The organism is Variovorax sp. GW821-FHT10D07, assembly GCF_059415325.1.
In genome coordinates this window covers 54,201-274,602 of the sequence record NZ_JBWKMZ010000009.1, presented here as the reverse complement: position 1 = coordinate 274,602, position 220,402 = coordinate 54,201, and the positions used below count along the sequence as shown (strand labels likewise).

At 69.6% G+C, this 220,402-nt stretch carries 210 protein-coding genes and 1 riboswitch (2 of these 211 only partly in view); of the genes, 83 read left to right on the top strand and 127 right to left on the bottom strand.

Annotated elements, in window-relative coordinates:
* From AC07PU_RS25465 to dbpA, 3 genes are all read left to right on the top strand, one after another.
* Nucleotides 1-1,178: the 3' portion of an MFS transporter gene (locus AC07PU_RS25465; RefSeq protein WP_495321391.1), read on the top strand. It extends 61 nt beyond the left edge of the window; only the last 1,178 of its 1,239 coding nucleotides appear in the window; its start codon lies beyond the left edge, outside the window; its stop codon occupies nt 1,176-1,178.
* A 415-nt stretch (nt 1,179-1,593) separates the two neighbouring features.
* Nucleotides 1,594-1,869, top strand: coding sequence for a translation initiation factor IF-1 (infA, locus tag AC07PU_RS25460; protein WP_093351558.1), 276 nt, complete (start codon nt 1,594-1,596; stop codon nt 1,867-1,869).
* 146 nt (nt 1,870-2,015) lie between these two features.
* Nucleotides 2,016-3,422, top strand: coding sequence for an ATP-dependent RNA helicase DbpA (gene dbpA, locus AC07PU_RS25455; RefSeq protein WP_495321390.1), 1,407 nt, complete (start codon nt 2,016-2,018; stop codon nt 3,420-3,422).
* On the opposite strand, the gene AC07PU_RS25450 is transcribed toward dbpA, so the two are convergent.
* Complete coding sequence (locus tag AC07PU_RS25450; protein ID WP_495321389.1) at nt 3,397-4,845, bottom strand: MATE family efflux transporter; 1,449 nt, start codon at nt 4,843-4,845, stop codon at nt 3,397-3,399. The two genes, dbpA and AC07PU_RS25450, sit on opposite strands and share 26 nt — an antisense overlap.
* An 86-nt stretch (nt 4,846-4,931) precedes the next feature.
* Here AC07PU_RS25450 and AC07PU_RS25445 point away from each other — a divergent pair, with 86 nt between their 5' ends.
* The 4 genes from AC07PU_RS25445 (at nt 4,932) to AC07PU_RS25430 (ending at nt 7,834) form a co-directional block, all read left to right on the top strand.
* The gene (locus AC07PU_RS25445; RefSeq protein WP_172705803.1) at nt 4,932-5,102 is read left to right on the top strand and encodes a hypothetical protein; all 171 of its coding nucleotides are present in this window, start codon (nt 4,932-4,934) and stop codon (nt 5,100-5,102) included.
* 112 nt (nt 5,103-5,214) lie between these two features.
* Nucleotides 5,215-5,535 carry a hypothetical protein gene (locus AC07PU_RS25440; protein WP_093351565.1) on the top strand — a complete coding sequence of 107 codons (321 nt, stop codon included), beginning with the start codon at nt 5,215-5,217 and terminating at the stop codon, nt 5,533-5,535.
* Nucleotides 5,536-5,552: 17 nt separating this feature from the next.
* Nucleotides 5,553-6,560: a MerR family transcriptional regulator gene (locus AC07PU_RS25435; protein ID WP_495321388.1), complete on the top strand. Its 1,008-nt coding sequence runs from the start codon at nt 5,553-5,555 to the stop codon at nt 6,558-6,560.
* Nucleotides 6,561-6,616: 56 nt separating this feature from the next.
* Nucleotides 6,617-7,834, top strand: a complete 1,218-nt coding sequence (locus tag AC07PU_RS25430) for an acyltransferase family protein (RefSeq protein WP_495321387.1) — start codon at nt 6,617-6,619, stop codon at nt 7,832-7,834.
* Here the strand turns inward: AC07PU_RS25430 and AC07PU_RS25425 are convergent.
* On the bottom strand, nt 7,771-8,658 hold the full coding sequence (locus AC07PU_RS25425) for a LysR family transcriptional regulator (RefSeq protein ID WP_495321386.1): 888 nt from the start codon (nt 8,656-8,658) through the stop codon (nt 7,771-7,773). The two genes, AC07PU_RS25430 and AC07PU_RS25425, sit on opposite strands and share 64 nt — an antisense overlap.
* Nucleotides 8,659-8,738: 80 nt before the next feature.
* Between AC07PU_RS25425 and AC07PU_RS25420 the strand changes: the two genes are divergently transcribed.
* A complete protein-coding gene (locus AC07PU_RS25420) occupies nt 8,739-9,653 on the top strand; it encodes an EamA family transporter (RefSeq protein WP_495321385.1) in 915 nt (304 codons plus the stop codon).
* A gap of 4 nt (nt 9,654-9,657) precedes the next feature.
* Here AC07PU_RS25420 and AC07PU_RS25415 read toward each other — a convergent pair whose 3' ends face one another.
* From AC07PU_RS25415 to AC07PU_RS25340, 16 genes are all read right to left on the bottom strand, one after another.
* Nucleotides 9,658-10,581 carry a fatty acid desaturase family protein gene (locus tag AC07PU_RS25415; RefSeq protein ID WP_495321384.1) on the bottom strand — a complete coding sequence of 308 codons (924 nt, stop codon included), beginning with the start codon at nt 10,579-10,581 and terminating at the stop codon, nt 9,658-9,660.
* 65 nt (nt 10,582-10,646) lie between these two features.
* Nucleotides 10,647-11,321 carry a GntR family transcriptional regulator gene (locus tag AC07PU_RS25410; protein WP_495321383.1) on the bottom strand — a complete coding sequence of 225 codons (675 nt, stop codon included), beginning with the start codon at nt 11,319-11,321 and terminating at the stop codon, nt 10,647-10,649.
* Between the two features lie 34 nt (nt 11,322-11,355).
* Entirely contained in the window at nt 11,356-12,648 is a 1,293-nt protein-coding gene (locus AC07PU_RS25405; RefSeq protein WP_495321382.1) for an FAD-dependent oxidoreductase, read from the bottom strand.
* On the bottom strand, nt 12,645-12,908 hold the full coding sequence (locus AC07PU_RS25400) for a 2Fe-2S iron-sulfur cluster-binding protein (protein ID WP_208511928.1): 264 nt from the start codon (nt 12,906-12,908) through the stop codon (nt 12,645-12,647). Before AC07PU_RS25400 ends, AC07PU_RS25405 begins: the two co-directional genes overlap by 4 nt.
* On the bottom strand, nt 12,905-14,014 hold the full coding sequence (locus AC07PU_RS25395) for an NAD(P)/FAD-dependent oxidoreductase (protein WP_495321381.1): 1,110 nt from the start codon (nt 14,012-14,014) through the stop codon (nt 12,905-12,907). Before AC07PU_RS25395 ends, AC07PU_RS25400 begins: the two co-directional genes overlap by 4 nt.
* Nucleotides 14,015-14,022: 8 nt before the next feature.
* A complete protein-coding gene (locus tag AC07PU_RS25390; protein WP_495321380.1) occupies nt 14,023-14,967 on the bottom strand; it encodes a 4-hydroxyproline epimerase in 945 nt (314 codons plus the stop codon).
* 91 nt (nt 14,968-15,058) lie between these two features.
* The gene (locus AC07PU_RS25385; protein ID WP_203203420.1) at nt 15,059-16,192 is read right to left on the bottom strand and encodes a branched-chain amino acid ABC transporter substrate-binding protein; all 1,134 of its coding nucleotides are present in this window, start codon (nt 16,190-16,192) and stop codon (nt 15,059-15,061) included.
* Nucleotides 16,193-16,274: 82 nt separating this feature from the next.
* Complete coding sequence (locus AC07PU_RS25380) at nt 16,275-17,189, bottom strand: dihydrodipicolinate synthase family protein (RefSeq protein WP_208513061.1); 915 nt, start codon at nt 17,187-17,189, stop codon at nt 16,275-16,277.
* A gap of 146 nt (nt 17,190-17,335) precedes the next feature.
* The gene (locus tag AC07PU_RS25375) at nt 17,336-18,025 is read right to left on the bottom strand and encodes an outer membrane lipoprotein (RefSeq protein ID WP_495321379.1); all 690 of its coding nucleotides are present in this window, start codon (nt 18,023-18,025) and stop codon (nt 17,336-17,338) included.
* A gap of 137 nt (nt 18,026-18,162) precedes the next feature.
* On the bottom strand, nt 18,163-19,476 hold the full coding sequence (locus tag AC07PU_RS25370; protein ID WP_495321450.1) for a HipA domain-containing protein: 1,314 nt from the start codon (nt 19,474-19,476) through the stop codon (nt 18,163-18,165).
* A gap of 20 nt (nt 19,477-19,496) precedes the next feature.
* On the bottom strand, nt 19,497-19,967 hold the full coding sequence (locus AC07PU_RS25365; RefSeq protein ID WP_495321378.1) for a helix-turn-helix domain-containing protein: 471 nt from the start codon (nt 19,965-19,967) through the stop codon (nt 19,497-19,499).
* Nucleotides 19,968-20,059: 92 nt separating this feature from the next.
* Nucleotides 20,060-21,022, bottom strand: coding sequence for a tripartite tricarboxylate transporter substrate-binding protein (locus tag AC07PU_RS25360; RefSeq protein WP_395349603.1), 963 nt, complete (start codon nt 21,020-21,022; stop codon nt 20,060-20,062).
* A 52-nt stretch (nt 21,023-21,074) separates the two neighbouring features.
* Nucleotides 21,075-22,277: a M20 aminoacylase family protein gene (locus AC07PU_RS25355; RefSeq protein WP_495321377.1), complete on the bottom strand. Its 1,203-nt coding sequence runs from the start codon at nt 22,275-22,277 to the stop codon at nt 21,075-21,077.
* Nucleotides 22,278-22,380: 103 nt separating this feature from the next.
* The gene (locus AC07PU_RS25350) at nt 22,381-23,244 is read right to left on the bottom strand and encodes a pirin family protein (RefSeq protein WP_495321376.1); all 864 of its coding nucleotides are present in this window, start codon (nt 23,242-23,244) and stop codon (nt 22,381-22,383) included.
* Nucleotides 23,241-23,828 carry an NADPH-dependent FMN reductase gene (locus AC07PU_RS25345; protein ID WP_495321375.1) on the bottom strand — a complete coding sequence of 196 codons (588 nt, stop codon included), beginning with the start codon at nt 23,826-23,828 and terminating at the stop codon, nt 23,241-23,243. Before AC07PU_RS25345 ends, AC07PU_RS25350 begins: the two co-directional genes overlap by 4 nt.
* Before the next feature lie 39 nt (nt 23,829-23,867).
* The gene (locus tag AC07PU_RS25340; protein ID WP_495321374.1) at nt 23,868-24,254 is read right to left on the bottom strand and encodes a DoxX family protein; all 387 of its coding nucleotides are present in this window, start codon (nt 24,252-24,254) and stop codon (nt 23,868-23,870) included.
* An 86-nt stretch (nt 24,255-24,340) separates the two neighbouring features.
* Here AC07PU_RS25340 and AC07PU_RS25335 point away from each other — a divergent pair, with 86 nt between their 5' ends.
* Genes AC07PU_RS25335 through AC07PU_RS25325 form a run of 3 tightly spaced genes read left to right on the top strand, consistent with a single transcriptional unit; the run spans nt 24,341 to nt 26,649 of the window.
* A complete protein-coding gene (locus tag AC07PU_RS25335) occupies nt 24,341-25,267 on the top strand; it encodes a LysR family transcriptional regulator (protein WP_495321373.1) in 927 nt (308 codons plus the stop codon).
* Between the two features lie 37 nt (nt 25,268-25,304).
* A complete protein-coding gene (locus tag AC07PU_RS25330) occupies nt 25,305-25,781 on the top strand; it encodes an FKBP-type peptidyl-prolyl cis-trans isomerase (RefSeq protein ID WP_057593250.1) in 477 nt (158 codons plus the stop codon).
* A 22-nt stretch (nt 25,782-25,803) separates the two neighbouring features.
* Complete coding sequence (locus AC07PU_RS25325; protein WP_495321372.1) at nt 25,804-26,649, top strand: DUF6216 family protein; 846 nt, start codon at nt 25,804-25,806, stop codon at nt 26,647-26,649.
* Between the two features lie 36 nt (nt 26,650-26,685).
* Here AC07PU_RS25325 and AC07PU_RS25320 read toward each other — a convergent pair whose 3' ends face one another.
* Nucleotides 26,686-28,281, bottom strand: coding sequence for a CYTH and CHAD domain-containing protein (locus AC07PU_RS25320; protein ID WP_495321371.1), 1,596 nt, complete (start codon nt 28,279-28,281; stop codon nt 26,686-26,688).
* 222 nt (nt 28,282-28,503) lie between these two features.
* Here AC07PU_RS25320 and AC07PU_RS25315 point away from each other — a divergent pair, with 222 nt between their 5' ends.
* On the top strand, nt 28,504-28,920 hold the full coding sequence (locus tag AC07PU_RS25315) for a VOC family protein (protein WP_093351622.1): 417 nt from the start codon (nt 28,504-28,506) through the stop codon (nt 28,918-28,920).
* Between the two features lie 149 nt (nt 28,921-29,069).
* A complete protein-coding gene (locus tag AC07PU_RS25310) occupies nt 29,070-30,140 on the top strand; it encodes a pirin family protein (RefSeq protein ID WP_495321370.1) in 1,071 nt (356 codons plus the stop codon).
* 4 nt (nt 30,141-30,144) lie between these two features.
* Here AC07PU_RS25310 and AC07PU_RS25305 read toward each other — a convergent pair whose 3' ends face one another.
* Nucleotides 30,145-30,435: a YciI family protein gene (locus tag AC07PU_RS25305; protein WP_057593253.1), complete on the bottom strand. Its 291-nt coding sequence runs from the start codon at nt 30,433-30,435 to the stop codon at nt 30,145-30,147.
* A 108-nt stretch (nt 30,436-30,543) separates the two neighbouring features.
* Nucleotides 30,544-31,872 (bottom strand): Nramp family divalent metal transporter, encoded by a 1,329-nt coding sequence (locus tag AC07PU_RS25300; protein ID WP_495321369.1) that lies wholly within the window; start codon nt 31,870-31,872, stop codon nt 30,544-30,546.
* Between the two features lie 138 nt (nt 31,873-32,010).
* On the opposite strand from AC07PU_RS25300, the gene AC07PU_RS25295 reads away from it, so the two are divergent.
* From AC07PU_RS25295 to AC07PU_RS25285, 3 genes are all read left to right on the top strand, one after another.
* A complete protein-coding gene (locus AC07PU_RS25295; RefSeq protein ID WP_495321368.1) occupies nt 32,011-32,319 on the top strand; it encodes a putative quinol monooxygenase in 309 nt (102 codons plus the stop codon).
* 125 nt (nt 32,320-32,444) lie between these two features.
* On the top strand, nt 32,445-33,044 hold the full coding sequence (locus AC07PU_RS25290; RefSeq protein ID WP_495321367.1) for a hypothetical protein: 600 nt from the start codon (nt 32,445-32,447) through the stop codon (nt 33,042-33,044).
* A gap of 23 nt (nt 33,045-33,067) precedes the next feature.
* Nucleotides 33,068-33,670, top strand: coding sequence for a hypothetical protein (locus AC07PU_RS25285; RefSeq protein WP_495321366.1), 603 nt, complete (start codon nt 33,068-33,070; stop codon nt 33,668-33,670).
* A 64-nt stretch (nt 33,671-33,734) separates the two neighbouring features.
* On the opposite strand, the gene gap is transcribed toward AC07PU_RS25285, so the two are convergent.
* Both gap and AC07PU_RS25275 read right to left on the bottom strand, forming a co-directional pair.
* Nucleotides 33,735-34,736 (bottom strand): type I glyceraldehyde-3-phosphate dehydrogenase, encoded by a 1,002-nt coding sequence (gene gap / locus AC07PU_RS25280; protein WP_495321365.1) that lies wholly within the window; start codon nt 34,734-34,736, stop codon nt 33,735-33,737.
* Between the two features lie 59 nt (nt 34,737-34,795).
* Complete coding sequence (locus AC07PU_RS25275) at nt 34,796-36,898, bottom strand: transketolase family protein (protein WP_495321364.1); 2,103 nt, start codon at nt 36,896-36,898, stop codon at nt 34,796-34,798.
* Nucleotides 36,899-37,070: 172 nt separating this feature from the next.
* On the opposite strand from AC07PU_RS25275, the gene speD reads away from it, so the two are divergent.
* Genes speD through AC07PU_RS25260 form a run of 3 tightly spaced genes read left to right on the top strand, consistent with a single transcriptional unit; the run spans nt 37,071 to nt 39,628 of the window.
* Nucleotides 37,071-37,457 (top strand): adenosylmethionine decarboxylase, encoded by a 387-nt coding sequence (gene speD, locus AC07PU_RS25270; protein WP_057593259.1) that lies wholly within the window; start codon nt 37,071-37,073, stop codon nt 37,455-37,457.
* A gap of 29 nt (nt 37,458-37,486) precedes the next feature.
* On the top strand, nt 37,487-38,200 hold the full coding sequence (locus tag AC07PU_RS25265) for a nucleotidyltransferase family protein (RefSeq protein ID WP_495321449.1): 714 nt from the start codon (nt 37,487-37,489) through the stop codon (nt 38,198-38,200).
* A gap of 30 nt (nt 38,201-38,230) precedes the next feature.
* Nucleotides 38,231-39,628, top strand: a complete 1,398-nt coding sequence (locus tag AC07PU_RS25260; RefSeq protein ID WP_057593260.1) for an aminopeptidase P N-terminal domain-containing protein — start codon at nt 38,231-38,233, stop codon at nt 39,626-39,628.
* A gap of 15 nt (nt 39,629-39,643) precedes the next feature.
* On the opposite strand, the gene AC07PU_RS25255 is transcribed toward AC07PU_RS25260, so the two are convergent.
* From AC07PU_RS25255 to AC07PU_RS25165, 19 genes are all read right to left on the bottom strand, one after another.
* Entirely contained in the window at nt 39,644-40,009 is a 366-nt protein-coding gene (locus AC07PU_RS25255; RefSeq protein WP_495321363.1) for a DUF3325 domain-containing protein, read from the bottom strand.
* Complete coding sequence (locus AC07PU_RS25250; RefSeq protein ID WP_495321362.1) at nt 40,009-41,682, bottom strand: PepSY-associated TM helix domain-containing protein; 1,674 nt, start codon at nt 41,680-41,682, stop codon at nt 40,009-40,011. The genes AC07PU_RS25255 and AC07PU_RS25250 overlap by 1 nt, the downstream gene beginning before the upstream one ends.
* Nucleotides 41,679-41,984, bottom strand: coding sequence for a DUF3649 domain-containing protein (locus AC07PU_RS25245; protein WP_261208821.1), 306 nt, complete (start codon nt 41,982-41,984; stop codon nt 41,679-41,681). Before AC07PU_RS25245 ends, AC07PU_RS25250 begins: the two co-directional genes overlap by 4 nt.
* Before the next feature lie 117 nt (nt 41,985-42,101).
* Nucleotides 42,102-44,672, bottom strand: a complete 2,571-nt coding sequence (locus tag AC07PU_RS25240; protein WP_495321361.1) for a phage head spike fiber domain-containing protein — start codon at nt 44,670-44,672, stop codon at nt 42,102-42,104.
* Between the two features lie 4 nt (nt 44,673-44,676).
* The gene (locus AC07PU_RS25235) at nt 44,677-45,873 is read right to left on the bottom strand and encodes a hypothetical protein (RefSeq protein ID WP_495321360.1); all 1,197 of its coding nucleotides are present in this window, start codon (nt 45,871-45,873) and stop codon (nt 44,677-44,679) included.
* A 17-nt stretch (nt 45,874-45,890) separates the two neighbouring features.
* A complete protein-coding gene (locus tag AC07PU_RS25230; protein WP_495321359.1) occupies nt 45,891-46,532 on the bottom strand; it encodes a DUF4376 domain-containing protein in 642 nt (213 codons plus the stop codon).
* Between the two features lie 3 nt (nt 46,533-46,535).
* Nucleotides 46,536-53,189, bottom strand: a complete 6,654-nt coding sequence (locus AC07PU_RS25225; RefSeq protein ID WP_495321358.1) for a hypothetical protein — start codon at nt 53,187-53,189, stop codon at nt 46,536-46,538.
* Entirely contained in the window at nt 53,177-53,605 is a 429-nt protein-coding gene (locus tag AC07PU_RS25220; protein ID WP_495321357.1) for a DUF6950 family protein, read from the bottom strand. Before AC07PU_RS25220 ends, AC07PU_RS25225 begins: the two co-directional genes overlap by 13 nt.
* Entirely contained in the window at nt 53,602-54,225 is a 624-nt protein-coding gene (locus AC07PU_RS25215; protein ID WP_495321356.1) for a hypothetical protein, read from the bottom strand. Before AC07PU_RS25215 ends, AC07PU_RS25220 begins: the two co-directional genes overlap by 4 nt.
* On the bottom strand, nt 54,222-54,845 hold the full coding sequence (locus tag AC07PU_RS25210) for a hypothetical protein (protein ID WP_093343518.1): 624 nt from the start codon (nt 54,843-54,845) through the stop codon (nt 54,222-54,224). The genes AC07PU_RS25215 and AC07PU_RS25210 overlap by 4 nt, the downstream gene beginning before the upstream one ends.
* Nucleotides 54,842-57,046: a phage tail length tape measure family protein gene (locus AC07PU_RS25205; protein WP_495321355.1), complete on the bottom strand. Its 2,205-nt coding sequence runs from the start codon at nt 57,044-57,046 to the stop codon at nt 54,842-54,844. Before AC07PU_RS25205 ends, AC07PU_RS25210 begins: the two co-directional genes overlap by 4 nt.
* A 90-nt stretch (nt 57,047-57,136) precedes the next feature.
* Nucleotides 57,137-57,487, bottom strand: coding sequence for a DUF1799 domain-containing protein (locus AC07PU_RS25200; RefSeq protein WP_479671166.1), 351 nt, complete (start codon nt 57,485-57,487; stop codon nt 57,137-57,139).
* A gap of 17 nt (nt 57,488-57,504) precedes the next feature.
* Entirely contained in the window at nt 57,505-57,855 is a 351-nt protein-coding gene (locus AC07PU_RS25195; protein WP_495321354.1) for a hypothetical protein, read from the bottom strand.
* A 37-nt stretch (nt 57,856-57,892) separates the two neighbouring features.
* Nucleotides 57,893-58,822 (bottom strand): phage tail tube protein, encoded by a 930-nt coding sequence (locus tag AC07PU_RS25190; RefSeq protein ID WP_093343524.1) that lies wholly within the window; start codon nt 58,820-58,822, stop codon nt 57,893-57,895.
* Nucleotides 58,823-59,051: 229 nt separating this feature from the next.
* Complete coding sequence (locus AC07PU_RS25185) at nt 59,052-59,543, bottom strand: hypothetical protein (protein ID WP_495321353.1); 492 nt, start codon at nt 59,541-59,543, stop codon at nt 59,052-59,054.
* 189 nt (nt 59,544-59,732) lie between these two features.
* Nucleotides 59,733-60,002, bottom strand: coding sequence for a hypothetical protein (locus AC07PU_RS25180; RefSeq protein WP_281078879.1), 270 nt, complete (start codon nt 60,000-60,002; stop codon nt 59,733-59,735).
* A complete protein-coding gene (locus AC07PU_RS25175; protein ID WP_495321352.1) occupies nt 59,999-60,643 on the bottom strand; it encodes a hypothetical protein in 645 nt (214 codons plus the stop codon). Before AC07PU_RS25175 ends, AC07PU_RS25180 begins: the two co-directional genes overlap by 4 nt.
* The gene (locus tag AC07PU_RS25170; protein ID WP_208513531.1) at nt 60,640-61,209 is read right to left on the bottom strand and encodes a lysozyme; all 570 of its coding nucleotides are present in this window, start codon (nt 61,207-61,209) and stop codon (nt 60,640-60,642) included. Before AC07PU_RS25170 ends, AC07PU_RS25175 begins: the two co-directional genes overlap by 4 nt.
* A 126-nt stretch (nt 61,210-61,335) precedes the next feature.
* The gene (locus tag AC07PU_RS25165; protein WP_177239340.1) at nt 61,336-62,016 is read right to left on the bottom strand and encodes an XRE family transcriptional regulator; all 681 of its coding nucleotides are present in this window, start codon (nt 62,014-62,016) and stop codon (nt 61,336-61,338) included.
* Nucleotides 62,017-62,366: 350 nt separating this feature from the next.
* Between AC07PU_RS25165 and AC07PU_RS25160 the strand changes: the two genes are divergently transcribed.
* The 4 genes from AC07PU_RS25160 (at nt 62,367) to AC07PU_RS25145 (ending at nt 64,785) form a co-directional block, all read left to right on the top strand.
* The gene (locus tag AC07PU_RS25160) at nt 62,367-62,885 is read left to right on the top strand and encodes a hypothetical protein (RefSeq protein ID WP_495321351.1); all 519 of its coding nucleotides are present in this window, start codon (nt 62,367-62,369) and stop codon (nt 62,883-62,885) included.
* A complete protein-coding gene (locus AC07PU_RS25155; protein WP_495321350.1) occupies nt 62,882-63,334 on the top strand; it encodes a hypothetical protein in 453 nt (150 codons plus the stop codon). Before AC07PU_RS25160 ends, AC07PU_RS25155 begins: the two co-directional genes overlap by 4 nt.
* A 49-nt stretch (nt 63,335-63,383) precedes the next feature.
* Entirely contained in the window at nt 63,384-63,995 is a 612-nt protein-coding gene (locus tag AC07PU_RS25150) for a DUF3164 family protein (RefSeq protein WP_495321349.1), read from the top strand.
* A gap of 262 nt (nt 63,996-64,257) precedes the next feature.
* Nucleotides 64,258-64,785, top strand: a complete 528-nt coding sequence (locus AC07PU_RS25145) for a hypothetical protein (RefSeq protein ID WP_495321348.1) — start codon at nt 64,258-64,260, stop codon at nt 64,783-64,785.
* Between the two features lie 9 nt (nt 64,786-64,794).
* On the opposite strand, the gene AC07PU_RS25140 is transcribed toward AC07PU_RS25145, so the two are convergent.
* The 11 genes from AC07PU_RS25140 to AC07PU_RS25090 form a co-directional block, all read right to left on the bottom strand.
* Nucleotides 64,795-66,150, bottom strand: a complete 1,356-nt coding sequence (locus AC07PU_RS25140) for an esterase-like activity of phytase family protein (RefSeq protein ID WP_495321347.1) — start codon at nt 66,148-66,150, stop codon at nt 64,795-64,797.
* 73 nt (nt 66,151-66,223) lie between these two features.
* Nucleotides 66,224-68,581 (bottom strand): penicillin-binding protein 1C, encoded by a 2,358-nt coding sequence (gene pbpC / locus AC07PU_RS25135; RefSeq protein ID WP_495321346.1) that lies wholly within the window; start codon nt 68,579-68,581, stop codon nt 66,224-66,226.
* 20 nt (nt 68,582-68,601) lie between these two features.
* Nucleotides 68,602-74,625, bottom strand: coding sequence for an alpha-2-macroglobulin family protein (locus AC07PU_RS25130; RefSeq protein ID WP_495321345.1), 6,024 nt, complete (start codon nt 74,623-74,625; stop codon nt 68,602-68,604).
* Between the two features lie 115 nt (nt 74,626-74,740).
* The gene (locus tag AC07PU_RS25125; RefSeq protein WP_495321344.1) at nt 74,741-75,217 is read right to left on the bottom strand and encodes a DUF2269 family protein; all 477 of its coding nucleotides are present in this window, start codon (nt 75,215-75,217) and stop codon (nt 74,741-74,743) included.
* Complete coding sequence (locus tag AC07PU_RS25120) at nt 75,214-75,591, bottom strand: DoxX-like family protein (RefSeq protein ID WP_495321343.1); 378 nt, start codon at nt 75,589-75,591, stop codon at nt 75,214-75,216. Before AC07PU_RS25120 ends, AC07PU_RS25125 begins: the two co-directional genes overlap by 4 nt.
* Complete coding sequence (locus tag AC07PU_RS25115) at nt 75,588-76,706, bottom strand: saccharopine dehydrogenase family protein (RefSeq protein ID WP_495321342.1); 1,119 nt, start codon at nt 76,704-76,706, stop codon at nt 75,588-75,590. The genes AC07PU_RS25120 and AC07PU_RS25115 overlap by 4 nt, the downstream gene beginning before the upstream one ends.
* Complete coding sequence (locus tag AC07PU_RS25110; protein ID WP_495321448.1) at nt 76,703-78,334, bottom strand: FAD-dependent oxidoreductase; 1,632 nt, start codon at nt 78,332-78,334, stop codon at nt 76,703-76,705. Before AC07PU_RS25110 ends, AC07PU_RS25115 begins: the two co-directional genes overlap by 4 nt.
* A gap of 185 nt (nt 78,335-78,519) precedes the next feature.
* Nucleotides 78,520-80,085 (bottom strand): polyamine aminopropyltransferase, encoded by a 1,566-nt coding sequence (locus AC07PU_RS25105; protein WP_495321341.1) that lies wholly within the window; start codon nt 80,083-80,085, stop codon nt 78,520-78,522.
* A complete protein-coding gene (locus tag AC07PU_RS25100) occupies nt 80,082-80,300 on the bottom strand; it encodes a DUF350 domain-containing protein (RefSeq protein WP_019653703.1) in 219 nt (72 codons plus the stop codon). The genes AC07PU_RS25105 and AC07PU_RS25100 overlap by 4 nt, the downstream gene beginning before the upstream one ends.
* 63 nt (nt 80,301-80,363) lie before the next feature.
* Nucleotides 80,364-81,857, bottom strand: a complete 1,494-nt coding sequence (locus AC07PU_RS25095; RefSeq protein WP_495321340.1) for a DUF4178 domain-containing protein — start codon at nt 81,855-81,857, stop codon at nt 80,364-80,366.
* Between the two features lie 103 nt (nt 81,858-81,960).
* Entirely contained in the window at nt 81,961-83,010 is a 1,050-nt protein-coding gene (locus AC07PU_RS25090) for an SPFH domain-containing protein (protein ID WP_495321339.1), read from the bottom strand.
* Between the two features lie 180 nt (nt 83,011-83,190).
* Here AC07PU_RS25090 and AC07PU_RS25085 point away from each other — a divergent pair, with 180 nt between their 5' ends.
* The 4 genes from AC07PU_RS25085 to AC07PU_RS25070 all read left to right on the top strand — a co-directional run bounded on the left by AC07PU_RS25085 (nt 83,191) and on the right by AC07PU_RS25070 (nt 86,869).
* Nucleotides 83,191-85,539, top strand: coding sequence for an NADP-dependent malic enzyme (locus AC07PU_RS25085; RefSeq protein ID WP_093343554.1), 2,349 nt, complete (start codon nt 83,191-83,193; stop codon nt 85,537-85,539).
* A 201-nt stretch (nt 85,540-85,740) separates the two neighbouring features.
* A complete protein-coding gene (locus tag AC07PU_RS25080) occupies nt 85,741-86,157 on the top strand; it encodes a guanyl-specific ribonuclease (protein ID WP_093344141.1) in 417 nt (138 codons plus the stop codon).
* A 50-nt stretch (nt 86,158-86,207) separates the two neighbouring features.
* Entirely contained in the window at nt 86,208-86,633 is a 426-nt protein-coding gene (locus tag AC07PU_RS25075; RefSeq protein ID WP_093344142.1) for a barstar family protein, read from the top strand.
* The gene (locus AC07PU_RS25070) at nt 86,612-86,869 is read left to right on the top strand and encodes a hypothetical protein (protein ID WP_143129161.1); all 258 of its coding nucleotides are present in this window, start codon (nt 86,612-86,614) and stop codon (nt 86,867-86,869) included. The genes AC07PU_RS25075 and AC07PU_RS25070 overlap by 22 nt, the downstream gene beginning before the upstream one ends.
* Nucleotides 86,870-86,971: 102 nt before the next feature.
* Here AC07PU_RS25070 and rsmA read toward each other — a convergent pair whose 3' ends face one another.
* Genes rsmA through AC07PU_RS25055 form a run of 3 tightly spaced genes read right to left on the bottom strand, consistent with a single transcriptional unit; the run spans nt 86,972 to nt 91,799 of the window.
* Complete coding sequence (rsmA, locus tag AC07PU_RS25065) at nt 86,972-87,739, bottom strand: 16S rRNA (adenine(1518)-N(6)/adenine(1519)-N(6))-dimethyltransferase RsmA (RefSeq protein WP_431510853.1); 768 nt, start codon at nt 87,737-87,739, stop codon at nt 86,972-86,974.
* A gap of 10 nt (nt 87,740-87,749) precedes the next feature.
* Complete coding sequence (locus tag AC07PU_RS25060) at nt 87,750-89,162, bottom strand: peptidylprolyl isomerase (RefSeq protein ID WP_093343557.1); 1,413 nt, start codon at nt 89,160-89,162, stop codon at nt 87,750-87,752.
* A gap of 21 nt (nt 89,163-89,183) precedes the next feature.
* Nucleotides 89,184-91,799, bottom strand: coding sequence for an LPS-assembly protein LptD (locus AC07PU_RS25055; RefSeq protein WP_208513835.1), 2,616 nt, complete (start codon nt 91,797-91,799; stop codon nt 89,184-89,186).
* Nucleotides 91,800-92,034: 235 nt separating this feature from the next.
* Here AC07PU_RS25055 and AC07PU_RS25050 point away from each other — a divergent pair, with 235 nt between their 5' ends.
* The 6 genes from AC07PU_RS25050 (at nt 92,035) to AC07PU_RS25025 (ending at nt 100,318) form a co-directional block, all read left to right on the top strand.
* Nucleotides 92,035-93,153, top strand: coding sequence for an aminoglycoside phosphotransferase family protein (locus AC07PU_RS25050; RefSeq protein WP_495321338.1), 1,119 nt, complete (start codon nt 92,035-92,037; stop codon nt 93,151-93,153).
* A gap of 87 nt (nt 93,154-93,240) precedes the next feature.
* A complete protein-coding gene (locus tag AC07PU_RS25045; protein ID WP_495321337.1) occupies nt 93,241-93,975 on the top strand; it encodes a 16S rRNA (uracil(1498)-N(3))-methyltransferase in 735 nt (244 codons plus the stop codon).
* A gap of 107 nt (nt 93,976-94,082) precedes the next feature.
* Nucleotides 94,083-95,450: a M20/M25/M40 family metallo-hydrolase gene (locus AC07PU_RS25040; RefSeq protein WP_495321336.1), complete on the top strand. Its 1,368-nt coding sequence runs from the start codon at nt 94,083-94,085 to the stop codon at nt 95,448-95,450.
* 99 nt (nt 95,451-95,549) lie between these two features.
* Complete coding sequence (locus AC07PU_RS25035; RefSeq protein ID WP_093343565.1) at nt 95,550-96,011, top strand: YidB family protein; 462 nt, start codon at nt 95,550-95,552, stop codon at nt 96,009-96,011.
* Nucleotides 96,012-96,143: 132 nt separating this feature from the next.
* Complete coding sequence (locus AC07PU_RS25030; protein ID WP_495321335.1) at nt 96,144-97,313, top strand: MFS transporter; 1,170 nt, start codon at nt 96,144-96,146, stop codon at nt 97,311-97,313.
* Between the two features lie 53 nt (nt 97,314-97,366).
* Nucleotides 97,367-100,318, top strand: a complete 2,952-nt coding sequence (locus AC07PU_RS25025) for a DUF4132 domain-containing protein (RefSeq protein WP_495321334.1) — start codon at nt 97,367-97,369, stop codon at nt 100,316-100,318.
* Between the two features lie 10 nt (nt 100,319-100,328).
* Here the strand turns inward: AC07PU_RS25025 and AC07PU_RS25020 are convergent, their stop codons facing one another.
* Both AC07PU_RS25020 and AC07PU_RS25015 read right to left on the bottom strand, forming a co-directional pair.
* Nucleotides 100,329-101,192, bottom strand: coding sequence for an alpha/beta hydrolase (locus tag AC07PU_RS25020; RefSeq protein ID WP_495321333.1), 864 nt, complete (start codon nt 101,190-101,192; stop codon nt 100,329-100,331).
* Nucleotides 101,189-102,700 carry a M20 family metallopeptidase gene (locus tag AC07PU_RS25015; RefSeq protein WP_093343569.1) on the bottom strand — a complete coding sequence of 504 codons (1,512 nt, stop codon included), beginning with the start codon at nt 102,698-102,700 and terminating at the stop codon, nt 101,189-101,191. The genes AC07PU_RS25020 and AC07PU_RS25015 overlap by 4 nt, the downstream gene beginning before the upstream one ends.
* Before the next feature lie 95 nt (nt 102,701-102,795).
* On the opposite strand from AC07PU_RS25015, the gene AC07PU_RS25010 reads away from it, so the two are divergent.
* Nucleotides 102,796-103,698: a DUF72 domain-containing protein gene (locus AC07PU_RS25010; RefSeq protein ID WP_495321332.1), complete on the top strand. Its 903-nt coding sequence runs from the start codon at nt 102,796-102,798 to the stop codon at nt 103,696-103,698.
* A gap of 31 nt (nt 103,699-103,729) precedes the next feature.
* On the opposite strand, the gene AC07PU_RS25005 is transcribed toward AC07PU_RS25010, so the two are convergent.
* Nucleotides 103,730-104,251: a bactofilin family protein gene (locus AC07PU_RS25005; protein ID WP_256222563.1), complete on the bottom strand. Its 522-nt coding sequence runs from the start codon at nt 104,249-104,251 to the stop codon at nt 103,730-103,732.
* Between the two features lie 266 nt (nt 104,252-104,517).
* Here AC07PU_RS25005 and AC07PU_RS25000 point away from each other — a divergent pair, with 266 nt between their 5' ends.
* A complete protein-coding gene (locus AC07PU_RS25000) occupies nt 104,518-105,471 on the top strand; it encodes an ion transporter (protein WP_208508940.1) in 954 nt (317 codons plus the stop codon).
* Here the strand turns inward: AC07PU_RS25000 and AC07PU_RS24995 are convergent.
* The 4 genes from AC07PU_RS24995 to AC07PU_RS24980 all read right to left on the bottom strand — a co-directional run bounded on the left by AC07PU_RS24995 (nt 105,416) and on the right by AC07PU_RS24980 (nt 108,484).
* The gene (locus AC07PU_RS24995) at nt 105,416-106,003 is read right to left on the bottom strand and encodes an IMPACT family protein (protein WP_296775609.1); all 588 of its coding nucleotides are present in this window, start codon (nt 106,001-106,003) and stop codon (nt 105,416-105,418) included. The two genes, AC07PU_RS25000 and AC07PU_RS24995, sit on opposite strands and share 56 nt — an antisense overlap.
* A gap of 16 nt (nt 106,004-106,019) precedes the next feature.
* Nucleotides 106,020-106,607, bottom strand: coding sequence for a methionine biosynthesis protein MetW (gene metW / locus AC07PU_RS24990; RefSeq protein ID WP_057597361.1), 588 nt, complete (start codon nt 106,605-106,607; stop codon nt 106,020-106,022).
* The gene (gene metX / locus AC07PU_RS24985) at nt 106,604-107,764 is read right to left on the bottom strand and encodes a homoserine O-succinyltransferase MetX (protein ID WP_208508942.1); all 1,161 of its coding nucleotides are present in this window, start codon (nt 107,762-107,764) and stop codon (nt 106,604-106,606) included. The genes metW and metX overlap by 4 nt, the downstream gene beginning before the upstream one ends.
* Before the next feature lie 156 nt (nt 107,765-107,920).
* Nucleotides 107,921-108,484, bottom strand: coding sequence for a TMEM165/GDT1 family protein (locus tag AC07PU_RS24980; protein ID WP_057597363.1), 564 nt, complete (start codon nt 108,482-108,484; stop codon nt 107,921-107,923).
* Nucleotides 108,485-108,535: 51 nt separating this feature from the next.
* Nucleotides 108,536-108,682, bottom strand: a riboswitch (yybP-ykoY riboswitch).
* Nucleotides 108,683-108,948: 266 nt separating this feature from the next.
* Here AC07PU_RS24980 and rbp point away from each other — a divergent pair.
* Nucleotides 108,949-109,485 (top strand): RNA-binding regulator, encoded by a 537-nt coding sequence (gene rbp / locus AC07PU_RS24975; RefSeq protein ID WP_495321330.1) that lies wholly within the window; start codon nt 108,949-108,951, stop codon nt 109,483-109,485.
* A 71-nt stretch (nt 109,486-109,556) separates the two neighbouring features.
* Here the strand turns inward: rbp and AC07PU_RS24970 are convergent, their stop codons facing one another.
* The 4 genes from AC07PU_RS24970 to AC07PU_RS24955 are packed head-to-tail and all read right to left on the bottom strand — an operon-like array spanning nt 109,557 to nt 112,549.
* Nucleotides 109,557-110,345 (bottom strand): SDR family oxidoreductase, encoded by a 789-nt coding sequence (locus AC07PU_RS24970; protein ID WP_093343579.1) that lies wholly within the window; start codon nt 110,343-110,345, stop codon nt 109,557-109,559.
* Nucleotides 110,346-110,355: 10 nt separating this feature from the next.
* A complete protein-coding gene (gene lptC / locus AC07PU_RS24965; protein WP_093343580.1) occupies nt 110,356-111,003 on the bottom strand; it encodes an LPS export ABC transporter periplasmic protein LptC in 648 nt (215 codons plus the stop codon).
* Complete coding sequence (locus AC07PU_RS24960; RefSeq protein ID WP_495321327.1) at nt 111,000-111,548, bottom strand: KdsC family phosphatase; 549 nt, start codon at nt 111,546-111,548, stop codon at nt 111,000-111,002. The genes lptC and AC07PU_RS24960 overlap by 4 nt, the downstream gene beginning before the upstream one ends.
* A complete protein-coding gene (locus tag AC07PU_RS24955; protein WP_261212095.1) occupies nt 111,548-112,549 on the bottom strand; it encodes a KpsF/GutQ family sugar-phosphate isomerase in 1,002 nt (333 codons plus the stop codon). Before AC07PU_RS24955 ends, AC07PU_RS24960 begins: the two co-directional genes overlap by 1 nt.
* 166 nt (nt 112,550-112,715) lie before the next feature.
* Here AC07PU_RS24955 and AC07PU_RS24950 point away from each other — a divergent pair, with 166 nt between their 5' ends.
* On the top strand, nt 112,716-114,701 hold the full coding sequence (locus AC07PU_RS24950; protein ID WP_495321324.1) for a monovalent cation:proton antiporter-2 (CPA2) family protein: 1,986 nt from the start codon (nt 112,716-112,718) through the stop codon (nt 114,699-114,701).
* A gap of 12 nt (nt 114,702-114,713) precedes the next feature.
* Here the strand turns inward: AC07PU_RS24950 and AC07PU_RS24945 are convergent, their stop codons facing one another.
* The 7 genes from AC07PU_RS24945 to rpmH form a co-directional block, all read right to left on the bottom strand.
* Complete coding sequence (locus AC07PU_RS24945; protein ID WP_495321323.1) at nt 114,714-115,667, bottom strand: zinc-ribbon domain-containing protein; 954 nt, start codon at nt 115,665-115,667, stop codon at nt 114,714-114,716.
* A gap of 77 nt (nt 115,668-115,744) precedes the next feature.
* Nucleotides 115,745-116,206, bottom strand: coding sequence for a Crp/Fnr family transcriptional regulator (locus AC07PU_RS24940; protein WP_093343587.1), 462 nt, complete (start codon nt 116,204-116,206; stop codon nt 115,745-115,747).
* A 106-nt stretch (nt 116,207-116,312) separates the two neighbouring features.
* Complete coding sequence (gene mnmE / locus AC07PU_RS24935) at nt 116,313-117,722, bottom strand: tRNA uridine-5-carboxymethylaminomethyl(34) synthesis GTPase MnmE (RefSeq protein ID WP_495321320.1); 1,410 nt, start codon at nt 117,720-117,722, stop codon at nt 116,313-116,315.
* A 76-nt stretch (nt 117,723-117,798) separates the two neighbouring features.
* The gene (yidC, locus tag AC07PU_RS24930; protein ID WP_296775589.1) at nt 117,799-119,487 is read right to left on the bottom strand and encodes a membrane protein insertase YidC; all 1,689 of its coding nucleotides are present in this window, start codon (nt 119,485-119,487) and stop codon (nt 117,799-117,801) included.
* A complete protein-coding gene (gene yidD, locus AC07PU_RS24925) occupies nt 119,484-119,771 on the bottom strand; it encodes a membrane protein insertion efficiency factor YidD (protein WP_093343592.1) in 288 nt (95 codons plus the stop codon). The genes yidC and yidD overlap by 4 nt, the downstream gene beginning before the upstream one ends.
* Nucleotides 119,768-120,190, bottom strand: a complete 423-nt coding sequence (locus AC07PU_RS24920; RefSeq protein ID WP_093343593.1) for a ribonuclease P protein component — start codon at nt 120,188-120,190, stop codon at nt 119,768-119,770. Before AC07PU_RS24920 ends, yidD begins: the two co-directional genes overlap by 4 nt.
* Before the next feature lie 86 nt (nt 120,191-120,276).
* Nucleotides 120,277-120,411 (bottom strand): 50S ribosomal protein L34, encoded by a 135-nt coding sequence (rpmH, locus tag AC07PU_RS24915; RefSeq protein ID WP_007834827.1) that lies wholly within the window; start codon nt 120,409-120,411, stop codon nt 120,277-120,279.
* Nucleotides 120,412-120,785: 374 nt separating this feature from the next.
* Between rpmH and dnaA the strand changes: the two genes are divergently transcribed.
* The 6 genes from dnaA (at nt 120,786) to AC07PU_RS24885 (ending at nt 129,008) form a co-directional block, all read left to right on the top strand.
* On the top strand, nt 120,786-122,165 hold the full coding sequence (gene dnaA / locus AC07PU_RS24910) for a chromosomal replication initiator protein DnaA (RefSeq protein WP_093343595.1): 1,380 nt from the start codon (nt 120,786-120,788) through the stop codon (nt 122,163-122,165).
* A gap of 121 nt (nt 122,166-122,286) precedes the next feature.
* Nucleotides 122,287-123,393: a DNA polymerase III subunit beta gene (gene dnaN, locus AC07PU_RS24905; RefSeq protein WP_093343596.1), complete on the top strand. Its 1,107-nt coding sequence runs from the start codon at nt 122,287-122,289 to the stop codon at nt 123,391-123,393.
* 141 nt (nt 123,394-123,534) lie between these two features.
* Nucleotides 123,535-126,156 carry a DNA topoisomerase (ATP-hydrolyzing) subunit B gene (gene gyrB, locus AC07PU_RS24900; RefSeq protein ID WP_093343598.1) on the top strand — a complete coding sequence of 874 codons (2,622 nt, stop codon included), beginning with the start codon at nt 123,535-123,537 and terminating at the stop codon, nt 126,154-126,156.
* A 347-nt stretch (nt 126,157-126,503) separates the two neighbouring features.
* The gene (locus tag AC07PU_RS24895; RefSeq protein WP_208511718.1) at nt 126,504-127,025 is read left to right on the top strand and encodes a hypothetical protein; all 522 of its coding nucleotides are present in this window, start codon (nt 126,504-126,506) and stop codon (nt 127,023-127,025) included.
* A 127-nt stretch (nt 127,026-127,152) separates the two neighbouring features.
* The gene (locus AC07PU_RS24890) at nt 127,153-127,641 is read left to right on the top strand and encodes a hypothetical protein (RefSeq protein WP_093343599.1); all 489 of its coding nucleotides are present in this window, start codon (nt 127,153-127,155) and stop codon (nt 127,639-127,641) included.
* Between the two features lie 119 nt (nt 127,642-127,760).
* Entirely contained in the window at nt 127,761-129,008 is a 1,248-nt protein-coding gene (locus AC07PU_RS24885) for a metallophosphoesterase (protein WP_495321316.1), read from the top strand.
* 7 nt (nt 129,009-129,015) lie between these two features.
* Here the strand turns inward: AC07PU_RS24885 and AC07PU_RS24880 are convergent, their stop codons facing one another.
* Complete coding sequence (locus AC07PU_RS24880) at nt 129,016-129,537, bottom strand: polyhydroxyalkanoate granule-associated phasin (RefSeq protein ID WP_093343602.1); 522 nt, start codon at nt 129,535-129,537, stop codon at nt 129,016-129,018.
* Between the two features lie 226 nt (nt 129,538-129,763).
* On the opposite strand from AC07PU_RS24880, the gene AC07PU_RS24875 reads away from it, so the two are divergent.
* Nucleotides 129,764-130,339, top strand: coding sequence for an acyloxyacyl hydrolase (locus AC07PU_RS24875; protein ID WP_495321314.1), 576 nt, complete (start codon nt 129,764-129,766; stop codon nt 130,337-130,339).
* Here the strand turns inward: AC07PU_RS24875 and AC07PU_RS24870 are convergent.
* Genes AC07PU_RS24870 through AC07PU_RS24860 form a run of 3 tightly spaced genes read right to left on the bottom strand, consistent with a single transcriptional unit; the run spans nt 130,330 to nt 133,336 of the window.
* Nucleotides 130,330-131,325: a lysylphosphatidylglycerol synthase domain-containing protein gene (locus AC07PU_RS24870; RefSeq protein ID WP_495321312.1), complete on the bottom strand. Its 996-nt coding sequence runs from the start codon at nt 131,323-131,325 to the stop codon at nt 130,330-130,332. The genes AC07PU_RS24875 and AC07PU_RS24870 overlap by 10 nt on opposite strands.
* A complete protein-coding gene (clsB, locus tag AC07PU_RS24865; protein WP_093343605.1) occupies nt 131,322-132,593 on the bottom strand; it encodes a cardiolipin synthase ClsB in 1,272 nt (423 codons plus the stop codon). The genes AC07PU_RS24870 and clsB overlap by 4 nt, the downstream gene beginning before the upstream one ends.
* 14 nt (nt 132,594-132,607) lie before the next feature.
* Nucleotides 132,608-133,336 carry an endonuclease/exonuclease/phosphatase family protein gene (locus AC07PU_RS24860; protein ID WP_172705372.1) on the bottom strand — a complete coding sequence of 243 codons (729 nt, stop codon included), beginning with the start codon at nt 133,334-133,336 and terminating at the stop codon, nt 132,608-132,610.
* A 377-nt stretch (nt 133,337-133,713) separates the two neighbouring features.
* On the opposite strand from AC07PU_RS24860, the gene AC07PU_RS24855 reads away from it, so the two are divergent.
* Entirely contained in the window at nt 133,714-134,151 is a 438-nt protein-coding gene (locus AC07PU_RS24855) for a serine/threonine protein kinase (protein WP_495321310.1), read from the top strand.
* A gap of 100 nt (nt 134,152-134,251) precedes the next feature.
* On the opposite strand, the gene AC07PU_RS24850 is transcribed toward AC07PU_RS24855, so the two are convergent.
* From AC07PU_RS24850 to AC07PU_RS24830, 5 genes are all read right to left on the bottom strand, one after another.
* The gene (locus AC07PU_RS24850) at nt 134,252-134,824 is read right to left on the bottom strand and encodes a Spy/CpxP family protein refolding chaperone (protein ID WP_093343608.1); all 573 of its coding nucleotides are present in this window, start codon (nt 134,822-134,824) and stop codon (nt 134,252-134,254) included.
* Nucleotides 134,825-134,974: 150 nt separating this feature from the next.
* On the bottom strand, nt 134,975-136,048 hold the full coding sequence (locus AC07PU_RS24845; RefSeq protein ID WP_495321308.1) for a flavodoxin family protein: 1,074 nt from the start codon (nt 136,046-136,048) through the stop codon (nt 134,975-134,977).
* A gap of 92 nt (nt 136,049-136,140) precedes the next feature.
* A complete protein-coding gene (locus tag AC07PU_RS24840; protein WP_057591842.1) occupies nt 136,141-137,040 on the bottom strand; it encodes a pirin family protein in 900 nt (299 codons plus the stop codon).
* Nucleotides 137,041-137,092: 52 nt separating this feature from the next.
* Nucleotides 137,093-137,656, bottom strand: coding sequence for a hypothetical protein (locus AC07PU_RS24835; RefSeq protein WP_296788355.1), 564 nt, complete (start codon nt 137,654-137,656; stop codon nt 137,093-137,095).
* On the bottom strand, nt 137,653-139,122 hold the full coding sequence (locus AC07PU_RS24830) for a carotenoid oxygenase family protein (RefSeq protein WP_495321305.1): 1,470 nt from the start codon (nt 139,120-139,122) through the stop codon (nt 137,653-137,655). Before AC07PU_RS24830 ends, AC07PU_RS24835 begins: the two co-directional genes overlap by 4 nt.
* 131 nt (nt 139,123-139,253) lie before the next feature.
* On the opposite strand from AC07PU_RS24830, the gene AC07PU_RS24825 reads away from it, so the two are divergent.
* Nucleotides 139,254-139,976 (top strand): TetR/AcrR family transcriptional regulator, encoded by a 723-nt coding sequence (locus AC07PU_RS24825; protein ID WP_495321303.1) that lies wholly within the window; start codon nt 139,254-139,256, stop codon nt 139,974-139,976.
* A gap of 11 nt (nt 139,977-139,987) precedes the next feature.
* Here the strand turns inward: AC07PU_RS24825 and AC07PU_RS24820 are convergent, their stop codons facing one another.
* From AC07PU_RS24820 to AC07PU_RS24800, 5 genes are read right to left on the bottom strand one after another with little or no spacing between them, the layout of a single operon-like run.
* Nucleotides 139,988-140,734, bottom strand: a complete 747-nt coding sequence (locus AC07PU_RS24820; protein ID WP_495321301.1) for a GNAT family N-acetyltransferase — start codon at nt 140,732-140,734, stop codon at nt 139,988-139,990.
* The gene (locus AC07PU_RS24815; RefSeq protein ID WP_495321299.1) at nt 140,731-142,020 is read right to left on the bottom strand and encodes a biosynthetic peptidoglycan transglycosylase; all 1,290 of its coding nucleotides are present in this window, start codon (nt 142,018-142,020) and stop codon (nt 140,731-140,733) included. Before AC07PU_RS24815 ends, AC07PU_RS24820 begins: the two co-directional genes overlap by 4 nt.
* Nucleotides 142,017-142,544: a hypothetical protein gene (locus tag AC07PU_RS24810; RefSeq protein ID WP_495321447.1), complete on the bottom strand. Its 528-nt coding sequence runs from the start codon at nt 142,542-142,544 to the stop codon at nt 142,017-142,019. The genes AC07PU_RS24815 and AC07PU_RS24810 overlap by 4 nt, the downstream gene beginning before the upstream one ends.
* Before the next feature lie 43 nt (nt 142,545-142,587).
* Nucleotides 142,588-143,523 carry an exosortase Q gene (gene xrtQ / locus AC07PU_RS24805; protein WP_208511707.1) on the bottom strand — a complete coding sequence of 312 codons (936 nt, stop codon included), beginning with the start codon at nt 143,521-143,523 and terminating at the stop codon, nt 142,588-142,590.
* A gap of 17 nt (nt 143,524-143,540) precedes the next feature.
* The gene (locus AC07PU_RS24800) at nt 143,541-145,613 is read right to left on the bottom strand and encodes a VIT and vWA domain-containing protein (protein ID WP_495321297.1); all 2,073 of its coding nucleotides are present in this window, start codon (nt 145,611-145,613) and stop codon (nt 143,541-143,543) included.
* A 187-nt stretch (nt 145,614-145,800) separates the two neighbouring features.
* On the opposite strand from AC07PU_RS24800, the gene creD reads away from it, so the two are divergent.
* From creD to AC07PU_RS24780, 4 genes are all read left to right on the top strand, one after another.
* Nucleotides 145,801-147,249, top strand: coding sequence for a cell envelope integrity protein CreD (gene creD, locus AC07PU_RS24795; protein ID WP_495321295.1), 1,449 nt, complete (start codon nt 145,801-145,803; stop codon nt 147,247-147,249).
* Nucleotides 147,246-148,562, top strand: a complete 1,317-nt coding sequence (locus tag AC07PU_RS24790; RefSeq protein WP_495321293.1) for a glycoside hydrolase family 3 N-terminal domain-containing protein — start codon at nt 147,246-147,248, stop codon at nt 148,560-148,562. The genes creD and AC07PU_RS24790 overlap by 4 nt, the downstream gene beginning before the upstream one ends.
* 13 nt (nt 148,563-148,575) lie before the next feature.
* Nucleotides 148,576-150,960, top strand: a complete 2,385-nt coding sequence (locus AC07PU_RS24785) for a penicillin-binding protein 1A (protein ID WP_495321291.1) — start codon at nt 148,576-148,578, stop codon at nt 150,958-150,960.
* Between the two features lie 80 nt (nt 150,961-151,040).
* On the top strand, nt 151,041-151,652 hold the full coding sequence (locus AC07PU_RS24780) for a hypothetical protein (protein WP_093343625.1): 612 nt from the start codon (nt 151,041-151,043) through the stop codon (nt 151,650-151,652).
* 1 nt (nt 151,653) lies between these two features.
* Here AC07PU_RS24780 and creC read toward each other — a convergent pair whose 3' ends face one another.
* Nucleotides 151,654-153,090: a two-component system sensor histidine kinase CreC gene (creC, locus tag AC07PU_RS24775; RefSeq protein WP_093343627.1), complete on the bottom strand. Its 1,437-nt coding sequence runs from the start codon at nt 153,088-153,090 to the stop codon at nt 151,654-151,656.
* The gene (locus AC07PU_RS24770) at nt 153,087-153,899 is read right to left on the bottom strand and encodes a response regulator (protein WP_495321288.1); all 813 of its coding nucleotides are present in this window, start codon (nt 153,897-153,899) and stop codon (nt 153,087-153,089) included. Before AC07PU_RS24770 ends, creC begins: the two co-directional genes overlap by 4 nt.
* Before the next feature lie 560 nt (nt 153,900-154,459).
* On the opposite strand from AC07PU_RS24770, the gene AC07PU_RS24765 reads away from it, so the two are divergent.
* Nucleotides 154,460-155,434, top strand: a complete 975-nt coding sequence (locus AC07PU_RS24765) for a YcjF family protein (RefSeq protein WP_490877042.1) — start codon at nt 154,460-154,462, stop codon at nt 155,432-155,434.
* Nucleotides 155,435-155,438: 4 nt separating this feature from the next.
* Here the strand turns inward: AC07PU_RS24765 and cueR are convergent, their stop codons facing one another.
* Nucleotides 155,439-155,858, bottom strand: coding sequence for a Cu(I)-responsive transcriptional regulator (gene cueR / locus AC07PU_RS24760; RefSeq protein ID WP_093343632.1), 420 nt, complete (start codon nt 155,856-155,858; stop codon nt 155,439-155,441).
* Entirely contained in the window at nt 155,855-156,049 is a 195-nt protein-coding gene (locus tag AC07PU_RS24755) for a heavy-metal-associated domain-containing protein (RefSeq protein ID WP_495321285.1), read from the bottom strand. Before AC07PU_RS24755 ends, cueR begins: the two co-directional genes overlap by 4 nt.
* A 147-nt stretch (nt 156,050-156,196) precedes the next feature.
* Here AC07PU_RS24755 and AC07PU_RS24750 point away from each other — a divergent pair, with 147 nt between their 5' ends.
* Nucleotides 156,197-158,455 (top strand): heavy metal translocating P-type ATPase, encoded by a 2,259-nt coding sequence (locus AC07PU_RS24750; protein ID WP_495321283.1) that lies wholly within the window; start codon nt 156,197-156,199, stop codon nt 158,453-158,455.
* A 7-nt stretch (nt 158,456-158,462) separates the two neighbouring features.
* Here AC07PU_RS24750 and AC07PU_RS24745 read toward each other — a convergent pair whose 3' ends face one another.
* From AC07PU_RS24745 to AC07PU_RS24725, 5 genes are all read right to left on the bottom strand, one after another.
* Nucleotides 158,463-158,945, bottom strand: a complete 483-nt coding sequence (locus AC07PU_RS24745) for a GNAT family N-acetyltransferase (protein ID WP_495321281.1) — start codon at nt 158,943-158,945, stop codon at nt 158,463-158,465.
* 59 nt (nt 158,946-159,004) lie between these two features.
* Nucleotides 159,005-160,141, bottom strand: a complete 1,137-nt coding sequence (locus AC07PU_RS24740; protein ID WP_495321279.1) for a sterol desaturase family protein — start codon at nt 160,139-160,141, stop codon at nt 159,005-159,007.
* A gap of 47 nt (nt 160,142-160,188) precedes the next feature.
* Nucleotides 160,189-161,499: a beta-ketoacyl-[acyl-carrier-protein] synthase family protein gene (locus AC07PU_RS24735; protein WP_495321277.1), complete on the bottom strand. Its 1,311-nt coding sequence runs from the start codon at nt 161,497-161,499 to the stop codon at nt 160,189-160,191.
* Nucleotides 161,496-161,786 carry a phosphopantetheine-binding protein gene (locus AC07PU_RS24730; protein ID WP_093343637.1) on the bottom strand — a complete coding sequence of 97 codons (291 nt, stop codon included), beginning with the start codon at nt 161,784-161,786 and terminating at the stop codon, nt 161,496-161,498. The genes AC07PU_RS24735 and AC07PU_RS24730 overlap by 4 nt, the downstream gene beginning before the upstream one ends.
* Nucleotides 161,787-161,946: 160 nt before the next feature.
* Nucleotides 161,947-162,819 (bottom strand): alpha/beta hydrolase, encoded by an 873-nt coding sequence (locus AC07PU_RS24725; RefSeq protein ID WP_093343639.1) that lies wholly within the window; start codon nt 162,817-162,819, stop codon nt 161,947-161,949.
* A 137-nt stretch (nt 162,820-162,956) separates the two neighbouring features.
* On the opposite strand from AC07PU_RS24725, the gene AC07PU_RS24720 reads away from it, so the two are divergent.
* A complete protein-coding gene (locus AC07PU_RS24720) occupies nt 162,957-163,646 on the top strand; it encodes a response regulator transcription factor (RefSeq protein WP_093343640.1) in 690 nt (229 codons plus the stop codon).
* Between the two features lie 49 nt (nt 163,647-163,695).
* On the top strand, nt 163,696-165,072 hold the full coding sequence (locus AC07PU_RS24715; RefSeq protein WP_495321446.1) for a sensor histidine kinase: 1,377 nt from the start codon (nt 163,696-163,698) through the stop codon (nt 165,070-165,072).
* On the opposite strand, the gene gloA2 is transcribed toward AC07PU_RS24715, so the two are convergent.
* From gloA2 to gstA, 5 genes are all read right to left on the bottom strand, one after another.
* Nucleotides 165,069-165,473: an SMU1112c/YaeR family gloxylase I-like metalloprotein gene (gene gloA2, locus AC07PU_RS24710; RefSeq protein ID WP_296788413.1), complete on the bottom strand. Its 405-nt coding sequence runs from the start codon at nt 165,471-165,473 to the stop codon at nt 165,069-165,071. The genes AC07PU_RS24715 and gloA2 overlap by 4 nt on opposite strands.
* Nucleotides 165,470-165,943, bottom strand: a complete 474-nt coding sequence (locus AC07PU_RS24705; RefSeq protein WP_296788416.1) for a GNAT family N-acetyltransferase — start codon at nt 165,941-165,943, stop codon at nt 165,470-165,472. The genes gloA2 and AC07PU_RS24705 overlap by 4 nt, the downstream gene beginning before the upstream one ends.
* On the bottom strand, nt 165,940-166,425 hold the full coding sequence (locus tag AC07PU_RS24700; RefSeq protein WP_296788419.1) for a RidA family protein: 486 nt from the start codon (nt 166,423-166,425) through the stop codon (nt 165,940-165,942). The genes AC07PU_RS24705 and AC07PU_RS24700 overlap by 4 nt, the downstream gene beginning before the upstream one ends.
* 45 nt (nt 166,426-166,470) lie before the next feature.
* Nucleotides 166,471-167,574: an alkene reductase gene (locus AC07PU_RS24695; RefSeq protein WP_495321272.1), complete on the bottom strand. Its 1,104-nt coding sequence runs from the start codon at nt 167,572-167,574 to the stop codon at nt 166,471-166,473.
* Nucleotides 167,575-167,811: 237 nt separating this feature from the next.
* Nucleotides 167,812-168,420, bottom strand: coding sequence for a glutathione transferase GstA (gene gstA, locus AC07PU_RS24690; protein ID WP_093343648.1), 609 nt, complete (start codon nt 168,418-168,420; stop codon nt 167,812-167,814).
* Nucleotides 168,421-168,597: 177 nt separating this feature from the next.
* Between gstA and AC07PU_RS24685 the strand changes: the two genes are divergently transcribed.
* The 10 genes from AC07PU_RS24685 to AC07PU_RS24640 all read left to right on the top strand — a co-directional run bounded on the left by AC07PU_RS24685 (nt 168,598) and on the right by AC07PU_RS24640 (nt 176,857).
* Entirely contained in the window at nt 168,598-168,783 is a 186-nt protein-coding gene (locus AC07PU_RS24685; protein ID WP_057591813.1) for a DUF1328 domain-containing protein, read from the top strand.
* Nucleotides 168,783-168,932 (top strand): hypothetical protein, encoded by a 150-nt coding sequence (locus AC07PU_RS24680; RefSeq protein ID WP_177239341.1) that lies wholly within the window; start codon nt 168,783-168,785, stop codon nt 168,930-168,932. The genes AC07PU_RS24685 and AC07PU_RS24680 overlap by 1 nt, the downstream gene beginning before the upstream one ends.
* Nucleotides 168,933-168,960: 28 nt before the next feature.
* Entirely contained in the window at nt 168,961-169,845 is an 885-nt protein-coding gene (locus AC07PU_RS24675; protein WP_203203522.1) for a transglutaminase-like domain-containing protein, read from the top strand.
* Between the two features lie 170 nt (nt 169,846-170,015).
* Nucleotides 170,016-171,968: a tRNA uridine-5-carboxymethylaminomethyl(34) synthesis enzyme MnmG gene (gene mnmG / locus AC07PU_RS24670; RefSeq protein ID WP_495321268.1), complete on the top strand. Its 1,953-nt coding sequence runs from the start codon at nt 170,016-170,018 to the stop codon at nt 171,966-171,968.
* Nucleotides 171,965-172,603, top strand: a complete 639-nt coding sequence (gene rsmG, locus AC07PU_RS24665; protein ID WP_495321266.1) for a 16S rRNA (guanine(527)-N(7))-methyltransferase RsmG — start codon at nt 171,965-171,967, stop codon at nt 172,601-172,603. The genes mnmG and rsmG overlap by 4 nt, the downstream gene beginning before the upstream one ends.
* Before the next feature lie 147 nt (nt 172,604-172,750).
* Nucleotides 172,751-173,365: a LysE family transporter gene (locus tag AC07PU_RS24660; RefSeq protein WP_490876246.1), complete on the top strand. Its 615-nt coding sequence runs from the start codon at nt 172,751-172,753 to the stop codon at nt 173,363-173,365.
* A gap of 9 nt (nt 173,366-173,374) precedes the next feature.
* Nucleotides 173,375-174,292: a ParA family protein gene (locus tag AC07PU_RS24655; RefSeq protein WP_093343656.1), complete on the top strand. Its 918-nt coding sequence runs from the start codon at nt 173,375-173,377 to the stop codon at nt 174,290-174,292.
* A gap of 42 nt (nt 174,293-174,334) precedes the next feature.
* Entirely contained in the window at nt 174,335-174,883 is a 549-nt protein-coding gene (locus AC07PU_RS24650) for an RBBP9/YdeN family alpha/beta hydrolase (protein WP_296788435.1), read from the top strand.
* The gene (locus AC07PU_RS24645; RefSeq protein WP_093343659.1) at nt 174,883-175,845 is read left to right on the top strand and encodes a ParB/RepB/Spo0J family partition protein; all 963 of its coding nucleotides are present in this window, start codon (nt 174,883-174,885) and stop codon (nt 175,843-175,845) included. Before AC07PU_RS24650 ends, AC07PU_RS24645 begins: the two co-directional genes overlap by 1 nt.
* A 106-nt stretch (nt 175,846-175,951) precedes the next feature.
* The gene (locus AC07PU_RS24640) at nt 175,952-176,857 is read left to right on the top strand and encodes a CsgG/HfaB family protein (RefSeq protein ID WP_495321262.1); all 906 of its coding nucleotides are present in this window, start codon (nt 175,952-175,954) and stop codon (nt 176,855-176,857) included.
* 99 nt (nt 176,858-176,956) lie between these two features.
* On the opposite strand, the gene AC07PU_RS24635 is transcribed toward AC07PU_RS24640, so the two are convergent.
* Entirely contained in the window at nt 176,957-178,381 is a 1,425-nt protein-coding gene (locus tag AC07PU_RS24635) for an FAD-binding oxidoreductase (RefSeq protein ID WP_093343662.1), read from the bottom strand.
* A gap of 212 nt (nt 178,382-178,593) precedes the next feature.
* Between AC07PU_RS24635 and AC07PU_RS24630 the strand changes: the two genes are divergently transcribed.
* Genes AC07PU_RS24630 through AC07PU_RS24620 form a run of 3 tightly spaced genes read left to right on the top strand, consistent with a single transcriptional unit; the run spans nt 178,594 to nt 180,092 of the window.
* A complete protein-coding gene (locus AC07PU_RS24630; RefSeq protein WP_296788655.1) occupies nt 178,594-179,103 on the top strand; it encodes a DinB family protein in 510 nt (169 codons plus the stop codon).
* A gap of 13 nt (nt 179,104-179,116) precedes the next feature.
* A complete protein-coding gene (locus AC07PU_RS24625; RefSeq protein ID WP_208513809.1) occupies nt 179,117-179,698 on the top strand; it encodes a cob(I)yrinic acid a,c-diamide adenosyltransferase in 582 nt (193 codons plus the stop codon).
* A gap of 31 nt (nt 179,699-179,729) precedes the next feature.
* The gene (locus tag AC07PU_RS24620) at nt 179,730-180,092 is read left to right on the top strand and encodes a hypothetical protein (RefSeq protein ID WP_495321259.1); all 363 of its coding nucleotides are present in this window, start codon (nt 179,730-179,732) and stop codon (nt 180,090-180,092) included.
* Nucleotides 180,093-180,108: 16 nt separating this feature from the next.
* On the opposite strand, the gene AC07PU_RS24615 is transcribed toward AC07PU_RS24620, so the two are convergent.
* From AC07PU_RS24615 to AC07PU_RS24605, 3 genes are all read right to left on the bottom strand, one after another.
* The gene (locus AC07PU_RS24615; RefSeq protein ID WP_490878955.1) at nt 180,109-180,747 is read right to left on the bottom strand and encodes a GDSL-type esterase/lipase family protein; all 639 of its coding nucleotides are present in this window, start codon (nt 180,745-180,747) and stop codon (nt 180,109-180,111) included.
* Between the two features lie 133 nt (nt 180,748-180,880).
* A complete protein-coding gene (locus AC07PU_RS24610) occupies nt 180,881-181,297 on the bottom strand; it encodes a VOC family protein (RefSeq protein ID WP_495321257.1) in 417 nt (138 codons plus the stop codon).
* Between the two features lie 106 nt (nt 181,298-181,403).
* Entirely contained in the window at nt 181,404-181,832 is a 429-nt protein-coding gene (locus AC07PU_RS24605; protein WP_296788452.1) for a winged helix-turn-helix transcriptional regulator, read from the bottom strand.
* Nucleotides 181,833-181,979: 147 nt separating this feature from the next.
* On the opposite strand from AC07PU_RS24605, the gene AC07PU_RS24600 reads away from it, so the two are divergent.
* Entirely contained in the window at nt 181,980-182,576 is a 597-nt protein-coding gene (locus AC07PU_RS24600; protein ID WP_093343670.1) for a dihydrofolate reductase family protein, read from the top strand.
* A gap of 154 nt (nt 182,577-182,730) precedes the next feature.
* Nucleotides 182,731-183,141 carry an RcnB family protein gene (locus AC07PU_RS24595; RefSeq protein ID WP_093343671.1) on the top strand — a complete coding sequence of 137 codons (411 nt, stop codon included), beginning with the start codon at nt 182,731-182,733 and terminating at the stop codon, nt 183,139-183,141.
* Between the two features lie 92 nt (nt 183,142-183,233).
* Here AC07PU_RS24595 and AC07PU_RS24590 read toward each other — a convergent pair whose 3' ends face one another.
* The gene (locus tag AC07PU_RS24590) at nt 183,234-183,497 is read right to left on the bottom strand and encodes a hypothetical protein (protein ID WP_093343673.1); all 264 of its coding nucleotides are present in this window, start codon (nt 183,495-183,497) and stop codon (nt 183,234-183,236) included.
* Between the two features lie 176 nt (nt 183,498-183,673).
* Nucleotides 183,674-184,618: a CysB family HTH-type transcriptional regulator gene (locus AC07PU_RS24585; RefSeq protein WP_057591795.1), complete on the bottom strand. Its 945-nt coding sequence runs from the start codon at nt 184,616-184,618 to the stop codon at nt 183,674-183,676.
* Nucleotides 184,619-184,794: 176 nt separating this feature from the next.
* Between AC07PU_RS24585 and AC07PU_RS24580 the strand changes: the two genes are divergently transcribed.
* Together AC07PU_RS24580 and AC07PU_RS24575 are read left to right on the top strand one after the other, a co-directional pair.
* A complete protein-coding gene (locus AC07PU_RS24580) occupies nt 184,795-185,397 on the top strand; it encodes a TetR/AcrR family transcriptional regulator (RefSeq protein WP_093343675.1) in 603 nt (200 codons plus the stop codon).
* A 205-nt stretch (nt 185,398-185,602) separates the two neighbouring features.
* Nucleotides 185,603-186,520 (top strand): alpha/beta hydrolase, encoded by a 918-nt coding sequence (locus AC07PU_RS24575; RefSeq protein WP_495321252.1) that lies wholly within the window; start codon nt 185,603-185,605, stop codon nt 186,518-186,520.
* A 16-nt stretch (nt 186,521-186,536) separates the two neighbouring features.
* On the opposite strand, the gene AC07PU_RS24570 is transcribed toward AC07PU_RS24575, so the two are convergent.
* Complete coding sequence (locus AC07PU_RS24570; RefSeq protein ID WP_495321250.1) at nt 186,537-187,514, bottom strand: fatty acid desaturase; 978 nt, start codon at nt 187,512-187,514, stop codon at nt 186,537-186,539.
* 136 nt (nt 187,515-187,650) lie between these two features.
* Between AC07PU_RS24570 and AC07PU_RS24565 the strand changes: the two genes are divergently transcribed.
* The gene (locus AC07PU_RS24565; RefSeq protein ID WP_495321248.1) at nt 187,651-188,631 is read left to right on the top strand and encodes a Bug family tripartite tricarboxylate transporter substrate binding protein; all 981 of its coding nucleotides are present in this window, start codon (nt 187,651-187,653) and stop codon (nt 188,629-188,631) included.
* A gap of 1 nt (nt 188,632) precedes the next feature.
* Nucleotides 188,633-190,240, top strand: coding sequence for a rhodanese-like domain-containing protein (locus AC07PU_RS24560; protein WP_495321246.1), 1,608 nt, complete (start codon nt 188,633-188,635; stop codon nt 190,238-190,240).
* A 1-nt stretch (nt 190,241) separates the two neighbouring features.
* On the opposite strand, the gene minE is transcribed toward AC07PU_RS24560, so the two are convergent.
* The 5 genes from minE to AC07PU_RS24535 form a co-directional block, all read right to left on the bottom strand.
* Entirely contained in the window at nt 190,242-190,520 is a 279-nt protein-coding gene (gene minE / locus AC07PU_RS24555; protein ID WP_093343682.1) for a cell division topological specificity factor MinE, read from the bottom strand.
* 3 nt (nt 190,521-190,523) lie between these two features.
* Nucleotides 190,524-191,339, bottom strand: coding sequence for a septum site-determining protein MinD (gene minD, locus AC07PU_RS24550; protein ID WP_209540278.1), 816 nt, complete (start codon nt 191,337-191,339; stop codon nt 190,524-190,526).
* Between the two features lie 64 nt (nt 191,340-191,403).
* Nucleotides 191,404-192,171 (bottom strand): septum site-determining protein MinC, encoded by a 768-nt coding sequence (minC, locus tag AC07PU_RS24545; RefSeq protein WP_093343684.1) that lies wholly within the window; start codon nt 192,169-192,171, stop codon nt 191,404-191,406.
* 154 nt (nt 192,172-192,325) lie between these two features.
* On the bottom strand, nt 192,326-193,609 hold the full coding sequence (locus AC07PU_RS24540) for a solute carrier family 23 protein (protein WP_093343685.1): 1,284 nt from the start codon (nt 193,607-193,609) through the stop codon (nt 192,326-192,328).
* 49 nt (nt 193,610-193,658) lie between these two features.
* The gene (locus tag AC07PU_RS24535) at nt 193,659-194,084 is read right to left on the bottom strand and encodes a hotdog fold thioesterase (protein WP_093343687.1); all 426 of its coding nucleotides are present in this window, start codon (nt 194,082-194,084) and stop codon (nt 193,659-193,661) included.
* Between the two features lie 102 nt (nt 194,085-194,186).
* Here AC07PU_RS24535 and AC07PU_RS24530 point away from each other — a divergent pair, with 102 nt between their 5' ends.
* Nucleotides 194,187-195,506, top strand: coding sequence for an AsmA family protein (locus AC07PU_RS24530; protein ID WP_495321242.1), 1,320 nt, complete (start codon nt 194,187-194,189; stop codon nt 195,504-195,506).
* On the opposite strand, the gene AC07PU_RS24525 is transcribed toward AC07PU_RS24530, so the two are convergent.
* The 3 genes from AC07PU_RS24525 to AC07PU_RS24515 all read right to left on the bottom strand — a co-directional run bounded on the left by AC07PU_RS24525 (nt 195,503) and on the right by AC07PU_RS24515 (nt 198,734).
* Nucleotides 195,503-196,891: a tripartite tricarboxylate transporter permease gene (locus AC07PU_RS24525; RefSeq protein ID WP_495321240.1), complete on the bottom strand. Its 1,389-nt coding sequence runs from the start codon at nt 196,889-196,891 to the stop codon at nt 195,503-195,505. The two genes, AC07PU_RS24530 and AC07PU_RS24525, sit on opposite strands and share 4 nt — an antisense overlap.
* Nucleotides 196,888-197,343, bottom strand: a complete 456-nt coding sequence (locus tag AC07PU_RS24520; protein ID WP_296788478.1) for a hypothetical protein — start codon at nt 197,341-197,343, stop codon at nt 196,888-196,890. Before AC07PU_RS24520 ends, AC07PU_RS24525 begins: the two co-directional genes overlap by 4 nt.
* A 101-nt stretch (nt 197,344-197,444) precedes the next feature.
* Entirely contained in the window at nt 197,445-198,734 is a 1,290-nt protein-coding gene (locus tag AC07PU_RS24515) for a hydroxymethylglutaryl-CoA reductase, degradative (protein ID WP_495321237.1), read from the bottom strand.
* 143 nt (nt 198,735-198,877) lie between these two features.
* Here AC07PU_RS24515 and AC07PU_RS24510 point away from each other — a divergent pair, with 143 nt between their 5' ends.
* Nucleotides 198,878-200,302 carry an aminotransferase-like domain-containing protein gene (locus AC07PU_RS24510; protein ID WP_495321235.1) on the top strand — a complete coding sequence of 475 codons (1,425 nt, stop codon included), beginning with the start codon at nt 198,878-198,880 and terminating at the stop codon, nt 200,300-200,302.
* Here AC07PU_RS24510 and AC07PU_RS24505 read toward each other — a convergent pair whose 3' ends face one another.
* Both AC07PU_RS24505 and AC07PU_RS24500 read right to left on the bottom strand, forming a co-directional pair.
* Complete coding sequence (locus AC07PU_RS24505; RefSeq protein WP_495321233.1) at nt 200,303-201,829, bottom strand: class I adenylate-forming enzyme family protein; 1,527 nt, start codon at nt 201,827-201,829, stop codon at nt 200,303-200,305. It lies immediately after the preceding gene.
* A 36-nt stretch (nt 201,830-201,865) separates the two neighbouring features.
* Nucleotides 201,866-202,657: a crotonase/enoyl-CoA hydratase family protein gene (locus tag AC07PU_RS24500; protein ID WP_431510904.1), complete on the bottom strand. Its 792-nt coding sequence runs from the start codon at nt 202,655-202,657 to the stop codon at nt 201,866-201,868.
* A gap of 79 nt (nt 202,658-202,736) precedes the next feature.
* Here AC07PU_RS24500 and AC07PU_RS24495 point away from each other — a divergent pair, with 79 nt between their 5' ends.
* Nucleotides 202,737-203,549, top strand: a complete 813-nt coding sequence (locus tag AC07PU_RS24495) for a PaaX family transcriptional regulator (RefSeq protein WP_296788489.1) — start codon at nt 202,737-202,739, stop codon at nt 203,547-203,549.
* Nucleotides 203,550-203,552: 3 nt separating this feature from the next.
* On the opposite strand, the gene AC07PU_RS24490 is transcribed toward AC07PU_RS24495, so the two are convergent.
* The 4 genes from AC07PU_RS24490 to AC07PU_RS24475 are packed head-to-tail and all read right to left on the bottom strand — an operon-like array spanning nt 203,553 to nt 208,471.
* On the bottom strand, nt 203,553-205,361 hold the full coding sequence (locus AC07PU_RS24490; RefSeq protein WP_495321230.1) for a feruloyl-CoA synthase: 1,809 nt from the start codon (nt 205,359-205,361) through the stop codon (nt 203,553-203,555).
* A gap of 1 nt (nt 205,362) precedes the next feature.
* Complete coding sequence (locus AC07PU_RS24485) at nt 205,363-206,310, bottom strand: 3-hydroxyacyl-CoA dehydrogenase NAD-binding domain-containing protein (protein WP_395349516.1); 948 nt, start codon at nt 206,308-206,310, stop codon at nt 205,363-205,365.
* Nucleotides 206,307-207,512 carry an ABC transporter substrate-binding protein gene (locus tag AC07PU_RS24480; RefSeq protein ID WP_495321228.1) on the bottom strand — a complete coding sequence of 402 codons (1,206 nt, stop codon included), beginning with the start codon at nt 207,510-207,512 and terminating at the stop codon, nt 206,307-206,309. Before AC07PU_RS24480 ends, AC07PU_RS24485 begins: the two co-directional genes overlap by 4 nt.
* Nucleotides 207,513-207,550: 38 nt before the next feature.
* Nucleotides 207,551-208,471, bottom strand: coding sequence for a beta-keto acid cleavage family enzyme (locus AC07PU_RS24475; protein ID WP_395349513.1), 921 nt, complete (start codon nt 208,469-208,471; stop codon nt 207,551-207,553).
* 156 nt (nt 208,472-208,627) lie between these two features.
* On the opposite strand from AC07PU_RS24475, the gene AC07PU_RS24470 reads away from it, so the two are divergent.
* On the top strand, nt 208,628-209,008 hold the full coding sequence (locus AC07PU_RS24470; RefSeq protein WP_495321225.1) for a DUF1090 domain-containing protein: 381 nt from the start codon (nt 208,628-208,630) through the stop codon (nt 209,006-209,008).
* 13 nt (nt 209,009-209,021) lie between these two features.
* Nucleotides 209,022-209,732: a Crp/Fnr family transcriptional regulator gene (locus tag AC07PU_RS24465; RefSeq protein WP_057595323.1), complete on the top strand. Its 711-nt coding sequence runs from the start codon at nt 209,022-209,024 to the stop codon at nt 209,730-209,732.
* Nucleotides 209,733-209,744: 12 nt separating this feature from the next.
* Here the strand turns inward: AC07PU_RS24465 and AC07PU_RS24460 are convergent, their stop codons facing one another.
* Nucleotides 209,745-211,547 (bottom strand): NAD(P)/FAD-dependent oxidoreductase, encoded by a 1,803-nt coding sequence (locus tag AC07PU_RS24460; protein WP_208507516.1) that lies wholly within the window; start codon nt 211,545-211,547, stop codon nt 209,745-209,747.
* Between the two features lie 349 nt (nt 211,548-211,896).
* Here AC07PU_RS24460 and AC07PU_RS24455 point away from each other — a divergent pair, with 349 nt between their 5' ends.
* The gene (locus tag AC07PU_RS24455; protein WP_495321222.1) at nt 211,897-213,264 is read left to right on the top strand and encodes a hypothetical protein; all 1,368 of its coding nucleotides are present in this window, start codon (nt 211,897-211,899) and stop codon (nt 213,262-213,264) included.
* Nucleotides 213,265-213,313: 49 nt separating this feature from the next.
* On the opposite strand, the gene AC07PU_RS24450 is transcribed toward AC07PU_RS24455, so the two are convergent.
* Nucleotides 213,314-214,387 (bottom strand): GlxA family transcriptional regulator, encoded by a 1,074-nt coding sequence (locus AC07PU_RS24450; protein WP_296798051.1) that lies wholly within the window; start codon nt 214,385-214,387, stop codon nt 213,314-213,316.
* Nucleotides 214,388-214,490: 103 nt separating this feature from the next.
* On the opposite strand from AC07PU_RS24450, the gene AC07PU_RS24445 reads away from it, so the two are divergent.
* Genes AC07PU_RS24445 through AC07PU_RS24435 form a run of 3 tightly spaced genes read left to right on the top strand, consistent with a single transcriptional unit; the run spans nt 214,491 to nt 217,240 of the window.
* Nucleotides 214,491-215,471 carry a tripartite tricarboxylate transporter substrate binding protein gene (locus AC07PU_RS24445; protein ID WP_495321219.1) on the top strand — a complete coding sequence of 327 codons (981 nt, stop codon included), beginning with the start codon at nt 214,491-214,493 and terminating at the stop codon, nt 215,469-215,471.
* Between the two features lie 22 nt (nt 215,472-215,493).
* The gene (locus AC07PU_RS24440; RefSeq protein ID WP_495321217.1) at nt 215,494-216,339 is read left to right on the top strand and encodes an alpha/beta fold hydrolase; all 846 of its coding nucleotides are present in this window, start codon (nt 215,494-215,496) and stop codon (nt 216,337-216,339) included.
* 1 nt (nt 216,340) lies between these two features.
* Nucleotides 216,341-217,240: an aminotransferase class IV gene (locus AC07PU_RS24435; RefSeq protein WP_495321215.1), complete on the top strand. Its 900-nt coding sequence runs from the start codon at nt 216,341-216,343 to the stop codon at nt 217,238-217,240.
* Between the two features lie 10 nt (nt 217,241-217,250).
* Here AC07PU_RS24435 and AC07PU_RS24430 read toward each other — a convergent pair whose 3' ends face one another.
* Nucleotides 217,251-219,182 carry a sigma-54-dependent Fis family transcriptional regulator gene (locus AC07PU_RS24430; RefSeq protein WP_495321213.1) on the bottom strand — a complete coding sequence of 644 codons (1,932 nt, stop codon included), beginning with the start codon at nt 219,180-219,182 and terminating at the stop codon, nt 217,251-217,253.
* A gap of 162 nt (nt 219,183-219,344) precedes the next feature.
* Between AC07PU_RS24430 and AC07PU_RS24425 the strand changes: the two genes are divergently transcribed.
* Nucleotides 219,345-219,803 carry a hypothetical protein gene (locus AC07PU_RS24425; protein ID WP_495321211.1) on the top strand — a complete coding sequence of 153 codons (459 nt, stop codon included), beginning with the start codon at nt 219,345-219,347 and terminating at the stop codon, nt 219,801-219,803.
* Between the two features lie 18 nt (nt 219,804-219,821).
* Here AC07PU_RS24425 and AC07PU_RS24420 read toward each other — a convergent pair whose 3' ends face one another.
* Nucleotides 219,822-220,402 carry the final stretch of a tannase/feruloyl esterase family alpha/beta hydrolase gene (locus AC07PU_RS24420; RefSeq protein ID WP_495321209.1) on the bottom strand. The gene runs 1,294 nt beyond the window's last position, so the window shows 581 of its 1,875 coding nt (coding positions 1,295-1,875); its start codon lies off the right edge, out of view — the gene reads right to left on this strand; the stop codon is at nt 219,822-219,824.

Below are 220,402 nucleotides of genomic sequence, written 5' to 3'. Positions count from 1 at the left end.
TCGCGCTCGGCGCCTTCGCGATCGGCACCGAGAGCTTCATCGTCGCCGGACTGCTGCCCGTGCTCGCGGCCGACCTGCGGATCAGCCCCACGCACGCGGGCCAGCTCGTGCTGCTGTTCGCGCTCAGCTATGCGATCGGCTCGCCGCTGATGGCCGCGGCCTGCGCGCGCTTCGGCCGCCGGCCGCTGCTGGTCGCGAGCCTCGCGGCCTTCAGCGGCCTCACGCTGCTGGCATCGATGGCGCAGGGCTTCGGCCAGCTTGCGCTGGCCCGGCTGGCGCTGGGCCTGGTGGCGGGCGTGTTCGTGCCGACCGCGAGCGCGGTGGCGGCTTCGCTGGTGTCGCCCGCGCTGCGCGGCCGAGCACTGGCGATCGTCACCGGCGGCGGCACGCTGGCGGTGGCGCTCGGCGTGCCGCTGGGCGCCTGGATCGCGGGCTGGGGCGGCTGGCGCACGGCCTACCTGCTGATCGCCGCGCTGGGCCTGGTCGCGACCGTGGGACTGGCGGCCGGGCTACCACGCCGGCTCGCGGCGGCGGCGCCCGCCGCATCGGGCGGCGCGGCCTTCGCCGTGCTGCGCGCGCCGGGCGTGCTGGCCGGGCTCGGCGTCAGCGTGCTCTGGACCACGGGTGGCTTCAGCTTCTACACCTACATCGCACTGTTCCTCTCGCGCACGGTGGGCATCGGCCCCGAAGGCATCGGCGCGGTGTTCGTCGCCATCGGCGTGGCGGCGGCGCTCGGCACCGCGGCCGGCGGCTGGGCCACCGACCGGTTCGGCGCCGACCAAGTGGCGCGCGGCTTCGCACTGCTGCTGGTGGCGGTCCTCGGCGGGCTGTCGCTGGCGGCCCAGGCGCTGCCCGGCGGCCTGGCGCTGCCGGCCGTGGTGGGCCTGGCGGCACTGTGGGGTTTCGCGGGCTGGGGCTTCGGGCCGGCGCAGGCGGTGCGGCTGATCCGGCTGGCGCCCGAACGCGCGCCGATGACGCTGTCGCTCAACGCCTCGGCGATCTACCTCGGGATCGCGGCCGGCTCGCTGTTCGGCGGCGTGGCGATCGCGTGGTTCGGCGTGAGCGCCGTCGGCTGGGTGGGCGCGGCCTGCCAGCTCGTCGGCCTGCTGCTGCTGGCCCATGGCCGCCGACGCGGCGGCGGCGCGGTCGCGCGGGTCGGGGAGCCCGCGGCGGCCTGAGGGCTTTCAGCTACTTTTTTGATAGCATTATCGATCGATTTGTCGCGCGTTCGCGCCAGTCCCGGCCGAAACCTGAGCAACAGTCATGCCAGTCCGGTTACAATGCCGGGTTCGTTTCGATACTACGACGAAGTCATTTCTCGTCACCCCACCGGTTGGCCGATTGGCACCGAGGCCCCCTGAACCCGATTTGAAATCCCCGGGTTCCGCACCTCCCCCGCCAGGCACGCCGGTTTTTGCCGTGTGTTGGAGCGCCAGTTCCGGCGCCCATGATTGCCACCACGGTCTTCGTTCATGTTGAAGCGAGCAGAGCGCGTCCCCGCTGCGCCGTGTGTGTCGGCCGGCCGTCGCGCCTGAAACCAAACACGACGGATTTCATTCATATCCAACAGACAACGAAGATTCGAGGTAAAGCATGCCGAAGGAAGAACTGATCGAAATGAACGGCGCAGTGACCGAAGTCCTGCCCGATTCGCGCTACCGCGTCACGCTCGACAACGGTCACCAGCTGATCGCCTACAGCGGCGGCAAGATGCGCAAGCACCACATCCGCATCCTGGCGGGCGACAAGGTGTCGCTGGAACTCTCGCCCTACGACCTGACCAAGGGCCGCATCACGTTCCGTCACCTGGAACGCCGCGGTCCTCCGCCGTCGGGTCCCGGCGGCAACAACGGCGCCCAGCGCCGCTGACCGAGCGGCACGCGCCGACCGTCGCAGCCCCCGAGGGCCTTGCAGCACTGTCGCCCCGGCGGCGGGCTGCAAGGCCCTGATTTTTTTCCTCCCCACGTCTTTCCACCGTCTCTCACGCCTCCGCCGGGCTTGCTGGCGGCCACGCCATGACCACCACCTCCCCCGACGATTTCGCCACCCTGTCGCTCGCGCCGCAGATGCTGGCCAACCTGGCGCAGCTCGGCTACGCGCGCATGACGCCGATCCAGGCCGCGAGCCTGCCGAGCGCGCTGCTCGGCAAGGACCTGATCGCCCAGGCCAAGACCGGCAGCGGCAAGACCGCCGCCTTCGCGCTGGCGCTGCTGGCCAACCTCAATCCGCGCCGCTTCGCGGTGCAGGCGATGGTGCTGTGCCCGACGCGCGAACTGGCCGACCAGGTCACGACCGAGATTCGCCGGCTGGCGCGCGCGGAAGAGAACATCAAGGTGGTCACGCTGTGCGGCGGCGTCGCGCTGCGCGGGCAGACCGCGAGCCTGGAGCACGGCGCCCACGTGGTGGTGGGCACGCCGGGGCGGATCATGGACCACCTCGAGCGCGAGAACCTCACGCTCGACGCGCTCAACACGCTGGTGCTCGACGAGGCCGACCGCATGCTCGACATGGGCTTCTTCGACGACATCGTGACCGTGGCGCGCCAGTGCCCGAAGGAGCGCCAGACGCTGCTGTTCTCGGCCACCTACCCCGAAGGCATCGCCAAGCTCGCGCAGCAGTTCATGAAGGACCCGCAGCAGATCGCGGTGCAGGCCCAGCACACGGGCAGCGCGATCCGCCAGCGCTGGTACCAGATCAAGGACGGCGAACGGCTGCACACCGTGAGCCGGCTGCTCGACCACTTCCGCCCGGCCAGCACGCTGGCTTTCTGCAACACCAAGCAGCAGTGCCGCGACCTGGTCGACGTACTGCAGGCGCAGGGCTTCAGCGCGCTCGCGCTGTTCGGCGAACTCGAGCAGCGCGAACGCGACCAGGTGCTGGTGCAGTTCGCCAACCGCAGCTGCTCGGTGCTGGTGGCCACCGACGTGGCGGCGCGCGGCCTGGACATCGCGCAGCTCGAGGCGGTGATCAACGTCGACGTGACGCCCGATGCCGAGGTGCACGTGCACCGCATCGGCCGCACCGGCCGCGTCGGCCAGCAGGGCGGCGCCGAGGGCCTGGCGCTGAACCTCGCGAGCATGGACGAGATGGGCTTCGTCGGAAAGATCGAGCAGCTGCAGGGCCGCGAATCCGAGTGGCACGAACTCGCCGAGCTCACGCCCGGCAAGGGCGCGCCGCTCGCACCGCCGATGACCACGCTGCAGATCGTGGGCGGACGCAAGGAGAAGATCCGCGCCGGCGACGTGCTGGGCGCGCTGACCGGCGACTGCGGCTATGCGAAGGAGCAGGTCGGCAAGATCAACGTCAACGAGTACTCGACCTACGTCGCGGTCGAGCGCGGCATCGCCGCCGAGGCGACGCGCAAGCTCAACGACGGCCGCATCAAGGGCAAGAGCGTCAAGGTCCGGCTGCTGGATCTCTGAGGTCGCCCGCGAGCGCCGCCGCGCCACCGGCCGCCGAGGTCGGCGCGACCGGTGCGTCGAGCACCGGCACCGCGTCTTCGGGCGGCGCCGGCGCGATGTCCTCGCGCAACGCCAGCCGGTTCGCGAGCCGGAACGCCACCGTCACCGCGAGCACGCCGAAGATCGAGGCGCCCACCGCCTGCCCGATCAGCACGCCGGCCGCGCCGTACTGCGCGCCCCACCAGACGAAGGGCACCGTGCCCACCGTCGCGCGGCCCCAGTTGAAGACCGTCGACAGCAGCGGATGGCCGAGGTTGTTGAACGAGGCATTGGCCACGAACAGCCCGCCCGCGAAGAAGAAGCTGGCCGCCAGCCAGCTGCAGAACAGCGCGATCAGTTCGGCCGAGACGCCGTCGGCCGAGAAGGCCCGGATCAGGACGTCCTGCCCCAGCGCCAGCACCGCCCAGGCCACCGCCACCGACACGCCCATGACCAGCAGGCTGTCGCGCAGCCCCTGGCGCACGCGCCGGTACTGCCCCGCGCCGAGGTTCTGCGCCAGGATCGGCCCGACCGCGCCGCTCAGCGCATAGACCAGCCCGAAGGCCACCGGGCTTACGCGGTCGATGGTGGCGGCGCCGGCCACGGCCGCGGGCCCGAACTGCGCGATGGTGTGGGTGACGAAGGCGGCGCTCACCGGCGTCGCGAGATTGGTCAGCACCGCCGGCCCGGCCACCGCGGCCATCGCGCGGGCGTCGGCGCCCAGTTGCTTCGGCTCGAAGCGGCCCAGCATGCGGTGCCGCACCGCCACGCCATGCAGCCCGACCGCGGCCAGCGCCAGCCGCGAGAACACGGCGCTCACGGCGGCGCCGTCGAGCCCCATGCCGAAGCCGAAGATCAGGATCGGGTCGAGCACCGCGGTGACGAAGGCGCCGATCAGGGTGACCATCATGGCGCGCCGCGCGTCGCCGACCGCGCGCAGCAGCGCCGAGCAGGCCATGCCGATCCCGAGCAGCGGCATCGTGTGCACCGTGATCGCGAGGTAGCGCTGCGCGAAGCGCGCGGTCTCGCCCTCGGCGCCCAGCGCATGCACGGCCGGGCCGAGGAAGAAGGCGGTGCCGCTGCCGGCCACCAGCGAGATCGCCGCCATCAGCACCAGGCTCGCGGTGGCGATGCGGCGCGCATCGTGCGCGCGGCCGGCGCCCACGGTGCGCGAGACCACGGCGGCGATGCCGATCATCAGCCCGATGCACAGCGAGGTGTGGAAGAAGCCGACCACGCCCGCGAAACCCACGGCCGCGGCGATGGCTTTCTCGCCGAGCAGCGAGATGTAGAACAGGTTGATCAGGTCGACCGCGAACACCGCGATCAGGCCGATGGCGCCGGTGCCCGCCATCACGCAGACATGCCGCAGCAGCGAGCCCGTGACGAACCTCGGCCGGGCCATGTCTCCCCCCATTGCGCTTTCTGGCATGCAAAATCCTCGCTGTGGCCTAATTACGCCTTCGAACTTCACTTTTACCCGAGCTTTCCATGCCCAAGAAAATCCGTACCGAAGCCGACCGTCTCGCCAGCCCGAAGCCCGTGCCCCTGCCCGGCTTCACCCTGCCGCGCAACGGTGGCGGCCAGAAGGTCAGCCTCGAGCGCGGCACCGCGACGCGCAGCAAGAAGAACCCCGGCAAGCGCGCCAAGAAGGGCGGCTGATCCGGCCTTCGCCGCCACGGCCCGCCGGGCCGGTGGTGCGAAACCCCGACGAAACGCGCCCGCGGGCGCGTTTCGTCGTTGAGGGGCCCCTGCCAGGGGCTATAACCCTTCGATGTCCGACGACAACCAGATCCTGATCCCGCCCTCGTTCTTCGCCGTCTACACCGACGCGCGGCAGCGGCTGCGCGAACCTATCGGCGTGGTGCGCGAGCGCTACGAGATCTGCGAGGACCTGGCCAGCCACCTGGTGGGCCATGCGCAGATCCAGCACCACACCGAGGTGCCGGTCGAAAGCGAGATCCTGGCGCGCATCCGCGCCGGCCTGGCCGTGCCCGAGGCGGGCCTGCAGCCGGCCGAGGCCGACTGGGTGGTGCAGCGGCTGGCCGAGCTGCTGGGCTGGCCCGGGCCCGAACCGGTGCCGTCCGGGGACTGAGCCCCGGCGGCGCCGCCATGCTGCTCCAGGTCGGCGAACTCGCGCGGCGCACCGGGCTCACGGTGCGCACGCTCCATCACTACGACGCCATCGGCCTGCTCGCGCCCTCGGCGCGCTCGGAGGCCGGCTACCGGCTCTACGGCCCCGACGACATCGCGCGGCTGCACGCGATCCAGGCGCTGCGGCTGCTCGGGCTGCCGCTGGCCGAGATCGGCGGGCTGCTGGGCGCGGGCGGCGAATCGCTGCCCGCGATCGTCGCGCGCCAGATCGCCGCGCTCGACCGGCAGATCGCGCAGGCCACCACGCTGCGCGAGCGGCTCGCGCTGCTCGAACAGCGGCTGGCCGAGGGCAGCCGGCCCGACACCGGCGACTGGCTCGCGACGCTCGAGCAGATGAGCACCTACGGCCGCTACTTCAGCCCGGAGGAGATCCGTGCGCTGATGGCGAACTGGAAGGCCGTGGCCGACCAGTGGCCGCCGCTGATCGCCGAGGTGAGCGAGCGCATGGCGCGCGGCGTGCCGGCCGATGCGCTCGAGCTGCAGCCGCTGGCCGCGCGCTGGATGACGCTGATGGGCCAGTGGATGGACGGCAACTACGACCTGATCGAACGCTGGGGCGAGATGTACCGCAGCGAGCCGGTGGCGCGGCGCGACGACGGCCCCTCGGCCGCGCTGATCGGCTACATCGAAGAGGCCATCGGCCTGCGCATGGCCGCGCTGCTGCGCCACCTCGACGCCGAGGACTTCGCGCGCCTGGGCACACCGCCCGACGCGGCCTGGCGCCGGCTCTCGGGCAAGCTCGAGGCCCTGCAGGCCCAGGGCGCGGCGCCCGGCGACCCGGCCGTGCAGGCGATCGCGCGCGAATGGGCCGCGCTGTTCGATGCCTTCTGCGACCACGACCCGGGCATCGCGGGCCGGCTGATGCAGGCCATGGCCACCGAGCCCGTGCTGCAGGCCGCGGCGGTGACCGCGCCGCCGGTGCGCGAGCTGCTGCTGCGCGCCATGGCGACGCTGCGCGCGGCCTGAAAAACCTCTTCGCGCCCGCTTGACCCTGACGTTGCGTGAGGCCCAACAGTGGCCGCATGAACAACGCCAACACCCCTCCTTCCGCCCCGCAACGTCTGCACGCGCTCGACAACCTGCGCGCCCTCATGATGTGGCTGGGCATCGTGCTGCACGTGGCCCTCAACCACCTCACCGTCGCCTCGCCGCTGCCCTGGCGCGACCCGCAGACCTCGCGCGTCGCCGACCTGCTGCTGCTGTTCATCCACGGCTTCCGCATGCCGGTGTTCTTCGTGCTCGCGGGCTTCTTCGTCGCGCTGCTGATCGAGCGGCGCGGCGCCGGCGGCATGCTGCGCAACCGCGCGCTGCGGCTCGCCCTGCCCTTCGCGCTGTTCTGGCCGCCGCTGTTCGTGCTGACCACGCTGCTCGCGATGGTCTACATCCACCTCACGGTGCGCGGCGTGCCGGGACTCGACGCGGCGCTGGCGCCGCCGCGCCCGCCGGGCGGCTCGCCGTTCAACACGCTGCACCTGTGGTTTATCTACCAGCTGTTCTGGTTCTGCGTGCTGGCCTGGGCCGGTGCGAAGCTGAGCCGCTTCGTGCCGGCGCGGCTGCGCGCGGGCTTTTCGCGCGGCTTCGCGCTGCTGGCACGCCAACCCTGGGGCGTCCTGGTGCTGGCGCTGCCGCTGGCCGTGGCCGGGTCCTTCCATCCCACGGGCCTGGCGCCGCAGAGCGGCTCCTTCCTGCCGCCCTGGGGCGAATGGGTGCACAGCGGCCTGTTCTTCGTGTTCGGCCTGTGCCTGCACGGGCGGCAGGAGCTGTTCGCCCGCTTCGCGGCGCGCTGCCAGCTCCTGGCGCTCGCGGGCCTGGCCTTCTTCGGCGCGACGCTCGTGCTGCTGGGCGCCGCGCGCGGCACGACGCCCTTGCCGCATGCCGCCTTCTGGATCGCCTTCGCCTACGGCGCCGCCGGCTGGCTCTGGAGCCTGGCGCTGATCGGCGCCTTCGTGCGTTGGCTGCCGCGGCGCAACGGCGTGCTCGACTACCTCTCGCGCAGCTCCTACTGGGTCTACCTGGTCCACATGCTCGGCACCGTCGGCTTCGGCGTCCTGCTGTTCCATGCGCCGCTGGGCGCGCTCGCGAAGATGGGCCTCAACATCGCCGCCACCTCGCTCGTGGCGCTCGCGAGCTACGAGCTGCTGGCGCGCCGCACGCCCATCGGCCGGCTGCTCAACGGTCAGCGCGAGGCGAAGCGCTCGAGCAGGAAGTCGACGAAGGCGCGCGTCTTCGCGGCCAGGTGACGCGAGGGATAGACGGCATAGACCGGCGTGCGGTCGGCCTCCCAGTCTTCCAGCACCGCCTCGAGCCGGCCCGCGGCCAGTTCCTGCGCGACGTAGATGCGCGGGATCAGGCTCAGGCCGAAGCCCGCGAGCAGCGCGTCGCGCACCGCGAGGCTGGAGCTGACCTTGTAGCGCCCGTCGACCGGCACCGCCACGCTGCGGCCGGCGCGGCGGAAGGTCCACTTGTGGGCATGGCCCGAGAGCGTGAACTGCACGCAGTCGAAGGCCTTCAGGTCCTCGGGCCGCGCGGGCCGGCCACGGGCGGCGAAATAGGCCGGCGCGCCGCACAGCACGTGGGTCATGGTCGTGAGCTCGCGCGCCACCAGGCTCGAGTCCTCGAGCCGGTCGCTGCCGCGGATCGCGAGGTCGTATCCGCCGCCGATCAGGTCGGTGCGCGCGTCCTGCAGGTCGAGCTCGAGCCGCAGGTTCGGATGGCGCTCCATGAAGGCCGGGATGCCGGGCGAGATGCAGGTCAGCGCGAAGGTCAGCGGCGCGCTGACCCGCAGCACGCCCGACGGGCTGCTGCCCATCGGCGCGAGCGCGGCGTCGGCCTCGCTCAGGTCGTCGAGGATGCGCGAGAGCCGCTGGTGGTAGGCGGCGCCGGCCTCGGTGAGGCTCATGCTGCGCGTGGTGCGGTTGATGAGCCGCACCTTCAGGTGCGCCTCGAGCTCGGCGATGTTCTTGCTGACCGCGGCGGCCGACAGCCCGAGCTGGCGCGCCGCGCCCGCGAAGCTGCCGCTGGTGGCGGCGGTGCGGAAGACCTGGAGGGCGGTGAGATGGTCCATGATCCACAACCATTGGTAATGAATCAATTCATTATTCAGACATTCACAACCAGCGGTCAATTGAATAGATTCAAGCTTCCATGACCGATACCACTGACCGCAGCGCCCGCCCTCCCGCCCGGGGCACCGACATCCTGCTGACCGCCGCCGCGCCCGCGATCTGGGGCAGCACCTACATCGTCACCACCGAGCTGCTGCCCGCGAACTACCCGCTCACGGTCGCGATGCTGCGCGCGCTGCCCGCGGGCCTGCTGCTGCTGGCCATCGTGCGGCAGCTGCCCGAGCGCGCCTGGTGGGGCCGCATCCTGGTGCTGGGCGCGCTCAATTTCTCGCTGCTGTGGGCGATGCTGTTCATCGCGGCCTACCGGCTGCCGGGCGGGGTGGCGGCCACGATCACCTCGCTGCAGCCGCTGATGGTGGTGTTCCTCGCGAGCGCGCTGCTCGGCACGCGGGTGCGCGCGCTGTCGGTGGTGGCGGCCGCCGTGGGCTTCGGCGGCGTGGCGCTGCTGGTGCTCACGCCGCAGGCCAGGCTCGACGCGGTGGGCATCGCGGCGGCGCTCGCGGGCGCGGTGTCGATGGCCTTCGGCACCGTGCTGGCGCGGCGCTGGCAGCCGCCGGTCTCGGCACTGACCTTCACCGCCTGGCAGCTCACCGCGGGCGGCCTGCTGCTGCTGCCGGTGGCGCTGTGGCTCGAACCGGCGCTGCCGCCGCTCACGGCCACCAACTGGCTGGGCTTCGGCTGGCTAGGGCTGGTGGGCGCCGCGCTGACCTACATCCTGTGGTTCCGCGGCGTGGCGCGGCTGGAGCCGGCCGCCATCGCCTCGCTGGCCTTCCTGAGCCCGGTGACGGCGGTGATCCTCGGCTGGGTGCTGCTGGGCCAGCGGCTGTCGCCGCTGCAGGTGGCGGGCATCGCGATCGTGATCGCGAGCATCTGGCTGAGCCAGCATGCGCAGCGCGGGGCGCTGCCCACGGCGGCGCGACCCGCGACGCGCTGAAGTGTCAGGCCGCCGTGGCCTGCTTCAACAGGCTCAGGTAGCCGGGCTGCACCTCCATGCGCGCGGTGGTCCCGCCGCGCTGCAACAGCCGGTGCGCCTGCGGCAGGCTCCAGCACGGCAGGCTGGTGAACATGTGGTGCTCGCAGTGGTAGTTGACCCAGTAGGGCGCGATGAAGATGCGCTCGGCCAGGTTGGCATGCGTGGTGCGCGCCTGGCGCAGCGGATCGGCCTCGTTCTGCGCCACCAGCGCATGCTCGGCGATGTTGCGCACCCGGCTCACGAGCGGCAGCCAGGTCGCCATGGGCAGCAGCCACATCAGGACCCAGGCCCACCCGTAGCCGGCCAGCGCGAAGGCCAGCAGCCCGAGGCCGTTGGCGAGCAAGAAGCGGCGGTCCTTCGCGAGTTCGCGGCCGAACGCCTTCAGCGCCGATTCGCCCGGTGCGCGCTGGCGAATGCCTTCGGCGATAGGGCCAAAGCGCTGCTTGTAGAAGGTCTGGCCGCTGAGGTCGCGCACGACCTTGCGCCACATCGAGGCGCGCGAGATCGGGAACGGCGCCGACAGCACGAGGTCGGGGTCCTCGGTCTGCTGCACGAAGCGGTGGTGCTGCAGGTGGTAGGGCCGGTAGTCGCGCAGGGTCGACGAGCACAGCCAGTGGCCGACCCAGTCGTTGACGCGGCGGTTGCGATGCAGCCCCGCATGGGCCGCGTCGTGCATCAGGATGAACAGGCCGAGCTGGCGCGCGCCGACGATCGGCACCATCAACGGGATGGTCCACGGCCACACGATGCCCACCAGCATCGCGAGGCCGATGACGCCCCAGCAGTGCGCGACCAGCCACAACCCCCTCCACGACGAGCGCGCGGTCAGCGCCTGCCATTCGTCGGTGCTGAAGAAATCCTCGGGACGGGCTCGGGGTGCGGCGGCCATCGGGTCAGTATGCGCCGCGGGTGCGCGCGATGCACGCGGAATTCCCCGCAAGCCCGCGCAGACGCCTAGCGGTCGATGATCTTGCGCGCGAAGCGCTCGAGGTAGTCCATCAACCGGTCGGCGCCCGCGGTGGCGGCGGCCTCGTCGCCGGTGGCGATGCCCTGCGCGAGTTCGAGGTGGGCGTTGGCGCCCTCGACGATCTCGCCCTGGTGCTGGTAGGCGTACCAGAAGCGGCGGCACTGCACGATCAGCGGCGTGACGGCCTTGACGGCCGAGTCGTTGTGGCTGGCCTGGTGGTTCACGAGGTCGAGCGCATGGTCGGCGCGCATGTAGCCGTCGAGGTCGCCGCGCGCGGCCGCCTCCACCATCTGCTCGGCGCAGCGCACGATCTCCTTGCGCTGCGGCGCGGTGGCGCGGCGCGCGGAGCAGGTGGCGATCAGCTGCTCGAGCACGCGGCGCGTCTGCACCACGTCGAGGTGGTCGGCGAGGTCGATGGTCGACACCAGCAGCCCGCGGCGCGCCTGCTGCACGACGAGGCCGATCGACACCATGCGCATCAGCGCCTCGCGCACCGGCGTGCGGCCCAGGCCGGTGCGCTCGGCCAGCTCGGCCTCGACGATCTGGCTGCCGGGCTCGAGCTGCAGCGTGGACAGCAGGGTCTCGATGGCGTCGTAGGCCATGTCGGCGGCGCGGCGCTTCGGGGCGGACGCGGGGTCAGGGGCGGGGATCGGAGCAGCCATGGATGTTCGGGGACGCGGATCTGCGTAGTGTGGATCAGTCCGGGTCGCGCGCGCCCAGGCCGGCCAGCGTCGCGATGCGCACGGGCGACAGCGGCGGCCGCGGCGCGGGCGGCGTCCAGCCGAACAGGAACTGCGCGGCATCGCCGCACACGCGCCCCTGGCACGGCCCCATGCCGCAGCGCTGGTGCAGCTTGGCGTCGGTCCAGCCGCCGCAGCTGGCGAGCGCCGCGAGGGACACGTCCTCGCAGCGGCACACCAGCGTGTCGGGCCGGGCCAGCGCGCGGATCGCGGGACCGGGCGCGAAGCTGCGGTGCAGGCGCGTGGCGAAAGCGTTCCAGCGCGCGCGCTCGGCGTATTGCAACCGTGCGGCCTTTTCGTCGCCGACGGCCGCATGGCCCGCGATGGCGCCCTGGGCGAGCGCGCGTTCGCTGCCGCCGAAGCCCGTGCATTCGCCGGCCGCGTAGACGCCGTCCAGGCTGGTGGCCTGTCGCGCGTCGACGGCCAGCGCGAGCGTGCCGCTGTCGCCGAAGGGCGCGAGCGCGCAGCCGAGCATCTGGCCGAGCTGGGTGTTGGGCACGAGGCCGAAACCGCAGGCCAGGCGCTCGCAGGCCATCTCCTGCATGCGGCCACCCTGGTTCAGGCGCACCGATTCGAGCCGTGTCGTGCCCCGTGCTTCGACCACGTGCGAGCCGGTGCGGTAGGCCGCATCGGCCAGCGTCAGCGCCTGCACCGCCTTGCCGGGCCAGCGCGCGAGCCCCAGCGCGAAGCCCGCGACCGCGCCGAAGGCCGCCTGCTCGGCGATGCGCAGCACCTTCGCGCCCGCCTGGCGCGCGGTGGCCGCGGCCGCCAGCAGCAGCGGGCCGGTGCCGGCGACGACGATGCGCTCGCCCGCCACCGGCAGGCCGGCCTTAATCAGCGCCTGCAGGCCGCCCGCGCCGGTCACGCCGGGCAGGGTCCAGCCCGGAAAGGGCAGCAGGCGTTCGCGCGCGCCGGTGCACAGCACGAGCCTGTCCCAGCGCAGGCGCCAGGCGCGCTCTGCTTCCTCGAGCAGCAACTCGCGCGGCGCGCTGGCGGCCACCACGTGCGTGCCGCTGCGCACGCGCACGTTGGCGCGGGCGGCCAGCGCCTCGCGCAGCCGGCGCGCGGCCGGCGGCAGGGCGGCACCGGGACCGTCGCGCCAGATCTGGCCACCGGGCACGGGGTTGTCGTCGATCACGACGATGGACGCGCCGCTGGGCGCGGCCGCCAGCGCGGCGGCCATGCCCGCGGGACCGGCGCCGACGATCAGCAGGTCGCAGTGTTCGAGGCCGACGGCGTCGGTGCTCATCGCAGGGTCTCCACGCGCATGCCTTCGCCGCAGACGGTCTGGCAGGCGAGGCGGCGGCGGCCGTCGATGGCGACGCGGCATTCCTGGCAGATGCCCATGCCGCAGAAGGGCGCGCGCGGTTGGCCCGTGACGGAGACGCGCGCGACGCCCATGGCCGGCGTCGTGTCGGCGATGCGCAGCGCGGCGGCGACCGAGCTGCCGGCCGCGACGCGCACCTCACGGCCGTCGATCTGCAACAGAACCTGCGGCGCGGCGTTCATGCCACCGTCTCCAGCAGCCGTTCGGGCGCAAAGGGCCGCGCATCGAACGGCGGCGCGAGGCCCGTCATCAGCGCCACCAGCAGTTCGGCACTGCCCGGCGCGGTGGTCACACCCAGGCCCTCGTGGCCGAGAGCGAGCCACAGTTTCTCGCGCCACGGATGCGCGCCCAGCAGCGGCAGGCCGTCGGGCGTGGCGGCGCGCAGGCCGGTCCAGCTGCGGATGGCATTGAGTTCGCCGAGGCCCGGCAGGTAGTCGATCGCGCGCCGCAGCATGCGCGCGAGCATCGCGGGCTCGACCGCGGGATCGGTGGTGTCGAACTGCCGTGAAGAACCGACCAGCAGCTGCCCCGTGGGCCGCGGCTGCACGTTGAAGGCGACCGAGTCGCCCTCGGCATGGTGCGCGCTGGTGACGTAGCCGAGCTCGACCAATTGGTGCCGCACAGTGCTCGGATAGCGGTCGGTGATCAGCAGGTGGCCTTTCTTGGGCCGCAGCGGCAGTTCGGGGCACAGCGCGGCCGCCTCGAGGCCGGCAGCCAGCACGAGCTGCGCGGCGCGGCGCCGGCCGCCGTCGGCGAGACGCAGCGTGCCGTCGTCCTCGATGGCCTCGACCTGGGCCTGCTCGAATTCGATCGCGGCGCCCGCGTCCGCGAGCAGCCAGCGCGCCGCGTTCGGCGCATAGAGGATGCCGTCGCCCGGCACCTCGAGCGCGCCCGCGAGGCCGGCGCGCAATGCGGGTTCGGCCGCGGCCAAGGCCTTCGCGTCGAGCAGCCGGCTCGCGATGCCCTGCGCGGCGAGCCGCTCGCGCTTGCGTTCGGCCTCGGCCATCTCCGCGTCGTCGGCGGCGATCCAGAGCGTGCCGCAGGCGCTGTGCGCGCAATCGGCCGGCATGCGCGGCGCGAGCGCGCGCCACAGGTCGATCGAGCGGCTGCTGAGTTCGAGCTCGGCGCGGTTGTCGTCCATCGCCACGAGGTGGCCCATGCCGGCGCCGGTGGCACCGCCCCGGCGCGCATCGATCACGCGCACGCGACGGCCCGCGCGCGCGAGCGCATGCGCGCAGGCGGCGCCGACGATGCCGGCGCCGATGACGATCGCGTCCGCGTCGGCCATCTGCCGTGTCAGAGCCGGATGCCCCAGGCGAAGGGGTCGGCCTCGTCGATCAGCAGGGTGGCTTCGGCGCTGATGTGGGCGCGGCCGCGCAGCGTGGGGATGACGCGGCCGTCGTCGGCGGGCTCGTAGCGGGCCTCGAAGCGGCTGCCGATCACGCTGGCCTGCGTCCACACCTGGCCGGGCGCGAGCTTGCCGTCGGCCGCGAGGCAGGCGATCTTGGCGCTGGTGCCGGTGCCGCAGGGCGAGCGATCATAGGCATTGCCGGGGCACAGCACGAAGTTGCGGCTGTCGGCGCCGTCCGCGTCGTCGGCGAACAGTTCGATGTGGTCGATCTCCGCGCCCTCGGCGCCCGTGATGCCCTGCGCCGCGAGCGCGCGCCGCAGCGCGGCCGTGTAGTCGGTGAGCGCGGCGAGGTTGTCGCTCGCCACGCGCTGGCCGTGCGCGGCCTCGCTCACGAGGAAGAACCAGTTGCCGCCCCAGGCCACGTCGCCGCGCACCGTGCCATGACCCGGCAGTTCGACGGCCACCTGGTGCAGGTGCCGGTACGCGGGCACGTTGCGCACGCTGACCGCGCCGTCTTCGTGCAGCGTGGTGGTGACGGTGCCCACGGGCGTTTCGATGCGGTGCTCGCCGGGGCCGATGCGGCCCATGTGCGCGAGGCTCGCGACCAGGCCGATGGTGCCGTGGCCGCACATGCCGAGGTAGCCCGCGTTGTTGAAGAAGATCACGCCGGCCGCGGCATCGGCCGCGACCGGTTCGCACAGCAGCGCACCGACCACGACGTCGCTGCCGCGCGGTTCGAGCACGGTGGCGGCGCGCCAGGGGTCGTGCCGCTCGGCCAGCAGCGCGCGGCGCTCGGCCATGCTGCCGCGGCCGAGGTCTGGAAAGCCGCCGGTCACGAGGCGGGTGGGCTCGCCGCCGGTGTGCGAGTCGATGATCTGGATGCGGTGCATGGGGGTTGGCGCATCGCCGTGCATGAAGACGGCGATGCGTTGAAGGAAAAGGAGAAGGAAGGGGCCGCGGCCCCTTCCGGGGAGGTACGACTCAGTAGCTCGCGAGCGCCGTCGGCGCGGCGTTCTTGAAGGTGAACACCGTGATCGGTGCCTGCTTCATGTTGCCCTTGTCGTCGTAGGCATAGGTCGCGGCCACGCCCTTGTAGGTGGTCTTGTAGAGCTCGGCGCCGACCTTGTCGGGATCGATCGAATTGGCCTTGGCCATCGACTCGCCGATGAACATCACCTGGTCGTAGTACGAGGCCGCGTAGGCATCGGCATCGGCGCCGAAGCGCTTCTTGAACTTCTCCTTGAAGGCCGGACCGCTGACCGCCTTCTCGAGGATCGAGCCGCCCTGGGCACAGAACACCGCGTCGTTGACCGCGTCGCCGCCGAGCTTGCCCATCGCGGGGCTGCACAGCGTGTCGCCGCCGAGCAGCTTGGCGTTGATGCCGAGCTGCTTCATCTGCCGCGTCATCGGCGCGCCCTGCGGCGCATAGCCGCCGAAGAAGATCGCTTCGGGCTGCTTGGCCTTCATGTTGGTCAGGATGGCGGTGAAGTCGACCGCCTTGTCGGTGGTGAACTCCTGGCCGACCACGGTGAGGCCCTGCTTCTTCGCTTCCTTGGTGAACTCCTCGGCGAGCCCCTGGCCGAAGGCGGTGCGGTCGTCGATCACGCCGACCTTGGTGACCTTGAGCACCTTGGCCGCGTACACGGCCATGCTGCCGCCGATCTGGTTGTCGCTCGCGATGATGCGGTAGAGGTTCTTGTAGCCGCCCTGCGTGACCTTCGGATTGGTGCCCACGGTCGACAGCAGCACGCCACCGTCGCTGTAGACACGCGAGGCCGGGATGGCCACGCCCGAGCAGTACGGGCCCATGACGAACTTGACGTTGTCGTCGACGAACTTCTGCGCCACGGCCACGCCGCTCTTGGCGTCGCAGGCATCGTCCTCCGACTTCAGTTCGAACTTGAGCGTCTTGCCGCCGACCACGAGCTTCTTCGCGTTGAGCTCCTCGATCGCGAGGCGCACGCCGTTCTCGTTGTCCTTGCCCGCGAATGCATTGGGGCCGGAGAGCGGCCCGGTATGGCCGATCTTGACCACCTGCTCCTGCGCCTTCGCCTGGGTTGCGAGGGCGAGCGCCACGAGGCCGAGCAGCGGAATCATCTTCGATGGTGTCTTCATGCTTCTTCCTGGATAAAGGGACACGGAGGGTACGGGGGAAACGAGGGCGCCGCCCTCGGGGGAAACGCAGCAAACGAAGGGCTTAGGCGACCGACTGGTACTTGGCCGGGCGGGTCGCGAGCGCCTTCTTCACGATGGCCTCGATGGCCTCGCGCTCGGCGCCCACCAGCGGCAGGCGCGGACGGCGCACGTGCTCGGTGCCCACGCCCACGAGGTGGTCGATGAGCTTGAGGTTCTGGACCAGCTTGGTCGAGACGTCGAGGTGCAGCATCGGCGTCATCCACTGGTAGAGCTTGAGCGCCTCGGCGAACTGGCCGGCCTTCATGAGGTCGTACAGCGCCACGGTCTCGCGCGGGAACGCGCAGCCCACGCCGGCCAGCAGGCCATCGCAGCCCAGCGCCAGGCCCTCGTAGGCGAGGTCGTCCACGCCGAGGAACAGCTGGTAGCGGTCGCCGACCGTGTTGCGCAGGTCGGTGATGCGGCGGATGTTGTCGGTGCTCTCCTTGATGGCCGCGATCCATTCGCAGTCGGCCAGCTCGACCATGTGCTCGGGCTTGAGGTCGACCCGGTAGGCCACCGGGTTGTTGTAGACCATCACCGGCTTCTGCGCCGCGTTGGCGATGGTGCGCACGTTGAGCATGGCCTCGCGCGCATCGGCCACGTAGATCACCGAGGGCATGACCATGTAGCCGGCCACGCCGAGCTTGTTGCCGCCCTCGACGTAGCGCAGCGCGTCGCGGGTGCTGGTCTCGGACACGTTGGCCAGCACCGGGATGCGGCCGTCGGCGGCCTCGAGCGCGATCTGCGCGACCTGCAGCTTCTCCTCGAGCGACAGCGTGCTGGCCTCGCCGAGCGAGCCGCAGGTGACGAGGCCGTGGATGCCGTTGCGGATCTGGAAGTCGATGTGGCGCGCGGTGCCTTCGGCATCGATGCGCTCGTCGGCATGGAACTTGGTGGTGACGGCGGGAAAGATGCCTTGCCAGCGGGGGTTGCTCACGAATTCGCTCCTTGGATGGGCCCGGATGGGCGGGGCTGGGACGGAGCGGATTTAAATATATTAACGATATACCGTCAATATTCTCGTAAACGAGCATGCGCCCGGCAGGGCCTGCCGGGCGCGATTCCAGGTGGGGTGGGGAACGCTTACTTGTGGCCGTCGGCCGGGCTCAGCGTGTGGCCCTTGAGCCTGACGGCCTTGCCGATCGGCGGCGCGCTGCGCGTCTCGACGCTGCGCAGCGTGCCGTTGTCCATGCGCACGCCGACCTGGTAGACAGTGACCGTGTGGGTGCGCTTCTCGATCTCGTTGCCCGCGTAGCCGCCGCCGACGGCGCCGAGCACGGTCGCGGCCGTGCGGCCGCCGCCATGGCCGATCTGGTTGCCCACCAGCCCGCCGACCACGCCGCCGGCCACCATGCCGACGCCGCTCGGGCGCTGGGTGCGCTGCACGGCGCGCACCGTCTCGACATGGCCGCAGACCGCGCAGGGCGGGGCGGCCGCGGGTTCGGGCGCGGCGGCCAACGGCGCGGAGCCCGTGGCTGGAACGGGCTGCGGCGCGGCATTCATGGCCGGAGCGGGCGCCGCCGTGGTCGCGCTCGCGGTCGGGCCGGACGGCAAGGGCTGAAGCGCCGGCGGCGCCGCATCGGGCTTGAAGTCGTCGGGCGCCGGGCCGGTGGCCAGGGCCACGGGCGGTGACGCCGCCGTGCCGCCCTGGTGCTTCTGCCACAGCGCGCCGCCGAGCGCGGCCACCGCCACCGCGAGCACGCCGATCACCACCCAGAGCTTCTGCGTTCCGCCCTGGCGCGAGGGCATGCCTGTTGTCGTTGTCTGTTCCATGAAAGCCTTCCTTCCTGCGGTCCGGCCTACGAGCCGGAACCCGGTCCCAGCATCGCTCGCGGAAGGCTGAAGTCAATGCACGGGCGTCCTACACGCCGGCACGCGGCGAGCGCATCCGGCTGGAGGACGAGACCGGGTCAGGACGTCGCGGCGGGCGCCACGCCCGAAAGGAAGCGCCGCGCCTCGGCGCGCATGCCGCGGGAAACGGCCTCCCAGGTCCGCGCGGGAAAGTCCGCGGGCAGCGCGGCCTCGACCTCGGCCAGCGCCTCGTCGAGGGTCTCGACCATCGCGAGCATCGCGCGCCAGGTGTCGTCGCCGCCATTGCGCATCGCGAGCCCCCACCAATGGCGGGCCTGGATGGTGTGCAGCGCGTAGTGCGCGTTCTTCGAGCGCACGGCCATCGCCAGCTCGGCCCGGCGCGGCTGGAACTGGCTCGCGCCGTTGCCGAAGTAGGGCCACATCGAGAGCACGTCGTAGAGCGGCGTCATCTCGTAGACGTCGCCGCGCTGCAGATGGATCGAGAAGTTCTTGGCATGCCCGTCGGTGGCCGCCAGCAGGAAGAAGGCGAGCTGCGCGAGCAGGAACAGCGTGCCGTCGTCCCGGCTGTGGCTTCCCTGCAGCAGTTGCAGGCAGCGCATCATGCCGGGGCCGCCGTGCTGCTCGTACTTGCGCTCGGGCGGCAGCGCCATCGCCTGGCAGAAATCTTCCTGCGGCAGGCGCGCGATCCAGCGCTCGCCGTTCGCGCGCGCCATCCACTCGCGGTCGAAGCGCTCGACCGCCAGGACCTTCTGGTCGCCGAAGGTCGCGACGGACGTCGGCGCGACCGGCAGGCCCAGCGCGCCGACGATCCGCGCGCAGAGCCATTCGTTCTGCACCGAGTCCGAGGCATCGACGCGCCGCGACCCCCCGATCAGCCCCAGCGGCAGCTTGAGGATGTGGGTGGTCGGCGTGGCGCCATGCGGGCGGCACCAGCGGCCGTCGACGCGGGTCAGCGCGGTCTTTTCCTGCGCGCCGGCCAGCGAGATCCGGAACAGGTCGCGGTCGCGCAGCCGCTCGGGCGTCGATTCGGTCGGCACGGCACGCAGCAGCTCGGCCACCTGCTCGTCGCTCAGCGGCTCGCAGTTCACGCGGTCCCAGCCTTCGGGCACCGCGCCGTCGGGCAGCAGCTGCACCGCACCCACGCAGTCGCGGCCGATGGCTTCGAGCAGGTCGAAGACCTTGGTGTTCTTGAGCCCGAAGCGCTGGCCCAGGCGGGCGCGGATCCGCTCGTTGTCGGGCAGCAGGTTGTCGAAGTAGTTGCGCACCGCCTCGCCCTGGACTTCGAGCGCCGTGGTGATCGGCAACGAGAGCGACAGTGAGCGCCGCCGCGGCGACGCGAGCCACGCGGGCTCGTAGCGGAAGGTGTGGGATTCGCGATCGACCGACCAGGTGCCGACGAGTTCGCCGTTCATCCAGGCCTTGAGCGCGCGTCTCACCAGGAGCCCTTCCTCGGCATGGCGGCGAAGCGCCCGCGGACGGCGGGCGCGGGGCCATCCGCGACGGGGCGCGGTGCCTGCGGTTCGGGGGGCGACGGGGCGGCCGCCGCCGGTTCGACGCCTTTTTCCTGGGCGACCGGCGAGGCCGGCAACGGCATCCGCCCATAGGCGTGCACCGCGTTGCGATCCTTCGCGCGCCGATCGCCGTCGGAGAGCTCGGCGCTCGCCGGCGCCGCGAAGGCCGGGGCCTCGTCTTCGTCGCGCAGCGAGATCGACGCGCCCAGCGCCGCCAGCAGCTTCATCAGCTGTTCGAAACCGACGGCCCCCGGATTCGCCTCGATCTCGGCGATCCGGGCCTGGCTGACGCCGACGAGGCTGCCGGCCTGCGCCTGCGTCAGGCCGCGCTTCTTCCGCAGCGCCTGGAGGTGCGCCCGGAGCTGGTCGGCAAAACGAAGGGGGTAGTCCATCTTGCTTTCAAGATATAGGCCCTCCCTTGTTTTGTCAATTTATAGGTTTTGGCTTATTTTTACCTTTTATCTGCCAAAGCTTGTATTCGCCTTCAATCGACCTTCGCCCCCGAGGCCTTCACCACCGCCCCCATCGCATCCCAGTCGGCGCGCAGCAGCTTCTGGAATTCCTCGGCGCTCTGGCTGCGCGGCTCCACGCCCAGCCGCGTGAAGCGTTCCTGGATCGCCGGGTCGGCGATCACCTTGTTGACGGCCGCGTTGAGCCGCTCGACCTCGGCCTTGGGCGTGGCCGCCGGCGCGAGCAGGCCGATCCACGAATCGAAGGCATAGCCGGGCAGGCCGCTTTCGGCCACGGTCGGCAGCTTCGGCAGGAAGGGGCTGCGCGATTGGCCGGTCGAGGCCAGCAGCTTCATGCGCGGATCGCTCTGGAAGCCCATCACGCCGATGCTCGACGAGATCACCGCCTGCACCCGGCCCGCGAGCACCTCGTTGACCGCCTCGCCGGTGGACTTGGTCGGGATGTGCGTCATCTGCAGCCCGGCCTTGGCGAGGAACGAGGCCATCGCGAGGTGCGTGGCGCTGCCGTTGCCGGCCGAGGCGTAGTTGTACTTGCCGGGGTTGGCCTTGACCTCCTTGATGAAGTCGGCCGTGGTCGACACGTTCATGCCGCTGGCCACCGCGAGCACGTAGCCTGCGTTGCCGATGTTGGCCACGCCCACGAAGTCCTTGAGCGGGTCGTAGGGCAGCTTGCTGTAGAGGAAGCCCGCGATGTTGTGGCTCGCGGCCGCGAGCACCAGCGTGTTGCCGTCGGCCGGCGCCTTGGCCGCGATCGCCGCGCCCACGGTGCCGCCCGCACCCGCGCGGTTCTCGACGATGGCGCTCGCATTGAGCGCCGCGCCGAGCTCGTTGTTGAAGGCGCGCGCCACGGTGTCCTGCACCGCGCCGGTGCCGAAGGGCACGACGATGTGGATCACGCGCTGCTGCGCCATCGCGGGCAGCGCGACAGCCGCGAAAGCAAGGGCCAGGAGCGAGCGTCGGGCGAACGGGGTGGTCATCGGTGGGGCCGCTTTCGTCGGGTTGGAGAAAAGAAGAAGTCCGCGTGGACGCTCAGCGCCCCGGCGCGAGCCAGCGCTGCGCCAGCCGCACGAAGTAGCTCGCGCCGATCGGGATGATCTCGTCGTTGAAGTCGAACGAGCTGTTGTGGATGATGCAAGGCCCGGGCCCGTGGCCGTCGAGCCGGTGGTCGCCGTCGCCATTGCCGAGGAAGGCGTAGCAGCCGGGCCGCGCCAGCAGCATGTGGGCGAAGTCCTCGGCGCCCATCACCGCCGGGAAGTCGGTGGTGACCATGTCGTCGCCCACCACCTCGCGCATCACGCCGGCCGCGTAGCGTGCCTCGGCCGGATGGTTCACCGTCGGTGGCGAGGAGCGGTTGAAGAACACCTCGGCCGTGCAGCCGTGCGCCGCCGCCACGCCCGCGGCCACCTCGCGCAGCCGCGCCTCGAGCAGGTCGATGGCCTCGATCGAGAAGGTGCGGATGGTGCCGCCGACCGTGGCCTCGTCGGGAATGATGTTGGGCGCGTCCGAGCCGCGCAGTTGCGTGACCGCGAGCAGCGCGCGCTCGGTGCTCGGGATGGTGCGCGCGACGATGGTCTGCAACTGCTGCGCGAGGTTGACCACCGCCGCCACCGGGTCGATGCCGGTGTGCGGCATCGAGGCATGCGTGCCGCGCCCGTGCAGCGTGATGCGGTAGGTGTTGCTCGAGGCCATGAGCGCGCCCTCGTTGAGCGCGAAGCGGCCCACGTCGCCGACCGGGAAGTTGTGCAGGCCGAAGACCGCGTCGCACGGGAAGCGCTCGAACAGGCCCTCGTCGATCATCTTCTTGGCACCGGCCTTGCCCATCTCCTCCGCGGGCTGGAAGATGAAATGCACCGTGCCGTCGAAGTCGTCCGGGCCCTGCTGCGACAGGTGCCAGGCGGCGGCCAGCAGCATGGTGGTGTGTCCGTCGTGGCCGCAGGCATGCATGCGGCCCGCATGGCGCGACTTGTGGGCGAACTCGTTGGCCTCGTGCAGTGGCAGCGCGTCCATGTCGGCACGCAGGCCGATGGTGCGCGCGCCCGTGCCCTTGCGCAGCACGCCGACCAGGCCGGTGCCCGCGATGCCGCGGTGCACCTCGATGCCCCATTCGGCGAGCAGGCCCGCCACTTTCTCGGAGGTGCGGTGTTCCTCGAAGCCGAGTTCGGGGTGGGCGTGGATGTCGCGCCGGATGTCGACGAAGCGGGCGACGTCGGCGAAGGAATCGACGATGTTCATGGGGGGCGGCTGGCTGAATCGTTCTGGAAGCGAACGATTCTGGCGCAGCCGCCCGGCGCGCGCATGCTCGATTACGCGGCTCGTCAGCGCCGCGCTTCCTGCGCTATGCGGCTCGGCCGAGCCGGCCCTCCTGCCGCAGCTTCGCGCCGATGCGACGGATCTCGGCCTCGCCCTGGTCCAGCGTCGCGCGGCTGGTGTGCACCGAGTAGTGGCCCATCACGAGCTCGTGCGGATGCTTGACCGCCGAGCCCAGCACGAAGGAGGTGTCGCCATGCGCCACCAGCTCGATGGCCTCGCCCGACTCCTCGAACACCGCGAGCTCGCCGTCGCCGATGGGGCCGCCGGCTTCGTCACTCGCGTCGAGCCGGCCGCTCTCCACCGCGAGCCAGCCCACCGTATGGCCGGCCGGCGGCGTGTAGCGCCAGTGCTCGCCCGCCTTCAGCTGCACCGCGAGGTAGTTGATCGGCGCGGGCGCCGGGATCGCGCTGCGCGCCGCGCCGTGGCTGCCGAGCAGCACGCGCGCCGGGCCTTCGCGCGGCACCTGCGAGGGCGCGAGGTAGATGCTCTGCGCGGGCGCGTTCTCTTCCGATGCCGGCAGCGCCACCCAGAGCTGAAAGCCGCGCACGCGCTGCACGCCCGGCGCCGGCGCGCCCGTGTGCCACACGCCATTGCCCGCGCGCATCCATTCGACGCCGCCGCCGCGCAGCACGCCCTGTTCGCCGGTCGTGTCCTCGTAGAGCGTGTCGCCCTCGATCAGCCAGGTCAGCGTGGCGATGCCCGAGTGCGGATGCATGCCGAAGCCGCGGTGGCCGCCTTCGGTGTCGAAGCCGAACAGGTCGAGGAAGACGAAGGGCTTGAGGAATTCGCCGAGGTCGCCCGGGCTCACGAGCCGCGCGATCGGGCCGTGCTTCATGCCGCGCGTGCGATAGACGATGGCGCGGGTCCTGGTCGCGACGTCGGTGCTCATGCGGCCTCCCTCGCTGTCTTCAGCGCCTTGGTCCACCAGGCCAGGTCGTCGAGCATGCCGCCCGCAGCCTGCGCGAGGTGCGGGAAGTCCTCGAAGCTCTTGCCCTGCTGCCAGATGCCGAGGAACTCGACCATGCCGATGTGCACCGCGTTGCGCACCGGCGCCATCTGCATCTCGACCGCGATCAGCCGCAGCTGCTCGATCGCGCGCGCCGCGCCCACGCCGCCGTAGCCCACGAAGCCGATCGGCTTGCGCACGAACTCCTTGTAGGCCCAGTCGATCGCGTTCTTCAGCACCGCGCTCGGGCCGTGGTTGTACTCGGGCGTGACCACGACGAGGCCGTCGAAGCTGGCCAGCTTCGCCTGCCAGCGCTGCGCGGCCTCGTTCTTCACCGGGCCCCAGGCCGGCGCGCCGGCTTCGTTGAAAAAGGGCAGCGGGTGATCGCGCAGGTCGACCAGCTCGAAGGCGAGGTCGGTGCGCTGCTTCGCGATCTCGTGGATCCAGTGCGCGGGCTTCTCGCCGAAGCGGCCTTCGCGGGTCGAGCCGATGACGATGCCGATGAGGGGTTTTTGCTGTTGGGTCATGGGGTACTCCTGAATGGGGTGGGGGGGGACAAAGAGGGATCAGCGCGCGATGGCGGCCGGCCGCGGCACAGGCCGCAGCCGCCACGCCACGAAGGCCGAGAGCAGCGTGAGAACGATGGCCGGCGCGGGGTTGCCGCCGATCAGCACGAGGTGCGTGGCCACGGCGCAGACCATGGTCGCGGCCAGCAGCAGGCCGCCGAGGAAGCCGGTCGCGGGCACGAGCAGCAGCAATGCGCCGCCGACCTCGACCACGCCCGTCACGTAGCGGAACCACTGGCCGAAGCCGATGGCGTCGAACACCTGGACCATCTGCGGCACGCCGGCCAGCTTGGCGGCGCCGGCCGCGCCGAAAGCCAGCGCCAGGAGGATGCGAACGCCCCAGACGATGCGGCGCTGGAGGGGAGAAAGAGCGGACAAGGAAGTCATGGGTACAAGGTTAGGGTCGTACCCATTGATCGACTAGACGGTAGAGTCGGATTGCACTCGTCCATCCATCGAAGGAATCCGACCCCATGCTCGACCTCAACGACATCGCCATGTTCGTGCAGGTGGTGCGCCACGGCAGCTTTGCCGAAGCCGCCCGGCGCCTCGGGCTGCCGCCCAACACCGTGAGCCGGCGCATCCAGCAGCTCGAGGCGCAGCTGGGCACGCGGCTGATGCAGCGCTCGACCCGCAAGCTGACGCTGACCAGCGCGGGCCAGGCTTTTCACGAGCGCTGCGCGGGCGCGGTCGATGGGCTGGTCGAGGCCGGGCAGGAACTGATCACCGGCAGCCATGCGCCCAGCGGCCTGGTGCGGGTGGCGGCGACCGCGGATTTCTTCGATTTCTTCCCGATGGAATGGGTGGCCGACTTCCTGGCCGCGAATCCGCTGGTGCGGGTCGACTTCGTGCTGAGCGATGCCAAGGCCGACCTGATCGCGGAGCAGATCGACGTCGCCTTCCGTGGCGGCGCGCAGCCCGATTCGGGCTACGTCGGCCGCAAGCTGCTGGGCCCGCGCACCGACGGCCTGGTGGCGAGCCCCGCCTACATCGCCGCGCGCGGCGTCCCGGCCACGCTGCAGGAGCTGGCGCAGCACGACTGCGTGACCGCGGCGCATCCCAGCGGCCGCGCGACCTGGCGGCTGGCCGGGCCGGACGGCGAGGAGGAGGTGCAGGTCACGGGCCGCTTCAGCGGCAACACCGCGCAGGCGCTGCGTCGGGCGGCCGTGGCCGGCCTGGGCATCGCGCTGCTGCCGCCCTCGATGGGCCGGCTCGACGTGGCGGCCGGGCGGCTCGTGCCGGTGCTGCCGCGGTACCAGCGCACGGGGCAGGGGCTGACCGTGCTGTACCCGAGCCGCAAGCACCTGCCGCTCGCGGTGTCGGCCTTCATCGCGATGGTGACGCAGAAGCTGAGCACCGAAGAAACGCTGCCCGAGGCCTTCCGCTCGTGGAAGACCTAGCCGTCACGGCCCATCGGTTTGCACGGAAAATGGCCCGATGAAAATCGCAAAAGACACCGTCGTCACCCTCAAGTACAAAGTCGCCGACGCCCAGGGCAAGCTGATCGAAGCCAGCCCCGAGCCCATGGCCTACCTGCATGGCGGCTACGAGAACACGCTCCCCAAGATCGAGGAAGCGCTCGACGGCCAGGAGAAGGGCTACCAGACCACGCTGAATCTCGCGCCCGAGGACGCCTTCGGCCAGCGCGACGAGACGCTGGTGCGCAGCATTCCCAAGACCGACTTCCCGCCGGGCGTGAAGGTGGGCGGCCAGCTGCAGGGCCGCCTCGACGACGGCCGCGAGCACGTGTTCACCGTAATGAAGATCAAGGGCCCGGTCGTCATGCTCGACGGCAACCATCCGTGGGCCGGCAAGGCGCTGCGCTTCAGCCTGACCGTGACGGACGTGCGCGAGGCGCTGCCGGTGGAGATCGAGCATCGCCACGTGCACGGGGCGCACGGCCACCACCACTGAGCGCTAGCTGCGGCTACGTCCGATGGATTCCGCGAGCATTTCCGACGTCTCCAAAGTCTTCAGCATCGCAACGCCGCTGCTCATTTGCGGGGTGTTTTTGTGGGCGATATGGCGGACGGAATCTCGCCATGTGCTGATCCGGCGGCTTTGGCAGCTGGTGCACGGGAATCAGGAGATTTCCGATCCCGAGATCCGGGCTTTCGTCGACGAGCAGACCAGCCTGATCTCTTTTCGGATGTTTGCCGGACTGCCTGTCACGAGTCTGGAGAAAGCGAGAGAGCTCATCCGCTGGGCAAAGCTCAACGGTGTCCAGATGCGAACCCTGCGCGCGTGTGGCGAGTTCTTCGATCCAGATACGCGCGAGGTCAACACACGGAAATTGCCATCGCAGAGTTTGCAGGGAGTGAAGCTCGCAGGCTTCGCTATCGCGGTACTGCTATGCGCTGCCTCTGCAGCAAGCTTGGTCTCGTCGCGCTCGCTGTTGAGTCTGAAGGCTACGAATCGTTTCTTCTTGGCGACGACCACGGACGTGAAGCCACTGTGGCCTCTATGGCCGTTCGATGAGACACCGCTGCGCGCGAGCAACTGCTCGGCAAGCAACGAGGCCATTCAAATCAGCACGTCCTTCACGCCGCAAGAGGTCGGCATCCTCTGCGAGATATTGAAGGATGAAGGGTCCGCGAATTTCTTCAAGGACGCATTGAAAGAGCAGCGTTGGAGCGCCGCGCTTCTCTTCCTGTTTTGCGCATGGCTTTCCTGGATCGCGCTCTTCGCATGGGCAGCAGGAGCTGCCGCGAGGCGTCTGGCCGATCGCCGGCTTGATCCTGCGCTGCCAGGATCTCAACTAAGTCTGGACCTTGGTAACTGAGCGGCGTCGCTCGACTGCTGCCCGCATTGCGGCAGCTCAGCTCTTTTTCTTCTTCCAGAAGCGACGCGCGCCCTCGATCTTTTCCAGCGCCTCCCGGCAGGCCGCCGCGCCCGCCGCGTGCCGCGCGCTGAACCAGCCCACCGCGAACCACGCGCGCGCATCGTGCGCGGTGGCTTCGCGGTACAGGGCCATCGCGACGGCCTCGTCGTTGAACTCGCCCAATGCGTCCTGCGCGGGACGCAGGCGCTTCAGGTAGCGCTCGGCGGCGCTCTTGTCGTCGCTCTTCTTCTCGTCCCGGGTCTCGAACAGCGGCGCCGCGAATTCGGCGAGGTAGCGCAGGCGCTTGAGGCGCTTGCGCACGCGGTGCTGGCTGTCGGTGTCCAGCGATTCGAAGCGGCCGCCATCGCGCAGGGCCTGCTCGTGCAGGCGTTGCAGGCGCTTGCGCAGGAAGCGGCGGGCGTCGTCGGGATTCAGCGGCGTGACGGCGGGCGGCGCGCCCTCCGCGGCCGGTTCGGGCACCGGGGCCTCGGTCGCGGTGAAGCCGATCAAGGCCACCAGCACCGCCTGGAACGCGGGCGCACGCACGGCCTCGCCGGACGAGAGCTTCGTAGCGTCCGTGCCGGCCGCCTCGCCGGCCAGCGGATCCACCTCGGGCGCCCCGGCCTCGCGCAGCTTCGGCTGCGCGATCTTCGCCACCTGCTCGCGGTCGCGCAGCGCGCCCAGTGCGCGGAAGCAGTCGACCAGCGCCGGCTCCCAGCCCGCGCGGTCGAAGGCGCCAGTGGGGTCGAGCCCCTCGAGTTCGCGCAGGGCCGTGCGCAGGCGGCGGATGCCGATGCGCAGTTGATGGACCTGTTCCTCGTCGTCGCTGCCCGCGGCCACTTCGGTGGCATTCGGCAGGATCTGCGCGAGGCAGTTCGCGACCACGGCGCGCTGGATCGCGCGGCCATCGGGCGCGCTCGCGAAGCGCGGCGGCTCGGCCTTGACGGCGGGCACCACGTCGAGCCCCGCGAGCAGGCGCGCGCCGCGCTCGGCCTTCGAGATGGTGCTGAACCACAGCCCGTGCTGCTGCGACCAGCGCTGCGCGAGCGCGACCAGCCCCGGCACGCTGCCGCGCTTGAGTTCGAGCTCGAGTTCGCAGACCGGCGATTCGCGCTGTTCGGGCGTGCCGGCATGCGCCACCACCTTGCCGACATCAAGCGCCAGTTCGGCGACGACACCGCCGGGCCCGGTGCTGCGCACGTCGCGCGTGAGCCGCACGATGTCGGTGGATTGGCGTTCGACCAGCACCGCGGGCTGCCCATCCTCGCCCGCGAGCGCCTGCGCCAGCCGCTCGCCGACCGGCGTGCCCTGGTGGCGCTGCGGGTCGATGCCCGGCGAGGCGCCCGCGGTGCCGAGGTCGACGTTGTGCTCGAGCCGGTGCAGCGCGTTGTCGCCGGTGACTTTCACCGTCTGCACCCAGCGCCGGCCCTCCTTGCGCAGCCGCAGCACGATGCCCTGCGCGGCCAGCCGCTCGTCGGCGGTGTCGAAGTAGCGCGCCTGCAGCCGCGTGCGCACCACGGCACCGCGGCGCAGCGCGGCGTCGACGGCCTTCAGGCGGTCGGCGGGGATGTGGAACTTGAATTCGATTTCCATGAGCCGGCCATGATGCACGCTGCGCGCCGTGGCGCCACCGATCGACGCACGGCGCGCGCGGGCATCGGGGCGGGCCGCCGGGGGCCGGAAGCGTCTTCTTGCAAATTGATGTGGACACCGTCCATTTTGTTTTGCATAATTTGTGGACGCTGTACACAACAACCCGTCCAGCGCCCCGAAGCCCCCTTTTTCTTTCTCTTCTTTCGACGCACAGGAAACACCATGGCCACCAAGCAGATCTTCGTGAACCTCCCCGTCAAGGACCTCGACAAGTCCAAGGCTTTCTTCAACGCGCTGGGCTACAACTTCAACCCGCAGTTCACCGACGCCAATGCCGCCTGCATGGTGGTGCAGGAAGGCAGCATCCACGCGATGCTGCTGGTCGAGTCCTTCTTCAAGACCTTCACCGACAAGGCGATCGCCGACACCCGCACCAGCACCGAAGTGCTGCTGTGCCTGTCGTGCGAGAGCCGCGCCGAGGTCGACGAGCTGGTGGCCAAGGCGGTCGCCGCCGGCGGCACCACGCCGCGCGCGCCGCAGGACCTCGGCTTCATGTACGGCCATGGCTTCCAGGACCTCGACGGCCACCTCTGGGAACTCGTGTTCATGGACCCGAACGCGCAGATGCCGCAGCAATAAGAGCGGCAGGCGGTCCGGCGATGCCCATCGTTCCATCCGCGAGCCGCACTGTCGCGCGCTTGCGCCCTTCCGATGGGCGCAAGCGCCCCGACATAGGGGCCAAGGACGCCGCGCCATCGACGGCGTCCGATCCCGAAAGGAAGGCCGACGTGCCCACCGCCACCGCCAGCTACAACCCCATCGTGGGGATCAAGCCCCTGGGCTTCCCGTGGGAGACGGTCGACCCGTTCCTGTTCTGCGTCTACCACGACGACGCCTATCCGCGCGCCAATGCGCAGATGGGCCCCGAGGCCTCGCTCGCGGGCCGCGACATCGGCCAGGACTTCAGCCGCAAGGACGGCTGGAGCATGTACCACGGCGAGACCGTGCCGGGCTTTCCCTCGCATCCGCACCGCGGCTTCGAGACCGTGACCATCGTGCGCAAGGGCCTGATCGACCATTCCGACTCGCTGGGCGCCACCGCGCGCTTCGGCGGCGGCGACGTGCAGTGGCTCACGGCCGGCAAGGGCATCGTGCATTCGGAGATGTTCCCGCTGCTCGACGCCGGCGCGCCGAATCCGCTCGAGCTGTTCCAGATCTGGCTGAACCTGCCGGCCGCCAGCAAGATGGCCGAGCCGCATTTCACGATGTTCTGGTCGGAAGCGATCCCGCGCCTGGTGGTCGAGTCGCCGCGCGGCGGCCGCACCGAGATCGCGGTGATCGCGGGCCAGCTCGGCAACGCGGCCGAGGCCGGCGCGCCCGCGCCCATCGATCCGCTGGCGCCGCCGCCCGATTCCTGGGCCGCGCGCACCGAGGCCGACGTGGCGATCTGGACCCTGCGCATGACGCCCGGCGCCGACTGGACGCTGCCAGCCGCCAGCGGCGCAGGCACGCGGCGCATGCTGTACTTCTTCAAGGGCGCGCAGGCGCGCATCGCGGGCCGCGAGGTGCAGGGGCCGGCGGCCATCGAGCTGCATGCCGGCATCGCGGTCGAGATCGTCAACGGCGACGCCGACACGGCCGAGTTCCTGCTGCTGCAGGGTCGCCCGATCGCCGAGCCGGTGGTGCAGTACGGGCCCTTCGTGATGAACACGCAGGCCGAGATCAGCCAGACCCTGGCCGACTACCGCCGCACGCAGTTCGGCGGCTGGCCCTGGGACGACGGGGCGCCGGTGCATGGCCGGGACCCGGCACGCTTCGCGCGGCACCCGGGTGGGCGCGAGGACAAGCCGGCGAGTTGAAGACTCAAAAGGTCTTGAGCATCTCGGCGCCCAGCGCCGTCATGCTCGGCACGAACTCGATCACCTCGGCGCGCGCCACCTCGCCCTGGACGAAGGGGTCGCGCGCCAGCACGGCCTCGAGCGCGGCGCGGTCGCCCGAGCGCGCGATGATCACGCCGCCGCGGCGCGGCACCTGGCGGCCCGAGGCGATGAACAGCCCGCTCTCGTAGTGCTTCCGCAGCCACACCATGTGCGCGTCGATCAGCGCGTCGACCTCCTCGAGGGGGCGGATGTAGGTGAGGGTCACGATGAACATGCGCGGGGCTTCCTGGGTGATGCGACGGGCCCGATGCTAGGGCCTTCGCATGACCGCCCGAAGCCGCGCCGGGTAACCGGATGCAAATCCGCGACCGACGGTCGGCGCTCAGCCGATGCCCAGCACCACCGACGCCACCAGCCACACATTGGCCGCGCTGATCACGCCGAACAGCAGCCAGGCCAGCGACTTCACCACCGGCCCGTTCGCGAAGCCGCCCATCAGCGTGCGGTCGCTCGTGAAGCGGATCAGCGGCCACATCGCGAACGGCAGCTGGAAGCTCAGCACCACCTGGCTCAGCACCAGCATCTTGCCCACGCCGCCGTCGCCGAACCACCACACGCCGACGAAGGCCGGCACCAGCGCCAGCGCGCGCGTGATCAGGCGCCGCTGCCAGCACGGGATCTTCAGGTCGAGAAAGCCTTCCATGATGATCTGGCCCGCGATGGTGCCGGTGAAGGTCGAGCTCTGGCCCGAGGCCAGCAGCGCCACGCCGAACAGCGTGGCCGCCAGCGCGCTGCCCACCACCGGCTCGATCAGCCGGTAGGCATCGTCGATCTCGGTCACCGCCGTGTGGCCGGTGCCGTGGAAGGCGCTGGCCGCGAGCACCATGATGGCCGCGTTGACCAGCAGCGCGAGCGACAACGAGACCACCGCGTCGAGCGTGCAGAAGCGCACCGCCTCGCGCCGCGCGGGCTCGGTCGGCGCCACCAGCCGGGTCTGCACGATCGACGAATGCAGGTAGAGGTTGTGCGGCATCACGGTCGCGCCCACGATGCCGATCGCGAGATAGAGCGCGCCCGGGTGGTGCAGCCGCTCGAGCATCGGCACGAAGCCGACCGCCACGCCGAACCAGTTGGGCGGCGCCATCGCGAGCTCGACCACGAAGCAGGCCGCGATGGTGCCGACCAGGCCGAGCACGATCGCCTCCACGCGCCGGAAGCCCGCGCCCTGCAGGCCCAGCACCAGCAGGGTGTCGAAGGCGGTGATGAGGATGCCCACCGGGATCGAGACGCCGAACAGCAGGTGCAGCGCGAGCGCGCTGCCGAGCACCTCGGCCAGGTCGCAGGCCACGATGGCCAGCTCGGCGCCGAGCCAGAGGAAGCGGTTGACGCGCGGCGAATAGCGCTCGCGGCAGGCGCGCGCCAGGTCCTTCTGCGCGATCAGCCCGAGCCGCACGCACAGGGTCTGCAGCAGCATCGCCGCGAGGCTCGCGAGCAGCACCACGAACAGCAGGCCGTAGCCGAAGCGCGAGCCGGCCTCGATGTCGGTGGCCCAGTTGCCCGGGTCCATGTAGCCCACCGACACCAGCAGCCCCGGGCCCGCGTAGCGCAGCAGCTTGCGGCCGAAGGACAGCTCCTGCGGCACCGCGACGCTGCCCTTCACCTCGGACGGACAGAAGGGCGCGGTGGCGGTGCGGGGCAGCGGGAAGAACATGCGCGCGATGATAGGGACAAGCCCCGGGCCTTGTCGCCCAGCGGACCTGCGCCCCGGCAGGCCCGCGCGGAATCTCTTAGATTCGAAGGCTCGCGGCCGCACCGGCCCGTTCTTCCCATCCCCAGGAGACCCTCGCCCATGATCCACGTCGTCGCCGTCCTCACCGCCAAGCCCGGCCAGCGCGCCGCACTGCTCGCCGCCTTCGCCGAGAACCGTGCCGCGGTGCTGGCCGAGAAGGGCTGCATCGAATACGGCGCCACCATCGACGCGCAGGGCATCCCGCCCTCGAAGGCCAGCTTCGGCGCCGACACCTTCGTCGTGATCGAGAAGTGGGAGACGCTGGCCGACCTGCAGGCCCATGCGGTCGCGCCGCACATGAAGGCCCATGGCGAGAAGACCAAGGCACTGGTCGAGAGCAAGCTCATCCACGTGCTCGAGCCGGTCTGAGGCCGCGCGCCCGACGGGCGCTTCTTTCTCCTTCGTCGCCTACCCCTTTCCGTTGTATTCGTGCGCACGGGATGCTGCTACCTTTGCCGGCAGCCGTTCAACGACACAGAGAGGGGACCACGGACATGGCGATCTTCCGTTCGCAAGGCCTGCGCCGCTGCGCGCGCGCCGCCGCGGTGCCCGCCGCGCTGGCCGCGCTCGTGCTGCTGGCCAGCGGCTGCGCGCCGCTGATGGCGCCGCCCTACGCGGCCGACTACGAGGCGCTCGACCGCCTCGAGGCCACGCGCCCCGGGATGGTGGCGGTGGCACGGGCCCAGCCCACCGATCCCGAGGACAAGGTCAACAACGTGCGCATGCGCAGCACGCGCCTGGTCTCGCCCAACGGCAGCTTCGCGCTCTACCTCGAGGAGGCGATGCGGCGCGACCTGGCCGAGATCTCGGTGCTCGACCCGAAGGCGCCCACGCGCATCGCGGCGCGCATCCTGCTCAACGAGCTCGACCTCGGCGTGTTCAACGGCGGCGGCCGCATGGAGGTCGAGATCGTGGTCACGCGCGGCGACACGCAGCGGCTGCGCCGCACCTACCGCGGCGAGACCAGGTTCGAATCGGGCTACGGCGCCGCGGTGGCCGTGCCGGCCGGCCAGGCCGAGTACCCGCGCCTGGTGCGCGCGCTGCTGCGCCAGGTCTATGCCGATCCGCAGTTCGTGGCGGCGATCCGGCCATGACGACAACGACACGAGGCGCCGCCATGTCCCTGCGCTCTTCCTGCACGCGCGCCGCCGGCATCGCCGCCCTCGCCTTCGGCGCGCTGCTGCTCGCGGCCTGCACCCATCCGATCACCATGGTCACCGACCCGGCGCCACCGCGTTCGCTGCAGCACCTGGTGCAGAAGAAGGTGGCCTACGTGATGACCGACGCGCAGCGCGACACCCAGGTGGTCACGCCCGGCGGCAGCGGCGACAAGGTCAGCTACTTCCCCTACCGCGACCTCGAGAAGCCGGTGCGCGACGCGCTGCGCTCCGTCTACCGCGACGTGGTGGTGCTGCGCACCGCGAACGACGTGAAGGCCAACCAGGCGGCCGGCATCGCGCTGGTGTTCACGCCGAAGATCACGACCGACTCGAGCTCCACCTCGCTGCTGGCCTGGCCGCCGACCTCGTTCACGGCCGAGGTGCAGTGCGTGGTCACCGATGCCGCGGGCGCCGAGGTCACGCGGGTGCGCGCGGTCGGCAACGGCACGGCCGAGTTCGGCGAGTACAAGGGTGACTTCGGTCTGGCCGCGCGGCGCGCCGCGGCGCGCATGGCAGGGCAGCTCGCGAGCGAGATACGGCGCAACGAGAAGCTGCGCTGAAGGCGGCGCCCCCAAAGAAAAAACGCGCCCCGGGGAGCGCGTTCTTCCTGGCGGGTTCGAAGGCTTACTTCGAGACGACCTTCACCATCTCGAGGCACTTGTTCGAGTAGCCCCATTCGTTGTCGTACCAGCTCACGAGCTTCACGAAGGTGCCGTCGAGCGCGATGCCGGCTTCGGCGTCGAAGATCGAGGTGCGCGGGTCGCCGCGGAAGTCGGTGGCCACCACCTTGTCTTCCGTGTAGCCCAGCACGCCCTTGAGCGCGCCTTCGCTCTGCGCCTTCATCTCGGCGCAGATTTCCTTGTACGTGGCTTCCTTCACCAGCTCGACCGTCAGGTCGACCACCGACACGTCGGAGGTCGGCACGCGGAAGCTCATGCCCGTGAGCTTCTTGTTGAGCTCGGGGATCACCACGCCCACGGCCTTGGCCGCGCCCGTCGACGACGGGATGATGTTTTCCAGGATGCCGCGGCCGCCGCGCCAGTCCTTGTTGCTCGGGCCGTCCACGGTCTTCTGCGTGGCGGTGGCCGCGTGCACGGTGGTCATCAGGCCGCGCTTGATGCCCCACTTGTCGTTGAGCACCTTGGCCAGCGGGGCCAGGCAGTTGGTGGTGCAGCTGGCGTTGCTGACGATGGCTTCGCCGGCGTACTTCTTGTCGTTCACGCCGTAGACAAACATCGGCGTGTCGTCCTTCGACGGAGCCGACAGGATCACCTTCTTGGCGCCCGCGTCGATGTGCTTCTGCGCGGTTTCCTTGGTGAGGAACAGGCCGGTCGACTCGAGCACGATGTCGGCGCCGACCTCGTTCCACTTCAGTTGCGCGGGGTCGCGCTCCTGCGTCAGGCGGATCTTCTTGCCGTTCACGATCAGCGTGTTGCCTTCGACCGTGACCTCGCCCTTGAAGCGGCCGTGCACCGAGTCGTACTGCAGCATGTAGGCCAGGTAGTCGGGCTCGAGCAGGTCGTTGATGGCAACGATTTCGATCTCGTTCTTGAAGTTCTGCACGGCTGCGCGCAGCACGTTGCGGCCGATGCGGCCGAAGCCGTTGATACCGAGTTTGATAGCCATCTGACTTGCTCCTAAGGTTGAAAAACTTGTGATCGGACCGGAAGAAGGGCGCGCGGCGCTCAGTCGCGCAGGGCCGCTTCGACCGTGGCGGCGACGTTCTCGGCCGTGAAGCCGAAGTGCTTGAACAGCACCGGCGCGGGGGCCGATTCGCCGTACGTGTCGATGCCGACGACGGCGGCGCAGCCGTACTTCCACCAGCCATCGGTGCAGCCCATCTCGACCGCGACGCGCGGCAGCTTCTTCGGCAGCACGGCCTTCTTGTAGGCCAGGTCCTGGCGATCGAAGGTGGTGGTCGAGGGCATCGACACCACGCGCACCGCGATCTTCTTCTCGGCCAGCAGCTTCTGCGCGGCCAGCGCGAGCTGCACTTCGGAACCGGTGGCGATCAGGACCGCCGCGGTCTTCTTGTTCTTCAGGCCGACGTTCTCGGGCTCGGACAGCACGTAGGCGCCGCGGCTGATGTCGCCGAGTTCGCTCTTCGCCGCATAGGCGATGTTCTGGCGGCTCAGCAGCAGCGCGGTCGGGCGCGACTGGTTCTGCAGCGCCACGGCCCAGGCCACGGCGGTTTCGGCCGTGTCGCCCGGACGCCAGACGTCGAGGTTGGGGATCAGGCGCAGCGAGGCGGCATGCTCGATCGACTGGTGCGTCGGGCCGTCTTCGCCCAGACCGATGGAGTCGTGCGTGAACACGTGGATCACGCGGTGCTTCATCAGCGCGGCCATGCGGATTGCGTTGCGGCTGTAGTCGCTGAAGGTCAGGAAGGTGCCACCGTAGGGGATGTAGCCGCCATGCAGCGCCACGCCGTTCATGATCGCGGCCATGCCGAACTCGCGCACGCCGTAGTTGATGTGGCGGCCGATGGTGCCGTGCGGGGCTTCGGCCGGCGCTTCGGACTTGGCTTCGTCTTCCGCGCCGGGCTTGGCCTCGACCGCCGGCACGTTCATGACCACGGCGCCGGTCTTCGGATCGAAGCGCAGTGCGGCGGTGCTCTTGGTATTGGTGAGGTTCGAGCCGGTCAGGTCAGCGCTGCCGCCGAGCATTTCGGGCAGCGCGGCCGTGAACGATTCCAGCGCGAGCTGGCTGGCCTTGCGGCTGGCCACGGTCTCGGCCTTGGTGTGCGCGGCCACCACGGTGTCGAACGCGACCTGGTGGAATTCCTTGGGCAGTTCGCCCTTCATGCGGCGCGTGAACTCGCCGGCCAGCTCGGGGTAGGCGACGGCGTAGGCGGCGAAGCGCTCGTTCCAGTCGGTCTCGAGGCGGTGGCCTTCGTCCTTGTGGTTCCAGTCGGCATAGACCTCGGCCGGGATCTCGAAGGCCGGCGCGGTCCAGCCCAGGGCTTCGCGCGTGAGCTTGATTTCCTCGGCGCCGAGCGCCTCGCCGTGCGCCTTGGCGGTGCCGGCGCGGTTCGGGCTGCCCTTGCCGATGGTGGTCTTGCAGACGATCAGCGTGGGGCGCGACTCTTCCTTCTTCGCCTTGGCGATGGCCTTCGACACTTCCTTGGCGTCGTTGCCGTCGATCGGGCCGATGACGTTCCAGCCGTAGGCCTTGAAGCGCTCTTCCGTGTTGTCGATGAACCAGGGCTTGACCTGGCCGTCGATGCTGATGCCGTTGTCGTCGTACAGCGCAATCAGCTTGTTGAGGTGCCAGGCGCCGGCCAGCGCGCAGGCTTCGTGGCTGATGCCTTCCATCATGCAGCCATCGCCCAGGAAGGCGTAGGTGTGGTGGTCGACGATGTCGTGGCTCTTGCGGTTGAACTCGGCGGCCAGCAGCTTCTCGGCCAGCGCGAAGCCCACGGCATTGGTGATGCCCTGGCCCAGCGGGCCGGTGGTGGTTTCCACGCCGGGGGTCACGTCGACCTCGGGGTGGCCCGCCGTCTTGCTGTGCAGCTGGCGGAAGTTCTTGAGCTCGTCGATCGGCAGGTCGTAGCCGGTCAGGTGCAGCACCGCGTACAGCAGCATCGAGGCGTGGCCGTTCGACAGCACGAAGCGGTCGCGGTCGAACCAGTGCGGGTTGGCGGGGTTGTAGCGCAGGTGCTCGCCCCACAGTGCGACGGCCATGTCGGCCATCCCCATCGGTGCGCCCGGATGTCCGGAATTGGCTTGTTGAACGGCATCCATAGCCAACGCGCGGATCGCGTTGGCCATCAGGGCTTGGTTGGCCATGGGCAGGGAACTTTCGGGGGAGTTGGGTGGGAGGGACTCGGGAGAACCCGCGATTTTACCGGGCGAGCCCGAACCGGCACCGACAGCCTGCTGACACCCCTCTGCGCTTATTTTGCGCAGCCGGCCGGACCCGCGTTTTCCCTCATGGGCGATGTACTAAAGTCGCGGACATATGCACGGGCTGCACCTCACCGCCGACCTTCACGATTGCCAATGCGGCGCGCAGTGGCTCACCGACGGCGAGGCGCTCGGCGCCGTCTGCCTCAAGGCCGTGTCGGCCGCGGGGCTGCAGCCGGTGGGCAAGCTGGTCCACGGCTTCCCGGCCACCGCGCACGGCCCGGGCGGCGTCACCGCCACCGTGCTGCTGGCCGAATCGCACCTGTGCCTGCACACCTGGCCCGAGCAGCGCGCCGTCACGCTCGACGTCTACGTCTGCAACTTCGGCGGCGACCACTCGGCCAAGGCGCATGCGCTGATGGACTGCCTGGTCTCGCTGTTCCGCCCGCGCCACAGCGAACGCAACGAGCTGCAACGCGGGCGCGTGGCGGCCGGCGCTTGAGCCGGGACGCGACGGTGGCGGCCAAGGCCATGGTGCTCGCGGCTGGTCGCGGCGAGCGCATGCGACCGCTGACCGACACCACCCCCAAGCCCCTGCTCGAGGTCCGCGGCAAGCCGCTGATGCAATGGCCGATGGAGGCGCTGGCGGCCGGCGGCTTCACCGAGCTGGTGCTCAACACGGCCTGGCTCGGCGACCGGATCTCCGGCCACTTCGGCTCGAAACCGTTGCTGGGCGGCCAGGTGGCGCTATCGATTTCATACTCCGACGAGGCCCGAGACTTCGGCGGCGCGCTCGAGACCGCCGGCGGCATCGTGCGTGCGCTGCCGCTGTTGGGCGATCCGTTCTGGGTCGCGGCAGGCGACGTGTTCGCGCCCGGCTTCGTCTTCACCCAGGCCGCGGTCGAGCGCTTCGTGGCGAGCGGCAAGCTCGCGCACCTTTGGCTGGTGCCCAATCCCGCGCACAACCTGAAGGGCGACTTCGGCCTCTCGGCCGAGGGCCTCGCGCTCAACACGGCGGACGGCCCGCGCCACACCTTCTCGACCATCGGCCTGTACCGCGCCGCGCTGTTCGCGCCGCCCTACTGCGCCATCCCTTGCGGAAACCCCGGCGGCGTCAAAGCCCCGCTGGCGCCGATCCTGCGTGCCGCGATGGACAATGGCCTGGTGAGCGCCGAGCTCTACACCGGCCCCTGGACCGACGTGGGAACGCCCGAGCGCCTCGCCGAACTCAACCGGCCTTCGTAGCCAGCCCGTCTCACAGGAAGTCTCCACGCGATGACCACCACCGACACCAAGAAGATCTACGCCGAGCGCCGCGCGCGCCTCGCCTCGCAACTGGGCAAGGACGGCATCGCGATCATCCCGACCGCGCCCGAACGCCAGCGCAACCGCGACAGCGACTTCCTGTTCCGCCACGACAGCTACTTCTACTACCTGACCGGCTTCACCGAGCCCAATGCCTGGCTGGTGCTCGGCGGCGACGGCCGCGCCACGCTGTTCTGCGCGCCCAAGGACCTGGAGCGCGAGATCTGGGACGGCTACCGCCTCGGCCCCGACGCCGCGCCCGAGGCGCTCGGCCTCGACGAAGCCTTCTCGGTCACCGAGCTCGATGCGAAGCTGCCCAAGCTGCTCGAGAACCGCTCGGTCGTCTGGTATCCGTTCGCCACCCACAAGGGTCTCGAGACCCGCGTCGACGGCTGGCTGCAGTCGGTGCGCGCGCGCGTGCGCTACGGCGCGCTGTGCCCCGAGGAGCAGCGCGACCTCTGCGGCCCGCTCGACGAGATGCGCCTCGTGAAGGACGCGCACGAGCAGGACATCATGCGCCGCGCCGCCCAGATCAGCGCCCGCGCTCACATCCGCGCGATGCAGCTGTCGGCGCGCATGCTGCGCGAGGGCAAGGACGTGCGCGAGTACCACCTCGACGCCGAGCTGCTGCACGAGTTCCGCCTCGGCGGCTCGCAGTACCCGGCCTACGGTTCCATCGTCGCGGCCGGCGCCAACGCCTGCGTGTTGCATTACCGCGCCGATGCCGCGCCCGTGCGCGACGGCGAGCTGGTGCTGATCGACGCCGGCTGCGAGCTCGACGGCTACGCCAGCGACATCACGCGCACCTTTCCCGCCAACGGCAGGTTCACCGGCCCGCAGCGCGCGCTGTACGACCTCGTGCTCGCGAGCCAGGACGCCTCGGCCGCCGCCACCAAGGCCGGCAACCGCTTCAACGACCCGCACGACGCCGCCGTGCGCGTGCTCGCGCAAGGCATGCTCGACCTGGGCCTGCTCGACGCCAACAAGGTCGGTGGCCTCGACGACGTGATCGACAGCCGCGCCTACTTCCAGTTCTACATGCACCGCACCGGCCACTGGCTCGGCATGGACGTGCACGACTGCGGCAGCTACGTCGAGCCGACGCAGGTCGGCGAGGTCAGCGAGCGCAAGGACCCGCTGTCGAACGAGCTCATCAAGAACCGTCCGAGCCGCATCCTGCAGCCCGGCATGGTGCTCACGCTCGAGCCCGGCATCTACGTGCGCCCCGCCGACGGCGTGCCCGAGCAGTTCCACAACATCGGCATCCGCACGGAAGACGACGCCATCGTCACGGCCACCGGCTGCGAACTCATTTCACGCGGCGTGCCTGTGAAGGCGGACGAGATCGAGGCGTTGATGCGGGCCTGAGCGCCGCGCCGCAGGTCAATCGCTCAGCGCCGCCAGCACCAGGCACCCGAGCCCCGCCAGCACCGCGATCGCCGCCGCCGCCGAAGCCACCCAGTGGAAGCGGCGCGGCGCGTAGCTCAACAGCCCCACCACCGTCTGCGCGGCCGCCGTGAGCGCGCCGAGCCAGAGCACCCAGCCGATCGAATGGCCGGCGGCGCGCAGGCTCGCGATGAGCGACAGGCACAGCGCCACGCTGCCGCCAAGCTGCAGCCAGCGGCGCCACGGGCCGGGCGTGCTGCCGCGGCCAAAGACGTCCTCACTGTGGCGGTCCATCGCGAGGCCCAGCGCGCAGAAGCCCGCGAGCGAGGCGGCGAACACCGTCGCGATCAGCAAGGCGTTCATCACGATCCCTGGCCCGAGGTGGCGAGCGAAGACGATTCCACCGCGTCATCGGCCGGGTCGGCCTTCGAGGCTTTCTTCGCCGAAGCGCTCAAGGCTTTGCGCCGCTTGCGCTCCACCATCCAGGCCGCGCCCGCGAGCCCCAGGCCCAGTGCGATCGACACCAGGTCGAAGCCGGCGACGGCACTCGGCCCCGAGCGCAGGCTGACCGTGAGCGGCGCGGGACCGGTGAAGGCGTTGAGCACCGGCAGCAGCGCGAACAGCAGCGCGCCCGCGGCGAGCTGCGCCTGCCACATGCGCAGCGTGGGCCGCGCGAGGCCCAGCAGCGCGGCCGCGCCCCAGACCGCGAAGAACCAGCCGATCTCGGCCGCGCCGCGGTCGGCCGTGTCGAACGGCACCAGCCGGTTGGCCCAGAAGAAGGCGGCCATCGCGAGCGGCAGGCCCGCGATCGCGCCGAGGTTGAGTCCGTCGACCAGCCGCAGGCCGAAGCTCACGCGGCCGCCCTGCATGAGCCGCTTCGCGAACTTCTGGCGCTCCTTCACGGCCCACAGCAGCAACCCGGTGGCGACCATCAGGCAGCCCGCGAGACCGGAGACGAAGAACAGCGCGCGCAGCAGCGGATCGCCGAAGCGGCCGATGTGCAGACCGTAGAGCACGCTGCGCGTCTCGACGGCGGGCCGCATGCTGTCGCCGTAGGCACCGACCAGCGCGCCGGTCACGCCGTTGAAGACCATCGACGGTTGCTCGGACCCCAGTTGCGGCCCTTCGGCGCGGCGCACGATGACCGTCGCATTGGCATCGTTCGGCGAGTTGACGGTGAGGCGGCCGACCGGCGCGCCGCCCCAGTGCGCCGAGGCCTGCGCGAGCATCGGCGCGACCGGTGCCATCGGCGCCTTCTGGCCCGCGGCCTTGAACTGTTCGCGCACGCCGCCCGCGAAGGCCTCGGAGAAGAAGGCCTGCGTGCCGCCGCTGTCCTTGTAGGCCGCCTGCGGGCCCCAGGGCATGTACATGAACATCAGGGTGACGAGGCCCGTGTACGTGATCATCGCGTGATAGGGCAGCGCGAGCACCGCGGTCGCGTTGTGCGCGTCGAGCCACGAGCGCTGGCCCTTCTTCGGACGGAAGGTGAAGAAGTCCTTGAAGATCCGCTTGTGCGTGACGATGCCGCTGAGGATCGCCACCAGCATGAACATCGCGCAGAAGCCGACGATCCAGCGACCCCAGATCGCGGGCATGTAGTGCAGGTCGAAATGCAGGCGGTAGAAGAACTCGCCGCCGCGCGTCTCGCGCACCGCCGCCGAGGGCTGGCCGCTGGCCGCGTCGAGCACCGCGCGGCCGAAGCGGTCGCGCCGGTCGCGCGGCGGCGAACCGGCCGGCGGCGCGGGCCGGGTCCAGAACAGGCTGGTCGAGGGTTCGCGCTCGGTCGGCAGCGTGATGAACCAGCGCGGCGAGTCGCCCGCGTGCTGCTGCAGGTAGGCGTAAGCGCCCTCGGTGGCCTGCACCTGCGGCACCGGCGCGCGCGAGAGCCCGTGCAGCTCGGGCTTCATCCAGAGCGTGATCTCGTCCTTGAAGTACGAGGCCGTGCCGGCCGCGAACACCATGAACAGCACCCAGCCGACCAGCAGGCCCGACCAGGTGTGCAGCCAGGCCATCGACTGGCGGAAGCCTTCCTTCATGCGCCCGCTCCCGGCGTCGGCAGCACGAGCAGCAGCGCGCCCAGCGGCGCCGCGGCGATGACCAGGCCGATCCAGGCGCGCCACGCGCTGCGCGCCGCGAACACCCACATCACCGCGACCGCGAACACGAGGAAGGAGGCCAGCGTGCCGGTCATCGCGGCTTCGCTGCGCGCCATGCCGAAGGCGGCGGGCAGGCACAGCGCGAGCGCGGCGGCGGAGAGCGCGGCCACGCCGTAGCCGCCAGCGATGGCGGCGACGGCGCGCGAGGCCACGCCGAGGCGGTAGCGCAGGCCGGCGCTCACGCCGCGCGCCGGACGGCGTGCGAAGTCGTTCGGGAAGTCATGGGAAAGGGGGATTCGGAAAGATGAGAATAATACTCATCCGCCGAATCCGCACCGGGGCCTGAGGGATTTTTGGGGTCAGGCGGTCAGCGCCGAGACCTCCGCATCGGTCAGGCGCTGCGGAAAGTAGCGGGCCGCCTTGATGTGGAGGCAGGCCTGGTTGCCGCCCCAGGCGACTGCGCCGAGCGCGAAGCGCGTGATGGGCGGCATGGCTGCCATCGCGTTCTTTCGGAGCCCGTCCGTGCGGAAGCTGTAGCGCAACCCTTCGGCCCCATAGGCCAGGGCGACCTTGAAGTAATCGCCTGGAGACAGCACGCCGGCGTTCCCCGCGGAGGTGGTCGCGGTGGTCGTGCCCCCGACCATGCCGGTGCAGTACACGCCCCCAGGGATGCTCATCCCCATCGACAGCCGGTTGCCCGCCGTGCCATCCCCGAGTTCCATGATGTTGCGCACCGTGATGTCCGGCATCTTCGGCAGTTCGACCTCGAGGGCAACCGCTCCTTCGGCGGCATTGAGCCAACCCTTGGCGGCATCGATGTAGACGAAGTCGGCGCTTCGCGCGACGGCGGTCGATCCGACCGTGTCGGAGGCGCGCGTTCCGGCGGTCGAGCTTGTCACGTCTGCGGCACGCAGCACGACCGCCGTGGTCGTAGGGATATAGCTCGACGCGAACGCCGCCTGCTCGAGTTGGAAACCTGTGAATTTGAACGTGCGCTGCGAGTTCGCCGTGTACTTGTAGATGCCGATGTTGCTCGAAGGCGATGCAGACGTAGTGAGGGTTCCAGAAACTCTGTAGACATTACTTCCGACCGGCGTGACCGTGCACGCCGCCGCCGAAATTGCCGTGTTCGCAATTGCCAATGCAAAATCGCCCGCAGCGCCCACGCCAAGAACTGGCGGCAGGCCGTCATCCATCTTCACGAAGACCGAGAAGGTGTAGACAGTCGCGCCTTGTAGCGCTGTATTCTTGATCGCAAAGTTGTAGGGACGCCCGGAGGGAACCGCCGAGCACGCCAACCCCGTAGTAAAGCCAAGATCTGACCATGCTGTGGCCGTTACATCCGAAACACTCGCGGCATCCGTCAAGCCGTTGAGAAATGCCGATTGGGTGAGCAGGTTGGTGCTTGCGGACTCCTGCATCAAGGTCGGTGGCGCAGCGAGGTCTGCAGGGTTGTAGGTCATCCGCGCAGCGTTCACTGCGGCGGTCTGAATCTTCCCCTGGGCATCGAAGTAGGTGCCGATCGAGGAGCGCGAGGCGAAGGTGTCGCTGCTCGGGATGTAGGAGGTTGCGACCGGGCCATCTTCGAGCTGCGCACCGAAAACCTGAAATGCACCTCGATCGGAGACCGCACCGGTCACACCTGTGTATATGCGCAGCGAATCCCCAACCGCGATGCCTGTGCTTCTCGTGTTCGACAGCCGATACCATCCGTTGCCCACCGACTTCAGATCCCAGCCCGTGCCAGAAACGGTCAAGCCGCCATTGCCGTCCGCGGAAACGGTCGCGTAGGGTGTGAAGGTCAGCGCGGTCGTGTCGTTGCGCCAGGTGAACGACAACGGTCCGGTCAATCCCGCGTTCTTGACGAACACCGAGAACGTCATCTCGCTGCTCGTCGCAATCATGTTGCCCTGGGTGAGCGGCCCCGTGGCAGCACCAACGTATTCGATGGCGCGCAGCGTGCCGTCAGGAGCCAATTTGCCTGCCGAGCCCCCCGTGATGCCGACACTCCACGGATTGCGGTTCATCTGCGAACTGTTGAGCACAAGGTTCGTCCGTTGCGGCTCCGTCAGGAGCGCCGGCGCCAGCATCAGATTGGCCGGATCGTAGTTCACTCGCCCCACCCCGGCCGCTGCGTAACGCATGGCACCCTTGGCGTCATAGCAGGAGGCGATCGAGGCACGCGCGGTCACCGTGTCCACGCTGGGAATGCACGAAGTGACGAACGTACCCGCTTCCAGTTGAGCGCCCCAGGCGAAGGCACCGTTGATGTCATCGCCGGCACCCATGGATGCCCCGCTTGGATAGAGGGCGTACGTGATCGCGGTGGACTCATCGCAGGTGAAGACAAGCGCATAGCGACGCCAGCCGTTGCCCGCGTCGGTGACTAAGGTCGAAATGATCGCAAAGGAGCCCGTCTTGGACGACGAATGCGTGCTGCCCAGCAGATCGAAGTTGGCGCTGATCGAGTTCGTCGCGCTCGCGCCGCAAACGTAGATGAACGCCCGTTGCCCACCTGCAGACTTCAGGTACACGGAGGCCACGTAGGTTCCGATGGCGGCGGCCTTGGTCGCGATCTGCGTGACGCGCCCGTTGCCATAGTTGCTCTGGCTGCTCAGGACGAGCTTGGCCGCCTCCATGTGTCCATTCGGCGCAAGCGTAGCGTTCGGCACCACTTTGACCAGTGGGGTACCGCCAGCGATATTGACATTCCAGCCGGCCGTCTGGTCGAAGCGCGATGCATATCGCAGCATGTTGGTCCTACCGCTTTCGATCAGCAGGCCCTTGGCCGCCTTGGTAACGGGGTCGTAGTCAAGGCGTGGTGCCACCGCGGACTCGATGAAGCCCAGCGGGCTCACGCGCGTGCCGTTGGCACCGCCGCTGGAAACGAACATCTCGGCCGCGGATTTGGAAGTGAGGGTCGTGGGCATAGGGTCAGCCAGTGATGGTTTCGGTTTCGGGGGTCAGGGAGACGATCTCGGTGGCATTGGCAGCCTTGGGCCAATAGACGAAATCCTGGATGGCGGCATCGATCGGATCGGCCCCGTTGTTGCGATGGCCTAGCCACAGGGTGGGGTTTGTAAAAACCGGTAGCGAGGCAAGCCCAACGGAAACCGCGGGCCTGTCATCACACTGGATGGCGAATCGCCCTTGTTTCCACGAAAGAGCAACTTTGCGAACCTGCCCGACGGGAGTGGCGCTACCGGGAATCGAAGTAGCCGCGAGCTGCGCGCCCCTGTCGAAGCAGTTCGCCCCGATCTCATTCGTTCCCGCGAAGTAGAGCAACATGCGACTGTTCGCACCGGCGGCATCCGTGATTCCGCAGATCATGGCGCTGGCGGGTGCCAGATTGGAGACCTGGCTCAGGCGCACGCATATCGTGCCTTCGCGCTGGTTGTACCAAGGCTGGCTCTGGAGATTCGGAATATGGATCTGATCGACAGTCCGCATGATGGGCGTCGTTGACGGCACCGCGATGTAGCTCGACGGCGTCGTGCCCACTTCGAGCTGTCCCTTGCAAATCCAGACGGTGAGGCTGCTGGCCATCGGGGTGCCGGTGGCGTGCACGACTGGGTAGACGGAGCCGTTGACGTTCGGGGTGGCACCCGAAACCGAGATGCGTGTGAATCGGTCGACGAACTGCGTCGACTTGGCGGCATCGATGACGAAGCTGCCCATGGCGCTCGTACCGGTGTAGTACACCGTCATCGACTCGCCAACGGCCAGCGGGCGGCTCAGCTTGATGTAGACGCTCCAGGTGTACGTGGTCGACAGGCCGATCGCGCCAACCGCGTAGGGCGAGGAACGCCACCGCGCCCCTGCATAGCCGGGATTCAGACCCGGCACGAAGGTCACGAACGAGCAGTCTTCGCCTTCGACCGTCGCCGAGCCGACGGTAGGCGGGGTCGTTCCCTCTGCAATGCCCAAACTGAGCTGGCTGTTCTGGAGCAGGTTGGTGCGCACGGGACCGCGGAAGCGCAAGCCTCTCGCGGCTTTCGATATGGGGTCGTAGTCGAAGGCAGGCGCAACCGCGGCCTCGATCCTCCCTTGCGCATTCACGCACGTGCCATTCGCACCGCCGGAGGCGGTCAGCAACTGCGCGAAGGTCTTTTCGGTAAGCGTGGTGGTCATGAATGAGTTTCCCTAGGTCAAGAGCTGGCAGACGGTTCATCGGGTGGCGATACGCGCAGGTCGTTTTGAGGCCACCCGGCCCCGCAGTCGTAGGCATCGAACTGCGCATCGGTCTCCAGCGCCGCAATGGCTTCTTGATGCGCACGTTCGGACGAGAAGCAGGCCTGTACATGCAGCGCGAGCAGGCGAGTCACGGCATCGAGCTCGCTCCGATTCATGCGAGCCCAACCGCTGTCAAACTTGAAATCCACCCCCTCGATGCCGGCACGCTCGGCTGTGACCAGAAGCGCGGTGAGCGCATCGCGATCGGAACGCTTGGTGCTCACGCGCAGGCCGTCAGGCAACACCAGGCCACCGGTCTCCAATGCCCAGCGGCGCTCGGCCACCTGGCTGCGCAGTGCCTGGCGTCTGTCCTCCGGCGTTCGCGGATCGACCCAGGCGTGCGATGACCAGTCGAAGACGCAGTGTTCGGTCGGCTGCTCGCCCATCGAGATCGGTGCAAGCGTCTGCGGGTCAAGGTAATGGTCTCGCGGTACATCGCCGATGAGGATGCCCTCGTGGACTCCCGCGGCCTGCATCCGGCAGGCCTCGTCGCTGGGCGCAGTCCCCCGCGCGATGACGCGACCGGTGACCTTGTCGTAGGCTGTGTAGTTGGGCATGGATTACCTCTGGCAGCTGAGTGCAAAGATGGAAGTACTGGAGCCACCGAAAGTGCCGACCGCAGTGATGTTGCGAACGCCCGGTGGTAGCTCCTTGACCATCACCCCGGTGACCGTCGAACCCGGCACGCCGACGCCCCTCCAGATTTCGGTCCCGTCTACGGAGATCGTCATAAAACCCCCGAGACCACCACCCGCGAGCGGCGGAATAAATGTCGACGCCGTGATGTATGTCAGCACCCACCTCCCTTCGAAGTCGGGCACCTTGTGGTTGATGGCAACAGTCGGCCCGGTTTCTGCACGCCCTGTCGGCGAAGTCACGGCGCCTTCAGCAATACTGAGCGTCCCGATCGCAGCTCTGCCAATCGTCAGCCCGTTCTGATCCAGGTTGAAGTTCGGCCCCCACAAGCGGAAGTGCCCGAACTGGTTGGCCTGGTGGTGCATCACTAGGCCGCACCCGGCGATGTTGAAGTCGACGAACATGGAGCCGTTCGGGTGCTGCGCCAGAATCCAGCCCCAGTTCTCGTCGCGCCATTTGCCAGGACTTCGGATGTATCCCCAGTCATTACCGGCCAGGTTGCCGTTGATCGTGATCTGGCCTGAGTTGATGTAGTTCAACCTCGAGATCGTTGCCGTGAGCTGTTCGACATCGAGCGAGCGGGCCTTGATCGACCCGTCGATGAACATGTTGCCGTCCACGCCGATGGAGCTTGTTCCGCCGATGTTGCCGACGACGAAAGGAAACTTCGTTTCGCCGGCCGGCCCGGTCTGTGCAATGGCGAACTTGTCCACCTGCACCACCATGTTCGAGGTCGTGCCATCGTTGTCCAGGATCAAACCCGAGACCTTGCCGTTCGCATCGGCATTCAAACGCCAGCTGCTCTTCACCTTCCCATCGAGCGTCGCCAACGCCGACGCCGTGTTCGTGATCGCCGCCGTGTTCGCGCCCGCCGAGGTCGACAACTGGCCGATCTGCGTGGCCTGGGCCGAGATCGTGCCGTTGATCGAACTTACGGAGGTCGAGAGCACCGAAGTCGCGGCCGCGCCGGCGACGATGCCGGTTTCGGCCGTCGACAGCCGCGTGCTCACGCTGGTGATTGCCGCGGCGTTGGCGTTGTCCGCCGTGATGCGCGCACTGCGTTCGTCGTAGACCAGGCCGCTGGCCAGGCCGCCCAGTGACAGTGGTTGCCATGCGCCGAGTTCCGCGCCGGACGGCTGTGCGAACTTGAGACGCAACGAAGGTCCTTCGACATCCACGAGCCTGCCGGCGATCTCTTCCGCTCCCGTCAACACCGCAGAAAGCGCCTGCCGCTGCGACACCTCCGCCGCGTCGGCCCGTGCGCGCGCATCGGCTTCGCTGGTCAGTGCGGCCATGCCGGCCGTCTGGTTGTTGCTCACGGTCGTCGAAAGTGCGCTGATCGAGCCGGCTTGCGCGGCGTCGGCCGCGACGCGGGCCGTCTGTTCGCTGAGCAGCCCGGCATTGGACGTCGACAGTCCGGTCGACATCGAGGCCGCCAGCGCCTGGCGGGCCACCACCTCGGCGTTGTCCGCGGCCACGCGCGCCTGGCGTTCGCTGTAGATCAACCCGCCGGTGACCGCGTTGAGATCGCCGCCCGCATAGGCGCCGCGGATCTGCGTGGCCAGGGTCTCGCGTGCCGCGACCTCGGCACTGTCGGCATTGCTGCGCGCCGACTGCTCGGCGGTGAGGCCCGCGGTCACGGTCGACAGGCCCGTCGAGACGGACGTGGCCAACACCTGGCGCGCCGTCACCTCCGCCTGGTCATCGGTGATGCGCGCCTGCCGCTCTTCGTAGATCAGGCCGGACGTGAGGATCGCACCCGTCGGGCTCTGCCACAGGCCGTAGCTGTCCTCGAGGAAGTTCGCCTCCATCGACGCACCGATCACCGTTGCCAGCGTGCCCGAGATATCGGGCATGCCGGTCAACGCCGCGGACAGCCCCTGCCGCTGGGTGATCTCGGCCGCATCGGCACGCACGCGCGCATTGACCTCGGTCTGCAGCGCCGCGGTGGTGCTGGTCAGGGTGGTCGACAGTGAAGTCGACAACGCCGAGATCGCGTTGGCATTCGCGCTGTCGCCATCCGAGCGCGCGGACTGCTCCGCCACGATTGCCGCATCGGTCTGCGTCTTGTTGTTGACGACGGTGGTCGACAAGGCCTGGCGCGCCGTCACCTCGGCCGTGTCGGCGCTGATGCGGGCCTGGCGTTCGCTGAAGACCAGGCCCGCGCTCAGCGCATTCACGTCGGTGCCGGCATAGCTGCCGCGCATCTGCGTGGCCAGCGCCTCGCGTGCGCTCACCTCGGCGGTGTCGGCATTCGCCCGCGCGGTCTGCTCGGCCGTGAGGTTGGCGGACACGGTCGACAGGCTGGTGGACAGCGACGCGCCCAGTGCCTGCCGCGCCGAGACCTCGGCCGCATCCGCATTGGCGCGAACCGTCTGCTCGGTCAGCATCGCGGCGTCCGCGGCCGTCTTGTTGCCGGTCACGGTGGCGGCAAGCTGCTGCCGTGCCGTCACCTCGGCGGCATCGGCCGAGACGCGCGCGTCGCGCTCGGCCGCCAGCAGGCCCGAGCTCAGCGCACCGACGTCGTTGCCGGCGTAATTGCCACGCAGTTGCGCCGCCAGGGTCTCGCGCGCCGTGACCTGCGCCGCGTCGGCGCTCGCACGCGCGGTGGCCTCGGCCTGCAGCGCCGCGTTGGAGGCGCCCGGCGACGGCCTGCCGATCGCCACCCAGTCGATCTCGAAGTAGTCGGTGGCCGACTGCGCGACCGAGAGATCGATACGGATCTGGTCCACCGTCACGTCCCAGCCGGGGCTCACGTTGACCATGCCGATGCCGGCGGCATCGTAGGTCGGCTCGTTCAGCGTCGCGGCGCGGCCTCCGGTGAAGCCGGTGTCGGCGGCCGCGCGCCAGAAGATCTGGCCGGCCCAGACGGGCGCGCCGACCTTGCGGATCCGGATGCGCACCTGGCTGAAGGTCGCTCCCGCGCTCGCGAGGCCCGTGGGCGAGATCACCCACGGGTCGCTCGCATTTGCCGGCCGCAGCCAACCTGCCGTAGCGACCGGTGCGCCATTGCCGCCCCAGGCCTCCACGCCGGTATCGAAGTACCAGATCTTCGCGTAGTCGAACTGCTCGCCCACGCCCGCCGAAATCAGCGTGATCTGCTGCGCCAGCGCCTCGTCCTGCCTGGCGCGCGCGGTGCTCTCCTGAAAGATCAGCCCGCTCGTGACCTGCGACAGATCCGTGCCGTCGTAGCCACCGGTGAGCTGCGCCTGCAGGGTCTCGCGCGCTGTCACCTCGGCCGCATCGGCCGTCAGCCGCGCCTGGCGCTCCTCGGCCAGCAAGCCACCGACGCTGGTCATGGTGGCGGGCTGCCAGACGCGGTAGCTCGATGCCGCGAAATCGAGCAGGAGCGACGGGCCCTGCACATAGTCGAGGCTCGCGCCCACGTCCTGCAACCCCGTCAGCGAGACCGACAAGGATTCGCGGCTGCGTGCTTCGGCGCTATCGGCCGTGCTTCGCGCCACCGCCTCGCTGGCGAGCGAAGCGGCCAGCGTCGCATCGGCATTCTGCAACTGGGTGGCAAGCTGCTGGCGCGCACCGGCCTCGGCAGCATCGCCACTGACGCGCGCGCTCTGCTCGGTCTGCAACGCCGCGGCCGTGGTCGACAGCGAGGCCGTCAAGGTCGTGAACTGCGACGAGAGCGCGCTGTCGGCCTGCTGGCGCACGGTGGCTTCGTTCGAGATCGCGGTGCCGCGCGCGGCAGCCTCGGCGATCAGCGCCGCGGCACGTGCGTTCTGCTCGGCCGTGATCGCATTCGCGCGCAGCGTGGCTTCGGCCTGCACGGCCGTGGTTCGATCCGTGACCTCTCGCGCCACGGCGGCGATGCGCGCCTGCACTTCGGCGGTATCGGCCGCCGCGCGCGCCGCGGCTTCGTCCGACATGGCATCGGTCAGGCCGGCGATCTGTTGCGCGCGAGTCTGGGCCTCGGCTTGCAACGCCGTGAAGCGGTTCTGCGCCTCGGCCTGCACGGCCTGGACGCGCGCCTGCCCTTCGGCCACCAGCGCCGCGGCGCGGTTCTGCGCTTCCTGTGCGATCGCCGCGGCATTGGCGCTGTCGGACTGCTTCAGCTGGTCGACGGTTTCCTGCAGCCCCTCCTGCAGTTCTTCCAGGGCCTCGTCGATGCCCGGCAACGTGATCAGCTCCTTGAAACCCGGCGCGCTGCGATTGCCCGCCAGGTCGACGGCGCACACCCAGTACAGGTAGGTGCCCGGCACCGTCTGCGTGTACTTGTAGCCGAGCGCGTCCACCAGGCTCAGCACGCGTGCTTCCGCATAGACGGAGCCGACGCGCACCTCGTAGCCCCGCAGGGGCTGCGTGGTCCCGCTCGCGGGCCACTGCAGTTCGACCTGGTCGCGGAAGGCCTGCCCGGTCAGCACGGGCTGCGCGGGTGACAGGATCTCGATGGCGGTCGACACCGGCGTGGACCACCGGCCCGTGGTGTCGCCGTGCGATGCCCACAGCTTGACCACGCCCGCCTGCAGCCAGCCAAGGTTCGCCTGAACCGCCTTGCCCGACCAGACCTCCGCGGCGGTGGCCCAGTCCGTGCCGATGCGCAGCTCGGTCAGGTTCCAGTCGAGCAGGTCGAGGCCCGCCGGCTCGGCCCAGCGCGCATGAACACCGTCGTTCTCCACGCCGAGCTGCAGCCCGCTGACGCTGCCGGGCGGTTGCGTCTTGCCCGTCACCACGTGCTCGACCATCACCCAGCTGCTGACCGCGTAGGGCGTCGCGAAGCGCGCGCGCACCTGGTAGACGCCGCCCACGGACAGTCCGAGCAGGAAGGTCTCGACGGCGTCGCCCGGCAGGTCGATGCTCTGCCATCCCTCGCCGGTCTGCATCAGCCGCCATTGCACCCGGATCGCACCCGTTCGGGCGGCCGCATCGTCGGCCCAGGGCGCCCAGCTCACGCGCGCCCGCACCACCGTCGAGCTGCCCTGCTGCACCATCAGTTCCGGCCCGCTCTTCACCATGAGGTCCATCGGCGTCTGCGGCGCGATGAAGGGGCTGGGAAGGTTGGTGTTTGGCGCGGCATCCGACAGCACCTCGTCGGCGAGGTCGTAGTAGGCGGGCACGTCCTCGATCACTTGCAAGCTCAGCGGCGCGTTGCGCTGGTAGCTCCAGTCCTGCACGCGGAAGGTCTTGTTGGTGAAGCCGTACAGCGCGCTCGAGAGCACGATCCGGTCGCCGGGCTGCAGGTGCCAGGCCAGCATCTTGGGATGGATCCGCAGCACCAGGCCACCGCGGCTCTGCTCGACGGCCACGCGCGCCAGCTGGTGGCAGCGCACGTGAGAGCCGGTGAAGGCCAACGCCATGTCGCGGAACTTGTCCTTCTCGTCCTGCGCGCGGAACACGGTGTTCTGGTAGGGCTTGAAGTCCTCGTTCACGCCATTGCGTGCCGCGTTCACGTAGGTGCCGCGCACACCGTTGATCCGGTCCGCGCCGACGTTGGCGGTCTGGACCACGGCGGTCGGCGACAGCATGTCGACGTCCGTGAGATTCAGCACCGCCGTCGACCACGCGCCCGCCTGGATGCGCCAGACGCCACCGGTCTCGAGCGAGAAGCCGGCCATCGACTCCTCGAGCTGCTGGCGGGTGCTCTCGCGGTCCTGATCGGAGCGAAAGGCACCGTCGCAGGTGTAGCGGACGTTCGAGTTGCCGTAGTTCTCGGCGTCGACACCCGTATAGACCTGGTCGTCGCAGGCGCTGGCCGCGCCGATCAGCGCGGCTTCGTCGATCTGGTCGGCGGCCGCGAGGTAGCCGGCTTCCGAACGGATGAAGTCCGCCAGGCACAGCGCCGGATTGCGCGAGTAGCGGGTCTGCCCGTTGCGTGGGTCGTAGACCTTCTTGCCGCGGATCCGCGCGGTGATCGCGGGCAGCCCTCCCTGGAAGCGCTCGAACAGCATGTTCAGCGTCACGACCGCGTAGGTGTAGCCACTGAGCCGGTGCGCATCGGTCCAGAGATCGAGGTCGGGGAAGGTAGCCTTGAGGCTGTCCCTCATGAAGACGTCCGCGGTATCGACACCGCCCGGCGAGGTGTGGAACTGGACGTTGACGGCGGGGCCTTCCGACGGCCATCCCTTGAACAGCGGTGGCAACTGGAACTCGGCGCCGTCGGTCCAGCCCGTCGCGTTGGGGCGACCGACCGACGTGCCTTCGATGAAGATCTCGTCGATCGCCTCGCACTCGTGGGCCGCGAAGACGATCACCACATGCTTGAACTGCGCCTGCGCGCCGCTGTCGAGCACGGCCACGATCGAACCGCCTACGGGTGCCGGCGCGCCGTAGATGGTGGTCCATGGCGATTCCGCGCTCACGATGGTCGTGGTGCGGTCGCGCAGGTTGGCGGCGTCCTCGGCGGCCTTGCGCGCAGCGGCTTGGCGCGCCTGCTTGCGGGCCTGGGAGGCCTTCGACAGGCTCGAGACCACGCTGACAGCCAGCATCGCCCAGGACGCCAATGCCCCAGTGCCAGCGAGTGCCGTGCCGATGACGGAGATCAAGCCGCTGACCGGATCGGCAGACGCGCTGCCGCAAACCAGCAGCAACGCCAGGAACGCAAAAAGACGAGTTGTCACGCCGCGCATGCAGACCTCCATGCAGCCACCGCTGCCGTCAAGGGAAGAAAGTTCATTCGATCCACGCCGAGCGCAGCGACGTGGGTGCCGGTGCAGATGCCGAAGCAATGACCGGAGACGCGGCCGATGCGGCCGCCACTGCGGGCGAGCACCACGTCGCCGCGCTGGGCGCACAGGCCGGGCTTCGACGGCCCGAGCAAGGCATTGCCCATGGCCTCGAAACCACCGGCGGCCCGCACGTGGCGCAGCGCGGTCAACAGGCGCCGCGGCACCAGGGCGCCGTCGTCGGCGCGCAACGGGGCCAGCGGATCGGTGCCACGCACCTCGCGCACCCAGTCCGCCGCGAACGTGGCGCAGTCGTTCTCGAAGTAGGCGAAGCGCAGCGCGCGCCGGGCCTCGATGAAGGCGTCGAGATCGGCGTTCATTTGGAGCCCACTCCCAGCAGCTGGCGGTACTGGAGATTGGCCTGCAGCCACTTGCCCACCCACACGGCCGGGTTGCCGATGATGCTGGTGAGGTAGCTGAAGCCCATCTCGCCCGGATGCCGTGCCTGGTGCTGCGCATGGTTCATGCGCAGCGCGGCCGGATTGCTGCGCACGTCGTAGCTCGCCGTGCGGCAGTCCATGCCGATCGACGCTGTCGTGCCGTCGCGCTCGATCTTCATCTGGTCCATCACGCCCACGAAGCGCAATACCGGCTGGCCGGTGATCTGCAGCGTGGCCGCATCGACCAGCGCGATCCAGATGCGCACGCGCCGGTCCTGGTAGTCGGCCGGATCGCCGAGCGCGAGCGCGCGCGTGCCCACGTCGATCGGCGAGAGCGTCAGCGTGAGCTTCTCAGCCGCGCCGTCCTCGCTCTCGTGCAACTCGCCGATCGATCCCAGGTTGCCCAGGCCCAGCCAGGACTGGCCCATCGTCTGCACGTTGACCGGCCAGGTGGTGTAGCGCACCGTGCCCGAGCGAAGCTGCAGCTCCGCCAGCGCCATCACGCCGTAGGCGCCGGCACGGCTGGCCGCGTCGAATCCCGCATTGGTGTTCACCGTCATTCCCAGGACTCCATCAGGTCGAAGCTGAAGCCGCCCTGCGCGCGCGACTCCGAACTCCAGTTGCTCTTCGTGTCGGTCCTGCGCATCAGGCAGGTCGGCCGGTCCCAGACGACCGCGCTGCCCGCGGCCACGGCGACGCGCAGCACCGGCTCGATCTGCACCACGATCAGGCCCGCGGCATCGGCGACCGCGTCGGCCTGCACGTGCAGCAGCTGGCGCTGGACCGACCCCTGGTTGACGCCGATCCAGTCGCCCTGCAGCAGCGTCTTGCCGGCCTGCGCGGCCCCCATCTGGATCGACAGCGACGAGGCGCCGGCCAGTGCCGCCACCGCGGTCCAGGTGCCGCGCGCCGTGCCGCGCGGCACCGGTTGCAGCAGATCGCAGATCGCGAGCACGTTGACCTGGCCGCGCAATGCGTGGGCGAGCGCGCGCCATTGCGCGGCCTCGCTCATCGAGGGAATGCGCTCCTCGCTCACGAGCGCGCAGGTGCGTCGCGGCGGTGCCAGCACGGCTACCTGCGTGGAGCCGGTATCGCCGCTGCTGAAGCTCAGGTCGAATGTCTGCAGGCCGAAATCCTGGCGCTTGACCGGCAGGTTCGGCGGAAGTGTGACGATGCTCATTGGGGCACCACCCGCATGCGCTTGAGTTGTTCCATCTGACCCTCGTTGTTGGCTTGGAGCACGCGATCGAGGTCGGCCATGACGGCGCCCCTGTCGGATCGCGAATCGATGTAGAAGACATTCGAGGGCGCGAAGTGCAGCGCCTGCGCGGCCGCACCGCCTCCCTGCAGGCTCACGCCCAGTCGCCCGTCGGTGCCACGGCGCAAGGGCATGATGGCCTCGGCCCCCGCCTCGCCCATCAGGCCGATGCCCTTGGCAAACGGGAAGAACGTGGGGCGGTCGACGATGCTGCTCGAGTAGGCGTGCAGGCCGGGCGAGGAAAAGACATTGCCCTTCGCGCTGCCCACGCCGAAGAATCCGAGCACGGAGGTGACGAGGCTTCCGAACCAGTTGCCGCCACCACCACCGCTTCCTCCGCCGCTCCCACCCCCGTTGAACAGCCCCGTGATCGAGTTGGACAGCCAGCCGGTGAATTTCTCCACCGCGGGCTTGAGCGTCGCGTCGTAGAGCGCATCGGCCAGCGCGCCGGAGACCTTCTTCTTGAGGGACTCGGCCATCTTGTCGATCGCGCCTTCCTGGCCCTGCATCAGCCCCGTGATGCCTTCCTTGAACGTGCCGTTGAGATCGTCCGAGAGCTTCTTGGAACGGCCTTCCTGCTCCTTCTTCTTGTCCTCGGCCGACTTGATGCCTTCGGATTCGCGCGTGACCTGCAGCAGGTTCTTCTCCGCATCGATGCGCCGGCTCAGCGCGTCGATATAGCCGGGGATGACGTTGTCGGTGGCTTCGAGGTCGCGGTACTGCTGCTCCAGCTGCGCGATGCCCAGCTCCTGCAGAACGACCTGGGACTTGCCTTGCTCCTCGTTCCTGGCTTTCAGGGCTGCCGTCTGGTCAAGAACGCTCGAGGTGGCCCGGCGCATCGACTCCACGGACGGGTCTTGTCGTTCTCCCGCGGAATCCTTGACCGTGGCGGGACCGGTCGCGGCCTCTTCGCCCGTGCGCGAACGCGCAGTCGCATCGTCGGTGCACTTTGCACAGATCACCGTCGCACCGGTATTCACGCCCTCGCGCGAGGCCAGGCGTGCGCTGGCGTTTGCCCTGCTCGTTGGCAGGGATCTGCCTGGGGAATTTTCGCCGCGATCAGCACGAGCTCGCTCAACACCGGTGACGCTGGGTTGCTTCAGCCCCTCGACGATCCGTCCAGCAAGACTCTTCTCGCGTTCCTCTTCAGACCTCCGATCCGCGCCTTCTTGAATGGCATCGATGGCCGAGTTGGCCTGCCGGGTTCTTTCGCTTTGCGCCGCGTTGCTTTGCGCCTCCAATCGCACGATCTCCGCACGCCGCTCGACCTCCTCGCGTGCTCTTTTCCCCGCCGAGGAACGATTCGGGAAACCAACCACGGCATCACCGCCGGTCACAGCGAACCTCCTGCCCTCTTCGGTTTCCCGCTCGTCGAAGCGCTTCTGCAGTCGAGATGCTTCGTCCAGTCTCTGCTGCGGGGTCTTTCGCCGCCCCCAGTCGCGCACCCCGTCATCGACGGATGCCAAGAAATCCGTTCCCGACTGCGTCAGGCGATCGAACAGACCTCGGTTTGCCGCTGCGGTTCTGGCTTCGCGGATCCGCGCTTCGGCGAAGAGCTTCTGAGCCAGATCGCCGGCAGCCTCCTTCTGACCGCTCGCCTCGAGCTTGCCAATCCGCTCGTACTCGGCTGGGCCGAGAAACCGGTGCTCCCTGTTCAGGTCGCGCGAGGACTTCGTGGGCTCGTCTCGAATCTTGGAGAACAGTTCCGTCGCATCCTCGATCGGAACCTTCCCGAGTCGATTCATCTCCACGACGGCCGTCGCCGCAACCGGCATCACGGAGCCGGACACCTTTCCGGACTGCATGAGCTTGACCAGGGCCTCCGATGCAAGGGCCTGCGTGGCGCCCTGCTTCGCGATATCGCTGGCAATCTTCTGAAGCTCGCTGTTCGAAAGGCCTGCGTAGTTGCCCGACGGAATCTTTGCGTTGGTGTAATCGACGTCCTCCCGGCTGCCCTTGAGCCCGGCCTTGTAGCCGTAGGTGACGGTATCGAGAGCCGCCTGCAACTTGTTCCCGGAAACCAGATTGGCGAGGGTTTCGAGGGCTTGGCCGACCTGTTGGAGTTGGCCAGGTGCTGCGGAGGCGCCTGAACCCGCGGTTGTGTTTCTTGATAGGAGAGCCATGTCCGTATGGTCCTTTCGAGAGGAGGAAAAAATGAGGCCGACATTCGTCAGCCCCACGCTTCTTCGATGGGCCGAGGGCCCGTGCCGCCGCTAGGCGTTCAGCACGCCGATCCCCTCGTCCTCCATCACCTGCAGCTGCAGGAAAACCTCGCGCTGCCGCGCACGCGGAATGCCGAGGCGCCGCATCGCCACGTCGACCGCACCGAAGTCGAGCCCCTGGTGCCAGGTGCCCGCGGGCCCCGCGACCACGCGCCACTGCGTGCGGCAGGCATGGAACACCTCGAAGGCCTCCTGGTGTTCCGGCCAGAGCTCGAAGATGCGGATCTCCTCGCTGCCGGCCGCCGGCGAGACCAGCCGGACCGGATCGAGTCCGAGCGACGCACACTGGGTGCGAAGCTCGTCGTCGAGTTCGTCGTGAACACGTGTGTCGGCGCCGAGCACGTAGCGCGCGGCGCCCCTCAGTTTTTTATGGCGGCCGGGTACGCGTGCTCGAAGTAGCTGTAGGTGATGGCCGCCTCGAAGCCCGGCCATTCCTCCACCGCCGCGGCACGGTTCTCGGGCGTGCAGATGAAGGGCAGGCCGTCGTCGCCGGCCAGGCCCTTCCAGTCGGCCAGCACCATGTCGAGCAGTTCCCGGTCGTTGAGGCTGCGGTCGTCCAGGCGACGCTGCAGGGTGTCGTTCTCGGTCTTCGTCAATCGCTTGAAGACCGCGTCGAAGCGCACCTCCTCGACCTGGCCCTCGCCCGGCACGCGCATCAGAACCGGCGCGGCGAAAGTGGGCTTGATCGCGAGCTTGAGTTTCTGGGGCATCTGGTGTGTTCCTTTCGTCTTCCGATGAACCCGTCGCTCAGCGCACGACGATCGACCACTCGTCGTTGCCCGCGCCGCTGGGCACGAACTCGAGCGGCACGGTGATCATCTGGACGCCATCGACGTCGCTGTAGGTGGGCTTGCCGATCTGGGCGCGCGGCGACTTGATCTCCACCACGTTGGTCGCGCCCTGGCCATGCTTGAGCGCGAGCGCGACGCGCGTGCCGCTGCGCGCCATGCCGATCCAGTCCTTCACGGCCACCGCGGTGTTCTCGAAGGTGACGGAGCCGGTCGACACGCGCGCGGTGATGTCGACGGCATCGATGGTCATCAGGTCCCGCTTGACGACGGTGTTGCCCGCGTCGAAGGCGAAGGCACTCGCCGCGACGCCCAGGCCATCGAGGCTCAGCGTGGTGTTGGCCTTGTTCACGCCCAGCGGGTCCATGAACTTGCTGTAGTCGGCGGTCGGCAGCGGTGCATCGGCGGCCGGCACGAACAGGCCCGTGAATTCGAACTGCCACTTCGGGATGCCCTTGGCATCGACGGCGGCCTTTACGTTGCCGTGGGCGTCGGTCATCTTGTAGACGGTGCCGTCGACGTTGCCGTAGATGGTCAGCGACTCCAGCACGTCGGTGGTGGGCGCGAAGGTGGTGCTGACGCCGGCCGCGGTGGTGACGCTGATCGCGCAGCCGCGCATCAGCGGGGCATAGGCCGGCACGTCGCCTGCCGCGGCCACGCCCGCCATCTCGACCGAGAAGGCGATCTTGCTGTACTGGGTCACCAGCACCGAGCCGCGCGAACCGAAGTACGGACGCACGTTGTCACGCTGGATCACGTCGCCTTCGATGGGCGTGAGCGTGACTTCGCTCACCAGGATCGCATTGGCGGCGCCGGTGGGTGCTGCGTCGGTGCCGCGCACGGTTTCGGCCTTGGCCAGGATGGCCATCTTGCGCATGAGTTTGGGCATGTTTGCGTTTCTCCGTTGGTTGAAAAAGCGGGTGAATGGGATGGAATCGAAAGAGCCGAAAAACACGCACCGATTGCGCGATGCGCCTGGCACGACCGCCCGGTTCGCACGGGCGCGTCGATGCCGTCCTTGCCGATGCGTGCATGCGGCGCAGATGGAGAGCGGCGGGACCGAACGGACACATCGCCGTTCGGCACCCGCCATCAGCGGGGGAAAAAAACGCGGACGCTCAGAGGTAGCGCCAGGTCCTCAATCGCAACGTGGCGCCGTGGCACTTGAGGCCGCAGAAATCGACGAGGCCCACCTCCGCGACCTGCACGCCGTCGGTGTCCTCGGTGTCTTCGTCCTCGTCCTTCAGCGGCGAGAGCGCGCAGGCGCCGCCGAGCGTCGGATCGGCGCGCACCGCATCGCGGATGGCTTCGATCAGGGCGTCGAATGCGAGCTCGGAACCCGCGGCGTCGTCGAAGGCGAGGTAGCCGCGCAGGGTCCAGGTGTCGATGGCGACACCACGCACCGCATTCAGCGCGTGTTCGCTGGTCTGCGCACGACGCAACCACCAGCCGCGCAGCTGCAGGGCGTGATCGGGCAGCTCGTGCAGGAAGAGCGCGCGCAACGCCGTCTCGTCCGCGAGATAGCGCTCGCGGTCGTGCACGCGGCCGATGGCGGGCACGGTGCCCAGCGTCTGGACGATGGCGGTGCGGATGGCGGCGAGAGAGGTCATGCGTAGGCTCCGACGGTCATGCCATGCACACGATGCACGGCAGTTGCAATAAGAAAAGTCATCGAACGGCGACGAACGGGGCGGCAGAAAGATGCGGTGGCGTTCTTCTCGGTCGTTGGGTCCACTGTCTCCGACGAAGCCCCGATCGCCGAGGCGGACATCTGTCCGCCGATGGCCGCGCGACGCGCATCAGTTGCCGCTGGCATTGCTGCGAAACCACTGCTTGAGGCTCTCCGCGAGCAGGGCGGTCGCGATGGCCATGGCACCGCCCGATGCGGCGCCGAAGGCCGCGGCGCGCTGCTCCACCGCGCGCAGGCGGCTGTCGAGTGCGTCGAAGCGCGCGTCGACCGCGTCCATGCGTCTGTTCTGCCGGTCCTGGCCCTCCTTGAGCGCCGACACCAGGCCGTGGATCTGCCCGAGCAGGAACAGCTCCTGGGCACGGATTTCCGGATCGTTCATGGCACGGGCCTCTGCGTGAGGAACTCGATCAACGCGGCATGACGGAGCCGGTCGGCGGCGCAGGCGCGCGCGTTGAGCCGCTGGTTGTCCCACGCGTCGTCGACGACAAGACCGGAGTCAGCAGCACAGGCCGCGTCGGAGGTATCAGCAGATCCGCAGGCACCGGCAGGGACATCGGTTCCCGCCAGCGCGCTGTTCCACATCCACACAGCAGCGAGGCTGAGGCGATGGCGATCGTCGCCGACAGGGCCTGGCGGTGCCGCCTCGACGGCATCGTGCGGCAACGGCGCAGGAGCCTGCGCGCCGCGTGGGACCCGATCAGGGCGATCACGCGCAGTGACGGGAGGGAGCACGAGAGCCACGCGCTGGCGCAGTTCATGGGAGATTCCTTCGAGAGCGAGATAGCGGGTCTGCAGCGCGCCCGCATCCAGCTGATAGCGGGTGGAGGCGGCGCGGCCGCGTTCGTATTCCTTGCGCAGGGCCTCGGCGGCGGCGGCGTTGCGCTGCGCCTCCCTGCCCTGCCAGACCAGGCGCTCGCGTGTCGCACCGGCCTCGTGGATGGCGGCGGCGAGCGCCGCGAGAAGGCCGATCGCCAGCATCGCCCCGGCGAGACGGAGCCAGGCCCTGGAGCTGCTGCTCATCCGGCGGCCTTCAGGCATTGCGCATGCAGGCGCAGGCGGTCTTTCCAGAGGCCCGCGCAGACCTTGTTGCCCGGCGCGGAGCAGTCGGTGCCGCCCGCGTACTTCCAGTCCAGGATGGCGTTGCAGGCCCCTTCGTAGTCCTCGGCATTGAGCCGGGTCACGAGCGTGGACACCCGGCCTTCGCGTCCGCCCGTGCAGAAATTGAAGGCACCGATGTTGTAGGCCAGGCTCACGTACGCGTCGTACTCGGCCTGGTGCAGCGGCACCTTCACGCATTGCTTGAGCGCGCCCTCGTAGCTGCGGATGTCGCGCAATGCACGCTCGAGCGCGGGCACCGGCGTGGTGGTGTCGCCCATGCGCACGCCGTCGGTCGAGCCGAAGCCGATCGTGGGGACGGCGCTGCCGTGAACCGGATCCGGATAGGCCCGGTCGCTGTAACCCTCTCGCGCGACGATGCCGACCAGGCCCGCCGCGCTCAACGCCAGCGTGGCGAGTGCCTGCCGGGTGATGCCGCCTCGCGCTCGCGGACGCGACGCGTTCGATGGATGGATGTTGTTGTTGCCCATGACCAGATGGTCTGGCAAAGGGCATCGAACACTGAGGCGGACAGGTGTCCGCCGAGGGGGTGCGAAGGGCGCGGGCAAGGCCGCGGCGCTATGCCGGCGGCGGCCTCCGGCCGATGAAGCGCAGGGTCAGATCTCGCCGCCGTGCCAGACGACGCGGCCGCTGATCCGCAGGTCGGCCGCCTGTTCCGCGCTCAGCATCTGCGGTTTGTAGGCCGGGTTGTAGCTGATGATCTGCAGGCCGCCGGTCGAGAAGTCCCGTTGCAGGACCTTGACGTAGTCGTGGCCGTCGAGCTGGATGACATAGACGCCGTCCTGCTCGAGCGACCGGATGGCGGTGTCGACCAGCAGGATGTCGCCGTCGTTGATCTTGTCGGCCATCGAATCGCCGCGCGCATGCACGATCCTCGCGCTGGCCGGCTTGACGCCCTTGCGCGTCATCCAGGAGCGGCTGAAAGCGAAGCGGCCCATGTTTTCCTGCGATCCGTTGAAGGCGCCGTTTCCCGCGCTGACCTGGACATCGAGCAGGTCGATCAGCACGAACAGCTCGTCGTCGAGCCCCGAGGGCGGCGCACCCGCCTTGCCGGCGGGAAAGGGATTGAACTCGGCGGGATCGACGCCGAGCGCCAGCGCGATCACGTAGAGCTGTTCCAGGCTGGGATCGCTCACGCCGCGCTCGATGCGACCGACGGTATTGAAGTGCAGGCCGCTGCGCTGGGCCAGGTCTTCGATCGTCAGCCCCTTTTGCTTGCGCAGATCCCGTACGCGGCCGCCCTGGGCGTGTGCCAGTTCGCCCACCCGCGATTTCACGTGGCCTTCGTCGACGGGAGGAGACGGTGGCGGTGTCAAGACAAACCTCGATTCGACTTCATAGCATCAACACTAGACATAAATTAGGTTTCAGTCAACACAGAACGCGACTTTTATCTATAAGACACCTTTCATAGGTTTTATTTCGAATGTTTAACTCGATTTGTGTTTATCATTGCGACAACAAACACAAAATGCGATTAAGCAATGATCATGTGTCTCATCAGGGTCGTAAAAACACTGTTTCTAGTGTTTTTTGGTCTTCCTCCCACTCTATCCGGTTTTGAGCACCGGACGGAAGTGCGTGCTTTCGGGTCTGTGGAAGGTCTCCGGAGCGGGGAGATGACCCGATGAACGCGCCTGGCTACATGGACGAACGGTGGTTCGTGCTGCTGCGCGCCGCCTGCCGCGGACGCAGGCAGGCCGCCATCGCCGCCCGGCTCGGCCTGAGCGGCGGAACGGTGAGCCAGGTGCTCAATGGCACCGGGAAATACGGCACGGGCCAGGCCACGACCACCCGGATCGCCCGGCGCGTGCTCGAGGTGCTGGGTCACGGCGGCGACGGCCCGGCCGGCGCGAAGCCGTTCCGCCATGCGGCGGACCACGCGGCAGGCAGCGTCCTGGCCCGGCGCATCTGCGCGACGCTGCGCAAGGAAGGCGGCTGGTGGTCGGCGCCGAATCTGGCGCGCCACTGGTCCTCGGCCGGCGACCTCGAGGCCATCGAGACGCAGCTGCAGGCGCTGCATGCCAGCGGCCTTCTCCAATGCCGCCTGCTGCCTTCGGCGCCCCAGCAGCCGACCTATGCCATCGCCGCGCAACGCGTGGCACCCCGCGCCTGCGCATTCAGTTCCGAAGGAGCTTTCGCATGACACAGCCACGCCCTTGCGGGCATTCCGTTCCCCTGCCTTTCGGGCGGCACGCCGATGCGGCGCGGCGCGCGATCCTCGGCCACCTGCAGGACCGCGGCGCGGCTTCGCAGACGGAGCTCGATCGCGTGCTGCGGACGCGCATCGCCGACCACCGCGACGACCCGGCCTGCTCGGGGCTGCGCCAGTTGCTGTCGCTGCTGGCCAGGGCCGGCCACATCCATCGCATCGGAGCGCGGGGCAAGCGCCGGTGGAAATCGGGAACCGGGCCGCTGACCGAACGGATCGCTGCGGCGCGCCAGATCCCGATGCTCGGCACCAGCGTCTACCGGCCGCCGATTCCGTCCGCGGTACGCCAGGGTGCGATGGACTTCACCCGCATCCCCAGCGTCCTGCTCGGGCGTCGCTGTCCCTATCGCGCGCCGTCGCCGCTTTCCGCGCCGGGTGGCTGACGCCATCCGAGCGCCCCGCCCTTTTTCCAACCATTCCAGAGGAGTTCACATGCAACAGATGCACGCACATCCAGGCCATCGGCAGCTCGAGGCGTCGATGCCGCGCCCGACGATCAAGCCCATCGACCGCGACCGCCACCACGTGGTCCGCCAGCTCTGCGAGGAAGCCAAGCGCCAGAGCGCGGCGCTGGTGGGCTTCAAGGTCGCGGCGATGAGCACGGTGCACGAGTTCCTCGAGCGCAGCCTCATGGACTACGACGTGCACCGGGGCGGCAAGAAGGGCAACGTGACGCTGGTGAGCGCCGACGGGCGGCACAAGGTCGAGCGCCGCGTGCAGGACACCATTTCGTTCGACGGCCGGCTGCAGGCGGCCAAGGCGCTGATCGACAAATGCATCCAGAACTGGAGCAAGGACATCAACGCCAACATCCGCCTGCTGGTCAACGATGCCTTCCGCATCGACCGGCAGGGCCGGATCAACACCGCCCGCGTGCTCGCGCTGCGACGGCTGGAGATCGCCGACGAGAAATGGCAGCAGGCCATGCAGGCCATCGGCGACAGCATGAGGATCGCCGGGACCAAGCCCTACATCCGCTTCTACGAGCGCGATGACGCAACGGGCGAGTACACGCCCATCCACCTCGACGTGGCGGCGGCATGACGGCGCCCGCGCACACCCTCTGCGCCTGGTGCCGCCCGCTCGAGCCGGGCGCACCGCCCGCGGCATGCGAGACATGCGGACCGCCGCATGAAACCAACGACCCGGCTCCGCCTGCACCGCCCAAGGTGCAGATCGGCCCGACCGACATCTGACCCATCGTCCCGCCGCCACGCCGGCGCGCCCCTCCACCGACCGCAACACGAGATCGACAGAAATGAATCCCCCGGAATTTGTGAGCAGAACCCCGTGTCCCGTGCATGCCATGGAGGACGACGCGCCGGACAGCGGCGGCATGTGGAGCGGCCTGATGCAGGGTCGGGACGGCACGCCGCGTTCGCCGGCGAGCTGCGCCCGGTCCGCGCCGCGCTCGAACCGCTGCGGCGCGACGGCGCCGCGCCGCGCGGAGCCGAGCGCCGGCCGCTCGACGACCGATCTGCTGCCGCCGAGGCTGCAGGAGCTCATCCGCCTCATCGGCCTGCCGGCCACCATGCGCTTCGTCGAGCGCTTCGGGGGCTCGAGGATCTACATCCCCGCCCATCCCGCCGAGGACCATCCCTTCGTCGCGGTGATCGGTTTCGAGAACCTGCGCACGCTGAGCGCCGAGTACGGCATCGACGGGATCGGGCTGCGCTTCGAGCTGCCGACCGGGCGCAGGGCCCTCAATGCCGCGCGCAACGAACGGATCCGGGCGGAGTTCGACGCGGGCAAGTCGATCCGCGCCCTGGCCGCCGAGCACCGGCTCGTCGAGCGGCAGATCTCGCGGATCGTCGCGGAGGCTTCGCACGGATGAGCGCCGCCCTCACTTCGCCTGCAGCAGCGCCCCCGCCTCCAGCAGCACCAGCTCGTTGTCGTCGGCCTTGTTCGGCTCGCGGCTGCTCGAGAAGGGCAGGTTGTTGTCGTTGCCGACGACGATGTGGGTGGCATCCACCACGTCGACGTTCTCGATGGTGAAGAACGGGAACTTGAGCACGCCGTCGTTGAGCGGCTTGCGCGCGAGCTTGTCGGGGTCGGCGATGTTCAGCAGGTCGATGTAGCCGATCTTGCGCACCGGGCCGCCGACGTTGGCGTCGCCGAGCTCGACCTTGTAGACGCGCTTGAACTTCGCGATGTCGTGGAAGCAGTCGGTGCGCTTCTGGCCTTCGGGGCAGGCCTTGTCGCTGGTGCCTTCGCCGTTGTCGCGCTCGATGATCAGGCCCGTGGTGCCGTCGATCATGTTGAAGTCGCCGATGGCGTTGCCGTTGGCCTCGAGCACGTACTTCCAGTGGCGGCCGGTCCACTTCTCGCCCGCCACATCGAACTCGAGCACGCGCAGCGCTTCCTTGCCCTCGACCTTCTCGAAGTCCTTGGCCTCGGCGTTCCACACCGGGCCTTCGAGCAGCGCGTAGAGCTTGCTGCCGTCCTTCGAAACGGCCATGCCTTCGAAGCCCTTGGAGCGCTTGATCTGGAAGTCGACCGCGCCGCCGGGCACGCCGGGCGTGGTCACGGCCGGGTTGTCGGGCGAGCGCACGACCTTGCCGTCGACCTGGGTGTCGAACACGGCGAGCACCTTGCCCTTGAGGTCGGCCTTGATCAGGTAGGGACCGAACTCCTCGCCGATCCACAGCGCGCCGCCGGCGAACTGGAAGCTCTCGGGATCGAAGTCGGAGCCGGTCAGGTAGCGCTGCTTGCTGCCCTCGTGGACGATGCGGAACGGCACCTTCTTGTCGGGGTCATGCAGGAACACGGTGGCCAGGCGCTGGAACTTGCCGCTCTTGAAGTCGACCTTGTAGTGGTTGAGGTAGAGCATGAAGTCGGGCGAGTTGGCCTTCGCGCCGGCACCGTTGTCGGTGAGGATCCAGAAGCTGCCGTCGTCCATCTTCTTGATGCCCGAATGGCCCTGCAGCGGCTGGCCCTTGAAGGGCAGCGACACGCCGGTGCCGCGGCCGCCCGAGAGACCTTCGACGCTGCCGATGGCTTCCACGCGCTTCGGCGTGGTGAACTTGCCGCTGACCTGCAGGTCGGCCGGCGCGTCCTTCGGCGCGGCGACGAAGCTCTGCGCGGGCAGCACGGCATGGCCGGCGAGGGTGGCGGGGAAGGCGGTCTGGGCCGAGGCACCGGTGGCGGCGAATGCAGCGGCGGCGGCCAGGGCGAGGAGGGAAAGGCGCGTCTTCTTCATGGAGGTCGGGAGTCCGAGTCGAAAACGCGAGACCTTGCCGACGACGCGTGACGCCGCGGTGACATGACCGCCACTAAGGTGCGATATCGACGATCACTTCACGCGACTCGGCCCGGCCTTGATCGTCGACCACGCGCAGCACGTAGCGCCGGCCCGACTCGGCCAGGTCGGGCATCCAGGCGAGGCCCTCGCCGGGCGCGGCACGGCCGACCAACGCGTCGTCGGCGAACCAGTAGAGAGTTTGCGTGCCCGCGGCGGCCTCGGCGCGCAGCACCAGCGGCTCGGGCCTGGCCACGCGCAGCGTGTGGCGCACGCCGCGCAGCGGCGAGCTGATGAGCGGGGCGGCCTCGGGCGCGCCCGCGTCCTTCTGCTCGCAGCCGTCGGCGGGCACGCTGGCGCGCGGCAGGCCGGCCTGGCGGAACAGGCGGCGCATGTCGCTGCCCCATTGCTCGACCACCTGCTGGCGCGCGTTCGGCTGCGGACCGCAGACCACCTTGCCCGTGGTCTCGTCGACCCACACGGCGCGGTGCAGGTTGCTGACCTGGATCGGCGACTTGCCGGCGATGAACCAGGTGCGCGTGCGCACCGGGCACAGCGCATCGGGCAGGCCGCCGGTGGCGGCGCAGACCTCGACCTGCCGCAGGTTGGCCGGCTGCGTGACGGCGACCTCGCCGGGATCGAGCCGCTCGGCGCGCAGCGCGTCGACCATGCGCAGGAACAGCGGCGCGGCCGCGTCGACGCCCACCAGCGCGGGGTTGCTGCTGCCGTCGAAGTTGCCGACCCACACCACCAGCACGTGGCGGCCGAACACGCCCGCGGTCCAGGCATCGCGAAAGCCCCAGGAGGTGCCGGTCTTCCAGGCGATGGCGGGCCGCGCGGGCAGGGTGGTGTCGGGGCGCGGCGTCTGGCGCAGCATGTCGAGCGTGATGAAAGAAGCCTCCTCGCTCAGCAGCCGCAGCGGCTGCGCGGGCCGCTCGTCGGGCGAGGGCTCGGTGTAGCGCAGCGGCTGCGCGATGCCGCCATTGGCCAGGGTGCCGTAGAGGCCCGCGAGCTCCTCGGGCGTGACCTCGCCGCCGCCGAGCACCAGCGCGAGGCCGTAGTGCGACTCGCTCTGCAGCTTCTGCACGCCGGCCAGCCGCATGAAGTCGTAGAGGCCCGGCTTCGAGAGCTTCGCGGCCACCGCCACCGCGGGCACGTTGCGGCTGCGGATCAGCGCCTCCTGCGCCGACAGCGGCCCCGCGAAGCGATGGTCGAAGTTCTCGGGCGTGTAGGGACCGAAGGCGGTCGGTGCGTCCTTCAGCATGGTCTTCGGATGCAGCAGGCCCTGGTCGAGCGCGAGCGCGTAGATGAAGGGCTTGAGCGTGGAGCCCGGCGAGCGCTTGGCCTGGGTGCCGTTGACCTGGCCCGCGATGGCGTCGTCGTGCCAGTCGGCCGAGCCGATCAGCGCGCGCACCTGCATGGTCGAGGCATCGAGCAGCAGCGCGCTCGCGTTGTTCATGCCGACGTCGGCATGCGTGCGCAGGTACTGGGCCATCACGCGCTCGAGCGTGGACTGCATGCGCAGGTCGAGGGTGGCGCGGATCTCGACCGGCGCCGCGACGCCGGCATCGCTTCGCGGCTGCGCGAGCAGCATGTCGGTGAGGTGAGGCGCCAGGAAGGGCAGGCTGCCGCGCGACTGCGCCGAGAGCACGAGCTGCGCATCGGGCGCATGCTGGCGCGCGGCGGGATCGCGTTCGGCCCACAGCGCCCAGAGGCGCTCGCGCGCGGCCTGCAGCTCGGTGTTGCGGCCGCGCTCGGCGATGCGCTTGACCGGGTTCTGCGGAATCACCGCGAGCGTGAGCGCCTCGGGCAGGCTGAGCCGGGCGGCGTCCTTGCGGAAATAGATCAGGCTCGCGGCCTGCACGCCCTCGATGTTGCCGCCGTAGGGCGCGGTGTTGAGGTAGGCCTCGAGGATCTCGCGCTTGCCGTGGCGCGCCTCGATCCACAGCGCGGCGGCGATCTGCGCGACCTTGCCGCCGGCCGTGCGGCTGTCGATGCCATAGAGGCGGCGCGCGAGCTGCATCGTGAGGGTGGAGCCGCCCTGGCGACGCTCGCCGCTCGCGATGCGCCAGGCGCTGCGCACCAGCGCCGCGGGGTTGACGCCGGGGTGAGCGTAGAAGCGCCGGTCCTCGTAGAGCAGCACCGCGTCGATCAGGGTGGGCGAGATGCGCTCGAGGGGCACCCACAGCCGGTACTGCTCATCGGCCGCGAGCGTGAGCCGCAGCAGCTCGCCGCCGCGCGCATAGACGGCGCGCGAGCTGCCCACCGCCTCGCTGAGCGGGGCATGCGGCCACAGCCGCAGCAGCGCGAGCAGCAGGGCCAGCAGCACGCCCGCGATCAGCAGGCGGCGACCCCGGCCTCGCCATGCGGAACGTGCGCGCGTCGTGGTCATGGGTTCGCCCCCGCCTCGCCTCAGTTCGCGACCACCTGGAAGCGCGCACCGGCCGAGCGCGCGTAGATGCGCCGGTCGTACATCGCCTCGCCGTAGGCCGCGGGCACCACGAAGTCGCCGACGTTGGTCGCGCGCGCCTTGTAGGTCACTTCGAGCAGGTTCTTGTCGACGCTGCCGTAGAACACCACGCGGTCCTCGCGGATGTCGGCGTACTGCACCTTCCACGAGCCGTTGCCGCCCAGGCGCTTCTTCCAGACCGGCGCGTCGGCGTTCTCGCCCTCGGCGTCGTCGCCCACGGCCTGCAGCACGGGCTCGAGGCCACCGGGCAGCAGGTCGACCAGCGCGACGTCGGCGATCTGCGGCCGCTCGAGGCTGCGCACGCGCACCCGCACCGTGACTTCCTCGCCGAGCTTCACCTTGGTGACCGGGTTGCCCTTGGCGTCGAGCACCTCGTGGAACACCTCGAGTCCCTGGTTCACCGCGGTGTCGGGCAGCTTGCGCTCGAAGCCCTGCTCGGTCCAGCTGTAGTAGAGGTTGAAGTCGCTGTCGTTCGAGAGGCCCAGCTTCGCGGTGCCGACGGGCACGGCAGCGCGCGCCACCGGGTTAACGGCGCCGAGCGCGAGCGCCGCGGCCTTGCCCTGCGCATCGATGGCCGAGGCCGTGAGCTTGCCCTCGGCGTTCTGCGCCACGGCATCGAAGTAGGCATCGACCGCCATCAGCATCGCGGCCGACGACAGGCTGTTGTACCAGCCGTCGCGCACCATGCCGGCCATGCCTTCCCAGACGGCGGGCTTCAGCGTCTTGAGCCGCGCGGGGAAGTGCCGGCCCACCAGGTGCAGCATCATGCTGTCGTGCACCAGCGGGTCGTAGTAGCGGCCCCAGACGTTGCGGCGCTGGTTCTTCTCGGTGCGCGCAAGCAGGTCGGCCCACACGGGGTTGAGCAGCTCGTTGGCCACCTGCTCCTGCTTCACGAGCTGGTAGCTCGCCGCGAGGTAGACGGCGCCGAGGTCGTCGCTCCAGCCCGCGGTCTGCTTGGCCTGCTGGTTGCGCCAGGTCTCGCGCAGGTTGGCCAGCGCGGCCGGCACCACGATGCCCTGGCGCGTCAGCAGGTAGGCCGCCTGCGTGCGCTGGCGCCAGCCGTCGAGCGACGAGTCGCCGCTGCCGAGCCAGCCTTGCAGGTAGGTGTTGGCGCGCTGCAGCAGGTCCTGCGGCACCGGCAGCTTGTGGTCGCGCGCCTCCACCAGCAGGTGCACCGCATAGAGCGTCGCGAAGGGATCGGCACCCGCGCCGGGCCACAGCGAGAAGCCGCCATCGGCCGTCTGGCGCGCGCGCAGTTGCACGAGGTAGCGCTCGAGCGTCTTGCGCGCCTCGGGCAGCGGGCCCTGGTCGGCCGTGCGGCCGCGCGCCATTTCCTTCAGCAGCTCGGGCCGGCCCGCCAGCAGCACGGCCGGGAAGGTCTGGCTCGTGATCTGCTCGGTGCAACCATGCGGATAGGCCTCGAGGTACTGCATCAAGCCGGTGGCGAAGGCCCAGGGCGCGGCCGACACCGCGAGGTCGCTGCGGCGGAAGTTCGGATAGAAGTCGCCCTTGCTCGCGATCTCGCCCGAGCGCTGGAAGCTGCCGGCCTGCACCAGCGAGACGAAGGGCGAGGCGGGCCGCACGCTCACCTCGGTGGCGAGCCGCGCGCTGAAGTTCTTGTGCGTGGAAGTGAACACCAGCGCCGACGAACCCAGCACCGCCTGCTCTCCAGGCTTGGCGCGCACGTTGAACTTGGTGCTGGCCTCGCCGCGCTCGTTGACCTTGAGCGTCTGCGTCGCATCGCCGACCACCTCGAGCCCGCCCGAGGCGGTGAGCGTGAGCGCGATGGGCGCTTCCTTGCCCGAGCCCGCGATGTTGTTGGCCAGGCCCACGCCGACCTCGACCGTGTCGCCGGGCGCCATGGCGAGCGGCGCGTTCGGCAGAATCACCATGTCGCCGCGCACCGTGGTGCGGGTGCTCTTCGCGGCCGTGGTCTCGTCGTTCACGGCCACCGCCATCACGCGCAAGCTGCCGTTGAAGCTCTCGGGCACGGTGTAGCTGAACTCGCGGCTGCCGTTCACGTCGACCAGGCCCGACCAGTAGGCCACCGGCTTGTCGCGCTTGCGCTTGAACGGGTTCAGGTGCTTGCCGAGCTCGCCTTCGCCGTCGCCGCCGGGCGCGGCGCCCTGCATCAGCTTCTTGAACTCGGGCAGGATCAGGTCGAGCGTCTGCAGGGTGCCGACCTCGAGCGCGCGCTTCTGGAAGAAGTGCTTGAGCGGGTCGGGCGTCTTGTAGCGCGCCACCTGCAGGATGCCCTCGTCGACCGCGAACACCACGGCGCGCGTGGGCTGGTCGCTGGTGAGCTTCATCTTCACGGTCTGGCCGGGCTTCACGAGCTCGGTGCTCGTGAGCTGCAGGTTGGCCGTGCGCTTCGACAGGCTGGTGGCGAAGGGCGCGATGCCGTAGGACAGCGGGCTCATGTAGACCTCGTCCGAGGCCGGGTCGCGCACGAAGTGCACGTTGATGTAGCCGGTGCCCTCGAAGTCCTTGGGCAGCACGATCTTCTGCACCGAGGCGGTCTTGTCGGTCTTGAACCAGGCATGCGCATAGACCTTGTCGCGCTCGATGGTGATCAGGCCGGCGCCGACGTAGGGCGCGCGGATGCTGACCTCGATCTCCTGTCCGGGCTCGTAGTCCTTGCGGTCGAGCGTGAGCTGCAGCTCGGCATTGCGGTCGAGCGAGCGGCTGACGTTGGCGTTGCCCGCCACGCTGTACTCGACGCGGTTGAGCTCGAGCCCGCCGGCATTGCGCACCACGTAGGCGAAGTTGCCGGGCGTGCCGGTGTCGAGCGCCACGTTGTTGCCGGCCGCGGCGATGGCCAGCGGCTTCTCGTCGAGCACGATCTCCTTGCGCCGCGATTCGTAGCGGTACAGGCCGTTGTCCTGCTTGATCAGCACCGACAGCACCTTGCGCTCCACGCGCTGCAGCACCAGATCGGCCACCGCGGTCTTCCTGGCCTGCGGGTCGATCGCGATCACGTGCGCGTTGCGCGCGGCGCCCTTGCTCACGTAGCCGGTGTCGCCGTCGACCTTGACGCCCACCAGGTAGGGCAGGTCGCTCACCAGCGTGCGCGCCTCGGCCGACACGCTGCGCCCGCCCTCGGGCTCGAAGGCCTTGGCCAGCACGTGCACCTGGTAGGTGGCGGCCTCGAAGCGCGACAGCCGCAGGTCGAACTCGGCCTTGCCCTCGGCACTGGTCTGCACGCTGCCGAGGTCGTCCACCTGCTTCTCGGCCGCGCGCTGCGGATCGAAGAAGGCGTAGTCGGCGAAGGCGCGGAACACCGGGAAGGCCGGGCTCAGCGTGAGCGTGCCCTCGACCTTGCGGTCGGGCGCGGGCGTGCCGAACAGGTTCTGCACGTCGATCAGCGCCTTCATGTCCTTGGGTTTCACCCAGCCTTCGGCGATCTCGCTGCTGAGCTTGGCCGTGACCTTGGTGCGGTCGGGCAGGAACTCCTGCACCTTCACCGTGGTGCTGCCCAGCAGCAGCCCCTGCACCTCGGGCGCGCCGGGCGAGGACTCGCGCGGCAGGTAGAGGTTGACGGTGTAGTTGCCGGTGGGCGAGGTGTCCTGCGTGGCGTGCGCGATCTCGGCCGCGCCGCCGGGGCCGAGGCGCAGCTTCTCGCGCCGCACGCTCAGGCCGCGCGCATCGATGATCTCGGCTTCGAGCGGCAGGTCGCGCAGCGAGGTGCCCCAGTTGCCGGCCTTCACCATCATCGCGATGTGCATGGTGTCGCCCGGGCGGTAGATGCCGCGGTCGCTGAAGACGTAGGCCGTCATCTGGTTCGGCACGCCGGCCGCGCGCAGGCCGCCGACGTCGAAGCGCGAGATGTCGAGCGTGCGGTCGGTCTTGTTGAAGGGCAGGAAGCTCAGGTCGCCGTCCTTGCGCACCACCAGCACCACCGGCTGCTTCTCGCGCTGGAAGCCCGCGAGGTTCGGCAGCTTCGCGCGGCCCGTGGCGTCGGTGGCCTGCGACGCCACGATCATGCCGTTGCGGCCCCACACCTCGACCAGCGCGCCGCCCACGGGCTGGCCGTTGGCGATGCTCTGCACGAACACGTCGCGCGTGCCGTCGAGCGACTTCTTGGCGACGATGCCCAGGTCGGTGACCAGCACCAGCCGCTCGTCCTTCTGGTCCTCGGGGTTGCCGCTCTCGGGGTTGCCCTCGTCCTCGCCCGACGACTGCTGCTCCTCGTCCTCGGACGATGCCTCGGTGGCGTCCGCTTCGCCCTCGGGCTTCTTCTTCGCCTTGGGGTCGAAGCCCTGCACCTTGAGCAGGAACACGCCGCGCCGGTCGCTGATGTCGCTGCGCAGGTACTCGGCGAAATCGACCGTCTCGTAGTGCGCCTTGCCGGGCGGAATGGCCAGCGGGATCTGCTTCTCGAAGCGGTCGACCAGGTTGTCGGTGCCGAGGCCGCCGTAGAACTTGGGATGCGAGAAATCGCCGTTGCTCTGCGTCACCAGGTGCTGCAGCTGCTGCGGCAGCAGGCGCCCGATCTCGACGCGCACGCCCGGCAGGTCGCGTACCAGGATCGGCAGCTTGCGCTCGCCCGACAGCGCGAGCAGCGAGCCCTGGCTCATGATCGTGAGTTCGGGCGCGAAGGTCTTGAGCAGCTGCACGCTCTGGAAGGCCGTGCCGAGCTGGTAGCCGCCGGGCGTCTTCAGGCCCTTGGCCACGCGCACCAGCAGGTAGCGCCCGCCCTCGGCCTGCGGCAGGCGGAAGCTGACCGTCTCGGTCACCTCGCGCTCGCTGGCGATGGGCTGCAGGCCGATCTTCTTCGCGCGGCGCAGCACCGCGTCGGTGATCTTCGCGGGATCGGCGGACCAGTCGAACTTGTCTTCCGGGTCGCCCTTGGGATCTTCGGTGGCCGGCAGCAGCCAGGCCTGCACCAGGCGCGCCATCTCGCGCTCGTGCACCGGCATCGAGGCGCTGACATGCATCACGTGCTCGGGCTCGCCGTTCTCGCCGGTGACGATGGTGGGTTCGACGCTCGCGATGTCGAGGCTGAAGAGGCCGGGAATGTCGACCGCGCGCGAGACGTCGTTGCGCTGGCCCGGGCCGCCCTTCTGCGCCACCGCACCGGCAGTGAGGCTCAGCAGCACGGGGCGGGTCTTCTCGGGAATGGGCAGGGGCTCGGACTGGACCGTGGCCGTGAGGCGCAGCTTGTCGTAGCTGACCGTGAACTTCTCGCTCGCGCATTTGCCGACGCTGAAGAACGAGCTGCTGCAGGCCTGGTCGTAGGTGAGCACCAGCCGCTTCTCGAACTCGGCGGTGTTCACGGGATGCGAGAAGCGCACCTGGAACAGCGCGCGCCGCACGTTGGCCTGCACCGGGTCCTGGTAGAACTCGGCGCTCGCGATGCGGGCGCTGAACTCGGCCGAGCTGAAGTCGTACTTGCGCTGCTCGATCTCGATGTGCGGCGCGAGCGCGTCCTTCGAGAGCTGCACCTTGTAGGCCTGGCCCACCGGCCAGTCCTGCGCGGGCAGGAACTCCAGCTTCTTGGCATCGGTCCAGGTCCAGCGGCCGGCGATGGCGGGCTCGATGGCAACGCCGGTCGCCTCCTGGCCGCCACGCGCGATCGGCGCGACCGAGGCCGAGAAGTTGATGACGACCGGATTGGGCCCCTTGTCGAGCTCGATCTGCGTGCGCGGCGGCGGCACGATCTGCGCGGTCGCCACGATGGGCTCGACGCGATCGGGCGTGAGGCCATGCCACCACTTCAGGAGCTGCGGGCTGGTCATCCACCCCGCGAACGCCAGCAGCACCAGCAGCAGCACCCAGGCGAGCCGCTGCTGCAGCCATTGCAGTCCCAGCAGCAGCAGCGCGCCCGCGATGCGCAGCCAGCCCGGGGGTCGCCAGGAACCGATGAGCCCGCGCGCGAGCGGGCGCAGGAAGCCGAGCGCGCGGCCCAGCCCGGTGAAGAGCACGTCGCTGAGCGACGCGAGTTTTCGATTGGCAACTTGAAGCATGGAGGCTCCCCCGGTGTTTTTGTCGGCGTCTGGCAGTCTGTCCGCGGTCTGTGAACCCATGGCGGCGTGTGTGAAGTCTGTGTGAAAACCGCACAGGCCCGCGCCCCGGCCCGGCTCAGGGCGAGAGCGCGGGCTTGTTCACCATGAGCCAGAAGACCACGACCATGGCCACGAAGGCAGGGTAGCCGAGCCACTCCCACCAGCGCTGGTAGCGTGCATACAGCGGCGGCAACGGCAGGCCGTCGCGCTGCGCCTGCCCGGCGATCACGGCCATGCGGATCTGCAGCCACACCACGGGCAGCCAGCACGCGCCCGCGAACACGAACAGCCCCAGCGACAGCGCGAGCCACGGCGTGGACAACGGCCAGCCCGCCATGTGGGCGAGCGCGAAGCCGGTGGCCGGCTGCAGGATCACGGTGGGCGTGGTGAACCACCAGTCGGCGCGCACCACCAGCCGGCTCACCACCGCCTGCGCCGCGACGCTGCCGCTGCGGTTGGCGAAGAACATGTAGAAGGCCGAGCCCAGCCCGGTGCCGACCATCAGCACGCTGGAGACGATGTGCAGCCACTTGAGGACCAGATAGGTGTTCATGGCGTGGCGCGTCGGTACAGGTGCCACAGCAGCGCGGCGATCGGCAGGTTCTTGAGCAGCGGGCCCAGCGGATGCAGCCACAGCGCCGGCTGCAGGCCGGTGGCGACAACCGTCATGAGCAGCAGCAGCCCGAGCGCCGCGAGGTAGCTGGCGCGACCCGGGCGCCACCACAGCGCGAGGCCGACGAGCAGGTCGGCCGCCGCGCCGCCGACGATCAGCAGCTGCACCAGCCAGGGCGGCGAGGCGATGCCGGCCTCGGCCAGCACCCGACGGCTCTGCCCGTCGAGTTCGACGATGCTGACGACGGCCGTCACCAGCCAGACCGCGACGAGGCTCAGGCGCAGCAGGCGGTCGTCGTCGGCCGGGCGGGTCATGGCATTCGCGGCGTCTCGTCGACCACGTCCGTCACCATGCCCCAGCGCGCGAACTCGGGTTCGAACTCCCGCAGCGCGAGCAGCCCCATGCAGGCCTGCGCACCCACAGGCAGCGCATCGCCGCGCGCGAGCCGGCGTGCCAGCAGGATGGCGGCCATGCAGGGAATCTCGGGCCCATGGTTGTCGTCGGCCGCGATGTGCCAGGCGCGTTGCGCCGCGGCGCCTCGCGCGTCGATGCCTTCGACGCGCACCACCATGCCGCCGAGCGCGCTGCCGAACGCATCGAACAGGCCGCCCGTGGCATGCAGCAGCGGCGCCAGCTTCTGCGGCGCGGGCAGCAGGCCGATGCGGCGCAGGGCCGCCAGGAAGGCGAAGGCCTGCTGCGTGAAGCCCACCTCGAGCGCGGCGCGGAACATCACCGACTGCACGCCGGCATGCCGCGCCGGGAAGAGCTCGAGATCGGGGATGTCGCACAGCGCGCCGCGGCGCGGGCGCATGCGCGCGAAGCGCACGGTCGAGGGATTGGCCCAGCCGGGCTGCTCGGTCCAGCGGCCTTGCTGCCAGATGCGGATCGGCGCGCCGCAGTAGGCGAGCACGCCCGCGAGCGTGGCCTCCCCGCGCGGTGCGCCCTGGGCCGGGGCGATGCAGATGTCGATGCTGCGGATGCCTTGCCAGCCGGCCGCGAGGTGGTCGACCACGGCGGAGGAGAGGGCCGGCACGGTGCTCGCGCCCGTGACGGCCGTGCGGCCCGCGGTGCGGAAGACACCGTCGAGCGCCGCGGGAAAGTCACAGACGAAGCGACGACCGTCGGCCAGGTCGATGTAGTGCGCGCCGGCGGCGGCCACCGCCTGCGGCACGCGGTAGTCCTGGTTCTGGAACGGGCCTGCGGTGTGGATGACGAGCTCGACGCCCAGCTCGCGCAAGCCCTGCGCGAAATCCGGCGACTGCGCATCGACACGGACGGCACGCGCCCCGCCCGCCAGCGTTTGCGCGAAGGCCGTCGCCCGTTCGAGATCGCGCCCGCCCACCAGCAGCTCGATGGCCGCATCGGCGGCCAGCGCGCGGCTGATGCGCGCGCCGAAGTTGCCGTAGCCGCCGAGCACCAGCGTCTTCATGCCAGGCTCGCTCCCGCCACATGCCCGCGCGTGAAGGCTTCCTCGAAGATCGAATAGCCCGACCAGTCGGCATGCGCGAACGACAGCCGTCCCGCGATCACGCTGCCGCGGTGGGCATCGTCGGGCGCGGTGCGCTGCGAACCGATCTGCGCCAGCAGGCCGGGCCGCGGAATGGCCATGGCATGACCGTAGCGCGTGATCTCGATGCGCGTGGCCAGGGCGGGCAGGTCGGGGTGCGGCACCGAGAGCTCGGCCAGCAGGTCATCGCGCCAGCCGGTCCAGGGCCGCTCGAGCAGCAGGCGGCGGCCGTCGCCCGCGTCGTAGCGGCTAGGGCCCAGCGGGCGGTACCAGCTCAGCACGGTGCCGCGCGGCGTGGGGTCGAGCGTCTGGTGGCGCGCATCGACATAGCCGAGGCCGCGCGTGCCGTAGACCACGTTGTCCCAGCTCGGCGCGGCACCGGGGCGATCGACCAGCGGGCCGCGCAGGTGCACGTTGGCCACCAGCCACGGCGCATGGCGTACGTGCGCGGCGGCATGCGCGAGCACCGCGGGCGCGTTCTCGACCACGCGCGCGGCGACGAACACCGGCAGCGCGACGATGCAATGCGCGGCCTGCCAGCGCACCAGCGATTGCGAGGCGGCATCCCAGGCATCGACCTCGACACCGCCGCGCAGCTCGGCGATGCGCACGACCACCTGGCCGGTGCGCAGCCGTTCGCCCAGCGGCACGGCCAGCTGCTTCGTGAGCCAGCCGTTGCCCTCGGGCCAGGTCAGCACGCCGTCGCGCTCGGGATTGGTGTCGTTGGCGCTGCCCGACGGATCGCCGGGTGCGTGGAAGCCGTGCCGGCTCGCGAAGTAGTGGATGCCGGCCCAGGCCGAGACCTGCTCGATGCCCGCGCCGTAGTCGTCGCGGCAGCAGTAGTCGAGGTACCAGCGCAGGTGCTCGTCGCTGAAGCCCTCGCGGTCGAGCCAGGCCGAAAAGGCCTGCGCATCGAGCGCCAGCAGCTCCGGCGTGACCGCGACCTTGAGCGTGGGAATGGCGAAGTGGGCCGCATGCTGGAGCTGGTCGATGCGCTGCGCGAAGCGGCGGTACTGCGCCTGCGTGTCGGCGCCCACGCCATGCACCGGCAGCAGGCCGTCCTGCCACTCGCCGTGGAAGAACAGCCGCTCCTGCGGGCTGTGGCACAGCGTGCGCTCGTCGTATTCCCAGCGGCCGGCCACCCGCCGGCGCAGGCCCAGTTCCTCGAGCAGGTCCTGCACCTCGCGCGCATCGTCGCCGGGCACCGGCAGGTAGTGCGCGCCGAGCGGGCAGGCGATGCCGTTGACCGTGCCACCGCGCGCATTGCCGCCCGCGCTGTCCTCGAGCTCGAGCAGCGCGAAGTCGTCGATGCCCGCGAGGCGCAGCGCGCGCGCCGCCGCGAGCCCGGCGACGCCGCCGCCGGCGATCAGCACGCGGGTCTTGCGGGTGCTCGCGGGCGCGCGCGACTTCAGCGTGCCGTCGCGCATCGCGTGGCCGCGCGCCATGTCGATGCCGGTGAAGCCGCCTTCGATGGGCGGCGGCGCATCGCAGCCGGCGAGCGCGAGCGCACCGGCGGCGCCGACCGTGCCGAGGAAGCCGCGCCGCCTCATGCCCATGTCGCCATCACCTCGCCGAGCCGACGAACTGCACCCGACCTGCGGTCTGCCAAGGGCCCGCGTAGCGCGGCCTGTTCGGGAGACACCGTGGAACCGGCTTTGCCGGGCCACTGGTGTCGCCCCCGGTGAGGGGGTGGGCGAAGCGGCACGCAGTGCCGCGCAGCCTGGGGGAGGACCATTTAATGTGCCATGACCTTGCCCCACTCTTGCTCATAGGTGGTGACTAGGACCTGGTTGGAGAGCCGGTTGACCTCGGTCGGCACGCGCGCCATGTCGAGCGGGAAGTCGAACATCAGCGGCAGCGTGGGCGCGGACAGGAAGCGCAGGCCCGCGGGCAGCGCGTCTGGCTTCCGGTAGGGGCGGTGGCTCGCGATGATGAAGCCCCATTCGCCGAAGCTCGGCACGTGCACGTGATAGGGCGTCGCGGTCAGGCCCACCGACTCCACCGTCTGCGCCACGGTCCAGAAGCTCTTGCGCGCCACCAGCGGCGAAGTGGTCTGGATCACGGCGTAGCCGCTGGCCGCGAGGCGCTTGTCGAGCAGCGCGTAGAAGCTGTTGGTGTAGAGCTTGCCGATCGCGAAGTTGGTGGGATCGGGAAAGTCGACCACGATCACGTCGAACAGGTCGTCGTCACTGCGCTGCTGCAGCCACTGGAAGGCATCGGTGTTGACGATCTTGAGCTTCGGCGACGACAGCGAATGGCCGTTGAGCGCGGCCAGCGTCTCGTGCTCGGTGAACAGCTTCGTCATGTTCGGATCGAGCTCGACCAGCGTGACCGACTCCACCGAGGGGTACTTGAGCACTTCGCGCACCGCCATGCCGTCGCCGCCGCCGAGCACCGCGACCTTCTTGGGCGCGCCATGCGCGGCCATCACGGGGTGCACCAGCGCCTCGTGATAACGGTACTCGTCGCGCTCGGCGAACTGCAGGTTGCCGTTGAGGAACAGCCGGTGCCCGAGCAGCCCGCGCGTGACCACGATGCGCTGGTAGGGCGAGGTGGCGCTGAAGACGATGCGGTCCTGGTAGAACTTGTCCTCGGCCAGCGTGGTGATGTGGTCGGCGCCGATGAAGCCGCCCAGCAGCGCCGCGAGCGACAGGAAGCAGGCCAGCGCATGCGCGCCGACGCGCCGCAGCTCGTGGCGGAACAGCCAGAGCGCCCACACCGCCACTGCCGCGTTCATGAAGCCGAACAGCAGGCCGGTGCGGATCATGCCGAGCTGCGGCACCAGGATCAGCGGGAAGGCCACCGACACCGCGAGCGCGCCGAGGTAGTCGAAGGTCAGCACCTGCGACACCAGGTTCTTGAGCGCGACGTTGCGCCGCAGGATGCGCATCACCAGCGGGATCTCGAGCCCGACCAGCGTGCCCACCACGATCACCAGCCCGTACAGCAGCAGCCGGAACGCGCCCGGTGCGTAGGCATTGGCCAGGAACAGCACGGCCGGCAGCGCGCCGCCGATCAGCGCCACCATCAGCTCGATGCGCAGGAAATGGGCCGGCAGCTGGCGATCGAAATAGCGCGACAGCCACGAGCCCACGCCCATCGCGAACAGGTAGGTGCCGATGATGGTGCTGAACTGCAGCACCGAGTCGCCCAGCAGGTAGGAGCTGAGCGCCGCCGCGCTGAGTTCGTAGACGAGGCCGCAGGCGGCCACCACGAAGACGCTGGCGAGCAGCGCGATCTCGACGGGCTGCGGCCCGCGCGCATCGGCCGGGCGCGCGGACAGGGCCTGCTCCTCGCTCAATGGATGGCGGCGGCGACGATGATGCTGATGCCCAGGCTCATCGCGGCGACGACCAGGCCCAGTGCCACGTTCTGCTTCTCGACGATCTCGCCCCAGAGGTCATAGGGCGTGATCTTGTCGATGATCAGGAAGCAGAGCCAGAAGATCACCACGCCGATCAGCGCGTACACGAGCGATCCGAGGACCACGCCAGGTTTCAGCCATTCAAATCCCATGGGGACCTCCAGTCGTATCTGTATCTATCAGTCGATGAATCGGCAGCGGCAGCGCGATCTTCGTCATTTGTGGCCGCCGCCGCTCGAGGAGCCGCCGTAGGAGCCGCCCGAACTGCGGTAGCCGCCGCCCGAACCGCCGCCGCTGCTGCTGCAGGTGCTCAGGATGATGAGCAGCACGATGATCACGATCGCGATCACCACGATCGTGCCGCAACCCAGCCCCGAGGCCGCGCTGACCGGCGACGCGTCGGAGCGCTCGAACAGGTCCTTCTTGGCATCGAGTTTGAAGGCCGTGGCGACCGCGCCGCTGTCGATCTTGCTGCCCGAGGACCAGGTGAGCTCGTTGGCCGAGCGCTCCATCGACAGCAGGGCGCCGCCGACCGCGAAGTCGCGGTTGAAGGTCTTCTGCCCGCGCTCGACCTGCCAGTAGAACTCGCCGGCCACGTAGGTGGTCTCGGCGTTGTAGGCGTACTGCTGCTGGTAGCGCTTGCCGAGGTAGGTGGCGGTACTGCCGTTCTCGGCCATCACCGGCGCGCCGGTGGTGGGGCGCACCATGCTCCAGCCGTCCTCGGCGTCGACCAGGAAGCTGAAGCCGCGCTTCTTGTTGTAGAGCAGGTATTCGTCCCAGCCGAACTGCTCGTCGTCGCCGGGCTCGCTGCCCATGCGGTGCTGGAAACCCACCACCTGCCACTGGGCGCCCTGCAACTGGCCCATGCTGCCCAGCGCGATCAGCGGGCGCACGGGCTCGTTCTGCGCCGCATGCTTGAGCTCGCCGCCGATGCCCTGCGTGAGGTCGATGATGCTGTTGCACGAGCGGCAGGTGACGCTCTTGCTGTCGGCCAGGTTGAGCGTGACCGGCGAGCCGCAGTTGGGGCAGTTGAAGCTGCGGCCCTTCTCGTCCTTGGCCGAATCCTCGCGCAGGCCCGTGAGCTGCAGCGATTCGAGATCGACAGAACGACCCAGCGAGGCCGTGGGCGGCTGAGAGCCGTAGTCCAGGCTCAGCACCAGGCCCTTGTCGTTGCGCAGCTCGACCACCTGGAACGGCCGGCCGAGCTCGGGCAGGTGCGGCAGTTCGCCCTGCGCCGAGACCAGCGTCACTTCCTCGTTCGAGGCGACGGTGTAGCTCTGGCCGTTGAAGGCGCTGGTGGCGCCCACGCGCAGGTCGGCCGCGGCCGGTGCCGTGCGCTGCAGTTCGAACGGCAGCGAGAAGACGTAGGCGCCGTTGTCCTCGCTGAGCACGCCGGTGCGGTCGCCGTCGAGGGCCGCGATCCACTCGGTCCAGCGGCCGCCGGCGTACTTGTACTGGAGCCGGCCGACGATGGTGAAGGGCTTGTCCTGGATCCGGCCCGCGGCGAACAGCTGCAGCGGGCTGAAGTCGTCGAACAGCTCGGCCATCTTGCCGGTGCGCGCGAGCGTGTCGCCCTGGCGCACGACGGTGCTCTGGCAGTAGGGGCAGACCGCATGGGTCGACTGGGCCGATCGGAACTCGACCGGCGCGCCGCAGCCGGGGCAGGGCGCGCGGTAGTAGCGCTGGGTGCCGCCGGCTTCCTCAGCCATGGCGCGCACGCGCGGGCGCGAGGCCCGCAGCATTCTTCCAGCCGATCATGCCTCTCACGCCCGTCGAGCGGGCGTCAGGCGCTATACAGAACATAGCGCCGGATCAGACCAGCTTCTTGAGCAGTTCGACCTTCTTGGCGTCGAACTCTTCCTGGGTCAGGATGCCCTTGGTCTTGAGTTCGCCGAGCTTCTCGAGCGTGGTCATCACGTCGTTGGGGTTCACCACCGCCACCGCCGGCTGCTGCTGGGTCGCGGCCGCCTGTGCCGCCGCGTTCGGGCTCAGGCCCTGCGCGAGGTTCTGCGCCAGCACCTGGCCGAGCGCCACGCCGGCGCCCAGGCCCATCGCGTCGCCCGCGATGCCGCCGCCGTTGGCGGCACCCTCGGCGAACTTGGGAATCGCCTGCGCCGTCTGGTACTGCATGAACTTGCCCATGTCGTTGCCGACCATGCCCATGCCGATCTTCTGGTCGAGGATCTTCTGCAGTTCCTCGGGCAGCGAGACGTTCTGGACCGTGATGTTCTCGAGCTTGATGCCGATCTTGGCGAACTCGGGCACCAGCTGGGCCGCCAGCGCCTGCGCGAACTGGATCTGATTGGCCGCGAGGTCGAGGAAGGGCACGCCGCTGGAGGCGATGGCGTTGCTGATGTTCTGCAGCACCAGGCCGCGCAGTTGGCCGTCGAGGTCGGCCACGGTGTAGATGTCGCGCGTGCCCGAGATCTCGGTGTGGAACAGCTTGGCGTCGCCGATGCGGAACGAGTAGTTGCCGAAGGCGCGCAGGCGCACGGCGCCGAAGTCCTTGTCGCGGATGGTGATGGGCTGCGGCGTGCCCCACTTCTGGTCGACCTGCTGGCGCGTGCTGAAGAAGTAGACGTCGCTCTTGAACGGGGACTCGAAGAGCTTGTCCCAGTTCTTCAGGTAGGTCAGCACCGGCAGCGTCTGCGTGCTGAGCTTGTACATGCCGGGGCCGAACACGTCGGCCACCTGGCCTTCGTTGACGAACACCGCGACCTGCGACTCGCGCACCGTCAGCGAGGCGCCGTTCTGGATTTCCATTTCCGCCATCGGGAAGCGCCAGGCCAGCGTGCCATCGCCGGACTCGGTCCACTGGATGATGTCGATGAACTGTTTCTTGATGAAATCCATCAGGGCCATGGCTGCGCTCCTCTAGAGGGTTTTTGTGCGGACTTGGCATATTGCCACAGCGACTTGACCGCGGACCCGTGCTTTTGGTCATTTTGGTCATGGCTGCACCCTGGCCAGGCGTCATAGTCCGTCATCGTCCGAGGTCTACAATCGGCGCCCCCAGAAGAAGCGCCTCAGGAGCAACGGCACATGTCTGACACGACCCCTTCGTCATCCTCGACTCCCTCGCCCGAAGACAAACGCGCCGAACTTCGACGTGCCGCCCTCGAGTACCACGAGTTCCCGGTCCCCGGAAAGATCTCGATCGCCGCGACCAAGCAGATGGTCAACCAGCGCGACCTGTCGCTGGCCTACTCGCCCGGCGTGGCCGCGCCCTGCGAGGAAATCGTCAAGGACCCGGCCAACGCCTTCAAGTACACCGCGCGCGGCAACCTCGTGGCGGTCATCACCAACGGCACCGCGGTGCTGGGGCTCGGCGACATCGGCCCGCTGGCTTCCAAGCCGGTGATGGAAGGCAAGGGCGTCCTGTTCAAGAAGTTCGCCGGCGTCGACGTGTTCGACATCGAGATCGACGAGAAGGACCCTGCGAAGCTGGTCGAGGTGATCGCCGCGCTCGAGCCCACCTTCGGCGCGATCAATCTCGAGGACATCAAGGCGCCCGACTGCTTCTACGTCGAGCGCGAGCTGCGCAAGCGCATGAAGATCCCGGTCTTCCACGACGACCAGCACGGCACGGCGATCACCGTGGCGGCGGCCATGCTCAACGGCCTGAAGGTGGCCGGCAAGGACATCGCCGACGTGAAGCTCGTGACCTCGGGCGCGGGCGCCGCGGCGCTGGCCTGCCTGAACCTGCTGCTCAAGGTCGGCCTGAAGCGCGAGAACGTGTTTGTGACCGACCTGGCCGGCGTGGTCTACGAAGGCCGCACCGAGCTGATGGACGACGACAAGCGCCAGTACATGCAGAACACCACGGCGCGCACGCTGGCCGAGGTGATCGAGGGCGCCGACGTGTTCCTCGGCCTGTCGGCCGGCGGCGTGCTCAAGCCCGCGATGGTCGCCAAGATGGCGACGCGCCCGGTGATCTTCGCGCTGGCCAACCCGAATCCGGAAATCACGCCCGAAGACGCGCGCACGGTGCGCGACGACATCATCATGGCCACCGGCCGCACCGACTACCCGAACCAGGTCAACAACGTCCTGTGCTTCCCGTACATCTTCCGCGGCGCGCTCGACTCGGGCGCGACCACGATCACCGACGAGATGGAGATCGCCGCGGTGCACGCCATCGCCGAGCTGGCGCAGGCCGAGCAGAGCGAGCGCGTGGCGGCCGCCTACGTCGGCGAGAAGCTGTCGTTCGGCCCCGAATACCTGATCCCGAAGCCCTTCGACCCGCGCCTGATGATGAAGATCGCGCCGGCCGTGGCCAAGGCGGCCGAGGAAAGCGGCGTGGCGCTGCGTCCGATCAAGGACATGGACGCCTACCGCGACAAGCTGCAGAGCTTCGTCTACGCCTCGGGCACCACCATGAAGCCGATCTTCGACGCCGCCAAGCGCGCGCCGAAGAAGCGCGTGGCCTACTGCGAGGGCGAGGAAGAACGCGTGCTGCGCGCCGCGCAGATCGTGGTCGACGAGGGCATCGCGCGCCCGACGCTGATCGGCCGCCCGGCCATCATCGCCCAGCGCATCGAGAAGTTCGGCCTGCGCCTGAAGGAAGAGCTCGACTACGACGTGGTCAACGTCGAGCAGGACCACCGCTACCGCGACTTCTGGCAGACCTACCACCGCATGACCGAGCGCAAGGGCATCACGGTGCAGGTCGCCAAGATCGAGATGCGCCGCCGCCTCACGCTGATCGGCGCGATGCTGCTGCACAAGGGCGAGGTCGACGGCATGATCTGCGGCACCTGGGGCACCACGCTGATCCACCTGCACTACATCGACCAGGTGATCGGCAAGCGGCCCGGCGGCTGCGCCAGCACCCCGCAGGACGTGCCGGTGTATGCCTGCATGAACGGCCTGCTGCTGCCCGACCGCCAGGTGTTCCTGGTCGACACCCACGTCAACTACGACCCGACGCCCGAGGAACTGGCCGAGATCACGACCATGGCGGCCGAGGAGATGATGCGCTTCGGCCTCAAGCCCAAGGCCGCCTTGCTGTCGCACTCGAACTTCGGCACCAGCAACGAGCCGAGCGCGCTGAAGATGCGCAAGACGCTCGACCTGCTGCGCGTGCAGGCGCCCTGGCTCGAGGTCGATGGCGAAATGCACGGCGACGTGGCGCTCGACAGCAAGCAGCGCGCGGTGGTCATGCCGCACAGCGCGCTGGCCGGCGACGCCAACCTGCTGGTTTTCCCGAACATCGACGCGGCCAACATTTCCTACAACCTGCTCAAGACGGCGGCCGGCGGCAACATCGCGATCGGCCCGGTGCTGCTCGGAGCGGCCAAACCTGTGCACATTCTCACGGCGAGCGCCACCGTGCGGCGCATCGTGAACATGTCGGCGCTCACGGTGGCCGACGCCAACGCAGAACGTTAAGCTTTAGCAAGCATTTCTTCGAGAGTGGACGCCAACTTATGGCGTCCCTGTCAAGCCCTCGATGCTGCTCAAACTTTGGGCAGTCGCTTGCTATTTTCGCCAGCGTGGTGCACACTCGCGGGCTTGGATTTGCGGGTTAACCCCAAGGTTGATCGCTGATCCGAACCCCCCGCTCTTTTCTTGTGGTGCCTCTTTATGGCGATGGCGTCTTGCGCCTCGATCACGTCCTCTGTCGCTAAGTTTGCGCTCACCGGCTTCATGCTGGCAGCGCTGGCGACGACGGGGGCCGAGGCCCGCGGATGGTTCGGCGCCGGGAATTCCACCGCCCAGGAAACGATTGCGCTGGCCGAGCTGCCGGTGCAAGGCCAGCGTACCTACGAAGCCATCCTGAACGGCGGTCCCTTCCGGTACGACAAGGACGGCTCGGTGTTCGGCAATCGCGAGCGGCTCCTGCCCTCGGCCCGGCGCGGCCACTATCGCGAGTACACGGTGAGCACGCCCGGATCGCGCGATCGCGGTGCCCGGCGCATCGTGTGCGGCGGCGAGAAGCGAACGGCACCCGAGGCCTGCTGGTACACGGCGGACCACTACGCGAGTTTCAGACGGATCACGCCATGAGCGACGACAACGACTTGAGCGGCGCACCGAAGCGCCCCGAAGAAATGATGATGACTATGGAAAGACCAGCGGAGATGACTTTATCCCTTCGTGCCGTACGCCCGAACATCGTGCAATCGATTCGCGCGTTCCGCGTGAGCGACCTGCAGGACGCCGCCAACGCGGCGGGCCAGCACTTCCTGTATGCCAACCTCGGCAACGCACAGACCAAGCAGGACGTGCTCGACCTGATCGCCCAGCAGTTCACCTTTCCGGCGCACTTCGGCAAGAACTTCGACGCGCTGTACGACTGCATGACCGATCCGTTGCATAAATCGGGCCCGCAGCCCGGTTTCGTGATCGTTCTCGAACAGATCCCGGCCAACGGCAAGTTCGACAAGGAAGCGCGCGAGCAACTGCTCGACATCTTCCGCGACGCGTCGGATTACTGGGGCGACCGCAAGGTGCCCTTCCGGTGCTTCTATTCTTTTCTGTAGCCCGTTCTGCACAAACCAGCCAAGCAGAACGGGCGAACGAGGCCCAGCCGACCAGCGCGGCAACCCTCGATGGCATCCAGATCGACCCGGCGACCGTCCCCCCCGCGGTGACGGCCACCGCGACCGACGAACCCACCGGCGAAAAAATGCCGACCGACAAACTGGTCGACGTCTCGCCGCTCGCCTTGCGCATGAGCAGCCCGTTCAACGCGGGTTACTGGCTCGCCGCGGCGTAATCAAAGAAGCGCTCGCCGGGCGCGTTTCGGCACCGCAAGAAAAAACCCGTCATCGACGGGTTTTTTCGTTTCTCTCGCGGCCCGCGCAATGGCTCGGCCGCTTCAGCCGAGCCCCGGCGTCTGCGCCAGCGCCACGTACTGGTCGACCGGCACTTCCTCGGCGCGCCGCTGCGTGTCGAATTCGCCGGCGAAGCCGTGCTCGTCGAGCCATTTGCCCAGCGTGTGACGCAGCAGCTTGCGGCGCTGGCTGAACGCGACCTGCACGATCTCCTCGAGCCGCTTCGCATCGACCGCCGGCGGCGTGGCCAGCGGCACCATGCGCACCACGGCGCTGTCGACGCGCGGCGGCGGATCGAAGCTCTCGGGCGGCACGAACAGCACGTTCTCCATCTCGTAGCGCCACTGCAGCATCACGCTCAGGCGGCTGTAGTCCGAGGTGGCGGGCCGCGCCACCATGCGGTCGATCACTTCCTTTTGCAGCATGAAGTGCTGGTCGGCCACGAGGTGGGCATAGCCCAGCAGGTGAAAGAGGATCGGCGTGGAGATGTTGTAGGGCAGGTTGCCGACCACGCGCAGCGCGGTGGTCGGCACCTTCGCCGCCAGCGCCGCGAAGTCGACCTTGAGCACGTCGGACTCGACCACCTCGAGCTGCGGATGGCTGCGCAGCCGCTTGGCGAGGTCGCGGTCGAGCTCGATCACGGTGAGCCGGCCGAGCCGCTCGACCAGCGGCTGCGTGAGCGCCGCGAGGCCGGGGCCGATCTCGACCATGGGGTCGCCGGGCTGCGGCGCGATCTCGCGCACGATCGCGTCGATGATGCCGCCGTCGGACAGGAAGTGCTGGCCGAAGCGCTTCCTGGGAATGTGCGCCATCGTGTGTCGATCAGGACTGCGGGGGCTCGCGGAACTCGACGTAGGCGCGCGCACGCACTTCCTGCGCCCAGGTGTTGAAGGCTTCCTCGGTGCGCTGGTCGCGCAGCACGGCACGGGCGGCTTCGCGCTGCTCGTCCTGGCTCGGCTTGACGTTGCGGCGCTCGAGCACCTGGATCAGGTGGACGCCGAAGCGCGACACCACGGGATCGCTGATCTGCCCCGGCGCGAGGCGGTTCATGGCTTCCTCGAACTCCGGCACGTACATGCCCGGGCGAGCCCAGCCGAGGTCGCCGCCGTCCTTGGCGCTGCCGTCCTGCGAGTTGTCGCGCGCCAGGCTGGCGAAGTCGACGCTGCCGCCACTGGCCTCGATGCGCCGCTTGAATTCGGCCAACTGCGCCACCGCCTGCTCGGTGGTGCGCTTGGGATCGTTCTGCAGCAGGATGTGGCGCGCATGGGTCTGCGTGACCACCGCGTCGGCCGAGCCGACCTGTTCCTTGGCGATCACCTTGACGACGTGGAAGCCGGCGGACGAGCGCACCGGCCCGACGATGCCGCCCACGGCCGTGGACTGGACGGCCTCGACGAACAGCGGCGGATAACGGTCGGCGGTGCGCATGCCGAGCGCGCCGCCATTGGCGCGATCGGGGGCGTCGGAATTGCTCTGCACCAGCTTGGAGAAGTCCTCGCCGGCGCGCGCGCGCTGCGCCAGGCCCTGGGCCTTCTGCTGCGCCTGCGCCACCTGCGCGTCGGTGGCGTTCTCGGGCACGGCCACCAGCAGTTGCGCGAGGTTGAGGTTCAGCATGGACGGATCGCCCTTGCCGCCGCTGTTGCGCTGGTCCTGCAGGAACTGGTCGGCTTCGGCGTCGCTGACCTTGACCTTCGAATCGACCTCGCGGCCGCGCAGGCGCGTGAGCAGGAGCTGGTCGCGCAGGTCGTTGCGGAAGGCCTGCAGGCTGATGCCTTCGGCGGCCACGCGCTGGCGCAGCTCGGGCAGGGTCAGCTGGTTCTGGCGCGCGACGGTCTGTTCGGCCTGGTCGATGGCGATCTCGTCGACCTTGATGCCGGTTTCCTTCGCGAGCTGCAATTGCGCGCGCTCGGAGATCAGCCGCTCGAGCACCATGCGCCCGAGTTCCGGGCGCGGCACGCGCTCGGCGTCGGGGTTCTCCTGGATCAGCCGCTGCACGCGGGTCAGCACCTCGGTGTTGGTGATCGGCTCGGAATTGACCAGCGCGACGATGAACTCGGCCGAGCGCTGCACCGGTGCGGCCGGCGCGGCGGGCCGGGCGGCCGGCGGTGCCAGGCGCGGACCGGCGCGCATGATGTCGGTGATGCCGCCGCCGGAACGGAAACCCTGCTGGGCGCCGGCAGTTGCGGCCAGCGCGGCGAGGCAGGCCAGGCTGAGAATGGAACGGATGTGTTTCATGGCGTTGCTCGGTCTCTCGTCTCAGTCGTAATTGGTGAAGCGGCTCGGCCCTTCGACCGGTGTGCGCAGGGGCTGGTAGCGTTGGATGTTGGTGCGCAGCGCCTGCATCGGGCTCGAGCCGATGGCGGCGAAACCGACGAATTCGAGCTGGAACATGATGCGGGTGTTGGCCGTCACCTGGCCGGTGCTGACGCGCTGCAGCACCACGCGCCCGATCCAGCAGCAGCCGTCGTACTCGACGCCGAGGACGCCGTCGGTGAGCTTGCGGTCCTGCAGATCGTAGTTCAGACGACCCACCGCGTACCAGCGTCCGCCGCCCTGGCCCTTGCCGGGGCCGAGGTCCTTGCCCTTGTCGCCCCAGAAGTCGTTGAGCGGCCATTGCCAGCCGACGTCGATCGACTTGCTGCCGTCGTTGACGGTGGTGGTGTTCGGGTTGAGCGCCTTGGCCGCGAGGTAGGCATCGCTGGGCGCCTGGTAGCGCAGCGCGATGTTCACGTTGTGATAGGGCGCCGGGTTGTAGCGCGCGCTGATGGCGCTGCGCGTGGACTTGCGGGTGTCGGGGTTGTACTGGATGACCGTGTCCAGGCTCCACTTGGGCGTCCAGTTGATCTGGCCGCCCAACAGCAGGTCGCTCGCGCGGTCCGTGACCGGATTCGCGCCCGGCAGCGTGACGCGCTGGTCGGCGAAGCGCAGGCGCTGCGCGACGCCGAAGCGCGCGGCCTCGGCACCGGTGTCGGGGTCGATCAGCCGCGAGGTCACGCCCATGGTGAGCGTGTTGGTGTCGGAGATGCGGTCGTTGCCCGAGAACGCGTTCTCGGTGTAGATGGTCGCGAAGCTGAAGTCGTTGGCCGCCGTGTCGTAGTTCGGCAGCTTGCTCTGGTCGCGATAGGGCGTGTAGACGTAGTAGGCGCGCGGCTCCAGCGTCTGGCGGAAGGCGCGGCCGAAGAAGCTCGCGTCGCGCTCGAAGATCAGGCCGCTGTCGAGGCTGAAGGTCGGCACCGTGCGGTTCGACGAGGTGGGCCAGAACACCGGCGAGCTCGGGTCGTACGGAATGCCGTTCACGTACTGCACGCCGTTGAGCGTGAGCTTCGGGATGTCGGCCTGCGGCACGTAGTAGCTGTACGAAGTGGCGTGCAGCTGCACCTTCGGAATGACGAAGGTGCTCGGCGTGATGAAGGGCCGGCTCAACGCCGCCACGGCATACAGGCGGTCGCCGTCGGGCTGCGACTGCTGGATCGCGTCGTAGCCGGGCTGGCCGGCGGCGATGCGGTTCACGCGAAAGCGCGTGTAGTCCGTGGTGAACGAGAAGTCGAAGCCGCCCCAGTCGTACTTGTTGTAGTTGGCGGTGATCTGCGGCATCCGGTCGTACGACGGCACGATCGGCGCCAGGCTGTACTGCAGCGTCTGGTAGCGCAGCGCGCGCACCACGCCGCTCCAGTCGCCCTTGCTCCAGTTGAGCGAGGCGTCGTTGGGCAGCAGGCGCTGCGACAGCGTGGGCGTGCGGGTGAAGTCGCGCCAGTAGTCGTCGTCACTGACGCGGTTGATGTTGATGGTGGCCGAGAGCGAATCGAGGCCGAGCGCCTTGGCGTCGAAATTCTGGTGGTGGTTGGCCCAGATGCCCCAGCGCTTGGAGCTCGGCTGCGGCCGCAGGTCGAGGTCCTTGGCCTGGATCTGGCCGTTGGCCAGCTGCTGCAGCTGCGAGGCACGGGCCTCGTTGAAGCGCTGGCCCAGCAGCCGGTCGCTGCCCATCAGGTCGAGCCGGATCGTGCCGTTGTATTCCTTCTCGAGATAGCGGAATTCCGAACCCAGGTTGATGCCGCGCTTGGACATCAGCGTCGGCGTGATGGTGGCGTCGCGGTTCGGCGCGATGTTCCAGTAGTACGGCTGCGAATACTCGATGCCGTTGGTGTTGTCGATGCCGATGGTGGGCGGCAGCAGGCCGCTCTTGCGCTCGTTCGACAGCGGGAAGCTCAGGCTGGGCAGCGCCGGCGTGGTGATGCCCATGAAGCTCATCCGCGCGTCCTTGGCGACGCCCACGTTCTCCTCGGTATCGGTGGTGAGCGAGGCGGCGGTCAGGATCCACGCGGGCATCCAGCCGGGGAAGTCCTCGCGGCGGCAGGTCGTGTAGGTGGCCTGGCGCGCGACCGACACGTTGGTGTCGACGAAGTCGATGCGCTGCGCGTCGCCGTGCCCGCCATTGGCGAGGAAGGAGTAGCGCACGTTGTTGAAGAAGCCCTCGAAGGTCTCGAGCTTGAGCTCGAGCTCGGGGCCTTCGTAGACGTTGCCGGCCTGGTTGACGCGCACGTTGCCCGTGGCACGCGCGCGGTCATCGGGCTGGTAGTACTCGAGGCGGTCGGCGGTGATGGAAGTCTCGCCGCGCCGCAGGCTGGCATTGCCTTCCACCACGGTCTCGAGGTCGGGCCGGCCCGAGATGCGGTCGCCGCTCACGAGGCTGGGCAGTTGGCTGCGCAGCAGCGGCGGAATGGTCTCGGCGAGCTGGGGCGTGCGCTTGAGCGTGAGCGGGCCGTCGAGGCCCGTTCCCTGCGCCGACGCGCCATGCGCGTGCAGCAGCGCCAGCGTCAGGAGGGCCAGCGGCAGCGGCGGGCCGGAACGGCGCACGTCGACTCGTCGGCTCATCAGGCCTCCCGCCGATCCGTTCCGAGAAGAGCCCGGCGTCCTCCCGAGGAAGGCAGCGAGCGCACAAGGTGCCAGGCGTCGGGGCATGGATTCGTAGGCATCGGTTCGGACAAAGGAAACGTCGGGGGAGGCGGCGCGGCAGGCCGGCCGGTTGCAGGAGCCGGCGGCGAACCGGTCCGATCGGGCGCCGATCGCAGAGGTTGCCGTGCCAGGCGGTTTGTAGAATCGATTATCCATGACAGCACCCCCGCCCCCGGCCTCCACGGCCCCAGCCCTCCATGGGGCCATTTCCTGGACTGATCCGCAACGGGCCGAAGCGTTCCGGGGTTGGCTTGCCGGCATCGCGACGACGCATCGCCTGTTGCCCGACACCGTGCGGCTCGCCTCCGCCGACGCGAGCTTCCGCCGCTACTTCCGCGTCGACGGCACCGGCCCCGAGGGCACGCGCATCGTGATGGACGCGCCGCCCGACAAGGAAAACAGCGCGCCCTTCGTCCAGGTGGCGCAGCTCATGGCCGAGGCCGGCGTGCATGCGCCGCGGGTGCTCGAATGGGACCAGCCCCACGGCTTCCTGCTGCTCGACGATCTGGGCCGCCAAACCATGCTCGAGGTGCTCGACCCCGAGCACCCCGACACCAGCCGCCCGCTCTACGACCAGGCGATCGACGCGCTGATCCGCTGGCAGCTCTCGTCGAAGCCCGGCGTGCTGCCGCCCTACGACCGGGCGCTGCTCGAGCGCGAGCTGTCGCTGTTTCCCGAGTGGTATTTGGGCCGCCACCGCGGCGTCGCCATCGAGGGCAAGCTGAAGGAACGGCTGGAGCGCAGCTTCAAGCTGATCGTCGACAGCAACCTCGCCGCGGCCAGCGTCTACGTGCACCGCGACTTCATGCCGCGCAACCTCATGGTGGCGCCGGGCGACACGCTCGCCGAGCGCGCGAAGACGCCGCTGGGCGTGCTCGATTTCCAGGACGCCGTCTACGGCCCGATTACCTACGACATCGCCTGCCTGATGCGCGATGCCTTCCTGAGCTGGGACGAGGAGTTCGTGCTCGACATCACCGTGCGCTACTGGCAGAAGGCCCGCAAGGCCGGCCTGCCGGTCGACGAGGACTTCGGTGCCTTCTACCGCGCGGTCGAGTGGATGGGCCTGCAGCGCCACCTCAAGGTCGCGGGCATCTTCGCGCGGCTCACGCTGCGCGACGGCAAGCCGCGCTACCTCGCCGACACGCCGCGCTTCATCGCCTACATCCGCGCCACCGCCAGCCGCTACAGCGAACTCACGCCGCTGCTGCGGGTGATCGACGAGGTCGAGGGCACGACCGCGACCACCGGCTTCGCCTACGGCCGGGTCTGATCGCTGAAGAAGCGCTGAACGGAATCTGAAGAAAGAGACGCTGTATTGCCCATGCAACATGGGAATGCAGCTACGAATCTCATAGCAATGCCGCGTTTTCACTGCTCCGTTCCACTGCATGCCGGCGCCACGCTGGCGCTGCCGCCCGGTGCCGCGCGCCACGTGCAGGTGCTGCGGCTGCAGCCCGGCGATGCCATCACGCTGTTCGACGGCAGCGGCGGCGAGTACGCGGCCACGGTCGAGCGCATGGGCCGCAGCGAGGTCAGCGTGGTCGTCGGTGCGCACACGGCGCGCGAGAGCGAGGCGACGCGCGCCGTGCACCTGGCGGTCGGCATGCCGGCCAACGAGCGCATGGACTGGCTGGTCGAGAAGGCCACCGAACTCGGCGTGGCGAGTATCCAGCCGCTGGTCACGGCGCACGGCGTGCTGCGGCTGGCCGGCGAGCGCGCCGAGAAGAAGCGCGCGCACTGGGAGGCCATCGCGATCGCGGCCTGCGAGCAGTGCGGGCGCAACCGGGTGCCGGTGATCCATCCGGTGCGGCCGTTTGCCGGCTGGCTCGATGCGGCGCCGGACGACGGCGGGCACGGCCCGGCACTGCGCCTCGTGCTGAGCCTGGCCGAGGGCACGCGCGCGCTCGGCGATGCGCTCGCGCAGGCCGGTGGCGACCCGGCCGCGGTGCAGGTGCTCAGCGGCCCCGAGGGCGGCCTGAGCGGCACCGAGGAGGCCGAGGCCATCGCGCGCGGCTTCGCGCCCGTGACGCTGGGCCCGCGCGTGCTGCGCGCCGAGACCGCCGCGCTCGCGGCGCTCGTGCGCCTCGCCTGAACCGGCCCCGCATCCTCCTGGGTGTTTTCCGCGACGCACGTCCGCGGGCCTTTCGGAACAATGGGGCTTCACGTTCCATTGCATCGTTTCCAAAGGATCTCCCGCCCATGCATCGACCGCTTCGCGTGCCCCGGCTCGCCCCGCTGACCGTCGCCCTGGCCCTGGCGGCCTTCGCCACCGTCCCCCTCGCCCATGCGCAGAGCGCGCCGGTGGCACCCACGCCGGCGCAGGTGAGCCCCGAGGTCGACCGGGCCTACACGCAGCTGATGGCCGCGCCCGCGATCCAGAAGCTGCTCGACGCGGTGAAGGCCGACCACGAGCGCACGGTGGAAGAGTTGAAGACGCTGACCGAGATCGAGGCGCCGCCCTTCAAGGAACAGAAGCGCGCCGAGGCCTTCCTCGCGCGCATGAAGGCGCTGGGCCTGGCCGACGCGAAGATCGATGCCGAGGGCAATGTGGTCGGCCTGCGCAAGGGCACCGGCAATGGTCCGAAGCTGCTGGTCTCGGCCCATCTCGACACCGTGTTCCCCGCCGGCACCGACGTGAAGGTCAAGGAACGCGACGGCAAGCTCTACGCCCCCGGCATCGCCGACGACACGCGCGGCCTGTCCGTGCTGCTGTCCTGGCTCAAGGTGCTCAACGAGAACAAGGTCCAGACGCAGGGCGACCTGCTGTTCGTCGCCAACGTCGGCGAGGAAGAGCTCGGCAACCTGCGCGGCATGAAGGCGATCTTCCGCGACCACCTCGACATCGATGGCATGGTCGGCCTCGAGCCTTCGCCCGACGGCCACGTGCTGGTGCTGGGCACCGCGAGCCATCGCTACGAAGTGAACTTCAAGGGACCGGGCGGCCACAGCTTCGGCGCCTTCGGCCAGGTGCCCAGCGCGATCCACGGCATGGGCCGCGCCATCGCCAAGATCGCCGAGGTGCGCACGCCCAGCTTCCCCAAGACCACCTTCACGGTCGGCACGGTCGGCGGCGGCACCTCGGTCAACACCATTGCGCCCGATGCGCGCATGGCGATCGACATCCGCTCGGACGACATGGCTTCGCTGCTCGAGGCCGAGAAGAAGATCCTCGCCACGCTCGACGAAGCCGTGGCCGAGGAGAACAAGCGCTGGAACGTGAACACGCTGAGCGTGAGCACCAAGCTGATCGGCGACCGGCCCGGCGGCCGCACGCCGACCGACTCGGTGATCGTGGAGGCCGCGGTGCGCTCGAACAGCGCCTTCGGCCACAAGACGCTGCTGCGCGGCGGCAGCACCGATGCCAACGTGCCGATCTCGCTGGGCATCCCCGCGATCATCATCGGCGGCGGCGGCAAGTCGGGCGGATCCCATTCGACCAGCGAGTGGATCGACGTGACAGATGGATGGAAAGGCGCGCAGAATTCGCTGGTCACCGTGCTCGGCCTGGTCGGCGTTCCGGGCGTGAGTCCGGCCCTGCTGCCCAAACGCGCGGCACGTACCAAGTAATTTGTCACGTTGTAAGCCGAAAGTCAGCAAGCAAGATTTCGGCAACATTCCACCGCCTGGGAAAATCCCGCGGTTCTGTCACACACCAAGGAAAAAGCCATGGGATTGCTCGACTCGGTACTCGGTCAGGTGCTTGGAGGCGCTGCGCAACAGCAGCAGCCCCAAAGCGGAGGACTCGGCGGCTTGGGCGATCTGGGAGGCTTGGCTGGCGCGCTGGGCGGCCTGCTCGCCAACAACGGCGGTGCAGGCGGCCTCGGCGGCCTGGTTTCGAAATTCGAGCAGGCGGGCCTCGGCGACGTCATCGGCTCGTGGGTCGGCAAGGGTGAGAACCTGCCGGTCTCGGGCGGCCAATTGCAGGACGCGCTGGGCGGCGACACCATCGCCAACATCGCCTCGAAGCTCGGCATCAATGCACAGACCCTGCTGCCGATGCTCGCTACCATGCTGCCGGCCCTGATCGATCAGCTCACGCCGCACGGCAAGGTGCCCGAGCAGGGGCTCGGCAACCATGAAGATCTGCTGGGTTCGCTCAGCGGCCTGCTGCAAGGCCGGCAGTCCTGAATTGCAAGAAGCGGATCAAGGATTCGGCGCCCGCGAGGGCGCTTTTTTTTGGCCCGCTGGCGCAGCCCGGACAGTTCGCGTAGAACCGCGGGCTCTCCCATTGCCCGCAACCCCCGTGCCGCTCCCTCCCCCATGAATCGCAACCTCTGGCTGCTCGCCATCTGCCAGGGCCTGTTCCTGACCAACAACGTCACCTTCATCGCGATCAACGGGCTGGTCGGCCTCGCGATCGCGCCGCGCGGCTGGATGGCGACGCTGCCGGTGATGGGCTACGTGGTCGGCAGCGCGCTCGCCACCGGGCTCGTGGTGCGCAGCCAGCGCCGCTTCGGCCGGCGCGGCGCGTTCCAGATCGGCCTGGCCGTGGCGCTGGGCTCGGCGCTGCTGTGTGCCTATGCGGCGTTCTCGAAGGACTTCTGGCTGCTGTGCTTCGCGACCGTGGTCGCGGGCTACTACAACGCCAACGCGGGGCTCTACCGTTTCGCGGCGGCCGAGCTCGCGGCGCCCGACTGGCGCGAGAAGGCGGTCTCGCTGGTGATGGCCGGCGGGCTGATCGGCGCGGTGGCCGGCCCGAACCTCGCGGCCGCCACGCGCCAGATGTTCGCCGTGCCCTTCGCGGGCGCCTACCTCGCGCTCGCGCTGGTGGCGCTGCTGTCGATGGCGCTCATGCGCTTCATCGAGTTCCCCGCGCCTCTCGCGCGCGCCCAGGGCGGCGGACGGCCACTGGCCGAGATCGCGCGGCAGCCGGTGTTCATCGTGGCCGCCGCCGCGGGCGCGCTCGGCTACGGCGTGATGAACCTGCTGATGGCCGCGACGCCGATCGCGATGCAGATCTGCAGCCTGCCGTTCGAGGACGCCGCGCTGGTGCTCGAATGGCATGTGATCGGCATGTTCGCGCCGGGCTTCTTCACCGGCCACCTGATCCGCCGCTTCGGCGCGCTGCCGGTGATGGGCGCGGGGCTGCTGCTGAACCTGGCCTGCATCGCGGTCGCGCTGTCGGGCGTGGAGCTGCGGCACTTCGCGATCGCGCTGTGCCTGCTCGGCGTAGGCTGGAATTTCCTCTTCACCGGCAGCACCACGCTGTCGCTGACCGCCTACACGGCCGAGGAGCGCGACCGGGCCCAGGGCGCGCTCAACTTCTGCGTGTTCGCGACGCTGGCGCTGACCTCCTTCGCCTCGGGCGTGCTGGTGACGACCCAGGGCTGGCAGCTGCTGAACCTCGGTTCGCTGGTGCCGGTGGCGCTGACCGGCGCCGCGCTGCTGTGGCTTGCGCACACGCGCCGCCGCGCGCGCGGCGCGGCCTGAGCCGTCACGGCCATCCCCGACAATCCCGCCCGCATCAACCACGGGGAGAGGCGATGGCGGCTGGCCGCAAGGGGAAGCAGGGCGACGATCCGGGCGCGCTGCCCGATGGCACGGTCCGCTGGACGGCGGCGATGCGCGGCGCGCTCGCCGAATTCCGCAACACGCCCTGCCGCCAGTGCGGCGCCACGCTGTCCGAAAACCAGCCGCTGCACGAGCAGCTCGACCACATCGGCCGCCACCCGCAGCCCGCCTGGCAGCAGCGGCCGCAGAGGCTGCGCGTGCTCGAGCTGCATGGCGCCGGCGCGCTGCCGCTGTTCCTCGAGCCCGCGCCACGCAAGGAAGCGCTGGCCGACCTGCTCGCGATTCATCACGTCGACGCGGTGCGCTTCCTCGCGGGCCAGGTCCGGTATCCCGAATGCAAGACGGCGCTTGCGAAGCAGGCCGAGCGCTGGCCGCTGCTGGCGCTGCGCGAACTGCTGGCCGCCAACCCGGCGCGCCACCAGGCCGGCGCGGCGCTGGTGCTCGAACTGCTGACCGCGCATCCCGAATGGCAGGCGCCGCTCGAAGCGGCCTGCGACGAGCCCCGGCGCAAGGCGCTCGCGCGGCTGCAGGCCGACGACGGCGGCGGACTGGCCGATGCCGAACCCGCGCAGTGGCCGGCCTTTCTGCGCGCACCGCCCTGGAAGGACAGGCAGGCGCTGCCCGCGATCCCGTCGCTGGCACTGGCGCTCGATGACGCCGCGCAGCCCGCTCGGCTGCACTGGCAGCACGCGGTGCCGCGGCGCTATCCGCCGGTCAGCGGTGAACCCGCGCAGTGGCTGGCCGATGAAGTACGCGAGGCTCGGCAGCGCGGCGAACGCCAGCTGGCCGAGTACCCACGCCCGCACCACACGACGCAGCCGCCGCCCGAAGCCCAGGCCTGGGACCGCCCGCGCAAGGCGCTGTGGATGCTGGGCCTGAAGGCCGAGCGCATCGAGGACGCGATCCGCGACCAGGGCGCCAGCCTGTCGGCGGACGACTTCGGCAAGCCGCCCGGCGACTCGTGGAGCTGCGGCGACCAGCTCTGGCAATTGCCCGAGCCGCTGGCGATGGCGGTGTTCGCGCGGCTGCCACCCGCCAGCCACTACATGGGCGACGCGAGCTACCTGCGGCCGCTGCTGCACCGCTTCGGCACGGCCGCGCTGCCGGGCCTGCCGCCCTATCTGAAGCAAGGCTCGCGCGCCATGTTCGAGCTGGCCGCGGTGATCGAATGGGACCGGCTCGCGCCCTGGATCGCCAAGGGTTTCCACGGCAACCGCTGGGTGCGGCAGGAAGCCTGTGCCTGGCTCGGCCGCTATCCCGAGGCCGCGGCGCGCGGCCTGGTGCCCGACGCGCTCGGCGCACCGGGCATCGCGCGCGATGCGGCGCAGGCCGCGCTGCGCTGGCTGCACGAAGCCGGCCATGCCGATGCGGTCCATGCGCAAGCCATGGCCTACGGCTCGGCCGCGGCCGAGGCCGTGTCGCAGCTGCTCGCCATCGCACCCGAACACCTGCTGCCCGAGACGCTGCCGGCGCTGCCGAAGTCGCTGCCGCTGTCGACCCTGCCGCGCCTGGTGCTCGCCGCGGACGCCACGCGAGCGCTGCCGGCGGCGCTGCTGCCCGACGTGCTGATGACGATGGCACTCGGCAAGCCCGAGACGCCGTACCCGGGCCTCGCCGCGCTGCAGGCCGCGGTCGCGCCCGAGGCGCTGGCACGTTTCGCACGCGCGCTGCTGGCCTGGTGGATCGGCAATGGCCGGCCAAGCAAGGAGCGCTGGATGTTCGCGCTGCAGGGCCGGCTCGGCGACGACGAGACCGCGCGCCAGCTCGCGAGCCTGCTGCGCCAGTGGCGCGCGGCGCTCGACCGCGTGCGCGCCTACGACGCGCTCGCGATGCTTGGCGAGATCGGCAGCGACGCCGCGCTGATGCACCTGGGCGAGCTCGCGCGCCAGACGCGCTACGCCGACCTCAACGCGCGGGCCTCGGCGCTGCTCGACGAGGTGGCGGCGCAGCGCGGCCTGAGCCTGGCGCAGCTGGCCGACCGCACGGTGCCCGAGCTCGGGCTCGATGCGCGCGCGGGCCTGGCGCTGGACTTCGGCCCGCGCCGCTTCACGCTGCAGATGGACGACCGCCTGCAGCCGCTGCTGCGCGACGGCGCGGGCAAGCCGCTGAAGGCGCTGCCCAAGCCCAATGCCGCCGACGATGCGGCGCTGGCCGCCGCCGCGACCGAGCAGCTCAAGGAACTGCGCAAGCTGGCGAAGACCGTCGCGGCCACGCAGTTGCGCCGGCTCGAGGCCGCGATGTGCGAGCAGCGACGCTGGACGCACGGCGAGTTCATGGCCTTCCTGGTGCGGCATCCGGTGATGCGCGTGTTCGTCCGGCAGCTGGTGTGGGGGCTGTTCGACGGAAACGGCGGGAACGGCGCGCTCGCAGCGAGCTTCCGCGTGAGCGCCGAGGGCGAGCTGGTCGACCCCCACGACGATCCCTTCGCGCTGCCCGACGACGAGGGCGCGCGCATCGGCATCGCGCATCCGCTCGAGTTCGCGGCGCGCGACCCCGCGCTGGCGACCGCCTGGGCCTCGGTGCTGGCCGACTACGAGATCGTGCAGCCCTTCGAGCAGCTCGCGCGGGCGCACTTCACGCTCGATCCGGCGCTGCGCACGCAACGCGCGCTGCCGCAGTGGACCGGCCGCACGGTGACGAATGCCGGCCTGCTCGGCCTGGAAGCGCGTGGCTGGCAGCGCGAGGTCGGCGACGGCGGAATGGTCCATCGCTTCGGCAAGCCGGTGGGCGAGGGCCTGGCGATCTGGCTGCGGGTCGAGGAGGGCTGGTACGTGCAGGGCGCGGCCGATCCCAAGGCGCAGCAGACGGTGGCGGGCGTCGCGCTCGAGGGCGCCGAGGGCCGCAGCCTCGGCGACGTGGCGCCGATCGCGTGGAGCGAGGTCGAGCGCGACCTGCAGCGCGCGGTGTGGGCGCCCGCGGCCTGAACGCCCGCGCTCAGGCCACGGCGGGAAAGCGCCGGGCCAGCCAGCGCTCGAGCGCATCGAACACCGGCTGCGCCTCGAGTTCGTTGAAGAGCTCGTGATAGAGCGTCTCGAAGCCATGCGCCTCGACCTGCCCGCTGGCCGCGGCGGCCTGCGCGAAGGCCCGGCTCGCGGCCGGCTTCACGAGCCGGTCGTCGCCCGCGTACAGCAGCAGCGTGGGCACCGGCCAGCGCGGCGCCTGGCGCAGCACGGTCTCGCCTTCATAGGCCAGGAAGCGCGCGAGCCGGCTGCCGATGCGGTCGTGGGTCAGCGGATCGTCGCGGTAGGCCTGGACCACGGCGCGGTCGTGCGAGAGGAAGTTGTCGTCGAGCCCGTTGCCCACGCGCAGGTTGGGCGCGATGCGCGGCAGCACCGCGAGCAGCAGCTTCTGGAAGCCGCTCAGGCCCGGATCGAGCCCCGGCGACGAGAGCACCAGCCCATCGACCGGCCGCACGCCGCGCGCCACCAGGCTCGCCGCGACCAGCCCGCCCAGGCTGTGGCCCAGCAGCACCAGCGGCAGCCCCGGGTTGGCCGCGCGCGCATCGTCGATCACGAGCGCGAGGTCGTCGACCAGCCGCAGCTCGCTCGGCAAGCCGCCGCGCGCGCCGCTCGAGGCGCCATGGCCATGGTGGTCATGGGCCCAGACGGCGAAGCCCCAGCCGTGCAGCCGCTCGGCCAGCGCGTGGTAGCGCCCGGCATGCTCGCCGAGGCCGTGCACCAGCACGACCACGGCGCGCGCCGGGCCCGGCGCGGGCAGGCGGCGCAGCACCAGCGTTTCGCCGCCGGGCGCGGCGAGCGACACGCGCTGCGGCTCGGGCAACGCGGCCCGCGGGCTCACGCGGCCGCCGGTGCTTCCTGCGCGGCGCGGTGCGCGGCCGGCAGCGCCGCGATCACCTCGGCCACGGCGGCCGTGAGCTTCTTGGCGTAGGGCACGTGCAGGAACTCGTTCGGGCCGTGGGCATTGCTCTTCGGGCCGAGCACGCCGCAGACCATCATCTGCGCGGTCGGGAAACCGGCGCTCAGCATGTTCATCAGCGGGATCGTGCCGCCCTGGCCGATGTAGCCGCAGGAGGCGCCGAAGTGGGCGCGCGAGGCCTTGTTGAGCGCATCCTCGAACCAGGGCGTGATGGTGGGCGCGTTCCAGCCGGTGGCGCCGCCGTTGCTTTCGAAGGTGACGCGGGCCTGGTAGGGCGCGTTGTCCTCGAGCAGGGCCTTGAGGCTGCCGACCGCCTCGGCCGCGTCGACCAGCGGCGGCAGCCGCAGCGACAGCTTGAAGGCGGTGTAGGGGCGCAGCACGTTGCCCGCGTCCTTCAGCGCCGGGAAGCCCTCGGCGCCGGTCACCGACAGCGTGGGCTTCCAGGTGCGGTTGAGCAGCGCCTCGACCGGGTCGGTGGTGGTCGGCAGTGCGAACATGGTGGAGCCGCCGCAGTCGTAGTGCGCCCACGGGAAACGCTTGTAGACCTCCTCGCCGAGGATCGCGGCCGTGGCCTTGGCCTGCGCCAGCCGGTCGGGCGGCACCTCGCAATGGAAGCTCGCGGGCAGCAGGCGGCCGGTGGCGCTGTCCTCGAGGCGGTCCAGCACCTGGCGCATGATGCGGAAGCTCGAGGGCACGAGCCCCGAGGCATCGCCCGAGTGGATGCCCTCGGTCAGCACCTCGACCTTGAGCGTGCCGCTGGCCATGCCGCGCAGCGATGTGGTGAGCCACAGCTGGTCGTAGTTGCCGGCGCCCGAATCGAGGCAGATCACCAGCTCGACCTCGCCCAGGCGCGGACGCAGCGCGTCGACGTAGGGCAGCAGGTCGTAGGAGCCGCTCTCCTCGCAGGTCTCGATCAGGCCGACGATGCGCGGATGGGCCGTGCCCTGGCGCTTGATGGCCTGCAGCGCCGCGATGCTGGCGTAGACCGCGTAGCCGTCGTCGGCGCCGCCGCGGCCGTAGAGCAGGCCGTTCTCGTACTTGGGCGTCCAGGGACCGAGGTCGTTGCGCCAGCCGGTGAACTCGGGCTGCTTGTCGAGGTGGCCGTACATCAGCACGGTCTCGCGCATGTCGGTGCCGGTGGCGGGCACCTCGAAGAACAGCACCGGCGTGCGGCCCTCGAGGCGCACGATCTCCAGCTTCAGGCCCTCGACCTTCTGCGCCTCGACCCAGGCCGCGGCATTGCGCAGCACGGTCTCGAGGTGGCCGTGGGCCGACCAGTCCTTGTCGAAGCCCGGCGACTTGGCCGGAATGGCGATGTAGTCGGTGAGCTGGCGCACGATGTCGCCGTCCCACTGGGCGGTGACGTCGGACAGGGCCCGCTCGGCGTCGAGCAGGCCGGCGGGAATTTCGCGGTGCAGGGGAGCGTTCATCGGGGTTCTCCGCGGTGGGGTGGCGAGACAAAAGCCGCATTTTGCGCCCATGGCCGCGGGCGCGTAGAGTGCGGTCGATCAACCTGGAGGGCGACGTGAGCAAGGCATCGACGACTCGGATCAAGGTGGGCATCGGCGGCTGGACCTACGAGCCCTGGCGTGACAACTTCTACCCCAAGGGACTCGCGCACGCGAAGGAACTGAACTACGCGAGCCGCCACGTCAGTGCGATCGAGATCAACGGCACCTACTACAGCACCTTCAAGCCCGACAACTTCCGCAAATGGCGCGATGACACGCCCGAGGGCTTCGTGTTCTCGATGAAGGCCTCGCGCTTCGCGACCAACCGCAAGCTGCTTTCCACCGCGGGCGAATCGATCCGGCGCTTCATCGACAGCGGCGTGACCGAGCTCGGCCCCAAGCTCGGGCCGATCGTCTGGCAGTTCATGCCGACCAAGCAGTTCGATGCCGAGGACTTCGAGGCCTTCCTCGAGCTGCTGCCGAAGAAGGAGGGCAGCACGCCGCTGCGCCACGTGATGGACGTGCGCCACGAGAGCTTCATCGTGCCGGCCTACAAGGCGCTCGCGAAGAAGCACAAGGTGTCGACCGTCTTCACCGACGCCGACAAGTTTCCGTCCTTCGAGGAGCCCGAGGGCGAGTTCGCCTATGCGCGGCTCATGATGGCCGACGCGAAGCAGAAGACCGGCTATGCACCGAAAGCGCTCGACGACTGGGCCGAACGCGCGCAGGGCTGGGCCGGAACGACCGCGAAGCCGCGCGAGGTGTTCGTCTACTTCATCAACGGCGCGAAGGAGCGCGCACCGGCAGCGGCGGCGGAATTGCTCAAGCGCCTGGGCTGGGAAGCGCCGGCACCGGTGGAAGAACCGGCAGCGGCACCGAAGGCGCCCAGAACGCCGAAGCCGCCGGCTGCCGCGAAGAAGGCGGCGGGCACGGCGGCCAAAAAAACGAAGACCGGGGCGGCTTCGAAGAAAGCCTGACCCGGCCCGCGCGGCGATCGGAAACGGCCGATCAGGCCGCGGCTTGCACCGCGGGCTTCGCGCCGAAGCTGATTTCGCCCGAGATCTGGCCGCCTTCCTCGATCACGATCTTGCCGTAGCGGATCTTGCCCGTGACCTTGCCGGTCGAATGGATCACGAGCTTCTCGCGCACCGTGAGGTTGCCGTCGAACACGCCGCGGATCTCGGCGATGTCGATCTCGGCCGAGCCCTTGAACTCGCCCTGTTCGGCGATCTGCATCAGGCGCGAATCCATGGTGGCCTCGACCAGGCCTTCGACCACGAGCGTGTCGCAGTCGGTGATCTCGACGCCCTTGAGCTTGATGTTGGGGCCGACGGTGAGCTTGCTGCCGCCTTCCTTCACGGCGGGTGCGGCGGCGGCGGCATTGAGGCCGGCCTGGGCGGTCAACGAGGAGGGATTGACGGGGGAGCCCGAGAGGTTGGTGCCCGAGCCCACGAGCGGCGCGGGCCTGGAGGTCAATGCATCGTTTTCGCGTTCGCGCTTGCCGAAGAAAGGGGAGGAAGAAGTGGCCAAAAGAGAGCTCCTCATGAAAAGGACTATCGTAAGAATGCGCTTGGGGCCTCCTGCACTTCATTGCGCAAGAGGCGTAACCGAATAAATCGGTCGCGCGCCATCATCGCCCGATTCGCTGGCGGTGCCAACCACAAAGGACGATGTCCTTTCACGGGTGCGCGAAGCGCGGGAAGTTCCCTTGGTTCGCGCCGTATGCGACGGACTCCGACCCGAACGGCGCACCTGCGCATCGACAATGCGCCGCAGCCCACCAGCGACCCGCCACCATGACGACCTTCCTCTCGAGAGACACCATCGCTTCCCTCACGGCCGAGGCCGCGGCCGGTGACGCGCGCTTCGGCAAGCCCGAGCGCGGCTGGCGCCGCTCGCTGTTCTCGGTGATCTTCGAATCCGAATCGCGCGCGGGCCGGTTGTTCGACCTGGTGCTGATCGCGGTGATCGTGACCAGCGTGGCGGTGGTGATCCTCGACAGCGTGCAGCCGATCCACCAGCGCTGGGGCTCGACCTTCAGTGTGCTCGAATGGTTCTTCACCGCGCTCTTCACGCTCGAGTACCTGGGCCGCCTGGCCTGCGTGAAGCGGCCGCTGCGCTATGCCCTGAGCTTCTACGGCGTGATCGACCTGCTGGCGCTGCTGCCGACCTTCCTGGCCATCCTCACGCCCGAGCTCGCCTACCTGATCGACGTTCGCATCCTGCGGCTCTTGCGCGTGTTCCGCATCTTCAAGCTCTCTCGCTATTCGGCCGAGTACCGCGCGCTGGTCTCGGCGGTGGCGGCCAGCCGCCGCAAGATCACCGTGTTCGTCGGCTTCGTGATGCTGGTGGTGCTGGTGATGGGCACGCTGATGTACGTGGTCGAGGGCCCGCAGCACGGCTTCACCAGCATCCCGGTGGCGGTGTACTGGGCGATCTCGACCATGGCCACGGTGGGCTTCGGCGACCTGGTGCCCAAGACCGACCTGGGCCGCGCGATCGCCTCGGTGATGATGCTGCTGGGCTGGGGCGTGCTCGCGGTGCCCACCGGCATCGTGACGGCCGAGATGGCGCGACGGCCCTTCGACGACGAGGGCGGCGCGGCGGCCTTGCCGCTGGCGTCGCGCGGCGTGCTCGCGATGACGGCGCTGGCGCCCGACGCGGCCGATGCGCCGGCCGTGCCGCGCAAGCGGATCACGCCCGCGGCCAGGCGACGCGCCCTTGGGCAGCATCGTCGAGGCGCGCGATGAAGGCCTCGGCCGCGGTCTCGGGCAGCGCGAAGACGAAGGCCACCGTGCTGGCGTGCGCCACCGATTCGAGCACCGCGCCGGCCGCGGCCAGCTCGCGCCGCACCAAGCCCTCGAGCGCATAGGGCACTTCGCAGCGCAAGGTGCGCAGGCGCACCAGCGGCACCAGCCGTGCGCCGGTCAGCGCCTGCGCGATGCTGTCGGTGTAGGCGCGCACCAGCCCGCCCGCGCCGAGCTTCACGCCGCCGAAGTAGCGCACCACGGTCGCGAGCGCGCCTTCGATCTGCTGGTGGCGCAGCACCTCGAGCATCGGCCGGCCCGCGGTGCCGCCCGGCTCGCCATCGTCGTTGGCGGCCGACTGGCCGCCGGCCATCAGCGCCCAGCACACGTGGGCCGCGCCCGGATGTTCGGCGCGCAGCGCGGCGACGACGGCCAGCGCCGCCTCGCGGTCGGGCACGGACTGCACGCAGCCGATGAAGCGGCTCTTCTTGATCAGCAGTTCGCTGTGGACCGGCTGGGCGAGCGTGAACGCCATGGGCGGCGGGGCGCCTTCAGCCCCCGTGCTCGAACTTGAACACCGCGGTGCTCGCGCGCGCATTGGGCAGCCAGCGCACGTCGCGGCCGTCCTGCAGGCCGAAGGCATCGAGCACGCGCAGGTTGTTCTTGCGCGCGAGCACCTCGAAGTCCTTGAAGGTGCCCACGCGGATGTTGGGCGTGTCGTACCACTGGTAGGGCAGCCGCCGCGTGACCGGCATGCGGCCGCGCGCCACGCTGATGCGGTTGGGCCAGTGCGCGAAGTTGGGGAAGGCCACGATGCCGAAACGGCCCACGCGCGCGGTCTCGCGCAGCATCACCTCGGCATTGCGCAGGTGCTGCAGGGTGTCGATCTGCAGCACCACGTCGAAGGTGGCGTCGTCGAACATCGCCAGGCCTTCGTCGAGGTTGAGCTGGATCACGTCGACGCCGCGGCGGATGCACTGCAGCACGTTGCCGTCGGCGATCTCGACGCCGTAGCCGGTGCAGCCGCGCTCGCGCTGCAGCAGCGCGAGCAGGGCGCCGTCGCCGCAGCCGAGGTCGAGCACGCGCGAGCCCTCGGGCACGAGCGCGGCGATGTGGCGCTGGATGTCGTTGTCGCTCACGATGCGATCTCCTGGGCCACGCGCTCGAAGTAGGAACGCACCACGCCCATGTAGCGCACGTCGTCGAGCAGGAAGGCGTCGTGGCCGTGCGGGGCGTCGATCTCGGCGTAGCTCACGTTGCGGCGGTTGTCGAGCAGCGCCTTCACCAGCTCGCGGCTGCGCGCGGGCGAGAAGCGCCAGTCGGTCTTGAAGCTCACGAGCAGGAACTTGGCGCTGGCGCGCGCGAACGCGGCCGTGAGGTTGCCGCCGTGCTCGCGCGCGGGGTCGAAGTAGTCGAGCGCGCGCGTGATGAGCAGGTAGGTGTTGGCGTCGAAGTACTCGCTGAACTTGTCGCCCTGGTAGCGCAGGTAGCTCTCGATCTGGAACTCGATCTCCTGCGTGGAGTAGCGGTAGGCCGCGTCGTCGCGGGCCGCCTCGCCCTCGACCGCATTGCGCAGCAGGCGCCCGAACTTCGCGTTCATGACGTCGTCGCTGAGATAGGTGATGTGGCCGATCATGCGGGCGATGCGCAGGCCGCGCTTGGGGATCACGCCGTGCTCGTAGAAGTGGCCGCCGTGGAAATCGGGGTCGGTCACGATGGCGCGGCGCGCCACCTCGTTGAAGGCGATGTTCTCGGCCGTGAGGTTGGGCGCGCTGGCGACCACCACCGCGTGGCGCACGCGCTCGGGGTACTGCAGCGTCCACGACAGCGCCTGCATGCCGCCGAGGCTGCCGCCCATCACCGCCGCGAGCGTGCGGATGCCGAGCGCGTCGAGCAGCGCGGCCTGGGCGTCGACCCAGTCCTCGACCGTGACCACCGGGAAGTCGGCGCCGTAGACGCGGCCGGTCGCGGGGTTCACGTGCATCGGCCCGGTGGAGCCGAAGCAGGAGCCGAGGTTGTTGACGCCGATGACGAAGAAGCGGTCGGTGTCCAGCGGCTTGCCGGGCCCGACCATGTTGTCCCACCAGCCCGCGGAACGGGCCTGACCCTCGTAGACGCCCGCGACGTGGTGCGAGGCATTGAGGGCGTGGCACACGAGCACCGCATTGCTGCGCTCGGCATTGAGCGTGCCGTAGGTTTCGTAGGCGAGCGTGTAGCTGCCGATGGTCGCGCCGCTGCGCAGGGCCAGCGGGCCCGCGAACTGCATCGACTGGGGAGTGACGACCAACGAGGACATGAAATGAAAAACCCGGCCTCGCCAAAAACGAGCCGGGTCACGGCATCCGTCTTTAGCTGTATTTATCAAGCGCCCGCAAGCTGGAGCAAATCGGCGCGAGCGGCAGTATATCGCCGCGGGCCCGGGACGGCAGGCCCCGGGCTTTGGACGGCGGCGCTACCAGCCGATCAGCGCGACCACGCCCAGCACCAGGAAGATGACGGCCGAGATCGAGTGCACGAGCTTGATCGGCACGCGCTTGACGATGCGGTCGCCGAGCCAGACCACCGGCGCGTTGGCCAGCATCATCCCGAAGGTGGTGCCGACCACGACCCAGAAATAGGCCTCGGTGAAGCGCGCCGCGAGCATCACGGTGGCGATCTGCGTCTTGTCGCCCATCTCGGCGAGGAAGAAGGCGACCACCGTGGTGCCGAAGACGCCGAAGTGCGAGGAGCGCGGGGCATCGTCGTCGTCGAGCTTGTCGGGGATCAGCATCCAGATCGCCATCGCGATGAAGGAGCCGCCGAGGATCCAGCGCAGGATGTCGGGGCCGAGCCAGTGGGTGATCCAGTTGCCGACCGCGCCCGCCAGCGCGTGGTTGATGACGGTGGCGGCGAAGATGCCCGCCACGATCGGCCAGGGTTTTCTGAAACGGGCTGCCAGCAGGAGGGCGAGCAACTGGGTCTTGTCGCCCATTTCGGCGAGCGCGACGACGCCGGTCGCGACGAGAAAAGCTTCCATGAAAAAACGGTTCCTTGGCCGAAGGGACGCAATTGACCGTGCAACACCTTCGGCGAAATTTCCCGAAGTTGCACGGTCAATGGTCTCGCCAGGTGTTGTTCTTCACTGCCCGCGCCATGTCCTGTGTGGGGCAGGACAAGTCTGTTGACGCGGGCCCTTCTCGTAGACGGAAGGCGGCTACTCCCCAATGACGGGCGAATTCTAACCCTTAAGTGTCATAGGCCCAGTTCGGGGCCTGGTTAGTAAGCGTGCGCTAACTCCAGGAGTCAAAATCTGTGCTACCGCAAGAAGCAAATTCCTGCTTGCATTTCTTGTATTTCACCCATAATGCACGAGCCTCCCTTTTCATTTCGGGTTGGAGGCACTGGGTGATCGGACAGTTTCGCGCGACTCGGCGGCTCTCGTTTGAGTGATGCTAATCGGGACTCCATCGCTTTTCTTGATGTGTTTATAGGAGTCCCTTGATGGGCAACAAACTGTACGTCGGCAACCTGCCTTACTCGGTGCGCGACGGTGATCTGGAGCAGGCATTCGGTCAGTTCGGTGCTGTGACCAGCGCCAAGGTCATGATGGAACGCGATACCGGCCGCTCGAAGGGCTTCGGCTTCGTCGAGATGGGCAGTGAAGCGGAAGCACAGGCCGCCATCAACGGCATGAACGGCCAACCCCTGGGCGGCCGCAGCGTGGTCGTCAATGAAGCCCGTCCGATGGAAGCACGTCCCCCGCGCAGCGGTGGTGGCGGCGGCTACGGCGGCGGTGGTGGTGGTGGTTATGGCGGCGGTGGTGGCGGTGGCTACGGCGGCGGCGGTGGTGGCGGCTACGGCGGTGGTGGTGGCGGCGGTCGCAGCGGCGGCGGTGGTGGCTACGGCGGCGGTGGCCGCAGTGGTGGCGGCGGCGGTGGTGGCGATGGCGGTTTCCGCAGCCCCTACGGCGCCGGCCCTCGTGGCGGCGGCGGCGGTGGTCGCGGCGGCTACGGTGGCGGCGGCAACAGCGGCTACTAATCGCTTTCCCAAAAAGACAAAAGGCTCCTTCGGGAGCCTTTTTCGTTGCCGCGGCCGGTACGGCCTCGGGTTCAGCCTTCGCCGCGCCGCTTCTTCCGCCCGCGTCCCTGCACGGCGCGGTCGAGCAGCGCATTGGGCAGCATGCGCATGATCTTGGCGATCACGCCCATCTGCCAGGGAATCACCCGGTAGCTGGCACCGCTCTCGATCGCGCCCAGCGCCCGGTCGGCGAAGGCCTCGGGCTTCATCAGGAACGGCATGCCGTAGCGGTTGCCCTGCGTGAGCGGGGTGTCGATGTAGCCGGGCAGCAGGGTCACGACCTTGACGCCGCTGCCGTGCAGCTCGCCGCGCAGGCTTTCGCAGTAGGCGACCACGCCGGCCTTGCTCGCGCAGTAGGCGCCGTGTCCCGGCAGTCCCCGGATGGCCGCGACGCTCGCGATGCCGACCAGCCGCCCGCTGCCGCGCTGCACCATCGCGCGCACGAAGGGATGGAAGGTGGCGGCCAGCCCGACGTTGTTGGTGGCGAAGGTCTGCGTCAGCACGTCGAGGTCCTCGCGCTCCGCCGTGTCGATGCCCACGCTGATGCCGGCATTGGCGATCACCACGTCGGGCACGCCCTGGCGCTCGATGCAGGCGGCACCGGCGGCCACGATGCTGTCGGTGCGCGCGACGTCGGCGCTGTAGATCAGGTAGCGGCCGCGGTCGAGTCCGCGCGCGTTGGCCCAGGCTTCGATCTCGCCGGTGCGGCGCGCGACCAGCGCCAGCCGGTAGCCCGCGTCGTAGAAGCGCGCGGCCAGCGCCTGGCCGATGCCGCTGGAGGCGCCGGTGATGAAGACGAGGGGCGACGGCGCGGTAGTCATGGCGCGGCGCTCAGCGCTTGCCCGCGGCGCCGGCCGCCTTGGCCGAAGGCACCATCGTGCCGCGCACGCGGCCGTTGAGGTTGGCGATGCCGGTCAGGTTGTCGTAGTCCATCGTGTCGGCGGTGAACTGGTCGGTGCCGCGGATCAGCGTGACGGGCTTGTTCGACTGCACGCGCTCGGTGTCGAGGAAGGCATGCAGGAAATCGCCGCGGAACTCCAGGCGCGGCGAGGTCTTGCCGTTGGCGCCGACGGCCGCGTCGCGGATGACGACCGCGTTGCCGAACAGCTGGATCTCGCTGCCGTCGGAGTTCGACAGCCCGCGGTTGGCGGTGGCGTGGGTGGTGAAGCCCTGCGGCGACACCGAGCGCATGCGCACCTCGTCGACCTCGATGGTGTCGGTGTCGGGGTAGTGCCGGCCTTCCTTGCCGAACAGCTCGCTGCGCAGGTCGCCGCTGGGCAGGAAGTTCTTGATGACGAAGCCGCGCATGAAATAGTCGGGCTCGTGGGTGGGCGCGACCTTGGCGGTCGGCTCGAGCAGCTTGGGCGCATTGCGCACCAGCCAGTAGGTGCCGAGCGCGACCGCGGCCGTCAGGATGATCGGCAGGTAGATGGTGACGCGATCGAGGACGTCGCGCAGGAGGTTCCAGGCCTGCTTCATAGGGCGGTGTTCCGTGCGACGTCGAGCAGGCGCCGGTACTGTCCGCTGGCCGTGACCAGCAGATCGCAGAATTCGCGCGCCGCGCCTTCGCCGCCGCGCGCGCGCGTCACGTAGCGCACGGCGTCGCGCACCTCGACGTGGGCATTGGCCGGCGCCGCCGCGAAACCCACGCGCCCCAGCACCGGCAGGTCGGGCCAGTCGTCGCCGATGGCCGCGACCTGCGGCCAGCCGAAGCCCAGCGACTGCAGCATGGCCTCGGCGGCCGGCAGCTTGTCCTCGGTGCCGTAGCGCACGTGCTCGATGCCGAGCGCCTCGAGCCGCACGCGCAGAGGCTTGGAATCGCGCCCGGTGATCACCGCGGGCAGGATGCCGGCCTTGCGCAGCAGCTTCAGGCCGTAGCCGTCGAGGATGCTGAAGCGCTTGAGGGTTTCGCCGTGCTCGGTGAAGTAGACGCCGCCGTCGGTCAGCACGCCATCGATGTCGAAGAAGGCGATGCGGATGTCCTGCGCGGCGAGCAATGTCTCTGGCTGGAATTCGAAGGGCATCAGATGACCTTCGCGCGCATCAGGTCGTTGATGCTGAGGGCGCCGATCAGCAGGCCCTCGGCGTCGACCACCAGCACGCTGGTGATGCGGTGCTGTTCCATCAGTTCGGCCGCTTCGACGCCCAGCGCGTCGGCGCGCAAGGTGCGCGGACCGCGGTGCATGACGTCGGCCGCGGTGAGGCCGCGCAGGTCACCGCCAGTCTCGACCCTCCGGCGCAGGTCGCCGTCGGTGAAGATGCCGATGGCGCGGCCCTCGGCATCGACCACCGCGGTGGCGCCCAGGCCCTTGGAACTCATCTCGCGCATCAGCTCGCTGAAGCTGGCGCCCGGCGCCACGCGCGGCACGTCGGCACCGGTGCGCATGAGGTCGCTCACATGCGTGAGCAGCTTGCGCCCCAGCGCCCCGCCCGGATGCGAACGCGCGAAGTCCTCGGAACCGAAGCCGCGCGCATCGAGCAGCGCCACGGCCAGCGCGTCGCCCATCGCCATCTGGGCGGTGGTGCTCGCGGTGGGCGCGAGGTTCAACGGGCAGGCTTCCTTGGCAACGCCGGCGTCGAGCACGATGTCGGCGTGCCGGGCGAGCGTGGAATCGGCGCGGCCCGTGATCGCGATCAGCGGCACGCCCTGGCGCTTGACCACGGGCAGGATCACCGTGAGCTCCTCGACCTCGCCGCTGTTGGAGATGGCGAGCACGAGGTCGACCGCCTTGATCATGCCGAGGTCGCCGTGGCTGGCCTCGGCCGGGTGCACGAACATCGCCGGCGTGCCGGTCGATGCCAGGGTGGCGGCGATCTTGCGGCCGACGTGGCCGCTCTTGCCCATGCCCATCACGACCACGCGGCCGCGCACCTCGAGGATCTTGCGCACGGCATCGACGAAGCTGTCGCCCACGCGCGCCTTGAGGCCGAGCACGGCTTCGGCTTCGATGTCGAAGGTGGCGCGTGCCCGCGCGAGCATCGCGGCGGGATCGACCACGGGGGGCGTGGGGGAGCTGGAGGGCATTGGCGGATTTTACGGGCCGCGCCCCGCCGCCCCGCGGTTCCCGGCGAGCCCCTACGCCGCGACCCGGAATGGGCCCGAAAGCCGCGCCGCGCGGGGCCCGCGGCGCTTCAGGCCCCGGTAAGCCCCTCGCCACGCGCGCACGGCTCTTGCTCTAGCATCGCCCACCATGTCTTCGTTCGATCTCACGCTCTTGTATCTGGTGGCCGCGGTGATCGGCGTGGTGGCATGCCGCTTCCTCAAGCTGCCGCCGATGCTCGGCTACCTGACGGCCGGCGTGCTGATCGGCCCGCATGCGCTGGCGCTGGCGCAGAACTCCGAAGGCATCCGGCACCTGGGCGAATTCGGCGTGGTGTTCCTGATGTTCGTGATCGGGCTCGAATTCAGCCTGCCCAAGCTGCGCGCGATGCGCAAGCACGTGTTCGGGCTCGGGCTGCTGCAGGTGCTGCTGACGATGGCGATCGCCACCGTGGGCGCGCTGCTGATCGCCTCCTTCCTGCCGCCCGACTGGCGCCTGGGCTGGCAGACCGCGCTCGCGCTCTCGGGCGCGCTCACCATGAGCAGCACCGCGATCGTGGTCAAGCTGATGGCCGAGCGGCTCGAGCTCGAGAGCGAGCACGGCAAGCGCGTGATGGGCGTGCTGCTGTTCCAGGATCTGGCGGTGGTGCCGCTGCTGGTGCTGATCCCCGCGCTGGGCGCGCCGCCCGAGGCGCTGGCCAAGGCGCTGGGCTTCGCGCTGCTCAAGGCCTGCCTGCTGATCGGCGTGCTGCTCTATGGCGGGCCGCGCGTGATGCGCTGGTGGCTCACCTTGGTGGCGCGGCGGCGCAGCGAGGAGCTGTTCATCCTCAACGTGCTGCTGGTCACGCTGGGCCTGGCCTGGCTCACCGAGCTCGCGGGCCTGAGCCTGGCACTGGGCGCCTTCATCGCCGGCATGCTGGTCTCGGAGACCGAATACAAGCACCAGGTCGAGACCGACATCCGCCCGTTCCACGACGTGCTGCTCGGGCTGTTCTTCATCACCGTGGGCATGTCGCTCGACTGGCACATCGTGGTCGAGCGCTGGCTGCTGGTGGCGGTGCTGCTGCTGGTGCCGCTGCTGTTCAAGCTCGGCCTGGTGACGCTGCTCGCGCGCAGCCTGGGCGCGACCTCGGGCGTGTCGCTGCGCACCGGCCTCTACCTGGCGCAAGCCGGCGAGTTCGGCTTCGTGCTGCTGACGCTGGCGCAGGAGCGCAGCCTGCTGCCGCCCTGGCTGGCCAACCCGGTGCTGGCCTCGATGGTGCTGTCGATGCTGGCCACGCCCTTCATCGTGATGTACAGCAACGCGATCGTGCGCAAGCTGGTGGCCAGCGACTGGCTGCAGCAGTCGCTGCAGATGACCTCGATCGCGCGCAAGACGATCAACACCGCGCGCCACGTGATCATCTGCGGCTACGGCCGCTGCGGCCAGAACCTGGCGCGCATCCTCGAGCGCGAGGGCATCCCCTACATGGCGCTCGACCTCGATCCCGACCGTGTGCGGCAGGCCGCCGCGGCCGGCGACTCGGTGGTGTTCGGCGATGCGGCGCGGCTGCAGGCGCTGATGGCCGCGGGCCTGGCGCGCGCCAGCGCGGTGGTCGTGACCTACCTCGACGTGCCCGGCGCGATGAAGGTGCTGGCCAACACGCGCGCCCATGCGCCGCAGGTGCCGGTGATCGTGCGCACCCAGGACGACCACGACCTCGAGAAGCTGCAGGCCGCCGGCGCGACCGAGGTGGTGCCCGAGGCGATCGAGGGCTCGCTGATGCTCGCCAGCCATGCGCTGGCGCTGGTCGGCGTGCCGATGCGGCGCGTGATCCGCGTGGTGCAGGACCAGCGCGACGCGCGCTACAACCTGCTGCGCGGCTACTTCCACGGCGCCGACGACGACAACGCCGACGAGCTCGACCACGAGCGCCTCAACACCTTCACGCTCACGACCGGCGCGCGCGCCATCGGCCAGACGCTGGAGCGGCTGTCGCTGCAGGGCCTGGGCGTGCGGGTGGCGAGCCTGCGGCGCCAGGACGGCCAGCCGCGCGTGCCGGCCGAGGACACCGTGCTGTCGGACGGCGACACGCTGGTGCTGTCGGGCAAGCCGGCCGCGCTGGCGATGGCGATCGAGCGGCTGCAGAAGGGCTGAGCCTGCCCGGGTTCAGTTGACCAGCGTCGGGTTGCGCTTCTCTTCGTCGAGCTGCTGCTGGCGCCGCACCGCCTCGCACTGCGCATGGCCGCGGAACTCGGGCTTGGCGCATTGCGCGGCCATGCACTGGGCCCTGGCGATGAAGTTGCGGTCGCCGCACTGCGATTGCGGATCGGCCGGCGCGGCCACCGGTGCCGGCGCGGGAGCCGCCGCGGGTGGTGGCGCTGCCGCGGGTGCCTCGGCCGCAGCCGGCGCTGCTGCGGGCGTCGCCGCCTTGCGCGCGGCCTTCGGCGGAGCAACCACGGTGGGCTTGCTTACGGGCGCGGGGGATTCCTCCACGGCCGGCGCGGCGGGTGCCACGGGGGCCGGAGGCGCTTCCGCCGCCGGAGCAGGAACCGGCTCGACGGGCGCGGGCGGCGGCACCGGCACCGGTTGCGGCGCGGGCGCCACGACAGCCGGCGTGGGTGCCGCAGGCGCGGCACCGCGGCTGCCGAAGCCATACCAGCCCGCCGCGATCATCGCCACGCCCAGCACCAGCAGGCCGATCCAGAGCCACATGCCGCTCCGGCCGACCGCCGGCTGGGCTGCCTGGGCCTGCGCGCGCTCGCGGCGGCGCGCACGCCGGGCCTCGGCGGATTCGTCGGACGAGGCTTCCGGCTTCGGCGCGCGCTTCGGCTTGCCGGTGCCGACCAGCACGGTCCGGTCGGCATCGCCGTCCCGCGGCTGGCCCTTGCCGCCGCCGGGCGTGACGGCGGCCGCATCGTAGAGCTCGCCAGGAATGGTCGGGGCACGCAGCTGCGCGGGCGCGGTCGCGGCCCATTCGCGCTCGAAGCGCGTGCTCGGATTGGGCGTGGGCGCGGCCGGAACCGGCGGCGCGGAAGCCGGCGTCAGCCGCTCGCCGCAGCGCATGCAGAAGTTCGCGCCCTCGCGGTTCTCCGCGCTACAGACGGGACAGATCAAGGCCATGGCGAAGTGAGGCAATCGAGGAAAGGCATGCTGGCTGGCAGGGGCCGCATGGGGGCTCGTCGTCCAGTGGCGGCGCCTCAGGTCACCGCGACCCGCTTGGAGCGGTGCGCCATGCGCTTGGCGATGACCGCGCCGAGCGCCATCGTGAGCTCGAGCGCGAGGTTCGGCTGGCGGTTCGACATTTCCGAGAAGCGGGTGGTCGTGAGGCGCCAGACACGTCCGGCACCCGTGACCACCACGTTGGCCGCGTGCGGCTGGCGCGAGAAGAACGAACCTTCGCCGACCACCGACCCCGCGGTGAGCACCGCCAGGCGCATCTGCTCCTTGCTGCTCACGCGGTGCACGCTGATCGCGCCGCTCTCGAGGAAGAAGACCGAACGGTCCTGCGCGCCCTGGGCGATCAGCACGTCGCCGACGGTGACGTCCTGCGGCTGCAGATACCCGGCCAGCGTGTCCCACTGCTGAACATTGAGGATCAGCGCAAAGGCATCGTTGCTGGTGTTGTCCGCGATCGCGCGGCTCAGGTTCTGGATGGACATGCTGCTCTCACTTGCCCCCGGGCAGTTCAGCCGGAGTATCCGCGAACGGCCCACATTTCGGCTACAAATGTTTACGCAATGACGGGGCCGGCCGCGCCGAGTGTCGCTATTTGCCGATACAGAAACGCGAAAAGATGACACCCAGCAGGTCGTCGGCGCCGAACTCGCCGGTGATCTCGTTGAGCGCGTTCTGTGCCAGCCGCAGTTCCTCGGCCAGCAGGTCGAGCGACTGGGCATGGGCCGCCAGGTGCTCGGCCGCCAGCGCCAGGTGCATCTCGACCTGGCCGAGTGCCTGCACATGGCGCGCGCGCGCCAGGTACACGCCCTCGGGCACGGCCTGCCAGCCGGCCATGGCCAAGAGCTGCTCGCGCAACGCCTCGATGCCGGCGCCGGTCTTGGCCGACAGCGCGATGCCTTCGGCCGGCACGGGCGCCGAGCCGGTCGCGTCGAGCTTGTTCCAGACGTCGAGCACCGGCACGCCCGCAGGCAGCTTCTCGCGCAGGCCGCGCAGGATCTCGGCGTCGGCCGCGGCGTAATCGGGCGCAGTGGCGCGCGTCAGGTCGTGCAGGAACAGCACCGCATCGGCGCTCTCGATCTGGCCCCAGGCACGCGCCACGCCGATCTGCTCGACCTCGTCGCTGCTCTCGCGCAGGCCCGCGGTGTCGGCCACGTGCAGCGGCACGCCGTGGATCTGGATGGTCTGCGACACCACGTCGCGCGTGGTGCCGGCCACGGCGCTCACGATCGCGAGCTCGGCGCCGGCCAGCGCGTTGAGCAGCGAACTCTTGCCGGCATTGGGCTGGCCCGCGATCACCACCTTGATGCCCTCGCGCAGCAGGGCGCCCTGGCGCGCGCGCTGCTGCACGGCCCCGAGCTGGCCCTGCAGCCGCACCAGCTGGCCCGCGGCATCGGCCTTCTGCAGGAAGTCGATCTCCTCCTCGGGAAAGTCGAGCGTGGCCTCGACCAGCATGCGCAGGTGGATCAGCGCATCGCGCAGCGTGTGGATCTCGCGCGAGAAGGCGCCCGACAGCGAGCGCCCGGCGCTGCGCGCCGCGGCCTCGGTGCTGGCGTCGATCAGGTCGGCGATCGCCTCGGCCTGGGCCAGGTCGATCTTGCCGTTGAGGAAGGCGCGCTGGCTGAACTCGCCGGGCTCGGCCACACGCAGGCCCGGCAGCCGCGGGCGGCCGGTGACGGCATCGGGCTCGGCCGCGGCCTCGAGGCAGCGCGCCAGCAGCAGCTGCAGCACGACCGCGCCGCCATGGGCCTGGAGCTCGAGCACGTCCTCGCCCGTGAACGAATGGGGCGCGGGGAAATGGATCGCCAGCCCGTGGTCGACCGCCTCGCCCGCCGCATCGCGAAAGGGCAGGTAGGTGGCCTCGCGCGGCTTGAGCGGCCGCGCGCACAGCGCCTCGATCAGCGGCGCGAGCCGCGCGCCCGACACCCGCACGATGCCGACCGCGCCGCGGCCGGAAGCGGTGGCGATGGCGACGATGGGATCGGAGGCGCGGGCGAGCATGGGCGGATTCTTTCAGCAAAAACGACAAAGGGCCGCTCGCGCGGCCCCTCGGGGAAAACGGTGACGCTGCGCCGGCCTACTTGCCGAGCACGCCGAGCCGCTTGTTGATCACCCACTGCTGGGCGATCGACAGGATGTTGTTCGTGATCCAGTACAGCACCAGGCCGGCCGGGAAGAAGATGAACATCACGCTGAAGGCCAGCGGCATGATCCACATCAGCTTGGCCTGCATCGGATCGGGCGGCGTCGGGTTCAGCCAGGTCTGCAGCAGCGAGGTGGCCGTCATCACGATCGGCAGGATGTACCAGGGGTCGGGTGCCGACAGGTCGGTGATCCAGCCGATCCAGGGCGCGTGGCGCATCTCGACCGACGACAGCAGCACCCAGTACAGCGCGATGAACACCGGGATCTGGATCACGATCGGGAAGCAGCCGCCCATCGGATTGACCTTCTCGGTCTTGTAGATCCGCATCATCTCCTGCTGCATTTCCTGCGGCTTGTCCTTCAGCCGCTCGCGCATTTCCATGATCTTCGGGTTGATGGCCTTCATCTTGGCCATGCTCGCGTAGGCCTTGGCGTTGAGCCAGTAGAAGGCGGCCTTCAGCAGCACCACCAGCGCCACGATCGACCAACCCCAGTTGCCGATCAGGCCGTGCAGCTGGTTGAGCAGCCAGTACAGCGGCTTCGAGATGATCGCGAAGATGCCGTAGTCCTTGACCAGGTCGAGGCCGGGCGCGATGGCTTCGAGCTTCTTCTCTTCCTCGGGGCCGGCGAACAGCGTGCTGTTGACCACCTGGGTCGCGCCCGGGGCGATCTTCGGCAGCGTGGCCACCATGGCGATGGTGTAGAGGTTGTCGCCCAGGTCCTTCACGCGGAATTCGCGCTTCAGGCCTTCGCTGGCCGGGTCGCCGCGCAGCAGCCAGGCCGACACGAAGTAATGCTGGACCATGGCGATCCAGCCGTCGTTGGCGGCCGGCGGGGGCTCGACCTTGCCCTTGGTGATGTCCTTGAAGTCGAGCTTGTGGAACTTCTTCTCGTTCGTGTAGGCGGCCGGACCGGTGAAGGTGTTGGTGCCGAACATGGTGCTGGCGGCCACGGTGCCGTGGCGCAGCAGCTGCATGTAGAGCTGCGCGTCGCGCGGCTGGTCGCTCACGTTCACGACCTCATGGCGCACGCCGATGGCGTAGTCGCCGCGGTGGAACACATAGGTCTTGACGTACTTGAGGCCGCCGACGGGGGCGCTCTCGAAGCCGACCTCGAGGGTGTTCTGGCCGGCGGCCATTTCGCGCGGACCGGCCTTGGGCGCCATCGGCGTCAGGTGGTTCGGGAAGCGTTCGCCGGTGTCGACCTGGTTCAGCAGGCCGGTCTGCGCGAGGTAGCGCGTGGCCGGCGAGCCGTTCTCGAACAACACCACGTGCTTGGTGCGATCGTTCTCGTCGTACTTGAGCAACTCGAGGTAGTTGACCGTGCCGCCTTCGCTGTCGATGGTCGCCTTGAACAGGTCGGTGGTGACCGTGACCTGTTCCTTCGGCGCGGCGGCCGCGGCCTGCGTGGGCACGGCACCGGCGCTGGCGCCCGGTGCGGCACTGGCGCTCGGCACGCTGCTGCCGGCGGCGCCGGTGGTGGGCGCGGGCGCCGTGACGGCGGGCTTGGTCGAGGGCAGGAAGGTCGGCTTGTTGCCGTTGAAGACCTGCCATTGGTCCCACAGCAGCACCAGCGAGAACCCAAAAATCACCCACAGGATCGTGCGGCGGATATCGTTCATGACGAAGACTTCTTGTCGGAGGAGAGAAGAGACGAAAACAGCGAGCCTGACCGGTTCGTGCGACGCTGTGATTTCGGTGGGACCGGATCGTGCCCGCCCTGGCACCAGGGCTGGCAGCGCGCGATGCGGTGCAGCGTGAGGTAGCTGCCCTTGAGTGCGCCGTGCACCTCGAGCGCCTCGATCGAATAGACCGAACAGGTCGGCTCGAAACGGCACGACTGCCCGAGCCAGGGGCTCAGCAGCAGGCGATAGCCTTTGACGAGGCCGATCAGCAGGCGTTTCATGGAGAAGACCGTGCGGGTGGCGCGGCAGGCGCGCGCGCCGGTGCCGGGCGCGCGGCGCGCTCCAGCAACAGTTCGAGTTCGGCCCGCACGGCTCGCTTGAGCCGCTCGGACGAGGCACTCACGAATTCCTTGCGGTCGAAGGCGGCTTTCAGGCGAACCACGTGCGCCGCGCGCGGCAATCCCGCGTGGGGCAGGGCGCTCACGCTGTAGATCTGGCGCTTGATCGCATTGCGCGTGACCGCGCGGCGCGCCCAGCGCTTGGGCACCATGGCACCCAGCCAGACGTCGTCGGACGCAAAAAGCTGCGCGCTCGATTCGGAATCGAGCGCGCAGCGATGCAATGCGAAATGGGCAGTGCGGGCCACGGTGGCACCTGCGAGAACGGCCTGGAATTGCGCGCGGGTCTTGAGCCGCTGCATGGGAGCCGGACTGGACACGCCGCTGGCGCGAGCCGTCGAAGCTGGCCCCGGCGTTCCTGCTGCTGGCAACTGCCGTGGGTCGGGCGTCAGACGGCCAGGCGCTTGCGGCCCTTGGCGCGGCGTGCGTTGATGACGGCACGGCCGCCACGGGTCTTCATGCGGACCAGGAAGCCGTGGGTACGGGCGCGGCGGACTTTGGATGCTTGGTAGGTGCGTTTCATGATGAGATTTCCTGATTCCCCTGTTTCTTCGGCATTTCCGCGCGGTCATCGGGCCATGGGGAATCCATGGGCTCGACGGGCGAGGAATGCGCGAAAGGCGCTGGGTGCGGTTGGTTCCGGCTTCGTTGTTGGCTGGGCCGGTGATTTCGGTCGGACCCCGAAAGACGCAAAGAGGTTTTCAGGGAAACCCGCAATTATCGCAAACATTCGGCCGCACAACAATCTTCGAGCGACTTTGCGGGCCTTTCGCCGGCCGCCCGGGGTATGTGGATAAGGTTTTGACAAGTTAGAATGCGCGGCGCCTTCCAGCAGAGAATATCCACAATACAAACAGCAAAAAATGGCAGAGGGAACCATCCAAAATCCGAGCACCCATGTCGACTGACGGCGTCGGCGAAAGCCTCTGGCAGGCCTGCGTCGACCAGCTCGCGCAGGAGCTGTCCGAGCAACAGTTCAACACCTGGATCAAGCCCCTCACCGCCGAGGTCGCCGACGACCTCTCGCGCATGACGGTGTTCGTCGCCAACCGCTTCAAGCTCGACTGGATCCGGGCCCAGTACGCCGGCAAGATCGCCGGCATGGCGGAGAAGATCTACGGCCAGCCCGTGGTCGTCGAGTTAGCGCTTGCTCCTCGGGAAATCCCCGTGCGTGCTGCCCCCGTGGCGGTCATGACCGAAACCGACGTGCCGCGCGACGTGGCCGGCCCGGGCGAGGAACCGCCGGCCGCCGGCTTCAAGAACCGCCTCAATTCGGGCCTCACCTTCGACACCCTGGTCGAGGGCACGGCCAACCGCATGGCGCGCGCCGCGGCGATGCACGTGGCCGGCATGCCGGGCCATCTGTACAACCCGCTTTTCATCTACGGCGGCGTGGGGCTGGGCAAGACCCACCTGATGCACGCGGTGGGCAACCGGCTGCTGGCCGACCGGGTCGATTCCAAAGTTCTCTACATCCACGCCGAGCAGTTCGTCTCGGATGTGGTCAAGGCCTATCAGCGCAAGACCTTCGACGAGTTCAAGGAGCGCTACCACTCGCTCGATCTGCTGCTGATCGACGACGTGCAGTTCTTCGCCAACAAGGACCGCACGCAGGAAGAATTCTTCAACGCCTTCGAAGCCCTGCTGGCCAAGAAGTCGCACATCGTGATGACCAGCGACACCTATCCCAAGGGTCTCGCGGACATCCACGAGCGGCTGGTCTCGCGCTTCGATTCGGGCCTCACGGTGGCAATCGAGCCGCCCGAGCTCGAGATGCGCGTGGCGATCCTGATCAACAAGGCCCGCGTCGAGGGCGCCGAGATGCCCGAGGAAGTCGCCTTCTTCGTGGCCAAGAACGTGCGCTCCAACGTGCGCGAGCTCGAGGGCGCGCTGCGCAAGATCCTGGCCTATTCGCGCTTCAACCAGAAGGAGATCTCGATCGCCCTGGCGCGCGAGGCGCTGCGCGACCTGCTGTCGATCCAGAACCGGCAGATCTCGGTGGAAAACATCCAGAAGACGGTGGCCGACTACTACAAGATCAAGGTCGCCGACATGTACAGCAAGAAGCGCCCGGCCTCGATCGCGCGGCCGCGGCAGATCGCGATGTACTTGGCCAAGGAGCTGACGCAGAAGAGCCTGCCCGAGATCGGCGAGCTGTTCGGCGGACGCGACCACACGACCGTGCTGCACGCGGTGCGCAAGATTTCGGGCGAGCGCCAGCAGCTCACCGAGCTCAACCAGCAGCTTCACGTGCTCGAGCAGACGCTCAAGGGTTGAAACTGAAAACCAAAGTCAACCAGGCCGGACGCCGCGACAGCGGAGAATGGCGGTCTGTGCGGGGCGGTGGGGCCCTGATCGACCAAGCTGATTCAAAGAGATAAGAGAAGAGGTAGAAGACATGATCGTCCTGAAGGCAACACAAGACAAAGTCCTCGCCGCGCTGCAGTCGGTGGCGGGCATCGTGGAACGGCGACATACCCTGCCGATCCTCGCCAACGTGCTGATCCGCAAGACCGGTGGCCAGATCCAGCTGACCACCAGCGACCTCGAGATCCAGATCCGCACCACCGCCGAGCTCGGCGGCGACGAAGGCAACTTCACCACCACCATCGGCGCGCGCAAGCTGATCGACATCCTGCGCACCATGCCGTCCGACCAGACCGTGAGCCTCGAGTCGAGCGCGAGCAAGCTCGTGCTCAAGGGCGGCAAGAGCCGCTTCACGCTGCAGTCGCTGCCCGCGGAAGACTTCCCGCTGGTGCAGGAAGCCGCCAACTTCGGCCCGGTGTTCAGCGTGCCGCAGAAGACGCTGAAGGACCTGCTCTCGCAGGTCTCGTTCGCGATGGCCGTGCACGACATCCGCTACTACCTCAACGGCATCCTGTTCGTCGCCGAGGGCAAGCAGCTGAGCCTGGTCGCCACCGACGGCCACCGCCTGGCTTTCTCCTCGGCCACCCTCGACGTGGAAGTGCCGCGCCAGGAAGTGATCCTGCCGCGCAAGACCGTGCTCGAGATGCAGCGTCTGCTGTCCGACGCCGAAGGCGCGATCGAGATGCAGTTCGCCAACAACCAGGCCAAGTTCAGCTTCGGCGGCATGGAGTTCGTCACCAAGCTGGTCGAGGGCAAGTTCCCCGACTACAACCGCGTGATCCCGAAGAACCACAAGAACTCGGTCACGCTGGGCCGCGCGCCACTGCTGGCCAGCCTGCAGCGCACCGCGATCCTGACCAGCGAGAAGTTCAAGGGCGTGCGCCTGAACATCGAGCCGGGCACCTTGCGCATCGCCTCGAACAACGCCGAACAGGAAGAAGCGCAGGACGAGCTCGACATCGACTACGGCGGCGACGCCATCGAGATCGGCTTCAACGTCACCTACCTGATCGACGCGCTGGCCAACATGGGCCAGGACATGGTGAAGCTGGACCTGGCCGATTCCAACAGCTCCGCGCTGTTGACCATCCCCGACAACGCGTCCTTCAAGTACGTCGTGATGCCGATGCGGATCTAGTCACCCCGCATCGTCGCAGCGCCCTGGCGCACACAACCCGCGGTTCGCCCCCGCGGGTTTGCGCTTTCAAGAGGCCTGAAAAACCGGGTGCCCGCGAGTCCGTGGACCCCGTGAATCCGTGAGAGATAGAGGAATATCCGAATGAGCGCAGAAGAGAACAAGCCGGAAGTGCCGCACACCGAACCGGTCTACACACCCGAGATCGACAACGCGGTGCCGATCGAAGTCACGCCCGACACCTCCTATGGCGAAGGCTCGATCACGATCCTCGAAGGCCTCGAGGCCGTTCGCAAGCGCCCCGGCATGTACATCGGCGACACCTCCGACGGCACCGGCCTGCACCACCTGGTGTTCGAGGTCGTCGACAACTCCATCGACGAAGCGCTCGCCGGCCACTGCGACGACATCGTCGTCACCATCCATTCCGACAACTCGATCTCGGTGACCGACAACGGCCGCGGCATCCCGACCGGCGTGAAGATGGACGACAAGCACGAGCCCAAGCGCTCGGCCGCCGAGATCGCGCTGACCGAGCTGCACGCGGGCGGCAAGTTCAACCAGAACAGCTACAAGGTCTCGGGCGGCCTGCACGGCGTGGGCGTGAGTTGCGTGAACGCGCTGAGCGTGATGCTGCGCCTGGTGGTGCGGCGCGAAGGCAAGATCCACGAGCTCGAGTTCAGCCGCGGCTTCGTGCAGAACCGCCTGCTCGAAACCGTGAACGGCTTCGAGGTCTCGCCGATGAAGATCATCGGCGACACCGACAAGCGCGGCACCGAGGTCCACTTCCTGCCCGACACGGAAATCTTCAAGGAGAACAACGATTTCCATTACGAGATCCTCTCCAAGCGCCTGCGCGAGCTGAGCTTCCTGAACAACGGCGTGCGCATCCGCCTGAAGGACGAGCGCAGCGGCAAGGAAGACGACTTCTCGGGCGCCGGCGGCGTGCGCGGCTTCGTCGAGTTCATCAACAAGGGCAAGACCGTCCTGCACCCGAACTCGTTCTACGCCGAGGGCGAGAAGCCGGCCGACACCTACGGCGGCATCCCCGGCACGCACATCGGCGTCGAGGTCGCGATGCAGTGGAACAGCGGCTACAACGAGCAGGTGCTCTGCTTCACCAACAACATCCCGCAGCGCGACGGCGGCACCCACCTCACGGGCCTGCGCGCCGCGATGACCCGCGTCATCAACAAGTACATCGAAGAGAACGAGTTCGCCAAGAAGGCCAAGGTCGAGGTCACCGGCGACGACATGCGCGAAGGCCTGTGCTGCGTGCTGAGCGTGAAGGTGCCCGAGCCCAAGTTCTCGAGCCAGACCAAGGACAAGCTGGTGTCCAGCGAAGTGCGCGCGCCGGTGGAGGACATCGTCGGCCGGCTGCTGACCGACTACCTGCAGGAACGCCCGAACGACGCCAAGATCATCTGCGGCAAGATCGTCGAGGCCGCCCGCGCCCGCGAAGCCGCGCGCAAGGCGCGCGAGATGACGCGCCGCAAGGGCGTGCTCGACGGCATGGGCCTGCCGGGCAAGCTGGCCGACTGCCAGGAGAAGGACCCGGCGCTGTGCGAGGTCTACCTGGTGGAGGGCGACTCCGCCGGCGGTTCCGCCAAGCAGGGCCGCGACCGGAAGTTCCAGGCCATCCTGCCGCTGCGCGGCAAGATCCTGAACGTCGAGAAGGCGCGCTACGAGAAGCTGCTGACCAGCAACGAAATCCTCACGATGATCACCGCCCTGGGCACCGGCATCGGCCGTGCCGGCGCGACCACCGCGGGCGGCGGCGCCGACGACTTCAACGTCGCCAAGCTGCGCTACCACCGCATCATCATCATGACCGACGCCGACGTGGACGGCGCGCACATCCGCACGCTGCTGCTCACCTTCTTCTACCGCCAGATGCCCGAGCTGGTCGAGCGCGGCCACATCTACATCGCGCAGCCACCGCTGTACAAGGTCAAGGTCGGCAAGGAAGAGCAGTACCTGAAGGACGGCAATGCGCTCGACGCCTTCCTGCTCAAGGTCGCGCTGAAGGACGCCAGCATCGAGACCGGTGGCGCCACCTCCCACACGCTCAGCGGCGACACGCTGGCCGAGCTGGCGCGCAAGCACCAGGTGGCCGAGGCCGTGATCCACCGGCTGCGCAACTTCATGGACGCCGAGGCCCTGCGCGCCATCGCCGACGGCGTGGCGCTCGACCTCGACACCACGCCCGCGGCCGAGGCCTCGGCCGTGGCGCTGCAGGCCAAGCTGCGCGAGCTCAACACCACCGGTGTGCCGGCCGAAGTCAGCAACGAGTTCGACGCGCGCACCGACAAGCCGCTGTTGCGCATCAGCCGCCGCCACCACGGCAACATCAAGAGCAGCGTGATCACGCAGGACTTCGTGCACGGCGCCGATTACGCCGCGCTGTCCGGCGCCGCCGACACCTTCCGCAACCTGCTGAGCCCCGAGGGCGCCGTGGTGCGCCGCGGCGAGGGCGAGCGCGCCAAGGAAGAGAAGGTGTTCGATTTCCGCCAGGCCATGCTGTGGCTCATCGGCGAGGCCGAGCGCGCCACCGCGCGCCAGCGCTACAAGGGCCTGGGCGAGATGAATCCCGAGCAGCTGTGGGAAACCACCATGGACCCGACCGTGCGGCGCCTGCTGCGCGTGCAGATCGACGACGCGATCGAGGCCGACCGCGTGTTCACGATGCTGATGGGCGACGAAGTCGAGCCGCGCCGCGAGTTCATCGAGCAGAACGCGTTGCGGGCGGCGAACATCGACGTCTGAGTCGATTTCCGCCCTCACCGTCACGCCGCCGTGGTTCGCCCCCGGCGGCGTTTTTCATGGGGCGCCCGATCGCCGCGCCCACTGCCTTCGCACCATTCCCATGCCGCTTCGCGGCGGAGTGCGCGCACGCAACGCGGGCCCGTCGCAGCGGGACCCAAGGGTTTGTCTGAGGGTAGATCACCACACACGCTGTAAACGCTTGTCACAAGCCCGTCACCAGCTATTAAAACAATAGCGTTCAAAGCCTCGGCGAGGATCGTTCCTCGTAAACGCTATATCTAGCCCGAGTCTTGCTAAGCAAAATCCTCGACGAATTCCGCGTCACCCTGATCGAGGACATCGAAGCAATGAAATCCATGCGTTTCCGCCGGTCCCTGGCCGTCCTTGCAACGTGCGGCACGGCCGCCATCCTCGGCGCGACCCTTCCGGCCCACGCTGCCCCGAACCCGCCCATCCAGACCGCCCAGGGCGTCGAATACATGTGCGGCGGCACCAACAAGGACGAAGCTGCCTTCATGCAGATGGTCGCGCCGCGCTGGGCCGCCACGATCGAACTGGGCATCAACGGCAGCCCTGCGCAGCGCGCGAGCTTCCCGGCCCGCGCCAAGGTCGAGGTGCGCGAGCGCTACACCGGCCGCCCGATCATGGAAGCGCTGTCGCAGGGCCCGTACATGCTCGCGCGGCTCGACCCGGGTGCCTACGACGTCAACGTCACGCTCGGCGGCCTCACGCTGACGCAGCCGCTGGTGGTGTTCGCGGGCATCCCGTCGAAGGCGACCTTCATGTGGCCGTCGAACTTCGACATGGCCTCGGTGCTGCCGCCGCAGCCCGAAACGCAAGCGATGGCGCAGACCAGCGCCGCGCGCTGAGGCGCCAAGCCGCTTCCACGGCCGGCGGCCACCCGCCGCGCCGTTTCGTTAAGTCCTGTCTAAGCCGTGCGCCGCACAGTGGCGCCGTGGTTTTCCGCCACGAGAGCATGGAAAGAAAGGACTGATCATGACCCCCCGGATTTCACCGCGCGCGCGGCCGCTGGCCGCCGCCCTGCTGTGCGGCGCCCTCGCGTTCGGCGCGCTCGCCACCTCCGCGCAAGCCGCGTTCAACCCGCCGATCCGCATGTCGCACGGCATCGAATACATGAGCGGCGGCATCGGCAGCGACGAGGCGAAGCTGATGGAAACGGTCCTGCCGCGCTGGCCGGCGAGCTTCGAATTCGCGATCAAGGACCACCAGGGCGCGGACTTCGCGGCCGACGTGCACGTCACGGTGCGCGATGGCCGCGGCGTGGCGCTGCTCGACAACGTGGTGGCGGGCGGACCGTTCATGGTGGCGCGCCTCGAGCCCGGCAGCTACCAGGTCGAGGCCACGCTGCGCGGCCAGACGCTCAAGCAGCCGCTGCAGGTGGTGTTCGGCACGCCCACCAAGGCCACCTTCCTCTGGCCGGCGGGCACCGACATGGCCGCCGCCGGCACGCGCGCGGTGCAGTAAGCGCACGAAGGCACGGCGGCACGGACGCCGGGTGCAGGCGCTCACGTCGCCGTCCGCACCCCGGCACCCGTCATCCCGGCATGCTGCGCTACTGAAAAAATAGCGTGGCGGCGACTTGAATGCACGGCATGCGCCTTGCAGATGACGTGTCCCGGGCAGTGCCCGAACCCATTGCCCCGATGCCGATCCGTCCCCTGAGCGTGTTGACCGCGCTCCTGCATGCCTACATCGCCCTGCGTCTGCTGCCCGCGGCCGCGGGGCTCACGCCGGCCTGGCCGATCGGCCTGCTGGCGCTGGTGGTGTCGGCGCTGACCATTCCGCTGCCCTTCCTGTCGCGGCACGCGCCGCGCAAGAAGCCGCTGCACGCCGCATTGCAATGGACCGGCCTGCTGAGCATGGGCTGGTTCTCGTCGCTGTTCGTGCTGACGCTGGTGCGCGACGCCGGCCTGCTGCTGACCTGGGTCGCGCAGCGCGTGGCCGGCCTCGCGGTGCCGTGGGACACGCTGCGGCCCTGGAGCGCGCTGGCCGTGTTCGGGCTGGCCACCCTGGTCTCGCTGATCGGCTTCGTCAATGCGCGCCGCACCGCGGACGTGAAGCACGTCGACGTGCCGATCCGCGGCCTGCCGGCCGCGCTCAAGGGTTTCACGATCGTGCAGCTCAGCGACATCCACGTCGGCCCGACCATCCGCAACAGCTACATCCAGCGCATCGTCGACGCGGTGAACCGGCTCGGCGCCGACGCAATCGCGATCACCGGTGACCTGGTCGACGGCACCGTGCCCGAGCTGCGCGAGCACATCGCGCCGCTGGCCGGGCTGCGTGCGCGCCACGGCACCTTCGTGGTGACCGGCAACCACGAGTACTACGCGGGCGCCCATGCCTGGATCGACGAACTGCGCCGCCTCGGCTTGCAGGTGCTGCTCAACGAGCACGTGGTGCTGCAGACGCGCAACGTGCGCGGCGCGCAGAACGACGAGGAAACCTTCGAGAGCCAATTGGTGCTGGCCGGCGTGACCGACTACACGGCGGGCCACTTCGATGCCTCGCACGAGAGCGATCCGCAGCGCGCGCTCGACGACGCACCGCCGCTGGTGCACACGCGCGTGCTGCTCGCGCACCAGCCGCGCAGCGCGCCGAAGGCGGCCGCGGCCGGCTTCCAGCTGCAGCTCTCGGGCCACACGCACGGCGGCCAGTTCTTCCCGTGGAACCTGTTCGTGCCGATGCAGCAGCCCTTCACCGCGGGCCTGCACCGGCTGCAGGACATGTGGATCTACGTGAGCCGCGGCACCGGCTACTGGGGCCCGCCCAAGCGATTCGGCGCCCCATCCGAGATCACGCTGCTGACGCTGATGCCGGCGCGCGGCTGAGCGAGGCTCAGCTTGCGGCCTGCTGCGCGCCGAGCCGCCGCGCGTTGGCGGTGGCCACCGCGTGGATCGGCTTCAATCCCTCGCTCGCGATGCGCGCCGTGCTGTTCGGCCAGCGCTGGGCCGCGTTCGCGGCGCGCGAGGCCGCGCGGATCAGCGCATCGCCATGCTCGGCCGCCTGTGCCGGCGTGACGCTGCCGGCCAGCGAGAGGAAGGCCGCGGCGCCATGCAGGCATTGCTGGCAGATGCGGCTCGCGAGGCCGATCTGGCTGCTGTGCCATTGCCGCGCCATCGCGAAACCCGAGGCGTGCGCGGCCTCGAGCTTCTCGTCGCCCATGCGCCGGAATTCGACCAGGTCGTCGGCACTCGGCGCGAGCCCCGCCTGCGCGATGCGCTCGGTGCGCAGGCGGATCACGGTGCCCGACGACAGCAGCATCTCCTGCGTCTTGAGCGCGAGCTCGGTCCATTCGCGCAGCGGCCACAGCGGCCATGACGAAACGCTGAGGGAGGGAAGGGAAGAAGTGGACGACATCGTGGGGAGCGGCGTAATGCCTGCGAGGGAGATCGGCCCACTATAGGCCTGCCGCGTGGCGAATGCTGCAGTGCAACAAGAACCTGAGCGCATTCCGTGGCGTTTTGCAGCTTTGGTGATGAAGTCCTACTTCTCGACGTGGAAATCGCGTAGCGGCACGACACGAAACTGAACGCAAAGTGAATATGACCTTCAGTTTTCATCATTCGCTTTGGCGATCCGGATCATGAGATTCAACGCTTCCACCCCGCTCCGTGCCGCCGCGCTGGCCGGACTGCTGGGCTTGCTGGGCAGCAGCGCCCACGCCTTCGAGGACAGCCAGCGCGGCTTCTACGTGGAAGGCGGACGCGCCCCTCACGGCGACATGGGCAGCACCAATGCCTTCACCGTCGGGATGACGCTGCCGTGGTCACCGCGACAGTCGGTGCAGGAAGGCGCGCTCACCACCTACTGGGACGTCTTCCTCAGCGATTGGCACGCGCCCGCGCTCGACGACGGCCGGCGCGACTACGTGCAGATCGGCGCCATCTACACCTGGCGCTGGCGCTTCGCGCACGGCGGCTCGCCCTGGTACGTCGAAGGCGGCGTGGGCGGCAGCGTGATGGACCATGTCTACCGGACGCCCGACCGCAGCTTCAGCACCGCGTTCCAGTTCACCGAGGTGCTCGGCGTGGGCCGCAGCTTCGGCGAGCATGGGGAGCACGACCTGTCGCTGCGCGTGCAGCACTTCTCCAACGGCGGCATCAAGAAGCCCAACCCCGGCGAGAACTTCGTGCGGGTGCGCTACACCTATCACTTCTGATGCGCGATGCGGGCCCGGCGCCCGCGCCGCGCGCGCAGCTCGGTCGCGAAGTAGGCCAGCGTGGCGACCACCAGCGGCAGCAGGTAGTAGAGGCCGCGGTAGGCGAGCAGCGCGGCCAGCAACTGCGCCTCGGCCACCTGGTGCGCGAGCAGCGCGACGAACACCGCCTCGAGCACGCCGAGCCCCGCCGGCACGTGCGTGATCACGCCGGCCACCGCGGCCACCAGCAGCACCGCCAGCACCTGCGGATAGGCGACCTGCCCCTGCAGCAGCAGCCAGATCACACCACCGATCAGCGACCAGTTGGTGCACGACAGCAGGAACTGCAGCAGCGCCATGCGCAGGGTCGGCGTGCGCAGCTCGTGCCCGCGCACATGCCAGCGCTTCCCATGCGCGAAGGCGCACACCAGCAGATAGATTGCGGCCAGCACCAGCAACGCCGCGCCCAGCAGCCGCAACTCCTCGCCATCCACCTTCCACGCCGGCGGCAGGCCCAGCGGCCAGAAGAAGAAGGCGGCACCGGCCACCACCAGGTAGCCGATCCAGTTGGTGAGCATGCTGAAGCCCAGCACGCGCGTGATGGTGTCGTTGCGCAGCCCCAGCCGCGAATAGAGCCGGTAGCGGAAGGCCACGCCACCGACCAGCGAACCGAGGTTGAGGTTGAAGGCGTAGCTGATGAAGGTCACGCCCATCACCGTGCCGGCACGCAAGGGATGGCCCGTGAGGTGGCGCCCCAGCAGGTCGTAGGTGCTGTAGAGCGCGAAGCTGCAGGCCGCGAGCAGGCCCGCGCCGAGCAGCGTGAGGGGCGGCAGCGCGGCGATCGCGTCGCCGACCTCGTGCCAGTCGATGGACCGCGCCTGGTTCACGAGCAGCCAGGCCACGAGCCCGAAGAAGCCCCACACCAGCGTTCGCTTGGCCCAGGGCCACGCGCGGCGCCAGCCGCTGGCGGGCAACGCATGCAGGCGGCCGCCAGCCGCCGTCGTCATGCGGCCTCCGTCGACGCGGGCGCGCCCTCGACGCCGTCGCCGTGGTTCTTGCGCCGCCGGTCGCCGAGGTCGGTGACCTCCACCGGCTTCAGCCGCGGCACGTGGCGCGGCAACCAACCCAGCAGCGAGGGATACCAGCGCATCAAGTGGAAGATGAAGAAGCTGCGCACCAGCCGCCAGCCGCTCCATTCGCTCGCGAGGTCGGCGGTGTCGATCTGCTTGCAGCTGTGTTGCATCAGGTGATCGAGGCGCTCGTGCAGCAGCGTGTTGAAGGCCGCGTCGCGCACCACCACGTTGGCCTCGAGGTTGAGCGACAGGCTCAGCGGATCGAGGTTGCTCGAGCCCACGGTGCTCCAGCGGTCGTCCATCAGCGCGACCTTGCCGTGCAGCGGCCGCTCGCAGTATTCGTAGATGCGCACGCCCGCATGCAGCAGGTGGTGGTAGAGCATGCTCGCGGCCGTCTTCACGATCGGCATGTCGGGCTCGCCCTGCAGGATCAGCCGCACGTCGACGCCGCGCCGCGCCGCGCGCCGCAGTTCCTTGATGAGCCGGTAGCCCGGGAAGAAGTAGGCGTTGGCGATCACGATGCGCTCGCGCGCGCTGCGGATCGCGGCGCGGTAGTGGCGCTCGATGTCGTTGGTGTGATGCCGGTTGTCGCGCGTGACGAACATCACCTCGGCCTCGCCGGCCACCGTGTCGCCCACGGGCGGCGCCTGCCTGAGCCGGCGCCGGAACCAGCCCGGCCCCTTGCCGCCGACCGCGATCGCGCGCAACGCGAAGTGGTGGATCTGCGCCACGATCGGCCCGGCGAGTTCGACCGCGTAGTCCTGCTTGGCCTTGGGGCCGAAGTCCATCAAGTGGTCGGCCGAATAGTTGATGCCGCCGACGAAGGCGCGCTCGCCGTCGATCACCACGATCTTGCGGTGCATGCGGCGGAACACGTTGAGCCGCTGGCCCAGGAAGCGGTGGCCCGGGTCGAACACGCGCACCTTCACGCCGGCGCTGCTCAATTCCTCGAGGAACTCGCGCGAGAGGTCGGGCGAACCGAAGCCGTCGATCATCAGGTCGACCTTCACGCCGCGCCGAGCGGCCTCGCACATGGCGGCGTGCAAGTCGAGGCCCACCTTGTCCTCGAACAGGATGAAGGTCTCGATGACCACTTCGCGTCGTGCCGCGCGGATCGCCTCGAACACGCGCGGGAAGAACTGCTCGCCGTTCTCGAGCAGTTCGATGCGGTTGCCCGCGACCCAGTGGTTGCCGTTGCTCATGGATGGATGCGCTTTCAGAGATCGATCTCGGCCACCAGCGGCGCGTGGTCGGACAGGTGCGACCAGGGCCGGCGCGGCAGCACCACCGGCGCGTGCACGCCGGCATTGCGCACGTAGATGCGGTCCAGCGGCAGCACCGGGAAACGCGAAGGGAAGGTCTTGGCCGCGTGGCCGTGCGCATGCACGAACACCTCGCGCAGCGACGCGCCCTCGGCCAGGGTCGCATGCGCGCGGCCGCGCCAGTCGTTGAAGTCGCCGGCCACGATCAGCGGCGCGTCGGCCGGCACCTCGTCGCGCACGATGTGGCACAGCAGCTCGAGCTGCTGCTGCCGGTGCGCCTCGGCCAGGCCGAGGTGGGCGCAGATCGCATGCACGTCGACCGTGCGGCCCGGCAGGCGCAGCACGCAGTGCAACAGCCCGCGCTTCTCGGGCCCGGCCACCGACACGTCGTGGTTGCGGTGATGCACGATCGGAAACTTCGACAGCAGCGCATTGCCGTGATGGCCCTTGGGATAGACCGCGTTGCGCCCGTAGGCGAACTGCGGCCACATGGTGTCGGCCAGGAATTCGTAGTGCGGCGCCTCGGGCCAGTTGCTCACGCGGCGCGAATGGCGCGAATGGGTGCCCAGCACCTCCTGCAGGAACACCACGTCGGCGCCCACGGTGCGCACCGCATCGCGCAGCTCGGGCAGGATGAACTTGCGGTTGAGCGCGGTGAAGCCCTTGTGGGTGTTCACCGTCATGACCTTCAGCGACACGGGCGCGGCCGCGAGTCCGGCCGCGGTGACGGGGCCGGGCGGATTCGCACCCACGGCGTGGGCGGTTTCCGCGTTGGCGACGGATTCGTTCGTGAAGATCGGTGTGGAGGACATCGGATTTCGGGTTGTACGTGCTCGATCCGTGCCCGCCTGTAGGAACGCGCCACCTTCTCGTGGCGCCTCCAGCCCTCCGACGCGAGAGGCTCGCGGCGCCTTCGCGCGCGGCCGGCCGGCTCCTACAGGCAGCCCTGACGCACCCCCACAAGGCCCGAACGGAGCGGCTCCTACGGTGAATTCAGGACGTCGGGAAAGGCGTCCGCGATTTCTTCACACCATCTATCGAGACGCAAAGGAAACCGATCATGAAACACGCACAGCAACGACTTCTTCGAGCGACCCTGCTGGCCGGCCTGATGGGCGCAGGCGGCTTAGCGATGGCGCAGACCTCCTCGATGCCCGCGGCACCCGATCCGGCGCTGGGCGGCCAGGCCAGCACGCAATCGCCGACCGGCGTGGCCAATCCCACGCAGCAGCCCGACGGCAATGCGCCGGTGTCGCTCGAGACCGTGCGCGCCGAGGCCCGTGCGCACAACCGCAACAACACCAACAACCTGGTGCCCAAGGGCGAGGCCAGTACCGTGATGAACGGCCAGCCGAACATGGTGACGGCACCGACCGGCGAGCAGTCGCGCTGGCAGGTGAGCCAGCAGGCCCGTAAGGTGAAGCCGCATTTCGGCCAGCCGGGCGAGCGTCCGGAGGTGCCGACCAACCCGACCGAGAAGACCGGCACGCCGAAGTAATCGGATCGGTCGGATCGACCAGAACAAAGGCCCGCAACGCTTCGCGCGTTGCGGGCCTTCGTCATGGACCACCCTCGGCGACAGCGCCGAGGGCCGGGGCTCAACCCTTGGCCGGTTGAGCGTCGGGGCCGCCATGGTGGCCGCCGCGATGGAAGCGGTGGCCGCCGAAGTGCAGGGTCTCGGCGTCGAAGGTCTTCTGCTGCTCGGGCGTCAACGCGGCATAGAAGGACTTCGTGGCGTCGGCGCGCTTGGCGAACATCGCGCTGCGTTCGGCCTGGCGGGCCTGCATGCGTTCGATGCGCTGCGGCGTGGTCAGCTTGGCGAAGTCGGCGCGGGTCATGCGCTGGCCATCGGGACGCGGACCGGAGAACTGCGTCGCGCCGGTGTAGCTGGACCAGGCGCTTTCCTGCGAGGCATTGAGCTTGAGCTTGTCCTTGAGGGCCGCGAGACGCTTGGCGCGATGTTCCTGCATGCGTTCGAAACGCTTGGCCGGATCCATGCGCTTGTGGTCCGCGTGGGCCTTGCGCTGCGGGGCCGCGCCATCCGCCTGCGCCACGGCAGCGGCGGGTGCCGCGGTCGTGGGCGCCGGCGTCTGGGCGAAAGCGCCCGACGATGCGAGGGCGGCCGAGCCCAGCAGGCCGGCCCAGAGGATGCGTTGGCGGAGAGAGATCATGAGAGTGCTTCCTTTCGAAGAACCGCCGCCGATGGGCAGCTGGTGAGACGAAGTGTGGAAGCCTTCTGTAAGCCGTCCGTGAGCCCCGCGTGAGCCTGCGTAAAGAATGGTGAATGGCGGCGCGGGCGGCCGTGAATTTTTGCGCGCGAGCTACTTGGGACGCGGCCTCTTCAGCCCCCGGTCAGGCGATTTGAGCTTGCCGGTGCGCAGCTGCCGCACCGCCTGCGCCACCGCGCGCGCGACGTTGCGCACCTCTTCCTGCAGGTCGGCGTCGGCATCGAGCGTGTCGTGGCTGGTGGCATAGGGCTCGTAGTAGCCGATGTAGCGATCGAGCTGCGCCGCGCTGCCTGCGTCGATCAGTCCCATCCAGTCGAGCCAGTCGCAGAGGTTGCGCCGCACGCTCTCGATGCCGGCCACGTCGCCATGCACCACCACGCCGTAGGCCCGGCCATCGAGATGCTTGGGATAGCCCCAGCCCTCGAGTTCGAGCGCCTTGGCCTCCTCGGCCTTCTTGCCGTGCGTGCTGGTGGGATCGGGGTTGCCGCCATCGGCGCACACCAGGCGGTCGATCATCAGCTTGAGCGGGCTCGTGGCCTGGTACCAGTGGGCGGGCGTGAGCACGATCACGCCATGCGCCGCGGTCCAGCGTTCGTAGATCTCGTTCATCCAGTCGCCGGTCTGGCGCAGCGAATGGTTGGGATAGCAGCTGCAGGGCCAATGGCACAGCGGCATCGCGGTGGAGACGCAGCCCTTGCACGGATGGATCTCGCGGCCGTAGTCCGAGGTCAGCAGGCTGAGGTCGAGCACGTCGGTCTTCACGCCGCTGCCCTCGAGCACCTCGCGCGCGAGCTGCGTCAGGCGCCAGGTCTTGGAGATCTCGCCGGGACAGGTGCCGTCGTTGCGCGGCGAGCCGTTGACCAGCAGCACGCGCGAGTGGCTCTGAGGGTCGGCCCACTTGGCGTGCGCCGCATCGATGCGCGCCTTGGCCTCGAGCCAGTCGACCGACAGCTCGTAGTCGGGATCGGCATAGCCGGGCCCGGCCTTGCGCGTGACGGGCGCCTTGCGGCCTTCGTGGTAGGCCTCCCAGGCGATCAGCTCGATGCGCCGCAGCGAGTCGGACTCGGCCTGGAAGGCCGGATCCTGGAAGTCCTGCATGAAGCGTTCATGGAACTCGGCGCGCTGCAGCGTGGCGGGCGCCTGTCCTTTTCGGATCGTGGGGGGCATGCAGGCAACGTAGAAGCCTCGCCCGGCCCCGCGCGCCGACCTCCATGCCGACACGCGGTAGGCGCAGGCCGCACCGCCGCGTCGGCGCAGGCTCAACCGAAGCGGCCCTGGCGGAAGTCGTCGACCGCCTGCTTGATCTGCTCGGGCGTGTTCATCACGAACGGGCCGTACTGCACGATGGGTTCGTTCAACGGGTGGCCCGCGATCAGCAGCGCGCGCGCCGGGCTGTGGTTGGTCGAGCCCGCGCGCAGCAGCACGCCGTCGCTGCCGGCCTCGTTCGCGAGGATGGCCATGCGCCGCGTCGGCACCTCGCTGCCCGCGATCCACAGCGATTCGCGGAACACGTAGACCAGCGCGTTGTGCGACGGCGGCAGCGGCTGCGCGAACTCGGCGCCCGGCGGCAGCGTGATGTCGAGGTACAGCGGCTCGGTGCGCTCGCGCCGCACGGCGCCCTCGATGCCATGGCTCGCGCCCGCGATCACGCGCACGTGCACGCCCTCGGCGGTGGTGAACTCGGGGATCTCGGCGCTCTGGATGTCGCGGTACCAGGGCTCGCGCAGCTTCTCGTCGGCCGGCAAATTGAGCCAGAGCTGGAAGCCTTCCATCAGGCCTTCCTGCTGCTCGGGCAATTCGCTGTGCACCAGGCCGCGGCCCGCGGTCATCCATTGCACGCCGCCGTTCTCGAGCAGGCCCTCGTGGCCCGCGCTGTCGCGGTGCCGCATGCGGCCCGCGATCATGTAGGTGACCGTCTCGAAGCCGCGGTGCGGGTGGTTCGGAAAGCCGCCGACGTAGTCGCCGGGGTTGTCGCTGCCGAAGGCATCGAGCATGAGGTAGGGATCGAGCCGCTTCTGCAGCGGCTGCCCGAGCACGCGCGTGAGCTTCACGCCGTCGCCATCGCTGGCCGACACACCGGCCACGATGTGGTCGATGCCGCGCGGCGCGGCCACGGGCTCGGTGGGATGGTGGAGATGATGGTGGTTCGTGTGGGTCATCCGGCCATGGTGGCACCAATGGCCCGACCGCGCCACCCGTGGGGGCGGGCGCTCAGCCCCCGGCCGCGGCCTCGAAGCGCGCGCGCATGTGCTCGGGGTACCACTGCGTGAAGCGGATCGCGCCGACGATGGCCGCGACCGTGACCGCGATGCCCACCCACAGCGGCAGCGAAGGCAGGTAGACCATCGCCACATCGGCCAGCACCATCAGCGCGAAGGCCACGGCCCAGGCGGCGGTGATGACCATGTTGACCAGCTTGAAGCCCGGCAGCACCCAGACCTCGGGCGGCGTCTGCTCCTTCGCGTACTGCAGGGTGAAGGGCTGGCCGATGGCCATCGAGGCCAGCACCACCAGCAGCAGTCCCGCGTCGACGCGCAGCCGCACGCCGAGCAGCGACCACTCGGTGTGCGTGGCGAGCGCGAACACGGCCAGGCCACCGAACAGCAGCACGGTGCCGATCTCGAGCACCTTGACCGTGCGCTTCGGCGTGAGCCAGTCGCGCAGCAGCAGCACGGCCGACAGCGCCGCCGCGGCCGAGAGCGCGGGCACCACGCCGAGCAGGCGGTCGAACAGCGCGAAGACGATGAAGGGCGCGAAGGCCAGCAGCATGCTCATGACGACGCTCCGAAGCGGACGGTGGGTTGCGCATCGGCCTGCGCGGCGGCGCCGGGCACGCTGCCCGCGGCATCGAACCAGTTGCCATGGAAACCGACGGGCACGCGGTGCGGCAGCGCGGCGGTGCACAGCGGGCCGTTGGCCACGGCACGCGCATCGAAGACGGCGAGCTCGCTGGTGTTGCTGGCGGCGCGCCAGATGGTGGCGAGCAGCCAGCCATCGCCTTCCTCGGCCTGCGCCGAGCGCGGCACGAACACGGCCTCCGACATCGTGTCGGGCGCCGGCAGCCGGTAGATGCCGCGCTCGCCGTTGGCATGGTCGACATGCGCGAGGCCCGCGAAGTTGCGCCGCGCCTCGGTGGGACCCTCGTCGTCGCGCAGCACGTACCAGCCATGGCGGTAGGGCAGGCCGGCGAAGCGGTCGTCGATGCGCGGGAATTCGCCGGGGCGCGGATCGAGCACGGTGCGCGTGAATTCGCGCGCCGGGTTGGCGAGCTCGAACTGCCAGCGCACCAGGCGCGCGGGCGGATCGCCCGCGCCGATCGGCGAGCCGTCGGGCCGCGGGAACAGCGGCGGCGTGTCGAACTGCATCACGTCGGCATACAGGCTGCCGTCGGCCTCCCAGGCATTCATCACGTGGAAGACGTAGCAGGCCGGGCCGCGCCACCAGACGATGTCGGCGCTGCTGCCGCCGCGCGGCATCAGGCCGACGCGGGTGCCGAACTCGGGCTCCCAGGCATAGGGCGGGCGGCCCCGCTGCGCGCGCTCGAGGCTGGCGGTGATCGGCATGATCGGGAACATCACGTGGCCCTCGGTCACCATGAAGTCGTGGACCATGCTGGCGTAGGGCGCCTCGAAGGTCTCGAAGCGCGTGACGCGGCCGTCGGCCGCGATGCTGCCGAAGCTCATGCCCGCCGACAGCGGCGCGGGCGTGCCGTAGCCGAAGAACAGCAGCTCGCCGGTGCGCGGATCGGTCTTGGGATGGGCCGTGAAGCTGCCGTGCAGGCGGCCGTCGAGGTCGGTGGCGCCGAGCGTGTCGAGCCCGGGCAGCGTCATCGCGATCGGCAGGTGCGCTTCCTCGAGCGCGAGCATGCGGCCGGCATGGCCGATCACGTTGGTGTTGCCGGTGCCGTCGTCCTCGCGCTTCGGTGCCTCGCCCTTGGTGCTCTGGAAGCCGACGCGGCGCCGTTCCTGCCCTTCGACCGTGGCCTGCCAGCGCTGGGTGCGCACCCAGCGGTTGCGGTAGTGCACCGCGCCGTCGGCGATGTGGAAGGCATGCAGCATGCCGTCGCCGGCGAACCAGTGGGCGCGCGGATCGGGCGCTACCGGGTTCGGGCCGTTGCGCACCAGCGTGCCGCGCAGGCCGGCGGGCAGCGTGCCCTTCAGCGGCAGCGGACCGACGTCGGTCTCGAAGTCGATCGGGCCCATGTTGGAAGGCGGGGCGCTGCGGGTGACGGCATCGTTCATCGGGGTTCCTTCGGATCGTCGGCCGGGGCCGGTATGGGGTTGGAAAAGCGGGGAGGGCTTATCTTTCCAGTGGAAATATCGTCGAGCCATCCGGTGAAGTCAAGAGATTTTTCCAGTGGTAAGATTTTTGGATGCCTGTTGCCTCCCGTCCGCGCCGTTCCCGTTCCACGGAGCCGGCCACCGCCGAATCTTCGCCGGCCGCGTTGGCCGAGCCCGCCGCGCCGGCCCGTCGCTATCACCACGGCGCCTTGCCCGATGCCTTGCTGGCCGCGGCCGAGACCGTGCTGCAGCGCGACGGCATCGCCGGGCTCGGCCTGCGCGCGATCGCGCGCGAAGCGGGCGTCTCGCACACCGCGCCCAAGCACCACTTCGGCGACACCACCGGCTTGTTGAGCTCGCTCGCCGCCGTGGGGTTCCATCGCCTGGCCGACGCGATGCGCACCTCGGCGCCCGAGAGTGCCGACGCCAGCGCGCGGCGCAACGCGATCGGCCGCGCCTACGTGCATTTCGCGCACGAGAACCCGGCGCTGTTCGGGCTGATGTTCCGCACCGAGAAGATCGACATGCTGCACCCCGTGCTGGGCGCCGCGGCCGCCGAGGCGATGCGCGTGATGGCCTCGATCATCGGTGGCGCGCCGCGGCTGCCCGACAGCCCGCCCACCTCGCTGAGCAATGCCGAAGCCATGCAGATGACCTCGGCCTGGGGCTATGTGCACGGGCTCGCGGTGCTGCTGATCGATCACCGGCTGCGCGGCATCCTCAAGCTCGCGCCGGGCTTCGACGATCCGCTGGCGCTGGTCGATGCGGCACTGGACGAGGTGCGCTTCGGGCTGGAGCTCGAGCCGCGGGACTGAGCTCGCCGTTTTCAGGCCGAAGGCTGCCAGTACCGGTACTGCCAGCGCGTCTCGAAACCCGCGCGCCGGTACAGCGCCAGCGCGGGATCGTTCTGCGCTTCGACCTGCAGGAACACCTTTTCGAACCCCCGCTCGAGCGCCACCTGCGCCAGCCCCGCGAGCACGCGCCCGGCCAGGCCGCGGCCGCGCTGCGCGGCGTCGGTGCGCATGCCGTGCACGCTGGCCCAGCCATGGCCGAAGGCCATCGCGCCCGCGGCCACGGTGCGACCGCCTTCGCGCACGCTCGCATAGAGCGAACCCTGGGCACGCGCCAGCACGCGCACGCGGTGGGCGCCATCTACGGGATCGAAACCCTCGCCGAGGAACAGCGCCGCCCAGGCGTCGTCGGGCGCGGTGTCGACCTCGGCCGGCAACGCGCCGGCCGGTGCCACGGCCTGCATCTGTCGCAAGGTGGCGGTCTGCACCAGCGTGGGCTTGGCGCCGCGATAGCGCCGGGCTTCGAGCTCGGCGCGCAGGCCGTCGAAGCAGGCGAGATCGGCCAGCCGCAGCATCGGCGGGAGCCCCTGCGCGGCGTAGCCTTGCTCGATCCGCTCGAGCATGCCCTCGGCCGCCGGCGCATGGCGCAGCGGCACGGCCGAGCGGGCGCGCGAGACCGTGCCGTGGTCGAAGGGCAGCAGCCAGCCCTCGATGGCGCCGACGGCATCGGGCGAGATGGCCGCGACCGTGGCGCGCTCGATCGCTTCGACCTCGGCGCTCATGGGTTCGGCTCCGGCGGCGCGAACTTCGCGCTGGCCACGCTCTTGAGCAGCGACTCGCGCTGGTTGCGGCTGATGCCGCGCACGCTCTCGGCCACCCACTTCACGCGGTCGGGATCGATGGCGCCGTCGCGCCGCCACTGCTCGAGCACCGCCTGCGGCTTGTGCAGCATGGCCGCGAGCCAGACCGCCTGCGCCGGTTCGAGGCTGCGCGCGCTGCGCTTGAAATAGCGCTTGGCCGCGGCTTCCGCGCCGCAGAGGTTGCCGCCCCAGGGCGCGTTGTCGAGGTAGAGCTGCAGGATGCGCGCCTTGCCCAGCGTCTGCTCCATCTCGACCGCGTAGAGCAGCTCGCGCAGCTTGCGCTCGGCCGTGCGCTCGCTGCCGGTCGCCAGTAGCTTCGCGAGCTGCTGCGTGAGCGTGCTGCCGCCGCGCTTCTGCGCGCCTTCCTTCTGGTTGTTGTCGATCGAGGCCAGGATCTCGGTCAGGTCGTAGCCGGTGTGGGTGAAGAAGCGCTGGTCCTCCGCCGCGATGACCGCGCGCGCGAGCCAGCTGTCGTTGGTCAGCCTGGCCGAGGGGCCGCAGCTGGTGCGCGCGCCCAGCATGGCCTCGGTGCCCAGGCCCTCGACCGTGAACTGGCTGACGCTGGGCAGCACCGAGAAGGTGGCTTCGGGCAGCACGACATGGCCGCGCAGCGCCAGCGTGCCGCCGATGCGCGCGCGCTGCAGCTCGGGCAGGCCCGGCACCAGCACCGCGTACCAGCGCGCGATCGGCGCGTCCTGGATATCGACGCTGAGCTGCAGGTTCTTCGGCGCGAGGCGGCCTTCCCACTTGCCCTGCAGCGTGGCGGCGGGATCGCCCACGGGCGATCCCTGCGGCGTGGCGCCGAGCGTGCCGTTGAGCGTGTTGCCGTCGCGGCGCACCGTGGCCACCAGCTGCTGCACGCGGATCGGTTGCGCGCCCAGCGCCGGCAGTTCGACGCTGCATGGCGCGCAGTGCAATTCGAGCAGGCCGTCGGCCGCCTTCCAGGCGAAGCGCACGGTGCCGTGGCCGGTATCGAGCGAGCGACCGTCGAGCCACGGCGCGAACCAGGGCGAGGTGGCGATGCGCACCGCGGTCGGCACGCCGGTCTCGAAGGCGAGCGGACCGGCCTTCACCGTGGTGCGCCATTCGCCGGGCGCGGGGGCCAGCGCGAGCTTGACGATCAGGAAGATCGCCACGCCGGCCGTGATCACCAGGGCCAGCAGGCCGAAGAGGAGAAATCGCAGGGTCTTTTTCAGCAATGGGTTCACATCGGTCTCGCCACGGTGACGGCTTGCCACGGTCCGTTCGACCGGCCGCTGGCTGCCGCCCAGTACCAGGCTGAAGTGTCGGTGAAAGCGGCGCCATCGGCGTCGACGATGCGCTCGCAGACGCGGAACTTTTGCCCGCCGTGCCGTTGCGCAACAAAACAGCGCCACAAATGCGGCTCGCCGGCCTGCACCTGATGCTCCAGCCGCTCCTGCGCGATGCGGTAGCCGAGCGCGCGATAGCAGTCGGCGGCCGGATGCAGCATGCGCGTGGGCTCGCGCACCTCGCGCATCACCAGGGTCTGGCGGCCGTCGGTCATGCGGCCGATGGCGCCCGGAAATCGGTCGGCGAAGCGCTGCTCGACCTCGCTGAGCGCGAGCGGACGCAGCGCGGCACCGTCCCATTCGCGCGGCCACTCGATCGTGCTCGCCACCGGCTCGGCCACGGCCGGCGTGCGCAGCGCGGCGGCGCCCGACCACAGGATGCACAGCAGCATCGCGACGGCGAACAGCGTCTTGTGGCCCATGCGGTTGATGAAGTGATTGGCGAACAGGCGTTCGAACAGACGCTCAATGGGCAGTGTCGACACGGCGGCCTCCCTGGGTGGTGATCAGGCCCGGAACGGGCCGCATGACGAAATCGAGGCCCGCGCCGCTTCGCTCGCGCGCCATCAGCCGCGCGATCGCACCGCACACCAGCGCCAGCACGACCAGGCCCAGCGCGTTGTGCGCCCACGGCGCCAGCGGATGGCCGGCGCCTTCGCAGGCGATCAGCACGCTGTTGCGCACGATGTTGCCGGCCAGCACCGCGAGGCCGACCAGCGGCAGCCTGGCCAGGAAGCCGCGGTCGGCGCGCCGCGCCCACAGCGCGACGGCGCAGGCCGTGAAATAGCCGAGCCAGACCATCTGCACGCCCGAACACGGCGCATCGACGATCACCATCCGGCCGTCGATCAGCAAGGTGCTGCCTTCGCGCGCCACCTCGAAGCCCGGTGCCAGCAGCCAGCGGCTGGCCTCGGCCGTCACCACGCGCAGCGGATAGCCCGCATAGAACTGCAGCGACGAGAGCAGCGGCAGTGCCAGCACCGCGAGGCCCGCGACCGGCACGGCCGCCACGCGGCGCGGCAGGAAGGCCATGAGGCCCGCCGCCAGCGACAGCACCGCCAACAGTCCGGCCGCGAGCGGCGGCAGCGCGGGCAGGCTGCCGAGGCCGGTGCGCAGCACGGTCGCCGCGAGCGTGCCGGCGCCGGCCAGCGCGAGCCAGCCCAGCCGCGGCGCGGCGCGCAGTTCGCCGCGGCACTGCCAGGCCAGCGCCGCCAGCGCTACCAGCGCCAGCAGCCCGAGCGGATCGTCCGATCCGTCGACCATGCGCCGCAGCATCCAGCCCCAGGTCGGCGCCAGCGCGGCGAACTGCAGGGCCAGCCAGGCGGCGGCCGGGAATCGGTCGATGCGGATGCCCCAATCCACGATGCGTGGATGGCGGTGGGCAAGCGTTGCCAGGGACATGAGGTCGTGCTCCCGCATCAGGCCGTGAAACGGCGTGCATCGTGGCGGCGCGCGCGGCGGCGCAGCATCGCCAGCACCGACAGCACGACCGCGATGGCGCCCAGCGTCTCGGGCTCGGGCGTGCTCGGCACCTCGGCGCCGAGCGCGCCGCCGTCCACAGCGGTATCGCTGACGCCCTGCGGCATCGGCAGCGGCTGGTTCACGCTCGCGCTGTCCTGCGGCGCGGCATTGCGCACCACCTTGTCGACCGCGATGAAGCTGGTGTATTGGGTCAGCAGGCCGTACTTGAGGCCGAGCTCGGTGATGCGGTCCTTGAAGGCGGCGCTGCCTTCGAGCGCTTCCTGGTCGCTCAGGCTCTGGATGCGATGGCGCGCCCACAGCGTGCGCAGCGCGGCCGTGTCCTGCCGCGTGCGCGCATCGATGCGCACTTCCTGGCGGTACGGGCCTTCGGCGCCCTGGCCCTCGACGATCACGCGCCCGCGCGCTTCGCCGCGCCACTTGCCGAACACGATCACCGGCCGTTCGCCCAGCACGTCGGGCAGCGCCTGCGGTTCCACGTCGTACACGTCCAGTCCGCCGAAGGTGGCCTTCACGCTGGTCAGCACCGGCGACTCGACCATGCGGCGGAAGCGCGCGGCCTGCTCGGGCGCCTGCGCCGGGTCGGTGATGATGAAGGGCTCGCCCATGCCGGCGCGCGCGATGCCTTCCATCAGGCTGCGGTTGACCGAGGAGCCGATGCCGAAGGCGAACACGTTGGCCTTCGACAGGTTGTTGCGCACCAGCTCGAAGGCCTCGCGCTCGACCGTCACGTAGCCATCGGTCACCACCACCACGGTGCGCGAGACCTTCTCGTCCTTCGGCTCGGCATACACGCGCTTGAGTGCCGGGATCAGCTCGGTGCTGCCGCCGCCCTCGAAGTTCTTGATGGTCGCCAGCGCCTGTTCGATGTTGGCGCGGGTCGCGGGCACCGAGGCCGGCGACAGCATCTTGTTGCTGCCCGAGAACAGCAGCACGTTGAAGGTGTCGCTGGGACGCAGGCCGCCGATCAGGCGCTCGAGCACCGTCTTCGCGGTGTCGAGCGGAAAGCCGTGCATCGAACCCGAGATGTCGACCACGAAGATGTAGTCGCGCGGCGAGATGGCGCTGGCGGCCACGGCCTTGGGCGGCTCGACCATCGCGAGGAAGAAGTTCTCGGCATTCTCGCCCTGGCCCTTGTAGAGCATCAGGCCCGATTCGATCTTCTCGCCCGCGAGGCGGTAGTCGAGCACGAAGTCGCGGTTGTCGGCCGGGCGGCCGTCGGTGGCCAGTTCGATCTCGGCATGGCGGTCCTCGTCGCTCTTCTTCACGGCGATGGCGTGCGTCATCGAGCGGATCTCCTTCAGGCCCATCGGCGTGTCGATGCTGGCCTTGAGCCGGAAGGTGGTGCCGGCCGCCACGCCCGCGCGCAGCGTGGGCTGGCCGACCCAGGGCGCCTGCGCGTTCGAGGACTGCGGGCTGTTGTAGCGCGGGCCCACCACGGTGGGGAACACGAACGCGTAGTTGCCCGACTGCGGCACCAGCAGCTCGCTGTAGCGCAATTCCACCTTCACGTCGTCGCCCGGCAGGATGTTGGCCACGTTCATCTGGAACACGTTCGGCAGGTGCTGCTCGAGCAGCGCGGCGGTCTTGCCCTCGCGCTTGGCGGTGTCGTACTCGATCTTCGCCTGCTGCTTCTCGCGGATCTGCGCGGTGATCAGGCGGTCGGCCAGTCGCACGTTGAGGCCGCTCACGGCCGCCTGGGTCGAACCCGGGAACACGTACTTGGCCTCGATGGGCCGCTGGCCCTCGTTGCGGTAGGTCTGGGTCACCGTCACGTCGGCGATCACGCCCGAGATCTTCACCGAGACCTCTGTGCCCTTGAGCGGCAGCCGGTCGACCGAGGGGTCGTCGCTCTTCACGAAGAAATACGGGCTCTCGGTCTTCAGGCGCGGCGCGGTCGCTTCCTGCGCATGCACGGGATTCAGGCTCAGCGCGACGAAGCCCGCGGCCGCGAGGCTCAGCGTCGCCAGCCAGAGCCAGCGGCCGGGTCGATGGGTGGAGGGGGTGTGCATGTCGGGTCCTCTTCTCTGTGTATCGGATGGCCTGCACTGTCGCCAGCCTGCGAGAAGGCATTGGGAAGGCTTCTTGAAGTCCGCCGCGCTGTGTGAAGTCCGCGTGAAGTCGCCGCGCCGCCACGCTTCACACGGGCTTCGGATCGCACGGCGAGCATCCGGTCCGTCGTCAACGAGGAGAGAAAACATGCTTCAACTGCTGAAGGATTCGATGCTGGCCAAGGTGGGTGGGCTGCTGCTGCTGGTGCTGCTGCTGTGCATTCCGCTGGCCGAGATCGACCGCATCAACAACGAGCGCGGCGACAGCCAGCGCGAGGCGGCCGCCGAACTGGCCGCCACCTACGCGGGCCCGCAGACCGTGGTCGGCCCGCTGCTGCTGGTGCCCTACGTCGAGCGCTGGATGGAGCCGCTGCGCGACGCGCAGGGCAAGGTGATCGGCCAGGAGGCGCGCAGCAAGGAGATGGCGCACGTGGTGTTCCCCGACAAGCTGCACATCGAGGGTTCGATGACGCCGCAGCAGCGCTACCGCGGCATCTTCAAGATCCCGTTCTACACGCTCGACGCCACCCTGTCGGGCGGCTTCGCGGCCTTCGACCCCGAGGCGGTCGCGCACAGCGAGCCCGATTCGAAGATCGAATTCAAGGCCCCGCTGGTGGCCTTCAACGTGAGCGACCTGCGCGGCCTCGACGGCTCGCCCGCGCTGACGGTGAACGGCGCCGAACTGCGGCTGCGTCAGCGCGTGCCCGGCCTGCCCGACGATTCCTGGTTCGCCAACGGCATCCACGCGCCGCTCGGCGGCGCGGCCCTGGCCGCCTGGCAGTCGCGCGCGGCGCTGCCCTTCGAGATGAAGCTCTCGCTGGTCGGCCAGGACACCCTGTCGATGGTGCCGATCGCGGAAGAAACCAGCGCGCACCTGAAGTCGCCCTGGGCCCATCCGAGCTTCGGCGGCCGCTTCCTCGCGGCGCAGCGCGAGGTCACGCCGCAGGGCTTCGATGCGCACTGGCGCGTGTCCTCGCTCGTGAGCTCGGCGCGCGAACAGGTGCGTGTCGACCTGGCGGGCCGCGCCGACGCGACGGCCGCCTCGGCCAACGGCAATGTGCGCGCCGGCCCGCAGCCCTTCAACCCGCAGAGCTTCGACGTCTCGCTCGCGCAGCCGATCAATGTCTATTCGATGAGCACCCGCGCGGGCAAGTACGGCGCGCTCTTCATCGGCCTGGTGCTGATGGCCGCCTTCATGTTCGAGCTGTTCCGCAAGCTGCGGCTGCACCCGGTGCAGTACGGCCTGGTGGGCCTGTCGATCGCGATCTTCTTCCTGCTGCTGCTGGCACTGTCGGAGAAGCTGGCCTTCTGGCTCGCCTATGCGGGCGCGGCCGGTGCAAGCGTGCTGCTGCTGGGCGTCTACTTCGCCGCCGTGCTCGGCAGCTGGAAGCGCGGCGCCGGCTTCGCGGGCTTCGTCGCGGTGCTCTACGGTGCGCTCTACGGGCTGCTGGCCTCCGAGAGCAATGCGCTGCTGCTCGGCGCGCTGCTGATCTTCGGCATGCTCTCGGCGCTGATGCTGATGACGCGCAAGGTCGACTGGTATGCGCTGTCGCGCCGGCCCGAAGCCGCACCGGCGGCCCTCGTCGATCCGGCATGAAAGCGCTGCGCGTCGCGCTCGGTGCCCTGGGATGGCTGGCACTGGTCGCTCTCTGCTTCTGGGCCTGGCACCTGAAGGATCCGCACCTGCGCTTCCTGCGCGCCTGGGAGGTGCCGCTGCTGCTCGCGCTCGCGGGCGGCGGCGTGGCGATCGTCTGGCGCTTCGCGCGCCGTTCGCTGCGGCCGATGCTGCTCGGGCTGCTGTGCGCGGTGATGCTCTGCAGCGGGGCCGACGAACTCTCGAGCCGCCAGCGCCGCGCGGAAGTGCTCGCCGCATCGGACGCGCAGGCACGCAGGCTCGGCGCGCACTTCATCGTCGGCTACGAGAACGCCGAGATGCCGATGCTGCGCGAGCTCGCGCGCCACGGCGCGATCGGCGGCATCTTCGTGACCGGCCGCAACGTCAGGGGCCGCAGCGCGACGCAACTGCGCGAGGAGATCTCGAGCCTGCAGGACTTGCGCACGGCGGCCGGCTTGCCGCCGCTGATCGTCGCCACCGACCAGGAAGGCGGCGCCGTGTCGCGGCTCTCGCCGCTGATCGAACGCCAGCCCTCGCTTGCCACCTTGATCGATGCCGACGTGCCCGAGAACGAACTCGCGCAGCGCGCCCGTGCCTACGGAGAGCAGCAGGGCAGGGCGCTCGCCGCGCTGGGCATCACGCTCAACTTCAGCCCGGTGGTCGACCTGCGCACCGGCCGCGCGCCGGGCCGCTGGGACCTGCACACCCGCATCGACGAACGCGCGATCTCGGCCGACCCGGCACTCGTCGCCGAGGTGGCGCGAGCCTACGAGCAGGGCCTCGAAGCGGCCGGCGTGCAAGGCACGCTCAAGCACTTTCCGGGACTGGCCGGCGTGGCCGAGGACACGCACCATGCGGCCGGTTTTTTGCGCACGCCCGCGGCCCGACTTGCAACACATGACTGGAAACCGTTTCAAGAGGTGTCGGCTTCGACACAAGCGGCTGTCATGCTCGCCCATGTGATCGTTCCAGAACTCGACCCTGACCATCCGGCATCGTTCTCGCGCAAAATCGTGCAGTCCGTGATTCGCGGCGCGTGGGGGCACGACGGCCTGCTCGTCACCGACGATCTCACGATGGGTGCAGCCTACGACCGGGGCCTGTGCAACGCCACGGTGCGTGCGCTGAATGCCGGCGTGGACCTGCTGCTGGTCGCCTACGACCACGACAAGTACTTCGACGCGATGCACTGCGCGCGGCAGGCCGAGAGCCGTGGCGCCATCGACGCCGCCATGCTGGCCGCGAGCGCATCGCGGCTGGCCCGGAACCCGCGCCTGCGCGGACTCTCTCAATAGCAGGACCTCCCTCATGTTCAATCCCTTCAAGCCCCGCTCACCCGACGCCCCCGAACCACCGCGCTGGCAGCGCATCGCCGTCTGGAGCGCCATCGTCGCGGGCTCGGGCGTGCTGGTGCTCGCGGTCGCGGGCGCCGTCGCCATCGCCCTGATCTCGCCGCGCCTGCCCGACAGCTCCGAACTCGCCGACTACCGGCCCAAGCAACCGCTGCGCGTGTTTTCTTCCGACGGCGAGCTGCTCGGCGAATTCGGCGAGGAGCGCCGCAACCTCACGCCCTTCGCGGCGATCCCCAAGGTCATGAAGGACGCGGTGCTCGCGGTCGAGGACGCGCGCTTCTACGACCACGGCGGCGTCGACTACAAGGGCTTCGTGCGCGCGGCGGTGGCCAGCCTCAAGGGCGGACGCAAGCAGGGCGCCTCCACCATCACGATGCAGGTGGCGCGCAACGTCTACCTGAGCTCCGAGCGCACGCTGAGTCGCAAGGCCTACGAGATCCTGCTGTCGCTGCGGCTCGAGCAGCAGCTGACCAAGGACCAGATCCTCGAGATCTACATGAACCAGATCTACCTCGGCAACCGTGCCTACGGTTTCGCCGCGGCATCGGATGCCTACTTCGGCAAGCCGCTGGCCAACATCACGATCGCCGAGGCCGCGATGCTCGCGGGCCTGCCGAAGGCGCCGGGCACCAACAACCCGGTGGCCAATCCGCGCCGCGCTCGCGCGCGCCAGCTCTACGTGATCGACCGCATGCAGGAGACCGGCTTCATCACCGCCGAGCAGGCGGCCGAGGCCAAGAAGGAAGAACTGCACCTGCGCGATGCCGCCGACCCGAACCGGCTGCACGCCGAGTTCGTGGCCGAAACGGTGCGCCAGATGATGCATTCGCAGTACGGCGACAGCATCTACACCAGCGGCATGAAGGTCTACACCTCGCTGGTGGCGGCCGACCAGTCGGCGGCCTATCGCTCGCTGCGCCGCGGCATCATGGACTACGAGCGCCGCCAGCCCTACCGCGGCCCCGAGAAGTTCGTCGACCTGCCCGACGATCCGAAGGAGGTCGACGAGGCGGTCGACGACGCGCTGGCCGAGCACCCCGACAACGGCGACGTGATCGCGGCCGTGGTGCTCGATGCCTCGCCCAAGCAGGTCAGCGCGGTGCGCGCGAACGGCGAGGCGATCGAGATCACGGGCGAAGGCCTGCGCCCCGCGCAGTCGGGCCTGACGACCAAGGCGCAGCCCAACATCAAGATCCGCCGCGGCGCGGTGATCCGCGTGGCGCGCACGGCCAAGAACAGCTGGGAGATCACGCAGCTGCCCGAGGTCGAGGGCGCCTTCATCGGCATGGACCCGCGCACCGGCGCGATCAAGGCGCTGGTCGGCGGCTTCGACTACAGCAAGAACAAGTTCAACCACGTGACGCAGGCCTGGCGCCAGCCCGGTTCCAGCTTCAAGCCCTTCATCTACTCGGCCGCGCTCGAGAAGGGCTTCACGCCCGCCACCGTGGTGAACGACGCGCCGCTGTACTTCGAGCCCGGCGCCAACGGCGGCCAGCCCTGGGAACCGAAGAACTTCGACGGCGGTTTCGAAGGTCCGATGCCGCTGCGCACCGCGCTGATGAAATCGAAGAACCTGGTGACGATCCGCGTGCTGCAGTCGATCGGCACCGACTACGCGCAGGACTGGATCACGCGCTTCGGCTTCGACAAGGACAAGCATCCGGCCAACCTGCCGATGGCGCTCGGCGCGGGCTCGGTCACGCCGCTGCAGATGGCCGCCGGCTATTCGGTGTTCGCCAACGGCGGCTACCGGGTCAATCCCTACCTCGTGACGCGCGTGACCGATGCCAAGGACAAGGTGCTGATGGAAACCGAGCCGCCGGCGCTCGACGAAAGCAACCGCGCGATCCCCGCGCGCAACGCCTACCTGATGGACTCGCTGCTGCAGAGCGTGGTGCGCAACGGCACCGGCTTCAAGGCCTACCAGGCGCTCAAGCGCGACGACCTGTTCGGCAAGACCGGCACCACCAACGACTCCTTCGACACCTGGTTCGCGGGCTTCCAGCCCACCATGGTCGGCGTGACCTGGATCGGCTACGACACGCCGCGCCAGCTCGGCGTGCGCGGCGAGACCGGCGGCAGCCTGAGCCTGCCGATCTGGACCGGCTACATGCAGACCGCGCTGCGCGGCGTGCCGGTGGCGCAGTTGCCCGAGCCGCCCGGCCTGGTGCACGTGGACGGCGAGCTCTACTTCGACGACTACGCGCCGGGTCGCGGCGTCGCGAGCCTGGGCCTCGAGCCCGAGGCCGCGCCGCAGCCGGTCGAGGTGCTGACCGGCGTGCCGATCGGCGCGCCGCCGCAGCCCGAGGAGCGCAACCGCATCCTGGACTTCTTCCGCTAGGGCCGCGGGCGGCAGGGGCCGCGCCGGGGTCTCTACACTCGGCGCACACCCTTTCTTCCCGTCCGCCCGTTCCCAAGTCCATGGAAATCCTCACCCTGGTGGCGCTGATCGCCATCGGCGCCTACCTCCTCAAGTCCCACGACCAGCGCCGGCGCATCGCGCTGCTGGCGCGCCACCTGGGCAACTACCAGATCGAGAAGCTGATGGAAAACCTCACCGAGGGCTACCTGCGCTGCCTCGGCGAGGACGATCCCGAGCGGCGCCAGCAGATCTGGGGCGTGCTCGACGCGACCGAGGCGCGGCTCGCGGCCCAGTTCGCCAATTTCGCGGCCGAGTTCGCGCGCGTCGATGCCGCGCAGACGCGCGTGAGCACCTCGCCGCTGGCGACGCTGCCCTATGCGCACCTGCTGTTTCCGCGCGAGACCTTCGACCTGCGCGCGGCCTTCGCGATCCATGCGCGCGGCATCAACGAGGTGATGCACAACCGCGCCGGCCGCAGTCCCAAGGACAAGGCCTACACGCTGTCGGCCGAGCTGTTCCTGATGCAGCACACCTGCCACTGGTTCTGCAAATCGAAGATGGTGGCCTCGGCGCGCATGCTGGCGCGCCACAAGACCCCGTACGAACAGCTGATCGCCTCGGTCAGCGAAGGCACGCGGCGTGACTACCTCGCGCTGATCGGACGCCAGTAGCTCAGGGCGACAGCAGCGGCAGCGTGAGCGTGGCCACCGCGCCGCCGCGCGTCGCATTGCCGAGCTCGATGCGGCCGTGGTGCAGCGCGGCGATCTCCTTGACGAAGGCCAGGCCCAGCCCGGTGCTCTTCTTCTGGCTGTGCGGCCGCGCCAGCGAATAGAACTTCTGGAAGACCTTTTCCTGCGCGTAGTCGGGAATGCCCGGTCCGCGGTCGCGCACGCTCACGCGTGCCAGCCGCGAGGTGGTCTCGAGCGTCATGCGCACCTCGCTGCCGGTCGGTGAGAAATCGATCGCGTTGTCGAGCAGGTTGCTGACGGCGCGCCGCAGCAGGAAGGGATCGCCCTCGACCGAGGCCTCGGCCCGGATGTCCACGTGCACGCGGATGTTGCGTTGCGCCGCGGCGCTCCGCGCGCTGATCGCGATGTCCTCGATCAGCGAGGCCAGCGCCACCGGCTGCGTGCGCTCGAGCGCACGCCGGGTCTCGAGCGCGGTCAGCTCCATCATGCGGTCGACGATCTCCTGGATGCGCTGGGTCTCGCGCGCGATGTTGGCGAGGAAGCGCTCGCGCTCCTCGTGCGGCATCGAGGGTTCCTGCAGCAGCTCGGCCGCGCCGCGGATCGCCGACAGCGGGCTCTTCACCTCGTGGGTGAAGGTCTGCACGTAGTCGGCGACGTAGTTGCGGCCGGTCAGCGTGTCGCGCATTTCGCTGAAGCCGCTGCGCACCGCGTCGACCGCGCGCCGCGCCATGCGCCGCAGGCTCAGGCTGCGCTGCGCGCGCACCCAGCCCCAGTAGTCGCGGATCAGCCCGAAGGGCCGCACCAGCCAGACCGAGACGATCACCGCGAGCAGCAGCAGCGCCAGCGCCGAGCCCACGCCGACCCAGATCGTGCGCGCCCGCGCGTCCTCCACGAACTGGCCGAAGCTCTGCACTGGCTTGCCCACGCTGACCATGCCGACGATCTCGTTGTTCCAGCGGATCGGCGCGCCCACGTACATCACCGAGGTGCGCGGATCGACGTCGACATCGCGCGAGGTGCGCGCGCCGTAGAGACCGGCCAGCGTGCGGCTCACGTCGCTCCATTTCGAATAGTCGGCGCCCAGGTGTCGGCCGAGCGAGTCGAACATCACGCGGCCGCCGCGGTCGGTCACGTAGACGCGCAGCTCGACCCGGCTCTTGTGCAGGTTGTAGATCTGGGCCGAGAACTCGCGCGCATAGAGCGTGCGGAACAGCGGCTCGAGCCGCGCCGTGTTGATGGCCCCCGCGATCACGTCCTGCTCGACCAGGCTGGCCACCAGTTGCGAGGTCTCGACCAGCGATTCCTCGGCCGACTCGCGGTAGCGCGGATCGATGTCGGAGACGACGCGGTACAGCAGGAAGGCGATGCCGGCCGTGTATATCAGCAGGATGCCGATGAAGATGCGCGTGCGCCGGGTCACGAGATCCTGGCGGGCAGTTCTTCGTTGAGTGCGTAGCCGGTGCCGCGCAGCGTGCGGATCGGCTCGACCTCGGGCGCGATCGCCTTGAGCTTGGCGCGCAGGGTCTTGATGTGGGCATCGACGGTGCGGTCGAAACTTTCGCTGGCGTCGTCCCAGACGAGTTCGAGCAATTCGTCGCGCGTGAACACGCGCCCGGGGCGCTGCACCAGCAGGCGCAGCAGACCGTATTCGTAGCGCGAGAGTTCGAGCAGCCGGCCGTAGTAGCGGATCTGCATGCGCTCCTGGTCGAGCACGAAGGGCTGGCTGGGCACTGGAGGGGTCTGTCGCGCCGCAGGCGCCGCCTGGGGCGCTCCGGCATGGGGGACCCCCTGTTCGGAGGTTCCGGGGCTTCCTGGCGTTCCTGAGGGCCCTGGCACGCCCCGCGCGCTGCGCCGAAGAATGGTGCGCACGCGCGCCACCAGTTCGCGCGGCGAGAACGGCTTGGCGACGTAGTCGTCGGCGCCGAGCTCCAGCCCCACCACGCGGTCGATCTCGTCGCTGCGCGCCGTGAGGAACAGCATCGGCACCTCCGGTCCGCCCATGGCCTGGTTCAGCGTGCGCAGCCGCTTGAACAGCTCGAAGCCGTTCATGTCGGGCAATCCCACATCCAGTATCGCCAGCGCCGGCGCCTCCTGTGCGAACTGCGCCAGCGCGTCTTCCGCGGTGGCGCACCAGACCGGCGTGAAGCCGTCGCTCTTGAGCACGTACTGGAGGGTGTCGGCGATGCCCGATTCGTCCTCGGCGATCAGGATCCGCGGTTTGAAGCTCATCCAGCGATGGTAGCGAGCGCCACGGGGCGGGCGCCAGCCACGCCGACGGCGTTGCAACGAGGCGCGGCCTTCGGACTTTTTTTCGGGCGCGACCTTTGGTCTCTCTCTATTTCTTATTCTTCTTATTCAAATTAGTAGTAGTAGATAAGGGTCCGTCCCTTCTGTGGACAGGCCGCTTTTTTCGTTATGTGACAAGCACTTGTCATACAGCGGTCACTGTGCGCAGCCGTGCTTTTGTGCTGTCGCGTCCAAAGGGACAACCTGGCGCATCCGTCCTGCGCTGTGGATAACCACCTGCTTGTGCCAGAACTCTCCCCAGAGTTGTCCTTTGACAGCCCTTCGGAAATCTGCGAAAGGCGTTTTTCGGGTGAGGAAATTCATTGCCTATTTTTTAAGCGGTCTGTAGATTCCCCATAAAAATCAATAACTTGCCGCGCCCCTACAAAGTAGTTCTGTGGTTATCCACAGAGTTGCACCCGCTTTGTGGGGAGAACGCGCGGCGGAACCTTCCCCCGGTCTTCCGACCGAACTTCGTCCTTCACCTTGTGGAAATTCCAGCCGTGACACCTTCCGAAACCCAGGCCATCGTGACCCTCAGCCTGCTGGCCGCCTTCGTCGACGGCGAAAAGCACGAACGCGAGCGCGCGGAGATCAAGCGCATCGCCGAAGGGCTGTCGCAGACCGACGGCCTGAACCTGCCGACGCTCTACCAGGACGTGCTGATGAAGCGTGTCTCGCTGCCGTCGGTGGCGGCGCAGCTGCAGAGCACCGAGGCGAAGCAGCTCGCCTACGAGATGGCGGTGTGCGTGTGCGATGCCGATGGCGCGCAATCGCAGGCCGAGCGGATGTTCCTGACCGACGTGCGCACCTCGCTCGGGCTCGATGCCTCGGCGGCGCAGTTCTCGAACCAGGCCGAGGAGATCGCGGCGGCCGGGGCGGTGGCCGGTGCCTCCGCGGGCGCCGTGGTGGCTGCAGCGCCGGTGCCGGCTGTCGCGGCGGGCGCGTCGCCGCTCACGCCCGACAGCGCCGAGCTCGACAAGTCGATCCTCAACGCCGCCATCCTCAACGGTGCGCTCGAGCTGCTGCCCGAGACGCTGTCGACCATGGCGATCATTCCGCTGCAGATGAAGCTGGTCTACCGCATCGGCAAGGCGCACGGCTACGAGCTCGACAGCGGCCACGTCAAGGATTTCATCGCCACCGTGGGCGTGGGCCTGACCTCGCAGTACCTCGAGCAGGCCGGGCGCAAGCTGCTGGGTGGGCTGCTCGGCAAGGTGGGCGGCGGCCTGCTGCGCGGCGTCGGCAAGCAGGCCGTGAGTTCGGGCATGAGCTTTGCCACCACCTACGCGCTGGGCCATGTCGCCAAGCGCTACTACGCGGGTGGGCGTACGCTGTCGACGCAGATGCTCAAGGACGCCTTCTCGGGCGTGGTGCAGGAAGGCCAGGGCCTGCAGTCGCGCTACCTGCCGGCGATTCAGGAGAAGGCCCGCACGCTCGATGCGGGCAAGGTGCTGTCGCTGGTCCGGGGCGCCTGAGCCGTCAGGCGGTCTTCGACAAGTCGTCGAGGATCGGACACTCGGGCCGCGCATCCCCGTGGCAGCAGTGCACCAGGTGGGCCAGGGTGCTGCGCATCGATTGCATGTCGGCGATGCGCTGCTCCAGTTCCTCGAGGTGCTTCTGCGCGATGCGCTTCACGCTCGAACTCGTGCGCCGGCGGTTGTGCCACAGGCCCACGAGCTCGGCGATCTCCTCCATCGAGAAGCCGAGGTCGCGCGAGCGCTTGATGAAGCGCAGCGTGTGGATGTCGGCATCGCCGTACTGGCGGTAGCCGCTGTCGGTGCGCGCCACCGCGCTCAGCAGGCCCAGGCCCTCGTAGTGGCGCACCATGCGCGCGGACACGCCCGACAGCCGGGCGGCCTCGCCGATCGCCACGGGGCCGTGCGTGACCGGCACCGTCATTGAACCTGGTAGCCGGCGTTCTCGATCGCCGCCACCAGATCCTGGCGCGGCTGCTGGCTCAGCACGTCGACATGGCCGGTCTCGAGATCGACCGTGACCTGGGCCTCGGGGTCGACCGTCTGCACCGCGTTCTGCACGGCGTTCACGCAATGTCCGCAGCTCATGCCCGCGACCTGGAATTTCTGGCTCATCGTTTCTGCTCCTTCGTGGATGGAAAGGTGGGTGTTGGCCCGTTCGGAAACCGAAGTCTGAACCTTGCCACGATGTCAATGTCCAGTCCAGGGACTCTTTTTGCCGCGCTTGACCTTGCCATGGTGTGAAGCTTTAGCCTTCGCACCATGGAAAACGTACAAGAACGGCCGTTGCCGAATCTCACGCTCGACCTCTCGGTCGGCGGCATGACCTGCGCCTCCTGCGTGATGCGCGTGGAGCGCGCGCTCAAGGGCGTGCCCGGCGTCCAGGACGTCAGCGTGAACCTCGCGACCGAATCGGCGCGCGTGGTGGCGCAGGCGCAGGGTGGCGAGGACATCGATGCCCGGCTGCGCCGCGCGGTGCGCTCCGCCGGCTACGAGCCGCGCGCCGCGGCCGATGCGCAGGAGGAAGCCGCGGCGCTCTCGCCCTGGCACGGCTTCGGCCCGGTGGCGGTCGGCCTCGCGCTGTCGGCGCCGCTGATGCTGCCGATGGTCGGCGAGTTCTTCGGCCGCGACTGGATGCTCGACCCATGGCTGCAGCTGCTGCTCGCGACGCCGGTGCAGTTCTGGCTCGGCGCGCGCTTCTACCGTGCGGGCTGGCATGCGGCGCGCGCGCTCACCGGCAACATGGACCTGCTGGTCGCGCTCGGCACCAGCGCCGCCTACGGACTCTCGCTGTGGCTCTGGTGGCGTTCGGCCGCCGGCGAGCACGCGGGCCACGGGATGATGCCGCACCTGTACTTCGAGGCTTCGTCGGTGGTCATCACGCTGGTGCTGCTGGGCAAGTGGCTCGAGGCGCGCGCCAAGCGCCAGGCGACCTCGGCGATCCGCGCGCTGCAGCAGTTGCGGCCCGAGGTGGCGCACCTGGTCGGCCCGCGCGGCGAGAGCGACGTGCCGCTGGCCGAGGTGATGGTGGGCGACCGCCTCGCGGTGCGTCCCGGCGAACGCGTGCCGGCCGATGCGCGCGTGGTCGAGGGCGAATCGGAGGTCAACGAGTCGATGCTGACCGGCGAGCCGCTGCCCGTGCCCAAGGGCCCGGGCGACCTGCTGACCGGTGGTGCCGTCAATGGCGATGGCCGGCTGGTGGTCGAGGTGCGCGCGGTCGGTGCCGAGAGCGTGCTCGCGCGCATCATCCGGCTGGTCGAGGATGCGCAGGCCGCGAAGGCGCCGATCCAGCGGCTGGTCGACAAGGTGGCGGCCATCTTCGTGCCGGTGGTGCTGGTGATCGCGCTGCTCACCTTCGGCGGCTGGATGCTGCTCGGTGGCGCCGACATCGAGACCGCGCTGATCCACGCGGTGGCCGTGCTGGTCATCGCCTGTCCCTGCGCGCTGGGCCTGGCCACGCCGGTGGCGGTGATGGCGGGCACGGGCGTGGCGGCACGGCGCGGCATTCTCATCAAGGACGCGCGTTCGCTCGAACTCGCGCACCGCGTCGACACGGTGGCTTTCGACAAGACCGGCACGCTGACGCTGGGCCGGCCGGTGCTGACCGCGCTCGTGCCGGTCGCCCGGACCGTCGATGCCGATGCGCTGCTGGCCGTGGCCGCGAGCCTGCAGAGCGGCAGCGAACACCCGCTGGCGCGCGCCGTGCTCGTGGCTGCCGTCGACAAGAAACTGGCGGTGCCGGCGCTGCGTTCGATGCAGGCCATGCCGGGCCGCGGCGTGCGTGGCGAGGTCGAGGGCGAATTCGCCGGGGCCTGGGCGCTCGCGAGCCTGCGCTGGTGCCGCGAGCTCGATGCCGACGTCGATGCCGCCGAGGTCGACCGGCTGCAGGCGCAGGGCGCCACGGTGTCGGCACTGCTGCGCTTCGATGCCGGCGGCGCGGCCGAGGCACTGGCCCTGCTGGCCTTTGCCGACGAGCCCAAGTCGCAGGCGGCCGAGACCGTTGCCGCGCTGCGTGCGCGCGGCCTGCGCGTGGTGATGATCTCGGGCGACAACCTGCGCGCCGCGCGCGCCATGGCGGCGCGGTTGGGCATCGCGCCCGAGGACGTGCGCGCCGAGGTGCTGCCGGCCGACAAGGCGCAGCAGGTGAGCGCGCTGCGCCGCGACGGCCACGTGGTCGCGATGGTGGGCGATGGCGCCAACGACGCGCCCGCGCTCGCGGCCGCCGACGTGGGCATCGCGATGGCGCCGGCCGGTGGCGGCACCGACGTGGCGATGGAAGCCGCGGGCATCACGCTGATGCGCGGCGATCTCGCGCTGGTGGCGCAGGCGCTCGACCTCTCGGGGCGCACCGTGGCGAAGATCCGGCAGAACCTGTTCTGGGCTTTCGCCTACAACGTGGCGGGGATTCCGTTGGCGGCCTTTGGACTGCTGAGCCCGGTGGTGGCCGGGGCGGCGATGGCGCTGTCGAGCGTGAGCGTGATGGCCAATGCCTTGCTGCTGCGGCGCTGGAAGGGTTCCTGAATTCGGCTCAATCGAGCAGCAGCGCCATCAGGTGATCGTCGATGTAGTCGGCTTCACCGGCGCGCTTGTAGAACTTGCGCAGCGTGCCCTCGCGCTCGAAGCCCAGCTTCTCGTAGAAGCGCAGCGCGGGCGCGTTGTCGCTCTCGGCATAGAGCTCGATGCGCTTGACGCCGGCCGCGCGCAGTTGCTCGATGGCATCGCTCACCATGGCCAGCGCCACGCCGCGGCCATGGAAGGCCGGGTCCACCGCGAGCGTGCCGAGGCAGGCGACATGCGCCACGCGGCCCGGATAGCGCGTGGCGCGGTAGAAGCCGGCCATGCGGCCCTCGACCTCCCAGATGTGGAAGCAGCCGCTGTGCACCAGCTCCTCGTGGATCGGCCGGAAGTCCGCGAGCGGCATCGGGTCGTAGCCGAGGAAGCGCACCACCTTCTCGTGCATGTAGAGGGCATGGACGGCAACGAGGTCGCGGGAAGTGGCAAGTCGGCGCACGGTGGCTCCATGTTCGAGGTCGGTCAGGGGCCCGCAGGATAGCAATCCCGCGCGGCCGCTCAACCGGCCGCGAACAGGAGGGCGCCGGCCAGCGCCAGCAGCAGCACCTGCGCGGGCCAGGCCCAGTGCAAGCGCAGCCGCGCATCGAGCACCGCGCCCACGGCCCAGAAACCCGCGATCGTCAGCGCCAGCAGTTCGAGCCCGGTGCGAAAAGCCATGTCGTCCGCGCGCCAGAGAAAGGCCAGCGTCATGCCGACCCAGCCCGCGAAATGCAGCGTGGCCGCGATCGCGCGCGCACGGCCGACCGGTGGATCGTCGAGGGCGGCGGCCGCCTCGAGCGAGAAGTCGGGTTCGGGAAAGCGCGCCGCCACGTCGGCCGGCCGCCAGCCCGGCGATCGCCAGAACACGCCGAGCTTGTCGCGCCAGCGCCGCGTGTGCCAGGCATCGCGCGCGAGCGGCGCATAGGGGCCGAGCACGGCGCGCAGCGGATCGAAGCCCGCGAGCGGCTTGCGCGTGCCGTAGACGCAGCGCTCGCGCTCCTCGGCGAAGGTGCCGAACAGGCGATCCCACACCACCAGCATGCCGCCGTAGTTGCGGTCGAGGTAGCCGTCGTTGACGGCATGGTGCACGCGATGGTTCGAGGGCGAGGAGAACACGCGGTCGAACCAGCCGAGCTTGCCGATGTGCTCGGTGTGGATCCAGAACTGGTAGACCAGCACGATCAGCCCCGCGAGGCCGAACTGCTCGGGCGGCACGCCCACCACGGCCATCGGCAGGTAGAAGGCCCAGCCAAGGAAGGCGACCATGCTCTCCTGCCGCAGCGCGGTCGAGAAATTGAAGCGCCGGCTCTGGTGGTGCACCGCATGCGCGGCCCAGAACAGCGCCGACTCGTGGCCCGCGCGATGCAGCCAGTAGTCGCAGAAGTCGAACAGCAACACCGCGGCGATCCAGCCGAACGCGCTGTCCCAGAAGCCCGCGTCGGTGCAGAGCGCGACGTGCGGATAGACCAGCGCGTAGAGGCCGATCTGGAACAGCTGCGTGCAGACCGCGAGCGCCTGGCTCAGCAGGCCCTGGCTCAGGCTCGCGACCGTGTCGGCGAAGCGGTAGGTGTTGCGCTGCTTGAGCCAGCCCCAGGCGAATTCGCAGGCCAGCAGCAGTACGAACACCGGCACGACGAGAACCACCAGCCGATGCACTGCCTGCCTTGAGCCTTCCTGCGCGCGAAAAAAACTTCAGCGAAGTTTCAGCGAGATGGTGCGTCGATGCGTCCCGCGACCAGCACGGCATTGGTGCCGCCGAAGGCGAAGGAGTTCGACATCGCCCAGCGCATGCCGGGCACGGCGCGTGCCTCGCCGCGCACGAAGGCCAGGTCGAAGGCCGCGTCGGGCTCGCGCAGGTTGGCGATCGGCGGCACGGCCTCGTGCGCCAGTGCACGCAAGGTCGCGATCAGTTCGATCGCACCGCCACCGCCGAGCACATGGCCGTGGATCGCCTTGGTGGCGCACACGGGCATCGCGCTGCCGAACAGCTCGCGCACCGAGGCGGCCTCGGCGGCATCGCCGGCCATGGTCGCGGTGCCGTGGGCATTCACATGGCCGATCTGAGCGGCATCGAGGCCCGCGTCGCGCAGTGCCGCGCGCATCGCGCGCACCTGGCCCGCGCTGTCGGGGTTGGTGATGTGCGTGCCATCGCAGTTGGTCGCGTAGCCGGCCAGCACGTAGGACGCACCGTCGCCCGTGTCGCCTGTGTCGGCCGTGCCGCGCGAACGCGCATGCGCTTCCGATTCGAGCACCAGCGCCGCGGCGCCTTCGCCGAGCGCGAAGCCCGCGCGGTCGCCCGAGAAGGGGCGGCAGGCAGTCTCGGGTGCATCGGCCGGCGGCGCGGCCATCACGCGCATCGCCTGCCAGCTCGCCATCACGCCGGGCGTGAGCATGGCGTCGTGGCCGCCGACGATGGCGACGTCGATCCAGCCGCCACGGATGGCGCGCATCGCTTCACCGATCGCCACCGCCGACGAGGCGCAGGCGCAGGCATAGGCGATCGCCGCGCCATGCGCGCCGAAGTGCAGCGCGAGCTCGGCCACCGCCGCATTGGGCATCACGGTGAGCACGGTCGTCGGCCGCATGCGGCGCTGCTCGCCATAGAGCGCCTGCGTGGTGGTGTCGAAGCTGCCCGCGCCTGCGAGGCCGCTGCCCCAGAAGATGCCGAGCCGTTCGGGATCGACGCTGTCGCGCGTCAACCCGGCCTGCGCCGCGGCGTCCTGTGCTGCGGCGAGCGCCATCGCGGTGCCGCGGTCGAGCGGCAGGCGCGAGGTGCTGCGCACGCCGTTCGAATCGAAGTCGCAGGCAGCCACCGCGATCTCGACGCTGTCCATGCCGGGGATCGCGAGCGTGTGCGAACGCACGGCCGAGCGGCCATGGAACAGCGCATCGTCGAAGGCCTCGAGCGTGCGGCCGATCGGCGTGACGAAGCCGATGCCGCTGACGCGCACCGGCGGCGCCGCGATGCGCTGCGCCGATGCCGCGATCACCGCATGTTCGACACCGCTGCTCATGCGTGCGCCGCCTCAGGCGCGTTCGCGGTGTTCGCCGTCGCGGCGCTCTCCGCATCGATCACTTCGCACAGGCGCTGCAGCGTGATGCCCGCTTCGCGCGGATCGAGACGGTCCTCGGGAATGCGCAGGTGGAAGGCGTCCTCGACCGCGAAGACGAATTCCATCAGCGCGAGCGAGTCGAGGCCCAGGTCGGTGAGCGCGGTCTGCGGCGCGACCAGGTTCGCCTCGACGTGGAAGTCGTTCTCGAGGATGCGCGCGATGCTGTTGAAGGTGGGCGAAGTGGACATGGGGCTTGTTCCTTTCAGGCGAAGCGTGATGCACGATCGTCGTGCGGAAGTGCCATCGGTCGGCGCTGCGAATGCAGGGAAGACGCGCGTCGCCGCGTCACCTTGCGTGGTTCATTGTGGAGTGGGATCGATGGCATCGCGGTGGCGAACGCATTCCTTTTCAGGAAGCCTTCAGAGAGGAAATCGGGGCATCGGCGCCCGTGCCATGCGCGACCTCGTCGGCGAACGCGACGGTCTCGCGCACCACCTGCTGGCGGTCGTTGTCGATGGTGATCATGTGGTAGCTGTTGCTCACCACGACGCTGCGGAACGACCGGCAGCGCAGGCCGCGCGCGAGGATCTCGAGGTTGGCCACGCTGGCCACCTCGTCCTGCTGCGCATGCAGCGCGAGCACGCGGTCGCACTGCACGCGATGCAGGTTGGCGCGCACGTGGCGGATCAGCCGATGGTGTTCGCGCAGGTGGCTCACGCCGATCACCGAGCTGCCGGCGCGCGAGATCTTGCGGTGCCGCAGTTCGCGCTCGATCCAGGCGCGCACACGCTCGTTCTTCACGCCGTAGGGCGGGCGTTCGCGGTACTGCCAGAAGCGGCCCAGCGGCGTGTAGTAGGCCAGCGGCAGCAGCATCTGCGTGCGCGGGATGGCCCAGCCATCGAAGCGCAGCGTGGTCGACATCAGCACCAGCGCATCGACCGCGTCGCCGCAGCGGATGGCGGCACCGAGCGCGAGCGAGGAGCCGGCCGAGATGCCCACGAGCAGCACGCGCTCGTGCGTCTCGCGCAGGGCCGTGACCTGGGCCTCGATGCTGTCGAGCCACTGCTGGAAGGGCGCGGCCTGCTGCATCGGCGCATTGGCGTCGAAGGAGTAGCCGGGGATCGACATCGGGTGCACCGCGTAGCCGCCGTCGCGCAGCGCGGACTGCACGGTCAGCAGTTCGTCAGGTGTGCTGCACAAACCATGCAGCAGCACGACCGCGGTGCGTTGCACGGCGGGGTGCACGAAGCTCAGCAGGCTGGAAGGTTCGCGTGCGCTCATGACGATGCGGCCCCGATGAAAAGGAACCGTGCGGCGATGGGCTGTCGTATGCTCATGCCGTGTTTATCGCGTGTCGTACTGACCGCCTGCTGACCCTCCCGCGAGCAAGAATAGGCACCTCAACCCACTCGAAAATCATGCGAATCCTGCTAGTCGAAGACGATGCCGTGCTGCGCGACGTGATGCTTCGCAGCCTCGCGGACGCCGGTCACCGCGTCGATGTTTCCACCAACGTCGAGGACGCCGACCACCTCTGGCGCGTGCAGCCCTTCGATGCGGTGCTGCTCGATCTGAACCTGCCCGCCACCGCGAGCGCGACCAGCGGTCTCGCGAGCGGACTCACCGCGCTGCGACAGGCACGCGCGCGCGGCGACCGCACGCCGGTGCTCGTGTTGACCGCACGCGGCCGCACCGAGGAACGCATCGCGGGCCTCGATGCCGGTGCCGACGACTATCTCGGCAAGCCCTTCGACCTGGCCGAGGTCGAGGCGCGCTTGCGCGCACTGGTGCGGCGCGCGAAGGGCACGGAAGACATCGTGCTGCTGGGGCAGTTGAAGCTCGACCGCAAGGCACGGCGCTTCTCCACCGCGAGCGGTCCGCTCGACCTGCCGGCGCGCGAGTTCGAGGTGCTGTGGGAGCTCATGAGCCCGCCGGGCCGCACGGTGAGCAAGCGTGCGCTGTCCGACAAGCTCTCGAGCTTCGACGAATCGCTGGGCGACAACGCGCTCGAGGCCTTCATCTCGCGGCTGCGCAAGAAGCTGGTCGGTTCGGGCGCGAGCATCCGCACGCTGCGCGGCATCGGCTACCTGCTCGAAGCCGAAGTCTGAGCGCGCCGCGACCGTGAGCGAAAGCGAGAGCGAAGCAGCACGAGCGCGCATCGCGGCCAGGCCGCCGCGCGCGGTGTCCACGCTCACGCGGCGCGTGCTGCGCAACGTGCTGGTGCCGCTCGCGCTGAGCTGGATGGTGGGCGCGGTGATCGCGCTGGTCATCGCCAACTACTTCTCCGAACAGGCCTTCGATCGCGGCATGCTCGACGACGCCTATGCGCTGTCGGCCAACGTGCAGGCGGGCGAGCGCGGCATCGAGCTGCTGCTCACGCCGCGCGAGGTGGCGACGGTGCTGTTCGACCAGATCGACAAGGTGAATTTCTCGGTGCAGCGGCTCGACGGCACCTTGATCTCGGGTGCCGACGACCTGCAGGCGCCACTGCCCGTGGGCGGCGCGCGCTATCGCTTCTCCGACGTCACCTACCAGGGCAAGCCGATGCGCGCGGTGGTGCTCGAGCACGATGCCGAACCCGGTGTCGCGATGCCCTATCGCGTGGTCATCGCGCAGACCACGCTGAGCCGCACGGCGCTCGTGCGGCAGCTGCTGGGCTATGCGCTGGCGCCGCAGGTGCTGTTGCTGATGTTGCTCGCCGTGTGGCTCTGGCATGGGATCCGCAGCGATCTGCGGCCGCTCGGCGACCTGCAGCAGGCGCTCGATCGGCGCGACGTGCGCGACCTCTCGCCGGTGACGGTGGTGCAGACTTCGCGCGAGCTGCAGCGGCTCGGCGAAGCGGTCAATGCGCTGTTCGAGCGGCTGGGCCACAGCGTGCGCGGACAGCGCGAATTCGTGGGCAACGTGGCGCACGAGCTGCGCACGCCGCTCGCGGGCATCCGTGCGCTGGCCGACTACGGGCTCGCGCAGCAGAAGCCCTCGGTGTGGCGCGAGCAGCTCGAGCAGGTGGCCAAGAGCCAGGAGCGCGCAAGCCACCTGATCGACCAGCTGCTCGCGCTCGCACTGGCCGACGAGGCCAGCACCAGCCTCGAGACCGCGCCCGTGCGGCTCGATGCGCTGGCCGAGCAGACGGTGCTGCGGCACCTCGCGCGTGCCGATGCGCGTGGCGTGGACCTGGGTGCACGCGGCCTCGACGACAGCGTGACGGTGCAGGCCAACGAGGCGCTGGTCGAGGGCATCCTCGACAACCTGATCGACAACGCGTTGCGTTATGGCGGCCGCACCATCACGGTCGAAGTCAGTGGCGAAGTGCTCAGCGTGATCGACGACGGCCCCGGCATTCCGCTCGATGCGCAGCGCCTGTTGATGCAGCGTTGGGCACAGGGCCCGGCGGGGCAGAAGCTGGGGCAGGGCTCGGGGCTGGGCCTGTCGATCGTGGCGCGCTATGCCGAGCTGCTGGGCGCTGAGCTGCGGCTCGAGGCGGCCGAGCCGACGGGCTTGAAGGTCAGCGTGGATTTCACGCGCAAGAGCTAGGGCGCGGTTTCGTAGAGTTCGAGCGGTAGCCCGTCGGGATCGGCGAAGAAGGTGAAGCGCCGGCCCGTGTATTCATCGACGCGGATCGGCTCGACGGCAATGCCCTGCGCCTCGAGTGCATCGGTCGCGGCGCGCACGTCGGGCACCTCGAACGCGAGGTGGCGCAGCCCGCGCGCCTCGGGGCGCGAGACGCGCGGCGGCGGATCGGGAAAGGAGAACAACTCGATCTGCGAGCCGTCGGGCAGCGCGAGATCGAGCTTGTACGAATGGCGCTCGGCACGCAGGTGCTCGGCGACGATGCGCAGGCCCAGCACCTCGCTGTAGAAGCGCTTCGACACCGCGTAGTCGGAGCAGATGATCGCGGCATGGTGGATGCGCGCGAGCTTGGGCGTGGCGTTCATCGCAGCGCCTTGCGCAGGAAGACGCGCGTGCGGTTCTCGAGCACCAGGCGCCGGTATTCCACGTAGCCGATGCGTTCGTAGAGCGCGCGGTTCTCGCTCATCTTCTCGTTGGTGAACAGGTAGATCGAATCGAAGCCCTGGCGCAGCGCCTCGCGCTCGGCGAGCTCGAGCAGGGCGCGGCCCGCGCCGCTGCCCTGGTGCTTCGGCTGCACCGCGATCACGTCGATCAGGAAGCCCTCGTCGGTGATGTCGAGCACGAGCGCGGCCGCGATCTCCGTGGCATCCGCAACATCGGCGGCGACCCACACCTGTTGCAACTCGATGGCGCTTGCGTAGTCCTTGCGCATCGGCAGCGGCACGATCGGCAGGCGCGGCAGGTAGACGCTGAAGGCGGCGATCGCGCAGTCGCGGATCGCGTTCGCATCGGCTGCTTCGGCGCGGCGCAGGCTCCAGCGCGGCGCTTCGCTCATTCGGCGATCTCCACCTCGGCCTCGATCTCCACCGGGATGTTGAACGGCAGCTCGGCCATGCCGACCGCGCTGCGCGCATGCGCGCCGATCTCGGGCCCGAAGAGCTCGAGCACGAGGTCGGAGAAGCCGTTGATGACCGAGGGCTGGCGGTCGAAGCCCGGGGCCGAGGCGACCATGCCGAACACGCGCGTCCAGGCCGTGATGCGGTCGAGGTCGCCGAGCGCGCGCTGCAGGCTGCCGAGCATCGCGAGCGCGGTGAGGCGCGCGGCCACGTAGCCCTGTTCCACGTCGAGCTCGCGCCCGAGCTTGCCCAGCGGCGCGGCGATGCTGCCGTCGGCATTCAGCGGGCCGTGGCCCGAGACGAAGGCGCGCCGTCCGACGATGCGCACGAAGCGAAAGGGCAGCACCACGCCCGGTGGGGGCTGGACGGCGGGCGGAAGGACGAGGCCGCGCGCGGCCAGCTGGTTCTCGATCTGCGACATGGCGCAACGGTACCCGAAAGCACCGCGCGCCGGTCGCCCGCGGGCTCAGGCCAGCGCGAGGTAGTCGGTGTAGCCCTTGGCGCCGCCGCCGTACAGGGTGGCCTTGTCGAGCTCGTTGAGCGGCGCATGCTCGCGCAGGCGGCGCACCAGGTCGGGGTTCGAGATGAAGGGCTTGCCGAAGGCGACGAGGTCGTCGCCTTCCTTCACGGCTTCTTCGGCGAGCGGGCGGTCGTAGCCGTTGTTGACCATCCAGGCGGCCTTGCCGCCGGCGTCGCGGTAGGCGGCCTTGAGCGCCTCGTAGTCGAAGGGCCGGTCGGCGATCTCGCGCGGGCCGCCGGTGGCGCCTTCGATGATGTGGACGTAGGCCAGATCGAGCTTGGCCAGTTCCTTCACCACATAGGTGAACAGCGGCTGCGGGTTGCTGTCGTGCACGTCGTTGGCGGGCGTGACCGGCGACAGGCGGATGCCGGTGCGGCGCGCGCCCACGGCATCGGCCACGGCGCGCGTGATCTCGAGCAGGAAGCGCGCGCGGTTCTCGATGCTGCCGCCGTAGTCGTCGCTGCGCTGGTTGCTGCCGTCCTTGAGGAACTGGTCGAGCAGGTAGCCATTGGCGCCGTGGATCTCGACGCCGTCGAAGCCCGCCGTCTCGACCGCGTTGCGCGCGGCGCTGGCGAAGCCGTGGACGATGCCGGGGATCTCTGCGGCGTCGAGCGCGCGCGGTTCGGAGGTCTCGGTGAAGGTCGGCACGCCGTCATGGATCAGCACGGTCTTGGTCTTGGCGGTGATGGCCGAGGGCGCGACCGGCTGGCCGTTGTCGGGCTGCAGGCTGGTGTGCGAGACGCGGCCCACGTGCCACAGCTGCACCACGATCTTGCCGCCCTCGGCATGCACGGCGTCGGTCACTTTCTTCCAGCCATCGAGCTGCTCGGTGCCGTAGAGGCCGGGCACGTCGGCATAGCCCTGGCCCTGCTGGCTGATGGCGGTGGCCTCGGTGATCAGCAGGCCGGCGCTCGCGCGCTGCGCGTAGTAGGTGGGCGCGAGCGCGGTCGGGATGGCGTTGGGCGAGCGATTGCGCGTGAGCGGCGCCATCACGATGCGGTTGGCGAGCTTCAGGTCGCCGGCTTGGACGGGGTCGAAAAGGGTGGACATGGCCGAGGCTCTTTGGGAAGTGGAATGGAAAAAGAAGGTGTGAACGGCAAACGCAGGCGCAAGGGTAGGGGCGGGGCCTCAACCCTGCTGCCACGGGGTTGTAGTCTTGGTGCTAGGCGATGCGGCGGTGCAAATGCAATCGGGTGGCATTGCGCGGGTGGCCCGCCAAAAGCAAACGGCCGGCGAGGTGCCGGCCGTTGGGGGCGAAGCGCGATGGTGCGCCCCGGTGGTGCTGGATTACTTCAGCAGGCCTTCGGCTTTCATCGCTTCCTGCACGGCGGGACGCTCGCTCACGCGCGCGCGCCAGGCCTGGATGTTCGCGAAGCCCGCGAGGTCCACGCCGGTGGGCTTGGCCCAGTTGGTCACGGTGAACAGGTAGCCGTCGGCCACGCTGAACTGGTCGCCCATCAGGTACTGCTTGTTCGCGAGTTCACCGTCGAGCCAGGTGAAGCGCGAAGTGAGCTTGTCGCGGCTGATGGTCTTGGCTTCCTCGGGCATGGCCGGGTTGAACAGCGGGCTGAAGCCCTTGTGGATCTCGGTGCCGATGAAGGTCAGCCACTCCTGCAGGCGGTAGCGCTGCAGGGTGCCGGCGGCGGGCGCGAGGTTCTTGGTGGGCACGAGGTCGGCGATGTATTGCAGGATCGCGGGGCCTTCGCGCAGGCGCGTGCCGTCGTCGAGTTCGAGCATCGGCACGTAACCCAGCGGGTTGATGCCGTAGTAGTCCGTGCCGTCCTGCAGCTTGTGGCTCTTGGTGCTGGCGAGCACGGGTTCGAAGGCGAGGCCGGCTTCGTGCATCGCGATGTGCGGCGAGAGCGAGCAGGCGCCCGGCGAGTAGTACAGCTTCATGCGAAAAACTCCAATCGATCGTTGAAATGGTTCTTTGGAACGCACCGGATGCTAGCGGGTTTGGGCGGCGCGGGTTTGTCCTACGGGTGCTTGGGCTCGGTGACTATCGGGGCGTAGCGCACCCTTTTTTATTCTTCGGGCACCGAGGGCTGCGACCCGCGGCAAAGGAGTCACTCGATGTTGAAGTACGCCATCATTTTCGCGGTCATCTCCCTGGTGGCCGGCCTGCTGGGTTTCGGCGGCATCGCGGCGGGCGCCGCGGGCATTGCCAAGGTGCTGTTCGGCCTGTTCCTCATTCTGGCCGTGATCTTCATCGTGCTCGCCGCGCTGGGCGTGGGCGCGGTGAAGAAGGCGCTCGACTGATGCACCGGCACCGGTCGGTGCGCTGGCCGCGCACGCGCTCGCTGCGCCTGCTGCTGCAGAGCCCCGCGCATTGCGTCCTGCGGGTGCTGCTGGTGACGCAGACGCACTGGCAGTTGCCCGAGCACCGTTCGCGCCGAAGGCGCGCCTGAGCCACGCGAAGAAGGGAAGGGGAGCCACATGCACATCTCGCACATCGAGGCGCAGCTGGACTACGAAGTCGGCGCGCCGGCCCATCTGCTGCTGAACATCGAGGCGGCCCGCGCGGGCGCGCAGGCGGTGATCCGCGAGACCCTCACGATCGAGCCGGCGGCCGAGGTGCAGGTGTTCTGCGACGAGGCCAGCGGCAACCGCTTCCTGCGCTTCGACGTGGCGCCGGGGCCGCTGAAGATCGCCTACACCGCGACCGTGCAGCGCACCCAGGTCGACGTGCCGCACGACCTGCCCGAAGTGCCGGTCAACGAAGTGCCCGACGAGGTGCTGCACTACATGATGCCGACGCGCTACTGCGAGTCGGACCTGATGGCGCGCTGCGCCTACCAGCTCTTCGGCGACCTGCCGCCGGGCATCGGCCGCGTGCAGGCGATCGTCGACTGGATCCACGACAGCATCACCTACGAGTCGGGCAGCACCGACTCGACCACCACGGCGCGCGAGGTCTTCGTGCAGCGCGCCGGCGTGTGCCGCGACTTCGCGCACCTGGGCATCACCTTCTGCCGCGCGCTCAACATCCCGGCGCGGCTGGTCGTGGGCTACGTGGCCTTCGAGGAACCGCCGCAGGATTTCCATGCCGTGTTCGAGGCCTGGCTCGGCGGGCGCTGGGTGCTGTTCGATGCCACGCGCATGGCGCCGGTCGACCGCCTCGTGCGCGTGGGCACCGGGCGCGATGCGAAGGACGTGGCTTTCTGCACCATCTTCGGCAGCGTGAGCATGCGCGACAAGCAGATCGTGGTGACCGAGCTGCAGGACCAGAGCGTGGCGCCGCCCGTGGAACCGCCGGCCAGCGGCGCACTCGTCGGCATCGAGAAGCCAGTGCCGGTGGTGGAGCTGGCCACGTCGGCTTGACCCATGATAGTTTGCTACAAAAAAGATAGCAAACTATCGAGGCCCTGAAGGGTTTGGCGGACTTTTAGAGTCTCGCAACCAGCTTGCCCCCACAGTGGGCGCGAGCAGGGTGGGCCGATTAAAATCATGGCCCTCCTTTGCGCCGCGCACGCGTCAGTGCGCCCCCTCTCATGCTTTATCCCGAAGAATTCGACGTGATCGTCGTCGGTGGCGGCCATGCCGGCACCGAAGCCGCGCTCGCTGCCGCCCGCATGGGCGCGAAGACGCTGCTGCTGTCCCACAACATCGAGACGCTGGGCCAGATGAGCTGCAACCCCTCGATCGGCGGCATCGGCAAGGGCCACCTGGTGAAGGAGGTCGACGCGCTCGGTGGCGCGATGGCGATCGCCACCGACGAGGCCGGCATCCAGTTCCGCATCCTCAACTCGAGCAAGGGTCCGGCCGTGCGCGCCACGCGCGCCCAGGCCGACCGCGTGCTCTACAAGGCGGCGATCCGCCACCGCCTCGAGAACCAGCCGAACCTGAGCCTGTTCCAGCAGGCGGTCGACGACCTGATGGTTGAGGGCGATCGCGTGGTGGGCGCGGTCACGCAGGTCGGCATCGCCTTCCGCGCGCGCACCGTGGTGCTGACCGCGGGCACCTTCCTCGACGGCCGCATCCACGTCGGCCTCGACAACTACCAGGCCGGCCGCGCGGGCGACCCGCCGGCCGTGAGCCTGTCGGCGCGTCTCAAGGAGCTCAAGCTGCCGCAGGGCCGGCTCAAGACCGGCACGCCGCCGCGGCTCGACGGCCGCAGCATCGACTTCTCGAAGTGCACCGAGCAGCCCGGTGACGGCATGCCTGGTGGGGCAGGGCCGATGCCGGTGTTCAGCTTCCTCGGCAAGGTCGAGATGCATCCGCAACAGATGCCGTGCTGGATCACGCACACCAACGCGCGCACGCACGAGATCATCCGCTCGGGCTTCGACCGCAGCCCGATGTTCACCGGCAAGATCGACGGCGTCGGTCCGCGCTACTGCCCGAGCGTCGAGGACAAGATCAACCGCTTCGCCGACAAGGACAGCCACCAGATCTTCCTCGAGCCCGAGGGCCTGACCACCAACGAGTACTACCCGAACGGCATCTCGACCAGCCTGCCTTTCGACATCCAGTACCAGCTGGTGCGCTCGATGCCCGGACTGGAGAACGCCCACATCCTGCGTCCCGGCTACGCGATCGAGTACGACTACTTCGATCCGCGCGAACTCAAGAGCAGCTTCGAATCCCGCGCGATCCAGGGCCTGTTCTTCGCCGGGCAAATCAACGGCACCACCGGCTACGAAGAGGCGGCGGCCCAGGGCCTGTTCGCCGGCATCAATGCCGCGCTGCAATGCCGTGGCGAAGACGCCTGGCTGCCGCGCCGCGACGAAGCCTACCTTGGCGTGCTGGTCGATGATCTGATCACCAAGGGTGTGACCGAGCCCTACCGCATGTTCACGAGCCGTGCCGAGTTCCGGCTGCAGCTGCGCGAGGACAACGCCGACATGCGCCTGACCGAAGCAGGGCGCAAGCTGGGCCTGGTCGACGACGTGCGCTGGGATGCTTTCAGCCGCAAGCGCGACGCTGTTTCACGTGAAACAGAGCGGCTCAAGTCGATCTGGGTGAACCCGCGCAACCTGCCGGCGACCGAGTCGGTGCGGGTGCTCGGCAAGGCGATCGAGCACGAGTACAACCTGGCCGACCTGCTGCGCCGACCCGATGTGAACTATCAGACCCTGATGTCGCTGGACGGTGGCAAGTACGGCGCCGAGGCCGAACTCAGCGAGATCGAGATCGAGCAGATCGAAATCTCGGCCAAGTATTCGGGCTACATCGAGCGCCAGAACGACGAGGTGGAGCGTGCCGCCCACTTCGAAAGTCTCAAGATGCCGGCCGATTTCGACTACGGCCAGGTCAAGGCCCTGAGTTTCGAGGTGCGCCAGAAGCTCGCGAAGCACAAGCCCGAGACCTTGGGCCTGGCCTCGCGCATCTCGGGCGTGACGCCGGCGGCTATTTCGCTGTTGCTGATCCACCTACGCAAGGGCGGCCACAAGGCCTTTTCCGCGACCAAGGAAGCAGCCACCGAGCCGCAGTCCGCCGAATGACGGCGACGATCGAACGGCTGCGCGCGGGCGCGGAGACGCTGGGCGTGCCCTTGTCCGAGCGCCAGGCCGAGCAGCTCACGGCCTATGGCGCGCTGATGCTCAAGTGGAACAAGGTCTACAACCTCACGGCGCTGCGCGACCCCGACAGCGTGCTGACCCACCACCTGCTCGACAGCCTCGCGGTGATTCCGCCGCTGCAGCGCGAGTGGGCAGGGCAGGGCAAGCTGCTGGACGTGGGATCGGGGGCCGGATTGCCTGGCGTGGTCATCGCGATCCTGCGGCCCGATCTCGACGTCACCTGCCTCGACGCGGTCGCGAAGAAGATGGCTTTCGTGCAGCAGGTGGCCGGCGAGCTGGTGCTGCCGAACCTGCGCGGGCTTCACGCCCGGGTCGAAAAGCTCGAAGGCCGCTTCGACCTGATCAGCTCGCGCGCCTTCGCGTCGCTGCCCGATTTCTTCTCGGGCTCCTCGCACCTGCTGGCCGAGGGCGGCAAGTGGCTCGCGATGAAGGGCAAGAATCCGGTCGATGAACTCGACGGACTGCCGGCAGAAGTTGCGGTGTTTCACGTGGAACAACTGACGGTGCCCGGCCTCGACGCCGAGCGTTGCATCGTCTGGGCGCGAAAACAGGCCTGATCCGTGCCCGGCAAGACGGCGTTGCTCGTCGTCTTGCCAAAAGAAACGCGCGGGCCGCGCAAAACCGGCCGTTCGGCCAATCGCCGCGCCACCTGCCTCGCTTAGACTCGACGGCTCCCCTTTCCCTCTTTCCACGAGGCAATTCCCATGTTCGGCATCGCTGACTACGGCGCGTTCGTCGTCGCCATCATCCTGTTCCTCCTGATTCCCGGCCCGGGCAACCTGGCGCTGATCACGTCGACCAGCAAAGGCGGAATTCGCGGCGGCCTGGCGGCGACCCTGGGCGTGATTGCCGGCGACCAGGTGCTGATGTGGGCCGCGGTGGCGGGCGTGTCGGCCGTGCTGGCCACCTATCCGACCGCCTTCAAGGCGGTGCAGTGGCTCGGCGCCGGCTACCTGGCCTGGCTGGGCTTCAAGATGCTGCGCGCCAAGCCCGGTGCCGCGCCCATCCTCAACATCCGCCCGCGCCACTTCATGCGGCAGGCGCTGATGATCACCTTGCTGAACCCCAAGGCGATCGTGTTCTACATGGCCTTCTTCCCGCTGTTCGTCGACCCGGCCCGTCACCAGGGCGTGGTCACTTTCGGCGCGATGGCGGTCACGATCGCGGCGCTGACCTTTCTCTACGGTCTGACTTCCACGCTGCTGACCCACTTCCTGGCTGAGCGCATCCGCGCCAATCCGCGGATCTCGGCCACGCTCGAGAAGCTGGCCGGTGTCTTCCTGATCGCCTTCGGCGTCAAGCTCGCCGCCTCGAACTGATCCTCCTCCATGGCCAAGATTTTCTGCATCGCCAACCAGAAGGGCGGCGTCGGCAAGACCACCACCACCGTCAACCTCGCCGCCGGCCTGGCCAAGGTGGGCCAGCGCGTGCTGATGATCGACCTCGACCCGCAGGGCAATGCCACCATGGGTTCGGGCATCGACAAACGCCAGCTCGAGACCACGGTGTACGACGTGCTGCTCGAGTCGGCTTCGGTGGCCGAGGCGCGGGTCAAGGCCGACAAGCTGGCGGAGGGCGGCTACGCCTACGACGTGCTGGGCGCCAACCGCGAGCTGGCTGGTGCCGAGGTCGAGATGGTCGCGCTCGACCGCCGCGAGAAGCGCCTGCGCACCGCGCTGGCCGCGGTCGGTGCCGAGTACGACTTCGTGCTGATCGACTGCCCGCCCAGCCTGAGCCTGCTGACGCTCAACGGCCTGTGCGCGGCGCATGGCGTGATCGTGCCGATGCAGTGCGAGTACTTCGCGCTCGAGGGCCTGACCGACCTGGTCAACACCATCAAGCAGGTGCACGCCAACCTCAACAAGAACCTGCAGATCATCGGCCTGCTGCGCGTGATGTTCGATCCGCGCATCACGCTGCAGCAGCAGGTCAGCGAGCAGCTCAAGGCGCACTTCGGCGACAAGGTGTTCGACACCGTGATCCCGCGCAACGTGCGGCTGGCCGAAGCGCCGAGCTACGGACTGCCGGGCGTGGTCTTCGATCCGGCGGCGCGCGGCAGCCAGGCTTTCATCGCCTTCGCCGAAGAGTTGATCGCGAAGATGCCACCCGCGAGCGCCTTCGCTTCGGGCGCGGTGGCGCCCAGCACGCCGCCGGCACCGGGCCGCACCTCGCCCGACCTGCCGATTCCCGAGGACGTGCTGGCACCGGTCGGCGAGCCCAAGTCCAGCAGCGAAAACAACGTCTGACCCCTATCTAGTCTATATAGTTAGCTATAAAAATAATAGCAAATGAGTGTTGAACCCCGCGTCCTCCTGCTGCCTGGCTGGCAGAACAGCGGCCCCGGCCACTGGCAGACCCTCTGGGAAGAAAAGCACCACGACCACCGCGTGGAACAGCATGAATGGATGCGGCCGCTGCGCGGCGACTGGTCGGCGCGGCTCGAGGAGGAAGTGCTGGCTTCGCCCGGCGACGTGGTCCTCGCCGCTCACAGCCTGGGCTGCATCCTGGTGGCGGCCTGGGCCGCCCATTCGCGCAACACCGCGCGGGTACGCGGTGCGCTGCTGGTCGCGCCCGGCGACCTCGAGCGCGAGGACGTGCGGCAGATGATCCCGGGCTGGGCGCCGATCGTGCGCCAGCCGCTGCCTTTTCCCGCCGTGCTGATCGCGGCCAACGACGACCCGTACTGCGAGGCCGCCCGCTCGCGCCAGATGGCGAGCGACTGGGGCGCGCGCTTCGTCGACGCGGGCGCGCGCGGCCACCTCAATGCTGAATCCGGCCTGGGCGACTGGCCCGAGGGCCGGCAACTCCTGAACGACGTGTCGAAAGAAAAGAACTGATGGCGACCAAGAAACCCAAGGGCCTGGGCCGCGGCCTCGAGGCGCTGCTCGGCCCGACGGCCGCCCCTTCCAGCGACAACGCCGGCGACGGCAGCTCCGGCGAGAACGGCGCGCCGCAGAACCCCAACAGCCTGCGGCTCGACCAGATGGTGGCCGGCGTCTACCAGCCGCGGACCCGCATGGACGAGGGCGCGCTCTACGAGCTGGCCGAGAGCATCAAGGCGCAGGGGATCATGCAGCCGATCCTGGTGCGCCGCCTCGACGAGGAGTCCGCGGCCGCCAAGAACGCCGAGTTCGAAATCATCGCGGGCGAACGCCGCTTCCGCGCCGCCAGGTTGGCCGGTCTCGAGAGCGTGCCGGTGCTGGTGCGCGACGTGCCCAACGAGGCCGCCGCGGCGATGTCGCTGATCGAGAACATCCAGCGCGAGGACCTGAATCCGCTCGAAGAGGCCCAGGGCCTGCAGCGCCTGGTCAGCGAGTTCGGCCTCACGCACGAGGCCGCCGCCCAGGCCGTGGGCCGCTCGCGCAGCGCCGCCAGCAACCTGCTGCGCCTGCTCAACCTGGCCGAGCCCGCACAGGCGATGCTGATGGCGGGCGACATCGACATGGGCCACGCACGCGCGCTGCTGTCGCTGGACCGCGGCACCCAGATCACGGCGGCCAACCAGATCGCCGCCAAGAAGATGTCGGTGCGCGAGGCCGAGGCGCTGGTGAAGAAGCTCGCGGCCGAATTCAGCCTCACGGCCACGCCGCGGCGCAGCGGCCAGACCGGCGAGAAATCGCGCGACCTCGAGCGGGTCGAGGAAGAACTGGCCGACCTGCTGACCGCCGAGGTCGAGGTGCGGATCAAGAAGCGCAGCAAGCGCGGCGGCAAGATCGAGGAGAGCGGCGAGCTCGCGATCCACTTCGGCTCGATCGATGCGCTCAACGGGCTGATCGAGCGGATCCGCCGAACGGCCTAAGCCGCTTCGCGGCGTCCTCCGACGTCCGCTTGATTGTTCCAGTCATCCATTGCGCGTATCCTCGCCGCAGCTTTTTTCCACCCGATCTCGCCAGAGGGAGCTCTCCATGAAGTTCATCACCACCCGTTTCCCGTTCGCGGCCGTGGCCGTGGGCGCGTTGCTGCTCACGGGCTGCGCCACCACCGACATGCAGATGGGCAGCCAGTCGGCCAAGACCATGGCCACCGGCAGCGCCGCCGGCGGCGCCACCTCGGGCGAGAGCAGCCAGCTCGAGCGCTGCGAATCGCCGCTGGGCACCGTCTCGCTGATCGAGAACGTCAACGCGGGCTGGTACACCATCCTCACGGGCGAATACCGCCTTCCGCCTACTGCAAACCTGTTGCGTTTGCTGGTGCAGCAGTCGAACTGCTTCGTGGTGGTCGAGCGCGGCGCGGCCGGCATGAACGCGATGACGCGCGAGCGCGCGCTGCAGCAGTCGGGCGAGATGCGCGGCGGCAGCAACTTCGGCCGCGGCCAGATGGTGGCGTCGGACTACGGCCTGTCGCCCGAGATCGTGTTCAGCAACAGCGATGCGGGCGGCATCGGCGGTTCGCTCGGCGGCCTGGTGGGCGGCAACCGCGGCCGCGCGCTGGCCGCGATCGGCGGCAACATGCAGACCAAGGAAGCCTCGGCGCTGCTGACCCTGATCGACAACCGCTCGGGCGTGCAGGTCGCGGCTTCCGAAGGCAGCGCCTCCAAGACCGACTTCGGTGCCTTCGGCTCCATCGTCGGCCGCAGCGCCGGCGGCGGCCTCGGCGGCTACACCAACACCGCGCAGGGCAAGGTGATCGCGGCGGCCTTCATGGACGCCTTCAACCAGATGGTCCGCTCGCTGCGCAACTACAAGGCGCAGACGGTGCGCGGCCAGGGCCTGGGCGGCGGCGGCCGGCTCGGCGTGGATGGCGGCGCGGCACCGTCCCAGACCTACGTGCCGGCCGAGCAGCCGCAGCAGCCGGCGCGCCGCCGCAAGTAATCGTGAGCAGGGCCTTTGGGCCCCTTGCTTCACGCCATGCAAAAAGCCCGGGGCTTCCTTCGAAGCCGCCGGGCTTTTTGCCGGATGCGCAGCGTGCGCTCAGAGCTGGAAGATCTTGCCCGGGTTCATGATGTTCTTCGGATCGAGCGCGCGCTTGATCGTGCGCATCATGTCGATCGCGCCGGCGCCGGCCTCGGTCACCAGGAAGTCCATCTTGTGCAGGCCCACGCCGTGCTCGCCGGTGCAGGTGCCCTCGAGCGCGAGCGCGCGGCTCACCAGCGCGTGGTTGAGCGCCTCGGCCTTCACGCGCTCCTCGGGCACGTTCGGATCGAGCAGGTAGCCGAAGTGGAAGTTGCCGTCGCCCACGTGGCCGACGAGGAAGTAGGGGATGCCGCTGGCATCGGCCTCGGCCACCGAGTCGAGCAGGCAGTCGGCCAGGCGCGAGATCGGCACGCAGGTGTCGGTCGAGATCACGCGGCAGCCCGGGCGCGACTGCACCGCGGCGAAGTAGCTGTTGTGCCGCGCGGTCCACAGGCGCGTGCGTTCTTCCGGCGTGCTGGCCCATTCGAAGGCATTGCCGCCGTGGCCGCTGGCGAGTTCCTGCACCGTCTCGGCCTGTTCCTTCACGCCCGCGGGCGAGCCGTGGAACTCCATCAGCAGCATCGGTTCCTCGCGCAGGTTCAGCTTGGCGTAGGCATTCACCATGCGCACCGTGTTCACGTCGATCAGCTCCACGCGCGCGATCGGCACGCCGAGCTGGATGGTCTCGATGGTGGTGCGCACGGCCGCCTCGATGCTCGGGAACGAGCAGATCGCGGCCGACACCGCCTCGGGCAGCGGATAGATGCGCAGCGTGATCTCGGTGACCACGCCCAGCGTGCCTTCGCTGCCCACCATCAGGCGCGTGAGGTCGTAGCCGGCCGAGGACTTCTTCGCGCGCGTGCCGGTGCGGATCGTGTCGCCGGCGGCCGTCACCACCTCGAGCGCCAGCACGTTCTCGCGCATCGTGCCGTAGCGCACCGCGTTCGTGCCGCTGGCGCGCGTGGCCGTCATGCCGCCGATGGAGGCATCGGCGCCCGGGTCGATCGGGAAGAACAGGCCGGTGCTCTTGATCTCCTCGTTGAGCTGCTTGCGCGTGACGCCCGGCTGCACCGTGACCGTGAGGTCGTCGGCATTGACCGACAGCACGCGGTTCATGCGCGACACGTCGATGCTGATGCCGCCCTGCACCGCGAGCAGGTGGCCCTCGAGCGAGGAGCCCACGCCGAAGGGGATGACGGGCACGCTGTACTCGCTCGCGAGCTTCACGGCATCGGCCACGTCCTGCGTGCTCTCGGCGAACACCACGGCCGAGGGCGGTGGTGCATCGAACGAGGATTCGTCGCGACCGTGCTGCGTGCGCACCGCGAGCGCCGTGGAACAGCGTTCGCCGAAGCGGGCCTTGAGCGCATCGATCAGCACTGCCGGCACCTCGCGCAGATGAAGCTCCGGCAGCAGGTGCGAGGTCGAGGTCGGGGCGTTCATCGGAGGTCTCCTGGCTGTGGAAGAGGGGGAAAAGAGGGGCGGGGGCTAACGGACCATTCTACGAAGCGGGGCGCGAATCGGCATCGGGCCGATCCCCGTACGGCAGTCGGCCGAGGGGGTTAAGCGGCCGTGCCCGGGACGCCGATGCCGCAAAATCCTCCTCCCGCTTTTCTCCGCGGCCCGCGATGCACGGGCCGCGTGCCGCGATGACCATCGATCCCACGACCCTGCAGGCACTGGCCGCCTTTCCGGCCCAGCTCGAAGCCCACTACGCCGCGATCCCCGCCGCTTCGCGCGACTTCGCGCCGGCCTCGTGGGAGGGCGTGCCGAGCGAGCCCTTCACGCCGCTGCAGCAGGTCTGCCATGTGCGCGACATCGAGGTCGAGGGCTACCACCTGCGCTTTCGCCGCACGCTCGACGAAGAGCGCCCGGTGCTGGCCTCGATCGACAGCGAGGCCGTGAACGCGCAGCGCCCCTACGGCGCGGCCGATGCCGAGCGCGCGCTGGTCGAGTTCCGCGCCGCGCGCGCCCACACGCTGGCACTGCTGGGCACGCTCGATGCCGCGCAGTTCGCGCGCACCGCGGTGTTCGAAGGCTATGGTCCGCTCACGCTGCGCAGCCTGGTGCACTATCTGTGCAGCCACGACCAGCAGCACCTCGCGGGCCTGCAATGGCTGCGCGGCAAGATCGAGGCGCAGACCGCCTCCACCCCCTCGGCATAGGAACGAACACACCATGGGCAACCGACTCTCGCAGATCGCCACGCGCACCGGCGACGACGGCACCACCGGCCTCGGCGACAACACGCGCGTGCCCAAGGACCACCTGCGCGTGCACGCCATGGGCGACGTCGACGAGCTCAACTCGCACATCGGCCTGCTGCTGTGCGAGCCGCTGCCCGAGGCGGTGCGCGAGCTGCTGGTCGACGTGCAGCACCAGCTGTTCAACCTCGGCGGCGAGCTCTCGATGCCCGGCTATGCGCTGCTCAAGCCCGAGGCCCTGCTGCAACTCGACAACGCGCTGGCCGACCACAACGCCACGCTGCCGCGGCTGGCCGAATTCATCCTGCCGGCCGGCACCCGCGGCGCGGCGCAGGCCCATGTCTGCCGCACCATCGCGCGCCGCGCGGAACGGGCCGTGGTCGCGCTCGGCGCCACCGCCACGCTCAACGACACGCTGCGCCAGTACCTCAACCGCCTGAGCGACCTGCTGTTCGTGCTCGCGCGCGTGCTCAACCGCGTCGATGGCGGCGACGACGTCTACTGGAAGAGCGAGCGCATGGCGCGCGCCGCGGCCGCGGGCGACGAGCCCGCGTGACGATGAACCCGACGTTTCGAGGAGATCTCCGATGACCCTTCGTCCTCACTTCCGCTTTGCGGCCGCCGCGTCGCTCGCCGCGCTGATGCTGCTGCCGGCCACCGCCGTGCAGGCCCAGAGCGCCGACAACCCGCCGCGCGCGCAGCGCGCCCACACGCTCAAGCCGCCGCCGCGCGACAGCAAGGTGATCGGCGGCGTGCAGCGCGGCACCAACGCCGCGGGCCGCGGCATCGATCGCGCCGACGATGCCACGCGGCGCGGTGTCGACAACGTGTCGCAGCGCGCGAGCCGCCCGGTGCGCAACGTGGGCGAGGCCTTCGGCCGCAAGCTCGCGCCGGGCTCCAGCGGCCGCACCGCGCCGCCGCCGGTCGGACCGCAGGGCAACGCGCCCTGAGGCGCATCGGGGCCGTTCAGCGCCAGCCGGCCTTCTGCAGCTGCTCGGCGATCTGCTGCGCGATCTTCTCGTAGCCCTGCGCATTCGCATGGATGCGGTCGGAGCGCAGCGCGGGATCGGACAGCACGCCCGCATACACCGCCGGGATCAGCAGCGCCTGCTCGGCGGTCGCGACCTCTTCGTAGAGCGGCGCATCGCTGAGCGCGCCGATGGTCGCGCGCAGCAGTTCGGGCGCGGGCGTGGCGATCAGTGCCACGCGCGGCGTGTGCGTGCGCGCCTGGCGCACGATCGCCGCGATGTTGTCGCGCGTGGTCTGCAGCGGCACGCCGCGCAGCATGTCGTTGCCGCCGATGCCCACCAGCACCGCGTCGTAGCTGTCGGCCGCGAGCAGCGCGTCGAGCCGCTTCAGGGCACCGGCCGAGGTGTCGCCGTTGATGCCTTCGTTGACCACCTGCCAGCCCGTGAGCGCCGCGAGCCTCGCGGGCCAGTCCTCGCCGGGCGGCGCGCCATAGCCGAAGGTCAGGCTGTCGCCCAGCGCGAGCAGCTTGGCATCGGACTTCAGGGCCGGCTCCGAGGCCTTGCGCCGGCCGCAGGCGGCGAGCGTGGAGGCGGCGATGCCGCCGGCGAGGAGCTGCAGCAGGTGGCGTCGGTTCATGCGTGCGTGGAGGAGGAGGGGAAGAGGGGCCGTCGAGGCGGGCGCCAGCTTAGCGGCCGTTTCCGTCGATGGGCGAAAGACCGTACAGGGCTTGCGCCCGCGGCATGCGGCATGTGGCGCTCGCCGCGCCCGCTCAATCGTTCGTCTCGTCGCCCGTGGCGATCGCGCGCTCGCGCAGCTGGAACACATTGCCCTCGGTGTCGTGCCCGTCGCAATAGCGATGGCCGCCGAACGCCCATTCGGCCTCGGCCGGCTTCAATGCGCCGCCGTGCTCGGCGGCCGCGCGCCGCGCATCGCGCAGGCTCTCGACCGGAAAGACGAACTTCAGCGCCGTGTTCTCGCGCCGCACCGGCGGCTGCGACACATGGACCCGGGCCGCGATGTCGCCATGCATCGCGACCACGAACAGCTGCAGCGCGGGCGATTCGAGGGTGCTGAATCCGCCTTCGGCATGGGCGAGCGACAGGCCGGCGACGCGCGTGTAGAACGTGCTCAGGCGCGTCACGTCCTTGGCGTAGACGACGGCTGCCGCGACGGTGTGTTCGGTCATCGGACCCCTCGGTGTGTGGTTGCTGCGTTCGGGTTTGGCAGGGTGCCGGGCGGCATTCTGCCAGCGCTCCCGCGCGAGTCTGGTGACCGGACGTGACGCGTGTCTTTCAGGCCGCGCGGCCCTCGGCATGCGCACGCCGCAGCTCCGCCTGCAGCTTCTTCCAGAGCGCGGGCCCGCCCTTGTCGAGCGCGGCGGCATCGGCGGCGCTGTCCTTCGTGGCGGCCGTGTGCTTGCGGCCCCAGATGCCGATCTGCGCCACCACCGGCAGCAGGTCGATGCCCATGGGCGTGAGGCTGTAGAGCGCCTTCTGCCTGTGCGTGGGATCGTCGCTCTTGCGCAGCACGCCCTGCTCGACGAGCTTGCCGAGCCGCTCGGTGAGGATGTTGGTCGAGATGCCTTCGTCGGACTGCAGGAACTCGCGGAAATGGCGCTTGCCCGCGAACATCATGTCGCGCACGATCAGCAGGCTCCAGCGGTCGCCGAAGACTTCCAGCGCGAGGTTGATCGGGCAGAGGGATTTTTCCTGGGATGCCATGGCGCGCGCTCCTACGCTTTTCTTTCGGAACCGCTTGCATTCTTGCATCGGTCGGAAGACACTGCAACCGCCCGCCGGAAACCGATTGCAATTCACAAGCGGAAAGCCGGGCGCTTCGATCCCTCCAGACCCACCAGGAGAACGCGCATGAGAAAGCTGATCCTTCAGATGCAGATGTCCGTCGACGGCTACGTGTCGGCGGCCCACGCCCACCTCGACTGGCAGCTCTGGGGCTGGGGCGATCCCTGGCCCTGGGACGAGCGGCTCAAGCAGGACTTCAACACCGTGTTCGACAGCGTGGGCACCATCCTCCTGAGCCGCAAGATCGCGGAGGAGGGCTACCTCGACCACTGGGGCCGCGCGGCGCAGCGCTTTCCGGCCGATCGCCACTACGCCTTCGCCCAGAAGATCGTCAATGCCGACAAGGTGGTGCTCTCGAACAAGCTCGAGGCCTCGCGCTGGGAGCGCACCGCGGTGGTCCATGGCGACTTGGCCGAGGCGGTCGAGACGCTCAAGCGCCAGGAGGGCGGCGACATCCTCTCGATCGGCGGCGTGGGCTTCGCGTCGGCGCTGGTCGAGGCCGGTGTGGTCGACGAGTTCCAGTTCTTCGTCAATCCGGCCGCGGTGGGCGGCGGGCTGTCGGTGTTCAACGACCGCAGCAAGGGCCACCGGCTCGCGCTGCTGCGCTCCGACGCCTACGAATGCGGCATCGTCGTCAACCGCTACGTGCCCGGCCTGCCCTGAACGGCACCATGGCGCCGCGCGGCTGTAGGAGTGCAGGAGGCGCGGATACCGCCGCTTACCTTGTTTCACTTCGCGCCTACCTGAGCGCGGGCTGACCGACACACAGGCCGCCCACAATGGACTCGTCATCACAACACGCACGAAGGAGTTCCAGATGTTCATCAACAAGACGAAGAGCATGGCCGTGGCCGCCGCGGCACTCGCCATGTGCATGGCAGCGGGCAGCGCCTTCGCGCAGGGCCGCGGCCATGACGGTCATCGCGGCGGCCCTCCGGGCCATGACCGCATGGAGCGCCGCGGCCCGCCGCCCGGCCACTGGGGCAACCAGGACTTCCGCGACGGACGCCAGTTCGATCGCCGCGGCTTCCCGCAACCGCATGCCGAATGGCGCCGCGGCGGCCGCGTGCCGAGCGAGTACCGCACGCGCAACTACGTGGTCAACGACTACCGCGCCTACCGCCTGCAGCCGCCGCCGCGCGGCTACCAGTGGATGGGCGTGGGCGGCGACTTCGTGCTGGCCGCGATCGCCACGGGCGTGATCTCGCAGATCATCGCTGGCCAATAACGATAAGTGCCCACTGCCGCAGGGCTCCGAAAGGAGCCCGCACGAAAGCCGCCGCAGGCTTCACGCCGCGGCGGCTTTCTCTTGGGGGTGCCTCAGACGAGTGCCGTGGGCGCGAGCTGCGCGCAGACGTTGCGGCCCGTGATCGTGAGCCGCAGCCCGCCGCCGTGCCATTCGAGCCAGTTGAGGTTCACGTAGGCATCGATGTCGCTGTCGTCGATGCGGTCGGCATGGCGTTGCTGCAGCAGTTCCACCGTGGCGGGCAGCCCTCGTCGCAGGCGTTCGCGCCGTTCGCTGGCTTCGGCGGCCTTGAGGGCCTTGGCCTTCGCTGTGGGGTGCTGCTGCGAAATCGATGCCATTGCTGATCCGTTCCGGAAAGCTGGGATGAATGCGAATGTACGCTCCTTGTGTGAAGCAACTGGCAGCTTTTTCATGCTTTCGTATGGAAGTCTCGCCGCTTCGGTCGACATCGTGACCGAAGCCTCGCATCCGCCGTGCGAAGTCCGAGCGCCAAGCCCTTGTCGGGCCACGCTTTTCAGATTTCGTAGTGCGAAGCCCTGGTCTCGTCGGTCAGTGCCTTTTCCACCACAGCGCGCGTGAGGGTCGGCGCGAAGGACTCGATGAAGGCGTAGACGTACTTGCGCAGGTAGTTGCCGCGCCGCACCGCGAGCTTCGTGAGATTAATGCCGAAGTGGCGCCCCGCGTCGATCGCGCGCAGCTGCGTGTCGCGCTCGGCCTCGTAGGCCACGCCGGCCACGATGCCCACGCCCATGCCGAGCTGCACGTAGGTCTTGATCACGTCGGCATCCATCGCGGCCAGCACGATGTTGGGCGTGAGCCCGCGCTGCGCGAAGGCCTCGTCGATGCGCGAGCGGCCCGTGAAGCCGGTGTCGTAGGTGATCAGCGGATAGCGCGTGAGCGCATCGAGCGTGAGCGGTGCGTCGAGCAGCGGATGGCCCGGCGGCACGATCACCGAATGGGTCCAGCGGTAGCAGGGCAGGGCGACCAGCTGCGGGTAGTCGCCCAGCGCCTCGGTGGCGATGCCCACGTCGGCCTCGCCGTCGATCAGCATCTGCGCGATCTGCTTGGGCGAGCCCTGGTGCAGGTGCAGCTTCACGTTGGGAAACTGGGCGCGGAATTCCTGCACCGCCACCGGCATCGCATAGCGCGCCTGCGAGTGCGTGGCCGTCACCGACAGCAGGCCGCTCTGCTGCGCGACGAACTCCTGCCCGGCATGCCGCAGGTTGCTGCTCTCGAGCAGCATGCGCTCGATGATCGGCAGCACGTGGCCGCCGGGTTCGGTGAGGCCGGTGAGCCGCTTGCCGGCCCGCACGAAGAGCTCGATGCCGAGCTCCTCCTCGAGTTCGCGGATCTGCCGGCTCACGCCGGGCTGCGAGGTGTGGAGGGTATGGGCGACCTCGGTCAGGTTGAAGCCGCAACGAACGGCCTCGCGTACCGAGCGCAGTTGTTGGAAGTTCATCTGGCGCGGAAGGGTCATGTCCCGGAGCGGGACGGACCGGGAATTCTCTGCACAACGGCTTATGCGGGGAACGATGCGTTTGTTGGTTTCACATGAGCAAATCATCTTTGGGCCCTCTGGCAAGGCGGCCTTTGCGTTGGCTTGCCATTTCGCACGACTGTGCTAAAGTGCGCCGCATGGACGCCAAGACCCAGAAAAGCGAGCTGACCCGTACCGCCATCGTCGGCGCGGCGATGGATCTCGCGCTGGCCGAGGGCCTGGAGGCGATCACGCTGCAGGCGATCGCGAGCCGGCTGGCCCTGTCCAAGAGCGGCGTGTTCTCGCGCGTGGGATCGCGCGAGGCGCTGCAGAAGGCCGTCATCGAGGAATACGGCCGCCGCTTCCTGGCCGACGTGTTCGTGCCTGCGATGCAGAAGCCCAAGGGCCTGGCGCGGCTGACCGACATCGTCGAGCGCTGGATCGCGCGCACGCGCGACGTCGAGAGCGAGACCGGCTGCCTCTACATGGCGGGCGCCTTCGAATACGACGACCGCGAGGGCGAGCTGCGCGAGCTGCTGCTCGCCGAGATCACCCGCTGGCGCGCCGCGCTGCGCCGCACCGTGCTGCAGGCGGTGGACAGCGGCGAGCTCAAGGCCGGCACCGACGCCGCGCTGCTGGTCAGCGAGCTCAACGGCCTCGTGATGACCCTGCTGCACGACGCGCGCTTCCTGCGCGACCCGCTGGCCGGCGAGCATGCCGCGCGCAGCTGGCGGCGCATCCTTTCCGACTACCGCGCCTGAGGCAGGTCCCGGGCGCACGCTTTTCGTCTTTGCTTATCTGAATTTCGCACAACCGTGCGATAAAAAAGGAGAAACACCATGCTGATCATTGCCCTCTGCCTGGCCGTCTACGCGCTGGCCCTCGGCGTCGAAACCCTGCGCGAAGCCCTGCGTGCGCTGCCCGGCAGCAACCAGGACTGGGTCTGGTACTGAAGGGGCGCACGGCATGACGAGCAGCGCCACGCCTTCGGCCTCCACCCACGCCGCGCGTTCCGGCTACTACGGCGCCAGCCTCCGGCTGCGCGCCGTGCGCTGGACGCTCGGTGCCATCGAGCGCCTCTGGCCCGCGCTCGGCGTGCGCGCGGCCAGCCGCGTGTTCCGCACGCCGCTGCCGCCCAAGTGGCTCTACCGCGGCCAGGGGCCGGGCGCCGAGTGGCGGCGCGAGACCTGGGCCTTCGAACAGGGCAGCCTCGGCCTCTACCATCTCGCCTCGCAGGCCTCGGCCGTCGACGAGACGCCCGTGGTGCTGCTGATGCACGGCTGGGGCGGCCATGCGGGCCAGATGCTGCCGCTGGCCCAGGCCATCGCCGCGGCGGGCCTGCGGCCGGTGCTGCTCGAGCTGCCGGCGCACGGCCGCAGCGCGGGCTGGGCCAGCAACCTGCCGCAGTTCGCGCGCGCGCTCGAGTACGTCGCGGCGCGGCTCGCGGCCGAGGGCCATGCGCTGCGCGCGGCCATCGCGCACTCGATGGGCGGCAACGCACTGGCCTACGCGGCGGCGCGCGGACTGCCGGCCGAGCGGCTGGTGCTGCTGGCGCCGCCCGCCTCGCCGCGCGAATACACGCGCTACTTCGCCCACGTGTTCGGCCTGCGCGAACGCACGCGCGCCGCGATGCAGCGGCGCATCGAATCGCGCGAAGGCATCCTGATGCCGCAGTTCGAGCCGTCCGCCGTGGGCCCGCGCATCGCGCGGCCGACCCTGATCGTGCACGACCGCGACGACCGCGTGAACCGCTTCGCCGACAGCGAGGCCTACCGCGATGCGATCGCGGGCGCGCGGCTCGTCGCCACGCAGGGGCTGGGGCACCGCCGCATCCTCAAGGAGGCCGAGGTGATCGAACGCGTGCTGGGCTTCGTCGCTGGATAAGGCTGACGGGCCCTGGCTACCAGGCCGGATGCACCGGCACGAACACCGGCCGGAACAGGTGCCGCCGCACGATCTGCCCATAGCCGCGGTAGTAGAAGTGGCCGTTGGCCGCCAGCACCGCCGCGCGGTGGCGCCGGAAGTACACCGGGATCTCGTACCAGGGCATGGTCGGCGCGCGGTGGTGCACGTGGTGCAGGTTGTTGAAGAGGTAGAGCAGGCCGAACACCGCGTTCGATTCGACGATCGCCACGCGCTCGTGCGGCGTGTCGGCCCAGCGGTGCTCGGTGAAGGTGCGCAGCGAGCCCAGCATCATCCCCGGGTAGACGAAGCACAGCAGGTACTCGCCCAGGCTCATGCCGGCCACGCCGATCACGAAGTACAGCACCGGCGCCACGCTCAGCGCATGCCAGCCCCAGGTCGGCAAGCGCGAGAAGTCGCCGGCCGCGACCCGGCCGGTCTCGAAGCGCACCAGCTTCCACAGCCGCAGGAAGGGCCCCAGCACGACGCGGAAGGCCACCGTCTGGTTCGCCAGGTAGATCCAGCGCCAGAAGCGTCCGTAGCCGGCCCACGCCGGTGCCGAGTGGTAGGCGCTCTCGGTGTCGCGCTCGGGATGCGTGAGGTGGAAGTTGACGTGGTGCGCGCTGTGGCCGCGGTTGTAGAACGGGTACGGCAGCCACAGGTTGAGCGGCGGCCACACCACGGCCCAGCGCAGCCACTGCGGCAACTGGCGCATCGCGTGGATGCTCTCGTGCTGCAGCGAGAAGTGCAGCTGCGCGAGGTAGCCGCCGGCCGCGAACAGCGCCCAGCCCGGCAGCGCCGCATGCCACCAGACCAGCGCGGCCCAGGCCAGGTAGAGCGCGCCCGCGAGCAGCAGGGTGGGCACCTCGTAGTGCCACCACCAGTGGCGGCGGCCGCGTGCGGGGAGCGCCGCAACGACGGGCGCGATGGCCGCGGGTTGCAGCGGCTGGGTGGAGGTGCGGGCGGCGGTGTTCATGAGGAGGCGGTCCGGCCTGCGATGCTAGGAAGCCTCGGCCGCGCCGCATGCGCCCATTCCGCATAAGCAAGGGTGCGAAACTTCGTTCGCGCCGCCGCCCCCGCGCCCTAGGCTCGCTGGCTTTTTGCGTCGTCCCATGAACACCCTCCCCTCGCGCGGCCTCGCCGCCTTGCTGCTCGCCCTGTCGACCGTGCTGCCGGCCCAGGCCGCCGCGCCCGACGACTATCCGCAGCGCACCGTGCGCGTGGTCGTGCCCTACCCCGCGGGCGGCATCGCCGACAAGATCGGCCGCGAGGTCGCCGAGCAGCTGCAGCAGCGCCTGAAGCAGCCCGTGGTGGTCGAGAACCGCAGCGGCGCGGCCGGCAACATCGGCTTCGACTACGTGGCGCGCCAGCCGGCCGACGGCTACACGCTGCTGCTCGCGCCGGCCTCCAACCTCACGGTGCAGCCCGCGCTGTTCAAACAGCTGAGCTACGACCTCGCGCGCGACTTCACGCCGGTGTCGCTGCTGGTGCAGACGCCGCAGCTGCTGCTGGTCAATCCCAAGGTGCCGGTCAACAACCCGCGCGAGCTCATCGACTATTCGAAGAAGAACCCCGGCAAGGTCAACTACGGCATCAGCGTGGGCGCCTATTCGCACCTCGCAGGCGAGCTGCTCAAGTCCCAGACCGGCGCCGACTTCACGCCCATCCCCTACCAGGGCAGCGCGCCCGCCATCAACGACCTGCTCGCGGGCCAGACCCAGTTCATCTTCAACGAGGTCGTGACCGCGATCCCCTTCGTCAAGGCCGGCACGCTCAAGCCGCTGGCCGTGGCCTACCGCAGCCGCGCGCCCTGGCTGCCCGAGGTGCCCACCGCCGCCGAGGCCGGCCTCGGCGACTTCGAGGTCACCTCGTGGTACGGCGTGGTGGTGCGCAGCGGCACGCCCGCGCCGCTGGTGCAGCGGCTGTCGCGCGAGCTGCGCGAGATCGTGCAGTCGGCCGACTTCCGCAAGCGCTACGACGACATCGGCGCCTTCACGGTCGGCAGTTCGCCCGAGGAGTTCGCGCGCTTCATCCAGACCGAGACCGTCAAGTGGACCGCGGTGGTGAAGCAGGCCGGCATCCAGCCGAACTGACATGAGCGCGCACGACCGCCCCACCCTCGATGCCGCGGCGCTGCATGCACTGCTGCTGGCCGCCGACGGGCCCGAGCTCGCGCTGCTCGACGTGCGCGAGACCCGCCACTACGTAGCGCGGCATCCGAACCTCGCGCGCAATGCGCCGTTGAGCGGCCTCGAGCCGCAGATCGCCACGCTGGTGCCGCGCCGTTCCACGGCGATCGTGCTCTACGACGACCGCGCCGCGCCCGATGGCCCCGCGCACGAGGCCGCGGCCGTGCTCGAGCGGCTGGGCTACACCGATGTGCGCCTGCTGGCCGGCGGCATCGAGGCCTGGGCCGCGCAGGGGCTGCCCGTCATCGATGGTTACGGCACGCTGGTCAAGGCCTTCGGCGACCGCGCGCGGCTGCACTTCGGCACGCCCTCGGTCGGCGTCGAGGCGCTGCGCGAGCGACTGCGCGATGGCCGGCCCACCACGCTGGTCGATGCGCGGCCGCGCGCCGAATTCGAATTCCTCTCGCTGCCGGGCGCGCGCAATCATCCCGGCACCGAGCTCGCATTGCGGCGCTTCGATGCGCCCGCCGCTGCCGACCACCTCTGGGCCATCAACTGCTTCAGCCGCACGCGCGGCATCGTCGGCGCCACCACCCTGCGGCTGCTGGGCCGCGCGCGCGATGCGGTGTTCGTCGAGGACGGCGTGATGGACTGGGGCCTGCATGGCGGCCCCGTGGTGCAGAACGCCGCGCCGGCCGACCTGCTGCCGGCCGAGTCGCCCGAGCGGCTGCGCGAACTGGCCGACGGCCTGATCGCGCGCCACCGCCTGCCGCTGGCCGATGCCGCGCAGCTCGCGCGCTGGCAGGCCGACCCGCGGCGCAGCCTCTACCTGTTCGACGTGCGCCCGCAGCCCGACCCGGCCTTCGCGGGCACGGCCGTGCAGCAGGTGCCCGGCGGCCAGCTGCTGATGCATTTCGAGAACCTCGTGGGCACGCGCGGCGCGCGCATCGTGCTGTTCGACGATCCGGCGCACCGGCTGCGCGCCGCCATCACGAGCTTCTGGCTCACGCAGCTCGGCCAGGCCGAGGTGCATGTGTTCGACGGCCCGCTGCCCTCCCAGGGCCTGCCGCCGGCCCCTTCCACCGCGATCGCCGATGCCCCGCCCGCCATCGAGGCCGAGGCGCTCGAAGGCGCCACGGTGGTCGATGTCGGCCCCAGCCTGGAATACGAACGCGGCCACCTGCCGGGCGCGCTCTACCTGCTGCCGGCCTCGCTGGCGCCGCTCTCTCCTTTGATCGTGCCGGGCCGCACGCTGGTCTTCACCTCGCCCGACGGCATCGCGGCGAGCCGCGTGGCGCGCGATGCGCAACGCCGCTGGCCCGGGGCCGGCGTGCGCTTCGGCTGGCTCGCGGGCGGCACCCGGGCCTGGAAGGCCTCGGGTCGGCCGCTGTCGACCACGCTTGAGGCGGCGCGCCTGCTGACCCCATTCGACGACGACTGGGGCTCGGTGATGCGCGTGTTCGGGCCGCGGCGCGACCCGGCCTGGGCCGACTACCTTGAATGGGAGCGCGCCCTGTCGGCGCGCGTGGTCGCGGACCCGACGGTCCGCTTCCGCTTCTTCGCGCCGGACTGACTCAGCGCGCCGGCGTGGGCGCCGGGTCGGGCAGCTCGATCTTGATGTCGAGCACCTCGAGGTTGTCCTGGGTCTCCAGGTGGACCTTGATGTCCTCGGGATTGATGGCCACGTACTTCGAGATCACCGCCACCAGCTCGCGCTGGAGTTCGGGCAGATAGTCGGGCCGCCTCTTGCCGCTGAGGCTGGAACGCTCGTGGGCGAGGATGATCTGCAGGCGTTCCTTGGCAACGCTGGCAGTCTTCTTCTTTTCGCCAAGGAGGAACGAGAGGAACGACATGCCTTATCTGCCTCCGAAAATCCGCTTGAAGAAGCCCGGCTTCTCGGCCTCGACGAAACGCATCGGCTTGTCCTCGCCGAGGAAGCGCGCCACCACGTCGCTGTAGGCCTGGGCCACGTCCGTGTCCTTGTCGTGGATCGCGGGCACGCCCTGGTTGGAAGCGTGCAGCACGCTTTCCGACTCGGGGATCACGCCGATCAGCGGAATGCGCAGGATGTCCTGGATGTCCTCCAGCGAGAGCATCTGGCCGCCCGCCACCCGGTTCGGGTTGTAGCGCGTGATCAGCAGGTGTTCCTTGACCGGATCGCCGCCGTCCTTGGCGCGCTTGGTCTTGCTGCTGAGCATGCCCAGGATCCGGTCCGAGTCGCGCACCGACGAGACCTCGGGATTGGTCACCACCAGCGCCTCGTCGGCGAAGTGCATGGCCATCATCGCGCCGGTCTCGATGCCCGCGGGCGAGTCGCAGACGATGTAGTCGAAGTCCATCGCCGCCAGGTCGGTCAGCACCTTCTCCACGCCTTCCTGCGTCAGCGCTTCCTTGTCGCGCGTCTGCGAGGCGGCGAGAACGAACAGGTTCTCGCACTGCTTGTCCTTGATCAGGGCCTGGCTCAGGTTGGCCTCGCCCTGGATCACGTTGATCAGGTCGTACACCACGCGGCGTTCGCAACCCATGATCAGGTCGAGGTTGCGCAGGCCCACGTCGAAGTCGATCACGGCCGTCTTCTTGCCCGCGAGCGCGAGGCCCGAGGAGAAGCTGGCGCTCGTGGTCGTCTTGCCGACGCCGCCCTTGCCCGAGGTCACCACCACTATCTTGGCCATGGCCATTCCTTCTTGTTTCGATTCGGTTGTTGCTGGATCGCTGCCGCGTCGTCCCGGCCTGCCGTCAGGCAATGGGCTCGATCACGATTTTCTTGCCATCGAGCCGGATCTGGGCCGCCTTCGCGAGCACCGAGTCGGGCAGCGGCACTTCCGAGGTCCGGTAGATGCCGGCCACCGCCACCAGCTGGGCTTCGAGGCAGGTCGAGAAGATCCGCGCCTCGGTGTTGCCGCGCGCGCCGGCGATCGCCTTGCCGCGCAGCGGCGCGTACACGTGCACGTTGCCGTCGGCGATGACCTCCGCGCCATGGCTCACCACGGCCGTCACGATCACGTCGCCGCCGCGGGCATAGACCTGCTGGCCCGAGCGCAGCGGCCGGTCGATCAGGAGCGTGCCGTTGGCCGGCACCGGCACCTCGCGCACGATCTGCGGCGCGGGCGACGGGGTGGCCGGCGGCGGCTCGGCCGGGCGCGGGGCCGGGGCGGCGGGCATGTCGGTCACCACCAGGCCGGCGGCGCGGGCCGCGGCGTGCTGGGCCTCGCTGCCGCCGCGCACCGCGATCGGCTGGGTCTGGTGGCGCGCCAGCAGGCCGCGCAGGGCCTCGAAATCGAGCGCGTCGCCCGCCCCGCCCTCGGCCGAGGCTTCCGGCAGTTGCGAGAGATCGATGACCACCGGTTCCTGTTCGAAGAAATCGGGGGAATCCGCCAGCTGGGCGTCGAGCGCCTCGGCCAGCACGCCCAGATCGGTCGTCTTGAGGATGACTGCGATCAGCGGCAGCGTGGCGCTCTTGAATTCGAATACCGCCCTGGTGCGCGCGGCGGAAACATCGGCCATTGGAAAACGTCTGGAAAACGTCGGTGCGAAAAGCCTGGGAGTCTAACGGGCGCGGGGCGCGCGGCGGTGCGGCGCCGCGGCCCGGGCCGCCCCGGAAGCACATTTATTGCACGAGGTTTCACTTTGGGGGCTTGCGCGGGCCCCCGGGAGTGCCTCAGTTCTTCGTGCGGCCCAGCAGTGCGTAAAGAATGATGGCCCCGAAGGTGGCGGTGCCGATGCCGCCCAGCGCGAAGTCGCCGAACTTCAGCGTGAAGTCGCCGGTGCCGATGATCAGCGTGATCGCCGCCACGATCAGGTTCTTGTTCTGCGAGAAGTCGACCTTGTTGTCGACCCAGATCTTGGCCCCGGCCACCGCGATCAGGCCGAACACCACGATGCTCACGCCGCCCATCACCGGCAGCGGGATGGCCTGGATCAGCGCGCCGAACTTGGGGCTGAAGCCCAGCACCAGCGCGATCACCGCCGCCACCACGAACACCGCGGTCGAGTAGATGCGGGTGGCGGCCATCACGCCGATGTTCTCGGCATAGGTGGTCACGCCGGTGCCGCCGGCCGCGCCGCTGACCACCGTGGCGATGCCGTCGCCGATGAAGGCGCGGCCCATGTAGCCGTCGAGGTTGCGCCCGGTCATGGCCGTCACCGCCTTCAGGTGGCCCAGGTTCTCGGCCACCAGGATGATCGCCACCGGCGCGATCAGCAGCATCGCGTTGGCCGTGAACACCGGCGCGGTGAAGGCCGGCAGGCCGAACCAGGCCGCGTTGGCGATGCCGCTGAGGTCCACCGGCTTGCCCAGGCCCATGCCGTTGGTCAGCACGGCATAGACGATGGTGGCCAGGATCAGCCCCACCAGGATCAGGAGCCGCTGCACCATGCCGCGCGTGAACACCGCCACCAGGCCGACGCAGAGGAAGGTCAGGGCCTGCATCCAGGCGTCGAAGTTGCCGGCCGCCATGTTCTTGATCGGCACGTTCGCGAGGTTGAGCCCGATCACCGCGACCACCGCGCCGGTCACCACCGGCGGCATGAAGCGCTCGATCCAGCCCGTGCCCACGGCCTGCACGATGGCGCCGATCACGATGTAGACCACGCCGCAGGCCACGATGCCGCCCAGCGCCACCGCGATGTTGGCGTTGGGCCCCTTGCCGGCGTAGCCGCTGGCCGCGATCACCACGCCGATGAAGGCGAAGCTCGAGCCCAGGTAGCTGGGCACCTTGCCGCCCGTGATCAGGAAGAAGATCAGCGTGCCGATGCCGCTCATCAGGATCGCGATGTTGGGGCTGAAGCCCATCAGGATCGGCGCCAGCACGGTGGCGCCGAACATGGCGATCACGTGCTGCACGCCCATGAAGCCGGTCTGTACCCAGGGCAGGCGTTCGTCGGGCGCGACCACGCGCCCCTCGGTGGCGGCGACTTCGCGCCAGGTGAATGGATTGCTCATGGCTTGTCTCCTCGTGTCGTGGTCCAGGCTTGTAGGGTGCCGGTCGTGCTCAGCCGCGGGGCTGGAGCACCGCCATTGTGATGCGCGAAACGCAGGTCAGCTCGCCCGCTTCGTTGGTCAGGTCGATCTGCCAGACCTGGGTGCTGCGCCCGCGGTGCACCGGGCGGGCGGTGCCGATCACCCAGCCGCTCGAGGCCGAGCGGATGTGGTTGGCGTTGATGTCCAGGCCCACGGCGCGCTCGCCGTCGGGCGCCGAGTAGTGGGCGCCGCACGAGCCCAGCGTCTCGGCCAGCACCACCGACACGCCGCCGTGCAGGATGCCGTAGGGCTGGCGCGTGCGGTTGTCGACCGGGCAGCGCGCTCGGATGAAGTCGTCGCCGACCTCGAGGAATTCGATGCCCAGGTGTTCCACGGTGGTGCCGACGTGGCTTTGGGTCAGGGCCTCGACCGAGATGTCTTTCTTCCAAATGCGCATGGCGTGCTCGTCTTTCGTCTTGGTGTGCTTCGAAAAGGGTGGCGGAAACTATAGCGACGGCGGCTGACACTGGCAGTCGCCTAGGCGTGCTAGCTTGCATGGATGAAACCCCTCTCCCGGCGCGTCCGGTTCTGGCTCGCCGGCTCGGCCCTGGTGCTGCTGGCGGGCGCCCTCGCCCTGTGGGGGGCGGCGCGCTGGCTGCTGCCCAGCGACGCCGAGGTGTCGCAGCGCATCGCCGAGGGCTTCGAGAAGCACTACGGCATCGGCCTCAGGATCGGCGGCGCCCACTGGTCGCTGCTGCCCATGCCGGTGCTGGTGCTGACCGACGTCGCCACCGACCAGCCACGCCCGGTCACGCTGCACCGCATCGCGCTGCGGCTGCAGCTCGCGCCGCTGTGGAAGCGCGTGGTCGCGGCCGACTCGCTCGAGGTCGAGGGCGCGGTGCTGCCGGGCGAATCGATCCGCGCCTTCCGCGGCCGCGCGCCCGAGACCGTCGAGAAAGGGCAGATCGCCCTGCCCGCGCCCTGGACCCTGGCCGAGACGCCGCTCGAGCGGCTGCGCTGGCGCGACGTGCGCTGGATCGACCGGCGCGACATCGAGCTGGCCTACGACGGCCAGATCGACTTCGACCCCGGCTGGCGCCCGCGCCATGCGCTGGCCGAGCGCACGGCGGCCTCGCCGCCGGCGCGGCTGCGGCTGGACCGCGAGGGCCGCAACGACCGCTGGCAGACCCGCATCGACGTGGCGGGCGGCAGCTGGAACGGCGTCAGCCGCTTCGAGACGCTGGACAACGGCCGCCTGCGCGTGTCGGCCGAGCTCGCGCCGCGCGACGTCGACATCGAGGCGCTGGTCCAGACCTTCGGCCGTCGCACCTTCGTCGCCGGCAAGCTGCACGGCCAGACCACGCTGACGGCCGAGGCCGACAAGGCCGGCGCCCTGATGCGCGGCCTGCGCACGCGCACCGTGTTCTCGGTCAGCCCGGCCACCCTGACCAAGCTCGACCTCGCCAAGGCCGTGAGCACCGCCGGCATCAGCCGCGGCGGGCGCACCGCGCTCGACGAGCTCAGCGGCACGCTCGACACCGAGGCCACGCCCGACGGCACCGTGCTGCGCTACACCAACCTCAAGGCGCGTTCGGGCGTGCTCACCGCCAGCGGCAACGTGCGGCTGTTCAACCGGCGCATCCAGGGCGATGCCGCGGTCGACCTGATCGACGGCGTGGTCGGCGTGCCGCTGAAGATCGGCGGCACCCTGAGCGATCCCGAGCTCTCGCTGACCGGCGGCGCGCTCGCGGGCGCGGCCGTCGGCAGCGCGGTGCTGCCGGGCGTGGGCACGGCGATCGGCGCGCGCGTGGGGCAGCAGGTGGAGCGGCTGTTCGGACTCGACGAGCCGCCCGGCTCGAAGAAGAAGGCCAAGCCCTAGCCGATCGCCTTGAGCACCGCGGGCACCGTCAGCACCGCCGTGTAGTAGCCCATGAACTGCACCCCGGTGTTGAAGCCGATGGCGCGCGACAGCAGCCCGCCGAGCAGGCCCATGGTGAGGATCACGAACAGCCCCAGCAGCTGCCCTTCCCAGACGCTGATCACCACGATCAGGCCGACGAAGGTGGCGATGATCGCCTCGTGGCTGACCTTGCGCGAGACGAACAGCGCCGCGCGGCGCGCGAAGTTCATGGTGAAGGGATAGGCCACCAGCGCCGCGAGGATCACCGCCAGCATGCCGTAGCCCAGGAATTCCCAGTGGCTCAGCAGGTTGTGCAGGTTGTGGGTCTGGCCGGTGGCGGCGTCGATGGTGAACACCGGCGGCGCATTGAACAGCGGCGCCGCCGGGCCCGCGGCCACCGGGCTCAGCGGCAGGCCGATCGCGATCAGCGGGATCAGCGCCTCGGCCACGTAGGTGGCCTCGGTCACGCCGTTGCGCGCGGCCAGCGTGGTGGTGAGCCGGTGGTAGGCATGCTTGATGCGCGAGCCGACCAGCTCGCCGAGCACCACCGTCATCGCGACCGGGCTGAACACGAAGGTGGCGCTCGAGATGGTGGCGGTGGCCAGCGTCCATTTCACCTGGCCGCGGTCGAGCACCTTGAAGGGGTTCGGGAAGTAGCCGGTCCAGCCCTTCACGTCGGGCGCCAGCGAGAAGGTGCGCACCTTCTCGCGCGCCATGCGCGCCCTGGCCGTCGGCGACAGCACCGAGAACAGGTCGGCCACCAGCGGCCCGATCGCGATGCCCAGGAAGTAGCTGATGCTGAGCTTCACGCCGTACTTGGCGGTCAGCGACTGCAGCGCCACGATCACGATCACGAACGGCACCAGCGTCGCCACCGAGGCCCAGCGACCGCTCGAGAACCAGGCGATGGCGACGGCCGCCACCACGAAGATCCACGGCGCCGCCTTGGTGATGGCCGCGCCGTAGGGCGCGAGCAGCACCGCGAACAGCACGGCCAGCGGGACCGCGACGAAGGCCGCGATGATCGCGCCCGACACCATCTTGCGCAGCGCGATGTGCGGCACGCCGAGGTTGCGCAGCATGTTGGCGTCCTGCAGCAGCGGCGTGGCCATGGTGTCGCCCGGAATGCCCAGCAGCGCGGTCGGCACCGCGTGCGTCATGTGCTTGGCCACCGCGGCCGCGAGGAAGAAGGTGAACACGCCCTCGGGCGGCACCCCCAGCAGCACCACCAGCAGGGTCAGCGGCGCGAGCGTGGTGGTCTCGTCGGTGCCCGACACGAGGCCGATGGCGGCGAACACCACGGCGCCCACGAGGCCCATGCCGGTGGCGACGAGGATCTGGTTCAGCAGTGCGGCGTCGATCACGAGGCGGCTCCTTCGGCGGCGGCGCGGGTGCGCGGGCGGTGGTTGGCGAACAGGTCGTGCAGGCCCAGCTCCTGGAGCTCGCGCAGCGCGGCGGGCGGCAGGTCGCTCATCGCGCCCAGGTCGCCGTGCTCGCCGGCCAGTTCGGCCAGCACCTCCTCGCGCCAGCGCGGATCGGCCGCGCCGCCTTCCACCACCTCGCGCTTGGGCGCGAACAGCAGCGCGCAGATCAGGCCCGCGATCACGCAGCCCGCGAGGCCCGCCAGCATCGCGTAGGCACGCGCCAGCTCGGGCGAACGCACGGCGCCCGCGAGCAGGCGGTTGGCCAGCAGGAAGCCGGCCAGGCTCACGGCGATGCCGATCGCGATCGCGCCCGCGAGATGGCGCAGGTCCGCCGTGTCGCCCCAGATTTCCACCAGGCGCCATCGCGCCTGCGTCGTGCCGTTCGGGTTCATTGCTTGTCTCCGTTCTTGCTGGTGTGACGGCACGCGCCCCGCGTGCCGCCGCGGTATCGGCCGCGGTCCGTGGTGCGGGCCCTTCCCGCGATTGCTGAGCTTCAGTGCCTGGCGCGCAGGGCTTCGAGCAGTGCCACCGCGCGGTCGGTGCGCACGTCGTGCTCGGTGGCCATCTGTTTGGCGACGGCATCGATCTCGTCGCCCGTGGCACCGGCCACCAGCGCGATGTTTCGCGCATGCAGCGCCATGTGGCCGCGCTGGATGCCTTCGGTGGCGAGCGCGCGCAGCGCGCCGAGGTTCTGCGCCAGGCCCACGGCCACCGCCACCTCGCCGAGCTCCTGCGCCGACTGCACGCCGAGGATCTTGAGCGCCAGCCGCGCGAGCGGATGGGTCTTGGTGGCGCCGCCGACCAGCCCCACAGGCATCGGCATCTCGATGGTGCCGACCAGCGCGCCGCTCCGGTCCTTCTCCCAGGTGGTGAGCGAGCCGTAGCGGCCATGGCGGCAGGCATAGGCATGCGCGCCGGCCTCGACCGCGCGCCAGTCGTTGCCGGTGGCGACGATCACCGGGTCGATGCCGTTCATGATCCCCTTGTTGTGCGTGGCCGCGCGGTAGGGGTCGACGGCCGCGAAGGTGTAGGCGTCGAGCACGCCCTCGACGATCTCCTCGCCGCTGCGCTCGGCGGTCTTGAGCACCGCGGGCGTGAGCCGCACGCGGGCGCGCGCCAGCCGCAGGTCGGCCAGGTTCGAGAGGATGCGCAGCCGCACCGTGCCGCCCGTGAGCTGCTCGACCAGCGGCGACACCGCCTCGGCCATGGTGTTGACCGTGTTCGCGCCCATCGCGTCGCGCACGTCGACCACCAGGTGCAGCACCACCATCGCGCCGCGCGGCGTGTCCTCGAACACGTGCACCTCGATGTCGCGGCAGCCGCCGCCCAGGCCGATCAGCACCTTGTCGCGGCTGTTCGCCACCTCGAGGATGCGATCGCGCGCGCGCAGCAGCGCCAGCCGCGCGCCGTGCGGATCGCCCAGGCCCAGCAGCTGGACCTGCGCGCGCATCAGCGGCCCGCTGCTCGAGGCCTCGAAGCCGCCGCCCTCGCGCGCCAGCTTGGCCATGAAGGAGGCGGCGGCCACCACCGAAGGCTCCTCCACCGCCATCGGCACCAGGTACTCGCGGCCGTTGACCGTGAAGTTGCCGGCCACGCCCAGCGGCAGCTCGAAGGTGCCGATCACGTTCTCGACCATGCCGTTGGCGCGCTCGATGCCGAGCGCGCCGGGCGTGGCGAGCAGCGCCTTCTCCTCGGGCGTGAGCGCAGCGGCCTGCGCGATGTGATCGAGGCGCTGCGCGGGTGTCAGGGCTCGGAAATTGGGGAGGCGGGCGTCGGCGACCATCGTTCGTGCTTCGGTTCGTGCAAGGGGTGGATTCGGAAGCGTGCGAATCTAGGCCCGCTGTACCAGCCTCGGCAGGCACAGTTTCGCGGGACAGTCGGGACAGTGCGGCGCGTCCAGTGCCCGCCGTGTCACAGTCGCTGGTCATGAGCGTTCTCTCCAGCCGCGGCCCGCGCGCCGCCCCCATCGCCGATTCGCTCGCCGAGGCCCTCGCGCGCCAGATCGCCAGCGGCGCCTACAAGGCCGGCGACAAGCTGCCCTCGCTGCGCGAGCTCGCGCAACTGCACGGCTATGCCAAGAACACCGTGGTGGCGGCCTTCGAGAACCTGGTCTCGCGCGGCCTGGTCGAGCCGCGCCGGGGCTCGGGCTACTTCGTGCGCGCGCAGCCGAAGCCCGCGGGCGCCAGGCCGCCCGAGGACGATGCCGGCAGCCTGGGCCGCGCGATGGACATCGTGTGGCTGATGCGCGAGCAGCTCAAGACCGAGCCCGACGCGGTGGCCGTGGGCGACGGCTTCCCGCCGGTCGAATGGCTGGCCGACGTGCGGCTGGACAAGTACCACCCGAAGGTGGTGCGCACGGGGCTCGGCGCGCTGTTCCGCTACGGCAGCCGCTTCGGCTACGGCCCGCTGCGCGAGCACCTGGTGCGCAAGCTCGCCGACTTCGGCATCGGCGCCGAGCCGCGGCAGATCGTGCTCACGCACGGCGCCAACGAGGCCATGGACATCGTGATCCGCTACTTCGTGCCGCCCGGCGGCAAGGTGCTGGTCGACGATCCCGGCTACTACCCGCTGTTCGGCAAGCTCAAGCTCGCGGGCGCGCAGATGCTCGCGGTGCCGCGGCTGGCCGACGGGCCCGACCTCGAGGTGCTCGAGCAGTTGCTGGTGGCCGAGCGGCCGCGCCTGTTCTTCACGCAATCGTTGGCCCACAACCCGACCGGCTCCGACATCTCGCCGGCCAAGGCCTTCCGCGTGCTGCAGCTGGCGCAGAAGCACGACCTGCTGATCGTCGAGAACGACCCGCTGGCCGACTTCAAGCCCACCGCGCTGCCGCGGCTGGCGGCGCTCGACCAGCTCGAGCGCACGATCTACATTGGCAGCTTCTCCAAGTCCTTCTCGGCCGCGCTGCGCGTGGGCTTCGTCGCCTGCGGCGCCGACCTCGCGAGCGATCTCGCCGACCTCAAGGCGCTGATCCACGTGAGCAGCTCCGAGTACGCCGAGCGCACGGTCGACGTGATCCTCAGTGAGGGCCACTACCAGCGCCACCTGAACCGGCTGCAGAACCGCCTGGGCGAGGCCACGCGCGAGGCGCTGCGCTTCTTCGATGCGGTGGGCGCCGAGGTGTTCGCGCGCAGTCCGCAGTCGCTCTATGTCTGGGCCGCGCTGCCGGGCGTGGCCGACTCGCTGGCCTTCGCCAGGGAGCTGCTGCCGCGGCGCATCGTGATGGCGCCGGGCCGCATCTTCAGCGTCGACTCGACGCAGGTCTCGCGCTGGTCGCGCTTCAACGTCGGCGCCATGGCCGACCCGCGCTTCGCGAAGGCGATGCGCGCCACGCTCAAGCGCGTGGGCGGCTGATCAGCCCCGGTGGCGCTCGCGCAGCGCGCGCCGGTCGAGCTTGCCGACCGCGGTCTTCGGAATCTCCTCGGCGAAGATCACGCGCTGCGGCTTCTTGTACGAGGCGAGCCGCCCGGCCACGTGCGCGATCAGCGCTGCCTCGTCGACGGCCTGGTCCGCGCGCAGCACCACCACCGCCGTGACCACCTCCACCCACTTCTCGTGCGGCAGGCCGATCACCGCGCACTCGCGCACCGCGGGGTGCGTCATCAGCGCATCCTCGACCTCGCGCGGATAGACGTTGTAGCCGCCGCTGATGATCATGTCGGAGGTGCGGTCCTTCAGGTGCAGGAAGCCGCGCGCGTCGAACACGCCGACGTCGCGCGTGCGCACCCAGCCGCCCGCGACGAAGGTCTCGGCATTGAGCGCGGGTGCATCGTGGTAGCCCGCCACGGCCGAGGGCGCGCGCACCGCGATCTCGCCCGGCGTGCCGGCGGGCACCTCGTTGCCGGCCTCGTCGACCAGGCGCATCTCGACCTCGAGCGCGGGCTGGCCGCAGGCGCCCAGCAGTTCGTCGACATGGTCCTCGGGCCGCAGCACCGCGAGGCACAGCGGCACCTCGGTCTGGCCGTAGTACTGCCAGAAGCGGTGCCGGCCCCAGGCCGCCATCGCGCGCTGGATCACGCTGCGCGGCATCGGCGAGGCGCCGTAGATCACGTAGCGCAGCGCGCTCACGTCGGTGGCCGCCAGCTCCGGGTGCTCGAACAGCATCTGCAGCATGGTCGGCACCAGGTTGATCGCCGTGATGCGCTCGGCCTGCAGCGTGCGCAGGAACTGGCCCGGCTCGAAGCCCGGCAGGATCACGGTGCGGCCGCCGCGCAGCCAGAACGGCAGCACGAACACGCCGCTGGCATGGATCAGCGAGGCCGCGTGCAGCATCGCGTCCTCGGGCGTGGCGTTCAGCAGGTTCAGCAGCACGTTGCGGCAGATCGCCGCGTACGAGGCCTGCGTGTGCTGCGCGGCCTTCAGCGTGCCGGTGGTGCCCGAGGTGAAGAGCGTGAGCACCACGTCGTCGGGCGAAGGCTCGAAGTCGGGCGCCGTGGCGGGCAGCGTCGCCGCCCGCGCGAGCAGGTCGGGCGCGCCCTCGAGCGCCGCGCCGAGGCCCAGGCAGGCCAGGCCCGGCGCCGCCTCGCGCAGCGCCGCCGCGCGCTCGGCCAGGTCGGGGCCGAACACCAGGTGGGTGCAGCCGGTGTCGGCCAGCATGCGCGCATGCTCGGCCAGCGAGAGCCGCGCATTGAGCGGCACGCGGTTGATGCCGGCCTTCACGCAGGCGAAGTCCAGCGGCACGCTGTGCAGGCCGTTGTTGAGCAGCAGCGCCACGCGCGTGCGCGGTTCCGCGCCGGCCGCGTGCAGCGCCTGCGCGAGCCGGCTGCTGAGCTGGTCGACCTCGGTGAAGCTCAGGCTGCGCTCGCCGAACACGATGGCGGTGCGCGGGCCGTGCTGCAGCGCGCCGCGGCGGATCAGTTCGAGATAGGTGGGTTGGTGCAAGTCCGTGTCTCCCGTGTGTTCTTCGATGGGGGGCGCTCAGCGCCCGAATTCGCCGTGCCGGCCCGCGCCGCCCGCGAAGCGCGCGGCGCCCGCCTCGCCCTCGGCCGCGACGATCGGCACGCCACGCGCGCCCTCGCGGCGCAGCGCCTCGGCCAGCGGCAGGTCCCATTGCTCGAAGGCCGAGCGGCGGTCGGCCAGCATGCATTGCTGCGGGAAGGCGGCGATCTGGCGCGCCAGCTCCTGTGCCGCGGCCAGCGCGCCACCGGGCGGCACGACGCGGTTCGCGAGGCCCATGGCCAGCGCCTCGGCCGCGCCCACGGGGCGGCCGGTCAGGATCATGTCGAGCGCGCGGCCCATGCCCACCAGCCGCGGCAGCCGCACCGTGCCGCCGTCGATCAGCGGCACGCCCCAGCGGCGGCAGAACACGCCGAACACCGCATCCTCGTCGGCCACGCGCAGGTCGGCCAGCAGGGCCAGCTCGAGCCCACCCGCCACTGCATAGCCGTTGATCGCGGCGATCAGCGGCTTGGACAGCGCCATGCGCGTCGGCCCCATCGGTCCGCTGCCGCCGCCCTCGGGGTCGAGCTCGTTGCGCCGCGCAGGGTCGCCGACGGCCGTGAGGTCGGCGCCGGCGCAGAAGTGGCCGCCCGCGCCGGTCAGCACCGCCACGCGCAGGGCGTCGTCGGCCTCGAAGCGCTCGAAGGCCGCGCGCAACTCGGCGGCCACCGCGCCGTCGACCGCGTTGCGCTGCGCAGGCCGGTCGATGGTGACGGTCAGGATGGCGCCATCGGATTCGGCGCGTACACAAGGGGTTTGTTCGGATGCCATGGAGGGGCTCCTTCGGACACAAAATTACGGAATGGATCGGTCCCGGTCATCGTAGGAAACATTTCATCATTTCGCAAACATGGACAAGATATGTAATGTCTCCGTCAGCCTGCCGAGCGCGCCCGACCTGATCCTCGACCTGCTGGTGGCCGACGGCGGCACGCTGAGTTCGCAGGCGCTGTGCCGCGCGGGCGCGCTGCTGGGCATCGGCGAGACCACGATGCGCGTGGGCCTCACGCGGCTCGCGGCCGAGGGCAAGATCGCGCGCGGCGAGCGCGGCAACTACCGGCTCGAGCGCGAGGGCCCGGCGCTGTCGCGCGCGGTCGACGGCTGGCTGCACAAGCAGGCGCAGGCCGTCGGCTGGCGCGGCGACTGGCTGGCCGTGCACGACGCCGGCGTGGCGCGCGCCGACAAGACCGCCTGGCGTCGCCACGGCCTCGCGCTCTCGCTGCGCGGCTTCGCGCCGCTGCGGCCCGGTCTGCAGATCCGGCCCGACAACCTCGCGGGCGGCCTCGAGGCCGAGCGCCGCAAGCTCAAGGAACTGGGGCTCTCGCCGGGCGCGCCGGTGTTCCGGCTCGCCGACCTCGACGAGGCGGCGCAGGCGAGCGCGCGCCGGCTGTGGGACGTGCGCGCGCTGGCCGCGCAATGCCGTCGCCTGCAGGCCGGCCTCGAGCGCAGCGAACAGCGGCTGCGCACGCGGCCGCTCGAGACGGCCGTGCGCGAATCGCTGCTGCTGGGCCGCGCGGTCATCGCGCACCTGATCCGCGATCCGCTGCTGCCGGCCGAACTGATGCCGCCCGAGCCGCGCGCCGAGCTGCTCGCGGTCACGCGCCGCTACCAGGACACGGCGCGGCTGCTGTGGCGGCAGTGGCTGGCGCTGCCGACGGCCTGAGGCTCAGCCCAGCCGCACCACCAGCGCATCTTCCGGCGCGCGCGCATGCAGCCGCTGCACCTCGGCCGCGCGCCGCACCAGCACCGCGCGCTGGTTGATGTAGCCCTTGTCGGTGATCTCGCCCGCATCGAGGCTCGGCGGCTCGCTCAGCACCAGCGCGCAGGCCGGGCACTGCGAGGAGCCCGCGCCCTCCGCGCGCAAGGCGCGCAGCACGCCCGCGATGCGCTCGGCCAGCGCCTCGGGCGCGAGCGCCGCGCCCTGCGGGCTCGCGAACACCAGCATGCCGATCTCGTCGCGGTCGTGGCCCGTGAGCACCACGTCCTGCGCATGCGGCGCCAGCAGCGACACCAGCTTCACGCGCAGCGTGCCGACCGAGACCCAGGTGCCGGTCGAGAGCTTGAAGTCCTCGGCCACGCGGCCGTTGAAGATCACGCCGCGCACCGGATCGGCCGGGTCGGCCAGGAAGCCCGCGTCGCCGAGCCGGTAGTAGCCCTCTTCGTCGAAGGCCTGCGCGGTCTCGCGCGGCGCGCCGCGGTAGCCGGGGAACACCGACACGCCCTTCACGCGCATCTCGAGCTTCTCGCCGTTGGGCACGAACTTCAGTTCCAGCCCCGGCAGCGGCGCGCCGATGCAGCCCGCGCCGTCGAGCTTCCAGTGCGCCGAGGTGATCGCGGGCGAGGTCTCGGTGGCGCCCCAGGAGGTGGTGAGCCACAGCGGCCGGTCGGGCCGCACGCGCCGCGCCACCGCCTCGAGCCGCTGCCAGGTCGAGGGCGCGAGCGCCGCGGCCGCGTAGAAGGCCAGGCGCAGGCGCGAGAACACCTCGGTGGCGAGCGCGTCGTCGGCCTCGAGGAAGGGCAGCAGCATGTCGTAGCCGCGCGGCACGTTGAACAGCAGCGTGGGTTTGACCTCGCGCAGGTTGCGCACCGTCTTCTCGATCAGGCCCGGCGCGGGCCGGCCCTCGTCGATGTAGAGCGCGCCGCCGTTCGCCAGCACCATGTTCAGGTCGTGGTTGGCGCCGAAGGTGTGGCTCCAGGGCAGCCAGTCGACCAGCACCGGCTTCTCGTGCGCGAGGAAGCGCCAGGTCTGGGCCATCATCTGCTGGTTGGCGCACAGCATGCGGTGGGTGTTGATCACCACCTTGGGCTTGCCGGTCGAGCCCGAGGTCAGCAGGTACTTGGCATGGGTGTCGGGCAGCACCGCCTCGAAGGCCTGCATCACGGCGGGCGTCTCGGCGGTGGCGAGCAGCCGCGCGAAGTCCAGCGCGCCGGGGTGCGCGTCGGCATGGCGGCTGAACACCGTGACCGCCTCCACGACGCTGCCCGCGAGCGCGGCGCCGTAGGCCTTCGCATCCGAGGCATAGACCAGCCCCGGCCGCAGCGCGCGCAGCATCTCGTGCAGCCGCGAGGGGTCCTTGGCCATGCGCGAATAGGCACTCGACAGCGAGCAGGCCGCGCGGCCGATGTGCATCGTGGCCAGCATCAGCACCGCGTGGTCGATCGCGTTGTCCGACAGGATCACGACCGGCGCGTCGGCCGGCAGGTCGAGGTCGAGCAGGCCCTGCGCCACCGCGCCGACGGCCTGGCGCAGCGCGCGGTAGTCGAGCCGGCGCCAGTCCGCGCCGCCGTCGTCGCGCTCGGCGAAGGCCAGCGCCTCGGGCGTCTCGCGCGCCCAGCGCTCGATCCATTCGCCGATGCAGCGCGCATAGGGCTTCAGCGCCTGCGGCGAGCGCAGCGCGAAGGAGCCGTCGTCGAAGTCGATGCGCACCGTGCGCGGCGGGGCGATCAGGCTGTCGTCCTGGAGGAAGTCGGTCATGTCAATCGAGTGTGCCGGTGTCGGCCTTGGCGCGAATCAGGTTCAACAGCAGGGTGTCGCGCGCGGCTTCGAGCTCGGCCGTGCGTCGCGCGCCCAGTTCCTGCGCCACGCCTTCGCTCACCTGCGCCTGGAGCGCCGGCGTCATCGAGGGCGCGCCCAGGTCCTTCCACCAGTCCTCGATCGGCCCGCCCAGGTGCGCGAGCACGTGCGCGATGCCGCCCGCGCCGCCCGACAGGTGCAGGTTCATGAACGGTCCCATCACGGCCCAGCGCAGGCCGGGGCCGTGCGCGATCGCGGTGTCGATGTCGGCCACCGAGGCCACGCCCTGCTCGACCAGGTGGAAGGCCTCGCGCCACAGCGCGGCCTGCAGCCGGTTCGCGATGTGGCCCTTGACCTCGCGCTTCACGTGGATCGGCCGCTTGCCGATGGCCGCGTAGAAGGCCATGGTGCGCTCGATGGTGTCGGCCGACGTGCGCTCGCCGCCGATCACTTCCACCAGCGGGATCAGGTGCGGCGGGTTGAACGGATGGCCCAGCACCACGCGTTGCGGGTGCGCGCAGCCCGACTGCACGCCGCTGATCGCGAGGCCCGAGGAGCTCGAGGCCAGGATCGCGTCGGGCGGCGCGGCCGCGTCCATGCGGCGGAACAGCTCGATCTTGAAGTCCATGCGCTCGGGGCCGTTCTCCTGCACGAAGTCGGCCACCGAGACCGCGTCCTCCAGGCTGTCGTGGAAGCGCAGCCGGTCGACCGAGGCGCCCGCGGCCAGCCCGAAGCGCTCGAGCGTGGGCCAGTGCTGCGCCACCGCCTGGCGCAGCCGCTCCTCGGCGCCCGGCGAGGGATCGGTCGCGTTGACGTCGAGGCCCTGCGCGAGGAAGTAGGCGGTCCAGCTCGCGCCGATCACGCCGGTGCCGACCACCGCGACGCGCTGCACGCCGTGCGCCGCGCTCATGATTTCCACCGCGCGCAGCGGCTCTCGGCCTTGGTGGTCCAGGCGGCCTCGCCGCGGATCGCTTCCACCACCTTGTAGTAGTCCCAGGGCTCCTTCGATTCCTCGGGCGACTTCACCTGCATCAGGTGCATGTCGTGCACCATCAGGCCGTCGTCGCGCAGCCAGCCGCCCTTGACGAACATGTCGTCGAACTTCGTCCTGCGCAGCTGCGCCATCACCTTGTCGGCATCGTCGCTGCCCGCGGCCTTCACGGCCTGCAGGTACTGCAGCGCGGCCGAGTAGTCGCCCGCATGGAAGGAGGAGGGCATGCGCTTGTGCTTGTCGAAGAAGCGGCGCGCCCAGGTGCGCGCCTCGGGGCTCTGGTTCCAGTACCAGCTGTCGGTCAGGTACATGCCCTGCGAGGCCTGGAGGCCCAGCGCATGCACGTCGTTGATGGTGATGATCATGCCGGCCAGCTTCATGTTCTTGGCGATGCCGAACTCGGCCGCCGACTTGATCGCGTTGACCGTGTCGCCGCCCGCGTTGGCCAGTGCCAGCACCTGCGCCTTCGAGCTCTGCGCCTGCAGCATGAAGGACGAGAAGTCGCTCGCGCCCAGCGGATGCTTGACCGAGCCCGCCACCGTGCCGCCGTTCGCCAGCACCGTCTTGGTCGCGTCGTTCTGCAGCGCGGCGCCGAAGGCATAGTCGGCCGCCACGAAGTACCAGCTCTTGCCGCCGGCCTTGACCACCGCGCTCGCGGTGCCGCGCGCCATCGCCACCGTGTCGTAGGCGTAGTGCACCGTGTAGGGCGAGCAGTACTCGTTGGTGAGGCTCGACGCGCCCGAGCCCACCACGAAGTAGGGCTTCTTCTTGTCCGCCGCCACGCCGGCCATGGCGATGGCCGCGCCCGAGTTGACGCCGCCGATCAGCATGTCGACCTTCTGCACGTCGAACCACTCGCGCGCCTTGGCGGCGGCGATGTCTGGCTTGTTCTGGTGGTCGGCCGTGACCAGCTCGATCTTCTTGCCGCCGATGGCGCCGCCCATGTCGGCGATCGCCATGCGGATGGCCTCGGCGCCGGCCGGGCCGTCGTAGTCGCGGTACAGGCCCGACATGTCGCTGATGAAGCCGATGCGGATCACGTCGTCGGACACCTGGGCCGATGCGCTCGCGGCCAGGGCGGTGCCGAGCGCGAGGGCCAGGGCGGTGCGGGAAAGGTTCATTCGATCTGTCTCCGTTCGTTGTTGTGGCGGGGGCCGGTTCAGCCGAGCGCGAACTCGGGCCGCGGCGTGCCCACGCGCGGCAGGCCCATGAGCTGGCGCGCCTCGGCGGGCGTCGCTACTTCCATGTCGAGCTCGCGGATCACGCGCACGATGCGCTCGGTGAGCTGCACGTTGGTGGCCAGCTCGCCCTGGCGGAAGTAGAGGTTGTCCTCCAGGCCGACGCGCGCATGGCCGCCCAGCAGCAGCGCCGCCACGTTGGCCTCGAGCTGCGAGGTGCCGATGCCGCTGACGCCGAAGATGCTGCCCTTGGGCAGCGTGTCGACCATCATCTGCAGGAAGCGCGGCGAGTAGGGCATCGCATTTTGGAAATTGCGGTGCACGTTCATCACCAGGTTGATGAAGTAGGGCTCGTCGTCGTGGCCCTCGCCGATCAGCGTGGTCGCGTCCTGCAGGATGTGCGTGGGGCTGAACACCTCCCACTCGGGCTTGATGCCGCGCGCCTTCATGCCGGCGGCGAGTTCGCGCCCGCGCGTGATCGGCGTGTCCATCAGGATCTGCCTGCCCTCGAAACTGAGGTTCAGCGTGGTGGCGTCGAGCGTGCACATCTCGGCCCCCGCGTCCATGCCCTTGATGCGTTCCTCCCACGCGATCTCCCAGCGGTCGCCGGCCAGCGGCTTGACCATGTCGCCGTGCACGCCGCCGCCGGTGGAGTTGTTGAGCACGATGTCGCAGCCGCCCGCGCGGATGCGGCTGTTGATCTCGCGGTAGACCTCGGCGTCGCAGGTCGCGCCGTCGTCGGGGCGGCGCGCATGGATCGCCGCCACGCTGGCGCCGGCATTCCAGCAGCGCAGCACGTCGGCCGCGATCTCGGCGGGCTGGGTGGGGAGGTGGGGGTTCTGGGACTTGTGCGCCATGCCGCCGGTGGGGGCGATGGTCACGATCACTTTGCGCTTCGACATGGCGGGGTTCCTGGAGTCCTTCGTGGAGCGCGCCATTATTTTTGGCGCGGGCAGCGCACTCAGTCATCGCGACGACATTCGGGGGCAGGGTTTACGCGGCGTGCAGAGGCTACAGTCGCCCCTGTCGTTCGCATTCACCCACAACAAGGAGCGCTCATGAAACTGTCATCGCTAATCCTCGCGGCCGCCGCGGTCCTCGCATCGGGCCACGCTTTCGCGCAGCGCGGTCCCGAGGCGGGCTGCGCCGCCAAGCGCGAGGCCATCTCGCGCGACATCGAAGCCGCCAAGGCCGAGGGCCAGGACCACCGCGTGCGCGGCCTCGAACGCGCGCTGGCCGAGGTGCGGCGCAACTGCAGCGATGCCAGGCTGGCCGCGCGCCACCAGGAGCGCATCCGTGGCGAGGAGCGCAAGGTCGCGCAGCGCGAACGCGAGCTGGCCGAGGCACGCCGCAAGGGCGATCGCGACAAGATCGCGCGCCGCGAGGACAAGCTGCGCGAGGCGCAGGCCGAGCTGCAGCGCGTCAAGGACCTGCCCTGAGCCTCGAGAGAAGATGCCCGCTGCCCGGCCTGTTCCTCCCCCCGCCTCGCTGACCCTGGCTCAACTGCTGCAGGGCTCGGCCTGGTTTCCGCAGCTCGGCGTGGCCGCCGGCGAGCGCGTGCTCGAGGAGATGCGCGAGGTCGAGGTGGCGACCGGCGCCGCGCTGTGCCGCTGCGGCGACACCCCGCTGCACTGGTACGGCACCATCGACGGCCTGCTCAAGTGGTGCGTGAGCTCGCCCGACGGGCGCTCGGTCACCCTGGGCGGCCTGTCGACCGGCAGCTGGTTCGGCGAAGGCACGCTGCTGCGCGGCGTGCCGCGCACTGCGGACATCATCGCGCTGCGCCCCAGCCGGGTCGCGCTGATGCCGTTGGAGACCTTCGAATGGCTGCGCGCCACGCACCGCAGCTTCGACGACTTCCTGCTGCGCCAGATCAACGAGCGCATGCACTGGTTCCTCGGCAACTTCGCCGCCCACCACCTGCTGGACACCGACAGCCAGGTCGCGCGCGCGCTCGTCGGCCTGTTCCACGAGTGGCTGCATCCGGGCAGCGATCCGCACCTGGAGGTGTCCCAGGAGGAGATCGCCAACCTCTCGGGCCTGTCGCGCCAGCGCTGCAACGCGGCGTTGCGGCGGCTGGCATCGGCCGGCCTGCTGCGCATCGAGTACGGCGGCATCACCGTGACCGATCTCGACGGGCTGCGCCGCCGTATCGACGGCTGAGCGCCGCGCGCCTTAGCGCCGGTGGTGCGAGGGCGCGAGCTCGTACACCGGCGTGTCGAGCCCTTCGGCGCGCGCCTTGAGCTGCAGCGCGAGGAACTGCGAGTAGTGGCGCGACTGGTGCAGGTTGCCGCCGTGGATCCAGAGGTTGGGCACCTGCGTCGGCTTCCACATGTTGCGCAGCTCGCCTTCCCATGGGCCGGGATCCTTCGGCGTGTCGGAGCCCAGGCCCCAGCACTTGCCGACCCGGTCGGCGACCTCGGGCGAGATCAGGTCGGCCAGCCAGCCGTTCATCGAGCCGTAGCCGGTGGCATAGACCAGCAGGTCGGCCGGCAGCTCGCTGCCGTCGGTCAGCGTCACCGAGCGTTCGTTCACGCGTTCGATGTTCACGCCGCTCCTGAGCTTCACGCTGCCGTTGGCCACCAGCTCCGAGGCGCCCACGTCGATGTAGTAGCCCGAACCGCGCCGCAGGTACTTCATGAACAGGCCCGAGCCGTCGGCGCCGAAGTCGAGCAGGAAGCCCGCCTTCTCCAGCCGCGCATAGAGGTCGGCATCGCGCTTCTTCATCTCGTCGTAGACCGGGATGTGGAAGGTGTGCATCACCTGGTAGGGCACCGAGGCGAAGATCAGGTCGGCCTTGTGGTGGTCGATGCCGCTCTTCACCGCCTGCTCGGAATACAGGCCGCCGAGCGCCAGTTCCATCAGCGAGTCGGAGGGCGCGATGTGGGTCGACGAGCGCTGGATCATGGTCACGTCGGCGCCGTGCTCCCACAGCGCCGCGCAGATGTCGTGCGCCGAGTTGTTCGAACCCAGCACCACGCACTTCTTGCCCGCGTAGGCCTCGGGCCCGGGGTGCTTGCTCGAATGGTGCTGGTCGCCCTGGAAGTTCTCCGCGCCCGCGAGCACGGGCACGTTCGGATAGCCCGACACGCCGAGCGCGAACACCAGCTGCTTCGGCCGCAGCACCACCTCCTTGCCCTCGCGCTCCACGCGCACTTCCCAGCGCTGCGTGGCCTCGTCGAAGCGCGCCTTCTTCGCCGTGGTCGAGCTCCAGTAGTTGAGCTCCATCACCTTGGTGTACATCTCGAGCCAGTCGCCGACCTTGTCCTTGGGCGCGAACACCGGCCAGTCGTCGGGGAAGGGCATGTAGGGCAGGTGGTCGTACCAGACCGGGTCGTGCAGGCACAGCGACTTGTAGCGGTTGCGCCAGGAGTCGCCCGCGCGCGCGTTGCGCTCGATGATGATGGTCGGCACCCCGAGCCGGCGCAGCCGCGCGCCGAGCGCGATCCCGCCCTGGCCGCCGCCCACGATCACCACCTCGGGCTGCTCGGTGTAGCCCAGCGTGCGCGCTTCCTCCTCGCGCTTCTCGAGCCAGCTCTGGCGGCCCTTGTGCACGCCGTGCTCCGCGCCCTTGATGCGGTTCGCGCCGGTCTTCTCCTCGAAGCCCTTGAGCTCGGTCATGGTGGTCAGCAGCGTCCAGGCCTTGCCGCCGCGCAGCCGCAGGTGGCCGCGGCCGCGCGCGACCCGGGTCTCGAACGTGAACCAGGCCTCGGTCACGCCGTCGGCCTCGCTGGCCTCGCCCTCGAGCGCGAAGTTCGAGGGCTGCGTGTCGGCCAGCCGCGCCGCGAGCATCGCGCGGATCGCGCCCGCGCCTTCCTGCGTGCGGATGTTCCAGGTGAAGGCCACGAGGTCGCGCCAGAAGCCCTCGGCCTCGAACAGCGCGACCGTGGCCTCGACGTCGTTGCGCGCGAGCGCGGCGCCGAAGTCGGCCAGCCAGGTGGCGGCAGCCCGCGTGGGGGCGGCGGTGGATGCGGTCATCGAATGTCTCCGTGTATGAATGGATGAGAACGAACGCTGCGCCGCGGACGGCGCAGGCTGCGTTGCGCAGCTTTCGTGCCGTGGGGCGGCACACGGTGGATCAAGGACTTGCCGGAGGTTTTGTCGCGGGTGGGGTGCGTTGTCGCGCTCCCGGTGCGACGGCGATGAGACAGCGAGACGGCCCGCTCGCTTTCGCGACCTTCAATCACCCATTGGGAGGAGCGTTGCAGGGCGACGACGACCGCGTTTCATGATGATGCAAAAGTATTCCACCGCGTATAGATTTGGCCGCCGTCTGCCGACGAGGTCGGCGGGGCATCGGGTCAATCCAACAGAAAGAGATGAAGAGATGAGGAGAAGCACAACGAAGTCCCTGTGCGCCACGGCGCTGGTGGCGGTCATCGCGGGATGCGGTGGCGGGGGAGGTGGCGGTGGTGGGCTGCCGTTCGGCGCGCTGCCGCAGACGCCTGCCGAGTCGGAAGCCAAGCTGTCCGTCGAGGTCGAAGGCAGCGCCGCGAGCCCCGACAGCGCGGGCAAGTACCAGGTGGCACCGGGCCAGCTCGTGACGGTCAAGTCCAGCGATGGCAGCGAGATCACCTGGACCGGCGACAGCCGCAGCGGCGTGGCCCAGCGCGTCGAGGTCGATACCTCCGGCTCGCAGTGGCTGTCGCGCTTCAAGAACCCCAACGCGACGGGCAGCGCCGAGTTCAAGCTGACGGCCAGCGCATCGGGCAACCGGCGCAAGGAACTGAGCTTCTCGGTCGGCAACGGCGACTACCGCAACGGGCGCTACACCGTGTACGCGGCCAACGGCTCGCGCCAGGTGCTCGCCATCGATTTCGACAAGGCCAGCTACACCCTGACCGATGCGGCGGGCGATGCGAGTTCGGGCACCCTGACCGCGGGCGCATCGCGCGACGGCGACTGGAAGGTGCAGAGCAGCCGCAGCAAGAGCGGCATCCTCGCGCTGCGCGGCCTCGGCGACAACATCGTCGGCGCGCTGCCGTTCGCGGTGGGCTACACCTCGCCGACGGCCTATGCGCCGTTCCCCTTCATCGCATCGCGCGCATTGCTCCTCCAGCAGGGCAAGCTCGACGGCACCTACGATCGCGGCCGCATCGACTTCTCGCCCGCGGGCGGGCAATCGGCCATCGCGCAGATCCAGATCTCGGGTGGCGGCAAGGTGATGAAGCAGTGCCTCAACCTCGTCATCTACAAGATCGAACAGTGCCCGAGCGCCGACGTGTCCGTCAGCAACATCGAGCCCGATCCGCAGCAGCCCGGGCTGTGGACGATGAAGAGCACCGTCGACGGCACCCTGTTCGGTCGCTTCGCGCTCGCCGACTTCGGCGGCGAGAAGGTCTACCTGAGCGCGGGTCCGTCGCCCACGACCAACAGCCAGGTGCTGGCGGTGGGCGTGCCGGCCGCATCGGGCTACGCGGACTTCAGCAGCAAGGGCTGGTCGACGGGCGGCACGGCCGATGTCGTGGTGGCCGCCGGCTCGACGTACTCGCTGACCGGCACGGACGGCGCGGCGACCGCGCAGGCCGATCTCGCGCTGGCGGTCCAGCCATCGTTCGGACCGACGGGCATGCGCACGGCGACGAAGGGCAGTTCGGTCTACTTCGCGATGCGCTCGAAGCAGCTCGAGCTGCTGATCGGCGCGCGCACCCCGTCGCTGAACGCCGGCTTCCTGCACCTGGGCCTGGTCGACTGATCGCATTCGCCCCGCGACAAGCCCGCGCCCGCCAGGGTGCGGGCTTTTTTCATGGGCGGGCCGCCGGCTTTCCCTTGCCCGGCGCCAGCACGTCGTCGAAAGCCTGCAACTGCCACACCGCGCGCGGCGTGCGCACCGTGTAGCGCTCGCGGTACTCCGACGGGCTCATGCCGGCGATGCGCTTGAAGGTGCGGCGGAAGGTCGAGACGTCCGCGTAGCCCGAGGCGTCGGCGATCTCGTGCATCGAGCGCCAGGTGGCCTCGAGCCACATGCGCGCGCGCTTCACGCGCAGCTCGTGCAGGAACTGGATCGGCGAGCGCTCGATGTGGCGCGCGAACAGCCGCACCAGCGTGCGTTCGCTGACCGCCGCGGCCGAGGCCATCTCGGCCACCGTCAGCGGCCGGCCCGCGTTGGCCTCGATGAAGGCGATGGCGCGGTGCAGCGGCGCATCGCGCGAGGTGCCCACCACCTGCTCGGGGATGTCGAGCACCAGGTGCTGGCGTTCGGGGTTGGCGAGGAACTTGTCGCGGCAGGCCGCGGCGAGGTCCGACAGGCCCACGCCGTCGAGCAGCTTGAGCACCATCGCGTGCATCAGGTCGGGCGTGGCCGCCAGCACCATGTGCGGGCCGAGCGTCAACGGGGTCTCGCTGTGGATCGGCGTGTCGGGGAAGTCGTGCGCGAAGCCCGACTGGTAGAGCCACGACAGCGGCACCGGCTGGTGCGCGAGCAGCCCCGCGCGCCCGGCCAGCCACAGGCCGGTGCCGCAGGCGCCGATCCAGTCGCCGGCCGCATGACGGCTCGCGAGCTGCGCGCAGAGCGCGGCGTTCTGCGCCACCAGCCGGCGCAGGCCCGGAATGGTCACCATCATCAGCGGCGGCACCACCGCGAGCGCGGTGGCGGGCGCGCGGCGCGAGCGCTTCGCCTCCTCGTCCGACTGGAACGCGAGGCGCCGCATCGCATGCGGTCCGCCGTCGGGCCCGAGCAGCCGCCAGGCCACCGGCGCGTCGATGCGCCGCCCCGCGCGCGCACGCGCCAGCGAGTTCGCCTCGCGCAGGATGTCGATGGCACCGAAGACGCTGCCGGGCAGGCCGCCATGCGGCAGGTAGAGGTCGAAGCGGATCATGAGCTTGGCGGATTGTGTACCCCGAGTGGCTGAAAAGGTCCTGTGCCGCATGGGACCGCGTTTGTAGCATCCGCTCCCACGTCAACCACAGCCGGAGTTCGAGATGAGCCTCACATGGATCGCGCGCCGCCTGGCCATCGGCCTCGCGGTGCTTCCCCTGGTCGCGGGTGCGCAGGCCTGGCCCGCCAGGCCGGTGAACTGGGTCGTGCCCTATCCCGCGGGCGGCCCGGCCGACGTGATCGCCCGCGCCATTGCGCCGCGCATGGCCCGCGAGCTGGGCCAGCCGGTGCTGGTGGAGAACCTCGGCGGCGTGGGCGGCGCGCTGGCCGCGCAGAAGGTGCTGAACGCGCCGGCCGACGGCTACACGGTGCTGCAGGGCTCGCCCAACGAAGTCATCCTCGCGCCGCTCGCACGCGCCGCGGTGAAGCTCAAGCTCGAGGACTTCGTGCTGGTCTCGCCGGCCACCAACAACCCGCTGGTGCTGCTGACACGCAAGGCGCTCGCGGCCGACGACCTCGAGGCCTTCGCGGCGCTCGCGCGCTCTTCCACCGCGCAGCCGCTGACCTACGGCAGCGTGGGCGTGGGCTCGATGTTCCATCTCGCGGCCGAGGACCTGGCCGTGCGCATGGATGCGAAGGTCATGCACGTGCCCTACAGCGGCGGCGCGCCGCTGATCCAGGACCTGGGCGGCGCCAACCTCGACTTCGCGCTGATGCCCTTCACCACCGGCTACCTGGGACTGGCCGAGACCGGCCGGCTCAAGATCCTCGCCGTCGCCTCGAAGCAGCGCCTCGCGCAGATGAAGAACGTGCCGACCTTCGCGGAAAGCCGCGTCGCCGCCGACTACGAGGCCGGCGCCTGGGCCGGGCCGATGGTGCGCAAGGGCACGCCCGAGGCCGTGGTCGAGCGCCTGCACAAGGCGCTGCAGGCGAGCCTGGCCGACCCGCAGGTGCGCACGACCCTCGAGGCCTCGGGCTCGCAGGTGTCCGAGCGCATGAGCCTGGCCGAGGCCGCGCGCTTCCTGGCCGCCGAGGCCGAGCGCTACCGCACGCTCGCGCGCCGCATCGGCGTGCGGCCCGAATGAGCGCCGCGCGAGGAGCATCGGCATGAGCTTCGTGCATTCCGGCGGCGTCGACATCTACTACGAGCGCACGGGCCAGGGGCCGGCGCTGCTGTTCTGCCACGGCGCGGGATCGAATGCCGCGACCTGGTGGCAGCAGATTCCCGCGTTCTCGCAGCGCTTCACCTGCATCGCCTTCGACGCGCGCTGCTTCGGCCGTTCGGTCGCGCCGCTCGAGGCCTTCGGGCACGAGGCGCTCGTGGCCGATGCGCTCGCAGTGCTCGATGCCGAGGGCATCGACAGCGCCGCGCTGGTGTGCCAGTCGCTCGGCGGCATGACCGGCGCGCGGCTCGCGCTGCGGCATCCCGAGCGGGTGTGGGCCTTCGCCTGCTGCGACTCGCCGCTGGCGATCGACCATCCGCGGATGCTGGCCAACGTCGCGGCCTTTCTCGGCGAGGTGGCGGCGACCGAGCTCGAGGACCGCGCGCTGAGCCAGGCCTTCGTGCGCGAGCGGCCCGCGATGGCCTGGCTGTACCGGCAGATCAACCAGTTCAATCCCGCGGTGCACGGCGCCGCGGCCGGCCGCGGCGGCCCGGGATGGGGCGAGCGTCTCGCAGCGCTGTTCGCGCCGGAGCAGCTGCTCGCGCTCGACGACCTGCAACGCCTGCGCTGCCCGACGCTGTTCGTGGTCGGTGCTGAGGACCGCGTGGTCACGCCCGCGGTGGTGCGCGACATCGCGCGCCAGGTCGAGGGCAGCCGCGTGGCCGAGATCGCTGCCGCGGGGCACTCGCCGTACTTCGAACAGGCGCAGAACTTCAATGCCGCGGTGCTGGCCTTTCTCGTCGATGCCTGGGCCGGGGCGCGCCAGGGTTTTCCAACTGCAGGAGCTTGAGATGCGATTCGAGAACGCTTCCTTCCTCGGGCGTCGCGCGATGCTTGCCATGGGCCTGTCGGCCGTCGGCGGCGTCAGCGCGGCCGATGTGCCCGCACCCGCACCGGCCGTGGGCCGCATCGACGGCGAGCCGCCCTCGGTCGGCGACCTGCGCGCGATGGCGCTCGCCAACTACGGTCACTTCAGCACCATGCGCATCCGCCGGCGCAGCGTGCAGGGGCTGGACTTCCAGCTGGCCCGGCTGGACCGCAGCACGCGGCTCTTGTTCGGCAGCGAACTCGAGGGCGAGCGGGTGCGCCGGCTGGTGCGCGAGGCCGTGCCCGACGACGACCGGACCTGGCTGGTGCGCATCAACGTCTTCCCGCGCGTGGCAGGCTTCGCCGATCTCACCAAGCCGATGCCCGCCGGCGTGTTCGTCACCCAGTCGCCGCTCGCGGCCGAGGCGCCGCCGCCACGCGCCGTGCGCTCGGTGCAGCACGAGCGCGTGCTGCCCGAGGTCAAGCACGTCGGCACCTTCGGCCTGTTCCACCACCGCAAGCTCGCGCAGGCGGCGGGTTTCGACGACGCGCTGTTCCTCGACGCGCGGCGCAGCATCTCGGAGGGAAGCACGTGGAACGTCGGCTTCTACGACGGGCGCCGGGTGGTGCTGCCGACCGCGCCCGCGCTGCCCGGCGGTGCGATCCACCTGCTGCGGCTGGGCATGCGCTCGCACGGCATTCCCTTCGTCGAGCGCGACATCCGCATCGACGAGATCAAGGATTTCGAGCTGGCTTTCTGGACCAACGTGCCCGACACGGTGCGGCCGCTGCGGCGCATCGACGCGACCGAGTTCTCGGTGTCGCATCCGCTGCACGAGCGACTGAAGGCCTGCTACGAATCGAACGAATGGACCGCGCTGTAGCGGTGTGCGATCAGCCGCGCCGGGGCGCGACGATGCCGAGCCGCTTCATGTGCCGGTACACGGTGGCGCGGCTCAGGCCCAGTGCGTCGGCGGCCTGCGCGACGCGCCAGCGGTGCTGGCGCAGCGCCGCGAGCAGGCGGTCCGATTCGGCGGCCGTGTCCTCGGGCGCATCGACCGTTGCGGGCATCGTCGTCGCGACGCGCTCCGGCAGCCGCAGGTCCTCCACCCTCACTTCGCGCCCCGTGCACAGCGCCAGCGCGAGCCGCAGCACGTTGCGCAGTTCGCGCAGGTTGCCGGGCCAGCGGTGCACCATCAGCGCCTCGATCGCTTCGGCCGACAGCCGCGCGTTCGAATCCATCGCCGCGGCCTCCTCGGCGAACAAGCGATCGATCAGGTGGCGCCGATCACCGCGCTCGCGCAGCGGCGGCAGCTTCAGCACGGCGCCGCACAGGCGGTAGTAGAGGTCCTCACGGAAGCGGCCTGCCGCGACGAGTTCACTCAGGCCCCGGTGCGTGGCGGCCACCACCGCGAGGTCCACGCGCTGCGGCGCGTCGCCGCCCAGCGGCAGCACCTCGCCCTCCGACAGCACGCGCAGCAGCCGCGTCTGCAGGGCCATCGGCATGTCGCCGATCTCGTCGAGGAACAGCGTGCCGCGGTCGGCCTGCGCGATCAGGCCCTTCATGCCCTTGCTGCGGCCGCCGGTGAAGGTACCGGGCAGGTAGCCGAACAGTTCGCTCTCGATCAGCGAATCGGGAATGGCCGCGCAGTTCACGGCCACGAAGGGCAGGGCCGCGCGGCGGCTCGCGCCGTGCAGCGCGCGCGCCAGCACCTCCTTGCCGCTGCCGGTCTCGCCCTCGATCAGCACGTGGATGCCGCGGTCGACCAGCCGGCGCGCCTGCGCGAGCAGCGACTGCATCGCGGGATCGTCGCCCGCGATGCCCTCGAGCGGCGGCAGCCGGTCGACGCCATGGGTGGTCTTGCGCTCGGCGGGCGCCACCGGCGCGGCCGTGCGGCGCGCCACGCGCGGCGCGAGCAGCGAGGCGTGGTATTCGCCGCCGTCCGGCAGCAGCACGGTGTGGGCGAAGGGCATGGCCGATGCGCTCGCGCCCAGGCGCCAGATCGCATCGAGCGGCATGCGCAGCAGCTCGGCCACGCAGGTGCCGACCGGATGGGCCGCGAACAGCCGCCGCGCGCTGCTGTTCGCGCCGACCACCGTGCCCGCCTCGTCGAGCGAGAGCATCAGCTCGCCGGCGACGTCGACCAGGCCGAAGGCGCTGCCCAGCCGCAGCACCCAGTGGCCGCGGAAGTGGCGCAGGAAATCGGCGTCCTCGATCATGCGCGCGTAGATCGCGACCAGGTGCCGCACCAGGTGCTGGCTCTCCTTGGCCTCGGGCGAATGCAGCGCCGACACGTCGAGCACCGCCGTGAGCCGCCCGCCATGGTCGAACAGCGGCGCGGTGGTGCAGGTCAGCGCGATGTGGGTGGCGTCGAAGTGCTCGGTCTGGTGGCAGGTCATCGGTGCCTGCTCGACCAGGCAGGTGCCCACGCCGCAGGTGCCCGCATGGGCCTCGTTCCAGTCGGCGCCGAGGTAGAGGCCGGCCTTGCGCAACTGGTCGTCCCAGGCCGGGTTGCCGATGTAGTCGACCGTGATGCCCTCGGCATCGGTCAGCAGCACCATGTAGCCGAGGTCGGCCACGCGGCGGTAGATGTCCTCCATGCCCGCGCGCGCGGTGCACAGGAAGTGCTCGAGCTGCTGCTGGTGCGCGCGCACCTCGTGCGCCGGCAGGATGCGCGCGGGCGTGGGCCGCGAGGGATCGAGGCCATGGTCGCGCACGCAGCGCGCCCACGACTTGTGGACCAGGCTGGTCGCCGGATCGGCCAGCGCGGTGCCGGTGGCGATCGAATAGACGTTGTCGATGTGGCGCGATTGCAGGGAAGGCATGCTCGACCTCGCGATGGCACGCGGCCGCCGGGGGATCGGAGGGCTGCCGTGCAGCCGGACATCATTCGGCTGTCGCGCTGTCGCAGCACAGAGGTGAAACCCGGTGCGCCACCGGACTTTCACCGGGACGCGCTACGCTTCGTTTCCACCGGAGACCGATGCATGCACACCTTCCAGCTCTTCGCCGACTACTTTCAGTTCTACATCCAGGACGAATCCGCCGAAGGCGATCTTTCCGATGCATGGAGCGACGAGGCCGTGGAGCGCATGCTCGCGACCGCGCCCGGCGTGGTCGGCATCGGCACGGCGCGCAACATGAACGTGCCAGTCACGCTCGAGATCCTCGAGGCCGCGCCGCCGCTCGATGCCGATGCCTGGGAGCACATCGTCGAATGCACGCTCGCGACGGCGAGCGGGCGCCTCGCGATCGCGGGTTGCACCGACTACTTTCCGGACGCCGCACGCATAGCGGTCGCGCCGGGCACCTACCGCGTGCGCGCCTGCTACGCGGGGCTCGCGACGCTGTCCGAGGACGGGCTCGAGGGCGAGGACCGCTACCACCTCGCGCTGTGGCCGGCGCCGGCCATCGAGCCCACGGTCGTCAAGCAGCGCGCGGCCTGAAAGGCGTGAGCGCGCCGCTCAGCGGCAGGCGAAGCTCTCCGCCTTCGAGGTATCGCCGCCCAGGTACGCGATCTTCTTCGGATAGGTGCACAGCGGCCGCGCGAGCGACTTGTCGCCGTTGCGCAGCACGAGGTTCTCGGGCGGGATGCCCTTCTCGACCCAGTCGGTGAGCGCGGTGAACAGCTGGTTCGGCGCGGGCAGCGGCGGGTTGGCCGCGGGGCTGGTGCCGGGCAGGCCGTCGACCGAGCCCACGCCCATGCAATGGCCCATCGCGGGGATCTCGAGGTAGCGGTAGAACTTCTGCAGCGCATCGATGCCGCCCATCGCGCCGGCCGCGCGCTCGTAGTAGTGGGCGGTGCCCGAGTTCGGGATCACCTGGTCGGCCAGGCCGTGGTAGGTCAGCATCTTCGCGCCGCGGTCGCGGAAGCGCGCGAGGTCGGGGTTGTCGGCGTTGATGTTCGCGAACGCGCCCTGCAGCGCCTTGCCGCGGTCGCTGGCGTTGGCGAGCTGCGCGTAGCCCAGGCCCTTCCAACGGTCGGCGCCGTTGCCGGTGGCGTTGATGAAATCGGGCGTGGCGAGCGTCGGGTCCTGCAGATTCA

What these genes read in the sequence shown, in the direction of transcription:
- lptC (WP_093343580.1), bottom strand. Translation starts at nt 111,003, where the DNA reads ATGAAGCAGGCCTGGAACCTCCTGCGCGACGTCCTCGATCGCGTCACC.
- AC07PU_RS24945 (WP_495321323.1), bottom strand. Translation starts at nt 115,667, where the DNA reads ATGGCCTTGATCTGTCCCGTCTGTAGCGCGGAGAACCGCGAGGGCGCG.
- cueR (WP_093343632.1), bottom strand. Translation starts at nt 155,858, where the DNA reads ATGACGGTGCCGGTCACGCACGGCCCCGTGGCGATCGGCGAGGCCGCC.
- AC07PU_RS24470 (WP_495321225.1), top strand. Translation starts at nt 208,628, where the DNA reads ATGAAACTGTCATCGCTAATCCTCGCGGCCGCCGCGGTCCTCGCATCG.
- AC07PU_RS25175 (WP_495321352.1), bottom strand. Translation starts at nt 60,643, where the DNA reads ATGAGCAGCAGCTCCAGGGCCTGGCTCCGTCTCGCCGGGGCGATGCTG.
- AC07PU_RS25075 (WP_093344142.1), top strand. Translation starts at nt 86,208, where the DNA reads ATGACTATGGAAAGACCAGCGGAGATGACTTTATCCCTTCGTGCCGTA.
- AC07PU_RS25335 (WP_495321373.1), top strand. Translation starts at nt 24,341, where the DNA reads ATGCTCGACCTCAACGACATCGCCATGTTCGTGCAGGTGGTGCGCCAC.
- AC07PU_RS25405 (WP_495321382.1), bottom strand. Translation starts at nt 12,648, where the DNA reads ATGAGCACCGACGCCGTCGGCCTCGAACACTGCGACCTGCTGATCGTC.
- AC07PU_RS25145 (WP_495321348.1), top strand. Translation starts at nt 64,258, where the DNA reads ATGGAGGACGACGCGCCGGACAGCGGCGGCATGTGGAGCGGCCTGATG.
- AC07PU_RS24940 (WP_093343587.1), bottom strand. Translation starts at nt 116,206, where the DNA reads ATGTCCATCCAGAACCTGAGCCGCGCGATCGCGGACAACACCAGCAAC.
- AC07PU_RS25030 (WP_495321335.1), top strand. Translation starts at nt 96,144, where the DNA reads ATGAATCGCAACCTCTGGCTGCTCGCCATCTGCCAGGGCCTGTTCCTG.
- AC07PU_RS24640 (WP_495321262.1), top strand. Translation starts at nt 175,952, where the DNA reads ATGAAGTTCATCACCACCCGTTTCCCGTTCGCGGCCGTGGCCGTGGGC.
- AC07PU_RS25080 (WP_093344141.1), top strand. Translation starts at nt 85,741, where the DNA reads ATGGCGTCTTGCGCCTCGATCACGTCCTCTGTCGCTAAGTTTGCGCTC.
- AC07PU_RS24575 (WP_495321252.1), top strand. Translation starts at nt 185,603, where the DNA reads ATGACGAGCAGCGCCACGCCTTCGGCCTCCACCCACGCCGCGCGTTCC.
- AC07PU_RS25085 (WP_093343554.1), top strand. Translation starts at nt 83,191, where the DNA reads ATGTCTGACACGACCCCTTCGTCATCCTCGACTCCCTCGCCCGAAGAC.
- AC07PU_RS25350 (WP_495321376.1), bottom strand. Translation starts at nt 23,244, where the DNA reads ATGAGCACCGACGTCGCGACCAGGACCCGCGCCATCGTCTATCGCACG.
- AC07PU_RS24890 (WP_093343599.1), top strand. Translation starts at nt 127,153, where the DNA reads ATGACCCCCCGGATTTCACCGCGCGCGCGGCCGCTGGCCGCCGCCCTG.
- AC07PU_RS25250 (WP_495321362.1), bottom strand. Translation starts at nt 41,682, where the DNA reads ATGAAGGAAGGCTTCCGCCAGTCGATGGCCTGGCTGCACACCTGGTCG.
- AC07PU_RS25410 (WP_495321383.1), bottom strand. Translation starts at nt 11,321, where the DNA reads ATGGCTGCTCCGATCCCCGCCCCTGACCCCGCGTCCGCCCCGAAGCGC.
- AC07PU_RS25125 (WP_495321344.1), bottom strand. Translation starts at nt 75,217, where the DNA reads ATGAACACCTATCTGGTCCTCAAGTGGCTGCACATCGTCTCCAGCGTG.
- AC07PU_RS24440 (WP_495321217.1), top strand. Translation starts at nt 215,494, where the DNA reads ATGAGCTTCGTGCATTCCGGCGGCGTCGACATCTACTACGAGCGCACG.
- AC07PU_RS24560 (WP_495321246.1), top strand. Translation starts at nt 188,633, where the DNA reads ATGAGCGCGCACGACCGCCCCACCCTCGATGCCGCGGCGCTGCATGCA.
- AC07PU_RS24840 (WP_057591842.1), bottom strand. Translation starts at nt 137,040, where the DNA reads ATGACCCACACGAACCACCATCATCTCCACCATCCCACCGAGCCCGTG.
- AC07PU_RS25415 (WP_495321384.1), bottom strand. Translation starts at nt 10,581, where the DNA reads ATGGCCGCCGCACCCCGAGCCCGTCCCGAGGATTTCTTCAGCACCGAC.
- AC07PU_RS25210 (WP_093343518.1), bottom strand. Translation starts at nt 54,845, where the DNA reads ATGAGCATCGTCACACTTCCGCCGAACCTGCCGGTCAAGCGCCAGGAT.
- AC07PU_RS24610 (WP_495321257.1), bottom strand. Translation starts at nt 181,297, where the DNA reads ATGACCGAACACACCGTCGCGGCAGCCGTCGTCTACGCCAAGGACGTG.
- AC07PU_RS25325 (WP_495321372.1), top strand. Translation starts at nt 25,804, where the DNA reads ATGGATTCCGCGAGCATTTCCGACGTCTCCAAAGTCTTCAGCATCGCA.
- AC07PU_RS24725 (WP_093343639.1), bottom strand. Translation starts at nt 162,819, where the DNA reads ATGAGCGCACGCGAACCTTCCAGCCTGCTGAGCTTCGTGCACCCCGCC.
- AC07PU_RS25185 (WP_495321353.1), bottom strand. Translation starts at nt 59,543, where the DNA reads ATGACCTCTCTCGCCGCCATCCGCACCGCCATCGTCCAGACGCTGGGC.
- rsmA (WP_431510853.1), bottom strand. Translation starts at nt 87,739, where the DNA reads ATGGCGCACATTCCCAGGAAGCGCTTCGGCCAGCACTTCCTGTCCGAC.
- AC07PU_RS25390 (WP_495321380.1), bottom strand. Translation starts at nt 14,967, where the DNA reads ATGCACCGCATCCAGATCATCGACTCGCACACCGGCGGCGAGCCCACC.
- AC07PU_RS25430 (WP_495321387.1), top strand. Translation starts at nt 6,617, where the DNA reads ATGAACAACGCCAACACCCCTCCTTCCGCCCCGCAACGTCTGCACGCG.
- AC07PU_RS25095 (WP_495321340.1), bottom strand. Translation starts at nt 81,857, where the DNA reads ATGGCTGAGGAAGCCGGCGGCACCCAGCGCTACTACCGCGCGCCCTGC.
- AC07PU_RS25205 (WP_495321355.1), bottom strand. Translation starts at nt 57,046, where the DNA reads ATGGCTCTCCTATCAAGAAACACAACCGCGGGTTCAGGCGCCTCCGCA.
- AC07PU_RS24880 (WP_093343602.1), bottom strand. Translation starts at nt 129,537, where the DNA reads ATGTCGTCCACTTCTTCCCTTCCCTCCCTCAGCGTTTCGTCATGGCCG.
- AC07PU_RS25115 (WP_495321342.1), bottom strand. Translation starts at nt 76,706, where the DNA reads ATGAAGACGCTGGTGCTCGGCGGCTACGGCAACTTCGGCGCGCGCATC.
- AC07PU_RS24770 (WP_495321288.1), bottom strand. Translation starts at nt 153,899, where the DNA reads ATGAGCTTCAAACCGCGGATCCTGATCGCCGAGGACGAATCGGGCATC.
- yidC (WP_296775589.1), bottom strand. Translation starts at nt 119,487, where the DNA reads ATGAACGATATCCGCCGCACGATCCTGTGGGTGATTTTTGGGTTCTCG.
- AC07PU_RS25365 (WP_495321378.1), bottom strand. Translation starts at nt 19,967, where the DNA reads ATGGACTACCCCCTTCGTTTTGCCGACCAGCTCCGGGCGCACCTCCAG.
- AC07PU_RS25195 (WP_495321354.1), bottom strand. Translation starts at nt 57,855, where the DNA reads ATGCCCCAGAAACTCAAGCTCGCGATCAAGCCCACTTTCGCCGCGCCG.
- AC07PU_RS25420 (WP_495321385.1), top strand. Translation starts at nt 8,739, where the DNA reads ATGACCGATACCACTGACCGCAGCGCCCGCCCTCCCGCCCGGGGCACC.
- AC07PU_RS24970 (WP_093343579.1), bottom strand. Translation starts at nt 110,345, where the DNA reads ATGACTACCGCGCCGTCGCCCCTCGTCTTCATCACCGGCGCCTCCAGC.
- AC07PU_RS24955 (WP_261212095.1), bottom strand. Translation starts at nt 112,549, where the DNA reads ATGCCCTCCAGCTCCCCCACGCCCCCCGTGGTCGATCCCGCCGCGATG.
- AC07PU_RS25440 (WP_093351565.1), top strand. Translation starts at nt 5,215, where the DNA reads ATGTCCGACGACAACCAGATCCTGATCCCGCCCTCGTTCTTCGCCGTC.
- AC07PU_RS25290 (WP_495321367.1), top strand. Translation starts at nt 32,445, where the DNA reads ATGGCGATCTTCCGTTCGCAAGGCCTGCGCCGCTGCGCGCGCGCCGCC.
- AC07PU_RS25060 (WP_093343557.1), bottom strand. Translation starts at nt 89,162, where the DNA reads ATGAAACACATCCGTTCCATTCTCAGCCTGGCCTGCCTCGCCGCGCTG.
- AC07PU_RS25150 (WP_495321349.1), top strand. Translation starts at nt 63,384, where the DNA reads ATGCAACAGATGCACGCACATCCAGGCCATCGGCAGCTCGAGGCGTCG.
- AC07PU_RS24480 (WP_495321228.1), bottom strand. Translation starts at nt 207,512, where the DNA reads ATGAACCTTTCCCGCACCGCCCTGGCCCTCGCGCTCGGCACCGCCCTG.
- AC07PU_RS24995 (WP_296775609.1), bottom strand. Translation starts at nt 106,003, where the DNA reads ATGGCGTTCACGCTCGCCCAGCCGGTCCACAGCGAACTGCTGATCAAG.
- AC07PU_RS25050 (WP_495321338.1), top strand. Translation starts at nt 92,035, where the DNA reads ATGACAGCACCCCCGCCCCCGGCCTCCACGGCCCCAGCCCTCCATGGG.
- AC07PU_RS25300 (WP_495321369.1), bottom strand. Translation starts at nt 31,872, where the DNA reads ATGTTCTTCCCGCTGCCCCGCACCGCCACCGCGCCCTTCTGTCCGTCC.
- AC07PU_RS25045 (WP_495321337.1), top strand. Translation starts at nt 93,241, where the DNA reads ATGCCGCGTTTTCACTGCTCCGTTCCACTGCATGCCGGCGCCACGCTG.
- AC07PU_RS24800 (WP_495321297.1), bottom strand. Translation starts at nt 145,613, where the DNA reads ATGCACACCCCCTCCACCCATCGACCCGGCCGCTGGCTCTGGCTGGCG.
- AC07PU_RS25370 (WP_495321450.1), bottom strand. Translation starts at nt 19,476, where the DNA reads ATGAACGGCGAACTCGTCGGCACCTGGTCGGTCGATCGCGAATCCCAC.
- AC07PU_RS24510 (WP_495321235.1), top strand. Translation starts at nt 198,878, where the DNA reads ATGAGCGTTCTCTCCAGCCGCGGCCCGCGCGCCGCCCCCATCGCCGAT.
- pbpC (WP_495321346.1), bottom strand. Translation starts at nt 68,581, where the DNA reads ATGACCACGACGCGCGCACGTTCCGCATGGCGAGGCCGGGGTCGCCGC.
- AC07PU_RS24460 (WP_208507516.1), bottom strand. Translation starts at nt 211,547, where the DNA reads ATGACCGCATCCACCGCCGCCCCCACGCGGGCTGCCGCCACCTGGCTG.
- AC07PU_RS24465 (WP_057595323.1), top strand. Translation starts at nt 209,022, where the DNA reads ATGCCCGCTGCCCGGCCTGTTCCTCCCCCCGCCTCGCTGACCCTGGCT.
- AC07PU_RS24680 (WP_177239341.1), top strand. Translation starts at nt 168,783, where the DNA reads ATGCACCGGCACCGGTCGGTGCGCTGGCCGCGCACGCGCTCGCTGCGC.
- AC07PU_RS25360 (WP_395349603.1), bottom strand. Translation starts at nt 21,022, where the DNA reads ATGACCACCCCGTTCGCCCGACGCTCGCTCCTGGCCCTTGCTTTCGCG.
- dbpA (WP_495321390.1), top strand. Translation starts at nt 2,016, where the DNA reads ATGACCACCACCTCCCCCGACGATTTCGCCACCCTGTCGCTCGCGCCG.
- AC07PU_RS24585 (WP_057591795.1), bottom strand. Translation starts at nt 184,618, where the DNA reads ATGAACTTCCAACAACTGCGCTCGGTACGCGAGGCCGTTCGTTGCGGC.
- AC07PU_RS25240 (WP_495321361.1), bottom strand. Translation starts at nt 44,672, where the DNA reads ATGCCCACGACCCTCACTTCCAAATCCGCGGCCGAGATGTTCGTTTCC.
- AC07PU_RS24850 (WP_093343608.1), bottom strand. Translation starts at nt 134,824, where the DNA reads ATGATCTCTCTCCGCCAACGCATCCTCTGGGCCGGCCTGCTGGGCTCG.
- AC07PU_RS24790 (WP_495321293.1), top strand. Translation starts at nt 147,246, where the DNA reads ATGAAAGCGCTGCGCGTCGCGCTCGGTGCCCTGGGATGGCTGGCACTG.
- AC07PU_RS24615 (WP_490878955.1), bottom strand. Translation starts at nt 180,747, where the DNA reads ATGAACCGACGCCACCTGCTGCAGCTCCTCGCCGGCGGCATCGCCGCC.
- gyrB (WP_093343598.1), top strand. Translation starts at nt 123,535, where the DNA reads ATGAGCGCAGAAGAGAACAAGCCGGAAGTGCCGCACACCGAACCGGTC.
- AC07PU_RS24540 (WP_093343685.1), bottom strand. Translation starts at nt 193,609, where the DNA reads ATGAGCAATCCATTCACCTGGCGCGAAGTCGCCGCCACCGAGGGGCGC.
- AC07PU_RS25345 (WP_495321375.1), bottom strand. Translation starts at nt 23,828, where the DNA reads ATGACCCAACAGCAAAAACCCCTCATCGGCATCGTCATCGGCTCGACC.
- AC07PU_RS24835 (WP_296788355.1), bottom strand. Translation starts at nt 137,656, where the DNA reads ATGAGCATGCTGCTGGCCTTCGCGCCCTTCATCGTCTTCGCGCTGTTC.
- AC07PU_RS25160 (WP_495321351.1), top strand. Translation starts at nt 62,367, where the DNA reads ATGAACGCGCCTGGCTACATGGACGAACGGTGGTTCGTGCTGCTGCGC.
- AC07PU_RS25035 (WP_093343565.1), top strand. Translation starts at nt 95,550, where the DNA reads ATGGGATTGCTCGACTCGGTACTCGGTCAGGTGCTTGGAGGCGCTGCG.
- creD (WP_495321295.1), top strand. Translation starts at nt 145,801, where the DNA reads ATGCTTCAACTGCTGAAGGATTCGATGCTGGCCAAGGTGGGTGGGCTG.
- AC07PU_RS24590 (WP_093343673.1), bottom strand. Translation starts at nt 183,497, where the DNA reads ATGGCATCGATTTCGCAGCAGCACCCCACAGCGAAGGCCAAGGCCCTC.
- AC07PU_RS24830 (WP_495321305.1), bottom strand. Translation starts at nt 139,122, where the DNA reads ATGAACGATGCCGTCACCCGCAGCGCCCCGCCTTCCAACATGGGCCCG.
- mnmG (WP_495321268.1), top strand. Translation starts at nt 170,016, where the DNA reads ATGCTTTATCCCGAAGAATTCGACGTGATCGTCGTCGGTGGCGGCCAT.
- AC07PU_RS24570 (WP_495321250.1), bottom strand. Translation starts at nt 187,514, where the DNA reads ATGAACACCGCCGCCCGCACCTCCACCCAGCCGCTGCAACCCGCGGCC.
- AC07PU_RS24825 (WP_495321303.1), top strand. Translation starts at nt 139,254, where the DNA reads ATGCCTGTTGCCTCCCGTCCGCGCCGTTCCCGTTCCACGGAGCCGGCC.
- AC07PU_RS24660 (WP_490876246.1), top strand. Translation starts at nt 172,751, where the DNA reads ATGTTCGGCATCGCTGACTACGGCGCGTTCGTCGTCGCCATCATCCTG.
- AC07PU_RS24785 (WP_495321291.1), top strand. Translation starts at nt 148,576, where the DNA reads ATGTTCAATCCCTTCAAGCCCCGCTCACCCGACGCCCCCGAACCACCG.
- AC07PU_RS24445 (WP_495321219.1), top strand. Translation starts at nt 214,491, where the DNA reads ATGAGCCTCACATGGATCGCGCGCCGCCTGGCCATCGGCCTCGCGGTG.
- AC07PU_RS25275 (WP_495321364.1), bottom strand. Translation starts at nt 36,898, where the DNA reads ATGGCCAACCAAGCCCTGATGGCCAACGCGATCCGCGCGTTGGCTATG.
- AC07PU_RS24455 (WP_495321222.1), top strand. Translation starts at nt 211,897, where the DNA reads ATGAGGAGAAGCACAACGAAGTCCCTGTGCGCCACGGCGCTGGTGGCG.
- minC (WP_093343684.1), bottom strand. Translation starts at nt 192,171, where the DNA reads ATGGCCGATGTTTCCGCCGCGCGCACCAGGGCGGTATTCGAATTCAAG.
- speD (WP_057593259.1), top strand. Translation starts at nt 37,071, where the DNA reads ATGCACGGGCTGCACCTCACCGCCGACCTTCACGATTGCCAATGCGGC.
- AC07PU_RS24860 (WP_172705372.1), bottom strand. Translation starts at nt 133,336, where the DNA reads ATGACGGTGAACACCCACAAGGGCTTCACCGCGCTCAACCGCAAGTTC.
- rsmG (WP_495321266.1), top strand. Translation starts at nt 171,965, where the DNA reads ATGACGGCGACGATCGAACGGCTGCGCGCGGGCGCGGAGACGCTGGGC.
- AC07PU_RS24490 (WP_495321230.1), bottom strand. Translation starts at nt 205,361, where the DNA reads ATGACCGACTTCCTCCAGGACGACAGCCTGATCGCCCCGCCGCGCACG.
- AC07PU_RS25355 (WP_495321377.1), bottom strand. Translation starts at nt 22,277, where the DNA reads ATGAACATCGTCGATTCCTTCGCCGACGTCGCCCGCTTCGTCGACATC.
- AC07PU_RS24780 (WP_093343625.1), top strand. Translation starts at nt 151,041, where the DNA reads ATGGAAATCCTCACCCTGGTGGCGCTGATCGCCATCGGCGCCTACCTC.
- gstA (WP_093343648.1), bottom strand. Translation starts at nt 168,420, where the DNA reads ATGAAGCTGTACTACTCGCCGGGCGCCTGCTCGCTCTCGCCGCACATC.
- metX (WP_208508942.1), bottom strand. Translation starts at nt 107,764, where the DNA reads ATGTCCTCGTTGGTCGTCACTCCCCAGTCGATGCAGTTCGCGGGCCCG.
- AC07PU_RS24960 (WP_495321327.1), bottom strand. Translation starts at nt 111,548, where the DNA reads ATGCCCTTCGAATTCCAGCCAGAGACATTGCTCGCCGCGCAGGACATC.
- gap (WP_495321365.1), bottom strand. Translation starts at nt 34,736, where the DNA reads ATGGCTATCAAACTCGGTATCAACGGCTTCGGCCGCATCGGCCGCAAC.
- AC07PU_RS25295 (WP_495321368.1), top strand. Translation starts at nt 32,011, where the DNA reads ATGATCCACGTCGTCGCCGTCCTCACCGCCAAGCCCGGCCAGCGCGCC.
- AC07PU_RS24870 (WP_495321312.1), bottom strand. Translation starts at nt 131,325, where the DNA reads ATGACGACGGCGGCTGGCGGCCGCCTGCATGCGTTGCCCGCCAGCGGC.
- AC07PU_RS25400 (WP_208511928.1), bottom strand. Translation starts at nt 12,908, where the DNA reads ATGAACGCCGCGCCGCAGGTTCTGTTGCAGATCGACGGCCGTGAGGTG.
- AC07PU_RS24520 (WP_296788478.1), bottom strand. Translation starts at nt 197,343, where the DNA reads ATGAACCCGAACGGCACGACGCAGGCGCGATGGCGCCTGGTGGAAATC.
- AC07PU_RS24485 (WP_395349516.1), bottom strand. Translation starts at nt 206,310, where the DNA reads ATGAGCGCGGCGCACGGCGTGCAGCGCGTCGCGGTGGTCGGCACCGGC.
- AC07PU_RS24620 (WP_495321259.1), top strand. Translation starts at nt 179,730, where the DNA reads ATGACCCTTCGTCCTCACTTCCGCTTTGCGGCCGCCGCGTCGCTCGCC.
- AC07PU_RS25055 (WP_208513835.1), bottom strand. Translation starts at nt 91,799, where the DNA reads ATGAGCCGACGAGTCGACGTGCGCCGTTCCGGCCCGCCGCTGCCGCTG.
- infA (WP_093351558.1), top strand. Translation starts at nt 1,594, where the DNA reads ATGCCGAAGGAAGAACTGATCGAAATGAACGGCGCAGTGACCGAAGTC.
- AC07PU_RS25220 (WP_495321357.1), bottom strand. Translation starts at nt 53,605, where the DNA reads ATGAACGCCGATCTCGACGCCTTCATCGAGGCCCGGCGCGCGCTGCGC.
- AC07PU_RS25315 (WP_093351622.1), top strand. Translation starts at nt 28,504, where the DNA reads ATGGCCACCAAGCAGATCTTCGTGAACCTCCCCGTCAAGGACCTCGAC.
- AC07PU_RS24495 (WP_296788489.1), top strand. Translation starts at nt 202,737, where the DNA reads ATGGACAAGATATGTAATGTCTCCGTCAGCCTGCCGAGCGCGCCCGAC.
- AC07PU_RS25000 (WP_208508940.1), top strand. Translation starts at nt 104,518, where the DNA reads ATGACGACCTTCCTCTCGAGAGACACCATCGCTTCCCTCACGGCCGAG.
- AC07PU_RS25170 (WP_208513531.1), bottom strand. Translation starts at nt 61,209, where the DNA reads ATGGGCAACAACAACATCCATCCATCGAACGCGTCGCGTCCGCGAGCG.
- AC07PU_RS24635 (WP_093343662.1), bottom strand. Translation starts at nt 178,381, where the DNA reads ATGAACGCCCCGACCTCGACCTCGCACCTGCTGCCGGAGCTTCATCTG.
- AC07PU_RS25425 (WP_495321386.1), bottom strand. Translation starts at nt 8,658, where the DNA reads ATGGACCATCTCACCGCCCTCCAGGTCTTCCGCACCGCCGCCACCAGC.
- AC07PU_RS25340 (WP_495321374.1), bottom strand. Translation starts at nt 24,254, where the DNA reads ATGACTTCCTTGTCCGCTCTTTCTCCCCTCCAGCGCCGCATCGTCTGG.
- AC07PU_RS24435 (WP_495321215.1), top strand. Translation starts at nt 216,341, where the DNA reads ATGCGATTCGAGAACGCTTCCTTCCTCGGGCGTCGCGCGATGCTTGCC.
- AC07PU_RS24580 (WP_093343675.1), top strand. Translation starts at nt 184,795, where the DNA reads ATGGACGCCAAGACCCAGAAAAGCGAGCTGACCCGTACCGCCATCGTC.
- AC07PU_RS24700 (WP_296788419.1), bottom strand. Translation starts at nt 166,425, where the DNA reads ATGTCGCAGATCGAGAACCAGCTGGCCGCGCGCGGCCTCGTCCTTCCG.
- AC07PU_RS24425 (WP_495321211.1), top strand. Translation starts at nt 219,345, where the DNA reads ATGCACACCTTCCAGCTCTTCGCCGACTACTTTCAGTTCTACATCCAG.
- AC07PU_RS25090 (WP_495321339.1), bottom strand. Translation starts at nt 83,010, where the DNA reads ATGGCCCTGATGGATTTCATCAAGAAACAGTTCATCGACATCATCCAG.
- AC07PU_RS24685 (WP_057591813.1), top strand. Translation starts at nt 168,598, where the DNA reads ATGTTGAAGTACGCCATCATTTTCGCGGTCATCTCCCTGGTGGCCGGC.
- rbp (WP_495321330.1), top strand. Translation starts at nt 108,949, where the DNA reads ATGGGCAACAAACTGTACGTCGGCAACCTGCCTTACTCGGTGCGCGAC.
- minE (WP_093343682.1), bottom strand. Translation starts at nt 190,520, where the DNA reads ATGTCGTTCCTCTCGTTCCTCCTTGGCGAAAAGAAGAAGACTGCCAGC.
- AC07PU_RS25305 (WP_057593253.1), bottom strand. Translation starts at nt 30,435, where the DNA reads ATGTTCATCGTGACCCTCACCTACATCCGCCCCCTCGAGGAGGTCGAC.
- rpmH (WP_007834827.1), bottom strand. Translation starts at nt 120,411, where the DNA reads ATGAAACGCACCTACCAAGCATCCAAAGTCCGCCGCGCCCGTACCCAC.
- yidD (WP_093343592.1), bottom strand. Translation starts at nt 119,771, where the DNA reads ATGAAACGCCTGCTGATCGGCCTCGTCAAAGGCTATCGCCTGCTGCTG.
- AC07PU_RS25395 (WP_495321381.1), bottom strand. Translation starts at nt 14,014, where the DNA reads ATGGCCGACGCGGACGCGATCGTCATCGGCGCCGGCATCGTCGGCGCC.
- AC07PU_RS24475 (WP_395349513.1), bottom strand. Translation starts at nt 208,471, where the DNA reads ATGTCGAAGCGCAAAGTGATCGTGACCATCGCCCCCACCGGCGGCATG.
- AC07PU_RS24650 (WP_296788435.1), top strand. Translation starts at nt 174,335, where the DNA reads ATGAGTGTTGAACCCCGCGTCCTCCTGCTGCCTGGCTGGCAGAACAGC.
- AC07PU_RS25450 (WP_495321389.1), bottom strand. Translation starts at nt 4,845, where the DNA reads ATGGCCCGGCCGAGGTTCGTCACGGGCTCGCTGCTGCGGCATGTCTGC.
- dnaN (WP_093343596.1), top strand. Translation starts at nt 122,287, where the DNA reads ATGATCGTCCTGAAGGCAACACAAGACAAAGTCCTCGCCGCGCTGCAG.
- AC07PU_RS25155 (WP_495321350.1), top strand. Translation starts at nt 62,882, where the DNA reads ATGACACAGCCACGCCCTTGCGGGCATTCCGTTCCCCTGCCTTTCGGG.
- AC07PU_RS24750 (WP_495321283.1), top strand. Translation starts at nt 156,197, where the DNA reads ATGGAAAACGTACAAGAACGGCCGTTGCCGAATCTCACGCTCGACCTC.
- AC07PU_RS25120 (WP_495321343.1), bottom strand. Translation starts at nt 75,591, where the DNA reads ATGACCCGCCCGGCCGACGACGACCGCCTGCTGCGCCTGAGCCTCGTC.
- AC07PU_RS24920 (WP_093343593.1), bottom strand. Translation starts at nt 120,190, where the DNA reads ATGCAGCGGCTCAAGACCCGCGCGCAATTCCAGGCCGTTCTCGCAGGT.
- AC07PU_RS24645 (WP_093343659.1), top strand. Translation starts at nt 174,883, where the DNA reads ATGGCGACCAAGAAACCCAAGGGCCTGGGCCGCGGCCTCGAGGCGCTG.
- AC07PU_RS24895 (WP_208511718.1), top strand. Translation starts at nt 126,504, where the DNA reads ATGAAATCCATGCGTTTCCGCCGGTCCCTGGCCGTCCTTGCAACGTGC.
- AC07PU_RS25180 (WP_281078879.1), bottom strand. Translation starts at nt 60,002, where the DNA reads ATGAACGATCCGGAAATCCGTGCCCAGGAGCTGTTCCTGCTCGGGCAG.
- AC07PU_RS25260 (WP_057593260.1), top strand. Translation starts at nt 38,231, where the DNA reads ATGACCACCACCGACACCAAGAAGATCTACGCCGAGCGCCGCGCGCGC.
- AC07PU_RS25040 (WP_495321336.1), top strand. Translation starts at nt 94,083, where the DNA reads ATGCATCGACCGCTTCGCGTGCCCCGGCTCGCCCCGCTGACCGTCGCC.
- AC07PU_RS25235 (WP_495321360.1), bottom strand. Translation starts at nt 45,873, where the DNA reads ATGACCACCACGCTTACCGAAAAGACCTTCGCGCAGTTGCTGACCGCC.
- AC07PU_RS24565 (WP_495321248.1), top strand. Translation starts at nt 187,651, where the DNA reads ATGAACACCCTCCCCTCGCGCGGCCTCGCCGCCTTGCTGCTCGCCCTG.
- AC07PU_RS24820 (WP_495321301.1), bottom strand. Translation starts at nt 140,734, where the DNA reads ATGAGCGCCGAGGTCGAAGCGATCGAGCGCGCCACGGTCGCGGCCATC.
- AC07PU_RS24595 (WP_093343671.1), top strand. Translation starts at nt 182,731, where the DNA reads ATGTTCATCAACAAGACGAAGAGCATGGCCGTGGCCGCCGCGGCACTC.
- AC07PU_RS24450 (WP_296798051.1), bottom strand. Translation starts at nt 214,387, where the DNA reads ATGATCCGCTTCGACCTCTACCTGCCGCATGGCGGCCTGCCCGGCAGC.
- AC07PU_RS24500 (WP_431510904.1), bottom strand. Translation starts at nt 202,657, where the DNA reads ATGGCATCCGAACAAACCCCTTGTGTACGCGCCGAATCCGATGGCGCC.
- AC07PU_RS24625 (WP_208513809.1), top strand. Translation starts at nt 179,117, where the DNA reads ATGGGCAACCGACTCTCGCAGATCGCCACGCGCACCGGCGACGACGGC.
- AC07PU_RS24530 (WP_495321242.1), top strand. Translation starts at nt 194,187, where the DNA reads ATGAAACCCCTCTCCCGGCGCGTCCGGTTCTGGCTCGCCGGCTCGGCC.
- minD (WP_209540278.1), bottom strand. Translation starts at nt 191,339, where the DNA reads ATGGCCAAGATAGTGGTGGTGACCTCGGGCAAGGGCGGCGTCGGCAAG.
- AC07PU_RS25015 (WP_093343569.1), bottom strand. Translation starts at nt 102,700, where the DNA reads ATGAACGCTCCCCTGCACCGCGAAATTCCCGCCGGCCTGCTCGACGCC.
- AC07PU_RS25330 (WP_057593250.1), top strand. Translation starts at nt 25,305, where the DNA reads ATGAAAATCGCAAAAGACACCGTCGTCACCCTCAAGTACAAAGTCGCC.
- mnmE (WP_495321320.1), bottom strand. Translation starts at nt 117,722, where the DNA reads ATGCTCGCCCGCGCCTCCGATCCCATCGTCGCCATCGCCACCGCTTCC.
- AC07PU_RS24695 (WP_495321272.1), bottom strand. Translation starts at nt 167,574, where the DNA reads ATGTCCACCCTTTTCGACCCCGTCCAAGCCGGCGACCTGAAGCTCGCC.
- clsB (WP_093343605.1), bottom strand. Translation starts at nt 132,593, where the DNA reads ATGAGCAACGGCAACCACTGGGTCGCGGGCAACCGCATCGAACTGCTC.
- AC07PU_RS24950 (WP_495321324.1), top strand. Translation starts at nt 112,716, where the DNA reads ATGTCTTCGTTCGATCTCACGCTCTTGTATCTGGTGGCCGCGGTGATC.
- AC07PU_RS25190 (WP_093343524.1), bottom strand. Translation starts at nt 58,822, where the DNA reads ATGCCCAAACTCATGCGCAAGATGGCCATCCTGGCCAAGGCCGAAACC.
- AC07PU_RS24875 (WP_495321314.1), top strand. Translation starts at nt 129,764, where the DNA reads ATGAGATTCAACGCTTCCACCCCGCTCCGTGCCGCCGCGCTGGCCGGA.
- AC07PU_RS24675 (WP_203203522.1), top strand. Translation starts at nt 168,961, where the DNA reads ATGCACATCTCGCACATCGAGGCGCAGCTGGACTACGAAGTCGGCGCG.
- AC07PU_RS25255 (WP_495321363.1), bottom strand. Translation starts at nt 40,009, where the DNA reads ATGAACGCCTTGCTGATCGCGACGGTGTTCGCCGCCTCGCTCGCGGGC.
- AC07PU_RS25225 (WP_495321358.1), bottom strand. Translation starts at nt 53,189, where the DNA reads ATGCGCGGCGTGACAACTCGTCTTTTTGCGTTCCTGGCGTTGCTGCTG.
- AC07PU_RS25025 (WP_495321334.1), top strand. Translation starts at nt 97,367, where the DNA reads ATGGCGGCTGGCCGCAAGGGGAAGCAGGGCGACGATCCGGGCGCGCTG.
- AC07PU_RS24845 (WP_495321308.1), bottom strand. Translation starts at nt 136,048, where the DNA reads ATGCCCCCCACGATCCGAAAAGGACAGGCGCCCGCCACGCTGCAGCGC.
- AC07PU_RS24720 (WP_093343640.1), top strand. Translation starts at nt 162,957, where the DNA reads ATGCGAATCCTGCTAGTCGAAGACGATGCCGTGCTGCGCGACGTGATG.
- AC07PU_RS25385 (WP_203203420.1), bottom strand. Translation starts at nt 16,192, where the DNA reads ATGAAGACACCATCGAAGATGATTCCGCTGCTCGGCCTCGTGGCGCTC.
- AC07PU_RS24980 (WP_057597363.1), bottom strand. Translation starts at nt 108,484, where the DNA reads ATGGAAGCTTTTCTCGTCGCGACCGGCGTCGTCGCGCTCGCCGAAATG.
- AC07PU_RS25230 (WP_495321359.1), bottom strand. Translation starts at nt 46,532, where the DNA reads ATGCCCAACTACACAGCCTACGACAAGGTCACCGGTCGCGTCATCGCG.
- AC07PU_RS25375 (WP_495321379.1), bottom strand. Translation starts at nt 18,025, where the DNA reads ATGGAACAGACAACGACAACAGGCATGCCCTCGCGCCAGGGCGGAACG.
- AC07PU_RS24705 (WP_296788416.1), bottom strand. Translation starts at nt 165,943, where the DNA reads ATGAGCGAAGCGCCGCGCTGGAGCCTGCGCCGCGCCGAAGCAGCCGAT.
- AC07PU_RS25130 (WP_495321345.1), bottom strand. Translation starts at nt 74,625, where the DNA reads ATGCTTCAAGTTGCCAATCGAAAACTCGCGTCGCTCAGCGACGTGCTC.
- AC07PU_RS25435 (WP_495321388.1), top strand. Translation starts at nt 5,553, where the DNA reads ATGCTGCTCCAGGTCGGCGAACTCGCGCGGCGCACCGGGCTCACGGTG.
- AC07PU_RS24515 (WP_495321237.1), bottom strand. Translation starts at nt 198,734, where the DNA reads ATGGTCGCCGACGCCCGCCTCCCCAATTTCCGAGCCCTGACACCCGCG.
- dnaA (WP_093343595.1), top strand. Translation starts at nt 120,786, where the DNA reads ATGTCGACTGACGGCGTCGGCGAAAGCCTCTGGCAGGCCTGCGTCGAC.
- xrtQ (WP_208511707.1), bottom strand. Translation starts at nt 143,523, where the DNA reads ATGTCCCTGGCAACGCTTGCCCACCGCCATCCACGCATCGTGGATTGG.
- AC07PU_RS24730 (WP_093343637.1), bottom strand. Translation starts at nt 161,786, where the DNA reads ATGTCCACTTCGCCCACCTTCAACAGCATCGCGCGCATCCTCGAGAAC.
- AC07PU_RS24605 (WP_296788452.1), bottom strand. Translation starts at nt 181,832, where the DNA reads ATGGCATCCCAGGAAAAATCCCTCTGCCCGATCAACCTCGCGCTGGAA.
- AC07PU_RS25100 (WP_019653703.1), bottom strand. Translation starts at nt 80,300, where the DNA reads ATGGGATTTGAATGGCTGAAACCTGGCGTGGTCCTCGGATCGCTCGTG.
- gloA2 (WP_296788413.1), bottom strand. Translation starts at nt 165,473, where the DNA reads ATGAACGCCACGCCCAAGCTCGCGCGCATCCACCATGCCGCGATCATC.
- AC07PU_RS24655 (WP_093343656.1), top strand. Translation starts at nt 173,375, where the DNA reads ATGGCCAAGATTTTCTGCATCGCCAACCAGAAGGGCGGCGTCGGCAAG.
- AC07PU_RS25110 (WP_495321448.1), bottom strand. Translation starts at nt 78,334, where the DNA reads ATGAGGCGGCGCGGCTTCCTCGGCACGGTCGGCGCCGCCGGTGCGCTC.
- AC07PU_RS24755 (WP_495321285.1), bottom strand. Translation starts at nt 156,049, where the DNA reads ATGAGCCAGAAATTCCAGGTCGCGGGCATGAGCTGCGGACATTGCGTG.
- AC07PU_RS24430 (WP_495321213.1), bottom strand. Translation starts at nt 219,182, where the DNA reads ATGCCTTCCCTGCAATCGCGCCACATCGACAACGTCTATTCGATCGCC.
- AC07PU_RS24885 (WP_495321316.1), top strand. Translation starts at nt 127,761, where the DNA reads ATGCACGGCATGCGCCTTGCAGATGACGTGTCCCGGGCAGTGCCCGAA.
- AC07PU_RS25445 (WP_172705803.1), top strand. Translation starts at nt 4,932, where the DNA reads ATGCCCAAGAAAATCCGTACCGAAGCCGACCGTCTCGCCAGCCCGAAG.
- AC07PU_RS25285 (WP_495321366.1), top strand. Translation starts at nt 33,068, where the DNA reads ATGTCCCTGCGCTCTTCCTGCACGCGCGCCGCCGGCATCGCCGCCCTC.
- AC07PU_RS24855 (WP_495321310.1), top strand. Translation starts at nt 133,714, where the DNA reads ATGAAACACGCACAGCAACGACTTCTTCGAGCGACCCTGCTGGCCGGC.
- AC07PU_RS24535 (WP_093343687.1), bottom strand. Translation starts at nt 194,084, where the DNA reads ATGCGCATTTGGAAGAAAGACATCTCGGTCGAGGCCCTGACCCAAAGC.
- AC07PU_RS24810 (WP_495321447.1), bottom strand. Translation starts at nt 142,544, where the DNA reads ATGGGCCACAAGACGCTGTTCGCCGTCGCGATGCTGCTGTGCATCCTG.
- AC07PU_RS25215 (WP_495321356.1), bottom strand. Translation starts at nt 54,225, where the DNA reads ATGACGGTGAACACCAATGCGGGATTCGACGCGGCCAGCCGTGCCGGC.
- AC07PU_RS25140 (WP_495321347.1), bottom strand. Translation starts at nt 66,150, where the DNA reads ATGAAGAAGACGCGCCTTTCCCTCCTCGCCCTGGCCGCCGCCGCTGCA.
- AC07PU_RS24735 (WP_495321277.1), bottom strand. Translation starts at nt 161,499, where the DNA reads ATGAGCAGCGGTGTCGAACATGCGGTGATCGCGGCATCGGCGCAGCGC.
- AC07PU_RS24600 (WP_093343670.1), top strand. Translation starts at nt 181,980, where the DNA reads ATGAGAAAGCTGATCCTTCAGATGCAGATGTCCGTCGACGGCTACGTG.
- AC07PU_RS25265 (WP_495321449.1), top strand. Translation starts at nt 37,487, where the DNA reads ATGGTGCTCGCGGCTGGTCGCGGCGAGCGCATGCGACCGCTGACCGAC.
- AC07PU_RS25320 (WP_495321371.1), bottom strand. Translation starts at nt 28,281, where the DNA reads ATGGAAATCGAATTCAAGTTCCACATCCCCGCCGACCGCCTGAAGGCC.